At 38.0% G+C, this 222,437-nt stretch carries 173 protein-coding genes, 2 tRNA genes and 3 pseudogenes (1 of these 178 running past the window's edge); 86 read left to right on the plus strand and 92 right to left on the minus strand.

Going from position 1 to position 222,437, the window contains the following annotated elements; translation table 11 throughout:
- Positions 1–220: the start of an ABC transporter substrate-binding protein gene (locus L0668_RS02605; protein ID WP_235310497.1), read on the minus strand. 815 nt of this gene lie to the left of the window's left edge; only the first 220 of its 1,035 coding nucleotides appear in the window; its start codon is at positions 218–220; the stop codon falls past the left edge of the window.
- 502 nt (positions 221–722) lie between these two features.
- Here L0668_RS02605 and L0668_RS02610 point away from each other — a divergent pair.
- A complete protein-coding gene (locus L0668_RS02610) occupies positions 723–2,096 on the plus strand; it encodes an amidohydrolase family protein (RefSeq protein ID WP_235310498.1) in 1,374 nt (457 codons plus the stop codon).
- A gap of 79 nt (positions 2,097–2,175) precedes the next feature.
- On the opposite strand, the gene L0668_RS02615 is transcribed toward L0668_RS02610, so the two are convergent.
- Positions 2,176–3,309 (minus strand): aldose epimerase family protein, encoded by a 1,134-nt coding sequence (locus tag L0668_RS02615; RefSeq protein ID WP_235310499.1) that lies wholly within the window; start codon positions 3,307–3,309, stop codon positions 2,176–2,178.
- A 260-nt stretch (positions 3,310–3,569) separates the two neighbouring features.
- Here L0668_RS02615 and L0668_RS02620 point away from each other — a divergent pair, with 260 nt between their 5' ends.
- The 3 genes from L0668_RS02620 to L0668_RS02630 all read left to right on the plus strand — a co-directional run bounded on the left by L0668_RS02620 (position 3,570) and on the right by L0668_RS02630 (position 8,794).
- Entirely contained in the window at positions 3,570–6,323 is a 2,754-nt protein-coding gene (locus L0668_RS02620) for a TonB-dependent receptor (RefSeq protein ID WP_235310500.1), read from the plus strand.
- A gap of 182 nt (positions 6,324–6,505) precedes the next feature.
- Entirely contained in the window at positions 6,506–8,059 is a 1,554-nt protein-coding gene (locus L0668_RS02625) for a tryptophan halogenase family protein (protein ID WP_235310501.1), read from the plus strand.
- A gap of 15 nt (positions 8,060–8,074) precedes the next feature.
- Entirely contained in the window at positions 8,075–8,794 is a 720-nt protein-coding gene (locus L0668_RS02630; RefSeq protein ID WP_235310502.1) for a SapC family protein, read from the plus strand.
- Between the two features lie 68 nt (positions 8,795–8,862).
- Here L0668_RS02630 and L0668_RS02635 read toward each other — a convergent pair whose 3' ends face one another.
- The gene (locus L0668_RS02635) at positions 8,863–9,399 is read right to left on the minus strand and encodes a DUF2062 domain-containing protein (RefSeq protein WP_235310687.1); all 537 of its coding nucleotides are present in this window, start codon (positions 9,397–9,399) and stop codon (positions 8,863–8,865) included.
- 54 nt (positions 9,400–9,453) lie between these two features.
- Here L0668_RS02635 and L0668_RS02640 point away from each other — a divergent pair, with 54 nt between their 5' ends.
- The 7 genes from L0668_RS02640 to L0668_RS02670 all read left to right on the plus strand — a co-directional run bounded on the left by L0668_RS02640 (position 9,454) and on the right by L0668_RS02670 (position 17,274).
- Positions 9,454–11,739 carry a DNA internalization-related competence protein ComEC/Rec2 gene (locus L0668_RS02640; protein ID WP_268820146.1) on the plus strand — a complete coding sequence of 762 codons (2,286 nt, stop codon included), beginning with the start codon at positions 9,454–9,456 and terminating at the stop codon, positions 11,737–11,739.
- Positions 11,740–11,840: 101 nt separating this feature from the next.
- Positions 11,841–13,613 carry a lipid A export permease/ATP-binding protein MsbA gene (gene msbA / locus L0668_RS02645; RefSeq protein WP_235310504.1) on the plus strand — a complete coding sequence of 591 codons (1,773 nt, stop codon included), beginning with the start codon at positions 11,841–11,843 and terminating at the stop codon, positions 13,611–13,613.
- Entirely contained in the window at positions 13,610–14,635 is a 1,026-nt protein-coding gene (lpxK, locus tag L0668_RS02650) for a tetraacyldisaccharide 4'-kinase (RefSeq protein WP_235310505.1), read from the plus strand. Before msbA ends, lpxK begins: the two co-directional genes overlap by 4 nt.
- The gene (locus L0668_RS02655) at positions 14,622–14,825 is read left to right on the plus strand and encodes a Trm112 family protein (protein WP_235310506.1); all 204 of its coding nucleotides are present in this window, start codon (positions 14,622–14,624) and stop codon (positions 14,823–14,825) included. Before lpxK ends, L0668_RS02655 begins: the two co-directional genes overlap by 14 nt.
- A gap of 3 nt (positions 14,826–14,828) precedes the next feature.
- On the plus strand, positions 14,829–15,593 hold the full coding sequence (kdsB, locus tag L0668_RS02660; protein ID WP_235310507.1) for a 3-deoxy-manno-octulosonate cytidylyltransferase: 765 nt from the start codon (positions 14,829–14,831) through the stop codon (positions 15,591–15,593).
- Between the two features lie 12 nt (positions 15,594–15,605).
- On the plus strand, positions 15,606–16,268 hold the full coding sequence (locus tag L0668_RS02665) for an SDR family oxidoreductase (RefSeq protein WP_235310508.1): 663 nt from the start codon (positions 15,606–15,608) through the stop codon (positions 16,266–16,268).
- 25 nt (positions 16,269–16,293) lie between these two features.
- On the plus strand, positions 16,294–17,274 hold the full coding sequence (locus L0668_RS02670) for a Kelch repeat-containing protein (RefSeq protein ID WP_235310509.1): 981 nt from the start codon (positions 16,294–16,296) through the stop codon (positions 17,272–17,274).
- A gap of 87 nt (positions 17,275–17,361) precedes the next feature.
- Here L0668_RS02670 and L0668_RS02675 read toward each other — a convergent pair whose 3' ends face one another.
- The 4 genes from L0668_RS02675 to L0668_RS02690 form a co-directional block, all read right to left on the minus strand.
- Positions 17,362–17,733, minus strand: a complete 372-nt coding sequence (locus L0668_RS02675; RefSeq protein WP_235310510.1) for a glutathione S-transferase N-terminal domain-containing protein — start codon at positions 17,731–17,733, stop codon at positions 17,362–17,364.
- 123 nt (positions 17,734–17,856) lie between these two features.
- Positions 17,857–19,587 carry a CsiV family protein gene (locus L0668_RS02680; protein WP_235310511.1) on the minus strand — a complete coding sequence of 577 codons (1,731 nt, stop codon included), beginning with the start codon at positions 19,585–19,587 and terminating at the stop codon, positions 17,857–17,859.
- Between the two features lie 17 nt (positions 19,588–19,604).
- A complete protein-coding gene (mfd, locus tag L0668_RS02685) occupies positions 19,605–23,099 on the minus strand; it encodes a transcription-repair coupling factor (protein WP_235310512.1) in 3,495 nt (1,164 codons plus the stop codon).
- Positions 23,100–23,113: 14 nt separating this feature from the next.
- On the minus strand, positions 23,114–23,758 hold the full coding sequence (locus L0668_RS02690) for a PilZ domain-containing protein (RefSeq protein ID WP_235310513.1): 645 nt from the start codon (positions 23,756–23,758) through the stop codon (positions 23,114–23,116).
- A gap of 160 nt (positions 23,759–23,918) precedes the next feature.
- Here L0668_RS02690 and L0668_RS02695 point away from each other — a divergent pair, with 160 nt between their 5' ends.
- Together L0668_RS02695 and L0668_RS02700 are read left to right on the plus strand one after the other, a co-directional pair.
- Positions 23,919–25,130: a lipoprotein-releasing ABC transporter permease subunit gene (locus tag L0668_RS02695; protein WP_235310514.1), complete on the plus strand. Its 1,212-nt coding sequence runs from the start codon at positions 23,919–23,921 to the stop codon at positions 25,128–25,130.
- Between the two features lie 158 nt (positions 25,131–25,288).
- On the plus strand, positions 25,289–25,846 hold the full coding sequence (locus L0668_RS02700) for a phosphoribosyltransferase (protein ID WP_235310515.1): 558 nt from the start codon (positions 25,289–25,291) through the stop codon (positions 25,844–25,846).
- 181 nt (positions 25,847–26,027) lie between these two features.
- Here L0668_RS02700 and L0668_RS02705 read toward each other — a convergent pair whose 3' ends face one another.
- A complete protein-coding gene (locus tag L0668_RS02705; protein WP_235310516.1) occupies positions 26,028–26,471 on the minus strand; it encodes a hypothetical protein in 444 nt (147 codons plus the stop codon).
- A gap of 104 nt (positions 26,472–26,575) precedes the next feature.
- On the minus strand, positions 26,576–27,541 hold the full coding sequence (gene cysK / locus L0668_RS02710) for a cysteine synthase A (RefSeq protein WP_235310517.1): 966 nt from the start codon (positions 27,539–27,541) through the stop codon (positions 26,576–26,578).
- A gap of 341 nt (positions 27,542–27,882) precedes the next feature.
- On the opposite strand from cysK, the gene L0668_RS02715 reads away from it, so the two are divergent.
- From L0668_RS02715 to glnS, 7 genes are all read left to right on the plus strand, one after another.
- Positions 27,883–29,007 carry an RDD family protein gene (locus L0668_RS02715; protein WP_235310518.1) on the plus strand — a complete coding sequence of 375 codons (1,125 nt, stop codon included), beginning with the start codon at positions 27,883–27,885 and terminating at the stop codon, positions 29,005–29,007.
- Between the two features lie 25 nt (positions 29,008–29,032).
- The gene (locus L0668_RS02720; RefSeq protein WP_235310519.1) at positions 29,033–30,037 is read left to right on the plus strand and encodes an XdhC family protein; all 1,005 of its coding nucleotides are present in this window, start codon (positions 29,033–29,035) and stop codon (positions 30,035–30,037) included.
- Complete coding sequence (locus L0668_RS02725; RefSeq protein WP_235310520.1) at positions 30,028–30,630, plus strand: nucleotidyltransferase family protein; 603 nt, start codon at positions 30,028–30,030, stop codon at positions 30,628–30,630. Before L0668_RS02720 ends, L0668_RS02725 begins: the two co-directional genes overlap by 10 nt.
- 14 nt (positions 30,631–30,644) lie before the next feature.
- Complete coding sequence (locus L0668_RS02730) at positions 30,645–31,157, plus strand: (2Fe-2S)-binding protein (protein WP_235310521.1); 513 nt, start codon at positions 30,645–30,647, stop codon at positions 31,155–31,157.
- Positions 31,154–33,400: a molybdopterin cofactor-binding domain-containing protein gene (locus L0668_RS02735; RefSeq protein ID WP_235310522.1), complete on the plus strand. Its 2,247-nt coding sequence runs from the start codon at positions 31,154–31,156 to the stop codon at positions 33,398–33,400. The genes L0668_RS02730 and L0668_RS02735 overlap by 4 nt, the downstream gene beginning before the upstream one ends.
- Before the next feature lie 117 nt (positions 33,401–33,517).
- The gene (locus L0668_RS02740; protein WP_235310523.1) at positions 33,518–34,195 is read left to right on the plus strand and encodes a rhomboid family intramembrane serine protease; all 678 of its coding nucleotides are present in this window, start codon (positions 33,518–33,520) and stop codon (positions 34,193–34,195) included.
- A 101-nt stretch (positions 34,196–34,296) separates the two neighbouring features.
- Complete coding sequence (gene glnS, locus L0668_RS02745) at positions 34,297–35,958, plus strand: glutamine--tRNA ligase (protein ID WP_235310524.1); 1,662 nt, start codon at positions 34,297–34,299, stop codon at positions 35,956–35,958.
- Between the two features lie 100 nt (positions 35,959–36,058).
- Here glnS and L0668_RS02750 read toward each other — a convergent pair whose 3' ends face one another.
- Positions 36,059–36,802: a YciK family oxidoreductase gene (locus L0668_RS02750; RefSeq protein WP_235310688.1), complete on the minus strand. Its 744-nt coding sequence runs from the start codon at positions 36,800–36,802 to the stop codon at positions 36,059–36,061.
- Positions 36,803–37,007: 205 nt separating this feature from the next.
- On the opposite strand from L0668_RS02750, the gene L0668_RS02755 reads away from it, so the two are divergent.
- The gene (locus L0668_RS02755) at positions 37,008–39,629 is read left to right on the plus strand and encodes a VolA/Pla-1 family phospholipase (RefSeq protein ID WP_235310525.1); all 2,622 of its coding nucleotides are present in this window, start codon (positions 37,008–37,010) and stop codon (positions 39,627–39,629) included.
- A 101-nt stretch (positions 39,630–39,730) separates the two neighbouring features.
- Complete coding sequence (gene sohB / locus L0668_RS02760; RefSeq protein WP_235310526.1) at positions 39,731–40,774, plus strand: protease SohB; 1,044 nt, start codon at positions 39,731–39,733, stop codon at positions 40,772–40,774.
- Positions 40,775–40,910: 136 nt separating this feature from the next.
- On the opposite strand, the gene L0668_RS02765 is transcribed toward sohB, so the two are convergent.
- Complete coding sequence (locus tag L0668_RS02765; RefSeq protein WP_235310527.1) at positions 40,911–41,549, minus strand: RpiB/LacA/LacB family sugar-phosphate isomerase; 639 nt, start codon at positions 41,547–41,549, stop codon at positions 40,911–40,913.
- 268 nt (positions 41,550–41,817) lie between these two features.
- Between L0668_RS02765 and L0668_RS02770 the strand changes: the two genes are divergently transcribed.
- From L0668_RS02770 to L0668_RS02785, 4 genes are all read left to right on the plus strand, one after another.
- Positions 41,818–42,696 carry a 23S rRNA (adenine(2030)-N(6))-methyltransferase RlmJ gene (locus L0668_RS02770; protein ID WP_235310528.1) on the plus strand — a complete coding sequence of 293 codons (879 nt, stop codon included), beginning with the start codon at positions 41,818–41,820 and terminating at the stop codon, positions 42,694–42,696.
- Between the two features lie 56 nt (positions 42,697–42,752).
- Entirely contained in the window at positions 42,753–43,616 is an 864-nt protein-coding gene (locus L0668_RS02775; protein ID WP_235310529.1) for an acyl-CoA thioesterase domain-containing protein, read from the plus strand.
- 1 nt (position 43,617) lies between these two features.
- On the plus strand, positions 43,618–44,139 hold the full coding sequence (locus L0668_RS02780; RefSeq protein ID WP_235310530.1) for a gamma carbonic anhydrase family protein: 522 nt from the start codon (positions 43,618–43,620) through the stop codon (positions 44,137–44,139).
- A gap of 175 nt (positions 44,140–44,314) precedes the next feature.
- Positions 44,315–46,228: a winged helix-turn-helix domain-containing protein gene (locus tag L0668_RS02785; protein ID WP_235310531.1), complete on the plus strand. Its 1,914-nt coding sequence runs from the start codon at positions 44,315–44,317 to the stop codon at positions 46,226–46,228.
- A gap of 112 nt (positions 46,229–46,340) precedes the next feature.
- Here L0668_RS02785 and L0668_RS02790 read toward each other — a convergent pair whose 3' ends face one another.
- The 6 genes from L0668_RS02790 to ubiG form a co-directional block, all read right to left on the minus strand.
- On the minus strand, positions 46,341–47,693 hold the full coding sequence (locus L0668_RS02790) for a sugar MFS transporter (RefSeq protein ID WP_235310532.1): 1,353 nt from the start codon (positions 47,691–47,693) through the stop codon (positions 46,341–46,343).
- Positions 47,694–47,882: 189 nt separating this feature from the next.
- Positions 47,883–48,140, minus strand: a complete 258-nt coding sequence (gene yfaE / locus L0668_RS02795; protein ID WP_235310533.1) for a class I ribonucleotide reductase maintenance protein YfaE — start codon at positions 48,138–48,140, stop codon at positions 47,883–47,885.
- A 29-nt stretch (positions 48,141–48,169) separates the two neighbouring features.
- The gene (nrdB, locus tag L0668_RS02800) at positions 48,170–49,300 is read right to left on the minus strand and encodes a class Ia ribonucleoside-diphosphate reductase subunit beta (protein WP_235310534.1); all 1,131 of its coding nucleotides are present in this window, start codon (positions 49,298–49,300) and stop codon (positions 48,170–48,172) included.
- Between the two features lie 80 nt (positions 49,301–49,380).
- Entirely contained in the window at positions 49,381–51,702 is a 2,322-nt protein-coding gene (gene nrdA, locus L0668_RS02805) for a class 1a ribonucleoside-diphosphate reductase subunit alpha (protein ID WP_235310535.1), read from the minus strand.
- 444 nt (positions 51,703–52,146) lie between these two features.
- Positions 52,147–52,815, minus strand: coding sequence for an HAD-IA family hydrolase (locus tag L0668_RS02810; protein ID WP_235310536.1), 669 nt, complete (start codon positions 52,813–52,815; stop codon positions 52,147–52,149).
- Positions 52,815–53,531 (minus strand): bifunctional 2-polyprenyl-6-hydroxyphenol methylase/3-demethylubiquinol 3-O-methyltransferase UbiG, encoded by a 717-nt coding sequence (gene ubiG, locus L0668_RS02815; protein WP_235310537.1) that lies wholly within the window; start codon positions 53,529–53,531, stop codon positions 52,815–52,817. Before ubiG ends, L0668_RS02810 begins: the two co-directional genes overlap by 1 nt.
- Positions 53,532–53,849: 318 nt before the next feature.
- On the opposite strand from ubiG, the gene gyrA reads away from it, so the two are divergent.
- From gyrA to pyrF, 9 genes are all read left to right on the plus strand, one after another.
- Positions 53,850–56,540 (plus strand): DNA topoisomerase (ATP-hydrolyzing) subunit A, encoded by a 2,691-nt coding sequence (gene gyrA, locus L0668_RS02820; protein WP_235310538.1) that lies wholly within the window; start codon positions 53,850–53,852, stop codon positions 56,538–56,540.
- 127 nt (positions 56,541–56,667) lie between these two features.
- A complete protein-coding gene (gene serC / locus L0668_RS02825) occupies positions 56,668–57,765 on the plus strand; it encodes a 3-phosphoserine/phosphohydroxythreonine transaminase (protein WP_349815622.1) in 1,098 nt (365 codons plus the stop codon).
- Positions 57,765–59,045, plus strand: coding sequence for a 3-phosphoshikimate 1-carboxyvinyltransferase (gene aroA / locus L0668_RS02830; RefSeq protein ID WP_235310539.1), 1,281 nt, complete (start codon positions 57,765–57,767; stop codon positions 59,043–59,045). Before serC ends, aroA begins: the two co-directional genes overlap by 1 nt.
- 153 nt (positions 59,046–59,198) lie before the next feature.
- Positions 59,199–59,885 carry a (d)CMP kinase gene (cmk, locus tag L0668_RS02835; RefSeq protein WP_235310540.1) on the plus strand — a complete coding sequence of 229 codons (687 nt, stop codon included), beginning with the start codon at positions 59,199–59,201 and terminating at the stop codon, positions 59,883–59,885.
- Between the two features lie 114 nt (positions 59,886–59,999).
- A complete protein-coding gene (rpsA, locus tag L0668_RS02840; RefSeq protein ID WP_235310541.1) occupies positions 60,000–61,670 on the plus strand; it encodes a 30S ribosomal protein S1 in 1,671 nt (556 codons plus the stop codon).
- Between the two features lie 104 nt (positions 61,671–61,774).
- Entirely contained in the window at positions 61,775–62,065 is a 291-nt protein-coding gene (gene ihfB / locus L0668_RS02845; RefSeq protein WP_235310542.1) for an integration host factor subunit beta, read from the plus strand.
- Positions 62,066–62,205: 140 nt separating this feature from the next.
- The gene (locus L0668_RS02850) at positions 62,206–62,529 is read left to right on the plus strand and encodes a LapA family protein (RefSeq protein ID WP_235310543.1); all 324 of its coding nucleotides are present in this window, start codon (positions 62,206–62,208) and stop codon (positions 62,527–62,529) included.
- The gene (lapB, locus tag L0668_RS02855) at positions 62,529–63,713 is read left to right on the plus strand and encodes a lipopolysaccharide assembly protein LapB (RefSeq protein ID WP_235310544.1); all 1,185 of its coding nucleotides are present in this window, start codon (positions 62,529–62,531) and stop codon (positions 63,711–63,713) included. The genes L0668_RS02850 and lapB overlap by 1 nt, the downstream gene beginning before the upstream one ends.
- Before the next feature lie 49 nt (positions 63,714–63,762).
- The gene (pyrF, locus tag L0668_RS02860) at positions 63,763–64,455 is read left to right on the plus strand and encodes an orotidine-5'-phosphate decarboxylase (protein ID WP_235310545.1); all 693 of its coding nucleotides are present in this window, start codon (positions 63,763–63,765) and stop codon (positions 64,453–64,455) included.
- Between the two features lie 61 nt (positions 64,456–64,516).
- Here pyrF and ald read toward each other — a convergent pair whose 3' ends face one another.
- On the minus strand, positions 64,517–65,650 hold the full coding sequence (gene ald, locus L0668_RS02865; protein WP_235310546.1) for an alanine dehydrogenase: 1,134 nt from the start codon (positions 65,648–65,650) through the stop codon (positions 64,517–64,519).
- A 128-nt stretch (positions 65,651–65,778) separates the two neighbouring features.
- On the opposite strand from ald, the gene lrp reads away from it, so the two are divergent.
- From lrp to serS, 6 genes are all read left to right on the plus strand, one after another.
- Positions 65,779–66,264, plus strand: coding sequence for a leucine-responsive transcriptional regulator Lrp (gene lrp / locus L0668_RS02870; protein ID WP_268820147.1), 486 nt, complete (start codon positions 65,779–65,781; stop codon positions 66,262–66,264).
- 133 nt (positions 66,265–66,397) lie between these two features.
- A complete protein-coding gene (locus tag L0668_RS02875; protein WP_235310548.1) occupies positions 66,398–68,884 on the plus strand; it encodes a DNA translocase FtsK in 2,487 nt (828 codons plus the stop codon).
- Between the two features lie 29 nt (positions 68,885–68,913).
- A complete protein-coding gene (gene lolA / locus L0668_RS02880; protein WP_235310549.1) occupies positions 68,914–69,555 on the plus strand; it encodes an outer membrane lipoprotein periplasmic chaperone LolA in 642 nt (213 codons plus the stop codon).
- A gap of 98 nt (positions 69,556–69,653) precedes the next feature.
- Positions 69,654–70,937 carry a replication-associated recombination protein A gene (locus L0668_RS02885; protein WP_235310690.1) on the plus strand — a complete coding sequence of 428 codons (1,284 nt, stop codon included), beginning with the start codon at positions 69,654–69,656 and terminating at the stop codon, positions 70,935–70,937.
- A 1-nt stretch (position 70,938) separates the two neighbouring features.
- A complete protein-coding gene (crcB, locus tag L0668_RS02890; protein WP_235310550.1) occupies positions 70,939–71,319 on the plus strand; it encodes a fluoride efflux transporter CrcB in 381 nt (126 codons plus the stop codon).
- Between the two features lie 10 nt (positions 71,320–71,329).
- The gene (gene serS / locus L0668_RS02895; protein ID WP_235310551.1) at positions 71,330–72,619 is read left to right on the plus strand and encodes a serine--tRNA ligase; all 1,290 of its coding nucleotides are present in this window, start codon (positions 71,330–71,332) and stop codon (positions 72,617–72,619) included.
- A gap of 73 nt (positions 72,620–72,692) precedes the next feature.
- Here the strand turns inward: serS and L0668_RS02900 are convergent, their stop codons facing one another.
- The 9 genes and pseudogenes from L0668_RS02900 to L0668_RS02945 all read right to left on the minus strand — a co-directional run bounded on the left by L0668_RS02900 (position 72,693) and on the right by L0668_RS02945 (position 79,826).
- Positions 72,693–74,243 (minus strand): tetratricopeptide repeat protein, encoded by a 1,551-nt coding sequence (locus L0668_RS02900; RefSeq protein WP_235310552.1) that lies wholly within the window; start codon positions 74,241–74,243, stop codon positions 72,693–72,695.
- Between the two features lie 51 nt (positions 74,244–74,294).
- A complete protein-coding gene (locus L0668_RS02905) occupies positions 74,295–75,227 on the minus strand; it encodes a TIM barrel protein (RefSeq protein ID WP_235310553.1) in 933 nt (310 codons plus the stop codon).
- Positions 75,227–76,946, minus strand: a pseudogene (locus tag L0668_RS20995) (GMC oxidoreductase). Before L0668_RS20995 ends, L0668_RS02905 begins: the two are co-directional and overlap by 1 nt.
- Positions 76,943–77,512, minus strand: coding sequence for a gluconate 2-dehydrogenase subunit 3 family protein (locus L0668_RS02920; protein WP_235310556.1), 570 nt, complete (start codon positions 77,510–77,512; stop codon positions 76,943–76,945). Before L0668_RS02920 ends, L0668_RS20995 begins: the two are co-directional and overlap by 4 nt.
- 147 nt (positions 77,513–77,659) lie before the next feature.
- On the minus strand, positions 77,660–77,998 hold the full coding sequence (locus L0668_RS02925) for a TusE/DsrC/DsvC family sulfur relay protein (RefSeq protein ID WP_235310557.1): 339 nt from the start codon (positions 77,996–77,998) through the stop codon (positions 77,660–77,662).
- Positions 77,999–78,003: 5 nt separating this feature from the next.
- Positions 78,004–78,288 (minus strand): sulfurtransferase complex subunit TusB, encoded by a 285-nt coding sequence (gene tusB / locus L0668_RS02930; RefSeq protein ID WP_235310558.1) that lies wholly within the window; start codon positions 78,286–78,288, stop codon positions 78,004–78,006.
- Positions 78,288–78,659, minus strand: coding sequence for a sulfurtransferase complex subunit TusC (gene tusC, locus L0668_RS02935; protein ID WP_235310559.1), 372 nt, complete (start codon positions 78,657–78,659; stop codon positions 78,288–78,290). The genes tusB and tusC overlap by 1 nt, the downstream gene beginning before the upstream one ends.
- Positions 78,659–79,048, minus strand: coding sequence for a sulfurtransferase complex subunit TusD (tusD, locus tag L0668_RS02940; protein WP_235310560.1), 390 nt, complete (start codon positions 79,046–79,048; stop codon positions 78,659–78,661). The genes tusC and tusD overlap by 1 nt, the downstream gene beginning before the upstream one ends.
- Positions 79,049–79,157: 109 nt before the next feature.
- The gene (locus L0668_RS02945; protein ID WP_235310561.1) at positions 79,158–79,826 is read right to left on the minus strand and encodes a Bax inhibitor-1/YccA family protein; all 669 of its coding nucleotides are present in this window, start codon (positions 79,824–79,826) and stop codon (positions 79,158–79,160) included.
- A gap of 270 nt (positions 79,827–80,096) precedes the next feature.
- Between L0668_RS02945 and L0668_RS02950 the strand changes: the two genes are divergently transcribed.
- Positions 80,097–80,188 (plus strand) — tRNA-Ser (locus L0668_RS02950).
- A 430-nt stretch (positions 80,189–80,618) separates the two neighbouring features.
- Here L0668_RS02950 and L0668_RS02955 read toward each other — a convergent pair.
- Both L0668_RS02955 and nhaR read right to left on the minus strand, forming a co-directional pair.
- Entirely contained in the window at positions 80,619–81,326 is a 708-nt protein-coding gene (locus tag L0668_RS02955) for a tellurite resistance TerB family protein (RefSeq protein ID WP_235310562.1), read from the minus strand.
- Between the two features lie 132 nt (positions 81,327–81,458).
- Positions 81,459–82,361, minus strand: a complete 903-nt coding sequence (gene nhaR / locus L0668_RS02960) for a transcriptional activator NhaR (protein WP_235310563.1) — start codon at positions 82,359–82,361, stop codon at positions 81,459–81,461.
- Positions 82,362–82,502: 141 nt separating this feature from the next.
- Between nhaR and L0668_RS02965 the strand changes: the two genes are divergently transcribed.
- From L0668_RS02965 to L0668_RS02980, 4 genes are all read left to right on the plus strand, one after another.
- Complete coding sequence (locus tag L0668_RS02965) at positions 82,503–82,886, plus strand: HPF/RaiA family ribosome-associated protein (protein WP_235310564.1); 384 nt, start codon at positions 82,503–82,505, stop codon at positions 82,884–82,886.
- Positions 82,887–83,153: 267 nt separating this feature from the next.
- The gene (locus tag L0668_RS02970) at positions 83,154–84,335 is read left to right on the plus strand and encodes a DEAD/DEAH box helicase (RefSeq protein ID WP_235310565.1); all 1,182 of its coding nucleotides are present in this window, start codon (positions 83,154–83,156) and stop codon (positions 84,333–84,335) included.
- Between the two features lie 210 nt (positions 84,336–84,545).
- Positions 84,546–85,412, plus strand: coding sequence for an MYG1 family protein (locus L0668_RS02975; protein ID WP_235310566.1), 867 nt, complete (start codon positions 84,546–84,548; stop codon positions 85,410–85,412).
- A gap of 54 nt (positions 85,413–85,466) precedes the next feature.
- Positions 85,467–85,931 carry a DUF2147 domain-containing protein gene (locus tag L0668_RS02980; protein WP_235310567.1) on the plus strand — a complete coding sequence of 155 codons (465 nt, stop codon included), beginning with the start codon at positions 85,467–85,469 and terminating at the stop codon, positions 85,929–85,931.
- 99 nt (positions 85,932–86,030) lie between these two features.
- Here L0668_RS02980 and L0668_RS02985 read toward each other — a convergent pair whose 3' ends face one another.
- Together L0668_RS02985 and L0668_RS02990 are read right to left on the minus strand one after the other, a co-directional pair.
- Positions 86,031–86,345 carry a hypothetical protein gene (locus L0668_RS02985; RefSeq protein ID WP_235310568.1) on the minus strand — a complete coding sequence of 105 codons (315 nt, stop codon included), beginning with the start codon at positions 86,343–86,345 and terminating at the stop codon, positions 86,031–86,033.
- Positions 86,346–86,402: 57 nt separating this feature from the next.
- On the minus strand, positions 86,403–88,772 hold the full coding sequence (locus L0668_RS02990) for an alkaline phosphatase D family protein (RefSeq protein WP_235310569.1): 2,370 nt from the start codon (positions 88,770–88,772) through the stop codon (positions 86,403–86,405).
- A 286-nt stretch (positions 88,773–89,058) separates the two neighbouring features.
- On the opposite strand from L0668_RS02990, the gene L0668_RS02995 reads away from it, so the two are divergent.
- Positions 89,059–89,150: transfer RNA gene (locus tag L0668_RS02995), tRNA-Ser, on the plus strand.
- Between the two features lie 616 nt (positions 89,151–89,766).
- Here the strand turns inward: L0668_RS02995 and ttcA are convergent.
- The 10 genes from ttcA to ccoN form a co-directional block, all read right to left on the minus strand.
- A complete protein-coding gene (gene ttcA / locus L0668_RS03000) occupies positions 89,767–90,699 on the minus strand; it encodes a tRNA 2-thiocytidine(32) synthetase TtcA (RefSeq protein WP_235310570.1) in 933 nt (310 codons plus the stop codon).
- A gap of 461 nt (positions 90,700–91,160) precedes the next feature.
- Positions 91,161–92,090: a universal stress protein UspE gene (uspE, locus tag L0668_RS03005; RefSeq protein ID WP_235310571.1), complete on the minus strand. Its 930-nt coding sequence runs from the start codon at positions 92,088–92,090 to the stop codon at positions 91,161–91,163.
- A gap of 96 nt (positions 92,091–92,186) precedes the next feature.
- Positions 92,187–92,858, minus strand: a complete 672-nt coding sequence (locus tag L0668_RS03010; RefSeq protein ID WP_235310572.1) for a sulfite exporter TauE/SafE family protein — start codon at positions 92,856–92,858, stop codon at positions 92,187–92,189.
- The gene (ccoS, locus tag L0668_RS03015) at positions 92,851–93,039 is read right to left on the minus strand and encodes a cbb3-type cytochrome oxidase assembly protein CcoS (protein ID WP_235310573.1); all 189 of its coding nucleotides are present in this window, start codon (positions 93,037–93,039) and stop codon (positions 92,851–92,853) included. Before ccoS ends, L0668_RS03010 begins: the two co-directional genes overlap by 8 nt.
- A 13-nt stretch (positions 93,040–93,052) precedes the next feature.
- On the minus strand, positions 93,053–95,422 hold the full coding sequence (locus tag L0668_RS03020; RefSeq protein WP_235310574.1) for a heavy metal translocating P-type ATPase: 2,370 nt from the start codon (positions 95,420–95,422) through the stop codon (positions 93,053–93,055).
- A 23-nt stretch (positions 95,423–95,445) separates the two neighbouring features.
- Positions 95,446–95,937, minus strand: a complete 492-nt coding sequence (locus L0668_RS03025) for a FixH family protein (protein ID WP_235310575.1) — start codon at positions 95,935–95,937, stop codon at positions 95,446–95,448.
- Positions 95,938–96,039: 102 nt separating this feature from the next.
- Positions 96,040–96,993, minus strand: a complete 954-nt coding sequence (ccoP, locus tag L0668_RS03030) for a cytochrome-c oxidase, cbb3-type subunit III (RefSeq protein ID WP_235310576.1) — start codon at positions 96,991–96,993, stop codon at positions 96,040–96,042.
- Positions 96,986–97,159 carry a cbb3-type cytochrome oxidase subunit 3 gene (locus tag L0668_RS03035; protein ID WP_235310577.1) on the minus strand — a complete coding sequence of 58 codons (174 nt, stop codon included), beginning with the start codon at positions 97,157–97,159 and terminating at the stop codon, positions 96,986–96,988. The genes ccoP and L0668_RS03035 overlap by 8 nt, the downstream gene beginning before the upstream one ends.
- Before the next feature lies 1 nt (position 97,160).
- Entirely contained in the window at positions 97,161–97,766 is a 606-nt protein-coding gene (ccoO, locus tag L0668_RS03040; RefSeq protein WP_235310578.1) for a cytochrome-c oxidase, cbb3-type subunit II, read from the minus strand.
- Between the two features lie 12 nt (positions 97,767–97,778).
- Entirely contained in the window at positions 97,779–99,212 is a 1,434-nt protein-coding gene (gene ccoN, locus L0668_RS03045) for a cytochrome-c oxidase, cbb3-type subunit I (RefSeq protein WP_235310579.1), read from the minus strand.
- A 233-nt stretch (positions 99,213–99,445) separates the two neighbouring features.
- Between ccoN and L0668_RS03050 the strand changes: the two genes are divergently transcribed.
- Positions 99,446–99,913 carry a hypothetical protein gene (locus L0668_RS03050; RefSeq protein WP_235310580.1) on the plus strand — a complete coding sequence of 156 codons (468 nt, stop codon included), beginning with the start codon at positions 99,446–99,448 and terminating at the stop codon, positions 99,911–99,913.
- Between the two features lie 93 nt (positions 99,914–100,006).
- On the opposite strand, the gene bfr (L0668_RS03055) is transcribed toward L0668_RS03050, so the two are convergent.
- The 3 genes from bfr (L0668_RS03055) to L0668_RS03065 form a co-directional block, all read right to left on the minus strand.
- Positions 100,007–100,474 carry a bacterioferritin gene (gene bfr / locus L0668_RS03055; RefSeq protein ID WP_235310581.1) on the minus strand — a complete coding sequence of 156 codons (468 nt, stop codon included), beginning with the start codon at positions 100,472–100,474 and terminating at the stop codon, positions 100,007–100,009.
- 3 nt (positions 100,475–100,477) lie between these two features.
- Positions 100,478–100,951, minus strand: coding sequence for a bacterioferritin (gene bfr / locus L0668_RS03060; protein ID WP_235310582.1), 474 nt, complete (start codon positions 100,949–100,951; stop codon positions 100,478–100,480).
- 114 nt (positions 100,952–101,065) lie between these two features.
- Positions 101,066–102,664, minus strand: coding sequence for a cation:proton antiporter domain-containing protein (locus L0668_RS03065; RefSeq protein WP_235310583.1), 1,599 nt, complete (start codon positions 102,662–102,664; stop codon positions 101,066–101,068).
- A gap of 132 nt (positions 102,665–102,796) precedes the next feature.
- On the opposite strand from L0668_RS03065, the gene L0668_RS03070 reads away from it, so the two are divergent.
- Complete coding sequence (locus tag L0668_RS03070) at positions 102,797–103,714, plus strand: ThuA domain-containing protein (RefSeq protein WP_235310584.1); 918 nt, start codon at positions 102,797–102,799, stop codon at positions 103,712–103,714.
- Positions 103,715–104,106: 392 nt separating this feature from the next.
- Positions 104,107–104,883: an IclR family transcriptional regulator gene (locus L0668_RS03075; protein WP_235310585.1), complete on the plus strand. Its 777-nt coding sequence runs from the start codon at positions 104,107–104,109 to the stop codon at positions 104,881–104,883.
- A 46-nt stretch (positions 104,884–104,929) separates the two neighbouring features.
- Here L0668_RS03075 and L0668_RS03080 read toward each other — a convergent pair whose 3' ends face one another.
- Positions 104,930–105,610, minus strand: coding sequence for a putative glycoside hydrolase (locus L0668_RS03080; RefSeq protein WP_235310586.1), 681 nt, complete (start codon positions 105,608–105,610; stop codon positions 104,930–104,932).
- A gap of 318 nt (positions 105,611–105,928) precedes the next feature.
- Here L0668_RS03080 and L0668_RS03085 point away from each other — a divergent pair, with 318 nt between their 5' ends.
- The 3 genes from L0668_RS03085 to L0668_RS03095 are packed head-to-tail and all read left to right on the plus strand — an operon-like array spanning position 105,929 to position 108,719.
- Positions 105,929–106,948 carry a zinc-binding alcohol dehydrogenase family protein gene (locus L0668_RS03085; RefSeq protein ID WP_235310587.1) on the plus strand — a complete coding sequence of 340 codons (1,020 nt, stop codon included), beginning with the start codon at positions 105,929–105,931 and terminating at the stop codon, positions 106,946–106,948.
- On the plus strand, positions 106,938–107,774 hold the full coding sequence (locus tag L0668_RS03090) for an amidohydrolase family protein (RefSeq protein WP_235310588.1): 837 nt from the start codon (positions 106,938–106,940) through the stop codon (positions 107,772–107,774). Before L0668_RS03085 ends, L0668_RS03090 begins: the two co-directional genes overlap by 11 nt.
- Positions 107,775–107,783: 9 nt before the next feature.
- Positions 107,784–108,719, plus strand: a complete 936-nt coding sequence (locus L0668_RS03095; RefSeq protein WP_235310589.1) for an aldo/keto reductase — start codon at positions 107,784–107,786, stop codon at positions 108,717–108,719.
- A 116-nt stretch (positions 108,720–108,835) separates the two neighbouring features.
- Here L0668_RS03095 and L0668_RS03100 read toward each other — a convergent pair whose 3' ends face one another.
- Positions 108,836–110,362: a UxaA family hydrolase gene (locus tag L0668_RS03100; RefSeq protein ID WP_235310590.1), complete on the minus strand. Its 1,527-nt coding sequence runs from the start codon at positions 110,360–110,362 to the stop codon at positions 108,836–108,838.
- A gap of 148 nt (positions 110,363–110,510) precedes the next feature.
- Between L0668_RS03100 and fucP the strand changes: the two genes are divergently transcribed.
- Both fucP and L0668_RS03110 read left to right on the plus strand, forming a co-directional pair.
- Positions 110,511–111,926 (plus strand): L-fucose:H+ symporter permease, encoded by a 1,416-nt coding sequence (gene fucP, locus L0668_RS03105; RefSeq protein WP_235310591.1) that lies wholly within the window; start codon positions 110,511–110,513, stop codon positions 111,924–111,926.
- A gap of 95 nt (positions 111,927–112,021) precedes the next feature.
- Entirely contained in the window at positions 112,022–113,290 is a 1,269-nt protein-coding gene (locus L0668_RS03110; protein ID WP_235310592.1) for a glycoside hydrolase family 117 protein, read from the plus strand.
- 22 nt (positions 113,291–113,312) lie between these two features.
- On the opposite strand, the gene L0668_RS03115 is transcribed toward L0668_RS03110, so the two are convergent.
- From L0668_RS03115 to L0668_RS03135, 5 genes are all read right to left on the minus strand, one after another.
- Entirely contained in the window at positions 113,313–113,714 is a 402-nt protein-coding gene (locus L0668_RS03115; protein WP_268820149.1) for a tryptophan 7-halogenase, read from the minus strand.
- Between the two features lie 62 nt (positions 113,715–113,776).
- Complete coding sequence (locus L0668_RS03120) at positions 113,777–115,192, minus strand: DUF1501 domain-containing protein (protein ID WP_235310594.1); 1,416 nt, start codon at positions 115,190–115,192, stop codon at positions 113,777–113,779.
- Positions 115,193–115,243: 51 nt separating this feature from the next.
- A complete protein-coding gene (locus L0668_RS03125) occupies positions 115,244–118,462 on the minus strand; it encodes a DUF1553 domain-containing protein (RefSeq protein ID WP_235310595.1) in 3,219 nt (1,072 codons plus the stop codon).
- A complete protein-coding gene (locus L0668_RS03130) occupies positions 118,462–119,625 on the minus strand; it encodes an NHL repeat-containing protein (protein ID WP_235310596.1) in 1,164 nt (387 codons plus the stop codon). Before L0668_RS03130 ends, L0668_RS03125 begins: the two co-directional genes overlap by 1 nt.
- Before the next feature lie 2 nt (positions 119,626–119,627).
- Complete coding sequence (locus L0668_RS03135; protein ID WP_235310597.1) at positions 119,628–121,010, minus strand: c-type cytochrome domain-containing protein; 1,383 nt, start codon at positions 121,008–121,010, stop codon at positions 119,628–119,630.
- A gap of 125 nt (positions 121,011–121,135) precedes the next feature.
- Here L0668_RS03135 and L0668_RS03140 point away from each other — a divergent pair, with 125 nt between their 5' ends.
- Together L0668_RS03140 and L0668_RS03145 are read left to right on the plus strand one after the other, a co-directional pair.
- Positions 121,136–122,002, plus strand: a complete 867-nt coding sequence (locus tag L0668_RS03140; RefSeq protein WP_235310598.1) for a helix-turn-helix domain-containing protein — start codon at positions 121,136–121,138, stop codon at positions 122,000–122,002.
- 238 nt (positions 122,003–122,240) lie between these two features.
- Complete coding sequence (locus L0668_RS03145; RefSeq protein WP_235310599.1) at positions 122,241–124,154, plus strand: hypothetical protein; 1,914 nt, start codon at positions 122,241–122,243, stop codon at positions 124,152–124,154.
- Positions 124,155–124,213: 59 nt separating this feature from the next.
- Here the strand turns inward: L0668_RS03145 and L0668_RS03150 are convergent, their stop codons facing one another.
- Positions 124,214–125,767 (minus strand): sulfatase family protein, encoded by a 1,554-nt coding sequence (locus tag L0668_RS03150; protein ID WP_235310600.1) that lies wholly within the window; start codon positions 125,765–125,767, stop codon positions 124,214–124,216.
- Positions 125,768–125,841: 74 nt separating this feature from the next.
- The gene (locus L0668_RS03155) at positions 125,842–129,081 is read right to left on the minus strand and encodes a glycoside hydrolase family 2 TIM barrel-domain containing protein (protein ID WP_235310601.1); all 3,240 of its coding nucleotides are present in this window, start codon (positions 129,079–129,081) and stop codon (positions 125,842–125,844) included.
- 149 nt (positions 129,082–129,230) lie between these two features.
- Here L0668_RS03155 and L0668_RS03160 point away from each other — a divergent pair, with 149 nt between their 5' ends.
- The 5 genes from L0668_RS03160 (at position 129,231) to L0668_RS03180 (ending at position 132,705) form a co-directional block, all read left to right on the plus strand.
- Positions 129,231–129,590 carry an L-rhamnose mutarotase gene (locus tag L0668_RS03160; RefSeq protein WP_235310602.1) on the plus strand — a complete coding sequence of 120 codons (360 nt, stop codon included), beginning with the start codon at positions 129,231–129,233 and terminating at the stop codon, positions 129,588–129,590.
- Between the two features lie 127 nt (positions 129,591–129,717).
- Entirely contained in the window at positions 129,718–130,866 is a 1,149-nt protein-coding gene (locus tag L0668_RS03165) for an alpha-L-fucosidase (protein ID WP_235310603.1), read from the plus strand.
- Positions 130,854–131,210 carry an alpha-L-fucosidase C-terminal domain-containing protein gene (locus tag L0668_RS03170; RefSeq protein WP_235310604.1) on the plus strand — a complete coding sequence of 119 codons (357 nt, stop codon included), beginning with the start codon at positions 130,854–130,856 and terminating at the stop codon, positions 131,208–131,210. The genes L0668_RS03165 and L0668_RS03170 overlap by 13 nt, the downstream gene beginning before the upstream one ends.
- A gap of 58 nt (positions 131,211–131,268) precedes the next feature.
- Positions 131,269–131,700 carry a hypothetical protein gene (locus L0668_RS03175; RefSeq protein ID WP_235310605.1) on the plus strand — a complete coding sequence of 144 codons (432 nt, stop codon included), beginning with the start codon at positions 131,269–131,271 and terminating at the stop codon, positions 131,698–131,700.
- Between the two features lie 51 nt (positions 131,701–131,751).
- Positions 131,752–132,705 (plus strand): SGNH/GDSL hydrolase family protein, encoded by a 954-nt coding sequence (locus L0668_RS03180; protein WP_235310606.1) that lies wholly within the window; start codon positions 131,752–131,754, stop codon positions 132,703–132,705.
- 18 nt (positions 132,706–132,723) lie between these two features.
- On the opposite strand, the gene L0668_RS03185 is transcribed toward L0668_RS03180, so the two are convergent.
- On the minus strand, positions 132,724–134,763 hold the full coding sequence (locus tag L0668_RS03185) for a putative bifunctional diguanylate cyclase/phosphodiesterase (protein ID WP_235310607.1): 2,040 nt from the start codon (positions 134,761–134,763) through the stop codon (positions 132,724–132,726).
- 197 nt (positions 134,764–134,960) lie between these two features.
- On the opposite strand from L0668_RS03185, the gene L0668_RS03190 reads away from it, so the two are divergent.
- On the plus strand, positions 134,961–135,572 hold the full coding sequence (locus tag L0668_RS03190; RefSeq protein WP_235310608.1) for a flavin reductase family protein: 612 nt from the start codon (positions 134,961–134,963) through the stop codon (positions 135,570–135,572).
- 62 nt (positions 135,573–135,634) lie between these two features.
- Here L0668_RS03190 and L0668_RS03195 read toward each other — a convergent pair whose 3' ends face one another.
- A complete protein-coding gene (locus L0668_RS03195) occupies positions 135,635–137,482 on the minus strand; it encodes a sulfatase-like hydrolase/transferase (protein WP_235310609.1) in 1,848 nt (615 codons plus the stop codon).
- Positions 137,483–137,736: 254 nt separating this feature from the next.
- Between L0668_RS03195 and L0668_RS03200 the strand changes: the two genes are divergently transcribed.
- The 3 genes from L0668_RS03200 (at position 137,737) to L0668_RS03210 (ending at position 142,732) form a co-directional block, all read left to right on the plus strand.
- Positions 137,737–139,563: a sulfatase-like hydrolase/transferase gene (locus L0668_RS03200; RefSeq protein WP_235310610.1), complete on the plus strand. Its 1,827-nt coding sequence runs from the start codon at positions 137,737–137,739 to the stop codon at positions 139,561–139,563.
- A 65-nt stretch (positions 139,564–139,628) separates the two neighbouring features.
- Positions 139,629–141,029, plus strand: a complete 1,401-nt coding sequence (locus tag L0668_RS03205) for an SGNH/GDSL hydrolase family protein (protein WP_235310611.1) — start codon at positions 139,629–139,631, stop codon at positions 141,027–141,029.
- 23 nt (positions 141,030–141,052) lie between these two features.
- Entirely contained in the window at positions 141,053–142,732 is a 1,680-nt protein-coding gene (locus L0668_RS03210; RefSeq protein WP_235310612.1) for a sulfatase-like hydrolase/transferase, read from the plus strand.
- Between the two features lie 64 nt (positions 142,733–142,796).
- On the opposite strand, the gene L0668_RS03215 is transcribed toward L0668_RS03210, so the two are convergent.
- Positions 142,797–143,783, minus strand: coding sequence for a methylenetetrahydrofolate reductase (locus tag L0668_RS03215; protein WP_235310613.1), 987 nt, complete (start codon positions 143,781–143,783; stop codon positions 142,797–142,799).
- A gap of 193 nt (positions 143,784–143,976) precedes the next feature.
- On the opposite strand from L0668_RS03215, the gene L0668_RS03220 reads away from it, so the two are divergent.
- On the plus strand, positions 143,977–144,216 hold the full coding sequence (locus L0668_RS03220) for a DUF2798 domain-containing protein (RefSeq protein WP_502572562.1): 240 nt from the start codon (positions 143,977–143,979) through the stop codon (positions 144,214–144,216).
- 39 nt (positions 144,217–144,255) lie between these two features.
- On the opposite strand, the gene L0668_RS03225 is transcribed toward L0668_RS03220, so the two are convergent.
- Complete coding sequence (locus tag L0668_RS03225; protein WP_235310615.1) at positions 144,256–146,505, minus strand: endo-1,4-beta-xylanase; 2,250 nt, start codon at positions 146,503–146,505, stop codon at positions 144,256–144,258.
- A 127-nt stretch (positions 146,506–146,632) separates the two neighbouring features.
- Positions 146,633–147,730, minus strand: coding sequence for an SGNH/GDSL hydrolase family protein (locus L0668_RS03230; RefSeq protein ID WP_235310616.1), 1,098 nt, complete (start codon positions 147,728–147,730; stop codon positions 146,633–146,635).
- 209 nt (positions 147,731–147,939) lie between these two features.
- On the opposite strand from L0668_RS03230, the gene L0668_RS03235 reads away from it, so the two are divergent.
- From L0668_RS03235 to L0668_RS03245, 3 genes are all read left to right on the plus strand, one after another.
- Positions 147,940–148,569 (plus strand): hypothetical protein, encoded by a 630-nt coding sequence (locus tag L0668_RS03235; RefSeq protein ID WP_235310617.1) that lies wholly within the window; start codon positions 147,940–147,942, stop codon positions 148,567–148,569.
- A 74-nt stretch (positions 148,570–148,643) separates the two neighbouring features.
- The gene (locus tag L0668_RS03240; protein WP_235310618.1) at positions 148,644–150,671 is read left to right on the plus strand and encodes a flotillin family protein; all 2,028 of its coding nucleotides are present in this window, start codon (positions 148,644–148,646) and stop codon (positions 150,669–150,671) included.
- Between the two features lie 77 nt (positions 150,672–150,748).
- On the plus strand, positions 150,749–155,899 hold the full coding sequence (locus tag L0668_RS03245) for a DNA repair ATPase (protein WP_235310619.1): 5,151 nt from the start codon (positions 150,749–150,751) through the stop codon (positions 155,897–155,899).
- Between the two features lie 109 nt (positions 155,900–156,008).
- Here the strand turns inward: L0668_RS03245 and L0668_RS03250 are convergent, their stop codons facing one another.
- Entirely contained in the window at positions 156,009–156,548 is a 540-nt protein-coding gene (locus L0668_RS03250; protein WP_235310620.1) for a peroxiredoxin-like family protein, read from the minus strand.
- A gap of 414 nt (positions 156,549–156,962) precedes the next feature.
- Between L0668_RS03250 and L0668_RS03255 the strand changes: the two genes are divergently transcribed.
- Complete coding sequence (locus L0668_RS03255) at positions 156,963–157,880, plus strand: hypothetical protein (protein WP_235310621.1); 918 nt, start codon at positions 156,963–156,965, stop codon at positions 157,878–157,880.
- Between the two features lie 354 nt (positions 157,881–158,234).
- On the opposite strand, the gene cysZ is transcribed toward L0668_RS03255, so the two are convergent.
- Positions 158,235–158,957 carry a sulfate transporter CysZ gene (cysZ, locus tag L0668_RS03260; RefSeq protein ID WP_235310622.1) on the minus strand — a complete coding sequence of 241 codons (723 nt, stop codon included), beginning with the start codon at positions 158,955–158,957 and terminating at the stop codon, positions 158,235–158,237.
- A gap of 192 nt (positions 158,958–159,149) precedes the next feature.
- Here cysZ and smc point away from each other — a divergent pair, with 192 nt between their 5' ends.
- The 11 genes from smc to L0668_RS03315 all read left to right on the plus strand — a co-directional run bounded on the left by smc (position 159,150) and on the right by L0668_RS03315 (position 177,497).
- On the plus strand, positions 159,150–162,641 hold the full coding sequence (smc, locus tag L0668_RS03265; RefSeq protein ID WP_235310623.1) for a chromosome segregation protein SMC: 3,492 nt from the start codon (positions 159,150–159,152) through the stop codon (positions 162,639–162,641).
- A 133-nt stretch (positions 162,642–162,774) separates the two neighbouring features.
- On the plus strand, positions 162,775–164,298 hold the full coding sequence (gene zipA, locus L0668_RS03270; RefSeq protein ID WP_235310624.1) for a cell division protein ZipA: 1,524 nt from the start codon (positions 162,775–162,777) through the stop codon (positions 164,296–164,298).
- A gap of 107 nt (positions 164,299–164,405) precedes the next feature.
- Entirely contained in the window at positions 164,406–166,439 is a 2,034-nt protein-coding gene (gene ligA, locus L0668_RS03275; RefSeq protein ID WP_235310625.1) for an NAD-dependent DNA ligase LigA, read from the plus strand.
- A 2-nt stretch (positions 166,440–166,441) separates the two neighbouring features.
- Positions 166,442–166,774 (plus strand): DUF3392 domain-containing protein, encoded by a 333-nt coding sequence (locus L0668_RS03280; protein WP_235310626.1) that lies wholly within the window; start codon positions 166,442–166,444, stop codon positions 166,772–166,774.
- Between the two features lie 154 nt (positions 166,775–166,928).
- Positions 166,929–167,621, plus strand: a complete 693-nt coding sequence (locus L0668_RS03285; protein WP_235310627.1) for a helix-turn-helix domain-containing protein — start codon at positions 166,929–166,931, stop codon at positions 167,619–167,621.
- A gap of 176 nt (positions 167,622–167,797) precedes the next feature.
- The gene (locus L0668_RS03290) at positions 167,798–169,114 is read left to right on the plus strand and encodes a c-type cytochrome (RefSeq protein WP_235310628.1); all 1,317 of its coding nucleotides are present in this window, start codon (positions 167,798–167,800) and stop codon (positions 169,112–169,114) included.
- 14 nt (positions 169,115–169,128) lie between these two features.
- Entirely contained in the window at positions 169,129–170,580 is a 1,452-nt protein-coding gene (locus tag L0668_RS03295) for a DUF7133 domain-containing protein (protein ID WP_235310629.1), read from the plus strand.
- A 120-nt stretch (positions 170,581–170,700) separates the two neighbouring features.
- Entirely contained in the window at positions 170,701–172,191 is a 1,491-nt protein-coding gene (gene glpK / locus L0668_RS03300; RefSeq protein WP_235310630.1) for a glycerol kinase GlpK, read from the plus strand.
- Positions 172,192–172,194: 3 nt separating this feature from the next.
- On the plus strand, positions 172,195–173,799 hold the full coding sequence (locus L0668_RS03305; protein WP_235310631.1) for a glycerol-3-phosphate dehydrogenase/oxidase: 1,605 nt from the start codon (positions 172,195–172,197) through the stop codon (positions 173,797–173,799).
- Positions 173,800–174,055: 256 nt separating this feature from the next.
- Entirely contained in the window at positions 174,056–176,149 is a 2,094-nt protein-coding gene (locus L0668_RS03310; protein ID WP_235310632.1) for a di-heme-cytochrome C peroxidase, read from the plus strand.
- Positions 176,150–176,165: 16 nt separating this feature from the next.
- Positions 176,166–177,497 (plus strand): cytochrome P450, encoded by a 1,332-nt coding sequence (locus L0668_RS03315; RefSeq protein ID WP_235310633.1) that lies wholly within the window; start codon positions 176,166–176,168, stop codon positions 177,495–177,497.
- 315 nt (positions 177,498–177,812) lie between these two features.
- On the opposite strand, the gene L0668_RS03320 is transcribed toward L0668_RS03315, so the two are convergent.
- From L0668_RS03320 to L0668_RS03345, 6 genes are all read right to left on the minus strand, one after another.
- Entirely contained in the window at positions 177,813–179,072 is a 1,260-nt protein-coding gene (locus L0668_RS03320) for a putative bifunctional diguanylate cyclase/phosphodiesterase (protein ID WP_235310634.1), read from the minus strand.
- Positions 179,011–179,742 carry a hypothetical protein gene (locus L0668_RS03325; RefSeq protein WP_235310635.1) on the minus strand — a complete coding sequence of 244 codons (732 nt, stop codon included), beginning with the start codon at positions 179,740–179,742 and terminating at the stop codon, positions 179,011–179,013. Before L0668_RS03325 ends, L0668_RS03320 begins: the two co-directional genes overlap by 62 nt.
- Before the next feature lie 655 nt (positions 179,743–180,397).
- A complete protein-coding gene (locus tag L0668_RS03330) occupies positions 180,398–182,467 on the minus strand; it encodes a sensor domain-containing protein (RefSeq protein ID WP_235310636.1) in 2,070 nt (689 codons plus the stop codon).
- A gap of 244 nt (positions 182,468–182,711) precedes the next feature.
- On the minus strand, positions 182,712–184,010 hold the full coding sequence (locus L0668_RS03335) for a tyrosine-type recombinase/integrase (protein ID WP_235310637.1): 1,299 nt from the start codon (positions 184,008–184,010) through the stop codon (positions 182,712–182,714).
- A 299-nt stretch (positions 184,011–184,309) separates the two neighbouring features.
- Entirely contained in the window at positions 184,310–185,137 is an 828-nt protein-coding gene (locus L0668_RS03340; RefSeq protein WP_235310638.1) for a universal stress protein, read from the minus strand.
- 169 nt (positions 185,138–185,306) lie between these two features.
- On the minus strand, positions 185,307–185,519 hold the full coding sequence (locus L0668_RS03345) for a hypothetical protein (protein ID WP_235310639.1): 213 nt from the start codon (positions 185,517–185,519) through the stop codon (positions 185,307–185,309).
- A 665-nt stretch (positions 185,520–186,184) separates the two neighbouring features.
- On the opposite strand from L0668_RS03345, the gene L0668_RS03350 reads away from it, so the two are divergent.
- From L0668_RS03350 to L0668_RS03360, 3 genes are read left to right on the plus strand one after another with little or no spacing between them, the layout of a single operon-like run.
- The gene (locus tag L0668_RS03350) at positions 186,185–186,853 is read left to right on the plus strand and encodes a GntR family transcriptional regulator (protein WP_235310640.1); all 669 of its coding nucleotides are present in this window, start codon (positions 186,185–186,187) and stop codon (positions 186,851–186,853) included.
- A gap of 12 nt (positions 186,854–186,865) precedes the next feature.
- Complete coding sequence (locus L0668_RS03355; protein WP_235310641.1) at positions 186,866–188,020, plus strand: mandelate racemase/muconate lactonizing enzyme family protein; 1,155 nt, start codon at positions 186,866–186,868, stop codon at positions 188,018–188,020.
- A gap of 60 nt (positions 188,021–188,080) precedes the next feature.
- Positions 188,081–189,436 (plus strand): MFS transporter, encoded by a 1,356-nt coding sequence (locus L0668_RS03360; protein ID WP_235310642.1) that lies wholly within the window; start codon positions 188,081–188,083, stop codon positions 189,434–189,436.
- A gap of 141 nt (positions 189,437–189,577) precedes the next feature.
- On the opposite strand, the gene L0668_RS03365 is transcribed toward L0668_RS03360, so the two are convergent.
- Positions 189,578–190,297: a heparan-alpha-glucosaminide N-acetyltransferase gene (locus L0668_RS03365; protein ID WP_235310643.1), complete on the minus strand. Its 720-nt coding sequence runs from the start codon at positions 190,295–190,297 to the stop codon at positions 189,578–189,580.
- Positions 190,294–190,566 (minus strand): hypothetical protein, encoded by a 273-nt coding sequence (locus L0668_RS03370; protein ID WP_235310644.1) that lies wholly within the window; start codon positions 190,564–190,566, stop codon positions 190,294–190,296. The genes L0668_RS03365 and L0668_RS03370 overlap by 4 nt, the downstream gene beginning before the upstream one ends.
- Positions 190,567–190,682: 116 nt before the next feature.
- Here L0668_RS03370 and fabA point away from each other — a divergent pair, with 116 nt between their 5' ends.
- Positions 190,683–191,201, plus strand: coding sequence for a 3-hydroxyacyl-[acyl-carrier-protein] dehydratase FabA (gene fabA, locus L0668_RS03375; RefSeq protein ID WP_235310645.1), 519 nt, complete (start codon positions 190,683–190,685; stop codon positions 191,199–191,201).
- Positions 191,202–191,250: 49 nt separating this feature from the next.
- Here the strand turns inward: fabA and rmf are convergent, their stop codons facing one another.
- From rmf to L0668_RS20980, 24 genes and pseudogenes are all read right to left on the minus strand, one after another.
- The gene (gene rmf, locus L0668_RS03380) at positions 191,251–191,427 is read right to left on the minus strand and encodes a ribosome modulation factor (RefSeq protein WP_235310646.1); all 177 of its coding nucleotides are present in this window, start codon (positions 191,425–191,427) and stop codon (positions 191,251–191,253) included.
- A 277-nt stretch (positions 191,428–191,704) separates the two neighbouring features.
- Positions 191,705–193,438 carry a DUF3466 family protein gene (locus L0668_RS03385; RefSeq protein WP_235310647.1) on the minus strand — a complete coding sequence of 578 codons (1,734 nt, stop codon included), beginning with the start codon at positions 193,436–193,438 and terminating at the stop codon, positions 191,705–191,707.
- 24 nt (positions 193,439–193,462) lie between these two features.
- A complete protein-coding gene (gene uup, locus L0668_RS03390; protein WP_235310648.1) occupies positions 193,463–195,364 on the minus strand; it encodes an ATP-binding cassette ATPase Uup in 1,902 nt (633 codons plus the stop codon).
- On the minus strand, positions 195,361–195,594 hold the full coding sequence (locus L0668_RS03395) for a glutaredoxin family protein (protein WP_235310649.1): 234 nt from the start codon (positions 195,592–195,594) through the stop codon (positions 195,361–195,363). The genes uup and L0668_RS03395 overlap by 4 nt, the downstream gene beginning before the upstream one ends.
- A gap of 4 nt (positions 195,595–195,598) precedes the next feature.
- A complete protein-coding gene (gene rlmKL, locus L0668_RS03400; RefSeq protein WP_235310650.1) occupies positions 195,599–197,698 on the minus strand; it encodes a bifunctional 23S rRNA (guanine(2069)-N(7))-methyltransferase RlmK/23S rRNA (guanine(2445)-N(2))-methyltransferase RlmL in 2,100 nt (699 codons plus the stop codon).
- Positions 197,699–197,820: 122 nt separating this feature from the next.
- Positions 197,821–198,345 (minus strand): cell division protein ZapC domain-containing protein, encoded by a 525-nt coding sequence (locus L0668_RS03405; RefSeq protein ID WP_235310651.1) that lies wholly within the window; start codon positions 198,343–198,345, stop codon positions 197,821–197,823.
- A gap of 113 nt (positions 198,346–198,458) precedes the next feature.
- The gene (pyrD, locus tag L0668_RS03410) at positions 198,459–199,466 is read right to left on the minus strand and encodes a quinone-dependent dihydroorotate dehydrogenase (protein WP_235310652.1); all 1,008 of its coding nucleotides are present in this window, start codon (positions 199,464–199,466) and stop codon (positions 198,459–198,461) included.
- Between the two features lie 328 nt (positions 199,467–199,794).
- Positions 199,795–204,633, minus strand: coding sequence for an NAD-glutamate dehydrogenase (locus L0668_RS03415; RefSeq protein ID WP_235310653.1), 4,839 nt, complete (start codon positions 204,631–204,633; stop codon positions 199,795–199,797).
- A gap of 289 nt (positions 204,634–204,922) precedes the next feature.
- Positions 204,923–205,150 (minus strand): DUF2835 family protein, encoded by a 228-nt coding sequence (locus L0668_RS03420; protein ID WP_235310654.1) that lies wholly within the window; start codon positions 205,148–205,150, stop codon positions 204,923–204,925.
- A gap of 26 nt (positions 205,151–205,176) precedes the next feature.
- Entirely contained in the window at positions 205,177–207,795 is a 2,619-nt protein-coding gene (gene pepN, locus L0668_RS03425; protein ID WP_235310655.1) for an aminopeptidase N, read from the minus strand.
- A gap of 70 nt (positions 207,796–207,865) precedes the next feature.
- Positions 207,866–209,341: a Na+/H+ antiporter NhaC gene (gene nhaC, locus L0668_RS03430; protein WP_235310656.1), complete on the minus strand. Its 1,476-nt coding sequence runs from the start codon at positions 209,339–209,341 to the stop codon at positions 207,866–207,868.
- Positions 209,342–209,373: 32 nt separating this feature from the next.
- Positions 209,374–210,711 carry a sodium-dependent transporter gene (locus L0668_RS03435; RefSeq protein ID WP_235310657.1) on the minus strand — a complete coding sequence of 446 codons (1,338 nt, stop codon included), beginning with the start codon at positions 210,709–210,711 and terminating at the stop codon, positions 209,374–209,376.
- 79 nt (positions 210,712–210,790) lie between these two features.
- A complete protein-coding gene (gene prc, locus L0668_RS03440) occupies positions 210,791–212,839 on the minus strand; it encodes a carboxy terminal-processing peptidase (protein WP_235310658.1) in 2,049 nt (682 codons plus the stop codon).
- A 4-nt stretch (positions 212,840–212,843) separates the two neighbouring features.
- Complete coding sequence (proQ, locus tag L0668_RS03445) at positions 212,844–213,497, minus strand: RNA chaperone ProQ (protein ID WP_235310659.1); 654 nt, start codon at positions 213,495–213,497, stop codon at positions 212,844–212,846.
- A 21-nt stretch (positions 213,498–213,518) separates the two neighbouring features.
- Positions 213,519–213,806 carry a hypothetical protein gene (locus L0668_RS03450; protein WP_235310660.1) on the minus strand — a complete coding sequence of 96 codons (288 nt, stop codon included), beginning with the start codon at positions 213,804–213,806 and terminating at the stop codon, positions 213,519–213,521.
- A 14-nt stretch (positions 213,807–213,820) separates the two neighbouring features.
- On the minus strand, positions 213,821–214,288 hold the full coding sequence (gene msrC, locus L0668_RS03455; protein WP_235310661.1) for a free L-methionine (R)-S-oxide reductase MsrC: 468 nt from the start codon (positions 214,286–214,288) through the stop codon (positions 213,821–213,823).
- Positions 214,289–214,345: 57 nt separating this feature from the next.
- Complete coding sequence (locus tag L0668_RS03460; RefSeq protein WP_235310662.1) at positions 214,346–215,041, minus strand: SIMPL domain-containing protein; 696 nt, start codon at positions 215,039–215,041, stop codon at positions 214,346–214,348.
- Positions 215,042–215,114: 73 nt separating this feature from the next.
- Positions 215,115–215,348, minus strand: coding sequence for a cysteine-rich CWC family protein (locus tag L0668_RS20835; RefSeq protein WP_349815623.1), 234 nt, complete (start codon positions 215,346–215,348; stop codon positions 215,115–215,117).
- On the minus strand, positions 215,345–216,547 hold the full coding sequence (gene prpF / locus L0668_RS03465; RefSeq protein ID WP_235310663.1) for a 2-methylaconitate cis-trans isomerase PrpF: 1,203 nt from the start codon (positions 216,545–216,547) through the stop codon (positions 215,345–215,347). Before prpF ends, L0668_RS20835 begins: the two co-directional genes overlap by 4 nt.
- Positions 216,548–219,220, minus strand: a complete 2,673-nt coding sequence (acnD, locus tag L0668_RS03470) for a Fe/S-dependent 2-methylisocitrate dehydratase AcnD (protein ID WP_235310664.1) — start codon at positions 219,218–219,220, stop codon at positions 216,548–216,550.
- Between the two features lie 65 nt (positions 219,221–219,285).
- The gene (gene prpC / locus L0668_RS03475; RefSeq protein ID WP_235310665.1) at positions 219,286–220,410 is read right to left on the minus strand and encodes a bifunctional 2-methylcitrate synthase/citrate synthase; all 1,125 of its coding nucleotides are present in this window, start codon (positions 220,408–220,410) and stop codon (positions 219,286–219,288) included.
- Positions 220,411–220,427: 17 nt separating this feature from the next.
- Complete coding sequence (gene prpB, locus L0668_RS03480; RefSeq protein WP_235310666.1) at positions 220,428–221,309, minus strand: methylisocitrate lyase; 882 nt, start codon at positions 221,307–221,309, stop codon at positions 220,428–220,430.
- A gap of 40 nt (positions 221,310–221,349) precedes the next feature.
- A pseudogene (locus L0668_RS20975) lies at positions 221,350–221,769 on the minus strand (GntR family transcriptional regulator); the annotation flags it as partial.
- Positions 221,767–221,976, minus strand: a pseudogene (locus L0668_RS20980) (GntR family transcriptional regulator); the annotation flags it as partial. The pseudogenes L0668_RS20980 and L0668_RS20975, both read right to left, overlap by 3 nt.
- Positions 221,977–222,437: the final 461 nt, after the last annotated feature.

The following is a 222,437-nucleotide window of genomic DNA, read 5'->3' on the forward strand; positions in this document are numbered from 1 at the left end:
ATTTAGTTAAGGAGTCGGTTGATCCTCGACCGTGAGAAATCTTAACCTCTAAGTTTTGCTTGGCAAAAAAACCTTTATCTATGGCTACATAAACAGGGGCTTTATCTCCACCCGGTAGCCAATCTAATTGAAATGTGACCTTGTCTTGGGCTAATGCTGAGCTCGTCACTAGGCTAATAATTAAGTAGGTACCTAAACGTTTTAATACTGATGTATACATCGCTAACTCCAATGAAAATAAAATGGATTAAACGACTAAGTGGCTTTGAATTAATTGATTGCAAAGTAATGCGGTAAACGTGATGGCATGCATTATCCACGAACAATCTTATAGGCCAAATTCACCACTAGATCGTTGTGAGCAATGCCCGAGCTTTATAGTTAGTAAAACTTGACTGCTTCTACTCATTACAAAAATAAAATTTTATTTATGTGATTTAGTTGTAGCACCAAGTGTGCCATTTTATTTATTTGTATTAAATATCAATCGGTTATGATTTATCTGGGTAAATAACAAAATATAATTGTACTGAGTCAGTGCAGTGAGTATGTTGTTTTGCACCAATTTGGTTTGTAATGTTTTGTCGCGTAAGGAAGATTCCCAAATGGGGCTTTTTGTTGACTTAATATTTAGATATAGTTTTGCCTGAATTCATATTCAGAAGTAGAAGCGGTTAGGGATTATCCCGAGACATTGCTCTGAAGTTTAACGGAGCACTTGTATGTTTTATTTAATTCAAAATGCCCTTGGGGTGTTTTTACCATCTCATTTAACCAGTCAATTAGGCGAAACATGTGATATTCGCATTAGCAATGGTGTGATCACTGAAGTTGGTCATAATTTACTGGCTACTTCAAACGAGCAAGTAATAGATGCCAAAAACTGTGTGGTTTATCCAGGTTTAATCAACACACACCATCATATTGCCCAAACAGTATTAAAAGCGATACCGGAAGGCCTTGATGATAATTTAGGGGAATGGTTAGCAAACGTACCTTATCGATTTTGGCCGCATATAGAGCCTAAATTGATGTATTACGCTGCCGTATTGGGATTTTCTGAGTTATTACGCTCTGGCGCAACCACCTGTTGTGACCATCATTACCTTTACCATGAAAGTGTGACACAAGAATTAGAAGATGTAGTTTGGCAAGCGGCAGAAGATGTAGGGATCCGCTTGGTGCTGTGTAGAGGTGGCGCTACTCATGCAGGCAGCCATAGGGGGTTAAAAGGCTCGAACATAGTGCCCGAAAGTATAGAGCAAATGATTACTCGATTAGAGCATAGCTTTGATAGATACCATCAAGATCAAGTAAACCCTATGCGCAGGCTAGTGGTGGCACCAACTAGTTTAATTCATAGCAGTACGTCTGATGATTTAAAGTTATTGGCTGAATTTGCCAGAAGCCATAAATTAAAAATGCACTCTCATTTATTAGAGGTGGAATTTGATCAAATACAAGCCAAGGATAAATACGGCTTGTCTGCGGTGGAATATGCACAATCTTGCAATTGGTTAGGTGAGGACGTGTGGTTTGCACATTTAGTTAAAGCCAATCAACAAGATATCCAATTACTGGCGGATACTGGTACTTCAATTTCTCACTGTCCGACTTCAAATTGTCGTTTAGGTAGCGGAGTGGCACCAGTAATACCCATGTATTCAGCTGGCATGAATGTCACCTTAGGTGTTGATGGTTCAGCTTCTTCTGAATCTGGATCTATGATCCAAGAGTTGAATCTTACTTGGTTATTGCACAGAAGCTTACATGGCCCCAAAGCCACCCAAGTTGATCAAGTGATTAACTGGGCCAGTAAAAATGGCGCTAATTTATTAGGTTTAGACAATTTGGGAGTGATAGAGATAGGGAAGGCAGCAGACCTAGTTTTATATGATCTAAGTGATTACCGTTATTGGGGTAACCATAGCCCAATCTATGCTCCGGTTATGGCTGGTGAACCTGTTAAGATCAAAGCCTCAATTATTAATGGCAAACAAGTAGTAGATAATGGCCAAATAAACGGGCTCGACCTAGGTGAAATTCGACAAAACTTAAAAGTTGCTATGCAACAACTTTTGACCAAAGCGAGTTAGTTTTTCACTTATTCTATGTTTAGGTTTAAGTTAAGGCACTGTTTTTAAACAGCGCCTTGTGCTTTTACCAACTTAGTTTTTACCAGCTTAGTTTATAAACAGTAGTTTCATCGTAGCTTTGATTTGCTTTAAGTATTGAGCGAGGGGAGGTTGGAATATTCGGGCCATTTTGATATTTAGAGGTTTCTATACAAAAGCCTTTAAACTGTCCGTATTGAGTGCCATCTTCGCGAGCTAAGTTGTCAGATGTATATCGCCCTGTATACAGCAATGTACTGGGTTCAGTTGTGAAAACCTCAAGTGTGCGCCCGCTGGTTGCTTCAGACATAATGACTACTTTTTGCAATTGTTTGTTAGGGTTGTCAAATACATAGAAGTGTTCAAATCCCATAGGTAATTCGCTAAATGCATCGCCAATTCGTTTGTTTTGATTAAAATCATTGACTGTATTTTTTACTGCTACTAACTCGCCATTTGCAATGCCTGAGTCATCAGGTTTTAAAATATGCTCACTGAATAACTGTAATTTATGATCTAATATATCGCTGTTAAAACCATTTAGATTGAAGTAGGTATGATTTGTCAGGGATAATGGCGAGTCTTTATCACTGGTTGCTGTGTAGTGCATTGACAATTCATTTTTGTTATTGAGCTGATATTCAATACTTACTTTTAGATTACCTGGATAACCTTGGTCTCCATCAGGACTGGTTAAACTAAATTTCACTCCCACATATTCTTGATTTTGAATGGTATCAGATTGCCAAACTTGACGGTCAAAGCCTATTGATCCCCCGTGTAAATGGTTATCCCCCATATTTTTATCAAGCTGATAATTAGTGCCATTTAAAGCAAATTCAGCATTTTTAATGACGGAAGCGTAACGACCCACAGTGCCACCAAAGTATGGGGAGTTTTGAATATATTCGTCGCTGAAGTAACTCTCGAACTTATCAAAACCAGTGGTGATTGATCCAAGCTCGCCATTTTTATTAGGCACAATAATATTGGTCACAGTTGCACCGTAATTAGTGATTTTTACTGTCATGTTATTGCTGTTTTTTAGGGTGTATAGATCAACTTGAGCATTGTTATGCTCTCCGAATTGTGTTTTTTCTAAGGATAGTTTATTTGTGGTTTTAGTTGGGCTACAACTTGTAAATCCCCCTAGGCTTAATAGTGCAAATATGGATAGGTTGACAAGGTTTTTCATTATAAATTTCCCATAGGGTTAAGTTTTTATCTGATGTTTAAGTCTATGACTTTAATAAAATGTACAACCGAAGAATCCTTAAAGTTAAAGTGAAATATTTAATTACCTATGTGTAATTAAATTGATTTCATATATCTATATTCAGTATTATTCTATTTAATTGTTAACAATTAACGGTGTTTTGTATATCATCTGTGTAGTTTGTTGCATTAATAAAACAAATTCAATTAAAAAATCACAAACAAGCACTGAGGATATATATGAAAAGTCATAAGTTCACACTCAACTCAATAGCGATGTCAGTACTATTGGCAACTAGCCCTAATTTATTTGCGCAAGAAGCCGGTAGTGACGAAACAGAAATCATAAACGTCACGGGTATTCGCGGTTCACTTGCCAGTTCTGCAAATATTAAACGTTCATCATCTGGGGTGGTTGATGCCATCACGGCTGAAGATATAGGTAAATTCCCTGATACCAACTTGGCAGAATCTTTACAACGTATTACTGGTGTATCGATAGATCGAGCTAATAATGAGGGGAGTCAGGTGACTGTCCGTGGTTTTGGACCAAACTTTAATTTGGTGACTCTTAATGGCCGTCAAATGCCAACATCATCGGTTCAAAACGCAAATCGTAGCTTTAACTTTAGAGAAATTGCGGCTGAGTCGGTCAGAGGTGTTGAAGTTCACAAGACAGGTAAATCAAATATCTCTTCTGGTGGTATTGGTGCAAATATTAATGTGCAGACTGCTAAACCATTTGATTATGGTGAATTCAAAGCATTTGCTAGCGCACAGGGTGTGGTTGATACAAGCGTTGAAAAAGGTAGTAGTGTGACGCCAGAAATCTCTGGTATGGTGAGTAATGTCTTTATGGATGGAAAAGTTGGGGTGTTATTCTCTGCTTCTCATTCTGAACGAGATTCCCATCGCGATCGTATCGGAACAGACGGCTGGGTAAGGAATAGAGGAAACCGCAGTCAAATTGATACTAGTGCCATTGATACTTCTAAAAATCCTGAACAAGCGTTTTGGAACCCGTGGACCGCAGTTGTGGAACATTATGATACGGAACGCGAACGTCAAAATGCGCAGTTAGTATTACAACTAGCACCTACTGATAACATAGTAGCGTCTTTTGATTATACTATGTCCCGTTTTGAAGAAGCCAGTACCACGAATCGTTCTGCTTATTGGTTTGATGACCCGTTTGGTACTGCAGATGCCAACGGTACTGTAATCAACCCTTTTGACCCTGATGACGAATTAAACTTTTGGGCATGGGAATACTATGAAAAGAAAGAAAACGATTCTTTGGGGCTTAATATCGAATGGCAAGCCACTGAAAGTTTAAAGTTTTCTTTAGATGCTCATGATTCTAAATCTCATGCTAATCCAGATGGAATATATGAACGTATCGCGAACCTGAAAAATCCCAAGTTTGATGGCAATGGCGTTGATATAGGCGCTAATTTTAGTGGTGAAATTCCAGCGATTACAGTTGATGACAGTAAAATTCCAGGCTCAGCCTATGATAAAGCTAACTTAGTTTCAGATCTTTACCAAGAACGTGGTTTAGAGATGGAAAACCAAGTGAAACAAATTCATTTAGCGGGTATATGGGAAAACATGGAAGATGGTGCCCTTGCAAATATCCATTTTGGTTTCCAGCAAACAGATTATCAAGTAGATACTTATAGAAGTGGTTCATTTTTCTTCGTGAATGTACCCTTAACTAATCTTGATTTAACCTTCATTCCTTTGGGTGATACGGGGGATCAGTTCTCAGGTGCAGATCAATTGTTTCCGCTAGTTCCACAATATAGTGCCAATCAGTTTATTGATATTGTCAAAGCTGAAGGCCAATTTGGCGCACCAAATATCACTACAAATGGTATTACTGAAAAAACAGATGCTATTTATGTGAAGTTTGATTTCCAAACTGAATTTAATGAAATGCCAGTGGATATGAATGTAGGTGTTCGTTATGAAAAAACGGATGTATCAGCCTATTCAGTACAAGACGGAATCGTGGCGTTAAACTACCGTAATGTTGAAGAGTTGGAGGTGATTGATGACAATATTCAAGCCGCACAAAGCTTAGATGGCGGGTACTCAAGAATATTGCCTAACTTTGATTTATCATTAGAAGCTACAGACGATATTGTTACGCGTTTTTCTTATAGTCGCACTATTGGGCGTCCTGGCATTGGTTCTATGTTCCCTGGCACTAGCTTAAATGCTCCGCGTCCTGAAGGCCCATTTAGAGCCTCACAAGGTAACCCTAGTTTATTACCCCTTACCTCTGATAACTTTGACTTATCAGTTGAATGGTATGGAGAAGACGGCAGCACCGCGTCAATCACTTACTATAAAAAGTTTGTTGAAAACTTTATTGGTACAGGTACAGAAAACCGTGTAATCAATAATGTAAATGGTGAACCGTTAACTGATCCAAGTGTGACTCCGCGTCCAGGCTGCCCTGATTCTGGTCAGAACACAGCATGTTTCAGTCAGGCTAGTGATCCTGTTATTACGTGGGAAGTAACCACGCCACTTAATCTACAAGATCGTAAGATCGATGGTTGGGAATTAAACGCACAATACTTCTTTGGTGAGACTGGCTTTGGTGCAGTAGCAAACTATACCATAGTTAATAGTGACGAAACTTTTGATCTATTTAACTTTAGTCAAAGTGCTGCTCTAACTGGTTTGAGTGACTCTGGTAACTTAGTCGGTTTTTATGAAAATGAGGAGCTACAAGTTCGCCTGGCCTATAACTGGCGTGATGACTTCCTACAAGCCTTAGGTAATGAACCAACATTCGTTGAAGCATATGGTCAGTGGGATTTGAGTGTTAGTTATGACGTAAATGAGACTATGTCGGTATTTATTGATGGTATTAATTTAACCAATGAAACTGTTCGTCGTCATGGTCGTTTTGCTGAACAAGTATTAGATGCAGAACAATATGGCCCGCGCTTTAATATTGGTGTAAGAGCTAAGTTCTAATTGCTCTGAACGTAATATGTGTGTGAAAGTAAAGCCGCCACTTTCGTGGCGGCTTTTTTCATTTTATCGCGTATGACTATTTTCTATGTGTACAATCTGTTTATTGATGGAAATGAATGACCATTTTTATCTATAGAAAATATCCATATTAACCTTGTTAGTTTAGCTTGGAGTATAGAAGTATGACTAACCCCATTAAATCTGTGGTAATAGTTGGCGGTGGCACTGCCGGATGGCTAACTGCTGGTACGTTGGCAGCTAAATTAAAAAAAGAACATCAAGGTGGCTATAGTGTTACTTTGGTTGAATCTCCCGATGTGCCGATTATTGGGGTAGGTGAAGGCACTTGGCCCACAATGCGCAAAACATTAAGGATGATGGGTATTCGCGAAACGGATTTTATCAATCAATGTGATGTGTCATTTAAACAAGGTGCTAAATTTGCTAAGTGGGTAACAGGCAAAGAAGACGATTTTTATTATCATCCATTAGTGCTGCCACAAGACTTCGACAATACTAATTTGGCGCAACATTGGCTGCAATCAGGTGCAAAACGGTCCTTTTCAGATACTGTTTGTTACCAAGATGCTTTGTGTGAACGTGGGTTAGCTCCTAAAACTATTGCCACACCCGAATATGCAGCTGTGGCTAATTATGCTTATCACTTAGATGCTGGCGCGTTTTCCTCGTTTTTACAAAAACACTGTGTGGAAACTTTAGGGGTTAAGCATGTGCTTGATCATGTGACAAGTGTTAATAATTTAATCAATGGCGATATTAAATCACTTAATACAAAGGAAGCTGGTGAGTTGGCTGGCGACCTATTTATAGATTGTACTGGGTTTAAGTCATTGTTATTGGGAAAAAATCAGCAGGTACCTTTTAAACCCTGTGATGATATTTTGTTTGTTGATAAAGCCATTGCCTTGCATGTTCCTTATCAAGACGATGACAGTCCTATTGCCTCTCACACTATTTCAACTGGGCAATTAAATGGTTGGACTTGGGACATTGGGCTACCTACTCGTAAAGGTGTGGGGCATGTATATTCAAGTCACCACACGGATGATGATTCCGCTTATCAAGAATTAATGGAGTATGTGAAGCAAAGTTATAATGCCCCTGAACAACTTTCTGTGCGTGAAATTGATATTAAAGCCGGTCACAGAGAGGTATTTTGGAAGCGTAATTGTGTCGCTATTGGTTTGTCTGCTGGATTTTTAGAGCCCCTAGAAGCCTCGGCCTTATTGCTTGTAGAGATTTCTGCTGAAATGGTTGCAGAGCAATTTCCAGCGAATCGAAAAACAATGGATATTGTATCTAAACGATTTAACGAAACATTTTTATATCGTTGGCAACGTATTATCGATTTTTTAAAATTACACTATATGCTAAATAAGCGTAACGATAGTCAGTTTTGGATAGATCATAGAGATCCCGCTACTATTCCCGAAAGTTTAAAGGATATGTTGGCATTGTGGCAATTTCAAACTCCATGGCACGAAGATTTTACTTATGCCAAAGAGGTATTTCCTGCCGCCAGCTATCAATATGTATTGTATGGCATGGGTTTTGAAACTGCTACAAGCCCATTAGGTATGTCAGACAGTAGCAAACATAATGCAGATATCTTGTTTAATCGCAATATTGCTCAAGCTAACAAACTGGTGTCTAGCCTTCCTAGTAATAGGGAGTTACTTAAAAAAATTCGTCAATATGGCATGCAAACAATTTAATTCCAGGAGTATATCTTGTCTAAATTTACTATCTTAGATCCTAAACAACATAAAGACCTCCAGGTGATCACCGACCGCGATGTAACATATGGTGATAATCATCATTTTGTTCCAGTCTTAGCTGACGAACTAAGGGCTTTAGTGGCAGAGTATCCCGTTTGTTTTTTGAAGGACAACCAAACCGGAAAACTTGGTATAAGTGCTCTAACGGGGTTTGAGCAAGGTGAAAATTTGTATCTACAAGACAAAAACTGGCAGGCTAGGTATATTCCTTTACATGTATACAGACAACCTTTTATGGTTGGTATTCAAGGCAACGATGGAGAACAGGCTACCCAAGACAATACTGTAGTCACGATTGATTTAGCCAGTAGCCGAGTCAATAAGAAAGAAGGGCAGGCCTTATTTGATGATAATGGTAACGCTACTCCTTATTTAGAAAAGATCAGTCAAGCACTGGCTAAGTTGGTGCATGGGAGCCCGAGAACAGAACAGTTTATTCAAGCTTTATTGGATAACGATTTGATCATGCCGATACAACTTGCGTTTCCCTTGAGTAATGGTGAAAAGAAAAGTTTTAACGGCATATATAATATTGATGAAGAAAAACTTGCAAGTTTGTCTGGAGAAGCTTTGCAGAGTTTTCATAAAAAAGGATATTTACAAGCTTGTCATTTGATCCTTGCTTCATTTGGTCAAATTCAAAAACTGATTGATTGGAAAAATAATCAATAATTTAATTTGTAGATAGCTTGTCGACACAATCACAGTTCTAACTATTTATTAGCCGAAGATCGAATTAGTTATTTAACTAACTTATTTTTGGGACAACGTTTTTGTACGCGCTCTTTCCATGCCTTGCTCACCGATAAGCGCCATAGAAAGTTAAGACTAAAGTAACCAATCGCGCTAAATATAATTGAACATATCATACAGCCTAGTAAAAACGCTGGGCCTATGGTTTCCATGCTCTGTACTACCCAATCCCAGGTTAATTCAAACGTAAAGTCTTGAGGAGGTAAGCCCATTACCGAAGCTCCCACTAGATACGCTCCATAAAAAATAGGCGGCATAGTAAATGGGTTGGTTAACCAAACAGTGGCAATGGATAGAGGTAAGTTTACCCTCAATGGAATGGCAAGCGCGGCAGCCAACCACATTTGTAGAGGTATTGGCCAAAACGCAAAAAATAGTCCTAGAGAAAAAGCCCCTGCGGCTGAACGGCGATTTAAGTGCCATAAGTTTGGGTCGTGTAGCAAGGTGCCAAAAATAGAAAGAACTTTTTGTTCTTTTACTTTTTGGTGGCTTGGCAAAAATCGCTTAATGAACTTTTTCAGAATAATTCTCTATACTTAATTTCTGTCAAGAAATGGATTTCAATAAGTGTTACCACTATGACAAGTAAACTTTTCATTTTTATTGCAGGATCGATATCTAGTTTACTCTGGTCGAACTTGCCTTCCATCTATTTTACAGTTTGTATTCTTTTCGTCAGTATTATTTTCGCTAAAAAGTACCCAAGAGTGACTTGTTTTCTCATCGGCATCTGTTGGATGGCGAGTGTAGGGCATTGGCAATGCTCTTTGCAACTCCCTTCAGAGGTATTTTCAAAACCAATTTGGGTTAGCGGTAAAGTTACTAACCTAGTTCACAAGAAAAAAAATGTTAGATTTAATCTAAAGGTTTCGCATATTGGCGGTCATGAACAAGTATTCTCCAGAAAAATACGCTTGAGTTGGCAAGTCCCAGATTGGCAATTAGCCCAAGGGCAAGAAGTCCGTTTATTGGTAAAACTTAAGCCCCCTCACGGCCTAGCTAATGAAGCTGGGTTTAATTATCAGCAGTGGTTGTTTGGTGAAGGGATACAAGCAACTGGCTACGTAAAATCGTCAAACGATCATAGTTTAATCAACGCCAGCCAAAGCCTTAGGCAAAAAGTTTTACAAAGCTTACTAGGCTTGGAGCTAACGCAGCATAAGTGGATCCTAGCCTTAGCTATTGGTTATAGAGGATTGTTACAGCCTGAAGATTGGTTATTAGTGCAACGCACTGGCATTGCTCATTTAATTGCTATATCTGGGTTGCATTTAGCCTTGGTGGCCAGTCTAAGTTATTTGGTTTTTGGCTGGTTGACTAGTTTAATCGTCAGTCGTGTAGATAGATGGCATAAATTTAATGTGCACACACTGACAATAGTCATAACTGTATTTACAACTTGGTTATACTCGGGCTTGGCGGGATTTGGTTTACCCACAATAAGAGCTTGGTTAATGGTTTGTTTGTTAACGGGGCTATTTTTATTTAATAAAAAGTTAGCTCCAATAAAAGTCTTATTGTTGGCTATGAGTGGTTTTGTTGTGTTGTTTCCTCTGAGTATTTTTGGCGCTAGTTTCTGGCTAAGTTTTTCTGCGGTATTTGTTATTTGGTTTGTGTTTTGGCGCTGGCCAGTTAAGAAAGTTGGGTTTTCACTCTCTACTGTGACTTTAACAATGTTACGCATCCAAATGTCGTTAAGTGTGTTGATGCTACCTGTCGTGGCTTGGCAGTTTTCTTATGTATCAGTGATATCGCCATTGGTGAATCTAATCGCAGTGCCTTTGGTCACTTTTATTTTGGTACCTCTATGTTTACTTGGGATCATTTGTTTGCCTTTAAACATTAATTGGGCTGAATGGATATTTAAATTAGTTGAAAACTTGATAGAAGTTGGTTTGCAGTTGTTAACCCATATTAGTCAAAATGATAACAGTTCATTTTCCATAATGGCTTTACCTATTTTGATATGGGCCATTGCATTGATGGCCCTCGTTATTCTATTTTTACCTACTTTTATAATCCACAAAAAATGGTTAGTGATTTTAATGTTTCCCATAATTAGTTATGTCATGCCTGCAAAAAGTAAAACTTGGCAAGTCGATGTTTTGGATGTGGGTCATGGTTTATCTGTATTAATCACTAAAAATCAGCAAGCCATTATTTATGATGTTGGGGCAAGTTATGCGTCTGGCTTTAATATGGCGGATAGTGTGATCTTACCGGTTTTAACTGCTAGAAATATTAAGCAGATTGATACTGTTTTTATAAGCCATAGTGATAACGATCATCAAGGCAGCTTAGCAGTTTTGTCTTCTAAAATTAATATCAAAAATCTAGTAACAAATACGGACCTATGTACAGTAGGATACAAAAAATTATGGCAAGGTTTATCGATTCAAGTTTTATGGCCTGATCACGCCAGTTTGTATACTAGTAACAATAGTTCGTGTGTGCTCAAAATCAGCGATAACAAACATAGTGTATTGTTAACCGGTGATATTGATAAAAGTATCGAGCGGCAACTGGTTTTGAATTATGGCCCATTGCTCAAATCAGATATTTTAATAGCGCCTCACCATGGTAGTAATACCTCTTCTTCAAGCCAATTTATTCATACCGTGCAACCTAAATACGTGGTTTTTAGCCAAGGATTTATGAATCGATGGGGTTTTCCTAAACCAGAAGTGGTTACGCGGTACCTAGCAGGAGGAGAGCCAAAACCAATATTAATCAGTACTTCAGACGCAGGACAAATTTCATTTAAGCTACACCCAAATGACCCAACTTCTATTAGTGTTATTCGTAATCGTCAAAACACTCATCATTTTTGGTATGCAAATATGCCTAAATGTTGCGCAATTTAGGCTTTATTTTAGTAAATATCTTATTGATACGTTGGGGATTTTCTTCACACCAGTTACACTAGAGGCTGTTTATCTTTTGAAATTAAAATAATTAATATTACATGAGTCATTCGAACGATCTGAATAGTGCACAATCAGATAAAATATTTTCTCGGTTTAGTCTTTATCTTAAAGATTTTAAGTTAGCCTTTGTGATCGCCGTTCTTGGTATGATTGGTTATTCATTTATTGATGTTTACGTGATCACCCGACTCCAGCCTGTGATTGACGATAGTTTAGGCAATGGCGATTATTCTTATCTTAGAATGGCTGCTTATTTTATTGTTCCTATCTTTATTTTACGTGGCATTTTCAATTTTATGGGTACCTACACAGTTGCATGGATAGGTAATCATGTCGTAATGAAAATGCGCCAACAACTTTTCCAAAAATATATTCATTTACCAGTAGCATTTCATGATAGTAATGGTACTGGGCAACTCATCTCAAAGGTCACTTACGACACTGAACAAGTCTCTAATGCTGCAGGTAGGGCCTTGTTGATCTTGGTTAGAGATGGGGCTTTTGTTGTCTTTCTACTTGGATCTATGTTTGTTAATTCTTGGCAGTTGTCGTTGATCTTTTTATTAATTGGTCCCTTGGTAGCTGTGATTGTTTCATACGTGAGTAAACGATTTAGAATAGTTAGTAAAACTATCCAAGAAGCTATGGGCGGCTTAACTTCGTCGGTAGAACAAGTGTTAAAAGGCCATAAAGTGGTGTTGATGTTTGGTGGGCAATCTATAGAAGATAAAAGTTTTCAGGCGAAAAATAACCATAATCGTCAGCAAAATATGAAATTAATTGTGGCTAGAATATTAAGTGTTTCGTCAATTCAAGTTATCGCCTCGATTGCTTTAGCTTTTGTGTTACTAGTAGCGAGTTACCCAGGTTTAGTTGAAGGTTTAACGCCAGGTGTTTTGGTTGGTATCTTCGTATCTATGGTGGCTTTGTTAAAACCACTGAAACAGCTAACTACAGTCAATAGTGAGTTTCAAAAAGGCATGGCAGCTTGTGTGAGTATTTTTGAGGTGTTAGATCAACAAATAGAGCTTGATGAAGGTACACAAAGGCTTGAGCGAGCAAGAGGAAAAATTGAGTTTAAGCATGTTGAATTCAGTTATCCCAATACTCAAGAGCCAGCATTGCAGGATATCTCCTTTACGGTGCAACCAGGGCAAACCTTTGCTTTAGTGGGGCGTTCAGGTAGCGGTAAGTCAACTATCTCAAGTTTATTAACGCGCTTTTATAACAATCAAGTAGGTCAAATTTTATTAGATGATGTTTTATTAAAAGATTTGCCATTAAAAGATTTACGCAAACAGTTTGCTTTGGTGTCGCAACATGTGGTGTTGTTTAATGACACTATCGCTAACAATATTGCGTATGGTTCTGAAGGAAAAGTCAGTCGAGAACAAATTTTACAAGCTGCCAAAACAGCCCATGTAATAGAGTTTTTAGAACAATTACCCCAAGGCTTAGATACAATAGTGGGGGAAAATGGCTTTATGTTATCTGGTGGGCAAAGACAAAGATTAGCCATTGCTAGAGCTTTGTTGTTAGACGCGCCTATTTTGATATTAGATGAAGCTACTTCTGCTTTGGATACTGAATCTGAAAAATTGATCCAAGATGCTTTAGACAAATTACAACAAAACCGAACCAGTATTGTGGTGGCTCATAGGTTATCGACTATTGAAAATGCCGACCAAATTTTGGTAATTGATAACGGAAAAATTATTGAACAAGGGGATCACTCCAGTTTGTTAAATAACAAAGGTGCTTATTCGCAGTTATACAATTTGCAATTTGGTGAGGAGACACAAGGTAAGTGAGTTGGGTAGATAAAGTCTGGTATTCACCAGGTTGGTTGCATTGGCTAATCATAATTTTATTATTGCCGTTAACCTTAATATTTTGGGTTTTATCAAGTGTTAGGCGAGTAGCATTTTCGCTTAATCTTAAATCGGCTAGTAAAATACCTGTACCTGTCATAGTGGTGGGTAATATATCGGTTGGTGGTAATGGTAAAACGCCTTTGGTTGTATATTTAGCTAAACGTTTAAAACAAGAGGGGTATCGCCCTGGGGTGCTAAGTCGCGGCTATGGCGGTAAAGATGCGGTTTACCCTATGCAGGTTCACGGCAATAGTTTAGCTGAGGTCGTTGGTGATGAACCTGTATTAATGCGCCAAAATATAAATTGTCCATTAGTGGTTGACCCCAACCGCGTGCGTGGGGCCAAAGCATTGGTTGAATTACACAATTGTAATCTGATTATTTGTGACGATGGTTTACAGCATTATGCCCTACAAAGAGATATTGAAATTGTAGTTGTGGATGGAAAACGGCGTATCGGAACAGGGTTATTGTTACCCGCAGGTCCACTACGTGAAGGTGCTTGGCGTTTAAATACTGCGGACTTTGTGGTGTTAAATGGTGGTTCGGTAACTAACGGCGAACATTTAATGTCTCTGGAGTCGGGTCGTTTGGTAAATGTTAAAAATAGAAATAAAAGCATGTCTATTAGTGATATTAAACAACCTGTTATTGCTGCCGCTGGCATTGGTAATCCCCAACGTTTTTTTGACTTATTGCAAAGCAAACACATTAGACTTAAAAAGTGTTTAAGTTTTGTTGATCATCATCAGTTTAGTGAGAAAGACCTGCCTAAAGAAATGGTACTCATGACCGAAAAAGATGCCGTTAAGTGTGGTGAATTTGCCCATGATGACTGGTGGTACTTGCCCGTAAATGCAAAACTCACTCAACAATTTGATACCCAATTATTACAGCGCTTACAATCAGTAGTAACTAACCTTAAAACTAAAAATAGAGAACAAAATGGCTTTCGATAAAAAATTATTAGACATAGTGGCGTGTCCAGTTTGTAAGGGGAAATTGGTCTATAAAGCTAATCAGGCACAGTTAATTTGTAAATTTGATCGTTTAGTATACCCAATAAGAGGGCATATTCCTGTGCTATTAGAAACAGAAGCGCAACAGCTTGGTACTGAAGAACTTGAAAAATTATTAGACAGCGAATAAACCATGCAATTTAATGTAATCATCCCAGCTAGGTATGCTTCCACCCGATTCCCAGGTAAACCATTAGTGGACATTCAGGGTAAACCTATGGTGCAACACGTTTACGAAAGAGCGCTTGAGTCAGGGGCGAATAAAATTATTGTGGCCACAGACGATGCACGTATTGCCAAAGTTGTACGAGATTTTGGTGGCCAATATTGTATGACTGGGGCTCATCATGAATCAGGTACTGAAAGATTAGCTGAAGTGGTTGATATGGAAGACATGTTAGCCCATGAACTTGTGGTGAATGTGCAAGGGGACGAACCTTTTATTCCAGCCGAAAATATTCGCCAAGTAGCTGAAAATTTGCATACTCATCAAGAAGCTGAAATGTCTACTTTGGCGGTAAAAATCACTGATATTGAAGAAGCATTTAATCCTAATTCGGTTAAAGTGGTCGTAGATAAAATGGGTTATGCTTTGTATTTTTCACGTTCGACCATTCCTTATGATCGCTCTCGCTTTTTAGACGAAGATAGTATTGATGAAATTGGAGATTTTTATTTAAGACATATAGGTATCTACGCCTACCGAGCCGGTTTTATCAATCAATATGTCAATATGTCACCGTCAGGTTTAGAACAAATTGAATCATTAGAACAACTTAGGGTGTTGTGGCATGGTAAAAAGATCCATGTGGAAGTGGCAAAGACAGCGCCACCTCCAGGAATTGACACACCCCAAGACTTAGAACGTTTATTAAAACTAAAGTTTAACGATAAGTAGCAAGGAGTAATAATGGCAACTGTGGTAATTACCGGAGCAAATAGAGGTATAGGTCTAGAGTTTGTGAAACAATATTTAGCAAACGGTCACAAGGTTATTGCATTGTGCCGAAATAGCAGTGATGAGCTAAACCAAACAGGCGCTCAAGTGGTAGATAAAGTGGATGTGAGTAATCCAGAATGTTTAGAAAAATGTTTACCTGCTTTAAGTGATATCAAGATTGACTTATTGATAAATAATGCTGGTGTGTTGGCAGATGAGTCACTAGACGATTTTAATACTGCCACCATAGAATACCAATTTAGAGTCAATGCTTTAGGTCCTATTCATGTCACTCAACTGCTGCGTCATCAGTTAAATGATGGGGCTAAAGTGGCACTGATCACCAGCCGAATGGGTTCGGTTGAAGACAACACTTCTGGTGGGCGTTACGGGTATCGTATGTCAAAAGCTGCATTAAATATTGCAGGTGTGTCTTTGGCTCATGATTTAAAATCACAAGGTGTAGCAGTGGCTTTATTGCATCCTGGTTATGTGCAAACCGAAATGGTGAATTACGGTGGTGATATTTCTGCGACTGAATCAGTGACTAAGTTAATGCAACGTATTGAAGAATTAAATCTGACAAACTCTGGTAGTTTTTGGCATTCAAATGGTCAAATTTTGCCTTGGTAATAGTACAAAAAGGAGCAGTATGAAAATGGCAAAAATATCAAAAACCATTGCTTTATTCGCCCTATGTTGTGTGAGTTTGAATGTGGTAGCCAAATGGCAAACCCTTGATGCTCAAGGGCATTCAACAGCTCGACATGAAAGTGGTTTAGTGGCTCACAAGGATAAAGTGTTTGTTATAGGTGGCCGCGGCGTTAAATCAATAGATGTGTACGACCCAGCTTCTAATGCTTGGCAGAATAAGAGCAAAACACCTTTTGAAATGCATCATATCACGCCAGTTTCCATTGACGGGAAAATTCTAATTGTTACTGGGTTAACTGGACGGTATCCCAAAGAGCAGCCTATCACCCATGTGTGGGAATATGATCCTAAGCAAGATCAATGGCAACAAGGCTTTGAAATTCCTGAAACTCGCCGACGTGGTGGCGCAGGTGTGACAATATATCAAGGAAAAGTCTATATTGTTAATGGCATAAAGTTGGGTCATACCAGTGGTACCACCAATATGTTTGATGTCTACGATCCTAAACTAAAAACCTGGCAGGTGTTAACTGATGCTCCGCATATTAGAGATCACTCCAATGCAGTTGTATTAGACGGAAAGCTCATCGCATTTGGAGGGCGAAATAGCAGTTATCATGAACCCTCTAAGTTCGGTGCATTTTTTACTCAGGTAAATGATAAAGTTGATGTATATGATTTTGCAAAAGACACCTGGCACACACTCAAAGTACGTTTGCCAATAGCGACAGCGGGTGGTGGTGCAGTAGCCTATAACAACAGACTGTATTACACAGGTGGAGAACATGCACCTAAAGCAGCAAACAACCGCACAGTTTCTTTTGATTTTGCTTCCAATACTTGGATTGAAGAAGCCAAGTTAAACCGTGGCAGGCATGGTACCAACGCTGGCTTAATCGGTAATAAAATGTATATTGCTATGGGCAGTGGTAATAAAGGCGGTGGCCCAGAACTCAATTCAATTGAAGTGTTAGTTTTGAAATAATTCAGCCCAATTAATACAGCTTAATCAAGCCCATTTACAAATACGGATAAATATAATTTATCCGTATTTGGTTTGATTTTTTAAACTTTAAGCAAACCGCTGATTTAAATAACTAATTATTTCTGAAGACTCGTATAGCCATTCAACTTTGCCATCTTTTTCAATTCGCAAACAGGGTGTTTGAATTTTTCCCCCTTGCTCCAATAACTCGTTTCGATAAGGCGAACCGCTAGAGGCATTACGCTTAACAATAGGCAAGTTAAGTTTGTATATGGCGCGGCGGGTTTTAATACAAAACGGGCAGGCAAAGAATTGATACAAAGATAATTCTTTAGTTTGTTCTTCTATTTGTTTTTGTGCTTGAGGCGGCCTTTTTAACTTCGTACCACGAGTGACCCAATCTAAGATCACTATGACCCCGCCTAAAAGGTTTCGAATAAGTTTAATTAATAGTTTCATCTAACTGCTCAAATAGTGATATAAAAATATTATATGGTCATCTTCCAACTAACCAAAATTAGGCCGAGCATTGTATAGTTAAAATCAGTTTAATTTAAACTATTTTATCTTCGATATTGTTTGTTATTCCTCAGAAGATTGATCTGTTTCTTCAACAACTGGCCATTTATATCTATGGATCCTGACAATCATGCCAAATAATGGATGATCAAAATAGTGCACTTGTTTGCTGATCACTCGTCTCAACTGGTTAAAGTTAGCACTTTGTATAAAGTTTGTTTGTGGTGCTTCTATTGAACTTGCTGGATCTAGATTACTAGTAAGTTGGTTAGTTAGCTCGTCAGTTGCCAATAAGTTTGTCGAAGTTTGCTTTGTTGTTGATGATTCCGTAGTAATATTCGGATCAAAAACAGGTTTTCTGTAATCTAAATTACTATCGATATGCAGATAAGGCACTCGTCCAACATTTTTAAGATAAACCTTAATATTGCCATCAATTTGCCAAAGTTGGCCTAATGAGTCATTTGTTTCATCTGAAATTGGTTGTACTTGTTGCGACACATAAAATTCAGTTGATAAGTCTGAATTGTCGTTCAATGCCTGTTCTATTTTAGTAAACAGGTCAAATGAGCCTTCTGGAACTGTCACGTCTTCGTTCTGGTGAGATGCAATCCATGTTTGTTTTTGTTCAGTGCTCATGGTTCGCAGTTCTTCATCAGGTATATAAAATTTTTCTGATATAGGTTGCTGAGCGCTTAATTCTGCTTGCTCTTTGGCTTTTCTTAATCCGCTTGCTGCAAATTCACTAGCATAATTTTTTCCAGCAAATAAGCGGTATGATTGCGCATTTTCGGCTCCAAATGTGACTTTTTGTCGCCATGAGGTATGTAACAAGGGCTCGATATCTTTTTGTTTTTTTATGCTTTGATAAAGGTCTTGCATACGTAGTAAATCTTTAGGCAATAAAAAAGAACCTTGATTTTGTTGTTGTTTTTGTTGCCATTCTACGCCATTAATTTCTACCGGCATTTGGCTTAGCTGTTCTAATGGATCTTGATTGACAGTCTCAAGGTATAACTGATAAGAGAGCAGGGAAGGTTCCACTTGCTCAGCATACACACATGGGTAACGTTGTGGAGCTTGCCATTCAATCCAATCAACTGTTAAGTCGTGCATCGGCGCACGTTTTTGTTCGCTTAGAACTGAAACTTCAGCGTCTGAACCTTCGGCCTTTAGTATTTCTTGGTCAGTTTGATTTGATTCTTTATTTACTGCTTGATTTGTATCAATAACGGATTGGTTATCTGAAAAAATATCGCTGGAAACCACTTGATATTCAAAATTATCATCACTTGGCTGGTCAGTGTCTTGTTGTGGTAAATCTTGATTTTTTGTATCTAAAGCCGTGTCTGCCAGAGTAGAGCTTTCAGTTAATTCATTGTCATGAATGCTACTTGACCTTTGCTCTGCTGATTCGACTTTTTGTTCAGGATCTAGCTCTGTCTCTTGTTCTGGCTCTGGAAAGGCAAATTTTTCTTGGTGTTTTTGTTGCTCTAATTCGATACGTGATGCCCTGCAAAAAGGTAAACCAGCCCGCACAAAACTTAGATCAGGCGTTAAATAAGGGGTGAATAGATCTAATGCTTGGTTCTCATTGGCTAATAAACTTGATTGTCTAAATTTTTCTGACACTGAGTCAGTAGCCTGGTGGCGATCGAATAATATGACTTCTACATCGAACCACCATTCTTGCTCTGCAGCATTAGCCTGCTTGACTAATACACTGAAGGTCAAACTTGAAACTAAAGCCGTTTTTTTAAAGAAACCAATTTTATTATTAAATATCAATGACATGTTTAAATTTTTACCCATTAAGCTGCACGTAATTGCTGGCTAAATTGATCTAGAATATCTTTAAAAAGAGATAGTCTATCTGTGGCTGATTCACTAGGCACGTTAAATTTCAATTTTTGTGGTCCATCAAGTTTGTAAATTTTGGGCTGTGATTGAATTAATTTTATAATAAAACCAGGATCGATTTGGGTCTTTTCAGAAAATTCAATAAATCCTCCTTTAGCTGTGCCTTCCGCTTTATTAATGCCAATCACTTTGGCTTTTAGTTTTAACATGGCTATATCGAGAAGGTTTTTGGTATTTTGTGGTAACAATCCGAATCGGTCGATCATTTCGATCTGTAGTTCATTAATTTCTCGCTCGTCTTTGCAGCCCGCTAATTTTTTATATAAAGACAAGCGGGCATTTACATCATGAATGTAATCATCTGGGATAAGAGCAGGTATACGTAGATCTATCTCAGTTTGCTCCGATAATGCAGAGTCTAAACTCGGCTCTTTACCTTGTTTTAAGGCTTCAACCGCTTGCTCTAACATGTCCATATAAAGTGTAAAGCCAATACTGCTGATTTGGCCGGACTGGCCATCTCCTAGCAGTTCTCCCGCACCACGAATTTCTAAGTCATGGGTTGCAAGGGCAAAACCTGCGCCAAGTTCTTCTAAAGATGATATCGCTTCTAGGCGTTTTGCGGCGTCTTTGGTTAAACGTCTTGGATGAGGCGTTAATAAATAGGCATAAGCTTGATGATGAGAGCGTCCAACACGACCACGTAATTGGTGAAGTTGTGCCAGTCCTAGATGATCCGCTCTATCCATAACAATAGTATTCGCAGAGGGGACATCTATGCCGGTTTCGATAATAGTGGTACACAAGAGCACGTTAAATCGCTTATGATTAAAATCAGACATTACCTTTTCTAATTCTCGCTCTCGCATTTGGCCATGGCCGATCACAATACGCGCTTCAGGTACAATTTCTTTTATTTCTTCTGCGGTTTTTTCTATGGTATCGACTTCATTGTGTAAAAAGTATACTTGTCCACCGCGCAAAATCTCTCGCATGATGGCTTCTCGAATTAACTCTTTATTGCGCTGTTTAACAAAGGTTTTAATGGGTAAACGTTTTGCCGGTGGCGTAGCGATAATAGATAGATCGCGCATGCCACTGAGTGCCATATTCAAGGTTCTAGGAATAGGAGTGGCTGTTAGGGTTAATATATCTACGTCTGAGCGCAAGGCTTTAAATTTTTCTTTTTGACGTACACCAAACCTGTGTTCTTCGTCAATGATGACTAGACCTAAATCATTAAATTTCATTTTTTCTTGCAGCAAGGTATGGGTGCCAACCACAATATCGACCTTACCTTCATCAATGTTGTTGATAATTTGTTTAGTGTCTTTGGCACTGACAAAACGAGACAAAACCTCGATTCTAAAAGGACAATTTACAAAGCGCTCTTTAAAGTTTTCAAAATGTTGATGAGCAAGTAGGGTTGTAGGCACTAAAATAGCCACTTGTTTACCTTGATTGGCAGCGATAAAAGCAGCGCGCATTGCTACCTCGGTTTTACCAAAGCCCACATCACCACAGACTAAACGATCCATGGCATTGGCCGAGCCCATATCCTGAATAACTGCGTTAATGGCTTTTTGCTGATCTAAAGTTTCTTCAAAAGGAAAACTGTCACTAAAAGATTGATATTCGTCCCATGCAATTTTAAATGCATAACCTGGTTTAGCCGCGCGCCTTGCATATACATCTAATAATTGTGCGGCTACATCTCGTACTTTTTCAGCCGCCTTTTTCTTGGCTTTAGTCCAAGTATCGTTGCCTAAATGATGCAAGGGCGCATGGTCGACATCTCCGCCGCTATAACGACTAATCAAATGCAAGGCAGCAACAGGTACATAAAGCTTGGCTTCTTTGGCGTATTCAATGGTTAGATATTCAGTGGTCACGCCACCTGCATCTAAGGTTTGCAGTCCTAAGTAGCGACCTACACCATGATCAAAATGCACAACAGGTTGGCCAATTGCCAGCTCTGCTAAGTTACGAATGATGGCACTTTCGTCGGTACCTTTGCGGGTATCTCTTTTACGCCTATGACTTATCTTGTGACCAAGTAATTCAGTTTCAGTAATAAATGCAATTTGGGTTTTTGATTCGTTGATCAAGAAACTAAATTCAGCGGGCCCTACTGTGATACCAATTAAGTCTGCACTATTTCTAAAATCAGTAAAGTGTTCGAAGGTTTTAGGTTTGATATCTGCTTTGGCAAGGATTTCTAATAGACCTTCTCGTCTGCCCGCAGACTCTGCACTAAACAGTACTTTTACTTTTTGAGATTGCCAGTCGGATACTTGCTGTTTAAGAGACGTCCAGGGCACTTTATTTTGCGGTTTTAAAGCGATTTCGCCAACGTTTTCAGTGGCAAAATTATAGTGCCCAGCTTTAGATTCAGTTTTATCGGCTTGAATTTGTACTCTTGGCCAAACCTTAAGAGCAGAAAATAGTTCTTCTGCTCGGATGTAAATATCAGCAGGGTGCATAAGTGGTCGAGCTAAGTTGTATCTTAATTGCTCATACCTATGATTCACATCTTTCCAATGATGCTCATGAGCCTTGGCCAAGTCACCAAACATTAATAAAGTGGTTTCTGGGTTTAAGTAATCGAACAAAGTGGCTGTTTGATTAAAAAATAAAGGTAAATAATATTCGATACCGCCAGGCATTAATCCTTTACCTACTTGGTAAAACACAGACTCTTTTGAATTATTGGCGTCGAATTTAGATAAATACTGTTGTCTAAATAATGTGGTAGCGTCTTTATCTGTAGGGAATTCTCTGGCTGGTAACAGTTTGATTTCATCAATTTTGTCACCTGAGCGCTGTGATTCAGGATCAAAATGGCGAATGGAATCAATTTCATCATCAAATAAATCGATGCGATATGGATGCTGACTGCCCATAGGATATAAATCTATGATACTGCCACGAATTGAGAATTCACTGTGTCCCATGACTTGGTTAACATGTAGATAACCAGCCCGTTCTAATCCATTTCTAAAATCGTCAATGTCTAATTTTTGATTGACCTTAAGAATTAATAGGTATTTGCCAATATAATCAACCGGTGCCATGCGCATCATTAAGGTGTTGATGGGTACAATAAACACGCGCCTTTCATTTTGTGTAAGTTGATAAAGAGTTTCTAAACGCTGGGATACAATATCTTGATGGGGAGAAAAGTTATCGTAAGGTAGGGTCTCCCAATCCGGAAAAAGTTGTACATCTAGGTTTTTGTTAGCAAGAAAAAAATCTAATTCTTTTTCTAATTTAATTGCACTTGGGGTATCGGCAGTAATTAATAAAGTTGGGCCAGTAGCTGCTTGTGCTGCATTAGCAATCACTAAGGCTGTACTACTACCCTGAAGATTGCCCCAGTGACGTATATCATTTTTAGACTTGTTGGCGTTATTCGGTAAAGGTGGAGAAAAAATACTAAGAGTCATTAATTTTGTTCGTTTTATTTGTTTTGAGCTTGGTTGTTATTCTTACGTTTCCGTAAACTGGCCGCTTGTAAATGTAAACTGGCTTTTACCAATAAATCTTGGTCTTCTTCTCGTATACGGGTAAATATCAGTGAGGTATGGTACGTATCTTCACTTTCCTTACAAGTACTATTTTGGGCCTCGGGACTAATAACTTGGAGCTCACAACGAATAACTTCAGCATAACAAAAAATAGCTGAGGCTTCTTCACGTAAAAATATTTTTAGTTCGGTTAAGCTACCTACTGGGATGTTGGATTGAGTATTGACTGTAATGCCACCTCCACCGAATTGTATAGAGTGGAACATTTCTTCCGGCTCTGACTGTTGTTGTAGAATTAACGACATCATTAAATCAATTTTTCGAGACTGGTGATTTAAAAACTCGGCCAACTCAACGGCATGCTGACCTAAATTACGTAGAGGCCTTAGGGCTTTGGTTTCAATTTCAGATAATTCACTGGCCACTTGAAAAGTGTAGGGCATGTGATTGTGTAAGTCATCTAATTCAGGGAGTTCAAAATCACTAGAGAGCACACTCAAGTTGACTGGGATATCATGTTTTATCATGAAAAATTCGTTAAATTGTTCATGTTTTTGATTTAAGGTTAGATTATCCATTTATTCTCCAAGCATTAAACATCAGCATTCCTTGTGAGATTGTGAGCAAGCACGTATTATTCAACATCGTTAACCAGTATGCCAATAGTTAACACTTTATTTTTTAACTGTTTATTTAAAATTTTTTATTAACGTTTTTGCCTCGAGAATCATATTTTACATGTTTTATCCACTTTCTGCTTCTATCGGATTACGTTATGCAAGGGCGTCGAAAGGCAGCAGTTTTATCGCCTTCATTAATCTTTTCTCAGTTGCAGGTATTGCTCTTGGTTTAATGTCACTCATAACGGTTTTAGCTGTAATGAATGGTTTTGAGGGCGAGTTGAAATTACGTAACTTGGGTATTACTCCGCATCTTTTAGTTGAAACTACGCAAGGGCACTCACCTCAAAACAAAGAGTTTACAGATATACCAGGTGTTCTAGCTAGCGCTCCCCATCTAGAATCTGAAGGGCTAATTCAATCTGCTCAAGGATTAAAAGGAGTTATGTTTCAAGGTATTGAACCAAGCCAGATGCAAAGCTCGTCTGTGATCGGGCAGAATATGTTAGTGGGCCAATTAACGGATTTAGTAAAAGGTGAATATGGCATTGTTATTGGTCGCGCATTATCGATTAAGTTGCAGTTAAGAGTAGGGGATAAAGCTAGGTTAATCGCTTCGGAAAACAGTTATTTTGGGCCTTTTGGTAGGATCTATAGTCAGCGAATATTCACTGTAAAAGGTATTTTTGATATGGCTTCGGCTTTAGACGATAAAGTTATACTAATGAATATTTCAGATGCAACGCGTTTATTAAGAGATAAAAACCAAGCGTTAGTTAAAACCAGACTATTTTTATATGATGCATTTGACTATCAAAATGTTGAAAATAAAATTCAAGAATGGGGCTATTCCTCTATTAGTTGGCGTGTGCAGCAAGGGGCATTATTTGATGCGGTTAAGATGGAAAAAAATATGATGTCATTAATGTTATTGCTAATTATTGCGGTCGCCGCCTTTAATATAGTGTCTGCTTTGGTTATGGTGGTATCAGAGAAAAAGTCAGATATAGCGATTTTATTGACCCAAGGCATGACCCGTAAAAATGTGATGTCTATATTTTTGTTCAATGGGGCTTACAATGGCATTAAAGGCACTTTTATTGGACTAGTACTAGGGGTATTGCTGGTACATCAAATCAATAATTTATTAGTTTTGTTTAAAATCCCTGTGTTTTTAGGGCCAAATGGCCAAGGTTTACCAGTGGATTTACAATGGCCACAGGTTGCCGTTTTAGTCGCTGTTTCCTTGATATTATGTTTTGCTGCTAGCTTATATCCAGCTTATAAAGCTTTAAACGTTAGCCCTGCCAAAGCCTTAAAATATGAATAATTAAGATAACAAGCTGAAATATGACTAAATAAGGTTATAATGACCAATTGGTCATGTTTTATTGATGCTATCGTGATTTATTAATCTTTCAGGTTATATACTATTAGGTTATAAAATTACGCATTAGCAATTACAGTATTTTTTTAAGGTTTATTTCGATGGAAAAAACATTTATCACCGCGCAAAAGTTACTTGAAGATTCTTTTAAAGTGGCAGCTCAAGTATACGAAAGTGGTTTTCGACCGCAATTTATTATTGGTATCTGGCGTGGTGGTGCACCTATAGGTATTGCGGTACAGGAATATTTTGATTTCAAAAAGGTAGATACAGATCATATAGCGGTGCGTACTTCATCTTATTACGGGATAAATCAACAATCTAAAACCATTAAAGTACATGGTTTACACTATGTTATTGAAAACGCCAATGCTGAAGATAGTTTGTTGATTGTGGACGATGTGTTTGATTCAGGTCGAAGTGTAGAAGCATTGATCCAGCAATTAAATAAATTGTCTCGGGCCAATATGCCAAAAGATGTGCGAGTGGCTTGTCCATATTACAAACCAAAGAATAATAAGACGGATTTTGTTCCAGATTATTATGTACACGAAAGCGACGAGTGGCTGGTTTTCCCCCATGAAATTTCAGGGTTAACTCCAGATGAAATTATTAACGGAAAAACTGACTTGGCGAATGTATTGGATTTGTTGAAATAAGCTCGAAGATTTAAGTTCTATTTAATAAAACTGCTCGTATCCAAAGATACGAGCCGTTTTTGATCCTAAATAGAGGAGTAAATTATTACTAAATCTTATTCTTTAAACAACGATAAGTTACCAAGGCTAAATATCTAATTGGAATAACACAAAGACTCAAGCAATTGTTCAGTACTAGTTTTTAACCTGCACTAACTGAGTCTACTTTCCATTCTTTATCGATTCTAATTAAGCTTACGACACGTAAATCTTTAAATATATCTCCATCTAACGTGCCTTCGAAAAACAAGGATATTTGAGCTTCTTTGGCAAATTCATTGCGGCCTGCGCTTCGAGTACTTGGTTGCACTGTAACTTCGTCAAATCGCATATTCAACACGTGTTTTTGCACCGCTTTATTGGTGTGATAAGAGCGCAGCAAACGCTCCATTTTGGGAGTACTGTATTCAATCGCGCCAGACAAATCATTCGTCTTGTAGATTTTATTAAAAAATTCGATTGCGGCAAATTCAGGAACGTTAGAATCTAACATACCAAATTTACCCACACCTTTTTTAGGCTCCGCTTTTTCACAGGCAGTAAAAACAACGATGAGTAGCATTAGCCATGAAAACTTTCTAAGCATATTTTTTATCCGATAAAGTGGAGGTTTGACTATGTTATTCGTATGGCATAAAAAAGGGAAGCCTCAAGCTTCCCTAAATATTTTACTGCTAGTTTAATTACAGATTATTGCACATTTTCAGAATCTGAAAATTCACCGGCAAATAATGGGCTACTTAAATAACGCTCTGCAGCACTGGCTAACAATACAACGATTTTCTTATCCGCATTTTCAGGTCTCTCTGCTACGCGTTTGGCTGCAACTACCGCTGCACCGGAAGAGATACCTACTAAAATACCTTCTTCTTTCATTAAACGATGAGCCATTGCAATTGCGTCTTCATTGCTGACTTGCTCAACTTCGTCTACTAGATCTAAGTCCAGATTTCCAGGGATAAAACCTGCGCCAATACCTTGGATTTTATGAGGCCCAGGAGTCAGTTCTTCACCCGCTTTTGCTTGGGTAATCACTGGGGAGTCCGTAGGTTCAACCGCTACAGATGTGATGGCTTTACCTTGAGTATTTTTAATATAACGACTGACACCTGTAATGGTTCCACCAGTACCTACGCCGGCTACAAAAATATCTACTTCGCCGTCAGTATCGTTCCAAATTTCAGGACCAGTAGTTTGCTCATGTATTTCAGGGTTGGCTGGGTTTTCAAACTGATGAAGTGGTACATATTTTTCAGGATCTGATGCAACAATTTCTTCTGCTGCATTAATTGCACCTTTCATACCTTTTGGGGCTTCAGTTAATACTAAGTTTGCCCCCATTGCTTTTAGCAATTTACGACGTTCTAAACTCATTGAACTTGGCATTGTTAAGGTTAATTTGTAACCTCTTGAAGCAGCGACAAATGCTAAAGCAATACCCGTGTTGCCACTTGTTGCTTCTACTAATTCATTGCCAGGTTTTAAAATGCCTTTTTTCTCAGCATCCCAAATCATATTGGCGCCTATACGACATTTGACACTAAAACTTGGATTTCTGGCTTCAATTTTTGCGTAAACATTACCTGTGGTTACACGGTTAAGTTTTACTAGTGGGGTTTTACCAATTGATAGGGAGTTGTCGTCGTAAATTTGCATTTTATATCCTTTTGAATAAGTATTTTTTTTATATTAATTAACTAAGCCTACATCGTACTTAGTGTCGCTTTGGGTGATTAGCTAAAACTTGATATCTGATCTTTTATAACTGATATACGTGTATTTACCATGTTTTATTTTGAAATACATTAGCCAATGTATTTGAACTAGTAATCTATTTGTTTTAGTTGTCATTGCCAAAGAATAGACTGCTGTAATAGATTAGGCTGTAGTAAATTAAATCAAAGTGTTATTTAGCTATATCTTATGGTTAGGCGCTATGTAAAACCTTAGAGTTCGGGTTTAAAGTTGCTTAGTCATACCTAAAACAGGATGTAAAGTTGGAAAATACTCCCTTAAATACAGAACAAGATGCGTCAATCGAGGCGGCAAGTTCGGTAAATAAAATGTCTGCCGCTCGAAAGGAAACTAGACAAATTGTCACGCCTTATGCATTTCACGTTTCGTCAGATTTATTTGGTACACCTTTAGCCAGCCCCTTAAAAAGGGCTTTTGCATTATCTATTGATGTTTGTTTGTTATGGTTATTAACCCAAGCTAGCGGGTTCTTTTTAGCCGGTGTCGCTGCGGCTACATTTTTTCGAGCTGGTAACAGGTTGAAACAAAAAAAACGCTTTAACGGTGTGCGAATTTGTTTACGTTTTTTAACAGCTATTTTATTGTTTGTGTTTGTTATGGGGATATTGGATGCGGTTGATTTTGGACCACAACATAATGAACCCAGTAAAAAATCCTTTGGGGCAGCTGAGGGAATAGCTACCATTGGCTTGACAGGAAAATATATCTTTCAGTTGAATAATACTGAGCAACGAATAGCAGATGAACTTTGCTTAAATCAAGATGACTGTTGGCAACAGTTAAGTGAAGAGCTCACTAGTGAGTTAGTGGATTCTGAAATAGAAACTCAAAAAGCTTTAGAAATACTAGAAATAGTTGCTGACATGCAAAGCGAATTGGTGCCTACACTGAAACAAAATAATTTAAAAAAGCATTTGCTTGATTTATATGAATTTAAATCTTCCAAAGATGACAATACATTCATTGAGCCTGAGGTTAAGGTTTTTTCTCCGTTAGCAAGCGAGGATAACCAAAAATCTAATGTTGTCAGTCTGGTCGATTGGATTAAAGTAACCTTAGATGATCTTGGTTTAGGGTTCGGCTGGGCGGCATTCTACTTTAGTGTTTTTACTGCTTGGTGGCGCGGACAAACGCCAGGTAAAAAGGTAGTTGGCATTAAGGTATTAAAACTGGATAACAGTGAATTAACCCTATGGGAAAGTTTTGGTCGTTATGGGGGATATGGAGCTGGATTGGCGACAGGGTTAATGGGTTTTTTACAAATATTTTGGGATCCTAATAGACAAGCTATTCAAGACAAAATATCGGAGACTTTAGTAATAGATATACGTAAAGACAAACAAGAATTCTCATTAAATGAACAATAACAATCGTAAAAAAAGATAGCAATTAATGGCAAATAGAATTAACCAATTAATAGAATATTGGTACCAACATAAAGATAGCCAACAGTGGGTATTAGCCACGATTATTCAAACTGAAGGTTCCTCTTATCGTAAAGCTGGCGCCATGATGATGATAAATGATTTAGGTCAATATTATGGGATGTTAAGTGGTGGCTGTTTAGAATCTGACATTATGCGACAGGCTAGGCGTTGTTGGGATAATGGCAATAATAGGATAGTCGAATATGACATGCGTGAGGAAGAAGATCTAGCTTGGAAACTCGGTATTGGTTGTGGCGGTATGGTTAAAATTTTATTGCAACCTGTCAATCAAAGTAATCGATATTTAGAGTTAATTGAGCTTAATAACAAACTACTCAACAGAGAAACTGTTGTCTACCAACAAAAAGTTGATTTATTGTCTCCTGATAATCAATTATTGGAGCAGGTTAATCCCTCTTTATTAGGTTTACAAAATAAAGAACAGACAAGTTCATTTACTCACCACCTTAACCCAGCGCCATTAATAGCGGTTTTCGGCGGCGGATTAGATGCTAAACCTGTGGTTGCTATAGCCGCTGAATTAGGTTGGCAAGTTATTTTGTTAGATCCTCGAGTGGGGTATGCAAAAGAAGGGTATTTTGATGGTGCACAGCAAATCATACGCAACTCATTTGACGAACTAACCAAAGAAACTTGGTTAGGTAAAATTGACGCAGCATTTGTGTTAACCCATAACGTTAAACTTGACGCTAGCGCGATAAAGTTATTGCAATTAAGCCGTGTAAAATATTTAGGTTTGTTGGGGCCGACCCATAGAACAGAACGAGTTTTAGAAGAAGCAAATTTATCTTTAGAAAGTTTAATTAAGCCTCTAGCCAATCCTGTTGGACTTAGATTAGGCGGTGAATTACCAGAATCAATTGCGTTATCTATGTTATCTGAAGCGCATGCAGTTATAGAGCAGGGTGATGCCATGTCTATAAGCGGTTTTTTAACCAGATGCCGGTAACTGTAATTATGTTAGCTGCTGGTAACAGCCAACGATTCGGCGATATAAAACAATTAGCCGATATAAATGGTACTCCACTCGTGGTACATAGTTTAGGTTCCTTTCTAAGCAAAGGTGAGGTTTTACCCGAATTAGAAAATGTCTACTTAGTCTTAGGGGCTAATCATCGCCAAATTGAAAAAGTCATACCTACAAAAGTTCAAAAAATATATGTTAAAGAATGGCAAAAAGGTATGGGCCAAAGTTTAGCTGAAGCAATCCAACAGATTAAACCAAGTATAAATCATGTATTTGTTGCTCTGGCAGACCAAGCTGCTGTAAATATGGCTGTTGTTAACAAAATGTTGTTGACTTTGAGGCGTCATCCTTCGAAGATAATAGCTTCAAAATATAACGGACATTTAGGTGTTCCAGCTATTTTTCCTGCTAAATATTTACATCAATTAGGTACTTTAGAAGGCCACATAGGTGCACGTCGTATTATTCAAAAAAATTTAGAAGATGTAGTTTGTTTAGATTGTCCTGAGGCTGAACTAGACATAGATACGCCTGAAGATTTACAAAAATATTTAACCCAAAAAACTCATTCATAACAGGGGCTAGAATAATGATCCGTTTTACCTTAAACGACAAAGCAGCAGAAGTTGAAGCAGAATCTGACACACCATTATTGTGGGTGTTAAGAGACATTCTTCAATTAACTGGAACCAAATTTGGTTGTGGCATGGCCCAGTGTGGCGCATGTACTGTTCATCTAGACGGGCAAGCAATTCGCTCTTGTGTTATGCCGATTTCAGCCATCGAAGGTAAATCTGTGAAGACTATTGAAGGTTTAAAACCTGACTCAAATCATCCAGTACAACAAGCTTGGATTGAGCATAACGTGCCCCAATGTGGTTATTGTCAATCGGGTCAGATCATGAGTGCGGTTGCCTTATTAGAACAAAATCCAGACCCCGATGATGAAGCCATCGATAATTTTATGCAGGGCAATATCTGCCGATGCGGAACCTACCCAAGAATCAAAGCTGCGATAAAAACAGCAGCAAAGTCTCTTAATACGACATCAAATAACAAGTTTAATTATGAATTAGCAACCAATGTAGGAGAAAACGTATGAAAACTCCTACAGATCTAAAAAATGTTAGTCGCAGAGATTTTTTAAAGTATACAGGCGTGGCGAGTACGGGTTTAGTATTAGGTATGGCTGTGCCTACTCAAACAGTGTGGGCCGCTACTGAATCGAAATCAAATGAATTGAACTTGTTTGTCAGTATTGAACAAGACAGTACGGTTAATATTGTATGTCACAGAAGCGAAATGGGACAGGGGATCCGCACCGGTATACCACAAATTGTAGCTGAAGAATTATGTGCGGATTGGTCAAAAGTTAATGTGGTGCAAGGTCTGGCTAATGCTGCATATGGCAGTCAGAATACCGATGGTTCACGATCCATAAGAAACTTTTATACGGCAATGCGCCAAATGGGCGCTAGCGCAAGAACAATGCTAGAAAGTGCAGGGGCTAAATTTTGGAAGGTAAGTGTTGATAAAGTTTATGCTGAAAACGGTTTTGTGGTTAACAAAACAACTAATCAAAAACTGAGTTTTGGTTATTTAGCTGAATTAGCAAGTAAAATACCAGCACCTAATTTAGATAAATTGACGTTTAAAAAACCAGAAAACTTCAACATTATTGGAAAACCCGTGCCTATAGTGGATTTGCCAAAAATGGTAAATGGTACAACTGAGTTTGGACAAGATGTGTTGGTTGAAGGCATGGTTTACGCCAGTATCGAACGCAGTCCAGTAATAGGTGCAAAAGTTAAGTCTGTTTATAAAGATGACGCATTAAAAGTTAAAGGAGTGATTGATATTGTCGTGATGCCAGAACAATCGTTTCCCGTGGTTTTTAAACCGCTTAATGGTGTTGCCGTCATAGCAACCAATACTTGGGCTGCCTTAAAGGGGCGAAAGGCGCTAAAAGTAGAATGGGATTTAGGTGAAAATAAAAAACATGATTCAGAACAATATCTAGCTGAATTAAGTAATAGTATTGTCACCAAGGGAAAAGTAGTTAGAAAGGTAGGGGATGCATATCAAGCGCTTGAACAGGCAAAGCATAAAATAAGTGGCACATATACAGTGCCTTATTTAGTACATGCGCCTATGGAGCCCCCTGCAGCAACGGCAGTTGTTAATGATGATGGCTGTGAAATTTGGGCTTGTACTCAAGCACCACAAGGTGCACAGCAAACAGTGGCTGGAGTATTAGGACTTAAACCTGAACAAGTCAAAGTTAACATTACATTATTGGGTGGTGGGTTTGGACGAAAATCAAAACATGACTTTTCTGCCGAGGCCGCTATTTTAGCCAAACATACAGCTAAACCTGTTAAAGTGATCTGGAGTCGAGAAGACGATATTAAGTCTGGTTATTATCATTCCATCAGTGTTCAGCACTATGAAGCTGGCTTAACAGATTCTAAAAGTGTATCAGCTTGGATCCAACGTACTGCATTTCCAAGTATTATTTGGACGTTTAATGACCAAGTAAATGAACCTTCAGATATGGAATTAGGTTTAGGCTTTGGTGATATGCCCTTTACCATTGATAACTTGTTATGTGAAAAACATCAAGCTCCGGCGCATTTACGCATTGGCTGGTTGCGCTCTGTGTGTAATATTCAACACGGTTTTGCCTTAGGATCATTTGTTGATGAGGTAGCCATCAAAAGTGGTAAATCAACCCAACAAATGTGGTTAGAACTTTTAGGTGAAGATAAAAAGTTAGACGTAAAAACTCAAGGTTTTGACTATAAAAACTACGACATGCCGATTGAGGATTACCCGATTGATATCGCTAGGCTTAAGAATGTTCTTAACTTGGTTGTTGAAAAGGCAAACGTTAATCAAGCGACGCTGGAAAACGAAGCTTGGGGTATTAGTGTACATAGAAGCTTTTTAAGTTATGTAGCTGTTGCCACAAAAGTAAGTGTAATCGATGGTCAGGTTAAAGTATTAGAAATGGTTAATGTGATTGACGCTGGTCGCATAATTAACCCTGATAGAGTGAAATCACAAATGGAAGGAGCGATGATTTTTGGCTTATCTATTGCTCTAATGGGGCAAATAGATGTTAAAAATGGAACGGTTGTACAATCTAATTATCATGACTACCCTATATTAAGAATGCATCAAAGCCCTGAAATTCAATCTTTTATAGTGGAGTCAGATGAATTAGCCGCAGGGGTTGGAGAGCCTGGCGTGCCGCCCGTAGCAGCTAGTTTATGTAATGCTATATTTAAAGCTAGTGGCAAGCGAATTAGAGATCTTCCAATAAACAAACATTTTCGCGTTTAACTCAAATAGGTTTATCTAAACCAAACTAAGTAGTACACCTTTTTGGTGTACTACACTTTTATTACTTTCGATTCGATTTCCCCTTTAAATATTTGCAAAATACCCAATATCTTTTGTATGAAAGAAAACACACGTTTACGTAAAGGTATTTTAGGCTTACTCGCAATTGTCTGTGGCTTGTGGTGTATTAAATCTGCAGAAATACTATTCTACTTAGATTTATCTAGTTTGGGTTTAATTCCACAATCACTTGGCGGACTAATAGGCATATTTACCGCCCCCTTAGTACATGGTTCACTCGAGCATATTTTTAACAACACTTTAGCCATGTTAATACTTGGGGCCGTTTTGTATTACGGTTATCCTAAATCTTGGAAAAAGGTGTTAGTTTTTATTTGGTTAGTGTCAGGGTTAGGAGTATGGCTGTTTGCACGGAATGCTAATCATATTGGGGCAAGTGGGTTGACCCATGGCATGTTTTTCTATTTATTCGTAGTGAGCATATTTAGGCGAGATAAAAGCTCAGTGGGAATAATGATGATTGCCTTTTTATTATACGGTGGCATGACAATGAGTATTTTTCCTAGAGAAGAAACTATTTCTTTTGAATACCACTTTTTTGGGGCATTAGCTGGAACACTATCAGCATTTATATGGCGTGATCTTGATCCAAAACCTGTTGAGAAAAAATATGACTGGGAAAACGAACTTGCAGATGATGAATGGGAGTTTGATGATAATCTGTACAATGACAAAGAAGATCCAGAAAATACAGTAAACAAAACCCTGCACTAAGCGTTTAAATTAAAATATAGCTTATAAAAAGCATTAGGTTCGTTCTTGATGCTGATATAATATTTCGAGAATTAATTTATAGTCACTACGAGGGTTTTTGAATGGCCGAGACTGAAAGTCGTCCGACCAATTTTATTCGTCAAATTATTGATAAAGACATACAAGACGGTACACATACTAAAATTCAAACACGTTTTCCACCTGAGCCAAATGGTTATTTACATATTGGTCATGCTAAATCTATTTGTTTAAATTTTGGTATTGCCCAAGATTATCAAGGTAAATGTAATTTACGGTTTGATGATACTAACCCAGAAAAAGAAGATATTGACTACGTTAACGCTATCCAGCAAGACGTAACTTGGTTAGGTTTTGAGTGGGATGGTGAGGTATGTTATTCATCAAACTATTTTGACAAACTCTATGGTTTTGCGGTTGAGCTGATAAATAAAGGTCTAGCTTACGTCGATTTTTCTAGTCAAGACCAAATGCGTGAAATGCGTGGAACCTTAACTAAACCAGGTGTTAATAGCCCGTATCGCGACACTAGTGTCGAAGAAAACCTAGCTTTATTTGAAAAGATGCGAGCCGGTGAGTTCAAAGAAGGCGAATGTTTATTAAGAGCAAAAATAGATATGAGCTCGCCTTTTATGTGTATGCGAGATCCCGCTCTATATCGTGTGAGATTCGCTAAACACCATCAAACAGGTGACAAATGGCGCATTTATCCAATGTACGACTTTACTCATTGTATTTCAGATGCCATTGAAGGTGTCACTCATTCTTTATGTACTTTAGAGTTTCAAGATAACCGTAGATTGTATGATTGGGTTATTGAAAATATCACTATCGATGTACAACCTCATCAATATGAATTTTCACGACTGAACCTTGAATACACGGTATTAAGTAAACGTAAGCTCATTCAACTAGTTGAAGAAAAACATGTGTCTGGTTGGGATGATCCTAGAATGCCAACGGTTTCAGGTTTACGTAGAAGAGGTTATACGCCAGCGTCTATTCGAGAGTTTTGTAAAAGAATTGGTGTGACAAAAATGGATAACATGGTTGAAATGTCGATGTTAGAAGCCTGTTTACGAGAAGAGCTTAATGTTAATGCCAACCGCGCTATGGCAGTGCTAGAACCTTTAAAAGTCGTCATTGAAAACTTCCAAGGAGAGACTGAAAGTCTAACTGCAGCCAATCATCCTAATGATGAATCAAAAGGCACTAGAACCCTTCCATTTACTAAAGAGTTGTATATTGAAGCTGAAGATTTTAAAGAAGAAGCTAATAAGAAATTTAAACGTTTAGTATTAGGTAAAGAAGTCCGTTTACGTAATGCTTATGTGATAAAGGCTGAACGTGTTGAAAAAGATGAAAAGGGCAAGGTGACGACTGTTTATTGCAGTTATGATGCTGATACTTTAGGCAAAGATCCAGCTGATGGCCGTAAGGTTAAAGGCGTAATCCACTGGGTATCAGCAACAGAGGGTAAACCAGCAGAAGTTCGTTTATATGACAGATTGTTCAATGTACCTAATCCAGCTGCTGAGGAAGACTTTGTAACCTGTATTAACCCTGATTCATTTGTGCTCAAACATGCTGTAGTAGAGCCAAGTTTGGTTGATGCAGAGGTTAGTCACCCCATTCAATTTGAAAGAACGGGTTACTTTTGCAAGGATAAAGATAGTTCAAATACAGCTTTAGTATTTAATCGTACGGTAAGTCTTAGAGACACTTGGGCTAAAATTAACAACTAAGTAAAATACGCCAGTTAATTATCAGATGTTATATTAATAGTTGAAAAAAACGCCCTTACTTAAAGGGCGTTTTTGTATATTTACTTAACTAGAATTACAGTTATTTAACTTGGCAATCTATTGTTTTGCCTGTGTCGGTATTGTTATCACTATCCATTAAATATAAGTAGCAACTCATAATTTTTTCTGGGGTTTTTAATTTACTAGGATCCTCTCCTGGAAACGCTTTGGCCCGCAACGAAGTCCTTGTTGGCCCTGGATTAATACAATTGAATCGAATGTTTGTATTTTCGTATTCGTCAGCCAAAACTTGCATCATACCTTGAGTAGCAAATTTAGACACAGAGTAGGGGCCCCAATAAGCTTTACCTTTGATACCTAAATCTGAGCTGGTAAAAATAACTGAACTCTTGTCTGACTTCTTAAGCGCTGGCAACAAAGCTTGAGTCATTAAAAATTGACTATGAATATTGACTTGAAATACTGCGTTCCAATCTTCCTCAGTGATTTGTCCAAATGGACCAATATGTCCGACAAAACTGGCATTGTGTACTAAGCCATCTAAATGACCAAATTGATCAATGATAGTATTAGCCATATCTTGGTAATGTTTAGCTGTTGCACCTTTCAAATCCAAAGGGACTATCGCAGGTTCTGGACCATCAATTTTAATTATTTCATCATAAACATCTTCAAGCTTTTTGACGGTTTTTCCTAACAAGATCACAGTTGCGCCATATTGTGCATAGGTAATCGCTAGCCGTTTGCCAATGCCATCGCCTGCACCTGTTATTAGGATTGTTTTATTATTTAAGAAATGTTTTTTAGGTAAATATTTAAGCATAGTAACTAGTTGATATTCAGGATTTTTTAATTTTAACACAGGTTAAAAACTGAATAACTTTTAATAAGGTAAATTGTTTTATTTTTTATTTTTACAATGTTTATGAATATATGGTAAATTTTTTGCTTAGATTCCATTGAAAAAGCACGATTGAAAATATAAACGTCAAAAATTTGATACAACAGAATTATTAAGAGAGGGAAGAATGAATAAGGCTTTAGTCAGTATTTGGATATTATGTGGGCTAGGTTTGGTAGCGTGTGGAGGAAGTGATAGTAGTAGAGATGATCCGATTTATGTAGAACCAGAAACACCAGAGACTCCCGCCCCTTATGTTCGAGTCGTTTTTGACCCGGCAAATAGTGATATTAATGTTCCGAATGATCTACTTATGATACCTGATGGTGATTTCTTCGATTTTACTATCAATACTGAAGGAAGTGATGAATTTGATCCAGCTAATCCACAACATGCGCTGAGTGCGTTGGATGGTTGGTCTGTACATTACCCAATGTCTATTCGTTTTAATGTTCCAGATGGAATGGATATTGACCCTACATCCGTCAACGCCGACTCTATAAAATTATTTGAAGCGACCCAAGCGTTAGAAGGTGACAGTGCACAATGCCAAACATTAGCCAGCTTAATTGCAGCGCCTGGAGTACCATGCGAACTGGGTAAAGAGCTTGTATACGGAGAAGACTTCGTAGCCTCGTATACTCCCGGCAGTGGTTCAATTAGTGTTGTGCCACTAAAAGTATTAAATGCTTCTCAAGGGCATTTATTAGTTGTAACGAATTCATTATTAGATACTAGCGGTAGAATGGTTCGAGGTTCATTTATATGGGATATTGTACGTCAAAATATTGAAACTAACCTAGTAGGTATCGCAGATTTAGTGCCGCTTCAAACTATTGTTAATTTTATGGTTACTGTATTAGAGCCTGCTGGTATACCAAGAGAGGAGCTTTCTTACGCGGCATACTTTACAACGCAATCTGTTGGTGATTCACTTAGTACGGTTAAAAAATTAAATATAGCCCCTTATGCAACAGCGTTACAAACAGTATTAGCTAGTGGAGCAGATTTAGGTACCGCACATTCAGTTGCTTCACAGTATCTACCTAGCATCACGACTCATTTACCAAGTGATTCAATTAATGCTTTTGAAGCAATTGCGCCATTATTATTATCAGAAGCTGAAATCACTCAACTTGAACAGGTTGGGTTAAATACATGCCAAGGTTTGTTAGCTAATTTATCAGACCCAAGTTCTCCCTTGTTCGACATTGCGTCTTCTACATTTGCTGTAGCAGGCCCTTTTTGTGCAGCCACTATTGTTTCTGGTGATATAAGTTTACCTTATTATCTAGATCCTATTGCACCTAAATCCGGATGGTGGAAAGCTGCTTGTACCAGTGGTGCCACACTAAACGCTATAGGAGTCGAAGCAATAACAGGTTTACTACAGGCGGGACAAGTGGGGAATAACAATACCTTGTGCCAATTAGCTTCGGATAATCAATTGTTTGACTTAGATCTAACTAGTGCTGGTATGTCTGATCCAAGAAATATAACCAAATTTAACCCAATTCCTATGGCTAGAGGAAGCCAAATTGATAACCCGGACACTTTGTATAATGAACAAGGTACTGAAGCCATTAAGGTTCATTTTACGATCCCTAATGAGGCTGTGATAGGCGTTATTTCTGCTGCAACAAATGGTGCCGTTCCTATGGTCACAAAGCCAGGACCTGGTTGGCCGGTTATTCTATTTCAACATGGCATAACAGGCAGTAAAGAAAATGTACTTGCTTTATCCGCTGCATTTTCATTAGCAGGCTTTGCTACAGTAGCCATAGATCACCCTTTACATGGCGAACGAGGTTTAATGGCACTAGATGGTTCTATGGCTAACGCTACAAGTAACTCAATTGCAGATTATCTCAACTTTGCAAGCTTGTTAACTGGACGAGATAATGCTCGCCAAAGTGCCGCTGATATTATGGGCTTAAGACTAGGTCTAAACTCAATAATTGATAATACAAATTTAGTGTCTTTAGATTTATCTAAAGTTCATTTTATAGGTCATAGCTTGGGCTCTATTACCGGTACTGCTGCTTTAGCTACAGCCAATACTAGTTTAGGTGGTGAATTAGCCTCGTTTGACAGTATGTATAAGTTTAATACAGCGGTATTAAATGTACCTGGCGGAGGCGTTCCGTCTTTTGTCCTAGAATCTCCGGACTTCGGGCCATTAGTTAAAGGCGGTTTATTAGCCGCATCGTCACTGGAATTTGGGGCATTTTTAACCGAATATGCCACTTCAAATGAATTATCTCTTGAAGAGGCAATTCGCCCAGCATTTAATGCCTATCTAGAAGTGTTAACACCAGAACAACTCGCACCTCTAAATGATACGTTTGCTGCATTTGGTTTTGCCGCCCAGACGGTTTTAGATGCAGCTGATCCGATAGGTTATGCAGATACTATGGCAAATAATACCTCTGTCTTAGTTCAATTACTGGTGGGTGGTGGTACAAATGATGATGGTTCTACCGCTGTTTCTGATGAAGCAAATTTAGTTACGACATCGTTACCTTTAGTGGGTGGCCAACCTTTAGCTGATTTACTAAAACTTGAAAAAATTTCCAATACTACAAATAGTGGTGGTGTAGTCAGAATGTTGACAGGTAATCACTTTTCTTTATTTGTGCCAGATGCTAGTGCTTCAGCAACCATGGAATTGCATAGTCAAGCAACTTCATTTTTTGGCTCTAACGGCCAAAGTGTGATTATTGCGAACCCAGATGTGGTCGAGAACTAAACGTTATTTACGTAGGGAAATAAAGTCAGATAAGTATCTGGCTTTTTTTTTGTATTTTTGTCCCCATAAATAAGCAAAGCATTTTATTGGAGTAGTGTAAGTTGGAATTTTTATATGACTATGGATTGTTTATTGCAAAAGCAGTAACAATTGTAATTGCGATATTAGTGGTTGTAGGTGGCGTTATTGCTCTAGCCAGTAAACAAAAGCAAGGCAAGGGAAACCTAGAAATCAGTTCTATATCTGAGAAACTAGAAGATATAACAAACCATGCTCGTCATTTGTTGATGAGTAAAGAAGAATTGAAACAATTTAATAAAGACAAGAAGAAAAAAGAAAAACAAGATGCAAAGGACGCAAAGAGTGCAAAAAAAAATGACACAAAAGAACAAATAGGCAAAGTGTTTGTTGTTGATTTTATTGGTTCAATGGACGCCCATGAAGTTGATAACCTTAGAGAAGAAATCACTACCATTTTAAGCATTGCTAAACCAGAAGATGAAGTTTTGGTTAGATTGGAAAGTGGAGGAGGCGTGGTGCATGGATACGGATTAGCCGCCTCACAATTGCAAAGAATAAAAGACAAAAATATTAAATTGACAATAGCCGTAGACAAAGTGGCTGCCAGCGGCGGATATATGATGACATGTGTCGCTGACAAAGTATTAGCTGCAAATTTTGCAATAATTGGCTCTATCGGTGTTATCGCACAAATGCCTAATTTTAATAAACTGTTGAAAAAATCCAATATTGAATTTGAACAACATACTGCAGGGCAGTTTAAACGTACTTTAACCATGTTTGGTGAAAACAATGATCAAGGACGAGAAAAGTTTCGTGAGGAACTAGAAGAAGTGCATCAAATGTTTAAAGGTTTTGTATCTGAACATCGACCAGAGTTGGATATTGATCGCGTAGCAACTGGCGAATATTGGTACGGCAGTAAAGCTAAAGAGTTAGGATTGGTTGATGTCATACAAACTTCAGATGATTATTTATTAACCCTGAACGAAACTAAAAAGATATATTCAGTCAAATACAGCATCAAAAAGAACTTGGCAGAAAAATTTGGTATTGCTGCCTTCACCAGTTTGCAAACCGCTTTTGTTAAAACTTGGACTAAAAGCCAATCGCTGTTTAAGTAATGGCAATACCCTGTATGTTAAAAATACTTTGAAGGGGATTTTTGTAGTAGAAATGAATTAGAAACTGATAGAAATGTGGCATATAGCTGGTAACTAGCTTTATGCCACATGTAGGTTAATAATCGAATAGGTAAAGTTAGGCTATCAATGACTTTACGTAATCTGTAATCCCTTGGTCTTGGCTATTTTCAAATAAACATGCTTGGAAACGAGATCCTGTGACTGCGGTTTTTACGAGGTCTTGATCTATGCTTTTTAACGAGTCTAAATAGTTGTCTTTCCCTAAGCTGGCTTTTACCTGAGCTAATATACCGGCATTTTTTACCTGTGGCTCTTTCCGCTCAACTGGGTATCCTGCGCCTCGTTCTCCAGTCAGTGCTTTTTCAAACATATATTCTAAGTTTAATTCAGCGCCCCACCCAAAACCTTTAGCAAATGCTAAAGCTAAAGCGTTACCGTTGTTAATTTGGTTAAATAAGAATGCATCTGAAGGATCTAAGCAATATCCGCAATAAACACCCGGGTGTAAATTTAGCGACATCATAGCCCCTTGGCCCGTGCCACAACCGGCTATAACAAAATCTACGGCTTTAGAATTAATCAACAAGCTAGCCATAATGCCTAGATGAATATAAGTAAGGTGGTGATCATTTTCGTCACTCATGCCTACATTAAATACTTCATGATTAAGAGGACTAGCGACTTTCTCTAATTGGGCTAATACTGTGGGGTTTTTACCCGCTTGACTGTTTTCCATCATTAGTGCAATTTTCATTTATGGTAATTCCTATAATTTGATGTATGTAGTATGACAACAATATAACATCTGCCACTTGTGAACTAAATCAGGATTTAAGATTAAATTAGAAGCAATGGAGATAAGGTAAAACATTCACAATAGTAAGGTTAATCCATAGGGTTCTAAACAATTACATTTTTAATAGTTTTCGTTTTACAATATACTGGTTCTACCACTTGAACCTATTTAAAGGTAACGACCTTTTAAGTGATGTTAAGTTTCGGTTTATTATTAGGAGTATCAATTGTTTAGTTATCGTCATAGTTTTCACGCGGGTAATCACGGAGACGTACTTAAACATCTATGCCAAATGGCAATCATTGAAAAACTAAAAGAGAAAGATAAAGGGTTTAGTTATATTGATACCCATAGTGGAGCGGGAGTTTATCAACTAAACTCCAACGATTCCCTTAAAACCAAAGAGTTTCAATCGGGTATCGCTAGCCTAATGAAATACAGTGGCAGTGACCAAATTATTCGAAGGTATTTATCCTTGGTTACAAATTATTATGACTTTAAACAGTATCCAGGGTCGCCAGAAATCGCGCGTACTATGCTTCGTCCACAGGATCAAGGCATTGTTATGGAATGGAATAATGCTGAGATAGAAAACCTCAAAGCGAATATCAATAGTAAACAAATTGCTATTCATCATAGAGATGGATTTGAAGGCTTAATCGCTTTGACACCTCCAGATAAAAAGCGCGGATTAGTGTTAATTGACCCACCTTATGAATCTGCTGAAGAGTACCAACAAGTTATTGATACCGTTGTAGCCGCATATAAAAGATGGCCCACTGCGATTTACGCTATTTGGTATCCATTAATACAAACTCGAAAACAGACTTCAGACACTTTTAACAGCGCAGAGCCTAAGCAAGGAAAAAGTGAGAAAATGTTAGCTAAGCTTCAGCAACAGAAATTTAAAAATTTGCTAAGAGTCGAGTTAAAATTAGCTACAGCCGAGCAAGCTGAAGGTATGTATGGCTCCGGTTTGGCTATAATTAATGCTCCATGGCAACTAGATATCAATATAGCAAGTAGCTTACAGGAACTAATATCTGTGATGACTGAAAACGCGGGCGCTTCTAGTGAAGTTGAGTGGTTAATTAAACCAGACTAATTCACTTAATGCCTAAAAAAATTGGATAGAAATTAAGTACAAATTGAGATAGTTAGATGTCAAAAGAAATTAAGTTAATTGATTTACTTACTTTAGAAACCCTAGAAAAAGGTCTATTTCGAGGACAAAGTTGGGATTTAGGTTTCAGAGCCTTGTTTGGAGGGCAAGTGTTAGGTCAAGCCCTGCATGCAGCCAGGCAAACCTTACCTGAGAATAGGATTGCTCATTCTTTTCATAGTTATTTTTTATTACCAGGTGATGCAAATAAACCTGTGATTTTTGATGTGGAAAGCGTGCGTGATGGTAAAAGTTTTTCAATGCGTAGGGTTAAAGCAATACAAAACGGTAAAAGTATATTTTACATGACGGCTTCTTTTCAAGATCCTGAAGTGGGATTAGAACACCAATTTGCTCAAATGCCTGATGTTCCGCCGCCCGAATCCTTAGAATCTGATATTAAACATTACGAACGAATTATTGATCAAATGCCTATTCGTATGCGAGAAGCTATTGCATATCATAGGCCGGTTGATACGCGTACTGTGCAAGTCATCGATCCATCTAATCCACAAGTACAAGAGCCCAAACGTTATATTTGGATGAAAGCTCAAGAAGCGCTACATGGTGACATTAGCTTAAATCAAGAAATGTTAGCTTATGGTTCCGATTATCATTTTTTGGCTACTGCCCTACAACCTCACGGTATTTCTATCCGTGATCCGCAATTGCGCATTGCCACAATTGACCATTCTATGTGGTTTCATCGTCCATTTGATTTTGACGATTGGCTTTTGTATTGCACTGAGAGTCCATTTTCTGGAAACGGCAGGGGTATGGTAAGAGGCCAGTTTTTTAATCGCCAAGGTCAATTAGTCGCGTCCGCTACGCAGGAAGGTCTAATGCGAAAAGTAAGGGAATAAAATGATTTATTCATTAGGTACCAACAAAGTTGAAATAGCTGAAGATGTTTATTTGGCCCCTGGATCTCATGTGATGGGGAAAGTGAAGCTAGGTGCAAATGTAAGCGTTTGGTTTAATACCGTTATTCGAGGAGACTGTGATCTAATTAGCATAGGGGCAAATACCAATATCCAAGATGGGGCAGTATTACATACTGATTTGGGAGTGCCGTTAATTATTGGACAGGGTGTAACCGTTGGCCATAAAGTAATGCTACATGGATGTGAAATAGATGATTACAGCTTAATCGGAATTAACAGTGTGGTATTAAATGGGGCTAAAATTGGTAAATATTGCGTGATTGGGGCTAACAGTCTAGTGACAGAAAATATGCGTATCCCCGATGGCAGTTTAGTCATGGGATCGCCTGCAAAAATAGTCAAACTCTTAAGCGAAGAACAACAAAAACTTTTAGAAAAATCAGCTGAACATTATGTAAATAATGCTAAGTTTTTTAAAGATAATCTAAAAGTTCAAGCATAATTGATCTTATCTGGTGCATTCTAGCTTAATATTGTAACACCTAGGTTCACTAAATACCGAATTTGGCCGGTAACTATAACATCGGAATATATTTAAAATATTGATTACTTAACTATATGAAACTTGTATATTTAATGTTGTGAATCTTATTTTAACTAAATAATGGACCTTTCAAGTGATATACAGATTTAATAATACGGAAGTTAATTTAAGTCAATTTGAAATTCGTGTCTGCGATAATTTGGTTGCGGTTGAACCAAAAGTGTTCGATTTAATCATTTATTTAATTCAGCACAGAGACAGGGTTATTTCTCGAGATGAGTTATTTGAACAGGTATGGCAGGGAAGGGAGGTGTCAGATACTTCATTGAGTAACCATGTTAAATCTGCGCGCAAAGCCCTGGGAGACAACGGTGAGTTACAATGTGTTATTAAAACTATACGCTCTCGTGGTTATCAGTTTATTGCCGAATTAGTTGAAGACAATCAAAGCCAGCAGTTTTTACAATCCCAATCACTTTCTCAATCTCAACTTCAATCACAAACACACCTAAATCAAACAAGTAGTGACGAGGAAACTGCTTTCAATGAGGAATATAGCCAATCAAAATCAATGGCTCTGACACTTAAACTTGTTATTTTTATTGGTTTAGTATTGTGTTTACTGTCGGTTTGGTTGTTACAAAAAGAGCCTGCTCCTGTTGTTAAAAAAGCAGCGCCGACTGTATTAGTGGTTCCATTTTCTGTATCCAGCAATCAAAACTCGACTTGGGAGCCTTTTTCCGATCAGGTAACAAGAGAACTGATTCAAGCTTTACGCAAAGTTTCTGGGGTTAATGCTATCGCTCCTCCTTCTGCTTTTACCTTTAAAGATAATAAAATTCGTTCATATATTCAGCATCAATTACCAAATGTAGATTATGTGTTAGACGGTGTGGTTAGTGAGGGCGAAGAAGGTAAGCTTAGGATCACAGTGGAGTTAGAAGACTTATATTCTAATACTGTATTGTGGGATGGTGATTATGATGTACAAGTCAATCATGCTAATCGTTTTAATTTGCAAAGTCAGGTGGCTAAATCTGTAACTGACTCGCTACAAGTGATTATTTTAGAAGAAGAAAAGCAACAATTAACCCAAGTGCCGACTAAAAATTTAGCGGCTTATGATTCCTATGTATTAGGGCAACATCAACTTTCTTTGCTGAACCACCAATCGGTATTGAAGGCGATTGATTATTTTTCAAACGCCATAGATCTAGATCCTAAATTTGAAGCTGCATATATCGCTAAATCGAATGCTTACCGTATCCTTATGACATATTTTGATCAACCCAAAAAGATTTTACCTAAAGTTGTGGCATCTGCTACCGATCTACTCAGAATAAACCCGCAATCTGCACAAGTGATGTCGCTGTTAGGACTGGCTTATGTGCATGCACTTCAGTGGCAAGAAGCCTGGGATATGTTGTCTAAAGCTAAAAAACAAGATCCAAATTTAGTCCTAACTGAGCTTGGTTTTGCTTTGTATTATTCTGCAATGGGAGATGCTACTGGGGTTAAACATTCTTTAGCAAAAGCCAATGAATTGGATCCATTAAACGAGGAAATAGCTGATTGGGGCTTGTGGGCATTAATGATGATAAATGAACTTGATGCAGCAATAGCTTGGGGAAATGCCAAAGTTAAACTTCATCCTGCTAACCCATACCCAATAATGGGCCTATCTGTCGCCAATTATTTGCAAGGAAATCTTGCTGAAAGCAAACGTTTGGGGTTAAAAGGCGTAGAGTTAAGTGGCAGAGCACCACTGCCTTTAATTTTTCTTGCACAAAACTACGCGGCTGCAGGCAACCAAAGTAAGGCAATAGAGTTAATCCAAGAAGCTAAAGGTCAAAATGAGTACATGTGTCCGTATGAAACAGCGGCTGTTTACGCTATTTTAAAACAACCTGAAGCTATGTATCAGTTATTGGATACAGCAGTAGACTATCAATCTAACTGTTTAATTTTTGCTAAATATGATCCTAGATTTAATGATTTTAAAAAGGATGATAAATACCTTAATTTACTTTCATCATTAGGTTTGTAATGCAAATAACGAAAGCCTAAGAATAATGATCCAAAAGTCCCTAGTTTGCTATCTAAATCCAATTCGTGATGACTTATCACCACGAATTGGTATTGATATTGTTTTGTGGAGCTTATGAAGCTGATACCGCACTGTCTTTGGCTTTAGTTGAGCCAAAGTAGGCAATATAGCCATAACACAATATTAAACAAAGAAAGGCCAAACCAAGGCCGCTACTTGTTGATACCCCTGTTCCATCGGAGCTAAACGCATCTGCAATAGTCCCTACTATTTTCGGAATAAATGCGCCTCCCACTATGGCCATGACGAGTAATCCCGAAGCTTGGGCTTTTAAATTATCTAAGCCATCAATAGCCAAACTAAAGATGGTAGGGAACATTATTGAGTTAAACAAACCAACCGCCAGAATAGCAAACATAGCCGTTATGCCACTTGAAACCACTGAAATTACAATCATGCTGCTTGCTGACAAACCAAATATCATTAATAGTTTTCCACTGCTCATAAAGCGCATTAAGAATGCGCCTACAAATCGTCCTACCATAGCGCCTCCCCAATAAAGAACGACAAAAGAACCCAACACAGCATTGCCGTCTACATCTGTTATATCTTTACCTACCAGTAAAAAAGACGAGAGGTTGGTTAAAAAAGCGTTATTTTTAATAGTGTCGATAACCTGTAACTCTTGGAAATAGTTAACCAAGAAACTTCCAATGGATACCTCCGCACCTACATACATAAAAATACCCAACACGCCGAGTATAAATTTATTATGTTTAAGTAATTGAGAGTAACCATCTTTAGGAGCTTTTTTGATTAGTGATGGCAAAGATTTAAAACCAAATACAGCAGCCAGAGCAAACAGCACCAGAGCGATAATCAAAAACGGCTGCTGCACAGATAACGCCTCAGTAGCATAATAATCGACTCGAGCGGTCTCACTTAATTTTTCAATGCTTTTGGCATCTAAAACCGTATCACTAAGTAAAAATAATGCACCGGCAATAGGCGCAAGCAAGGTACCAAAACTGTTAAAGGCTTGAGATAGATTTAACCTACTCGATGCAGTCTCTTCATCTCCTAAAAGTGTTACATAGGGGTTTGCTGCTACCTGTAATAAGGTGATACCAGCGGCTAATGTAAAGAATGCTGTTATGAAAATCCAAAACTCTCTGATACTTGCGGCAGGGTAGAACAACAAGCAGGATAAGCCCATAATACATAAACCCACCACAATTCCCTTTTGATAACCAATTTTTTCTAATAAAAAACTAGAAGGAATAGCAAAACAAAAGAAGGCGCCGAAAAAGGCAAATTGCACCATGATTGACTGGCCATAAGTCAATTCAAATACATCTTTTAATCGAGGGACTAAGGCATCAACCAGAACGGTAATAAAGCCCCACATAAAAAACAGTATGGTTAAAAATGCAAAGGCAGATCTATAGTTATTTTTTGAGCCCATTTAATGGTTTCCTATTTTTATAATTATTCACAGTAAAGTGCGGATAGATGTTAGTTTTTATGGTGTTGTTAACGATAAGTTATCAGCATATAAAAAAACAACAACAGATGTTTTTATTAGAGCTATTGCGGTACATAAATGAGTTGAACGGTTAAGTTCGAGATAATAGGAAAATGGGGTGAATCGAACTCAATCGAACTCAATTTCAATATTAGTAATTGGAATAGTGCAACAGGTTAGTATTTCATCATCGTTGATAAAAGCCAAGGGATCTACCTTGTACTCCACTTGGCCTGACTTGAGTTTGCAACGACACGCTCCACAAAAACCGTCTCGGCAATGGGATTGTACTTCTACTTCTTTACGTTCAATGCTCTGTAAAATAGTATCGCCATCAAAAAATGGCACGTTGTATGTGCCATTTTTTGTGTGTGTTTTAATATTCATTGAATAATTGTGACAAGGTAGTCAAATATTTATAAATCAAAATCACCAAATTCATCTGCATTTACTTCAGAGTCGATTTGTCCTACTAAGTATGAGCTGATTTCTGATTCTTGTGGAGCAACTTGTACATTGTCTGAATTTAGATAATTGTTCATCCATGGCAATGGGTTACTCTTTACATCAAAAGGCTGACCTAAACCAATTGCCGACATTCTATGGTTGGCGATGAACTCAACATATTGGCATAAGATTTCTTTATTTAAGCCAATCATAGAGCCTTGCTGGAATAAAAATGCAGCCCATTCTTTTTCCTGCTCTACTGCATTTAAGAAGATATTGGTGGCTTCTTCTTTACATTCTTCAGCAATTTCGGCCATTTCTGGATCATCTTTGCCTTTAGCCCAAAGATTGAGAATATGCTGGGTAGAGGTCAAATGTAGGTTTTCGTCACGAGCAATTAAACGAATGATTTTAGAATTACCTTCCATTAACTCTCGTTCGGCAAAAGCAAAGGTACAAGCAAATGATACATAGAAACGAATCGCTTCTAAGGCATTAACCGAGTTCATACACAAATACAGTTTTTTCTTCAGTTCACGCATATTTATTAGGTGAGTTTCACCGTTTACCGTATGTGTACCTTCACCTAAGGTTTGCCATAATTGGGTGGCAAAAATTAAATCGTCATAATACTTAGATATATCAGCTGCACGCTTTTTGATTTCTTCATTTTCAACTATATCTTCAAAAATACTACTCGGATCCCCAAACAAATTACGTAAAATATGGGTGTACGAGCGAGAGTGAATGGTTTCATAGAATGACCATGTTTCGACCCATGTTTCTAGCTCTGGAATAGAAATAATGGGTAATAGCGCAATGTTTGGGCTTCTACCTTGGATTGAATCAAGTAAGGTTTGATACTTTAAGTTTGAAATAAAAATATGTTTTTCCGAGTCACTTAACTTTTGAAAGTCAACTCTGTCTTTGCTCACATCCACTTCTTCCGGGCGCCAAAAAAACGAAATTTGTTTTTCAATCAACTTTTCAAAAATTTGATGTTTTTGTTGATCGTAACGGGCAACGTTAACTGGGTTGCCAAAAAACATAGGTTCAGTTAACGGGTTATTACTTACTTGATTAAAGGTGGTGTATTTCATTCAGTCTATTTGCCATTTTATTTTTATTATTTATTAATAAAAGCCACTAACTATTTAGTGGCCAGATTGATTAGCTTTACTTAAATTTTACAAGCTCCGCCAGCGCAGTCATCGTCTTCTTCAACCACCACTTCTTTAGGTGTGAACTTTTGTTTGGTTTGGGTTAACTCTTGTTGTGAAGAATCTGCCGCCCCGTCACGAGTATTGTGATAGTACAAGGTTTTTACCCCAAGTTTATAACTCGTCAACAAATCTTTAAGCAGAAGTTTCATAGGCACTTTGCCACCTTCAAATTTGTTCGGATCGTAACTGGTATTAGCTGAAATGGTTTGGTCAACAAATTTTTGCATGATGCCAGCAAGCTGCAAATAACCGTCATTGGAAGGTAAATCCCATAATAACTCGTATTTGTCTTTCAGCCTTTCATATTCAGGAACCACTTGTTTAAGTACACCATCTTTACTGGATTTTATACTGATATGGCCTCGTGGCGGCTCAATTCCGTTTGTCGCATTAGATATTTGCGAAGAGGTTTCTGAAGGCATTAATGCAGACAAGGTGCTGTTACGCAAACCGTATTGTTTGATATCGGCTCGCAAACTATCCCAGTCGCAATGCAATGGCTCGTCACATACTTTATCTAGATCTTTCTTGTAAGTATCAATTGGCATTAAACCTTGGAAATAAGTCGTTTCGTCAAACTTAGGACATGCCCCTTTTTCTTTGGCTAGATTACAAGATGCTTTCATCAAATTGTATTGCATGGCTTCAAAGGTTTTATGGACTAATCCATTGGCACTACCGTCAGAATACTTCACACCATTCTTTGCTAAGTAATAAGCGAAATTGATCACACCTATACCTAAAGTACGACGTCCCATAGTGGCATTGTATGCAGCTGGAACAGGATAGTCTTGGTAATCCAATAAACTATCTAGTGCGCGCACAGTTAGGTCAGATAACTCAGCAAATTCATCAACACTCTCTATGGCGCCTAAGTTAAAGGCTGATAGCGTACAAAGGGCAATTTCGCCTTCTTCGTCATTTACATGGTTAAGTGGCTTAGTGGGTAAAGCAATCTCTAGGCACAAGTTACTTTGACGAACCGGAGCCAACTTAGGGTTAAACGGACTGTGGGTGTTGCAATGATCAACGTTTTGTAAATAGATACGACCAGTACTGGCACGCTCTTGCATAAACAAACTAAATAATTCGATTGCTTTTATTTGTTTTTTGCGAATGCTGGTATCTTTTTCGTACAATTCATATAGACGTTCAAACTCATCTTGATCGGCAAAAAATGCATCATATAAGCCAGGCGTGTCAGAAGGGCTGAACAAAGTGATATGTTGATCTTTGATTAAACGGGTATACATCAATTTATTAAATTGCACCCCATAATCTAAATGACGTACACGATTTTCTTCAACGCCTCGGTTATTTTTTAAGACTAAAAGTGATTCAACCTCTAAATGCCATAATGGATAGAACAAGGTGGCAGCACCGCCGCGTACACCACCTTGCGAGCAGCTTTTAACTGCTGTTTGAAAGTGTTTATAAAATGGAATACAACCAGTATGGAAGGCTTCGCCTCCACGAATAGGGCTGCCTTGCGCTCTTATTCGCCCTGCATTCACCCCAATTCCAGCCCGCTGACTAACATATTTAACTATGGCACTAGAGGTGGCGTTTATAGAATCTAAACTGTCGCCTGACTCGATTAATACACAAGAACTGAATTGACGAGTAGGGGTTCTTACGCCCGCCATAATCGGGGTGGGTAATGATATCTTGAATTTAGAGCTGGCATCATAAAAGCGCTTGATGTAATCCATACGTGTGTCTTTTTCGTAATTTGCGAATAAACACGCCGCCACTAAAATATATAAAAATTGGGCACTTTCATAAATTTCGCCAGTGACACGGTTTTGAACTAGGTATTTACCTTCTAGTTGTTTTACCGCTGCATAACTAAAGTTCATATCGCGCCAATGATCGATATAATCGTTCATTTCATTAAATTCAGCTTGAGTGTAATCGTCTAACAAATGCTGGTCGTATTTACCAGTCTCAACCAATTGTTTTACATGATCATATAATGCCGGCGGTTCAAAACGCCCGTAGGCTTTTTTGCGTAAATGGAAAATCGCCAAACGAGCAGCTAAATATTGATAATCTGGGCAGTCTGTTGAAATAAGTTCTGCAGCTGAACGAATTAAGGTTTCATGAATATCGGCTGTTTTTATACCGTCGTAAAATTGAATATGTGCTTTGATTTCAACCTGCGAGACTGAGACCTTGTCTAATCCTTTAGCTGCCCACTCAATCACTTTATGGATCTTGTCTAGATCAATGACTTCGCGTTCGCCAGTACGTTTGGTGACGTATAAATTGTTGTTCATTTTTTTATGCCGTTACTTTTATTATTTAGCTGTATAGATAGCTTTATTAAGCGAGAGATTTAAAGAAAGCTTAACTACTCTTCTTTTATCATTATTAGGTCTACTTTTAACAATATTTCCCCTAAAAGAAAGCATTCTGAAAAACAGATACTGTTTGAGTAAACTCAACACAAGATAGTGAGGTTTTAATCACATTGCAACCCAATATGTGGTGGTTATTTGTGCGATCAAATCTTCCTCTAAATTAGGTTAGTGGTGACTAACGTAAAAGCTCTCTTTTAAGGTCGTATTTGTGGAATGCAAGTGAAAATCTTGGTTAATTTTTTTATTAAATTATTTTGATTTAAATATGTGGGTATTCATTGTTTATGGATATATGGTGGGTTAATTGAAAATAACATACTAGATGTCGTGTTTTACTCTTAGTTCAAAAAACAAGCTAGATTACAAGTAAGCTAAAATATCCGTGGGATTTTCTATTTTGATATTAGCCTGCCAACTGTCTACATTTATACTCTTATCTATGTAGCCATATAAAGCAGCGACACTGGTCATATTAGCTGCATTCGCCGCTTGAATATCTCGCTCGGCGTCACCTAGATACCAAGTATTTGGATTAGCTAATTTGAGTCGTTTTTCAGCTTCTAATAAAGGCAAAGGATGAGGTTTACGTTCGGCTAAAGAATCGCCAGAAATCACTACTTGGCAATCTCTTAATTGTGGAAAGAAACTTACCAGTTCAAGGGTTAAAAATTCTGGTTTATTGGTCACGATTCCCCAAGGAATATTAAGTGTATCTAGTTCTTTTAGTAAGGTTTCAATACCCTCGAAATAACATGTATCGACACAAATGTTTTTTTGATAATAATCTAATAATTCTTGTCTAAGTATAGAAAAATTATAGTCTTTTAATTTTTCAGCGAATCCAAGTTCTAATAAGCCTTTAGCGCCATCAGATGCTATATTTCTGTATTGATCGTATTTAACCATTGCTAGATCACATTGGGTTAATACATGATTTAACGCATTGCCTAAGTCTCTTGCGGTATCAAGTAAAGTGCCATCCAAATCAAATAAAACTGCATTAGGCCCTTGGGTTAATGTTTTAAGCATTATTTATCCCCATTTGTACAATGGATAATGTAATTTACATCTACATTTTGTTGAGATAAGTAATATTCTTGAGTCATTGGATTTAGATGCAGGCCAATCATTCTTTTTATATGTAAAGGGGTATTATCTATCCAAGCCATTAACTCCGATGGTTTGATAAACTTGTCATGTTGATGAGTACCTTTAGGTACTAAGCCTAATATGTATTCAGCACCGACTATTGCCATTAAATAGGATTTTATGTTTCTGTTTAAGGTAGAAAAAAACACATGTCCACCGGGTTTGACTAATTTATGACATGCGGTAACTATTGAGCTTGGATCAGGTACATGTTCTAACATTTCCATACAGGTAACCACATCAAAGGAGGCTGAATGTTTATCAGCGAACTCTTCGGCTGTGGTTTGTTGGTACTCAACTTTTAAACCAGATTCTAGGCCATGTAACTTAGCTATTTCTAATGGCGCTACTCCCATGTCAATGCCCGTAACTGTGGCACCGTGTTTCGCCATACTTTCGGCCAATATGCCGCCACCACAACCTACGTCCAGCACTTTTTTCCCATCTAAACCTTGGCTATGTTGAACAATGTAATCGGTTCGTAGAGGATTAATTTGATGCAGTGGTTTAAATTCACCATTTAAATCCCACCACCTAGAAGCTAACTCAGAAAATTTTTGGATTTCAGCGTGATCAACATTTTGTGAATGGGTCATATGAATTGTCGGTCTTTATTATTTTTATAATGGCACAATTATAGCCAGCAACTTCTGTCACTATCCAGCCAAATTTTGATTTGTTTACTAAAACTTAATCCCTGGAAACAGCATATATGCTCAACTGCTGTTTTATTGACCACTATATGAGCGATATACGCTATTTATTTATTTTTGTAGGTGGTAGTATTGAGCGGTTGAAAACAACGGTTATATTGGTAAAGCTTAATATTTATTCTAAGTCCTAGCTTAAAATAAACCATGTGAGTTTTAACCAAAAACACACTCTAATAATAACGACTAGGGACAAGGCTGTATATGACTGATCACGCCCAAGAAATTCTTCCAATTAATATTGAAGAAGAACTTAAAAACTCTTATCTCGATTATGCGATGAGTGTTATTGTTGGCAGGGCGCTGCCTGATGTAAGAGATGGCTTAAAACCGGTTCATCGCCGTGTTTTATTCGCCATGAACGAATTAAAAAACGACTTTAATAAACCCTATAAAAAATCTGCTCGTGTAGTAGGTGATGTAATAGGTAAGTATCACCCTCATGGTGACTCTGCTGTCTACGACACTATAGTTCGTATGGCGCAGCCGTTTTCATTACGCTATATGTTAGTGGATGGCCAAGGTAATTTTGGTTCTGTAGATGGTGATTCAGCGGCAGCAATGCGTTATACCGAAATTCGTATGGCAAAAATTTCTCATGAATTGTTGGCTGACTTAGAAAAAGAAACCGTAAACTTTGTACCCAACTATGATGGTACGGAGCATATTCCAGAAGTATTGCCGACTCGTGTACCTAACCTACTGGTTAATGGCTCGTCTGGTATCGCTGTTGGTATGGCCACGAATATCCCGCCACATAATTTAACGGAAGTGGTAAACGGCTGTATCGCGTTAGTAGATAACCCACAATTAACCATTGAAGAGTTAATTGAATATATTCCTGGGCCAGATTTCCCAACTGCTGCATTTATAAGTGGTAGAAAAGGAATCGAAGACGCTTATCGCACTGGTCGTGGCAAAATTTACATGCGAGCTCGTGCTGAGATCGAGACTGAAGATAATGGTAAAGAAACCATTATTGTGCATGAGATACCGTATCAAGTTAACAAAGCTAGGTTAATTGAAAAAATTGCAGAGTTAGTTAAAGACAAAAAAATCGAAGGTATTTCAGCATTGCGTGATGAGTCTGATAAAGACGGTATGCGCATTGTGGTTGAAGTCCGTCGCAATGAGTCAGCGGAAGTAGTACTTAACCACCTATACTCTCAAACACAAATGCAAACTGTGTTTGGTATTAATATGGTGGCCTTGGACAAGACTCAGCCTAAAATATTTAACCTACTAGATATCCTTAAAGCGTTTGTATTACATAGACGTGAAGTCGTTACTAGACGTACGGTTTTCGAACTGAAAAAAGCCCGAGAACGTGCACATATTCTTGAAGGCTTAGCCATTGCTTTGGTTAATATCGATCCAATTATTGCCTTGATTAAAGCGTCTAAAAGCCCTGCAGATGCAAAAGTATCGTTAACTGCCCAAGGCTGGTCTTTAGGTGATGTGGCTGAAATGTTACAGCGTGCTGGTGATGATGCCGCTAGACCTGATTGGTTAGAGCCTCAATATGGCATTCGTGATGGCCTGTATCATTTAACTGAGCAACAAGCCCAAGCTATATTAGACCTACGTTTAAATAAGTTAACTGGCTTAGAGCATGATAAGATTTTATCAGAGTACAAAGAATTACTCGAAGTCATAGCTGAGTTGTTACATATTTTAGGTAGCCCTGAACGATTAATGGAAGTTATTCGTGAAGAATTAGAACAAGTACGTGACGAATATGGCGATGCTCGTCGTACAGAAATCACAGCGGCTTCTCACGATATTGATATTGAAGATCTGATTGAGCAAGAAGATGTTGTGGTAACACTTTCTCATGAAGGTTATGTTAAATATCAAAAACTAAATGATTATGAGTCTCAACGTCGTGGTGGTCGCGGTAAATCAGCCACTAAGATGAAAGATGAAGACTTTATTGAAAAATTATTAGTGGCTAATACCCATGACCATATCCTGTGTTTCTCAACCCGTGGCCGTTTATATTGGTTAAAAGTATATCAATTACCACTAGCTAGTCGAAACGCACGTGGTCGTCCAATTGTTAATATTCTTCCTCTTGAACAAGATGAACGTATCACTGCTATTTTACCGATTCAGGAATTTGAAGAAGGTAAATATGTATTGATGGCGACGGCTAACGGTACAGTTAAGAAAACTGCGTTAACCTCATACTCTCGCCCAAGAGCTAACGGCATCATAGCGGTTAACCTAAACGAAGGTGACGAGTTAATCGGGGTCGATATCACCCATGGCGAAGACGATATTATGTTGTTCTCTGATGCCGGTAAGGTGGTTCGTTTTAATGAAAAACAACGTGATTCAGAAACAGGTAATGTGAAACTTGACCCTGAAACGGGTGAAGAGTTATTAGCCTTGCGTCCTATGGGTAGAACCGCCACAGGTGTGCGTGGAATTCGTCTACAAGAGGGGCAGAAAGTGGTGTCACTTATTGTCCCTCAAGGTGATGGTGCTATCTTAACTGCTACTGAAAATGGTTTTGGTAAACGTACTCCGGTAGCTGACTACCCAGCTAAGAGTCGTGCCACACAGGGTGTTGTTTCTATTAAAGTATCTGAACGCAACGGTAAAGTAGTGGGTGCGGTACAGGTTAATGATAGCGACGAAATCATGTTGATCAGTGATCAAGGCACATTGGTTCGTACCAGAGTAGATGAAGTATCTACCGTAGGTCGTAATACACAAGGTGTTAGATTGATCCGTACGATTGAAGGTGAACATGTAGTTGGCCTGCAACGTATCGATGAAATTGAAGAGCTTGTAACGATTGAAAGTGACGTAGTCGACGCTGAAGAAGTAGAAGGTTCAGCAGCAGATGTTACTCAACCAGATGCACCTGAAGCTAACGAAGACGAATAAGAGAGTCATATTTTTTCTATTGAAAAGTGTGGTAACTAGGTAAATTCTAGTTCTTAATACTCTTATGTTTTATAAACGAGTGGCTTTGCCGCTCGTTTTTTTTGTAAAATTTTTGGGCGAGAAAAAAGTGAATAAAGAAAAGTCAGAGATATTTAATTTTTGTGCTGGTCCAGCCATGTTGCCAGTAGAAGTTATGCAACAAGCCCAAGCTGAATTTATCGATTGGCAAGGTACGGGACGCTCTGTTATGGAGTTGAGTCATCGTAGTGCTGAATATATCGCTTTGGCTAGCGAAGCCGAGCAGGATCTTAGAGACTTATTGTCTGTTCCCGATAACTATAAAGTTTTGTTTGTACAAGGTGGCGGAAGAGGCCAGTTTTCATCTGTTCCTATGAACTTAAAAGGTTTGAGTGATAAAGCTGCGTTTTTGCAAACGGGTTCTTGGTCAAAAGGGGCCCAACAAGAAGCCAGTAAGTTTTTAGATGTGAATGTTTTGGCTGAAACACAAAATATTGATGGGATACTGACAGTACCCAAAATCACACCTGATATGGTCGATCAAAAAAGCGCGTATTTTCATTATTGCAGTAATGAGACTGTTGATGGTATTGAAGTTAATGATATTCCAGATTGCGGTGACATTCCTTTAGTGGCTGATATGTCATCAAATATTTTATCAAAACCTATAGATGTAGCTAAGTTCGGTATAATTTATGCCGGGGCGCAAAAAAATATTGGGCCATCTGGGTTGGCTGTAGTAATAGTGCGAGATGACTTGTTAGAGTTTGCCATGCCAGAAACACCCACGTTTTTGCATTATAAAACCATTGATAAATTTGATTCTATGTATAACACCCCACCTACCTATTCTTGGTATTTGGCCGGTCTAGTATTTAAGTGGCTAAAGCAACAGGGCGGCTTAGAGGCTATAGCTGAAAAGAACGCTCAAAAAGCTGCCTTGTTATATAAGTGTATTGATGAATGTGACTTATATACCAATAATGTGCATGGGGACTTTCGTTCTAAAATGAATGTGACTTTTCATTTGAAATCCAAAGAGTTAGAACCGTTGTTTTTACAAGAAGCCGAACAAAACGGTTTGAAGGCCCTTAAAGGTCATAGAATAGTCGGTGGTATGCGAGCCAGTATTTATAATGCGATGCCAATAGAAGGGGTGATTGCGTTAACAGAGTTTATGCGAGATTTCGCTAGGAGAAATGGTTAATGAAACAATTATTACTTTCACCCATTAAGAAAGTGCAAGGTACTGTTAACGTGCCAGGATCAAAAAGTTTATCAAATAGGGCACTTTTGTTGGCAGCTTTAGCTTCAGGTGAAACCCATTTAACAAACTTACTAGACAGTGAAGATATCGAACACATGTTAAACGCATTAACCAAGTTAGGTGTGCAATACCGTTTATCTGAGTGTAAAACCCAGTGTTGGGTATCCGGTAATGCGGGGGCTTTCAAGGTTCCTGAACCTGTGAGTTTGTTCCTAGGTAACGCGGGAACTGCAATGCGACCTTTATGTGCGGCTTTAGCTGCAAGCCAAGGAACATTTGAGTTAACCGGCGAGCCTAGAATGGAAGAGCGTCCAATAGGTGCCTTAGTGGACTCATTACGCCAAGCTGGCGCACTGATTGAGTATTTAAAAAATGAAGATTACCCACCACTGTCGATCCAAGGTAATAGTCTTAAAGGTGGTGATGTTACCGTTGATGGTAGTGTATCTAGTCAGTTTTTAACGGCTTTATTAATGAGTGCTCCTTTATTTGAAAATGATACAAACATTACTATTAGTGGTGAACTAGTATCAAAACCCTACATAGACATCACTCTAGATACTATGGCGAAGTTTGGCATTGTCATTGAAAATCAAAATTACCAACAGTTTGTGGTTAAAGGTAATCAACAATATCAAAGTCCTGGTCACTTTATGGTTGAAGGTGATGCATCGTCAGCATCATATTTCTTAGCCGCAGGTGCTATTAAAGGTGGCACTGTGCGTGTTACCGGCATTGGAAAAAACAGCATTCAAGGTGATATTAAGTTTGCTGAAGTACTTGAAAAAATGGGGGCTAAAGTTGACTGGCAAGATGAATATATTGAGGTAACAGGCGCACCACTAAAAGCGGTTGATTTAGACATGAATCATATTCCAGACGCAGCTATGACAATTGCAACTACTGCTTTATTTGCACAGGGCACTACTACTATTCGCAACATCTATAACTGGCGTGTTAAAGAAACCGATCGACTAGCAGCTATGAGTGCCGAGCTTAGAAAGGTGGGGGCGACAGTTGAAGAAGGCGAAGACTTTATTAGTGTTACACCCACTTCTGAGCTTAAACATGCGGCAATTGATACTTATAATGATCACAGGGTTGCTATGTGTTTTTCTCTCGTTGCATTAAGTGATACCCCAGTGACTATTAACGATCCAGATTGTACAGCAAAAACCTTTCCAGACTACTTCGAAAGATTTTCGACAATTTGCCAATAAATACGCTGATACTAATTAAAGGGGCTTTGCCCCTTTCATAATCTAAGTACCCATAATTACCCGATTCGTTAACAAAATGTAATATAAGTGTCATTGCTTATCTGTTGTCAATGAGTATAATTGCGCGCGATTTTTACTTGCTCAGGAGAGCGCATGTACACAGAACCTGTCATAACCATAGACGGACCAAGCGGAGCGGGAAAGGGAACAGCTAGTACATTGTTAGCTAAGAAGCTTGGATGGCACTTTTTAGATAGTGGCAGTATTTACCGTGTTTTAGCCATTGCATCAACGCATCACCAAATTCCAGCAGAAGATGAAGCGGGATTATTACCTTTAGCCTCAGGTCTAGATGTGAGTTTCGAAACAACAGATAAAGGTGTACGGATCATGCTTGAAGGTGAAGATGTCAGTGACATCATTCGCACCGAAGAAGTGGGATCTGTGGCCTCGAAAATTGCTTCATTACCTAGAGTGCGAGAAGCTTTGTTACGACGACAAAGAGCTTTTAAACAAAGCCCAGGGTTAGTGGCTGATGGTAGAGATATGGGAACCGTCGTTTTCCCAGAGGCACAAGCTAAGATCTTTCTTACCGCCAGCGCTGAAGAAAGAGCGGATAGACGTTATAAGCAGTTGATAAACAAGGGCCATGATGTTAGTATGCCGCGCCTTTTGGCGGACATAAAGGCTCGTGATGAGCGAGATGCAAATCGTAAAGTTGCACCTTTAGTACCGGCAAAAGATGCTTTTGTATTAGATTCAACCTCGTTGAATGTAGAGCAAGTTGTTGAAAAGATTGAGTTATTTGTTAATGAGAAACTAACTCAAGTTTCGAACTAACAAAATATATATACATTTTAAATCCGCCAAGTTATGGATGATTTGGTTATGAATAACAACCCCGCGCAGACTGGAATGTAACGCGGATGTCAAAAAGAAACTTATTAAAACACTATGATTGAAAATTTTGCTGATCTATTTGAAGAAAGTTTAAAAGAACTTGAAACCCGTCCTGGCTCTATCGTTAAAGGTACTATCGTTTCTATCGATAAAGACATCGTACTTGTAGATGCTGGACTTAAATCTGAAAGTGCTATCCCAGTAGAACAATTTAGAGGTGCTGATGGTCAACTAGAAGTTGCTGTTGGTGATCAAATTGATGTTGCTTTGGATGCAGTTGAAGATGGCTTCGGTGAAACCATTTTATCTCGCGAAAAAGCGAAACGCCATGAAGCTTGGGTTGAATTAGAAAAAGCTTATACTGAAAAAGAAACCATCATTGGTGTAATTAACGGTAAAGTGAAAGGCGGATTTACAGTAGAAGTTAATACTGTACGTGCTTTCTTACCTGGTTCATTGGTTGATGTACGTCCAGTACGTGATACAGCTCACCTTGAAGGTAAAGAATTAGAATTTAAAGTTATCAAACTTGATGCTAAACGTAACAACGTTGTGGTTTCTCGTCGTGCGGTTATCGAAGCAGAAAGCAGTGCAGAACGTGATACATTACTTGCTAACCTTGAAGAAGGTCATGAAGTTAAAGGTATCGTTAAGAACCTTACTGATTACGGTGCGTTTGTTGACTTAGGTGGCGTAGATGGTCTTCTACACATCACAGATATGGCTTGGAAACGTGTTAAGCACCCAAGTGAAATCGTTAATGTTGGTGACGAAATCAACGTTAAAGTATTGAAATTTGATAAAGAGAAATCTCGAGTTTCTCTTGGTATGAAGCAAATGGGCAACGATCCATGGCAAGAAATTGCTAACCGTTACCCTGAAGGCGCTAAATTAAGTGGTGCTGTAACTAACCTAACTGACTACGGTTGTTTCGTAGAAATCGAAGACGGTGTTGAAGGTTTAGTTCACGTTTCAGAAATGGATTGGACTAATAAAAACATTCACCCATCTAAGGTTGTTAACCTAGGTGACGTTTGTGAAGTTATGGTTCTTGAAATTGACGAAGAACGTCGTCGTATTTCACTTGGTCTTAAGCAATGTATTCCTAATCCTTGGGAAGAGTTTGCTAAAGCACAAAGTAAAGGCGATAAAGTGTCTGGTAAGATCAAGTCAATCACTGACTTTGGTATCTTCATCGGTCTTGATGGCGGCATAGATGGTCTAGTTCACTTGTCTGATATTTCTTGGAACAAGACTGGCGAAGACGCTGTTCGTGACTACAAGAAAGGTGACGAAATCTCAGCTGTTGTTCTTCAAGTTGACCCTGAACGTGAGCGTATTTCACTAGGCGTTAAACAAATTGAAGAAGACCCTTTCAATCAGTACATCGCTGATACTAAGAAAGGTACAATTGTAGTAGGTACTATTACTGCAGTTGACGCTAAAGGTGTAACTGTTAAGTTAGCTGAAGAAGTTGAAGGTTATATCCGTGTTGGAGATTTAGCTCGCGAACGTATTGAAGACGCAACTGAAGTAGCAAGTGTTGATACTGAAATCGAAGCTAAGTTCATGGGCGTTGATCGTAAGAACCGCGTAGTGAACTTGTCTGTTAAGGCTAAAGATCAAGCAGACGAGAAAGAAGCGTTAGACAAAGTAAATCAACAAGAAGAAGTTGGTTTCAGTAACGCCTTTGCTGATGCATTCAATAAAGCGAAAAACGACTAATTAACTAGTCATATTGCGCTAATTATTTTGTAGATAACTTTGACAAAATTATTAGCGCGTTTATTATCGGTAGTATTAGCTTTTTATTAATGGAGAGTTTGTGAATGACAAAGTCAGAACTTATTGAAAGACTAGCCGATAAAGCACGTCAAGTTCCAGCTAAGGATGTGGAGTTAGCAATTAAGGAAATGTTAGAGCAAATGGCGCAAACCTTACAAAAGGGTGAGCGAATCGAAATCCGCGGATTTGGTAGTTTCTCTTTACATTATCGTGCACCACGAGTTGGACGTAACCCTAAAACAGGTGAAACAGTGAAATTGGAAGGTAAACATGTTCCTCACTTTAAACCTGGCAAAGAGTTACGGGAACGAGTAAACGAAAGTTTAGCTAGTTGATTTGTATATTTTTTTTGAAAACGGCACTCCAATTGGAGTGCCGTTTTTGTTAGAGTTAGATAAAGTTTTTGAATTGCTTGCTTGTTGGTTGAAATATACTCAAGTAATGCAAAATATCATCAGTGTTTAGGAAATCATAAATGAAACTAAAAGGCCTACTATTACTCATCTTTGTGTTAATGGTTTTAGTGATTGCCGGCTTTGTGGGATCGCAAAATAGTCACCTTGTTTCAGTTAACTATTTGATTAATGATTTTACTACTCAAATCAAGATGTCTTATATCCTAGCTGTGAGTTTTAGTTTAGGTTTTCTGGTTTGCTTTATTTTAATCTTAGCTTATCTACTTAAACTTAAATGGCGAATTAGTAGTTTAGAAAGAAAGAACAAGAAACTTTCTCAAGCTTCCCATTCTCAAAAAACGCTTTCTAGTGCTTCTAACCCTCAAAAAACTTTGACTAAATAATGTTAGAAACTCTTTTCTTATTATTACCGGTAGCAGCTTGGTACGGTTGGGTTATGGGCCGCAATAGTGTGCGTCAAGCTCAGCGAAAACAATCTAGTATTTTAGCTAAACATTATTATCGTGGTTTAAATTTTTTATTGTCTGACGAACCTGATAAGGCCGTAGATACCCTAATTAAGATGATTGACTTAGACAGCGATACTGTTGAAACCCATATCGCTATGGGAAAGTTTTTCCGTCACCGTGGTGAGTTAGACAGAGCGATTCGAGTACACCAAAACTTAGTCAGCAAAGATGAAATTTCTGCAAGTTTAAGAGAGACGGCATTATTTGAATTAGGTAGAGATTATATTTTGGCTGGTTTTTTAGAGCGTGCTGAAAATGCATTTCTGCAACTAATGAATAGTCAAAAGTATTTTTTAAAAGCGCAGATCCAACTGTTTAATATTTACCAATCTACCAAAGATTGGCTTAAAGCTATTGAGTTAGCTGAACAAATGATTGGCGCCGGAGGAGATAGTGACGAGTTATGTTCCAGAGTGGCTCATTTTTATTGTGAACAAGCCGATATAGAACAAAATCAGAGTAAACTTGTTTTGGCACAAAGTAACCTGCAAAAGGCTATAATAGCTGACGATAAAGCAGTTCGACCTTGGTTAATGTTAGGGCAAATGGCCATGGAACAAGGTAAATACAATGACGCTATCGATCACCTAGAGCAAGTGCCGGTTCGTGATGTAAATTGGCTGAGTGAGGCGATCCCCCTTATATCTGAATGTTCAGATAAACTTTCTGATGATTCTAAGTTAACGCATATATTAGATAAATATTGGCAACTCTGTGCCACTGCATATTTAGCTAAAGTAAAACAGTTAGCGAAAAGTGGAGAAAATGCTAAAGCCGCTGAAGTGTTATTAGAACAGTTAAAAAAACATCCCACCATGAAAGGTTTTAAAACCCTGATGGGGTTATATATTTCATTACAACAAAATGACTTACAAGATCAAAAACAATCGACTAATAGTTTAATCCTGCTTAAAGAATTAGTCGAAGAACAAATTAAACAAAGACCCAAATATAGGTGTCATAGTTGTGGATTTTCTGGCAGTAAGATCCACTGGTTATGTCCATCTTGTAAAAAGTGGGGCGTGGTTAAACCCATTAAAGGGTTAGATGGTGAGTAGCTTAAATATTCCGAGCAAACTAGATAAAAGTAAGGTTACTAATATAAATATGGATCCAAAAGTGCTAGTGGCATTAGATTTTGCACAGCAAGATAAAGCCAATCAATTCATCCAAAGGTTAGACCCTTCCTTGTGTAGATTAAAGGTGGGTAAGGAAATGTTTACCCACTTTGGCCCTAGTTTTGTTAAGGGACTCATTGATAAAAACTTTGATGTATTTTTAGACCTAAAATTTCACGATATCCCAAACACTGTGGCTAAAGCTTGCCTAGCGGCAGCAGACTTAGGAGTGTGGATGGTAAATGTGCATGCATCTGGTGGCCCTAAAATGATGGAGCAAGCTCAACTTGCTCTTCAAAGTAATGGCACGAATAAACCATTACTGATAGCGGTAACTGTATTAACTAGTATGGATCAACAACAACTTTCGGCCATAGGCATAAACTCGACCCCTGAAGAACATGTATTAAGATTAGCTAAACTTACTCATGCATCAGGATTAGATGGGGTAGTTTGTTCAGCGCAAGAAGCAAGTTTACTAAAATCTAAAGTAGCCGCAGATTTTACCTTAGTCACTCCTGGTATTCGACCAGAAGGTTCGGACAAAGGTGACCAAATGCGTATTATGACGCCCAAACAAGCTATCGATGCAGGTTCAGATTATTTGGTAATTGGCCGTCCCATTACCCAATCTAGTAACCCTATTCAAACGTTAATTGATATTAACCAGTCTATACTTTAGTGTAGAGTTAGCTTATAAAATTTGTAAATGGGCCTTAATGGCCCATTTGGTGTGGTATTTTTTAAAACTGTTCTAATGCTTGTTTCGCATCTAAATAGTCTAATGGTAATTTATCTCCTAGCGCATCAACTACCGCTTTATACGTGACTTTTCCTTGATGCACGTTTAAGCCATTTAAAAGGTGTTGATCTTCTAAAAGTGCAGCCTTTATTCCCTTGTTAGCTAAGGCCAAAGCATAAGGTAATGTGGCATTGGTTAGCGCTATAGTAGAGGTACGTGCTACACCTCCAGGCATGTTCGCTACACAATAATGCACAACGTCGTCGATAACATAAACTGGATCTTGATGAGTGGTGGCTCTTGATGTTTCAAAACATCCTCCTTGATCTATCGCTACGTCAACAACTACAGCACCTTGTTTCATGTTTTTAACGTGTGCACGGGTTAATAACTTAGGCGCTGCAGCCCCGGGAATAAGCACTGCACCAATCACTAAATCTGCAGTAGATGAGTATTTATCAATTGCGTCAGCTGTTGAATAAACTGTTTTTAAACGACCAAAAAATAGATCATCAAGCTCCCTAAGCCTTGGTAATGATCTATCTAAAATTGTTACCTCTGCACCCATACCTAAAGCCATTTTTGCAGCATTGGTTCCAACAAAACCGCCACCAATAATCAAAACTTTACCTGGCGCCACGCCCGGCACCCCAGATAATAAAGTACCGTTCCCACCTTGGGCTTTTTCTAGATAATGAGCACCAGCCTGAACAGCCATTCGTCCTGCCACTTCACTCATTGGTGCCAACAGGGGTAGGGTGTTTTGTTTATCTGTAACCGTTTCATAGGCAATACAGGTACTACCCGATTTGACCAGTAAATCAGTTTGGGTTAGATCGGGGGCTAGATGGAGGTAAGTAAACAGTGTTTGCCCTGCTCGTAACATTTTACATTCATTCACTTGAGGCTCTTTTACCTTGATGACCAAATCGGCCTTGGCAAAAATTGTTTGTGCATCATCAATTATTTCAGCACCTGCTAAAGTGTAATCTTTGTCACTGAAACCAACGCCATCCCCCGCACTTTTTTCTATCCACACTGCATGATTATGCGCTACAAATTCTTTGACAGCTGCAGGTGTTAAACCAACACGATATTCATGATTTTTAATTTCTTTAGGTACGCCTATTAACATTGAGTGTTCTCTTACAAATGAATAATCTATTTGCGGCATTATATATAAGGATTTCCGAAAATAACTTGGGAAAAATTAAATTGTACAATATATAATTCTGATAAATGGTCATTGCTTGGAATATAATATTGCTAATAAATACCCCCAAACACATTGATAGAATTGATAGAAATATATTAATTGAGCTTCAAAAAAATAGTAAGATCACCAACGCAGACTTAGCTGCTAGAGTAGGGCTAAGTGCAAGTCCATGTTTAGAAAGAGTAAAAAGGCTTGAGACACAAGGTTACATCACTGGATATCACGCTAAAGTTGATCCCGCTAAATTGGGTGCGGCCATGTTGGTGTTTGTTGAGATCACATTAAGTAAAACATCAGTCGATATCTTCGAAGAGTTTTCTGCCGCAGTAAAAAACCATGACGATATTCAAGAGTGCCATTTGATATCTGGAAATTTTGATTACTTATTAAAGGCTAGGGTGGCTGATATGTCGCGTTATCGTAAATTGTTAGGCGATACATTATTACGTTTACCCGGCGTGAGCGAATCTAGGACTTATGTAGTAATGGAAGAAGTCAAAGAGTCCACCCAAGTTAAAATAAGTTTAAAGTGATTTTTACAAAATTTGCTCAATATACGAGCGTTAGGCCTTTGATAACTAGGAATTTTTGGTCTTGGCTGGTATCTTAGGTAGGATATAAATTGATGGACTTTTTAAGTCTAAAATACAGAATGAAATTATTACTATGGCACGACTAACAGGCATTCAAAGAATAATGGAAGTAGGCATGATGCTAAGCAGTCTGTTTGCATTATTTTTATTACTTGCCTTAACTTCTTTCCATCAGGCTGATCCAGGTTGGAGTCAGGCTGGATTGCAAACTGACGTAAATAACTGGGTGGGTCCGATAGGGGCTTGGTTAGCAGATATTCTATTTTTTACCTTTGGCAGTTTTGCTTATGCTCTGCCGTTCGCTTGTGCTTTTGTAGGTTGGTTTTTATTCCAACAAACTAAGAATTTACTCGAGATCGATTATTTAAATATTGGTTTAAGAATAATTGGTGTAATTTTATTGGTACTTGGTACCACTGGATTATTGAGTATGAATGCCAATGACATATTTGATTATGGTTCGGGTGGCGTGATTGGCGACATATTGAGCTCGTCTTTAGTTCCATATTTTAGTTTAGTTGGCACCACTCTAGCGTTATTAAGTTTCTTTTGTGCTGGCGTGACCCTGTTAAGTGGCATCTCTTGGTTAACCATAATTGATAAATTAGGTGAATTGGTCATTTTCTTGGGCACCTTTGTTTATCACACACCGGCTAAGCTAAAGAGTGTCTCCATTCCGTTATTAGAGAAGAAAGAAAATGACTCATCACCTGTCCCAAACTCTGGGTCAGTAAAATTTTCATCAGAAGCTACTTCTTCAGATCTTGGCTCTTCACAAACAGCTTCTGCTGAACCTTACTGGAGCGCAACTCATGGAAATGACTCTCATCTAGTTGATGACGCCACCTTTAATATTGAACCGAGTATTCCACAGGAAATATTTGACGAGTCTGAACCGAAAACAACTAAGAAGAGTCCTATTTCTGTTAGTGAATTAAAGAAGAAAATTACCAAATCTCGCAGTAAAGAGAAAAGTGAAGCTAAGTTTGAACCTGCAGCTGGCTCTGGTGGTATTGTCACTGCGCGTCCTGTTGATGTGCCTAGTTCAGAAGAAGATGAGACTCAAGGACCAATGCCGTCTTTTGAGTTGTTAGAGCGCCCAGACAAAATTAAAAATCCGATTACGCCTGAAGAGCTAGAAATAGTGTCGCGATTACTCGAAGCTAAATTAGCTGATTTTAATATCGAAGCTCGAGTGGTTGGCGTATATCCAGGTCCGGTGATCACCCGCTTTGAAATGGATCTAGCCCCAGGCGTTAAAGTAAGCAAAATTACTACTTTATCTAAAGATTTAGCCCGTTCTATGTCAGCTATATCGGTTAGGGTAGTGGAGGTTATTCCAGGCAAATCTGTGATTGGTTTGGAATTACCGAATAAAAAACGCGACATGGTTAGGTTAAGTGAAGTGATAGTGGATGATGTGTTCCAATCATCAGAGTCACCGTTAACTATGGTGTTAGGGGCTGATATCTCGGGTAATCCTGTATTTGTAGACTTAGCTAAAATGCCACACTTGTTAGTTGCGGGTACCACGGGCTCGGGTAAATCTGTTGGGGTCAACGTGATGATCCTAAGTTTGTTATATAAATCTACGCCAGAAGATGTGCGTATGATCATGATCGACCCTAAAATGTTGGAGCTTTCTGTGTATGAAGGGATCCCCCATTTATTAGCTGAAGTGGTAACCGACATGAAAGAAGCGGCGAATGCACTTCGTTGGTGTGTTGGCGAAATGGAGCGTCGATACAAGTTAATGTCTGCTTTAGGCGTGCGTAACCTCAAAGGTTTTAATACAAAAGTATTGAAAGCAATTGAAGACGGTGAACCCATCCGAGATCCTTTGTGGAAATCTGAAGAAAGTATGGAAACTGAGGCACCATTTTTAGAGAAGTTACCCGCCATTGTTGTAGTTGTTGACGAATTTGCCGACATGATGATGATAGTGGGCAAAAAAGTAGAAGAGCTAATTGCCCGAATTGCACAAAAAGCCCGAGCGGCGGGTATTCATTTAGTGTTAGCTACGCAAAGACCATCTGTTGATGTTATTACTGGCTTAATTAAGGCCAATATTCCTACTCGAATTGCGTTCCAGGTATCTTCAAAAATTGATTCTAGAACCATACTCGACCAACAAGGTGCCGAAGCCTTGTTAGGGGCAGGGGACATGCTTTATTTACCACCTGGTACAGGAGTGCCAACTCGAGTGCATGGTGCCTTTGTTGATGATCATGAAGTACATGCTGTGGTTGCTGATTGGAAAAAACGTGGTGCGCCCCAATACATAGATGAAATTCTTAATGGTGATGCAAGTGCTGAGATTTTGCTGCCAGGTGAACAACCAGAAGGCGAAGATCAAGAGTTCGACGTATTTTATGACGAAGCTGTTGCCTTTGTGACCGAAACTCGACGTGCGTCTGTATCAAGTGTACAGCGAAAATTTAGAATTGGTTACAACCGAGCTGCTAGGTTAGTAGAACAAATGGAGCAAAGTGGTGTCGTAAGCTCACAAGGGCATAATGGTAATCGAGAAGTGTTAGCATCCCCAGCGCCCAGAGACTAGTTAAGCAAATAAATAGGTTTTAAATTTAGATGATAAAAATTGCAGCCATTAGGTTTAGTTTCATTTTATGTTTTAGCACTCTGCTAAATGGATTTTGTTATGCTCAAAATGCTGATGTTCAGCAGTTATTGCAAGAAAAGTTGGTTAACTTTAAAAGTTTCCAAGCTCAATTTACACAAATTGTGGTGGATATAGACAAGACTGTATTACAGCAAGCAAATGGAATGTTATATCTACAACAGCCAAATAAACTACGTTGGGAATTATTTCCGCCTAATGAGAACACCTTAATTGCTGATGGCGATACGTTATGGAATCTTGATCCATTTTTAGAGCAAGCAGTGGCATATAGCCAAAAGGCACAAATAGAAAATAACCCTTTGATATTGTTGACCGACCCCAAAAGTAGTGATTGGAAAAATTACCAAGTTACTGTTGAAAATAAAAAGTTTGTCATCACGCCTGTAGGCTCAGCGAACCTTGGAATTGTGCAGTTAGTGCTGATGTTTGATAATAATGAGCAGCTTGTTTCCCTTGAAACAAAAGACTCACAAGGGCAAGTAAGTAGTCTGGTATTCACAAAAATTAAGCAAAATGTTACTTTGGCTGGATCTCATTTTAGTTTTAGTTTACCCACAGGTTGGGAATTAGACGACCAACGAGCACCATGAGCCAAAAACAGACCGCGGAATTTGATTTTGCTAACGAACAACATAGTGGTGAACAACTAGATATAAGTTCCCATCAATTTGCTCCGCTAGCTTCACGTATGCGGCCTACTCACGTAGAGAACTACTGCGGACAGCAACACATAATCGGCGAAGGTAAACCTTTACGAGCAGCTTTACTGAAAGGCCAATGCCATTCAATGATCCTTTGGGGGCCGCCTGGTACAGGTAAAACTACACTTGCAGAGCTAGTGGCTAACCATTGTGATGCCCATATTGAACGTTTATCCGCGGTAAGTAGTGGCGTCAAAGACATTCGCCAAGCTATCGAGAATGCCAAGCTATACGCTCAACAAAATACTCGAACTATCTTATTTGTGGATGAAGTACATAGATTTAATAAAAGTCAACAAGATGCATTTTTACCATACATAGAAGATGGTACGGTTACTTTTATTGGCGCCACCACTGAAAATCCATCTTTTGAGTTGAACAATGCGTTATTGTCACGCGCTAGAGTGTATGTGTTGAAAGGGCTCAGCCATGAGGATCTTAATCAAGTATTATCCCAAGCCTTAGATGATAATATTCGCGGGTTAGGGGAGTTAAACCTAGTTCTAGAAGAGCAAGCAAGGTCAATTTTGATTGATTTAGCCAGTGGCGATGCGCGTAAACTATTAAATTACCTAGAGTTAAGTGCTGATTTTCTACCTACAGGTACGGATCACAAAGTACTCACCTTAGAAATGGTTAAACAGGCTGTTGGCGAAAAGGTTGCCCAGTATGATAAAAATGGTGATCAGTTTTATGACTTGATAAGTGCGTTTCATAAATCGGTACGCGGTTCAGCCCCCGATGCCGCTTTGTATTGGTATACCCGAATGTTAGTGGCCGGCTGTGATCCTTTATATGTTGCTAGGCGCTTGTTAGCTATAGCTACGGAAGATATTGGTAATGCCGATCCTAGGGCAATGCAAATATGTTTAAACGCCTGGGATATTTTCCATAGAGTAGGCACTTCCGAAGGCGAGCGCGCTATCGCTCAAGCGACTATTTATTGTGCCAGTGCAGCAAAAAGTAATTCGGTTTATGTGGCATTTAAAGCTGCTGTTCAACATGCAAAAGATACCTCAGATTTGTCTGTTCCTGAGCATTTAAGAAATGCGCCCACTAGTTTGATGAAAGATTTAGGTTACGGAGCTGAATATCGGTACGCTCATAATGAAGAATATGCATATGCAGCCGGCGAATGTTACTTTCCACAAGAGATAAGGGATACTGAATATTATCAGCCTAGTAATCGTGGGCTAGAAAAAAAGCTACAAGAAAAATTGTCGTTTCTAAAATCGTTAGATTTACAAAGTCAGGATAAAAGGTACAAATAGTATGCAAACAATGACAATTTATATTCTTATTGCATTTGGAGGGGCAACCGGTGCTTGCTTAAGATATTTTCTATCACAACTTATGCTTCAATGGTTTGGTAAAGGCTTTCCTTTTGGTACACTCTTTGTCAATTTTATAGGTTCATTTTTATTAGGCTTTTTATACTCTTTATTAGAGCATGGTCAACTAGAAGCGGCCTTGTGGCGAACAACTGTTGGCGTTGGTTTTTTAGGGGCGTTAACCACATTTTCCACATTTTCAGTCGATACAATAATGCTCTTTCAACAAGGTTTCTGGTTAAAAGCAGGATTAAATATAATATTAAATGTAACCTGCTGTTTATTCGCAGCATGGTTAGCCACACAAATAGTTAAAGGTTAAATAAAACAAGATGTTAGATCCAAAATTTTTGCGCAGCGATATCCAACAAACGGCAGAAAAACTTAAAAAGCGCGGTTTCGAATTAGACGTAAATTCCTTTGTTCAATTGGAGGAGAAACGTAAATCTTTACAGATGAAAACCCAAGAGTTACAAAATGAACGTAATGTTCGCTCTAAATCTATCGGTAAAGCCAAAGCATCTGGTGAAGACATTCAGCCATTACTCGCAGAGGTGGGCAAGTTAGGTGACGAACTAGACACAGCAAAAACTGAACTTGCTTCTTTATTAGATGAAATAGCTACTTTAGCAGCAGGTATTCCTAATTTACCTGACGATTCTGTGCCAACTGGTAAAGATGAAGAGGAGAACTTTGAAGTATCTAAGTGGGGCACGCCTCGCCAGTTCGACTTTGAAGTAAAAGATCATGTTGATTTAGGTTTTGCAGTGGGGAAAGGTTTAGACTTCGAAACTGCCACAAAATTAACAGGTTCTCGCTTTGTTGTGTTGCGTGGACAAATTGCTCGATTACACCGTGCTTTAGCTCAATTTATGCTTGATTTACATACCCAAGAGCATGGTTACAGTGAAATGTACGTGCCTTTATTAGTTAATCACGACAGCATGCGTGGTACTGGCCAATTCCCTAAATTTATGGGTGATGCGTTTCACACCAAACCAGCCACAGAAGAAGGACAGGCGTTGTCTTTAATCCCAACGTCAGAAGTGCCATTAACCAATATTGCTCGAGATGAAATTTTTGCAGCAAAAGAACTGCCTGTAAAAATGACCGCACACACTCCTTGTTTTAGAAGTGAAGCTGGGTCTTATGGTCGTGATACCCGTGGTTTAATTCGTCAACACCAGTTTGATAAAGTGGAGTTAGTTCAGCTTGTACATCCAGAAAAGTCATTTGAAGCATTAGAAGAGCTTACAGGACATGCTGAAAAGGTATTGCAGCTATTAGAATTGCCATATCGTAAAATGTTGTTATGTACCGGCGACATGGGCTTTGGTGCTTGTAAAACATATGACTTAGAAGTCTGGTTACCTGCTCAAGATACTTATCGTGAAATATCATCATGCTCGAATATGTTAGATTTCCAAGCCCGTAGAATGCAAGCACGATTCCGCAGCAGCGAAACTAACAAACCAGAATTATTACATACTCTAAATGGTTCAGGATTGGCTGTAGGCCGCACTTTGGTGGCTATTCTTGAAAACAACCAACAGCAAGATGGTTCTATCAGTATTCCTAAGGCTTTGCAGTCTTATATGAATGGTGTTGAATCCATAGGCTAGTTTTTGTTTGACCTGTTAAAACGCCAGTCTAGTGAAATAGACTGGCATTATATCCTAAAATAACAGGGGTGGATTATTCTACAATATACACTTTACCTGTAGTCCATTTTTGAACTAAACCACGCCAATAAGTGACGTCCCAATTTAATTTTTGTCCCAGCCTAATGGCCTTTTCAACGTAATCGATTACTTGACCAAAATCTCTATTAGCTTTATTTTTTTCTGCAATGGCTAATAAAAAATAATACTCAGGGTTGTTACTTTGGCTTTCAGTCATACTCGCTAAGTATTGATTAGCCGATTCAAAATTATGTAATGATTTATCCATAGCTAACATTCTTAACTCAGATGCTTTAAGTGTGGCGGCTAGGTGAACTTTTCTCATCGCCGATTCATACCAAAATAAGGCTTTTTTCTCGTCGTTAACCACCCAAGGGCTGTGTTTTAGGATATTAGCTAATAAATATTCCGCTTTAGCTAAACCATATTTACTAGATTCTGAAATCCAATAAATGCCTTGTTCAATATTGGTTTGTTCTCTGTAAAGTTTTGCGCCTAACTCATATTGTGCGCGGGGATCGCCAAGCTGGGCTAATTCCTTAAGTTTTGCTTCTGCTTCACCTTCTTGTTGTTTGAGCCATTTAAAGGTAAGTAACATCATGGCGTATTGGTATTTATCTTCTTTGGCTTCACTAACTTTTAGTTTTTTAGCTAATCGACGTACTTTGTCAAATAGCGCCTCATTTTTTTGATCCATTTTGTTTCTAGCATAAGCTGCTGAGCCGATATAACTTCTGTTCATAAAGTTAACTCTGCTATCTTGAAAATTCGGAGCAGGGAATTTATTTTTGACGAATTTTTCTTCCAAAGTGCGGGAGTAACCAATCTTTTGCACGGGAGTAGCATTTCGTACTGAGCCATCAGGTCCAATATCGTAGTCAACAATCAAAAATGGGGTTCTTCTGGTGAATTTAAATTCTGGGCGTAGTTGAATAGAGTAACGTAAATCATCTCCTGGGCGCATTTCTGAAAGCTGATTACCTGCACTAAACTCGTAAGCCCCAGTTTCATCACCGGAAAATGAGTCGTTGGTATCAAAGCCATCATCTTCAAAACTACCATGTATTTCCTCTAAAATAAGATCTTCATCTTGATAACTAACAGTTAATTCACCATCTCCGCCAAAGGTTATTTTTTCTGATAGTAGGTCTTGATTGAGAACAGGAAAATATTGGCTAGTAACCTGAGTTTTACCAAAGCTGGCAGCTACTGCTGGTAATAGTTCCTTCGTTCTGGATTTTTGACTATCCGTTAACAAGGCGTATATATTTTGGGCGGCTTCTGCAGAGTCATTAAAGTCGTATTGTGAGGCCATTGAAAACCATATATACGCACTGATATTATCTATCGGAACAGCTAATCCTTTGTGATAAATAGTGCCTAATTGGTAAAAAGCGTGAGGGCTGCCAATTTTCGCTGCTTGAGAATATTCTTGAATGGCTTGTTGGTATTTCTCTTCGGCAAAGAGTTTATCGGCTTTAAACACATCTACAGAAAAAGCTTGGGTACAGATAAAGCTTGTTAAAACTAACCAAGTGTATTTTCTACGAGCAAAAAATTTCATAACTGTCTTCCTTATAAACTGGTAATTTTCCGTAATTAACATGATTAGGGCCTATATAGTTGGTGGGCTAAGACTAATACTTTTAGCTAAATTGGCTAAATCTAAAGCTGCTTGTTGATCATCTTTGTCTTTTGGAAAACATTCTGCGCCTATATAGCCCTTATAGCCAAGTTCTCTTAGGCGAGACAATACCGCTCCATAGGCGACTTCTTCTGTACCTGGTTGATGTCTGTTTGGTGAATCAGCCAGTTGAATGTAGCCAATTTGATCAAAACCATTTTCCATATGGGTAATGAGGTTTCCATTTGTTCGCTGCATATGAAAAAAGTCCCAATTGAGTTTAATACTAGCAGAATTAACCTCTCTGCAAATTGATAAACCGGGCTCAACACCATTGATAAAATGGCCTGGATGGTTGAATGGATTGTAAGGTTCAATGGTTGCCATGACTTGCGCTTTTTCAAAAATCGGTGCAGCTAATTTTATGGCTTGGGTATAGATTTCAATGTTTTGTTGTTCTGTTTGTCCTTTAATGTTGTTATGGCCGGTTAAGTTAAAATTAGGCACACCAAACAACTCACACAATTCAATTGTGCCTTGAGTCCACTCAATAAATTTATTGTGATTACTGGCGTCAGCTAGGGAAGGGGCACCAGGTGAAAAACTAGTAATGGTAATACCTTGGTCTTTTGCTCTCTTTGCAATTTCAGTTGGATTTTTAGCTTTTTTCTTAGAGTTCGGATCCCAGAATTCTACCGCGTTAAACCCCATTTTTTTGGCCGCATTAATTCGGTCTAAAAATGGTAGATGTTTAAACCACATTTCGATATTGCACGAAAACGAGCCAAGCCATTTTTGTCTTTCGGCTAAAGGCATGATATTCGTGCTTAACTCTTTGTTAACTTTTGTGGATGCACAAGAGCTTAAAGCACTTCCGGCTACGCCAGCGGCGACTGATGAGACAATAAACTTACGTCTATTCATTATAGTTTTCCTTTTTGCAGAAGTTTTGCTGCGTAATCCGCCGAACGAGCGGTCATAGCCATATAAGTAAGAGATGGGTTTTGAGTTGAACATGACGACATACATGCCCCGTCAGTTACAAATAAGTTTGGGACATCATGTGATTGAGCCCATTTATTTAATACTGATACTTTGGGATCATCTCCCATACAAGCGCCGCCCATTTCATGGGTACGAGCGCCGACCATTATGTGTTTATCCGCTGGGGTTTCTGTGACTTTTACATTTGTACAACCGCCTGCTTCGAGTAACTCTTTGACATCTTTAGCCGCCTGAACAATCATTTTTCGTTCATTCTCACGAATAGTGGCATCAATATGGAGTAGAGGAATTCCCCATTTATCTTTTTTACTAGGGTGTAAACTAACGTAGTTGTCATAGTAGGGCAGCATTTCACCGAACATAGCGGTAAAAAATCGCCAAGGTGCATATTGTCTGGCATTTTCTTTTGCTTGTGCACCAATACCCACTTTTTTGGCTGTCGTACCAGTCAATGGCCTACTTGCTGCACCCCCTTGAAAACCGTAGCCACGAACAAAATCCACATCGTCAGATTTTTCATGCCTAAAGTTTGGAATATAGGTACCAATTGGTCTACGCCCATAAGAATATTTATCTTCAAATCCAGGCACTGTTCCACCAGCCATAGCGCCGGTAAAATGATCCATAATATAATGACCTAATGAACCGCTAGAGTTGCCTATGCCATTAGGAAAGGTTTTAGATTTTGAATTGAGCATCACTTGTACCGAACCTAAAGCGGAAGCGCACATAAACACCACTCTGGCTGTATAACTCCGTTTTTCATGTGTTTTAGCATCGACAATACTAACAACCTAATGCTTTGCCAGTTTTTTCATCATAATCAATATGAGAGGCAATGGCATCTGTAACTATGGTCAAATTTCCTGTATTTTTGGCTGCCGGAAGCGTGGCAGCTAAGGCACTAAAATAACCACCAAAAGTACAACCTCGTTCACAATACGAGCGAGCCTGACACTTGGTGCGACCTAAGTTGGTTTGTACTTCGGTTGGCTCTGTCATATTAGCCGTACGGCCAATGATCATGTGTCTATCTTTTAGGTTTTTAGCAATGTTTTGTGAAACAAACTCTTCAGCACAACTCATATCCCATGGCTTTTGATACACGCCGGCGGGTTGATCCGGTAAACCGTCATTATTTCCAGATATTCCCGCAAAGGTTTCAACATAGTCATACCAGGGGGCTAAATCGTCATAACCAATTGGCCAAGGGATCCCGTGGCCATCTTTGGCATTCGCTTCAAAATCTTTAGGCCCGAAACGCAAGGAGACACGTGCCCAAGTTAGCGAACGGCCACCCAAGTGATAACCTCTAGTCCACATAAAAGGCCGGTCTTCTGGGTATGAGTAGGGGTATTCTTTTTCATCAGCAAAAAATTGAATGGATTCCGTTTTTAATTTTTTCTTTTTGGTTTTTAACATACGATAACGGCCTTGTTCGTCGTATATCTCTGAAGCTAATCCTCGGTTTTCTAACTGCCAAGGTGCTTGCATGTCTTTGTACTCAGTACTTGGGTGATCTAAATGGCGACCTCTTTCAATTACTAAGGTTTTAAAACCTTTCTCACAGAATTCCTTAGCCGCCCAGCCACCAGTCATTCCCGAACCTACAACTATTACGTCATATCCTTGTTTCATATTAGGAACCCGCTATTTATTTTATTCAAATCTTGTTTGCTGAGGTTGCCGTGATAACTGCCAGGTATCAGTTTAAAATCTGGATTGGCTTGCTCTGAAGTGTAATAGATATGAAATATCATTTCTTTTAACCGCCTGTAATTGGCAGATAGAGTAGTCTGCTTGTTATTAAAGGCTGCCAGGTCTAATTCTTCTATTAGTTGTTGTCGTAAATTTAATGGTAAATCAGCATAACTAGTGCCGTGGGTATCATTTGCTAGTGTTTGTATTTGTTCAATGGTCGTTTTAAATTGGAGTTTAGTTTTAGCGCCAGCCCAAGTAAGCATTAATCCGTCAAGTATGTTAACTACATGGGCATCTGTGGCACCTGGAGTAGTGGTTTTGGGGATCATAATTTCAGCTACATCAGTTAATACCGTAAGCTCTAAAGCTGAGTAAAATTGACCGCTAGTTTCAATTTTTAATAGTTTGTTGGATTTAATCAAGGAGCTTGCAAATATAGGGGCAGACACTAGGTACATTGCTGCACCAATAAATACCCTTCTGCTGATTTTGAGGTCTTGCATCTGTTTACCACTTACCAATATACCGTAAATACAATGTTAACAGTCAGCAAAAGGATCAGTAAAGAGTTGATTTTATATATAAAGTAAATATTTTGTAAATAAATGCAAGGACGTATTTAAAAGAGTCTTCGTCTATTAGTTAAATGACTACAAACATTTCGCAGGCTTAGGTAATCCAGCAATTTTAGTCGCTTGTTTGGCTGGCCCTTTGGGGAAAAGTTTAAACAGGTAGCGGCTGTTACCTTTTTCCGGTCCAAATTCATTGGCCATGGCTTTAACTAAGGCACGCATTGCAGGGCTAGTGTTATATTCTAGGTAGAATGCCCTTACAAAATTCACTACTTCCCAATGATTATCACTTAGTTCTATATTTTCTTGTTGAGCAAGAGTAGGCGCCAGTTCAGGCTTCCAATCTTGGACGTTTAATAGATATCCTGCTTTGTCTACAGCAATATTTTCTCCAGCAAACTCTAAAACATAATCCACTTTATTTACCAACTTATCACTTGCTTGTAGGTTAAGGTTAATTCGACAAACTCTTTGTAACATATAACCTGAAAGCCTTGCTGGACATTGGTTAAACCTCTTGCTACCAAGTCATCTTGAATACAATAAACTGGTTTAAATTTTGCCAACTTCTTAGCTAAATCCCTATGGGTACAAGCATAAACGGCATCTTGCACTAAGATAACCTTATCTTGTGGGGCAATACGTTCGATAGTTTGTTCTATGAGAGTTGAAGTGTATGGGCTAGCAGTAAATTTATGTAAGATCATTAAAACACCATCGACTTAACATGTTTAGCTAAAAGCGCTGGCGTAGCAGTCTGTTCAATTATCGTAACCGGTATACATAAACTTTCGACTGAAATATTGCGCTTTACTAAGCTTTGTTTACACACAAAAATGTTTTCAATCTCGTAAAACTCAAGTGCAGCAAAGGTTTTATGATAAGCCTTACTATCAATTTTTTTAGGGTCTTGATTTTGAATTAATTGCCATACTCCATCTTCAACAAAAAATAGACTGACGGCTTGGCCAAAATTGCTCATGGCCAAGGCCAACTCTAAACTTTCTTGGCCTTTGGAGCTACCATAAGGGGCGGTTTGATTGATTATGGCTATAGAGCCTTTAGGTATATTGATCATTAAAACTGCACCAGTCTGTCGCTATCTTTTATTAATACCGCTAGGTCACCTAAACCCACTGATTCAAAATTATTAGATAAACTGAAATGAAGCTTATCTGATTCCTCTGCGTCTTGGGCATTGGTAACTCCACGTTTGGTGGCTGCGTTTACACATACTTTTAACGGTACTTTGTGCTGTGTAACCAAAGCTTGCCAAGCATTTAATAAATCAAATTCATCAGAGGCGGATATCTGTAAGCTATTGCCGTTTAAGGTGCCGTTTTCATAAAAGAAAACACCATTTATTGTATGTCCAGCTTCAAGGGCGGCTAGGGAAAACCTATAGGCAGAGTTGGAGCCTTGATCAGAAAATGGAGCACTGGTAACTAACAAAGTAAATGAGGCCATGAACGCAGAGAGGGAGTTCCTAAGTAAGTGTGTATAACAGGTTTAAATGTATCATAAAAAACGCCCCAGCAAGCTGAGGCGTTTTAAAAATCTAGTTAAATTTTACAAATTAGTCATCGTTTCCAAATGCGCCTAACAGGTGAAGAATAGATGTGAATAAATTATAGATATTCAAATACATAGATACAGTTGCTCGTATGTAGTTAGTTTCACCACCGTTAATGATACGGCTTGTATCATATAAGATGAAACCAGACATAATGAATACGATAGCTGCACTAACTGCTAAGCTTAACGCTGGGATACCCAGAAAAATGTTAGCAATTGAAGCTACAACTGCTACGATCAAACCAACAAGTAAAAAGCCGCCCATAAAAGAGAAATCTTTTTTAGTGGTTAATACATATCCCGATAAACCAAAAAACACTAAAGCTGTTGTCCCTAAAGCCTGGACAATAGTCTCTGTACCACCTGGAAAGCCTGCGTAGTAATTAAGCATTGGCCCCAATGAACCACCTAGTAAACCTGTGAAAGCAAATACAAACCAAATACCCATTGAGCTTTCAGCTGCTTTGTTTAAAAAGAAGATCATCACAAGCGCACCAAGACTCATCATCATGGCAGCACCTTGTCCAAGTCCTACAGACATTGCCACACCAGCACAAACGGCACTGAATGTTAAAGTCATAGCTAACAACATGTAAGTGTTACGTAGTACCTTATTGGTTTGTAAAGCAGAAGCTTCACCAACTGTACTAAATGACGTTCTTTGTTCCATTTTATTCTCCAATATTGAAAGTGAAAATAGTTTCATATGTATATAGTGTATTTGTATGGGGTTTGGTTCAATAATTCAAGTAATACCGTATTAAATCTTTAATACAAAAGGTAACTTGATGTAAATTCACACAAAGCGAACAAACTATAAACAAACAAAAAATATTTTAAATTTAGTACTTTACTTCAAATTAAAAGGTCTCTATTATTCGCGTCCTTGATTCGTACCGACTTAATAATTAGTAGTTGAGCACGTATTGAGACAAAATTTGGATAGCTGGCAGAGCTCGGTTTAATGCACCTGACTTGAAATCAGACGTACGGTCAAACGTACCGGGGGTTCGAATCCCTCGCTATCCGCCATATTTAAGAAACCCGCACATGTAGCGGGTTTTTTATTGCCTTAAATTTGTCACCAATGTCAACGCGAGGGGTGAGAACCCCCGTGGTTCGACAAAAACTTCAGGAAAGTTTTTGAACGGACGTAATGCGGCCTCGAAGAGGCGAGGGCAAGGATAGCCCGAGTACAAAATGTCTGGTACATCTTATTCACTACATCCATGTAGTTCACTCACTTCGTGAGCTAGCTAAAGCTATTCTAGTTTGTTCCAACAAACTTTGGTGCACCGCCTTTGGGCGCCGGAAGGGGCTGGTCATGGATGTACCTGAGAGAATCCCGTCCAGTACCTACCCCTGTTTCTAACACTGTCGCCCCTTACATTAAGCAGCTTTTCTTGTCCTATGCAGTTTTTCATATATAGCGGATAGAGATGTCTTTGTTCGAACACCTATTTCAACTAACACTGACTTGTTGGTTGTTTAGCGCATACCCAGCTTGTATTTTTATTTGGTGTTCAAGATCTGCTGGTAATTTAAGCGCTTTTGCCAACTCTTCTAAGTGCAAGTTTTCAGCATCTGTATCTGCATCAATTGCTAAACATGAAGCCAAATAAACTTCCGTTTTTTGTTCTAGATTATGTGTACTCATTGCAAGTTCTTGAATGTAAATAGGCTGTCTAAGCAGATCGAACACTAATCCTTTTACTTGTTGGTTGAGGTTCATATTTTCGACAGCAGAAAATATTCTTTGTTGCTCGTTTGCATCGATGTGCCCGTCTGACTTTGCTGCTGCAATCATTGCTTTGATTAAGGTCAACTGAAATTCGTCAGACATTAGTTGTTGGTTAATGGTTGACTCTTCAAAACTTTTATCGTTTTGGCTATTCGAACTAGCAGAAACTTGTAAATTATTATTACGTTGCCAGTTACGATAAGCTTTGAAAGCAATTCCTCCTATTAATGCCGTTCCTCCTACCATAGCCGCTTTACCTGCAAATTTTCTGGCGGATTTGTTTCCTGCTAATAAGCCCATTATTCCACCCGCAGCAGCGCCTCCTAAAAGCCCAGAGCTCAAAGCATTATGTTTATTGCCTGAATGTTGGGTTTTATTTATTTGAGTATCTGAACCAGTAAATTGATTTAATAAGTTTTGAAAGTTCATAAAATATCCTCTTTTAGACTGAATTTAGTCTAAGAAAAATATTTGACGAGAAAAAGTCGAATTAAATTAACTTAAAGTTCGAAAAAATCGATGTTTATTAAGTAGTAAGGAAAAATAGAAGGTACTGAGGGATTAAACGAATAGTGATGTTCTAGCATTATTACATATAGCGGATACCGCAGGATGCTTAATTTTTCTTTCTGCGGAAATAGCGTAAAACTCTTGTTTTACTTCGTTTACATGGCCAATAACTTCAACAGCAAAATTTTTGCATACTTCTTCCACTATAATACTGGGCATAAAAAATGCGCCTAATCCAGCTTGACCAAAAGATTTCATTAATGCGCTATCGTCAAATTGGCCTTTAATCATGGGATAAAGTTGCTGTTCATTTAGCCAAAAATCTATTTGTTTTCTAATAGAATATTGACTTGTCGGCATTAGTGTTGGTGCGCCATTCAAAGATTGAGGAAAATTGTGTTTAAGCTGTTTGGCTAACTTAGGACTAGCGAAAAATGTCAAACCTGTTTCACCTAATTTGTGATTATATGCTTTTATATTTAAAGTGCCTGTTAATGGAGTATCACTCAATACCATATCTACCTTATGGATAGCTAAGTCTGCTAATAACATGTCCACGGGGCCTTCAAGACTTGTTAACGTTATATCTTGCTCAACTAACAAGCCAGGCTCTATTATTTTTTGAACTATTGTTTTTGGCAAAGAGCTCGCTGCTCCAACAATAAATTCAGAAGGCCCAATATTTGGCATTCCCCTTAACACATCACTGAGTTCTCTGCCTAAGGAGAATATTTCATCGGCATAACCTAATACCAGTCGCCCTGTGTCTGTTAATTTGAGCCCTCTTCCTTCTCTTTCAAATAAGGTGCTTGCTAAATTATCTTCTAACAAAGAGAGTTGACCGCTAATGGTTTGTGGGGTGATGTGTAATTTGGCACTGGCCTTGGCAATACTGCCTTCATTGGCCACGACCCAAAAATATTTAAGGTGTTTGTAGTTAATTGATGAGTGCATATTTACTCTTTATTTCAGGTTTAAACATCGGATAAATCGAAGTTTACTACAATAATTAAACGAATTTTCCTTTGTTTTCTAACTTGATAATTTAATTGTGAGTTTCCCCACATAACTAATAATATTTAGAGGACTTTTATTATGATAATCGATATTCAAGCTAGACAGTTTGCTTTATCCAAGGCACTTAAACATTATGTTGAATCAAAGCTAAGTCTCAATCTTGGCCGATATAAAGCTAATATCAACCGAATTAATGTTAGTTTATTCGATGTGAATGGGCCCAAAGGGGGAGAAGATAAATGCTGTAAAACAATTATTAAAGTCAAAGGTATGTCAACCATTGTAATTGAAGAAACTACTCTTGATATGTACGACGCCATTAATAAATGTTTGAATCGAGCCAAGCGCACGGTAAGTAGGAGTGTTAGTTTTAGTTCATGGAAAAGGCAAAAACCAGTTCCAATTGCGGATAACGCAATAGCTGCACAGTTAACCGATCGTGAATTACTCATAAATAGGTAACATTTAGATACTGCAAGATACTTAATTATTTATAATAAATGATGGCCGCTATTAAGGCGGCCTAAATATCATTCCTGGCTATTTGAGCAACTTCTTATTTTTTAAAAAAATGTATTTTCAGTAATCTAAACAATCTTATCTATGTTTTTGTAATACCATTAAGCTTGTTTAGAATCCATCTAGCCTGTTCTACACAGGTTATTCAAAATCGTATTCAGATACTAAGCACTTAACTGTCTTTCATTTCGTGTTCTTATAAGGTTAAACATGTCATTTTCGTCATTGAATTTATGTGATCCAATTCTTGCCGCGTTATCCGCATTAGGTTATACCCAGCCTACGCCTATTCAACGTGAGGCTATCCCTAGCATATTGTCTGGTAAGGATTTAATAGCTGCAGCGCAAACCGGAACAGGCAAAACAGCTAGCTTTGTGTTGCCAATATTGGAGCGACTTAATACTCAAAGGAAATTGAGAGGCAAACGTATCCGCGCTCTCGTATTAGTCCCAACACGAGAATTGGCTATTCAAGTCGAAAAAAGTGTTGAGAGTTATGGTCAAAATTTAAAAATTAGCTCAATGGCCATGTATGGCGCGGTTGATGCTTTTGAACAAAAACAAGGCTTAATATTGGGCGTGGATATACTCATCGCTACACCAGGGCGTTTGTTAGATATGGCACATCAGCGAGCTTTACACTTTGATGAGCTAGGATTCTTAGTGTTAGATGAAGCTGACAGAATGTTAGATATGGGTTTTATAGAAGACATCAATAAAATAATTGAACGATTACCCGAACAAAGACAAAACCTATTATTTTCTGCGACTATTTCTAAGGAAGTTCGAGCTCTGGCTAAACGTTCCATTTATAACCCTGTGGAAATATCGATTAAGCCAGACAAAACTTCTGCGGCAAAAATAGATCAATGGCTTGTGACGGTAGACAAGGGCAATAAGTCCTCGTTATTAAGTTATTTGATTAAAGAGCAAAAATGGGATCAAGCACTCATCTTCATTGAAACTAAGCAGGGAGCAGCTAAGTTGGTGAGTCAGTTAGAAAAACGAGGTATACAAGCAGATAGTATTCACGGAGACAGAACACAAGGCAATCGAGAGAAAATACTAGCTAGTTTTAAAACGGGTAAAATAAAGTTCTTGGTAGCAACAGGAGTCGCTGCGCGGGGCTTAGATATACAGAATTTGTCTAGAGTCGTAAATTACGATGTGCCTGATCAAGTAGAAGATTATATCCACCGTATAGGTAGAACAGGTAGAGCTGGTGCTAACGGAGAGGCAATTTCCTTTGTGGCTAAAGATAATTTTAGAAACCTGTGTGCAATTGAAAGTCACCTTGGACATATTATTACTAGAAAAGAGTTTGAGGGATTCCCAGTTAAAAAGACGGTACCTATTTCTATTTTAAATTATGTGCCTAAAAACAGACGCTGATTGCAGAATCTATTTGAAACAAAACTCAAACAACCGTAAAAAGTTGTGTTGATCATTAGATAAAGACATCTAATGTCTATTTTGTGCTTTTTGGGTTGGTTTTGGTTTACAATTAGCGCCGCATTAAATTGATGACTTGTATCGTTAGATTTCGAAAAGGCCATCATTCAATTTATTTTTCATTTCCTATTTTAAGACGACACCAATTAAATGACTAACCTAACAATCGTAACTCATAACGGCAGTTTTCACGCAGATGATGTTTTTAGTATCGCTGCGCTTAAGTGCATTTTTCCTTCATTTAAACTTGTTCGTACTCGAAGTACAGAGCTGATTGCCAAAGCTGACATTGTGATTGATGTTGGAGGCATATACGAGTCAGATTTGGGCCGTTTTGATCATCATCAACGTGGCGGAGCAGGGGCTCGAGAAAATGGCGTCCCATATTCTTCATTTGGTTTAATTTGGAAAAAATATGGCGTAGAAATATGTCAGGGTAACCAAGAGGTAGCCGATGCTGTTGATGCTGGACTGGTTTCGGTAATAGATGCTATTGATTGTGGTCATGTGGATGGTATTTACGAGGGTATTAGTTTAAGTCAAACTATTTCAATGTTTAATCCTTCTTGGCAAGAAGAAGGAGATTACGATGCTTGCTTTGACCAAGCCGTAGATTTTGCAGGGCGTATTTTAGCCCGATTTATTGCATCGTGTAGCGGAGGCATAAGTGCCAAAGAAATTGTAGCTAAAGCAATTAAAAGTGCGCAAGATCCAAGAGTCATAGTATTAGACAAATATGTACCTTGGAAAAGAACCGTACATACCTTAACAACCAAGGCCTTATACATTGTTTATCCTTCGCAGACCGGCCAATGGAGAATTCAAGCTGTACCTGTTGAACCTGGTTCCTTTGAAGACAAAAAGCCGTTACCTAAAGAGTGGGCAGGTTTGTCAGACCAAGCCTTACAAGAGGTAACTGGAATTAATGACGCTATGTTTTGTCATAATGGGCGGTTTATTGCTGGATCAGAGTCGTTTGAAAGTACCATGAAAATGGCTACACTAGCCCTAAAGTAAGGTATGTGGAATTAGCGTAAACATTCAGTGCGCAAAGTAACAAAAGGAAAAATTATGAGTAAGTTTTTATGTAGCTGTTTATTATCAGTTTTAGTCACTACAAGCTGTTTTGCAGGCGACATACAGGGTGTTTGGTTTACCGAAAACAAGGATGCTAAAGTTAAAGTGTATGCCTGCGGTACTGAGGTGTGTGGCGACATCATTTGGTTAAAAGATCCAATCTGGACAGAGAAAGATGTTAAAAATCAAAAAGACGCAGTATTAGGCCATGCCAAAACTGATGTGAAAAATGATGACAAAGCCTTAAAAGTACGTCCGATATTAGGTATGACCTTACTAACAGGTTTAAAACTAACGGATGAAAACGAATGGGATGGCGGCAAAATATACGATGCTGAATCGGGTAAAACCTATAGCTGTCAGGCAAAACTTAAAGAAGATGGTGATACCTTAAAAATGAAAGGTTACATAGGGTTTAGTTGGATAGGCCGCAGTACTACTTGGACTAGAGTTGAATAGGCCTAAGCAAAAAGTGGCAAATCGTATTTCTAAAAGTATAAACAAACCAGCCCAATTACTATATTGGCTGGTCGCTTGATCTTAAATTACAGGTAGGTTTTATGAGTATTTTTGTTTTGCCTTGAAAAAACAAGGTAGAGGCAATAGTGAAATTATCATTATTGCCACTCCAAAGCCAAGATAGCCAAATACTTGAGCATACAATAAGCTAGAAACTAATAGGATCAAAAGACCAGTAACTAAGATACTGTAACCCACATATTTGCCGAAACCTTCAGGATTTGACATTACTGACTGATCTGCTCCATTTATCCAATGTCGCTTATTGTTTATCGCAATTTGATAACCCACAAAAATTAACGGTAATCCACCAAGTATTGCAGTGAGTAAAGCTATAAAAAATAGGTCGTTCATAAACCATTCCTTTGCTAGAAAATGCCTGTTAACAAATGACAGGCATTTTAAGAGTATTTATCCGATAAGGTTTTCACCTTTGTTTTCTTTTTGATGAATGGTGACCGGCCAACCAGGGTATTGGTTGCTAGCTTTACCATCAGTGACATCTACTAAAAATTTATAGGCATGCATAGTGTAAGTAAGCTTTTCGGTATCAAAAGTAATAAAGCCGAAACCACTGCCTTTTTCATGGGCTTTAACGTACCTGTTACCAGACTTACCAACAACTGGGTTACCCACCGCATAGATATACATTTTATTGCCAAAGGTATCGTGGAATTCTCCAGTATCCGCCAAATTATGAGTAGGGCGATTTTCGTATGGCATATTGATAGAGTCTGGTTTCCACCATCTTGGCCAACCTGCTGAAATAGCTGGGGTACAAAAAGCCCAGTTACTATCTCTTTGTTTATTTACGCCATATTGTGATAATGAGCCTAGGTGAGTGTCACCGCAGATATGTAAGGCCATTGAGTCACGCATTACACCTACAGCGCGATTACGGGCAGACGCAGGCCAACCACTAGAGTCAAAGTCATACTTCATGAATCTATTAGGTGTGGGTTGATGGGTGCAGATCCCAGCAAATACTGTTTGGCTAAGTACTGCTTTTAAATTATGGCCTTGCCAATCTTTGCCCCATTGCACTAAAAACTCTTCTTGGCGTTTACCTAACAAATCTAAACCAGGAGGGTTAAATTTAGGGTTGTAGCTAAACTTATCTTCATCTTGGCCTGTCACACCCACTTCGATGTTTATGCGTTCAGGACCACTTTTCCACTGTCTATCGGCGATTATGGCAAAACTCACACCGCCATAAATCATTTCGCCATAGTACGAACCAATACCATTCGTTGGCGTTGGATCATGCGGGGCAGGGTGATGATTTAAGGTCGTTCTATGCACCATATTCACAACTTTAGGTGATTGAATATAACCACCTAAAATAGCAGCTGTGGGATCTTTTTGAATGTTTTGCATAGTGGCGCCGCCTTCACCCCACAAATTACCCTGCAACACATCATGGTCATCTGGTAAACACACAGTAGGCTGGTTACGCATAACGTCTTTGAAAGCCCAGCCAAATTGATAAAACTTTCGCAAGTAATTCAGCATGGCAAGGTTGTCAGGTGTACGTACTATTCCAAAGCCACCGTGACTTTCGTATATCTGGTCACCAGAGAAAAAGACTAAATCTGGACCCAGTTTTTCAACATTTTTAGCCACTGGTTCATATGGGAAACCATAGTCATTTTGACAGGTTAGGGCTGCCATGCGTAACTTTTTGTTAGATGGATTGGCTTTTATGTTTCCTGTGTAAATATCTGGTGTTTCTGTGCCATCAGAGTGTTTCTCACGGTATACCACTCTAAAAGGGGTATCGTGTTTTTCATTCCAATTATTTAAACGGAATGTGGCTAACCAACCTTCTGGATGTATTTTTTCTGTTCCTAAAGATACCCATTTATTGTTTTTAAATGCTTGTAGTTCAATTGTCTGATTATCTTGTTCACCTAGTGCCCCTGTATAAGCGCTTAGGTTCATTACAAAGCCCTTGTCACTGCGAGAGTCACTTAATGTGTACATAGTCCACAAAATGGGGCCGAACTTGTTGTCTTCACTAACCGAAAAAGCTTCGCCCTGCATAGTCCAATCACTAAACCGATAACGAGCACCTGGTTTACCTTTGGTCTCAAGCTCATCTCTCGTTGTGGCAGAGTTGGAAAAGTTACTGACTAAGGCAACATTACCTAATAATTCATTTGCTGGAACAAGGTGCTCTAAAGTGGCAATAACTGTTCCTGATGTAACGAGTGTTGCGGTTAGTGTTAAAGCCATGGCCCCTGATTGTGCCGTGCCAATTAGATCTAATCTAACGTCTTGGTTATCAACATTCTGTGTTAAAGATGTTTTGGTAGAGCCTAAGACTAACTGCTCGTTTTTAATCCCTAAGTCATAACCTTTTAAGGCAAAACAGTTACTGCGGTATTCGTTTAGTTCACTTTTTGCTCCAAGTCGAATGCCAGCGCCTCCGTCATTTTTAGCAGATTGCAAACGGTTTAAAGTGACCGACATCACAAAATTTTGATCTAAGTGCGTGAGTTGGTGGGTGAGGGAATGAATACTTCTATTGCCACCTTGGCTCAAACATTCAGCCCCGCCAGATTTGACTGTCCAATCTTCCATAGGATTGGCCCAATATTCACCACCTAACCAAACTCGATCATGGGTGTTTGCCCAGTTATCTTTGTGGGTTTGTGTACCACGTTTAGCAGACTCAACTGATGATTCGTTAGCTGTTGTTTTACAACCAGTGACACTAGAAGCGACCACACCAGCAGCAAACATCTTTAAAGCGGAACGACGAGTAATATTATTTTTCATACTTAATTCACTATTTGTTTATTGTTAACAATAAATGCATGGTGACACTATAACGACTTTTAACAGTAACGTCATATATTTGTTGAAAAATAGTTAAAATTTGTCCACTTCACGATCAACACATTTTGTATGTTTAAATCTAGATTTAAGCTATTTGCTCAATAAATCAGCGGTTAGTCGGTAAGGTAAAGGATCCCGCTTTACATCCTTAACAAAGGTCTCTAAAATGCGCCCTCAATTCGAAGTGAGGAAATATGAATTACCTGTTACTTTGAATTAAAAATTTGGATAGCTGGCAGAGCTCGGTTTAATGCACCTGACTTGAAATCAGACGTACGGTCAAACGTACCGGGGGTTCGAATCCCTCGCTATCCGCCATATACGAAATAAGAACCCGCTTTTTAGCGGGTTTTTTCGTATATGGCGGATAGCGATGTCTTGGTTCGAACTCCTAGTTCGACTATTTGTATGGCAAAAATAGTACAGCCGTAGGCTGCCCGAAGGGTGAGTATCAGGGAAGATACGAGTGAATCCCGTTCAGTAATCTACTTTCTGTTAAAACACCTCCAAACTGAACATTGAGTAATTTATCTTTTCAACGTTGTTCGTTGGGCCTTTTTCATTTACGCGGAATAGCGTCGGGATGAGAAACCCTGGGGTTCGACAAAAGTTTCTGGAAAACTTTTGAACGCACACAGTGCGGCCTCGAAGAGGCGAGGGCAAGGATAGCCCGAGTACAAAAGTTTCTGGAAAACTTTTGGACAGCCGAAGGCTGGTCGCGTAGCGACGAAATACTTCGCTATCCCGGGTAGTCGACTGCCTAGCGATCAAACACCTACAAACCAAACATTGAGTAAAAAATCTTTTTCATCTTTTATTTTTATGAAAGATAGTTTCGTTTTCTTATTTCCACACCTTGAAATATGTAATACAAATATTCTTGAAAAATGTATACGTAATTTATTGGTATTTTAATAACCTGTTTTTAGCCTTACTAAAGGTTAGTCACATCAATTGCCTGAATCTGACTAATATTAGTCGTTTTAGTTACATGCTTTTCTGATGAAAGGGGATTAAACTCAGGTTGATCAAAACCAATATCACCATCTTTAAAAGGGCCGTCTTGAGTCTTTAGACTTTCAAAGTCGTAGAGTTGTTTATCTGCTAAATGTGATGGAGCTACATTTTGAATCGCTTTAAACATAGATTCAATTCGGCTAGGATATTTTTGATCCCATTCTTGTAACATGCCTTTGATCATTTTTCTTTGTAGGTTTTCTTGAGAGCCACACAAGTTGCAAGGAATGATTGGAAATTCTAAAGCATTGGAATACTGCAAAATGTCTTTTTCAGCACAATAGGCCAGAGGGCGGATCACCATTTGTTTACCGTCATCACTCACCAATTTTGGTGGCATTGATTTTAACTTACCGCCATGGAACATGTTTAGAAATAGGGTTTCTAACATGTCGTCTCTATGGTGTCCTAGCGCTATTTTTGTGGCGCCTAGACGAGTAGCAGTTGAATACAAAATGCCTCGTCTAAGTCTAGAGCACAAAGAACAAGTGGTTTTGCCTGCTTCAATTTTGTCTACCACTATTGAATAAGTGTCTTCTTCAACAATCTCATAGTCGATACCTAATGATTGTAAATACGTCGGCAAAACATGTTCTGGGAAGCCGGGTTGTTTTTGGTCTAAATTCACCGCAACTATTTCAAATGAAATAGGCGCGACTTTTTGCATATGCAATAACACGTCTAACATAGTGTAACTGTCTTTACCGCCAGACAAACACACCATAACTTTGTCGCCTTCTTCAATCATTTTAAAGTCAGCTATAGCTTTGCCTGTGTTATGGCGAATACGTTTTTGCAGTTTGTGAAAGTTTTGTTTTTGGCTTTTGTTAGGTGTTGTTACTTGACTCATTACCGGGACTTTTATTAATTGATAAATACGCTTGTGACAAGCTTAGTGTGGCGCGATTATACCTTAATACCAATCTAGGTAAATAAGTAGTCACTCAGAATGCGTCCAGCGGGTTTTGATTAAGGAGTCACTAAGTCGTAATGGTTGTTCCCTTTCAATTAGTGAGCCCCCGATCTTTTTACAAAGATAGGCGCAAAACCCGCAGGGGTATTCCTTTCAGACGATTTTTAAAAGGGCTTACTCTGTGTTGCATGACTTCGAAAGAGAACAAGGTGATTTTTAATAAAGAGCTATTAGTCATGCGCCTTGATTAAGCCCTTTTAAACTCTCGCTGAGTGGTCAATTATTTACCTAGATTTGTATAACTAAGCTGTAAATGGCGATATTCGCCCCAATTAAAATGGGGCTTATTTTTCATGGCGAGAGCTTAATGCTGCTTACTTGATGTAACAAAGAAGTAGTCAAAGTTTAATCGGGCATTCAAAGCCTTCGGGTTTAATGGCTAACACATCACAATTAAGTTTATCGATAACATGCTCCGCTGTGTTACCTATTAGAGCGGCTGATATACCACTTCTGCCGATAGTGCCTAACACTACAAGTTCGGCATCAAGTTGCTCGGCATATTTAGGGATCACATCTTCAGGTAAACCAATATCCACATGACAATTTTCTGTGTTTATTTTGTGTAGTTTAGCATGCTCCATCATAGTGTTTTGATGATGTAATTTAGATGCCTGGTCATAGGCTGCTGGATTAAATTCTGGAATTTCTATGACTATATTTGCTGGTGTTCCGGGATATGAATTCACTAAATGTACGTTTGACGTTAATAAATGGGCAAAATGTAAAGCTTGTTTGGTAATTAAATGATTTAGCGACAAGTGCTCTTCTATGTCTACCCCTACATTTATTGCGGCAATAATTTCACCATTTCTTGGCCATGCATGTTCTTTTACTAATAACACAGGAACCGGCGCTTTGCGCATTAAATGCCAATCTGTGGGGGTAAATATGATGGATTTTAAATTGTCGTGTTGTTTGGTGCCTTTAACGATTAAATCAAAGCCTTGATCCAACACTTCGTAAATAATGCTTTCGTAAGGCCTATTATGCCAGACGATTTTTACATCTATAGTGATACTGATATTGCTGAATTCTTTTTCAATTAAATTAACCAGCCAATCTGTTTTATCCTCAATCACAGCGTTTCGCATGTTTTCTCTTTCATCAGTCGTTAACATACTAGTCATCTCGTATGAAAAATCATAAATAGTTAACATGGCCGTGACGTTTGCACGATTAATGTGAGCAATCTCTACGGCTCTAGAAAGAGACTTTTGTTGGTCTGTTTCTGGATCGATTACTGCAAGGATTTTTTGGTAATTCATAATAGCTACTCTGTATTGAATTAATGCACTAATTTATACTTTAAGCTTATGAAACTATTTGCAAATCTGCCAGTTTATGCATAGTAATTTTGTAGATTAGTTAAGGGATAAATTAATAGTATTAAACAGTTGAAAACTGGCAAAGATTAATAACAAAATGCTAATGATATTTTTGCTAGTTGGATGTTGAATAGTCGATTTTATTTTTTCAAAACCCATGGCCGTTAACAACATGACGGGCAGGGTACCTAAACCAAAGCCAAACATGATTAATCCACCTGTGATTGTTGAACCACTGGCTAACGACCAAGTTAAAATAGAATATACTAAACCACAAGGTAACCAGCCCCAAAGTATTCCATATGGTAGGGCATATAATGGGCTTTTAAAGGGGATAAAACGTTTTGACCTGGGCTGAATGTGTTTCCAAAGGCCATTGCCAAACTTTTCTATTTTAGTTAAACCATGCCACCAACCGCTGATGTATAGAGCGAGCATCAGCAAAAAAACAGCACTGAAAAATTGTAAGATTATCAGGCCTTGGTAAACTTGATTCGAAAATATATGTCCTAACCATCCGGTTATACATCCAGCTAGGGTATAACTTAAAATTCGACCCATATTGTAGGCTAGGGCATAAGGAAATAAATTATCTGATTTAGGAATACCGAAACTAAATGCTCCAACAATTCCTCCACACATACCAACACAATGTACCCCGCCAGCCAAACCTACTAGAAAAGCGGAGATAAAACTGAGTTCAGGCATTATTGTCTTTGTTTAGTTGATCTTTAGGTGATTTATTCGGTAGGTCATCATCAAACAAAATGCTACTACCTTGACGTTCTAGATCTTCAAATTGGTCGGACTTGACCGCCCAGAAAAACACCACAACAGCTATACCTACCAATAAAATTGCTAGAGGGATTAAAACATAAATAATATTCAAACTTGTAACCTAATTATTTTAATAAACGGACGGAATTAACCACCACTATGAGTGAGCTCAGTGACATACCTATAACTGCCATCCAAGGTGTTAAATATCCCGTAAAAGCTAACGGTAGCACTATCAGGTTATATCCGATAGCCCAACTAATATTTTGCATTATCTTTGTTTTACACCGTTTAGCTAAGCTAAAAACGGTCCGGATCTTATCTAGATTGTTATCTAATAAAATTATGTCTGATGAAGACTTGGCTAAATCAGAACCTGCGCCAAGGGTAATAGATACATCGGCTTTTGCTAAAACAGGGCCATCATTAATGCCATCGCCTATCATTAGCACGATATTGTTTTCCAACTGAGCTTGGTGTATTAAGCTTAATTTTTGTTGAGGTGTTTGATAGGCATAAAAATTTTTAATGTTAAGTTGATTGGCTACCTCAGTTACCATATTGAGGCTGTCTCCACTAATAAGTGATACAGTTTTATGTTTGAGTCCTTTTATAAAATTCATACTGGTTTTTCTAATCGTATCTTGTAATAAAAAGCCAGCCAGCAAAGCATCTTCTGATTGCAAAAATACATTACAGTGTTTTAGTGGTGAAGGTATCTCAAAATCCATAAAAGAACCAGATCCTATCTTATATGATACGTTATTTACTATACCTGTAAGCCCTTGTCCTACCTCGGAATTAAACTTAGTGACCTGTTGTAAACCAGTATCTTCACTAAAGGCCTTGGCGATTGGATGGGAGGAATACTGTTCTAAACTTGCTGCTATACTTAATAACTCGTTTTGGCTTATTTTTGATAGATTAAAACATTGAGTTACCGAGAATTGTCCGTTTGTTAAGGTGCCGGTTTTATCCAACCCTACCCAGTTAACTTTAGTTATTTGCTCCAGTGCATCGGCCCTTTTTAGTAATATTCCTTTGCTATTTAAATGAGCGACTGCACAAGATAAAGCGGATGGTGTTGCCAAACCTAATGCACAAGGGCAGGTGGCAATCAATACAGAAACGGTAACCCATAATGCTTGCGAGCTATCAATAGTTAGCCAAGTGAAATAGGTCACCATTGAAATTACCAATACAGCTGCGACGAAATACTGAGAAAACTTATCGGCTAGTCCGGCAATTTTAGGCTTACTGGCTAAAGCTTGGGTTTGTAATCGAGATATTTGGTTGACTAAAGAGTGTTTTAACTCTTTTGATACTTGAATAGTCAGAGTGCCCAATTGATTTAATGTACCTGCAAATGTTTGATCTCCAACTCTTTTGTGAACTAAGTTGAATTCCCCGGTTAACATCGCTTCGTCTATTTGGCCGCTACCCTCAATAATAATGCCATCTATGGGGATCAACTCACCACTTTTAACTAAGACTAATTGACCTTCTTTTACTGATTTAGCTAATACTGATTTCGCTTTTCCATTTTCTAGCAAACTCGCAGTTGTTGGGATAAATTCGAGCATATTGGCTGACAACTGTGAGGCTTTATATCTCGCCCCATGTTCTAAATAACGGCTAATAAGTAACAAAAATACAAACATACATAGAGACTCAAAGTAGGTTTGCCCAGTATTTTGTATTGTTGCGAATAAACTAGTTAAGTAAATTACGGTTAGTGCCACACAAATTGGCACATCCATATTCACGGTTTTAGCACTTATGGCTCTGGTGGCACTGGTATAAAATTGAGCAGCAGAGTAAAAAATAACAGGGGAGGTCAAGAGTAAACTTACCCAATTAAAATATTGCTTAGTTTGTGTGTCTAAGTGGCCAAATAAATCAAAAAACACCCCTAGGTTTAACATCATGACTTGCATTGTCATTAGGCCAGCTAAGCCTAAACGTTTGAGAAAGTTTTTATTTTCTTGGCGGTAACTTTGTTCGTGCTGTTCTGGTTGGAAAGGTTTAGCATGATAGCCAATTTGTTCTATCTGACTTAATATCTCACTTAATTTAATTTGCTCGTTTAACCAAGTGATAGTGGCTCTTCTGGCAGCTACATTAACACCTACGCGTCCCACACCTTGTAGTTTGGCTAGCTGCTTTTCGATTAACCAACCACAAGCTGCGCAATTTATTCCAGAAACCGTTAGTTGAATTTCGCTAAATTCGTGATCTGTTTGGACAAATTCTTGTAAAAAAGATTCGTCATCAAACACTGCCAACTTATCTAAAATAGAGTTGTTTTTGTCATCCGCTTTTTCAGCAAACTCATTTCTATAATTGTAATAATCTTCAAGACCATTATTAATTATAGCTTTTGCTACAGCTAAGCAGCCGGGGCAACAAAACGATTGTGTTTTACCCAATACCTGAGTTTGATAGTGATGTGCAGGGCTATTCTTTAAGCCACAATGAAAACAGTTTTCTGGCATATATTTTAAGGCTTTATTTTAGATTAGGGCTTTATTTCAAATGCTGATTCTTGTGGTAGGGAAATCGTTTTTTGTATTTTCCAACTATTAGTGAAAGGATGAATACTTAGTCGCCATTTACCGTCAATTACTTTATCGATTGGCGCTCGGTATATGCCGTTTGCATCTCTAAATACCTTAGTCGAAAAATCTTTGTGTTCTTGAGTTGAATGATAAAAGTCTAGAGTTAATGCCTCACCATTTTCTGGCTCACCCGATATAAATGTAAGCTCTATATTTTGATTCGTTATTTTTGCTTGAATAACTATATTTAAGGCTTTTGCATTCTCGATGGCCTGTAACTTCACGTTGATGCCTTTACCTTCCTTATAATAATCATCGATTACCATACTGTCTTCATTCGTGAAAGCTAAATGCATCATGGTAAAACTAAGCACCATAGAAGTAGCTGGTACTATGATTAAAAACCACGGCCAAAATTGTTTATACCAGGGGAGGGACTCTGTGTTTTGCATGAAATTATTATACTCTATAATGTCAAAGTATTTTAGAACGAGCTGGGTGGAATAAAAAAGCCCCGGGTTAGCGGGGCTATTTATTAATTTAACTTAACCCGACTATTTTTGTGACAGGCTGTAAACATAAGAAGCCACTAAGTGGATTTTCTTTTCACCTAATGTGTCTTTGAACGCTGGCATTACACCATTACGACCATAGGTTAAAGTTTCTGTCACAGACTTTTCAGTTGCACCGTAAAGCCAAATTTGGTCTGTCAAGTTGGGCGCACCAAAGGCTTGGTTACCCTTACCGTCCGGGCCATGACAAGCAACACAATTAGTAAACTTGTCTTTACCCGCTGTAACAAGACTTTGATCTAAGTCAGGGCGATTACTCAAACTTAACGTATAGGCTACGACCTCATCCACGCCCTTAGCACCCAATACATCAATCCAAGCTGGCATCATGGCTTTTCTGCCATTTAATAGTGTTTCTTTAATCTTATCTGGTGAGCCACCGTATAACCAATCATCATCAATTAAACTCGGGAAGCCTCGTTGTCCGCCGGCATCTGAACCGTGGCACTGAGAGCAGTTTTGAGCAAATAATCGTTGGCCGACCTTAAGTGCCTCTGGATCTTTAGCTAACTCTTCAACAGATTTTTGATAGTAAGCTTCAAAAATAGGCGCAAATGCTTTATCTGCTGCTGCCACCTCCCTGTCATATTGGCTAACTATGCCATTGGTTTTAAGAGCTTCAACTGCTGCCTTAGACTCTGCTAAAGAACGAATGTTTTGATTAGAACTCTGCCAATTCAGAACTCCCTTAAAACTACCTAATCCAGGATACAAAACTAAATAAACGACTCCCCAGACTATGCAGATGTAAAATAACATAGTCCACCATTTAGGAAGTTGATTATTAATTTCAACAATACCATCAAATTCATGATGCATATCGTCGCCTTCTTCAACACCGGTTTTGTTTGCTAAGCACCAGCGAAGTAATAAATAACAACCTAAAATTGACCCCAGTGTAATAACTGAAATCCAAATGCTCCAAAAACTACTCATCTACCTTAGACTCCCGCTTGTTGTGCTCAGGTTCATCGTCAAAAATAAGCTTTTCTGCCTCATCAAAATTTGCTTTTGATTTATTACTAAAAGCCCACCAAACAATTCCAATAAAACTTACGAATACAACTACTGTATAAATGCTACCGCTCGTTGCGTAATCCATATTATTTCAATGCCGTACCTAATGATTGTAAATAAGCAATTAAGGCCACCATTTCGGTTTTACCTTTCACTGCGTCTTTTGCACCTGCAATATCTTCGTCAGTATATGGAACCCCAAAGTCTCTAAATACTGAAAGCTTTTTAGCTGTTAACTCCCCATCTAAGGTGTTTTCCATTAGCCATGGAAAACCTGGCATATTAGAAGCGGGAACAACGTCTCTTGGATTAATAAGGTGTACCCTATGCCAGTCGTCACTGTAACGACCGCCTACACGGGCAAGATCTGGTCCAGTGCGCTTAGAACCCCATAGAAATGGATGTTCCCAAACTGATTCGCCTGCTACTGAATAATGACCATATCTTTCTGTTTCAGCTCTAAAAGGGCGGATCATTTGGCTGTGGCAACCAACACATCCTTCACGAATGAATATGTCACGACCTTCCATTTGCAGTGCGGTATAAGGTTTTAAACCGTCAACGGGAGCCATAGTTTGTTGTTGAAACATAAGCGGGGTAATTTGTGCCATACCACCTAGACTTATTGCAATAATTATCAGTACAGTCAAAAGACCCACATTTTTTTCGATTAATTCATGTGCATTTTTCATAATTTGGCCTCCTTATGCTGTTTTAGCTTCTTCAAAAGCGGGTTCTTGCAAACTATCGCCTTTGATTGTTCGATAACAGTTATAGGCCATGATCAACATTCCTAAAACTACGAATACTCCACCAATAAACCTAACCAGGTAGAATGGCATTGACGCCTCTAAAGATTCAACAAAGCTGTATGTTAATGTGCCATCTGCGTTAATTGCACTCCACATTAGACCTTGTAAAACACCAGATATCCACATGGCAACGATATATAACACTACGCCAATTGTGGCTAACCAGAAATGGACATTTACTAATTTTAGGCTGTACATTTTTTGTCTTTCAAATAAAACTGGAATTAAATGGTAAATTGCTCCAATAGATACCATAGCGACCCAACCTAACGCGCCTGAGTGAACGTGTCCAACTGTCCAATCTGTATAGTGAGATAAGGCATTAACTGTTTTAATCGCCATCATTGGACCTTCAAAGGTCGACATACCATAAAATGATAATGAAACCACTAAGAACCTTAAAATCGGATCGGTACGTAATTTATGCCAAGCACCAGACAAGGTCATTATGCCGTTGATCATCCCCCCCCAAGAAGGAACAAATAGAATAATAGACATAGCCATACCTAAAGACTGAGTCCAATCAGGTAGAGCTGTGTAATGTAAATGGTGAGGGCCAGCCCAAATATATAATGAGATTAGTGCCCAAAAGTGAACGACTGATAATCTGTATGAGAATACAGGACGTCCAGCTTGTTTAGGCACAAAGTAATACATCATGCCCAAGAAACCAGCTGTTAAGAAGAATCCAACTGCGTTATGGCCGTACCACCATTGGATCATTGCATCAACAGCGCCAGAATAAAGCGAGTAGGATTTAGTTAAAGAAACAGGGATAACCATACTGTTTGCAATATGTAACACAGCTACGGTAAGCATAAATGCGCCGAAGAACCAGTTAGCTACATATATATGCGAGACCTTTCTGATTATCATAGTACCAAAAAAGTTAATAATGTAAGACAACCAAACGATAGTTAATAGTATATCAATTGGCCATTCTAACTCAGCATACTCTTTAGAGCTGGTAATGCCCATGGGTAAAGTAATTGCAGCTAAAACAATAACTAACTGCCATCCCCAGAAAGTGAAGCTCGCCAATTTGTCACTAAATAACCTAACGTGGCAGGTTCGTTGAACGACATAAAGAGATGTAGCAAATAATGCACATCCACCAAATGCAAAAATAACTGCATTGGTATGAAGCGGCCGTAACCTAGAGAAGGTTAACCAAGGTGTATCAAAGTTCAAAGCTGGCCAATATAATTGAGCTGCAATAAACACCCCAACTAACATACCAACAATGCCCCAAACTACGGTCATGACCGCAAACTGCCGAATTACTTTATAGTTGTATTCGGGATGTACTTGAATAGCTTCACTCATTTAATGAATCTTCCACTGTATTAACAATAAATTTACTGCTTCATAACAGGTTATAAACATATCAATGTTTTTACCTGCTTTTTAGGCTAAGGGTTTGAAATATCTTCTGTTATATTCTAAATCCCTACATAGGATAAGGTTATTCCTTTTAAAAAGAAAGCGAATACAACACTTGTTAGATAACTTTATTTAAATCACACTTAACATTAGTGCATTTTAACCTTAGTACAATTTTGAATCCTTCTTTTTTTAATAGAATATTAGTTAGTTTGTTGATTTTTTCAGCGTTGGTTGGTGTTTTTTTATTTTTAAATCAAAGCCCGCTGAATAATTCACCAAATCAATGTGTTGTAGATGAGAATAGTTATTGTTCGATAACATTGGGGCAGGAACTGGTTTATGTTAGGTTTTTGCAAGAAATTGAGTTAGAAGAAGAGTTACAAGTACAAATTAGTTTACCTAAGTCACATTTTCTTAGATCTGCTTGGGTTCAAGGTGTAAATATGTATATGGGTAAAACACCTGTCATTATTAACCAAAAATTAACAATTGAAGGAGGCGAAGGGGAAAATAGCTATCAAGGTGTTTTATTTTTAGGGGCATGCAGTGAACCCAATATGCGATGGCAACTAATAGTGCAAACCAAAGATTTAAATCAAACAACACAGGTATTTTTGGTTAATTTTAAAACGTATTATTAATTCTGTAGGTTTAAAAATTACCAATAAAAAAGGCCAATAACTAGTTATTGGCCTTGCGATAATAGTTAAACCGATTTCGGCTTAAATAATTTGTTAAAGTTGCGATTGTAAATAATTAGCTAGCCCTAAACGTTTTATAAGGCCTAACTGCTGCTCTAACCAATAAGCGTGATCCATTTCAGTGTCATCTAAGAGTACCAATAACATATCTCTGGTCACATAATCTTGCTCTTGTTCACACAAACTAATTGTGTCTTTTAAGGCTTGCGTCACTGCGTATTCCACGCGCAAATCACTTGCCAACATAGCAGGGACATCATCGCCAATAATGAGTCCATCACGATTAACCATGTTTGGACGACCTTCCAAAAACAAAATTCGTTCGATTAGTTTTGTTGCATGGCCTTTTTCATCTTCAAATTCATGGGCTATACGTTCATACAATTTATTTAACCCCCAATCCTGATACATTTGAGAATGAATAAAGTACTGGTCCATTGCCGCTAACTCGTAGGCTAACAAAGCATTAAGTTGTTCAATAATTACTGCTTGACCTTTCATGATTTAGTCCTCTTCAACTTGGGCTTGAAGATAATTTTCAATACCCATATTAGTGATTTGATACTCTTGAGTTTCAATCCAATCTATGTGGTCTTCTTCATAAGACAAAATAGACTCTAAAATATCTCGAGATACAAAATCTTGTTTCTGCTCACATAAGCTAATTGCATTCTTTAATAAAGGAATTTGGCCATTTTGAAATGTCATATCACACTTCAACATTTCAATGGTTTCTTCACCGATCATTAACTTACCTAACATTTGTAAATTAGGCAGGCCTTCAAGAAACAATACCCTTTCAATTAATTGGTCAGCTTGTTTCATATCTTTGATGGATTTTTTATATGACTTATTATTTAACTTTTCCAGCCCCCAGTTTTTAAACATACGAGCGTGTAAAAAATACTGATTTATTGAGGTTAACTCATAAGTCAAAATTTCATTCAATGCGGCTACAACTTGTTTATCACCCTTCATCGGTTAATTTTCCTATTAATCAAAGCTTAAGAGCATAGTATAGAGGTTGTTTAAGATGAAAACCAATCTAATATCTAAAAAAACCATTAAAAACAACATGATAAGTAATGATAATTATTCTTGTTTTAATGTCTTTTTAGTTTGCTGTTTATTTAAAATCAGCTGTAAACTTTCTTCAGCAAAACCAGTACCTGCTTCCGTGAAGAAGTTAAATACTTTGTCAGAGCCTGCTTTTAAAAGAGGTTCAACTTGGTCTTGGTATCGGGCAATTGAGGCTATTTTGCCTTGGTAGTTTGCGTGCTGTAATTGTTCTGTGATATTACAAATATCATCAATTGAGGGAAGGGCTAATAAAACCAAATTCACCTTAGTTAAATCCATGTTTTCCCATAAATCCACATCTTCACCATCACCTACTAATACTTGATACCCTAACTTTTTTAACTTATTTATTCGTACTGGGTCTGCATCCATTCCCCATACTTTTCTCCCAACCATTTGATGTAATGAAGCGTAGGCCCCTTTGCCCACTCGACCTAAACCAATAACGATAATTTCGGCATCCTTAGGCTGCACAAATGTATCTTCAGGTAAACGAACGTTTTGTTCAAAAAACTTCAATTTTAATTTTAATCGGTTGTACTGATTATGAGAGTTTTTATAGGCAAAGCTGGTAAGTACAAAAGAGAAAGAAACGGCAATGGCCAATACCACTAACCATTCTTGAGGAAGCCATTTAAGATTGACTAATAGTGCGACCACAATTAAACCAAATTCACTGTAATTTGATAACACTAAACTCGCCAGGTAGCTGGTTCTGGCTCTTAATTTGAGTAGACTAAATAGTTTGAAAAATAGAACAAATTTAATAGGAATAAATAAACAAAGGACTAAGGCAGTCAGTGTTAATTCTAAAGTGGGTAATTCGCTTAATCCTATGGTTAAAAAGAAGCCAATTAAAAATAAGTCTTTAAAGCTCATTAAGGATTTAGATAACTCTGCTGATTTTTGATGGGTTGCCACAAACATGCCAATAATTAACGCGCCTAAATCACCTTTAACTCCAACCAGTTCAAACAGTTCATAGCCACCAAATGCTAACATGAAACCGGACAAAACAAGTAACTCACCGTGTCCAACTGATTCCAATATTTTTGACCAAAGAGGTTTGACAAAAAACAACAATAATAAACCTAAGGCCCAAACAGAGGGGACTTTTCCAGTTGCAATAACTAAAAATAAAACGGCAATGATATCCTGCATAACCAAAATGCCGATGGCTAACGTGCCATGGCGAGTTTTTATTTCGCCATTATCTTCTAATATTTTGACTATACAGACGGTACTACTAAAACTTAATGAAAATGCCAGCAAAGCTTGAGTGGTCCAGTCTAACTCTGCGAATGCACTGAGCCCAATCCAAGATAGGGAAATTAATAGTACATTAATTAATGTAATCCAAATAAATGTATGAGAAATACTCCCAAGCCATACTTCTTTTTTATATAGATCTTTAATATTTAACTTTAAGCCAATGGTAAATAACATTAATGTAATACCAAAATTAGCAATATTCTGCAGAGCTTGTGTTGCTGTAAAGTCAAAATAATTTAATGTAAAACCTGCCAATAAATAGCCAATTAAGGTTGGTAATCTGAGAAGCTTTAAAACCAACCCAAATACAAATGCAAGCAGAATAAAAGCAAATTCCATAGGATGTACTTTTTAGTTAAGAATACTTATATGTTAATGCTTTTTATTTGGAAAGCTAGGGCATAAAAGTATATGTAATTGTTTTAATTAAATTAAAGTAAAAAAGCTAAATAATTATAATAAGGAATGTATATGAAAATAATAAAAACAGCTGTGACTATCTTAACTGCTACATTGTTTGTAGCTTGTATCTCTAACGAATCATCTAATATACCTATTAAGGTATTAATAGTAGATGGTCAGAATAATCACACGGTTTGGCCCAAGTCTACATTCATGATGAAACAAACCTTGGAGCAAACTAACCGTTTTGAAGTGGATATATATCGTACTTTGGTTACTTGGAAAGGTGGCAACTTACTCAATGAATATGCTTTGAACGATGGCAAAGAATATAAAGATTTAGCGTCCCCTGAGACAGATCCAATGTTTAATCCCGATTTCTCTAAGTATGATGTGGTTATCTCAAACTTTGGTTGGAAAGCCGCTCCTTGGCCTGAACAAACTAAATTAAACTTTGAAAAATTTGTAGCTAGTGGTGGTGGTTTTGTAACCATACATGCAGCAAATAATTCTTTTCCTAAGTGGAAAGCTTATAACGAAATGATTGGCTTAGGTGGCTGGGGTGGCCGCAATGAAAAAGATGGGCCATACGTATATTTTAATGATGCGGGTGAAAAAATAGTGGACCACAAAAAAGGTGGGGCAGGTGGGCATGGTAAACATCATGAATTTCAAATTGATATCCGAACCAAACAACATCCAATCACCAAAGGTATGCCAGATTCTTGGCAGCAAACCAAAGATGAATTGTACAATAGGTTACGTGGGCCAGCTAAAAATATGACAGTTTTGGCCACAGCATTTGACGACAAAAAGTATAATGGCTTTGGGCGACACGAACCTATCATGATGGCGCTAACCTACAAGAAAGGAAGGGTGTTTCATAGTACCTTAGGTCATGGCGAACCCGCCTATCAAAGCGAAGTGTTCCAAACTAGTTTAGTAAAGGGCACTGAATGGGCGGCTACAGGTAAAGTCTCTCAATAAACACTTATATTTCATATAATCTCTTTGTAATTATTCTTGATTACAAAGAGATTTTTTTTGCAACTATAAATATCATTCCTAGTTTATGCATATTTGCGAGCAATTGGTTAATAAACGACTCTGTGCTATTTTTATATACGAGCTGTCCAAGGTAAGTATAAATTTATGGGTTTTAGTTCGAAAAACGAATATTATTAATTCCCGCAAATTCTAGCAAATCTTACGCTATTTCAGCTTATTAGCGACAATAAATGCTATAAAAATTGTGTTTTTACTGATATAAAGTCGACATAGTTTGCATTATGTCTACAATGGTTCCAAGTTAAATTATTTGTATATAAATTTCATAAATTTATTTTCGAATCTACAAACCTTATAAGAAGAGAATGTTCATGGAAACAAAACCTCAAAAGAAATACTCAGCCCCAGCTCTTGAAAAGGGTCTTGATATATTAGAGTTACTTTCTAAAGATTCTACACCTATCGGTACTACGACTATTGCTGAACGTTTAGGTCGTTCAAATGCTGAGATATATCGTATGATTTTGGTGTTGGAACAAAGAGGTTACATCGAAAAAGAAGACGATAGTGATGGCTACTTAGTGACCAGGAAATTGTTACAATTAGGTACCGAGCATGAACCAGTAAAAGATATTTTGGAATATGCCTACCCGATAATGCGCAAATTGGCTGATGACACATCTATGTCTTGCCACATTGCGGTTGAATCACAAGATCAAATTGTGGTTATAGCTCGAGCTGAATCACCCAACTTAATGTCATACTCAGTTAGAGTGGGTTATAGACGTCCAATTTTGTATTCAGCGTCTGGGCAAATATTGTTTGTACATCAAGAAGCTGAAAAGAAAGAATCTATGCTTAAAATGTTAAGTAATTATCATTCTGAAAGTGAAATAAATGAATTTATGGCTAAATGTAAGAAAGTAGCCAAGCAAGGAATTTTAAAAGCCCCTAGCCTCTATGTAACAGGTGTTGTTGATTTAGCTTATCCTATAATGGACGGCAATATGGCTGTTGCTTCGCTCACTGTTCCTTATATTGAAAGGATCCCAGAGGAAAAATCAATTGAGGAAGTTATTGAAAAACTTAAAGCCGCTGCGGATGAGCTATCTAAAGCGTTGACATACGGTATAGTGCGTAAATCATAAAATATCTAAACTGCCGCTTTAACACATATCAAAGCGGCTCCGTTTTTTAAACCTTACAGCCTTTGTCGCCTGCATCCATTGCAACTAATTGAATACTTTTAATTTCAAGCTCTAACTTTCCTTGCGTTGCAATACTCAATACATTAGTTACCTTAGTAAAATCAAAGTCACCATTTCTATTAAAGCAATTTAATGGAATTGGAAGCTGAATCCATTCATCCTTTTTAGTACTTTTAAGAATATTTTTTATCGGGAATTCTCCCGTACATTTATTTGAATTGTTACATTGCATACTTAAGTTTACGTTTTCATTTGGCCTACGAAGGACTTTTATTTCAAGCGCTAAGGCAGCTGAGTCTTCTACGGATGATAAATCTATATTGTGTCTACCAATGGAAAAAAATGTATTACCAAGTTGATTACCTCCCCATTCATTTTTTACTTTTTTGCCACTCCATTTTAAATAAAGACCAGATAAAGCTTTGTTCTCAATAATTGGCTCTATTACTAAGCTTTTTCTTTTAGTAGCTAAATCCCCGTTTTCTAGTGGAATAAAATAGTTCATCGAATTCCCCGCGTAAGCGACCCAATTAGGGACAGCTTTTCCATTCATCAAATATTGACTTATTGGATTAAACTTTTCAGCATTAGCCTCTAGTGTTGTAAAACAAAGTAATACAAATATTGCTTTGAATCTTGTGTTTATCTTCCAATTATTTATTTTCATCACCAAACCCCTTTACGATTATTGGTATTTATATATAAAAAACATTATGCACAAATAGCTCACAAATGTATTTTAATTTTTTTCATTTATTTAACATTCTCATTGATTAATTTTACATTACACATAATAATACGCCTTATTGTGTGGGTGTGTATATTATCGAGCGATGTTTAGCGGTTTTAGTAAAGCAGCTTATTATCGTAAATATAAAACGATATATTCATATTCAAATATTGCTGGTAAAAAGTATGGTGTGCGTTTAGAATTAATCACATTAAATATAAATTAGATTATTTACTATAGGGAGAGGAAACACATATGAGAGCAGTAGTGTGTGTGGAGCCAGGCGTTCTTGAATATAAAGAATTTGAGAAACCTGAACCTAAAGCCGGTGAAGTACTGGTAAAAATTAAATCCATTGGTGTATGTGGAACAGACATCCATGCTTTTGGGGGTAACCAACCATTTTTTGAATATCCTAGAGTGTTAGGACATGAATTAGCTGGTGTTGTTGAAAAAGTTGGTGAGGGAGTTGATTTAGCTTCTGGTAAATCCGTATACATTATTCCTTATATTAGTTGTGGAACATGTATCGCGTGTCGAAATGATAAAGGTAATTGCTGTACAAATATAGAAGTAATAGGCGTTCATAGAGATGGTGGTATGTGCGAATATATCTGTGTGCCGGTTAAATATGTTGTGCATACTGAAGGGCTTAGTTTTAACGATTTGGCTGTAGTAGAGTGCTTTTCTATTGGGGCTCATGCGGTACGTCGAGCAGAAATAAAGGAAACAGATACAGTATTGGTTATGGGATCTGGCCCTATTGGTATCGGCGCTATACAATTTTCTCAAATGTCTGGAGCTAAGGTATTGGTTTCAGACATAGATCAAGCCAAAACTAAGTTTTGCCTCGAGAATTATGGTGTTGACGGCACAGTCAATGCGTTAGGCGACGTTACTCAACAATTAAGTGAGTTAACTAACGGAGAATTCCCTACTGTCATTATTGATTGCACGGGAAATGTAAAAGCAATGGAATCAGCGATTACTAATCTAGCTCATGGCGGTAAAATTGTTTATGTAAGCGTGGTAAAAGCAAATATCTGTTTTAATGACCCTGAATTTCATAAACGTGAAACGACTCTTTTAGGCAGTAGAAATGCTACTAAAGAGGATTTTGAAAACGTGGTTAATGGTCTAAAAGATGGCACTTTAAAAAGCAATGGTTTTATTACCCACACAGCTCAATTTAGTAAAATGGTAGAGAGCTTTGAAACATGGACTAAGCCTGGATCAGGAGTAATTAAAGCGGTAATAGAGATGGATGATGCTTAAGGTTGATGCACACCAACATTTTTGGCGCTTTACTGAAGAAGACTATGGATGGATAGGGGAAGAAGATAAAGTACTAAAGAAAGACTTTTTACCAGAACAACTATCTATCTTACTGAAAGAAAATGATATGGATGCTTGTGTTGCGGTACAAGCTCGCCAATCTATTGAGGAAACTAATTGGTTAATTGAGTTGGCTGATCAATATAACTTTATAAAAGGGGTTGTTGGTTGGCTTGATTTAAAAGCGGATGATCTAGAGCAACAATTATTAGGTTATAAAGACAAACCATGTCTAAAAGGGTTTCGTCATGTGTTGCAAGCAGAGCCTGATCCAAACTTTATGCTAGATCCTAAATTTATTCGTGGTTTACATATCTTAGAAAAACATGGTTATTGTTACGACTTACTTATTTTTGCCCACCAGCTTCCACATGCCCTTAAATTAGTTAAACAAGTACCTAATTTAAAAATTGTCATTGATCATATTGCAAAACCTCAGATTGCAAGCGGTACTGGTTTTAAAGAATGGCAAGTGATCATGAACGAACTTGCTGAGTTTCCAAATGTGTACTGTAAGGTGTCTGGTATGGTGACTGAAGCCGATTTGAAAAATTGGCAGCCAAGTGACTTCACGCCATATTTAAACGCAGTGTTTAACGCATTTGGCACCAGCAAAGTAATGTTTGGTTCTGATTGGCCAGTGTGTTTATTAGGTGGTAGTTACTCAGACATCAAGAATATAGTAGTAGATTATCTGCAGCCTAATTGTTCAGACAACTTTGATGATGTGTTTGGTACTAATGCTGTAAAGTTTTATCAATTGTAAGAGGTTTGTGTGGAATACAATGCTTTAGGTAAGACAGGCCTTAAACTGTCAAAACTGAGTTACGGAGCCTCACCTTTAGGCGGTGTATTTAGAAACATTAGTGAACAAGACGGCATCAAAACCGTGCATACAGCACTTGACCTTGGTATTAACCATATTGACGTATCGCCTTACTATGGTCTGACTGTGGCCGAAACTGTTTTAGGTAAAGCCTTAAAAACGGTACCCAGAGACAAATACATTTTGTCTACCAAAGCAGGTCGCTACGGCTCTGACTTTGCTGATTTTGATTTTTCAGCTAAACGTATTCGCAAAAGTTTGGATGAAAGCTTGTCTCGCTTGCAAGTAGATGGTGTGGATATTTTGTATCTACATGACATTGAATTTGGTAATTTACAACAAGTGTTCGATGAATCTATCCCTTGTTTAATGGATTTAAAGAAAGAAGGGAAAGTACGTTACATAGGTGTAACAGGTTATCCAATTAAAATATTTGCTGAGACAATCAAGCAGTTCGATATTGATTGCATTTTAACCTATTGCCGTTACGCGTTACACGACACAGCGTTAGAAACCTTGATCCCAGAGCTTGATATTAAAGGTGTGGGCATAATCAATGCCTCACCTACAGCAATGGGCGTGTTAACCAGCCGTGGTGCACCAGAGTGGCATCCTGCGCACAAAGATATGTTAGCTGCAGGTGCTAAAGCAGTGGAATATTGTAAGCAAAAAGGCATTGATATTACCCAAGTCGCTTTACAATTTGCGATTGACCATCCATCTATCACCTCTACTTTAGTTGGCACCGCTAATCCCGCTAATATTGAAAAGAATGTGAAGTGGGCACAAAGTAAAGCAGACCCAGAACTGATTGCCACCTTACGTGGTTTCTTTGATGGTATACCGAATACATGGCCTTCAGGTCATGCCAAGTATCAAGACTAATCCCTTATGTGGTCTTAATCGGGTTTTGTGTTTATTTTGATAAATGTGTAGTAATTAAAAAAAGCGATCTTCGGATCGCTTTTTTGTTGGGGACTCATGAGGTGATTACCTTAGACTTAAAGTGTCACTCCATTTTTCCAAATAGCGACTTCACGATTATCGTTAATTTCATTGTTCGTTAATTTACCAGAGGCCACTTCTAAAATATAATCAAATAGTTTGTCTGCACACTCATCTACATCTAAACCAGCATCTAAAATTTGTCCTGCATTAAAATCAATCCAATGGGGTTTGCGCATAGCTAAATCTGAATTAGATGATATTTTCACTGTTGGCACAGGGAAACCTAAAGGCGTTCCTCTACCTGTGGTAAATAACACTATATTTGCTCCTGCGGCTGCCAATGCGGTTGAGGATACTGCATCATTACCTGGTGCTTGTAATAAGGTTAAACCTGGCTTTACTGAGGCTTTCATACCGTAATCCAACACTTCGTTTATAATAGCCTTACCGCCTTTTTGGATGGCCCCAAGAGATTTTTCTTCAAGAGTAGTTAGTCCGCCAGCTTTGTTACCTGGTGATGGGTTTTCGTAAATTGGTTGATTGTTATCGATGAAATATTGTTTAAATTCATCTACTAAACTGACTATCTGTGAAAAAATTTGTTTAGATTGAGCGCGATCCATTAATACCTGTTCTGCGCCAAACATCTCAGGGGTTTCGGTTAGGATCACGCGCCCTCCAAAATGTGTCAGTTTATCGGTGACTCTACCTACGATAGAGTTGGCTGTTAGACCGCTAAACCCATCAGAGCCACCACATTTCATGCCTAAGGTTAATTTAGAAACCGGTTGAGAGGTACGTTTGTCTTTTGCCATTTCAACAAGTAGTTCTTCAATACAAGCCATACCTTGGTCGATTTCATTAGACACTTCTTGGGAGTTAAAATAACGGATTCGGTTCATATCTAAACCCGTTGTGGAGGCTATGAGCTGTGAAAGTTGGTTATTTTCACAACCTAATCCAATAACCACAACACCGCCTGCGTTAGCATGCTGAATCAAACTCGCTAATATGTTTTTAGTATTAGATAAATCATCGCCTAATTGAGAGCAGCCATAGGGGTGGGTAATTGCAATAAAGTCATCTGCTTGCCCAGCAAATTTTACGCGGCTTAAATCTGTAATACGCTTTGCAGCTTGGTTCACACAACCTACCGTGTTAATGACCCAAATTTCGTTTCGAATACCTACCTGACCATTATTTCTTAGATAGCCTTCAAACTGAGGGCAATTAGGATCTACAGGTGGCACTTTAGGTTCACATGGGTATTGGAAAGATTCACTACCATCAAGATTAGTGGCTAAATTATGGCTATGTACATGTTCACCGGCTGAAATATCTTGGGTTGCTTGGCCTATGCTGTAGCCATATTTGACTATATGTTCGCCTTTTTCAATATCTGTCATCGCTATTTTATGACCTGCCGTGATGTCATTTTTTAAAGCTAATTCTAAATCATTGACCAACACAGAGATGCCTTGGGCTAGAGGCTTGATCGCAACTAATACGTTGTCTTGTGGATGCACTTGTATAATGAGGCGTTCATTTTCATTAGTAATAGATGAGGTTAAGTCTTGCACAGTTATTCCAAAATTAAGCAAATCATGGAGTGAATATATCATTTATATTTGAATGTGTTAATTTATAAATGATTAATTAATTCTTAACATTTGTTAACAATTGGTGCATAGTACTTTAATAACAATAAAAGATAACTTGGAGTTAACAATGAGTGAAAATTCGACCGAATTTAAGTTGGGTGCGGATGCAGGATCCACTAAGCCTAAAATATTAGAAGCAAAATATATAATACCCTTTATTTTAGTAGCCAGTTTATTTCCATTATGGGGATTTGCTAATGATGTAACAAACCCGTTAGTGAAAGCATTTAAAGATATATTCTTAATTTCAAATGCACAAAGTAGCTTAGTGCAATTTGCATTTTATTTAGGTTATGGGGTGATGGCTATTCCAGCCGCAATATTTATACGTAAATATTCTTATAAGGCTGGTATTTTATTAGGTTTAGCTTTGTACGCTGCTGGCGCTGCTTTGTTTATTCCTGCAGCAAGTTACGCTGAGTTTAATTATTTCCTAGCGGCACTTTGGATAATAACCTGTGGATTAGCTTTGTTAGAAACCACAGCTAATCCTTATGTGTTGTCTATGGGACATCCTGATACTTCCACACAAAGACTAAACTTAGCTCAAGCCTTTAATCCTATTGGTTCTTTAACCGGTATGTTTATCGCTTCAACTTACATACTAAATGAATTAAAAGTAGCTGAATTTAGGGCAAATGAGCAGGCTGCCCATCCAGAATATGCAGATATGCTACCTTCAGTGGTGGATGGAAAACTAACTACAGCATTAGAAACTTTTTCAAAAACTAATCCGGTTGAACATCAAGCTATGCAAGCAGCTGATTTAGCCACGGTACAAGGCCCATATGTGGCTATTGCGTGTGTCGTAGCCGTGCTATTTTTTGTATTTTTATTTAATAAATTGCCTAAGACCATGTCTCATGATCACCCTCTAACGGGTAAGGAATTAAAAGAAACATTTGGTCGTTTGTTTAAAAATGGCTGTTACTTAGAAGGCGTAGTGGCACAAGCATTTTATGTAGGTGCACAAATTATGTGCTGGACATTTGTTATCCACTACGGCATGACATCAGTGGGCTTAACTGCTTCTGAAGCCCAAGGATATAATATGTGGGCCATGGGGATATTCTTAGCTAGCCGTTTTATTTGTACTTTCTTGTTAGGCTTTATACGTCCAGGTCAATTATTAATGGTCTTGGCGGTAGGTGGTTTCTTATTGACTATCCCGGTAATTTTTGTCGGTGGTTACCTAGGGCTTTACAGCCTAATCGGTATCTCAGCTTGTATGTCTTTAATGTTCCCAACCATTTACGGTATTGCACTTAAAGGTATGGGGGATGATGCTAGCTTGGCCTCTGCTGGTTTGGTTATGGCAATTGTAGGTGGTGCGTTAATGCCGCCAATGCAGGGAGCTCTAATTGACGGTGGTGAGCTTATCTCTGGAATTCCATCAGTACAAACCTCATTCACCCTGCCAGCGATATGTTTTGTAATGATATGCCTGTTTGGATATAGAGCACATACTAAATATAAAGTGTAATTATTAGGATTAATCTTAATAAAATATAGTTAATTGTATACAATAACTCCTCGTATTGTTTAAATATGCGGAGTTTTTTATGGAGAATAAATTTTATGAATATGTCTAAGCTAGCCTTAGCAAGTTTGATCTCAGGCTTGTTTCTGCAAGGCTGTGTAGTGCATGTCTCTACTGATAAAGCCAAACAGAATAACCAGCAAGATAAACAGATTAAACAGCCAAGTTATACTCAAGCAGATTACGACTTTTTAGCCATAAGTGATCCTAATAAACTCAGTGCTGCTTCTAAGCGCGCCTTAGAACGTAACTATCATAAAAACTCGGATTGGTTTGGTCGTTTTAGCAAACAAACTTTAAAAGGGGACTTTGCATACGAAGCCGGTGTAGTAAGGCGAGATCCTAGTAAAGTTCTACTAATTGATGATCTTTATTATACCTGGTATTCAAAATCTGTAGGAGATAGCTACGGCTTTGGAACGGGTGATCCGGATGCAAAAGTATTCCCTTGGGACAAAACAGAAATCTGGTATGCAAGCTCTAAAGACGGCATAACATGGAAAGAGCAGGGTAAAGCCGTGGGGGCTGGAGAAAAGGGCAGTTATGATGATCGCTCAGTTTTCACGCCCGAAATCTTATCCCATCAAGGCAAATATTATTTGGTATATCAAACGATCAAAGCGCCTTATGTGAATCGTGTAAAAAATCAAGTGGGTATGGCTATTGCCGATAGTCCCCACGGGCCTTGGAAAAAGTTGGACAAGCCGATCTTATCAGCGGCTAACAATGGAATTTGGGAAGGTGATGAAGACAATCGTTTCTTAGTTAAAAAGCAAGGGGACTTTGATAGTCATAAAGTTCACGATCCCACCTTGATGTTTTATCGAAATAAATTCTATTTGTACTACAAAGGCGAACGTATGGGAGAACGTTTAACCGCTGGCGGTAGAGAAATCCGCTGGGGTGTTGCCATTTCAGATAAACCAGAAGGGCCTTATATTAAATCAGAATTTAACCCCATTACCCAAAGTGGTCATGAGTTAGCTATTTGGCAATACCAAGATGGCATTGCCATGATCTCATGTAAAGATGGTCCTGAGCAAGGCACCATGCAGTATGCTAGTGACGGCATTAACTTTGAAATTATGTCTTATATCCAAGATATACCCAATGCTATTGGCACTGTACCTTCGTTAGATGGTGAGCAATACCCAGGTGCTGCTTTAGCTTGGGGCTTGTCTCACGAATATCATATTCCTAAAGGCAAACAATGGTTTGAGGGCTTTAACTATATCACTAGGTTCACTTTTTCACCGAATAAACAAGCTCAACGAAGTGAGTCTGTGATGGGTAAAAAGAAGAGTTAGGTTAGTTATTGTAAATTCCGGTCTAAATCGATAGACCATTATAATCAGGTAAAGACGCCACATCATGCTGTATGATGTGGCTTATCATTTTAAAATAGTCTCTAGCTGTATCAAGATCGACTGGTGGATTGTTGAACTTTTTATAGTTAGGTAAATAGTTTTGTCCCACTAAAACTTGAAACCAGCTTGGGTAAGAGAATAGGCTTTGTTTAGGTAATGTGATAAAGCCGGTTTGTTTAAATTCCGCTAAATGTTTTTCGAGTGATGTAGGAATTTTCATACTAGTACAAGCCTTCCAGAAATCTGAATGCTTATTTTGTGCGGTGTAATAATGCATAAACAGTAAATTTCCAATCAAAATTAAAATCAATGACCTGTCGTTGAACAGGGTTTGTTTTAACTTCTTGTTTGTTTGAACAAGCAAATATAAATAAACAAAAAAGACTAACGATTAGCTTAGTAAAAATACCCATAAACTTGTTATCCCTAGGACAAAATGTCTTTCATTACATGGCCGTGTACGTCAGTTAATCTAAAACGTCTGCCCTGGTATTTGTAGGTTAGCTGCTCATGGTCAATGCCCATTAGGTGCAACAAAGTCGCTTGAAAATCGTGAACATGCACTGGATCTTTAATGATGTTATAGCCAAATTCATCAGTTTCTCCATATACCCCTGGTTTTACACCAGCACCTGCCATCCACATAGTAAAACAACCGGGGTGGTGGTCTCGGCCATAACCCGTTTCGGTTAATTTTCCTTGTGAATAGTTGGTTCGACCAAATTCGCCGCCCCAAATAACTAAAGTATCTTCTAACAAACCTCTTTGTTTAAGATCTTGAATTAATGCCGCTGAGGCTTGATCGGTTTTTTTACACTGAGCTTTGATCCCACCCGGTAAATTATCATGTTGATCCCAGCCTTGATGATATAGCTGAATAAATTTTACGTTTCGCTCAGCTAAACGCCTAGCTAGTAGGCAATTAGCGGCATAGGTACCAGGCTTTTTAGCATCGGGACCATACATGTCAAACACCCAATCCGGCTCGTCGGAAAGGTCTGTGGCATCTGGGATAGAGGCTTGCATTCGTTCAGCCATGTCGTATTGAGCTACACGGGATTGGATCTCTTGATCTTGCCAAGATTGATATTGCAGATCTTGTAACTTTTTAAAATGTTGAAATAAATCCCGTCTAGAGCTGGTTGAAATACCTTGCGGGTTATTTAGATAAAGCACTGGTTCTGCGCCACCACGAAATTGTACACCTTGGTGGATAGAAGGTAAAAATCCATTACCCCATAAACGAGAATACAAAGGTTGGCCGCCACTGTTGCTCGATACCATCACAATAAAAGGGGGCAGGTTGGGATTGTCTGAGCCTAATCCGTAATTTACCCATGCTCCAATGCTAGGTCGACCGGCAATAGGAAACCCTGTTTGTAAAAATGTTATGGCAGGATCGTGGTTAATCGCGTCTGTATGCATAGAGCGAACGATACATAAATCATCTACGATTTTAGCTGTGTGTGGCAATAACTCGCTGACCCATGCACCTGACTCACCATATTGTTTAAAGTCATAGACACTTCGTGCCAGTGGAAATGAGCTTTGTTGAGCACTCATTCCAGTTAATACTTGTTCCCCCCTGACTTCAGCAGGTAGCTCTTGCCCATGACGTTTGTCTAGTGTGGGTTTGTAGTCGAAGGTTTCTAATTGCGACGGGCCACCACTTTGGAATAAATAAATTACCCGTTTGGCTTTGGCTGGAATATGTGTACTGCCTAATACTCCACTTAAATCTTTTGCTTGTTGTGCCATGGCAAGATTAGGCATACCAGCAAGGGCACTTGCACCCACACCCGCTCCTAATAAACTACGACGTATAAAGTCTCTGCGATCCATAATTCTTTCCTCTACTTTTTGCGCTAGCTCTTTGCTATTACTGAATAGCTGCTATCTTTTGATCACGGCTGCGTCGTGGTTCATTAAAATGTTGGTGACTGATGTTAATGCTGCAAGTTCTGGCGTGGTATTTTCATCGCTTATTTTTGCCTCTCCAATAGCCAACAACTCGTTTGTTTGAGCAGGATTATTAGTGAAATCCGTTAAGCTTTGTTGATACATAGTTTCAATGATATTCAGTTCATCATCTTTGGGTATACGACTTGTGATCAAGCGATAACTCTTTTGCAGCTTATCTTTGACTGAGGTTGGCTCCGTCATCAATTGATTTGCCAGTACCTTAGACGCTTCAATAATTTGCGGATCATTCAGCAAAGCTAAAGCTTGAAGTGGGGTACTGGTTCTTTGACGAGTACCCACACTATAACTACGTGATGGCGCATCAAATGCCATTAAATTAGGCGGAGGCGCACTACGTTTATAGATGGTGTACATACTACGGCGGTATAAGTCTTCACCTGTGCCACGTTCGTAGGTCATGTTATTCATCTTCCAAATGCCTGCTGGCTGATAAGGTTTGACGCTCTCACCACCAATTTTCCTAACTAATAGCTGACTGGCCGCTAAGGCATTGTCACGGATCATTTCGGCACTTAATCGCGCACTTGGGCCTTTGGCTAACCAAATGTTTTCTGGATCCGCTTCATTTAGCTCAGGTGTGCTTCTTGATGATTGTTGATAGGTTTGAGACGACACCATTAATTTAATCATGTGTTTTACATCCCAACCTGACTCAATAAACTCAACTGCTAAGCAATCCAATAATTCAGGGTGGGAGGGGAGCTGACCTTGGTTACCAAAATCTTCAGGTGTGCGCACTAAGCCATTGCCAAATATCATTTGCCAATAACGGTTTACCACCACACGTGCAACTAAAGGATTGTCTTGTGAGGTTAACCATTTCGCCAAACCTAAACGGTTTTTAGGCCATTTGGGATCGAAGGGTAAAATACGTTCTGGTACTCCCGGTTCTACAGGTTGACCATGATTAGCATACCCCCCTCGCTCTAAAATATAAGCTTGTCTTCTCTCTGGTAACTCTTGCATCACCATGATTTCTTTGATGTTTTCAACTAACTGATTATGTTTAAAACGTGTTTCTTCAAGTGTCTTTACATTAGCGTTATAGTCTTGATTAACGGTTTTATTAAACAAAGCCAAAAGTTGCTCTTTGCTTGGCTGTATATCCTTATCACTTACATTATTAGCAAATTCAATTGAGGTTAGTTCTCTAGAATACACTTTGAAATTGTCTACTAAGGCATTGGGTAAACCTTTGCTTCGCCAACGTGCGCCAATTTTTAAGCCAATTTCTTTTTTCACGCCTTCTCGAGTATGTTCAATTTCTTTATATAAGTTGTCACGTTCAATCACTGTGTTAACTAACTTGCCATCTATATAAAGTTTAAGGCCGTTAGCTTTAGACGAGCCGTCGTAACTCATGGCCACATTTAACCAAGAGTCACGTGTAACTGGTGCAGTGGTTTTTATTTTTAGTGCGTTGTAAGGGTAAGAATGAGCAAATCGTACAATCCAGTGGTTGTCTTCTATGCCTAAATCAAAACCTTTAAAATTATATAAAATCCCAGCTTTGTTATAGTGAACCAGAACACCTTCTTCTATTTCTTGGGGGACCTTTACATCTATACTCAAGCTAAATGGTTTAGCTCTGTGGAAACCTTTTAACTCTGGAAAATACAAGGCATCGTCACCATTTAATTTAATCGCGCTGCGCCCTGCATTATTCACATGATGAATTTCAGGGCCATGTTTCTTTTTAGGTTTAGCGCCAAACATTACCCGACCAGGGCTTTTTATATCCACTGAGTTAACAATCTGCTCAGTGTTGTCAGTGTTGCTAAACTTGTAGTGGGCGATTAGGGCGTCTTCACCTGTGGCTTGGCTTGATATATTGGTATTTGCGGCTGTTTGTGTTTTTAACCAGGCTTCAAATTCTGCATTAGTTTGTTGCATGGATTGCAGCACATTTTCTAACTTAGATATTTTGGTGGCTAGTGTTTGTGTTTGCTGCTTTTCATGGTCATTCGGCAGCAAAATAGTGGGCACGGGCATGTCATTTGGATCATAAGAAATTTGCCCAGACTCGTCTAGATTGTTGAAAAAAGCGTAAGTCGCATAATAGTCTTTGGCACTAATTGGGTCATACTTGTGATCGTGACATTGTGCACAGTGCATGGTTAAGCCTAATAAGCCTGTACCAATTGTTTGCACGCGATCTTTCACATATTCAACCCTGAACTCTTCATTTACTATGCCGCCTTCACCATTTTGTGCGTGAATTCGGTTAAATGCCGTGGCCAGCACTTGTTCTTGGCTAGGGTTGTCTAATAAGTCACCTGCAACTTGCCAAGTAATAAACTCGTCAAAAGGACGGTTTTGATTAAATGATTCGATTACCCAATCTCGATAGGGTGACATGTCTCGGTAAAAGTCAGTACTGTAACCATGGGTGTCGGCATATCTGGCTACATCTAACCACTCAGTGGCTAGTCGTTCACCAAATGCTGGAGACTGGATTAACTTATCAATAAGTTGATCTGTGGCATTCTTATCAGGTTTTGCTAAGTATTGATCTATGGTTTCAATACTGGGTGGTAAGCCCGTTAAATCAAAGCTTAAACGTCTGACTAAACTTTCCGCATCTGCTTTTTGACTTGGTGTTAAGCCTTTGTTTTCCAGCTGTTTGGCAATGAAACTATCGATTGGATTACTACTCCAAGATGGATTTTCTATTTCTGGAACACTTGGCTTAACCGGCTTTATCAAAGCCCAATGTTTTTTGTATTCAGCGCCTTGTTCAATCCATTTTTTAATAATCGCTTTTTGACGAGGCGTTAAGGTTAGATGTGAATTCGGTGGCGGCATAATAGTGTTTTCATCATCCGACATTATTCTTTGAAAGGCTTCACTTTTTTCGGGTTTGCCAGCCACTAAGGCATATAGGCCACTGTCTGTTTGATGTTTGGTAGCATCTGCAAAGTTTGATAGGGTAAGGCCTGCTTTAGCATTACTTTTATCTGGCCCATGGCATAGATAACAGGTATCAGAAAGAATAGGTTTTACATGGTAATTAAAATCTACGTCTTCAGGAATTGGTTCGCCAAAGGTTAGTTCAGGCTCTTGACCACAGCCTAGTAAAATTACACTTAACCCAAGTGCTAAATATGGAGTTATAGCCTTGGCAATCATTACACTCGCTCCAGTTTAATTGGATAACATTGATTGGCATTCCATTGACCCACATACAGGTTTTCATCATCATCTACACACACAGCATGGCAATGATTAAACACGTCATAACTTGACTGCATGGGTTGTAGTTTTCCATTTTTGTACACAGGCTCCATTCCGCCGGGATTCGATACAACCTTGTTATCTTTATCTAAAATCGTAATAAAACCAGAGTTGGGAGCCATTTTATTGTCTATATGGGACCAACAAACCGGCGCATAAAAGTGCTCTCCTTTAAATATAGGACCACCCACATAAGCGCCAGGAAGTTCTATCGATCCAAGTAACTTCCCGTCAAGGCTATATTTCTTTATTTCCCGTTCTGCTCTAGAGCTAACTAATAAGTGGTGATTGTTTGGATCTCGTGTGTCTACCCCTATACCATGAGTATTCTTAAGGTTTAAGGCTTTATTGGTATTGTTATGGCCGCCCCAGTGACGAATATATTTGCCGTTATTGTCGTAATGAAAAACAAAGTCAGAGCCGTAACCATCAGTCACGTAAAGATCACCGTTAGGAGCAATGCATATATCAGTAGGCTGATAACGCATTTCAGGGGTATAGATACCTAAAGTGACAGGGTGGCCTATGGTATAAACAAGTTTGCCATCTAAAGTTAATTTAGAGATAAATCCAGTTTGCCTATACCATTTATTTTTCCATTGGTTGTCTGGGCGGTTTCTGTCTAACACCCAGCCGCAGTCCACTATGTAAATAAAGTCTTCACCATTTTCGTTGGAGATTTTTACGGAATGCGCGCCAGGATATTGGGTTCCCCAAGCATCTAATAATTTTCCATCTTTGTTATAAATCACAAAATTATTCACGTCGCTATCAGTCACCATAACTATGCGACCTTTAGAATCAATATCTAAACCATGACAATTTTCAACTGGAACTTTACTGGGATCTAAGTTGCCCCAAAGTGCATTTACCTTATATTTAAAGTCACCGTGGCCTACGATTTTGCCATGACCTTGTTCACGGCCAGCCTTGGGTAAAGGTCTCTTTTCTGGCTCATGGGCTTTGCTCGAACTAGCCATACCTGCCATCAATAAAGTGGCGCCTAGGCTAGTAGACTTTTGCATAAATTTACGTTTATTGTGATCAATTGAGTCCATGATTATTTTCCTGCTTTCGCTACAAAGGAAGATACAGGCATAATGCCTTGGATCTTAATGTCTGATTGATTATTAAAGATTTCTAGTTGTTCTGATGTAACTAAGGTCTCACCTAAAAACACACTTTTAAGTACTGGAAACTCACTTAAAAGAGGCAATACTGAGTTGTCTACTTGGGTTTTGTATAGGTTTAAACTCTTGAGGTTGGCAAGTGTGACTAGGCTTTGCATGCCTTGAGTGGTAATTGGATTATGTTCTAACCTTAGTTTTTGTAAATTGGTGAGCTTCGCAATCTGCACTAGTTGCCCATCTGAGGTATGGGTATTGCGTAAATTAAGTGAAACGACATGTTGACTAATATTCAATAAAGCATTCAATGCGTTTTCAGTTAGATCCTGACTTTTAACCGATAAATCAACCATTAAGTAGTTGGAATTTTGAGAAAGGGTTTTAAACACAAAACCTGCATCAACCAGTGCGATTTCTTGTTGTAAACTAATTGGCTCAATAGGTGCTAAAACAAACTCATCAGAAATACCTAATAAATTATTCAGTAACACTTTGTCTTGTTTAGTTTTAATAAATTGTGTGACTTCGCCAGTGGCCGGCGCTCCTGCTTCGATCCACCATTTAAAAGTATTAGTTTGCTCCTGAGTAAAAGGCGTTTTACCTTCGGCAGGCATAAAACCTTTTTCGCCGTGAGCCAGTGTTATACGATGATACAATTCACTGCCATGTAAATCTTGGGCGACGATAGCAGGCCCAGATTTACCGCCTTGCATGATATTCTCTAGAGTGGTTAGGTTAAGTTTGCCTTTCTGTTTACTGTCGTTATGACAACTGATACAGCGTTTTTCTAACATGGGCTGGATCACATCTAGATATACATCGGCTTGTGACAAGTCAGTAACTTTAGACCGAGGAATTTTATGAGGTGGGAAACCTAGCCCAGCTCTCACTATATTTGGCGCATGATCAACCAAATAGGTTTCACCATGGGTCATGTTGGCACCATAGTGTCCAGTACTAAATAGCAAGAATAACTGACCTACGGCTAAACCACTCACAATGAATTTATGCTGGCTTTTAAAGTAAGTTAAATAAACAAAGGCAATTATGGCAGCTAGAGCAGTAAGTATGCCAAAGGTTCTATGTATAAATACAGCATCTGGTGAGTATCCACCTGCTTGGGTTAATAACCAACCTAATATACAAGCAGCAATTGCTGACACAGCACCCCAAAACCAAATTATATTTAATAGGATGGGGCGATTGGCTCGCTTAAACTGAATAGCTAGCTCCCACAGAGCTGCCAACATCAATATACCAATAGGTAAATGCAGCACTAAAACATGAAATCTACCGAAGAATTGTGTGATATCCATTTATACATAACTTAAAATAAATTGTGATGTATATATTAATGAGCTGTTAACAAGTAAAGAAGGGTTAAACTTGACCGTGTTTTGTGTAAAATTGATTTAACTAATGAAAATTATGGAAAGCATGAATGATACCAGATAAGTATGAGACAGGATCAGGTGGTTTTGTTTGGGAAAACTTAATGCCAGATGAGGTATTTAGTCGTACCCAATTCCACGTATATGCTGCATTTGATATGAAAATTGGAGAGGAATGGACAGGTACTGAATTTATCAATCACTATAATAGATTATATTACATCAAGTCAGGGCAGGGAGTGCTGCAGTTTAAAGACAAACAAATTAGGCTTGAGGCGGGACATGTATATCTTATTCCAGCTTATCAATTAGAATCCCATTATTGTGTTGGTGAGTTAGATTTTATATGGGTGCACTTTGAGGCTAGGGTAGATTCAGGTCTAGACTTATTTATGTTGTATGGTGAAGCCATGGGTATTAAATGTAGTGATAGTTCGAAAACCGTAGAAAATTACTTAAAACTAGCTGATTTAACCCAAAATCACCACACCCAAAAGTCCTTTACTCGGACTAAAATTTTGTTGTCTCTATTGGAACCTTTTATGCTGGCCTTTGAAGAGAATGATAATGGGTTACACTCGTTTCGACATCAAACCTTGTTACCTGCTTTAACTATGATTAATGAAAATGTAGTAAATACGCCAGACGTGAAAGATATGGCAGAAGCTGCGAATATTTCACCCGAGCATTTTTCCCGTAAGTTTAAAGCCGCATTTAATATTTCTCCTAAGCGCTATATTTTGCATAAACGTATTGCACTAGCCAAACAAAAGTTACTTCTCGCTAACGCTAATATTGATCAAGTTGCAGAGCAATGTGGATTTTGTGATATATATTATTTTTCGAGAGTGTTTAAACAAGAAGTGGGAAAAACCCCAAGTGCTTTTAGAAAAGAGTATGAGTTAAAAAACTCGTAATTTCATACAGGTAGAGCGTTTAGTGACAATAATAGAATAATATTTCATTATCTATTAAGGTGATTATAATACCCAATACTGTAAACTCGGTTAAAGTTTGTAATCAATTTAAGTAATTGATTAATTAAGGGAAGGTTAGGTTATTTTACATTCTTATCGCAACAGAACACGGACAATTTATTTTTTAGCTGCAATTTTGTTACTGTTTACAAATAAGTGTCTGGCCCAACAGTATAGATTGAATTTAATTTATGATGTGAGTCAATACGAAGGGGTAAACCAGGTTGATGGTTGGCTTGACCCCCAAATAAACCTAAATAACGAAAACAGCTTTTTTTTCGCTCACCAAAGCGGTCGGATTTACTATAGCGGAAAAAGTGAGGGCTATCATAATTCAGAAATCTTGAATTTGCCTCAGGCTTTAAAAGATGACGGTTTTATGTCACTTACTAGCTTTGTGTTACATCCAAGCTTTACTAGACCAGAAGACCCTGATTATGCAACTCTATTTACCACACATACCAGTAAATACTTTCAAGCTAATATCCAAAATAGACTGACGATTGATGGAACTAATATCCCGTTTACTTATGAAACCATCATTACTGCTTGGCGTTATAACTTTCAATATCAGACAATAGATCCTGAGTCAGCTAGGGAAGTATTGCGTATTCCTATTGTGTCAAAGGAACAAGCAATACAAACAATGAAATTTAAGTCAGATAATAAGCCTTGGAGTAGAGATTTTGGCCTTTTGTATTTCTCGCTAAACTCATTGAATGATTATGCTCATATTCCAATTTATTCGGGTGCTATTCTGCGCATAAACCCCAAAAAATTTGGCGCTCGAAATTATCTGATACCTCCAAATAATCCTTTTATCAAAGACCCTAGTGTTGACGATGAAATCGTGTTTATGGGAGCAAAACATATTGAAAATTTCTATTGGGCCAAAAGCGATAACGCATCAATTTTTATCAATCACAAAAATGCTAAAAATTATTCAGTAAGTGAGGTTATGTATGGTGATGACTGGCGCAGTAAGCCTCAAATTAATCCTCAGTGGGATCTAGACGAGCTTATGCCAGCTACTTTGTATTATACAGGTAGAAAGTTTTTAGAATTAAAAGACAAATTGTTGTTTGTCACTTTAGTTGACAATAGTTGGCATGTAAACGCTCGTTCAGTACTTGATATCAACCAAGACTTCTCTGTATTTGAAGTAGTCAATATCGAACAGGAGCCTTTAAAAACAGCTAACTTGAGCCTCATTCAGGGGAAATTAGATGACATATTTATCTTTGACCGTTCCAAAAGCACGTTACACAGATTAACGTCATATAGCCAAGTTATTGATATAAATGAGACTAAAGATGAAAAAGCGGACCATGGTAATGTGATTAAATATTTTGTTATTGTTTTTGTATTTTTACCTCTGGTCTTTTTTACTTATATATACTTTGGCAAAACGGCCAAAGAACGAGCTTTTCGTCAGTATGTTAAACGTGTTATCCGTTTTAAATACAATAGCAATACCCAAATAGTCTTATTATTTAAAGGCAATAAAAAGGAGTGTTATAAACAAATCCCCATTAGCGACATCAACCGATGTGAGGTGCTATTAAATGGAACGATTATAGGTTTGGTAGACAATCAGTTAAAGAAACTATTTAGCAACCAAAAGGAAGATGAGATCCGCGAAATATTCTCAACCGAACATTTTAGTAATATGGTTGATGATAAAATGCGCAAAATTGAACTTGTGGTCCACTTAAACGCTCAGACCCATACCTTATGTGTATATCTAAGAAAAGGTAAAAATAGAGTAACAAGTACAAAGTATTTTGAATCAGTTGAAATTGTACTTGACCTGTTTTGGGACTTGTCAAAACATTTTAATCCCAAAGAGACAGAGGCTAGAGATTTTCAAGCTCCCATAGAAGTGGCTCAAGGTTATAGGCATGTGCCGATAAAGTCTGAACCATCAGAAAGTAAAAATGGGGAATATGTAGATAGTACATTGAGTGAAACTAATGATTTAACAGAACAGCCAGATCTAGTTCAAGCCATTGATAAGCTAGTTAATTTGCATAAACAAGGATATTTAAGTGATAAAGAATTTAGTCAAGCTAAAGCTAAGTTATTTAAATAGAGTAAATGCAAAAAGCCAAAGATAAATAGGCCCTAGCTTTTTGCACTAAGGGTAGACTTTTATCGTTTGGTTTTATTAACAATCGAATCAATAATTTTTTGATGTTTTTCCACCATACTAGGCTCCTGCGAAGCTAAGTTATTTTGTTCAGCTAAATCATTTGGCAAATAAAACAACTGTGGTGTGGCTTGAAATCCACCCTCTATGTTTTTATTGTCTCTGATCCAATCATTTGTGCCTTTAGATGGCGCTATGTATTTCCAGTCTCCAAGACGTAGAGAGAGGGTGTAGGATTCCTCAATAAGTTGTGTTCGGCCTTGCTCACTTTCGCCTAACCAAGTTGAGGTCAACACCTCGCTGTCAATGGCTTCATCTTCATCCATTGGAATGTTTAACATATTGGCAATCGACGCATAAACATCAATTTGGCTCATCAAGCTATTGTTTACTCCTGGCTTAACTCTATTTGGGTAATGCACTATGGTAGGCACACGTGTACCAGCTTCATAGGCACTGTATTTTCCGCCTCTAAACGGACCTGCTGGTTTGTGATCACCTAGCTTTTGTATGGCTTCGTCATCATAACCGTCTGTTAGCACTGGGCCATTGTCACTGGTAAAAATGATAAGGGTATTATCCAAAACACCTTGTTTTTTAAGCTGGTCTACCACTTGGCCAGTAATGTAATCCATTTGAACAATGGCATCTCCTCGAAGGCCCATTTCACTTTTACCCTGAAACTTTTTATGAGGTAGTCTAGGCACGTGAATATCGTGGAAAGAAAAGAATAAGAAAAATGGATTGTTTTTGTTTTCCGCAATAAAGTGATTGGCTTTGTCAGTAAAGACAGTATAAAAATCTTCGTCTTTCCACTCTGCTGATTTACCACCTTGCATATAACCTATACGGCTAATGCCATTTACTATTGTGTCTGCATGTTGATTATCCGCTTGTTGGCGCAATAACTCTGGGTGTTCACGACCCACAGGTCTGTCACCAATTTTAGTGGTATAACTAACTTTTAAAGGATCATTCGCGGAAAGTCCTTCAACCGTGTAATTTTCCAAATAAACGGTAGGTACTCTGTCTCCGGTTGCGGGTAGCAAATAACTATAATCAAAGCCTATTTCTAAAGGCCCTGGTTTAACATCTTGATTCCAATCAATGGTACTTTTACCATCGCCTAGCCCTAAGTGCCATTTACCAACTACCGCACTTTTATAGCCTGCTTTTTTAACTAAAGATGCTATGGTAGGTTGACCGGGATCGATCAACATTTTTGCATCACCTTGTAATACTTTGGCTTTTTTACGAAAGGCATGTTCGCCGGTTAACAATGAATATCTTGATGGGGTACAAGTGGCTGCTGAACTGTGTGCATCTGTAAAACGTAATCCGTTATTAGCCAAAGCATCAATGTTTGGTGTTTCAACACCTTTGGCACCATAAACGCCCACATCGCCATAACCTAAATCATCTACATAAAAGATAACAATGTTGGGCTTGTCAGGGTTTAAGTTGCTAGTCGTTGACTCGGTATTAGTGCTATTGCAAGCACTTAAAAGTGTGGCAGCTAATAACAGACTTATGCTGGTTTTAATTTTAAAATTCATATTTTTCCTATTGTTCTTTTTCTACAAAACACCTGCGGTGATCCAGCAGGTGTTTATTAACATTAAGTTTATAACTAGTTAACTGAGATAATAAAGCTATATTGGTATTTGCCAGCAGGCACTTGATACTTTTTGATCGGTGCCGCTTTAGGGCTCCAAGTATCGTTGCCGCCAACTCCTGCTTGGATTAAATCAATATTAACTGTGTTGTAGTTATTTTTGATTAAATCATAAGTATGAGCACTGGTATCTAGATTTTCAGCAGTCCATGGCCATACCGACATACTTAATGCTTGTTCACCATCTATCTTAATGCTGCTCGCACTTTCAGAGCTTAGGGTCAACCAATCGACATCAGTACGGTTTCCACTTTCTTGTGGACGTACATATTGATAAGCAAAATCATTAACTGTACCTGTATACAAACCTAAGTCTGCCCCTTGGTTTCTGTCAATATAGTTTTCAAATGGGCCTCTGCCATAAAATGCCATATTGTCAAAAGTAGCATCAACACCCGTAGTCATGCCAACTCTTAACAAGGATGGTAATGATTCATCAGCATCTAGTTGCACAGAAACCTTAACTTTACCATTTGCCAATATTCTATATTGGGTATGAACACTGATTTTATCGGTATGTGTGTGCGTGGTTCGCACGCTAACATGCTTGCCTGTAGTGTCTATATCAAAAGTATTCAGTTGCATAGACTCTGAAGCAGCTTTCCAAATAGCCATATTTGTATCTGTCTTCCAACCTAATCTGTCATTATCAGTTTGAGGACGATAAAAGTTAGCCTTAAGGGGCTGGGTGATAACTGACTGCCCATTTAAGGCATATTGATTTAAATAGCCAGTTTGTTTATCAAAGTTAATAGCGAAGCGTTTACCAGTAATTTTGTAGCTATCAGCTAATTCTTCAATTGATACTTTACCTGTTATTTTAGCTTCAGCTGCAGATTCGGTTTTACTGTATGGCAATTTAAACTGTTGTTTAGCTACTTCATGGCCAACTTTGGCCCACAATTCGTCTTTAACTGTATGTAAACTAACTTTCAGTGTGTAATTTGCCCCAGCCTTAAGTTTAGGCTTTTTGTAGGGAATACTTACTGCTTTAGTTTGATCTGGTGCTATATCTAGCTCTGTTATTTCCCCATGAGAAATTACGTGTCCATCTTCAGACACTGACCATTTAAGTACATACTCACCTAAGTTTAAAAAATCATGTCTATTTTGAATTGTGATATTGCCACTTGCTAAATCAGTTGCCACAAATTTAGCCGGTTGAAATACATATTTAGCTTCCCACAGTTGTGGTTTAGGTTGACGGTATGAATCCACAATGCCATTTAGGCAAAAGTTGGAATCATTGGGGGTATCTCCAAAATCTCCACCATAAGCCAGGTAAGTTTCACCCTTATCATTTTTAGTTTCGATACCTTGGTCAATCCAATCCCAAATGTAGCCACCGATTATATCTTTACGATCTCTAACTATGTCCCAATATTCAGCTAAGTTACCTAAAGAGTTACCCATGGCATGGGCATATTCACACATTAAAATAGGACGGTTAACATGTGGACTGTCACTCAAGCCTAATAAATCTTCTAAATTTGGATACATACGGCTGATGACGTCGACAAACTTAGGGTCGGTTGGGTTGGCCATAGGCGTAAACAATTGACTTTTAATTTCAGGAGAGTAGTGGCGACCGGTTAATCCAACATAATCTGGGTGGGTAGGATCGCCTTGGGCACCTTCATAATGAATAAATCTGTTAGGATCGTAATCTTTCATCCAACCTGCAGCCGCCGCAAAGTTAGGGCCTGTCCCTGACTCATTACCCATAGACCAAGATATAATCGACGGATAGTTCTTATCTCGTTCAACCATACGCACAATTCTGTTGGTCATGGCGTGATTCCATTCTGGTAAATTAGCCAAAAGGCCACCTACACCATGTGACTCAATATTCGCTTCATCCATTACATACAAGCCATATTCATCAGCTAGCTCATAAAAATAAGCATCATTTGGATAATGAGAGGTACGTACAGAATTAAAGTTAAATTGTTTTAATAACAACACATCATCAAGAATATCTTGTCTGGTAAGTGCTTTTCCCTTTAAGGCATCATGATCATGACGATTTACCCCAATGATTTCGACACTTTGGCCGTTTATGAGTAATTCATTATCTGAGCTAAATTTAACCTCGCGGAAGCCTACTCTAGTGCTACGGGTTTCCACTAACTTGCCTGTTTGGTCTTTTAGGCTCAGCACCAAATTATATAGATAAGGCGTTTCAGAGCTCCAAAGTTTTGGCTTGTCTACTGTGGTAGACAATAAGCCAAATTTAAAGTTATCACGTTGTGGAAATTTGATGCGAGCTGGAATACTAGCATCAACAGACATACTCGAATTGTTAACAACTTGGTTGTTGGCATCGAATAATTGAGCTTCAACTTTCCAGCCTTTTAATTTAACTCGGTCGATGTTAGATAACTTAGGATTGATATCTAGTACAGCAGTTGTGTAATCATGGTTTAGTTTAGTTTTCACAAAAAAATCATTAATGGCGACTTTAGGTTGTGCCATCAACAATACTTCTCGGTGAATACCACTTATGCGCCAGTGATCTTGATCTTCTAGGTAACTACCATCACTCCATCTGAATACTTGTAAAGCAATTTTGTTTTTACCTTTTTTTACGTAAGACGTGATATCAAACTCAGAAGGCAAACGGCTGCCTTGAGCATACCCCACCTTTTCGCCGTTAACCCACAAATAATAAGCCGAAGTCACACCTGCAAAATGCAAAATAATTTGTTGATTGTCCCAACCTTTAGGTAAGGTAAATTCTTTAAGATAAGAGCCAACTGGGTTATCTCGGGTGATCAAAGGCGGCACTATGTCATTTACATTTTCGAACATAGGATAAGTGGAGTTGGTATAAATTGGCATGCCATATCCTTCTAACTCCCAGTTAGAAGGGACCGATATGGTTTTCCAATTTTTACTATTAAAGTTGTTTTTATAAAAATCTAGGGGACGATCTTCGCTTTTATCAACAAAATGAAATTTCCACTGGCCATTTAAAGATACAATGCTCGATTGGCTTCTATCCCGTTTTAAGGCTTGCTCTACGGTATCGAATGAATAAGACGTACTACGTGCGGGCATTCGGTTAATCTGAATCACTTCTGGGTTTTCCCAGTCATTAGCTGAAATAGCAGAGGTACTGGTGATCCCAGTGAGTAATGAGGTTAAAGTTAGCAATAATATATTTTTGCCAGAGGTCAGTCTTGTTAAGCGCATTTTGATTGTCTCTAATACATAATGATTAGCATATAATTAAAAATTAGTAGCTAATTTATAGTTAAACTATGGATTTTATATGTGATTAAGATTATAACAGTTAGATAAAAACAACAATGCCTCAAGACACAAATGTTAAGGAATTTAGTATGAGTAACCCAAGAAGATATTGTTTAGCGCTTGACTTAAATGATGATCCACAATTAATTGCCGAATATATTGAGTATCACAAACCGGAACATGCATGGCCGCAAATTACAACTAATATGCGTGAGTTAGGTATTTTAGATATGGAGATATATCACCTTGGAGATCGTTTAGTCATGATAATGGAAACAACACAAGATTTTGATCCTAACCAGCCGCCTAAAACTGAGCAGGGGCGGAAGGAAAGCGACGAGTGGGAAAAGTTGATGTGGACGTATCAAAAGCCTTTAAAATGGGCAAAAGAAGGTGAAAAGTGGCTACCAATGAATAAAATTTATGATTTGAAAGAAGCGCTAAACTAGATCTGGGTATATTACGTGTGGTCTTGATTTTATCAAATTTACACAAATATTGGTCAGATTAAACTATGTAGAATACGGCCAATTTAGTGTCTTATATTAAACAGAAAGAATGTTAAAGGTATGTAATGTGAAAAATGTAATCTTGTTTAGTATTTATGTGACACTATTTGTGAGTTGTACTGCTTATGATGATATTAAGTCAACCAAAATAGACCCCAGCCAGCCATATCAAGCCGATTGGATTTCAGTTAAGAAACACCAAACCCCAGATTGGTTTTTAAATGCTAAATTTGGCATCTATTTCCACTGGGGACCATATACAGTTCCTGCTCATAAGACTGAATGGTACTCAATGTGGATGTATAAAGAAGGCCACCCAATTCGAAAGTATCATGAAGAAACGTATGGCTCATTAGATAAATTCGGTTATAAAGACTTTATTCCTATGTTTACGGCTGAAAAGTTTGACCCTGATGAATGGGCATCACTATTTAAACAAGCTGGTGCACAATTTGCGGGTCCAGTTACTGAACATGCAGATGGTTTCGCCATGTGGGATAGCGAACTCACAAAGTGGAATGCCGCTGATATGGGGCCAAAGCTCGACATAGTAGGTGAAATGGCTAAGGCGATCCGTAGTCAAGATATGAAGTTTATCGCAACTTTTCATCATCAATGGAAATACGCTTGGTATCCAACCTGGGACAAAACCACTGACGCCGCAAACCCAGAATATGCCGACTTATATGGACCCAAAGTACCGCCGGGAACATTTAACCTAAAAAATATGACTGAAGCTGATCCAGCGCCGGATCAGAAGTTTAATCAAGAATGGTTAGCGAAAATCGTTGAAGTAGTAGATAAATATGATCCTGATTTAGTTTATTTTGATAACAAAATGGACATCATTAAAGAGCAAACTCGCTTAGATTTTTTAAGTTATTACTACAATCATGCAGCCAAAAATAACCAAGACGTAGTGGTTACCTATAAGTTTGAAGACTTACAGCAAGGTAGTGCGGTACTTGATTTAGAACGTTCTCGTATGAGTGAGAAAAAGCCTTTTCCTTGGTTAACGGATGATTCAATTGACTGGAATTCTTGGACCCATGTGGCTGATCCTAAGTATAAATCGGCTAACCGTTTAATTGATTTTTTAGTTGATGTAGTCAGTAAAAATGGGGGCGTGTTGTTAAATATTACGCCAACTGCTCAAGGAGAGATCCCTCAACCGGTACGGGCCAGGTTGTTAGCCATGGGTGAATGGTTAAAGTAAATGGCGAAGCTATTTATGATACTCGTCCTTGGGAAATTTTTGGTGAAGGTCCAGCAGAAGTGATTGAAGGGCACCTTAGTGAACATAAGAATAAAGACAACACTGAAAAGGATATTCGATTTACAACCAATGGCGATACCTTGTATGCCACTGTATTAGATTGGCCAACGGAAGAAATTCAAATCCGTACCTTGGACCAAGACAAATTAAATATAAAGGATATTTCCTTATTAGGCAGCAGTGAAGCAATTACTTGGGCGCAATCTGAACAGGGCGTTTCTATTCAGGCACCTAAAGTCAAAGTAGGTAAGTATGCCTTTGTATTTAAAATCACTACGAATTGAGTTAGATACTGAATTACTTCCAGTAAAAGGAACTGTTTATGCGTAAAGGAAACTGTTTATGAATAGGTGGCAAACGATTCTTTCGTGCAGGAAAGCATTGTTTGCTACTTGTTTATATTTTATTTTCCTTATAGATGTTTTAGCGCAAAGTCATGAGATTTCCATTGAGCTATTACCATCTCATAAAAATAGTTCGATGGTAACATTTGGGCTGGATAAGCTAAGAAGTCATTCAAGCATTCAGGCTTCACAATCTCCGGTAACATCTATTTTATTAGTTTACGACGAAAGTGAAACTGAACAAGGATTTTTAATAGCTAATGATAGAGAGTCATTAACTATTAAAGCTTCAGATAATCATGGATTTATGTATGGACTATTAGAGGTGCACGAAGAAAATGGCGTGCTTATCAATTCTTATCATAATCAATATAATGGGCCCGCCAGATGGGAATGGTTTCAAGATCAACAAAAAGTGTGTATCAGTTAAATCTAAAATGGAAAAAACTAAACAAAGTAATACGTGTTGATTGGAATAATCATGAATAAAATTAATAGGTTTAGCGCTTATATAATTTTGATGTTAGCGTTGAGTGCTAGTGCTAGTGCTAGTGCTCGTTCGAATCAGTTTGTTGCTATTCCTGAGCAAGCCAAACGCTTAGTATTTATTGGTGATAGCATTACCTATTCTGGCGAATATGTAGCCTATTTTGAATCTTACTTAAGTGTTGCTTCACCCAATAGACAGCTAGAGATTATTAATATAGGGCTACCCAGTGAAACCGTTTCAGGCCTGTCAGAAGTTGGCCATGCAAAAGGTGATTTTCCTAGGCCTGATGCTAAAGAAAGATTACAACCTAGCTTAAATAAACTTAAACCAGATATAGTGTTTTCTTGTTATGGTATGAATGACGGGATCTATTTACCCTTCAATCAAGCTAGGTTCACAGCTTTTAAAAATGGTATTAACAACTTGCACAAAACAGTGTTAGCCTCTGGCGCTGAAGTCGTTCATATAACACCACCTGACTACGACGCTATAATAGATAGTGCATATTCAGTAGTTTTAGATCACTATTCGAATTGGTTGATATCAAAACAGCATGATGAACACTGGCAGGTGATAGATGTTCATTTTCCTATGCAGCTTTCACTTCAAACCCAACGCAAGCAAAATAAGCATTTTTACTATTCCAAAGATGGGATCCATCCTAATCCCGATGGACATTGGCAAATTGCCAAAGCACTGCTAAACAGCATGGGTTACCCAGTTGAGGATACGTTTGAAGACAGTATAAAAAAGCTAAACCCTTCTATTCAGGTTAATGAGTTATTCGAGTTAGTAAAAAAACGTCAAACAATTATCAAAGACGCGTATCTAGCCGAAATAGGCCACAAACGTCCAAGAATGAAGCAAGGCATGCCATTGTCTGAAGCGTTAATAAAAGGGCAGCGTTTAAATAATAAGATAAATAAATTAGTCACCCTATATTAGTTGCCTGGGTATTATTTTTTAAGTGCTAACAAGATCCAAAAACTTATCGAGCTTGAGGGGCTTTGAAAGAAAGTACCCTTGTACCATATTGCAATGCGTACCTTGTAGAAAGCTAAGTTGCTCTTGTGTTTCAATGCCCTCAGCTACTGTTTTAAGGTCAAATGACTGAGCAATCGATAACATAGTATTAACCATAGTGACCTTGGCTATATTTGTGGCATGGAGGTCGTCAATAAATGATTTGTCAATCTTGAGGCTATTTACGGGGTAATGCATTAATTGGTTGAATGCAGTGTAACCTGTACCGAAGTCATCAAGACTTAGCTTGACACCTAGTGCTTTAATTTCTTGTAGTCTAGTTATCGCAGTCTTATTTATATCGACAAGACTTGTTTCGGTTATCTCCAATTCAATTTGAGTAGGCTTGACTTTATATTTATTTAATAATGATTGGAGTTTTGAAACAAATTCTGAATGATTTAGTTCAACAGCTGAAATATTTATACAATAAACTAATCCGGCAAAGGGGAGTGTGTCTTTATTTTGCTGCAATATTTTTAGTGTGGTCTCAATAACCCACATGTCTATGTCATGTATAATGTTAAACTCTTCCGCAATTGGAATAAAAACGTCTGGCCCAACACCTTCAAGGTTTGTGGCGTCACAGCGTAACAATACTTCAACCTGAGTTATGCTTAGAGTTTTGCAGTCATATATTGGCATAAAGTTTAAGTGAAAGGATTGGAGGCTAATTGCGTTTCTTAATTTTTCTGCAGTATTCTTCCTAAAGTATTTATTTTTCTCAATTTCTTCATCAAATACTTTAAACTGATTTTTCCCTTGTTTTTTGGCAACATACATAGCCATGTCAGCTTTATCTATCAAAGCTTCAATATCATCAGTTAGCTTAATTGCATGCACTATGCCCATACTCAGGCTTACTTTTAATGTGCATGTTTTTAAGTTCATGGGTAAATTTACATTAGTAATTAATGCTTTCGCGAAAATCTCAATTTGGCTAGATTTTAAATTAAACACCACAATTGCAAATTCATCTCCGGCTAATCTGAACACCCTGTTTTGTGTGTTATGTGCAAAATATTGTTTAGATGTCTTTTGTATTCTCCGTGTAAACTCTTGTAACAGAGAATCACCTGCATTGTGGCCATATTTATCATTAATTTTTTTAAAATCATCTAAATCCAAATAAAATACGGTTATAGACTCTTGTTTGTAATACCTATTTAAGTTCTTGTCGACCCATTTCATCAAGCCTCGTCTATTGGAGCAACCAGTTAATCCATCTGTGGTGGCCATTAATTTTAAGTGCTGAGCATTATTTTGCATTAAAACCATTATTAAAATAAGCCAGAAGCCTAATATAAAGCTTAATAGTGTTGGTTCTGTAATTATTTCCCCTCTTAAAATGAATCTATTTACACTTATTTCATAGTCACTAATTTTGCTTATTTCATTGGGTAATATTTCAATAAAAGGAACGTTCGTATATTCTGTGTGGGATTGTTCTGAAGGTATATTGTACCTTTCAATCCACCAATCTTCGACGCTGAAAGAGGATAACGGCATTGCAGAGGTTGTTTTATCAAACTGGGGCTCAAAAGCTATTGAGTTATATTTTAATGACCCATAGTCTCCTTTTTTAGTGTACGAACTTTTATAGTTTCTTATTGATACCCTTAAGTTCGGGTTTCCTAATGGTGCGGTATAGTCTAAGTCCATATCTAAAAATTGATACTTAGATAAGTCTCTACCATGCATGAGGTCAAGGAAATCACCTGTGTTGCTAAGCAATATTGTAAAAGCGCAGTAATTATCTAACTCGTTATATAAAACTTTACATTTTAGTACATGCGTATTGTTATTCGTTGTTAGGGTTTGATTTATATTTGCAGAAGCATTTCCGTAAACACTAGTGTGGTTTTTAGGGGAGAGTAGGTCTAATTGAATATTAAATAAGCCAATTTTATATGCTGCAACTAAAAATATAGATACAAATAGCGATATGAATATTATTGTGTTTCGCAGCTTGGGGGTCATACATCAACCTTAAAATTAAGCGTTAAATCCTACGTACTCTTCATTTATCCGCTTATTTTAAATTGAAGTCAAGTATGGGTTAAAGTCGGTGGTACTCGCTGTTTCATTAACCAAATGGCTAATAAAGTTTTAGCTTTAATTAGTGGCGTATTAATTTACACTTAGTTATATCTACTATTTTTAACTACACAAATCCTATGATTATAGACCTAATAAATGAAAGTCCTAGTCGTGTTTATCACACCATGATCCAAACTTTGATCCCAAGACCAGTGGCTTGGGTGTTATCAGAAAATGAAAATATGTCGTTAAATTTGGCTCCATTTTCGTATTTTAGCGCTGTGTCGAGCGATCCACCTCTTATAATGTTGTCTATTGGCAAAAAGCCTAATGGTGATCTAAAAGATACCCGTTTAAATATTATTGAACGTGAAAAATTTGTGGTGCATATTGCCCACAGGGAATTAGCCCAAAGTGTCACCAATAGTGCAGCTGGTTTTGACAAAGGGCAATCTGAGGTCGAAGAATTGGGTTTAGCAACCACAAGGTTTGGTGATTTTTTGTTGCCTAGGTTGCAAGATTGCAGAGTGGCTTATGCCTGTGAAAAGTATCGAGTAGAAGATATTACAAGTAACCAAGCTATGATCTTAGGTTTGGTAAAGGCTATCTATGTTAATGATGAAATAATATTGCCTAGTGAGAATGATAAGCTGAAATTGGATCCTAAAAAACTGGATGCCATTGGTCGGTTAGGGGGGGATGATTACGGTTATTTGGGTCAAGTAGAAGAAATTACTCGACCAAAATAACGACTGATTACAAACCAAAACAACCCCATAGAGGCAGTTCTATGGGGTTATCGTATATCTAACTAAACAGAACATTTAGTTATATTTGGCAAACCTTTGAGCTGTTTGTTATCAGCACCTTTAGCAAAGCTAGTTAGTTTGTAGCTGTTAGGTTTCTTCCAGTCGACCTCGACGCGTTCATCTCCTAATACAATGTCAGCTAATTTCTTTCGAAAAAATGCAGCAAGGTCTTGGTATGCGGGATCATAGGCTATGTTATTTTGTTCGTTAGGGTCGCAATTTAAATCGTACAATGCCATTTCTACATTTTTAGCACTTGTGGTATAGGCCCACTTAATGTCCTCACCTGGCTCAAAACCTTGGCCTGGTTTACTATTTTTAGGCCGAGTACGCATTGAAAATGCAAAGCTTTTAGAACGAATAAAGGCTCTAGGTCCCACTACATGGTTAATTTCACCTAAAACGTAATCACGTTTCTTGTCACTATCTATTAATACGTCAGCTAGGTTATAACCATCTAAAGGCGTATCAATATTTTCTGGTTTGATTTGCGCGGCTCCGTAAAGAGTAGGGGCTATATCCACATATTCTACAAAGTTCGAATAGACAGTGTTTGGTGGAAAGGCTTTAGGTGAAGACTCTGCGACAATCAATATACCTTGGTTAGAGGTATTCCAAGGACTAAACTTTGCTTCAATACCTTGCTCACCGAGTTGCCAACCATGATCACCTACCGTTAAGACAATGACATACTCTTGGTTATTTTTATTACTGTATTGCTTAAAGGAATCGATTGCTTCTCCAATTAAAGCATCGCCATAAGCGCAAAAAGCATAATAATCGGCGATAGCTTGTTGTTTGTCTTTTTCACTAAGTCCACTCATGTCCATTACTTCAGACAGTTTTCTTAGCTGTGGTGGTAATTTTTCTCGCTCTTTAGGTGAATAGTTAGGGATTTTGTATTCTATATCTTTGAATTTATCCCTGAATGATTTGGGTGGCAATACTGGTGTATGTGGCAAATGAAACCCCAAATTTACCATCAATGGTTGACTATTATTTGGACCATTTAAGGTGCGTTTAAAATTAGTTTGATAACTAACATTTGGGTTGGCTAAATATTGCTGGAAGGTTTTAACTATATGACCATCAAGTGTTTCACCGGCTGGTTTAGGTGATACTCCACCTAGTATCATATCGCTATTTTTACGACTGTACGCCCGTAATATATCTAATTTTTGATCGATTGATTGACTTGGCTTTGTTGGCACATTTTGCTTAACTAGCCAGCTTTGCTCTATTTTATTATCGGAAAAATAATAGAGTTCTCGGATATTAGTTTTGCCTTTTGTTTTAACTGTTTCTTTGTAAAAATCAGTCAAGCCATTTTTATTGAGGTCATTCTTGTAACTGACTTCCAAGTCGTAATAATTCATTGAAGACCAAGACGGTTTATTTTGCCACTCGTAGACTCGGTAGCCTGACTTGCCAATATTTACGGTTTGGTACCCATTCTCTCTTAATATCTGGGGGATCGGTTTAGTCGCCAAATCATGCTCATTATGTGTTTGTTCAAAACCGTAACGACCACTGTGGTGAGGGTACAAGCCCATTAACATTGAATCTCTAGATGGAGCGCATGCAGGAGAATTATTGTAAGCATGAGTAAACATCACCCCACTTTTTGCTAATGCATCAATATTTGGTGAGGCTACAAAACCTAAAGCACTTTCTGAATTACCTGTGGTTGCATGATTAAATACGGCAATACTGTCAGCTCTTTGGTCATCAGTGACTATCCATAATATGTTTGGTTGTTGTTCAGTACTTTTCGCAAATAGGCTATTAGTAAAGGAGTAAGTAAGCAGGATACTTAATATCGTTAGTTTAAGTTTAATTTTAATTTTCATTTTTATAGCTCTTTAAAGTTTAATTTCACTATGCTTATTGCATCGTATATAAACATGTATTTTTATTTGTAGTTTGTATGTTAGTATCAAATAATTTAAAATTTTGTATTCATTTATGTAAGTATTGTGTAAATTTAAGTTATTAAGCTTAAGTGTTCTCCAGGGTTTAATATGTTGGTAGTGAGAATGTTATTGATATTGTGTTTATATATAATTTAAGTAAAATTACATATAAATGTTGCTTGAGGTTTTTTATGAAAAGAAGTTTAGTGGTGATCACAGCGATTACTTTGATAATGAGTAGCTGTAATCGTATTAATCATGAATTGGCGACACAAGTTAGTCAAACATCAATTACTCAAGCAACAAGTGAACTTAATTCCGCTCACGACAAAACCAATGTAGTCCTTATCTTGATTGACGATCTAAGTCATTACGGTGTGACGGCTTATGGTGCAAATCGCCTGCATAGCTACGATAACGAGTTTACTAATAAGGTATTTTCAACACCGAATATCGATGAATTGGCCAAAGGCGGCTTAAGAGTCGATAGAGCCTTTGCCTATCCCATTTGCGAAAATACTCGTATTGCTTTAATGAGTGGCAAAAATAACGATAGGAATTATTTAAAACCAAAATCTCAGCACGCGTCAGACATTACCTTTGGTGATGCGTTTAAACGAGCGGGTTATGCCACTGGTCTGTTTGGTAAGTGGAAACAAACCCGAGGCACAAAGGAGATCCACGGCAAAGATTATATCAGCGAGTTTGGCTGGGACGACTACGCAGCTTTTGATGTGGTGGATCAAGGGCAGAGGTTTATCAACCCTAATTTAGTGATCAATGGTGAAGTGTTAAATTACAATGGGCGCACCGATCTTGATCCTGAAACTGGGCGTAGATGGTATGGTCCAGACATAGTGAATCGCCAAGCATTACGTTTTATAGAAAACAACCAAGACAAACCTTTCTTTTTGTATTACCCCATGATCTTGGTACATGATGATCACAAGCCCACACCCGATACAAAGCCAAATAGTATTTTTGATCAGTTTCCAGAAGTGGCGCAATACAACAACAAGGGTGGAGATGATCGTCAATACTTTCCAGACATGATTGAATACATGGATAAACTTATTGGCAAGGTGGTAAATAAACTTGAGCAACAAGGATTACGTGAGAACACCCTAATTGTTGTTATGGGTGATAATGGCACAAAAGAGACTTTTGGCCACGTACTGGCCGATGGTTCAATTTATCCTGGACGTAAAGGGGGCAATGCCGATAATGGTTTACATGTACCACTTGTTTTAAATTACCCTAAACAGATTCCTGCTAATAGTGATGGTAGTTATCGAACTTACGATGGTTTGGTTAATCTAACTGATGTATATCCTACTATTGCGCAAGCCGCTGGTGTGCCAATGCCTAACGCAGAACAAGTTGATGGCATTAGCTTCTGGCCACAAGCTCAGGGCGAAGAAGGAGAACCAAGAAAACACATCTATACCTGGTTTATTGGTAACAATACTTATAAAGATGTTGATGACTTAGGCATAATTTACGCTTTCAACAAAGACTTTAAACGATACGCTCCAAGTAAGGAGTTCCCTTCAGGACGATTCTTCGATCTAAGAACTGACCGTTTAGAACGTGTGGGTGACAAAGTGGTTGAAGCAAAATGGGGAATTAAAAGATTCAGTGGTTTACCCTTAGAGTCTTTAACGGCTGAACAAAAACAAGGTTATGAATATTTAGGTAAAGTATTAAAACAAAATGAACTCGTGCCTGTCACAAACCTTCGGATTAGCGCACCTCATAAGTCACTGACCGAAGGTGGCAGTATGCAGTTATCCAGTCATGTATTACCTATTAATGCAAAAAGGCAAGGCGTGGTTTGGAGCTCAAGTGATCCATCAATTGTATCAGTAGATAAGTTTGGAGAGGTTACAGGTCATAAAAAAGGTCAAGCAAAAATTAGCATACACTCTTGGCATGATGCCTATCCACTATCGGCCAATAGAGCGCCTACTTATTTTAAAGATGGTTTAAGCGCGAGTATTAAACTAGAAGTTAAATAGGGTATTACAAGAGCAACTTAGGTTGCTCTTTTTTGTTTTGGTCAAAGTATAGGAATAGAAAAAATATGAAGTTGTTTATGAGCGCATCTTTAAGTGCTTGCATAGTGATATTTTCAGCTTTTGGAAATGTCCAAGCTGTTCCCGATTTTGAAAAAGATGATGTGATGGTTTTTGTTGGGGATTCAATAACTCATGGTGGTAGTTACCATAAAGACATCTTTTTGTTTCATGCCACTCGATTTCCAAACAAGCCATTCAAATACTACAACGCAGGAATTTCGGGAGATACTGCACAAGGTACCATTAAACGTTTTTCACAAGATGTAGCGCTGCATAAACCCACTAAAGCCAGTATTATGTTGGGGATGAATGATGTAGGAGGGTGGTTGTATCAAACGACTCCTACTAACAAACTACAAAAGGATAAACTTTTACAAGAACAAAAATTAGTACGAGAAAAATACTTAACGAATATGCAAGCGTTAATAGATTCCTTTAAGACAATTAACAGTAAAGTTACCCTAATTACACCATCTATCTACGACCAAACAGCAAAAGTTACGACCCCTAATAATCCCGGTAGAAATGATGAGTTAGCCAATTACGGGACGCACCTTAGTTATTTAGCTGCGATTAATAATACGGCATTGGTAGATTTTCAAGGGCCAATGTTACACGTTAATCGAAAGTGGCAACAACAAAACCCTTCTTCAAGTATCGTAAGTAACGATCGTGTTCACCCAGGAGAACAAGGGCATTTTCTAATGGCTTATAGTTTTCTGAAAGCTCAAGGTATGCAAGATAGTCATGTGGCTAAATTTCAGTTTAATGCCGAAGATAATAAAGACTTCACAGCGTACAACTGTGCACTAGACGCAGAACCAGTAGTAAATACGACTAGTGTGGTTTTTAGCTGCAAAACTTTAGCACTGCCGTTTCCGCTAAATAGTGAACAGGAGTTTTTGTTGTTAGATATTTCATTTCAACAAGAAATGAATCAAATGCCTTTCCAAGTGACGGGGCTAAAAGCTGGTGATTATAGTTTGAGTATAGGCGGCGTTTTAGTGGGGAAATATACCCACAAACAACTATTAAAGGGAATAGATCTTGGAGCAAACAAGTTAACGCCTATGTATAAACGGGCGTTAAAGGTGAAAGAGCTAAATGATTTACGAGCTCAAACATCAGGTAAAGTTAGAAATATACAGCATGTAAAGTTCACCATGTTAAGTAAGTATCCTGAAACAGATTTATCAAACGAGACAATAGTTAAGCAGGTGTTAGTAAAACATTTAGACAAATCTATTGGTAAGCCTTGGCATAGCTATCTACAAGGTGTGGTATCTAGCTATTTAGAGTTTGCTAAAGACGAAACACAATTAAGAAAGAATATTGATGCATTATTTAATGAGATTTATCAAATAAATCAAAGTAAAACATTGCAGTGGAAATTAGAGAAAATCTAAGTTATTTAGGACCTATATACTTTATGAGAACATCCCATTTATTTAAGTTTACTTTTGCTTTATTACTCGGTTTATTTTTTGTTACAACAGCAAGTGCCGTCAATAAAAGACCCAATATCATTTTAATTTTAACTGACGATCAGCCTTATGGTTATTTGGGTGTAACAGGCAACAAAGTGGTGGAAACTCCAAATATCGATAACTTGGCTAATCAAGGTGTGTTGTTTACTAATGCCCATGTGTCTAGTGCCATCTGTACCCCAAGTCGCGTCTCACTCTTGTTAGGTCAATATGAGAGAAAACATGCAGTAAATTTTAATTCAGGCACGGCTGTATCACCTGAAGCTTGGAAGAATTCATATCCGGTAAAATTAAGAGAGTCTGGCTATTACACCGGATGGGTTGGTAAAAACCACGTACCTGTAGGTGAACAAGGTTACGCAACGGGCTTAATGGAAAAGAGTTTTGACTATTGGTATGCAGGAAATGGCCATATTTTCTTTTATCCAAAAGAGAAACACCCAATTTTTTCAGAAGCCCAGTCCAACACTCAAGTTGAAATTGTAGAAGAGGGCACTTTAGATTTTTTAAATTCTAATGAACATAAGTTTGATAAAGCCCTTAAATTTATGGATAGACGCCCGACAAATAAACCTTTCATGTTGTCTATAAATTTTAATTTACCCCATGGTGCTGGCACCAGTAATATGAAAATGCGCGATACAGACGATACCTTATATCGCACTAAATACCGCGATATCGACATGCCTCTTCCAGAACATTACGTCGCAAAATCTGATATCAAAACACCTAAGTTACCGGCTGATTTATTGCGTGTTGAAGACAGACAAGTGGGCTACAACTACTCTGACACGCCCGAAGAGAATAAAGAGCGGTTAACCCGTCAAATGCAGGCTATGACTGGAATAGATAGATTAGTCGGCAATTTAGTCAGAGAACTAAAACGGCAAGAAATTGCAGACAATACAGTTATTATTTTCACCTCAGATCACGGATTGTTTATGGGCGAGCAGGGGTTGGGTGGTAAAGCGTTATGTTATGAAAAAACCACACATGTGCCTCTAATTGTTTATGATCCAAGGAAAGGCAAGCAAGAGAGCAAGAGTAGCGCCTTAGTACAAACTATCGATATTGCACCCACTATGTTGAAATTAGCGGGAGTAGAAGTACCTAGTACCATGCAAGGTGAAGATATTCGTAATGTCATTTATAAAGGTAAAGACGCCGAGCGCGAATATGTGTTTACCGAAAACCTATGGTCAACCCATTTCGGTAATCCAAGGTGTGAAGCCATTCAAGATCAAAAATGGAAATACATTCGATATTATAAAAACAACAATATGTCGGCCACCCAAAAAATAGCCATAGCCAAAGAAATGGGCATTCCTGTGAACAAGATTTTATATGGTATGCATGACAACGACATAGTCGTATATCGAGACTATTTAGATTCAAGTCTAAAAGGTGAACCGGCTGTTTACGAAGAATTATATGATCTAAAAGCTGATCCATCAGAACTGGTTAACCTCGCAGGCAATCAATCCTACCAACAAAAACTCGGGGAGTTACGACAGGCTTGGCATCCCATTATTAAACAGGCAAGGGGAGAAGGAATCCCAAAAGTAGTGCGTTACACAGTTGATTCTCAAGTTGAAGAAGGTATTAAAGCCACTACCTATTAATTGGTAATTATTGAGGGGGGTCTATCGTCAATCTTAATTAACGATAGACATATTGCCTAAAGTGTTATTTCTGTAAATTGTTCAATTTTTTTAATTCTTGTTTAGCTAGATAAAAATCCATCTTAGAACGTAGTAATTTGTATAGCAAAATTGAGCCGTCTATTTCTTCTTTACGATTAGTTAAACTTTCAATGTTTAAACCCAATGGCAAATCGTAGGGTATGACTGCATCAAGAATTTGTTGTAATCCATTGCTACAAATTCGAATCGATTCGTACAGAGGTTTGTCAGCATTTAATATTCTAAGGCTTGTAGCCTCCGGGACACTCACGCCTAACCAATCAATAAACTCTAATGTTTTTTCGCTACCACAAGGTGAAAAAGTAAGAATGATCCTTTGCGGCTTTAAATTTTGTTTTTGGCATTCAATAGCATAACGGGTTAATAAATCGATAGTGGCTTGAGGATCATAAATAGCTTGAGATATAAAGAAATTACAACCTTGTTTATGTTTTTCAATTAAGCGTTCATGCTCGTTACCCTTACTGGCATGGCGCTCAGCAATGGTTACACCACCAATAAAAAAATGATGCTGACTTTCTACTAAGGTTTCATAGGCCTTATTTAAGGGTAAAGAGGCTTTTACATCTTTAGATGGGCTGCCCACCAATACCACATCTTTAACCCCATATTTTTGCCACGCTTCTTCTGCCCAGTCATTAAATGCGGCTTTATTAGATTGAATAACACTTTTGTAAGTGATCACAGGCCGCTTAGACTTTTCATTTAATAATGAAGAATACCATCTTGGATCATGAGTTGATTTAAAGGGGAATGGGCGAGGTTTACTAATTCGAGAGCCTTCATCTTGAATGTCATACACGATTAATCCATCAAAATCGATATCACTGACTCGTTCAAGTAGTTTGTTCGCTATGGTTTCAACTTGTTCATTTGGGGTATCACTTTTGGGTGGTGTGGTACCAATAAAATACACGCCACGGGAACTGTCGTTATAACGGGTGCGTAATTCAGATTCTTGAGATTGCATGGATTTCTACCTTGAACTAAGTGAATTGCCTTTGTCTGTTTAGACGTTTAGCCGTCCAAACAGTTTCTACTAACTGAGCTTTTAAGTCAAACATTGTGTTGTTTTTAGTTATAAAAATTATCAAAAACAGCTAGCATGGATATATTAAATATCTCAAAATAAGCTAATTAAAGTAAAAAGGTCGGCACTAACCGTGATTTCTCGTAAATATCATAAGCTTGTATTTTCTTTTTTTATGTCATTATTAATGTCGTGCATCATGTCATTTGTGATTAGTGTTTTTAATGTGGGTTTTGTAAATAATATCTTAGAAATTTGGGTGAAAGCTTGGTGTTTCGCATTTATTGTTGCTTTCCCAACGATATTTACTATCTCTCCAATTGTGCACAAATTGGTTAATGTGGTGTTGGATGAAGAAAGCCATGGTAATTAAATCTATGTAATTAAACCATGGCCAAAATGAGTTCTACGGTTATTCAGCTAATTTCAACGTAATGTTGTTTTGCTCCCCCTTAAGGATAGAAAAATGTAAACTTTTTTCAACGCCATCGTGGGTGAACTTAGCTTCATACTCGCCATAAAAAGCACGTTCACTAAATTGCCCCAAGTCATTTGTTTGTCCAGTAAATTGGCTATTCCATTGGTTAAATATAAGGTCTTTCCAAACCACAGCATTAGGTTTTTCGCTCCAATCTGAACGGTACATGGCTGCATCAGGGAACCAGTGTCTATTTTCCCAAAATCCCCATAACTGAACACCTACAGTGGCTGGGTGACTAAAAAATAATGTTATAAAGTCGCGAGTATAATCAGCCTGAAGTTGTTCATCTTTTGTGGTTACATCAAACTCAGTTGAACGTATCACTAATTCTGGGGCGATTTGATGAATAGAGTCTAGTATTTCCCATACTTTAGAGATAGGGGTTAACACTTCACTAAAATGACTTTGCAAACCAATACCATTAATTTCTGCAGATTCATCGATTAAATATTGAATAGTTTTTTTATAGTGTTCTTGATGTTCAATGTTTAATCCTCCTCCAGATAATATACCGTAATCGTTAATATACAGTTTATGGGTGGGTAAATTAGTTCGAGCTTGCTCAAACCAGTCAAGCATCACTTGATCACCAAATGCATCCATTAAATAATGATTATCAAATGGCTCATTAAGTACGTCCCACTCCTGTAATAAGTGAGCTGTTTTTGATGCCACATCATCAATATGGTTTTTCACCTCTGTTAATATTTGAGGATCGGCATTGGCTGCATCATCAGGTAAATATCCTTGCATTGCATTTGGCATATTTCGTTTTGAAGGCCAAATTAAAACATGACCTCGCGTATAAAACTCATGCTCATTTAACCATTCTAAAGCTTGTTGAGTATTGCTCTGAGAAAAGCTACCGCCATATTCGCCAAGCCAGGCAGGCCATTTTAATGCATTTTCTGGCCCCGCTTGATTAAACAGTTCCAATACTTTTTCTCGATAGATATCGCCATTGTTACTTTCTTCAACTAACTGAGGAACGGATATAGCACTACCAAAATGGTATGCATGTTTTGTCATGGTTAGATTAACATCTGTATTGGGGATGATTTCACCATCAGCGTTTTGTAAAGTCACTGTGAAATCGCCTTTACGGTGTTGCTCAATTCGAGCTTGTGCTTCAGCACGCCAAGGTGCATCTGCTGCACGTCCGTCATAGCTAAGCTTGGTATTAGGTAAATCGTCTAAGGTTAATGTTTGTTGGTAGTTTAACAATTCAATACCAGCTAACTGAAACTTTTGGGGTTTATCACCGGCGCCTAGTTCAAACAATATGTTTAGGTCATTGGCAGGAAAACCTCGCCCTACCTTGGCTGCAATAAAATACTCTACCCAATCACTTGAACTGCTTATGTTACGGCTTATTATCTTGTAATAATCAGATTCAGCAGGCCCCTGCAGTAAGACAGTAGTGAAACCAGTACCAGTTTCATACTGGCTTTCTATGGTGCGGAAGTACAAGTGTAATAATATATTGTCATCAAGTTTTAATTCTTGGGTGACGGGAATACTCACTTGTCCTCTCCAACTCACCCCACTCGGATTAGTTATATCTACCTCTAAAGCCTGAGAAAAATCTTCATGCTCTACGTCCACCACATTTGTTGTGCCAACTGGTGCATTTTCACTATCACTGCCATTCCAAAATCCAGCATTTGAAACTGGGTTATTTGTAATAACGAGCGTACCGCCTTCAGGAATGTCAGTCACCGGCTCAGTTGGAGTAACAGGCGGTTCGGGATCAACTGGAGGTTCAGGCTCAATATGGGTAATGGTAATATCAACAGTGTCTTTATGGGTGGCGTTGTCATTATCAGTCACAGTTAACTCAAAAGTAATGGTTTCATCAGCGGCGATATCGGGAGCTGTAAATGTTGCGTTGGCTAATGTCGAATCCGTTAATGTAATACTGGTACCTGTTGAAGTTTGTACCCAACTATAGATGGCAATAGTGCCATCTGAGTCGGTGCCGCTTCCAACTAAGGTAACAACAGTTAGTTCGTTAGCGGTTTGGTCAGCACCCGCATTGGCGGTTGGGGCTTTGTTTGCCGCTGGTGTGGGAATAGTGGTTGTAGGCGGGGTAGAACCCCCTCCGCCACAGGCTAGCAATATCATGGATGTAACACATGACGTTAAAATTAGCGGGATACGCCTTAAACGAACTACTGACATTAAGTACTACCTTTTGTTATATATTTGTAAACGTTTTCAGGTTCACATGTTAACAAAGGTGGATCAATAATAATTTTTGGTAATTCCCGTTATGATATTTACTGATTAATTTTTACTAACCGACTGATTACCAGTTCATTTTAGAACGTATAAATGCAGTTAGTTTTTTGGCATTCGCTTTATGTTGAGCCACTCTTGGGTGGGCGCCATATCCTGTAAACTCAAAGAAAATGGTATCAATTTTGTTGTCACCTTTTTCTTTTAAGTTAGCCACGGCTTTACGCACATAGTTAGGCCATTTCTCTATTTTAGTGGCATCCATGCTGCCCATTGCGCAAATTAATTGTGCACTAGGATATTTACTGCGAATTGAACTGACGAAATCTTGGTAATGAGCAATTCGCTGTTCATCACTTGGAATAGGTTGTAAACGTTTTTCGTTATCTATCAACCAACTATCATTTTGCATTAAATTAATCACCACCACATCGGGTGTCCACTGACTAAAGTTCCACTGACTGTTATTATTTCCGTCAGCATTAATTTGGTCATAAAATTGCGGCATAATAAAATCGAACCAACTTATCATCACGCCGATGCCACTTTGAGAAATGGTATGAAGTTCTGCCTCTAAAGCACGAGCAGTGATGGCGCCATAGGCCCAATAGTTATTTTTTTCAGATGCTAGATGATCAGGACCATTATGGGCGGCTTCGTTGCCCATGCCACTGGTAATTGAGTCACCGTAAATTTCAATTTTACGAGTAGGGCGTTTAGGTGGCGCTAATAACTGCCCTTGGTCAGCAATTTCAATACCTTTAAATAAAGTACTACCTTCTTCACCTTCGGTACGTTTATATATCTCTACACTATGTGTTCCAAGCCCTAAACTTTGGCTAATAACATAGCTATGTTTGCCTTGATTGGCTTTAATCACATACGGCGAATGATCATCGCCATCAACAATAACACTGAAAAAGTTTAGCCCTTTCTGATCATCTAAAATGATGGATAATTCCTCGCCGGTAAAATTTGCCTTAATACTGGTTCCAGGCCAAGAAATAAGCGGTGCTTTAGTATCACTAAAGTCAACTCGTCCGGTGTAAACAAAGTTTTTATTGTCTGGATAAATTATTTGTTTCGCTAATGAAACATTAGCAAAAGCAATTGAAAATAAGCTGATGACGAGCAAGGCTATTTGTTGCCTGATGATAGGTCTATGCATTAAAAACTCCGTTATTATTGTTAATAGGTTTCTAACACCTATTAAAAGCAGCTATTAAGATAAAAAAAATTTTACAGAGTCTAAATGAGCAAACAATAAATGTCATTTAATCAGTTAACTAGTTTGACAAGTAAACTTACAACAAGTAATTTATTGCCCGCATTTATAGGTAAATATTAATTTTTAACCTTGTATTGGAGCAGTAAGAAATGGATCTTTTTCTTAGTCAAATTTTTAGTTTTCCTACTATTATCTTCACCATACCTCTTATTGTATTGATGTTGTTTTGGCTGTTGGCATTTGCTGGTTTAGTTGATATTGAATTATTTGATTTCGATTCAGACGCTGAAACTGTCGGTGCAACAGGCTCTTGGTTAGAAACCTTAGGCCTAAATGGTGTGCCATTAACTGTTGCCCTCACACTATTAGATATTTATGCATTTGCCTTTACTTACCTAGCCAAAAAATACCTAATGCCCCTGTTAGATGGGATATTAACTTCAACTGCCATCGGACTCATTATTGCGGTGTTTGCCGTAATGATTGCTATCCCCATTTCTGCGCTGTGCATTAAACCTTTGCGTAAAGTGTTCCATACCCATGAAGGGGTCGCTAAGCGGGATCTAGACGGCACAATTTGTACCGTCACCACCCAATCAGTGACTGAAACCTTCGGCCAAGCCACCACAGATGACGGCATGGTATTTAGTGTCCGAGCGCAAACGCCGAACGATATTGTTAAAGGTAGTCGCATAGTTTTATTAGAATTTTCAACTGAAGACGATAGTTATTTGGTTGCTACTCAATCAGAAGTCATGGCTATGTCTTCAGTGACTTAATCAATCAAGTCAACCAATACATAACCAAAACCAATATTTACAATAATTATATTACCGTTTAAAGGAACAAACACATGAATGCTGAAAGTGACCTAGTTTTTTGGATCTCGCTTGCCGTAGGAATTTTTGTACTCATTATGGGTACAATTTTGATGTTGGCTCGTTTATATAAAAAGGTCGAACAAGGCCGAGCCATGATCATCAACAAAATGGGTAACGAACCCACAGTGACCTTTACTGGTGGTGTAGTGCTACCAGTTTTTCATAAAATGGAAATTATGGATATCTCTCTAAAAACCATTGAAGTAGATAGAAGTGGATCAGACGGCCTGATATGTAATGACAATATTCGGGCAGATATAAAGGTCGGTTTTTTTGTTAAGGTGAATAAAAATCGCGATGACGTAATGAAAGTCGCGCAAGCCATTGGTTGTGAGCGGGCATCAAATATTGCGACACTTGAAGACCTATTCAGCGCAAAATTCTCTGAAGCGTTAAAAACAGTAGGGAAGTCTTTAGAGTTTGAAGAGTTATATGCCAAGCGTGATAAGTTTCGTGACATGATAATCGACAATATTGGCACTGACCTAAACGGCTATGTTTTAGAAGATGTGGCCATTGATTATCTCGAACAAACGCCGCTTGAAAAACTTGATCCGAATAATATTTTAGACTCTCAAGGTATTCGTAAGATCACCCAATTGACAGCTGAGCAACATATTCAAACCAATGTGTTTGAACGTGATGAAGAGATGAAAATAAAACGTAAAGACGTTGAAACACGGGAAGCTATTTTAGAACTAGAACGTCAACAAGCTGACGCAGAAGCCAAGCAAAAACGTGAAGTAGAAACTGTCATTGCTCGAGAAACTGCCGAAACAGAACGGGTGCAACACGAAGAAAAACTAAAATCAGAACAAGCCCGAGTACAAAGTGAACAAGAAATTGAAGTACAAGAGCAAAATAAACAACGTGAAGTTGAAGTCGCTGAAAACAATCGCTTAAGAGCCGTGGCCATTGAAGAAGAGCGTGTGGTTAGAGCGAGAGAATTAGAACAAATCGATCGTGAAAAAGAAGCGTCTTTGCAACGCATCGCCAATGAAAAATTATTGGAACACGAAAAACGTGAAATCGCCGATGTGATCCGTAGCCGAGTAGAAGTAGATATAACCGTTGCACAAAAAGAAGAAGAAATTAACGATGTACGGGTGGTATCAGAAGCTGAACGTCTTAAAAAGTCTCGAGTAATTGCTGCAGAAGCTGAAGCCGAAGAAGCTCTCGTTAAGGATATTAAATCCGCCGAAGCTGCAGAAAAATCATCAGAATATCTTGCCAAAGAAAAAGCCACTATCGCGGCGGCTGATTTAGATGTAGCTGAAAAGTTAGCCTTATCTCAACGTAAAGAAGCCGAAGGTAAAGAGGCACTAGAAGCAGCAAGTGGTTTAGCTCAAGCAAAAGTTATGGAAGCGCAAGCCATCGCCAAGGAACAAGAAGGTATGGTTGAAGTGCGTGTACAAGAAGCTATGGCTGATGCGTTAGAGAAAACAGGTACAGCTGAAGCTGAAGTATTAGCTAAAAAAGCCGGTGCTGAGGCTGAAGGCATGACCAAAAAATTCGCTGCTATGAGTACTATGTCTGAAGAGCAACGTTCTCATGAAGAGTTCAGAATGCGCTTAGAAAAACATCATGAACAAAATATGGAATCTATTACTACCAATGTCGAGATTTCGAAGCAACAAGCATTGGTATTATCTGAAGCACTAAAAGAAGCCAATATCGATATTGTAGGTGGCGATACCAGTTACCTTGATAGTTTTGTAAAGTCATTATCTGTTGGTAAATCAATTGATGGCACTATTGGAAAGAGTCATACCTTACAAACGGCCTTTAAAGATCATTTTAATGGTGATGCTAGTTTTGTAGAAGATGCAAAAGAATTGGTTGCCGGATTTGGCGCTGCCAGTGGTAACGCTAAAGACACAGCGATGACAGCCCTGATTGCTAAGTTTCTAAAAGAAGGGGGAGATAACCCGCAAATTATGGAAATGGTTGCCAACGCGCTCACTAATAAAAATATCAATAAAAATAAAACTTCAAGCTAATTGATTGAAGAGTAGGGCGGTTTATAAGCGTTGTAAGCAAATTAGCCGCCTATTTTTAATTAGCCGGGAGTATTTTTATGACAGAACAAAACAGTTCTGAGCAAGCTAAAAACCAAGACAATCAACTTGATCAAGCCGTAGCCGAAGGCGGTGCGTATGAAGTCATTCGTGCCCGTTTAGTTGAACAAGCAGCACAACTTAAACAAAAAGTCGATCACCTAAATCAAGCGCGTGTAGCTGAGTTTGGTCAGGCAAAACTTGATGTATTGAGTCGTGTGCGGGTACGTACCGAAAATAACTGTGTTTCTCGGGATATTGTGCCTGTTGGCGACAGTATTTTATTTGGCTATAACGTGTTTATTGGTTTAAAAAAAGAAACCAAAGTACAAGACGTTTTTGGCTTATATCAATTAAAACAAGAGGGCGATAGTTTTGAATTAGTGGCGCAAGATATAGCCGGCACCTTTTTGGCTGACGCTACTTTTACCAAAGAATTTAATGAGCTGTATGTTTATTATAAAGAAGCTCGTTTAATTCAATTAAAAGTTCAAAATCAAATCTTGTTTGCTGTATTTCAGATTGGTCGCAAGATCGATGATACCCGAGTTTTTCAGTGGCGCTTAAACACTAAAGAACATAAAGATGGCGCAGCCAGTTACATAGATAATCGGGGAGAGCGCGCTCTAAAAACACCTCAATCTCATGATTTTGAATGGCAAAAGATAGGTCGTGAACAACACGAGTCTGGCGCTCATCCTCACGCCAATATTTTAGATAAAGTGTTTGTAGAAACTATAGGTGGCCAATTAACCATTAAGGTTGAAAATAATACTGAAGATGGCTTAGGTATTTATAATGAGCCAGTAGAAGATCAAAACCAAAGCCTAGCCGACGCCGATATTCAATATGCCCAAATTGGCAGTTTAATTTTGCTAAAAATTCAACCTTACCGGGAAAAAGAATATCGATTTTTAGTGTTTAATACTCGTACCAATCAGGTTGACCGCATCGATGCCATTGGCTTGGCTTGTATTTCTCTGCCTGAAGATCATGGGATTATTTTCCCAGGTGGTTATTACCTACAAAATGGTGAAACCAAATCATTTCCTGATGAAATCGAAGGTTTACGTTTTAAACGCTCTATCCGTTCGCCAAATGGCGAAGACGTTTTGTATGTATTTTATGAGCCTGAATCTGGCTTAGTAGGATTATATTCTTACAATCTAATTCGCAAGGAATTACAAAACCCAATTTATGCTCATGGTTATAGTGTGTTTGAAGACGGTACTATGGTGGTGTTTGTCGCTGAAGATGAAGCCACTAGAGTGCATCCCATGCAAATTTGGGAAACACCATATTTCAGTAACGAACACGCGGCCAAACAACCCACAAGTGACAGCTTTTATAGTCGAATTGGCAACAAAGAATTAGTGCGTGGTATCTCTGATTTAATCGCCATAAATAAAACGGTTGTTAACCCTAATCCTAGCCGTAATTTATATGAAGATCTGATTAAAACTTGCCGCTCTATGTTTGACTCTTACTACTGGTTAGCGGAACCAGAAGTTGATGGCTTAGGCGACATAGTTAAACAAATTACCAGCACGTCAGAACTGGTAATAGATGAATTTGTTAAAGTAGAACAGATCCGTTTACAGGCCGATACTGCCTTGCAAAAAGCTGTAGAGAAACAAAAGCGGGTAATCGATTCAATTAAAATTACTGACTGGCAATCACCAGAACAGTTTGTTGAATGTTTAAATGATTTACGTAAACAACGTGGTCACTTAATCACCTTAAAAAATCAACGATATATTAACTTAGAACGAATAAGCCAGTTAGACGCTCAAGTAACTGAGCAATATGATCTAGTCAGCAGCGCCACAGTAGAATTTTTAGCTAAGGACCAAGCCTTACAAGCCTACCACCATAAAATCACCACGCTAGAAAACGCCCTAGACGCAGTCACTTTGGTGGTAGACATCAAGCCCTTAATTGAAGAGTTGAATAACTTATCTTTGGGTTTAGATCTATTAACCGAGATATTAAATGGCTTAAAAGTAGAAGATGCCACGATTAGAACCAAGATCTTAGAAGACATTTCGCAAATTTATTCCAAGTTAAATCAAGTTAAAGCTCAAGGCAGAAAACGTTCAAAAGAGTTAGGTTCAGGAGAAGCCACTGCAGAATTTGCAGCTCAATTTCGTTTATTTTCTCAAAGTATTAATAGTGCTTTAGTCATGGCGGACACACCAGACAAAGCAGATGAACAACTTTCTAGGTTAATGATCCAACTAGAAGAGTTAGAGTCTAAATTTAGCGAACACGATCAGTTTTTAGCAGATATTTTAGAAAAACGTGAAGAGTTGCATTCTGTATTTGAAAACAGAAAACAAGGATTACTCGAAGATCAACAAAGACGTTCACAAAATATTTTCAGTGCCGCCGAACGCATCCTAAAAGGCATAAGCAGACGAGCCAATTCCTTTACCGAACCTGATGAACTAAACACCTATTTTGCCTCAGATCCTATGGTGTTAAAAATAGCTGACTTGGTCGTGCAACTAAGAGGTTTAAACGATCCCATCAAGGCTGATGATTTGGAGGCGCAATTAAAAGCGGCTAAGGAACAAGGAATACGCAGTTTACGAGACAAACAGGATATTTTTGAAGACGGCGGCTCAGTGATTAAATTGGGCAAACACAAGTTTAGTGTTAATTCACAAAATTTAGATCTCACTTTATTGCCTAGAGACGAAGGTTTATATCGACATTTAATTGGAACTGACTATTTTGAACTTATACAAAATCAAGAGTTAACTGAGCTTAAACCATACTGGCAACAAGCCTTAGTGTCTGAAAGTGATGAAGTAAGTCGAGTGGAATATCTTTCATCACTTATTGTTCGTGATGCAGAACAACAAAATGGCTTGTCTACCGATAAACTATATTCGCTAAAAGACAACCCTGTGGAGCTAAGCAATATCGTTCGTAAGTATATGGCACAGCGATACCAAGAAGGTTATGAAAAAGGCGTTCACGATAGTGATGTGGTTAATATCCTGCAAGGAATTTTACCTGTCCATCAAAAAGCTGATTTACTACGCTTTTCGCCAAATATAAGGGCCATAGCTAAGTTATATTGGGCATTTGGTCACAGAGCCAAAAATCAAGAAAAGATCTGGAAAAGCCATGCGTTTAGTGCTCATTTGTTGGCAAATTCCTTCAATAGCCCGAATGGCTTTGTACAATTACGTGAAACATTAAGTAAAGAAATTAGTGCTTTTACTAGATTATTTGCCTTGCCTTTTGAGTCAAGAGATATTACTCAAGCGAGCGAATATCTGAGTTTAGAATTAGCCCAACCCAAGTTAGCCTTTATCAGTAGTAAACCAGCAAAACAATTAGCTGATAGTTTTGTCAGCAAGTTAGATAATCTCGGTCACGGTCATGAGTTCCAAGCCGCAATGGCCCAATTTAATCAATTATTGGAGTTAGCTAAAACATCACAAGACAAAAATTCACTTCCAACAAAAGAACCAGACAAAATAATACAAGGCCTAGAAGAACAATGGACTTTAGCTAATGCTTGGCTTGAAGCTATGTTAATAGATCTAGCCAATGACAAGAGTGAAAGCACTCAACTCAGTCACTATGTAACTGAAGCGGCGGCGTTAATAATTGTTCAAGACAGAATAGATTTAAGACCCAGTAAAGTTGATTTAAATATCACCATTGATGGTTTACTGAGTGATCATAAAAACATTGTTGATAGTCAGTTGAGTATTGCCTTAGATGAATTCTCAAAACGCTTAAATGAATATCATGAATTACACGTGCCCAATTTTGTGCGTTATCACAAATTGCGTCAACAACATATGCAAATCAGCAAACAAGAGTTACAACTTGATTCTTACAAGGCCAAGCCATTAAGCTCATTTGTCAGAAACCGTTTAATCAATGAAGTATATCTACCTATTATTGGCGACAACTTAGCAAAACAAATGGGTACGGTTGGTGAAAACAAACGTACGGATTTAATGGGGCTGCTGTTACTCATATCCCCTCCAGGGTATGGTAAAACCACCCTAATGGAATATGTTGCCGATCGCTTAGGACTGGTGTTTATGAAAATAAACTGTCCGTCATTAGGTCATGATGTCACCTCAATCGATCCTGAAAATGCCCCCAATGCCACAGCGAAACAAGAGTTAGAGAAGCTGAATCTTGGTTTAGAAATGGGTAGTAATGTCATGTTGTATTTAGATGATATACAACACACTCATCCAGAATTCTTACAAAAATTTATATCACTGTGTGATGGCACCAGAAGAATTGAAGGTGTATGGAAAGGTCAAAGCAAAACTTATGACATGCGTGGTAAAAAGTTTTGTGTGGTGATGGCCGGTAACCCTTATACAGAATCGGGCGACGTGTTCAAAGTACCAGATATGTTAGCTAACCGTGCCGATATATATAACTTAGGTGATGTGTTAGGTGGTAAAGAACAACAATTTGCCTTGAGCTACATAGAAAATGCATTGACCTCTAATCCAGTGCTTGCACCGTTAGCTTTAAGAGATATGCAAGATGTATACAAACTTGTGACTATGGCTCAAGAAGGCACAACGAGCAGTTCCAATCTGAGTCATCAATATAGTGGCGCTGAAGTTAACGAAATCACCAGCGTGCTTAGACATTTATTAGTTATTCAAGATGTGATCCTAAAGGTTAACTTAGAATATATAAAATCAGCAGCCACGGCTGAAGACTACCGAGAAGAGCCGCCGTTTAAATTGCAGGGTAGTTACCGCAACATGAATAAAATGGCTGAAAAAGTATCGGCCGTAATGAACCATGATGAGTTAATACAATTAATTGGTGATCATTATACCGGTGAAGCCCAAACGCTCACCTCTGGTGCAGAGGAGAATTTACTCAAATTAGCTATGTTACGTGGTGCTATGGACGAGCAGAAAACAGCTCGTTGGCAACATATTTGTAGTGCTTTTGGTAGTAAACAATCTCTTAATCTAGAAGGTGATCCCACCACTCAAGCTGTGCAACAGCTCGGGCAAATGGCGAATTCGTTAGAGGCAATTAAGCTGGATATGCAACAATCAGATACCTCAGATCTAATTCGCCCAATAAACCGTGTGGCCACCGCTATGCATTTGTTAAGTAAGGTATGGTCTGGGGCTGAAGAGGTCAAGTTGAAGAAACCTTAATTACTTATTATTAAACGCTTATAAATAGCTTAACTTTACGAATATCACTCAGTATAAAAAGCCAACTAGATAGTTGGCTTTTTCATAAGACGGGCAGTGTGATTAATACTTAGGCATATTGATAAGTGCCACGTATGGGGTAATCATTCCCTTGAATAAATTTAATGCCATTAAGCAATTTTTCAAGATCTGGTCTAGAAAATGGCGCGTTACTCTTATCTATTATGTGTAACTTGTTTTCTGGATTTATCACTAAAACACACGGCTCAGGAAAAAGATGGTTTGTTTCTTCTGGGTTTCTTGGGCTTGAAATATATAAACCTAGTTCGCTCATTTGGTCTTCAGATAACCCTGCTAATACTTCAAACTTAAGGTCGTCGACTTTTTCTTTTAAAAAACGGTTCAATTGACCGACAGAATCCCCAGACACAGCCACAATGTCAATATTGGCATTGTTATATTTTTCTTGTAGGGCGTTGAGTTCGTTAAGATATTCGGCGCATTTAGGGCAATGCACTCCTCGGTAAACTACCACCATTTGCCAATCACCAGCCGCTGGCGATGTTCTTGTTAGAGGTGTATCTAGATTATCTTTAGATTTTACAAAAAACTCAGGGAAATTGTCTCCAGGTTTAATAGCAGTTTGCATAATATTTCCATTTTTAGTTAAAAGTACGTACTGTAAAGCACATTGCATTCCAACTAAAAAGTATATAAAAAACAATACTCTACTGTCCATCCGAATTAATAACCTGTAATAACTACAAGATGTTTGCAAATTTTTCTCAGCTTAAAACCAAATACCTTTAATTTAATCAAATTCAAACCTGCTGTTTTAATTCGTCTAGCCACAAGGCTGTACTGTTTATTGTAGATCCTTCCTCAGTGTTACCAATATGAATGAGGTTATATTCAAAATTAGGGACATTTAGCACCAACCTTTATACATATCAGGAAAGTAAGCTATATATTTGTTAAGGAAAAATGTTAACCTTATTTTATTAACTTATCGAGTCCTGACTCCTTTTGTTTATCTGAGGTTTTGTAAGGCTCTATTGTTTGAATGATTAATTTTTTGCGTACAAATTTACTTCACATATCCTATCTGGCATTAGCATGGATCTTTTGTCTAGTGCTGTACCCAAAAGTTGTGTTTGCGGAGGAAGTCACCCAATCAAAAGTCAGAAAAATTACTTATCCGATTCCAGAAACCCCTACTCATTATCATGTTCAAACTAATTATTATTTAGATGTACTAAAGCTAGCATTGGCCAGATCTGATGTCAGCTATAAGTTGGAAATTATCTCCATTCCCGCTATGTCTCAAAGCCGTAGCTCAATATATATCCAGCGAGGGCTATACGATATTCATTGGTTAGCAACCTCCGAACAAAGAGAAAATACTCTCAACCCAATTCGCATTCCCCTATTAAAGGGGCTGTTGGGATTGCGTATCGCATTAATCAACTCCAAAAATCCAAATTTACTCTTAGAGGCTTCAAATATTGATGGGTTGAAAAAACTTTATGCAGCTCAAGGCCATGATTGGATAGATACTAAGGTGTTGCTCCACCATGGCTTCAGAGTGCAAACATCCTCTAATACTCAGTCGTTGTATGAACTCATAATAAAAGGAAGATTGGATTATTTTCCCCGTTCAATGCTTGAAGTTTGGTATGAACATGAATTTTTCAATCATAAAACACTAATAGTTGATGAAAATATCGCCATTTATTACCCCTTAGTGAATTATTTCTTTGTCAGAAAAGAAGATGTTGAAATGCATGAGCAAATTCAGCTCGGCTTGTTAAGAGCAATTGAAGATGGCTCTTTTCAAAATAATTTTGATGCTTATTTTAAACAATACATAGAAAAAGCAAATTTGAAAAACCGCAAAATTTATAGGCTGCAAAATCCATTCATTTCACCCAAAACTCCTATGAATGATCCAAAGTTTTGGTTTAAGTTACCCGTCGAATAGTTAGCGTGACTTAGCCAAACACCCAAGGTAAGGTTTTAAAATGAGCTTTTTTAATTATTCAACTAAGAATTATTCAACTAAGAATTATTCAACTAAGCTTTGATGACATAAATTGAAGAGAGTCAATCATGCTTAGTTCGCGCGCATCTTAAGTTTAATTAATTGATACGTCTTATTACCATTGTATATTACGCTATGTAAGTAGTTCATTTTTGTGCGGTATTGATAGTTATTCAGGTAAAGTTATGAACACCGCAATTATTACTACTTTACGTGCCTATTTTGTTATCTTTTTATCCAACCTACTCTGCGTGCTCTGAGACTCAAATTTTTTTTGTTTATTAGGTTGCCAAATTAAACCTGCTCTTTTAATTCGTCTACCCACAAGGCTGTGGCACCACATACAGCTACTGGCATTACAAGAAAGTTAACAATAGGAATTAACGAACAAATACTGACGGTTATACCAAAACTAAAAGTCTGAGACTTGTTGGCTCTTAATACTTGTTTCATCCGTCCAAAAGCAACTTTGTGGTTATCAAATGGGTAGTCGCAATATTGTATGGCCATCATCCAAGCGCTGAACAAAAACCACAATACTTGACCAATCAGCGGTAGGATAAAAAATAAGATTAAAAACCCTAAGGCTCTGGGTAAATAATAAACTAACTTGGCAAGTTCTCTACCTATGGTGCGCGGAATATCTTTGACTATATCCATTAATCCTGAATCACCTAAACTCTGACCAGATAGATGTAGCTCTACCTTTTCAGATAACAAACCGTTAAAGGGGGCGGCTATCCAATTGGCTAAGGTGCCAAAAATCAAACCAAATACCAAGAGGATGGTAATAAGCGCTATTGGCCAAATGATGTAACTTAAGCCTTGTTTTAACCAAGCTAACCATTGCCAGTCTGGTATTAAATCGACAATCCATACAATACTTGATTCAATCTCACCAAATAGAAAATAAAAGGCCACTGAAAATAAAATTAAATTTATCGCCAATGGAATAAAAACAAAACGTTTTAAGCCTTTGGTACGAATTAGGCTGAATCCCTGAAAAAAATAGTCCACTGCACACCTTATGTGTTGAAAGAATTAGTATTAACTGTTTGAAAATACGTCATTTTAGGAAGATTAATAGAAATATTATACGTATCAAGGCGTATAGATCAAAACGCCAATTGTTACACTTGATGACTTTTGGTACATTCGTTATTCAGAATAACAAAAATATAATAATTACAGGTTGTCGTTCGCCACTTTATGCGCTTAAAGAAAATTAAGTTGGCTGGGTTTAAATCATTCGTAGACCCAACCACTATTCCTTTCCCATCAGAAATGACCGCAGTTGTCGGGCCTAACGGCTGCGGCAAATCTAACGTTATTGATGCGGTGCGCTGGGTATTAGGTGAAAGTTCTGCTAAAAATTTACGTGGCGATGCCATGACAGACGTCATATTTAATGGCTCTACGGCCCGTAAAGCGGTATCACAATGTAGCGTCGAATTAGTATTTGATAACTCATCAGGCCGAATTCAAGGTGAATTTGCTGGGTACAACGAGTTATCAGTTAAACGCATAGTCACCAAAGACGCCCAATCTAGTTACCTGTTAAACAACACTAAATGTCGTAAAAGAGATATCACTGACCTATTTTTAGGAACTGGGTTGGGGCCTCGTAGTTATGCCATTATTGAACAAGGCATGATCTCTCGCTTGATTGAATCTAAACCTCAAGAGCTTAGAGTATTTATCGAAGAAGCAGCTGGGGTATCCAAATATAAAGAGCGTAGACGAGAAACTGAAACTCGTATTCGCCATACCAAAGAAAATCTAGAGCGCCTTGAAGATGTAAGAGGGGAATTAGGTCAACAACTTGAAAAACTACAAAGACAAGCTGCCGCTGCAAAACGTTTTAAAGAGTTGAAACAAAACGAACGTAAATATAAAGCAGAACTGGCGGCCATAAGATGGTTGAAACACAGTAATAAAATTGAGTTGTTGGAAAAAGACATAGAACAAAAGAATTCCGAAATAGAGGAATATGTCGCACAACAAAGAGGTGAAGAAAAAGACATCACCTTGTTTAAAGAACAACAACAAGACTTTAAACAAAACATTGCAAATTATCAGCAGCAAGCCTTTAAAGTGGGCACAGATATTACTCGCATTGAGCAAAATCAAATTCATACTAAACAAAGGCGGCAACAAGTTGAACAAGAGTTGCAGACCTTGCGCAGCTCAATTCATGAGCATGAGCTGCATCAGCAGCAATCCAATGAAAAAATAGCAGAGTTGTTCAACCAACTTGAAGTCGCGCAGCCAGAAAAAGAAATGTTAGATGAGCAAGTTGAACAATTACAATTCGCTTTAATTGAAGCCGAAGATCAGTTTATGCACTTGCAAAACCAATGGCGTACTCAAGAACAAGAATTTAATCAACGTAAAGCCCAAGTGCAATCCTGCCATAGTAAAATTCAATCGTTAATGACCATGCAATTACGCACGCAAGACCGTATTGGCGAATTAAAAGATGAACTGAATGAAATACTTGATCAAGACTTAGAGCTAGAAATCACCTCTCACCAAGAGCATATTTTAGAATTAGAGCAACAAACGGAAGAATTAACCAGTCAAGAGCATGAGCTAGAAGAGCAATATCAACAGGCGTTGACTGCGGTCAAAAAACTTGAGCAAGAGTCTTTTGAACATCAAGGTAAACTGCAAACTAATAATGCTCAATTAGATGCATTACAAGCTTTGCAAGAATCTGAATTAAACTCAATTGAAACTAAAGAGCTAAGCCAGAAACTTGGTGTTGATGTTCAATCTTGGTGGCAAAGCCTAGACATTCAAGCTGGTTGGGAAGATGCGTTTGAAACTGTTTGTCAGCAATGGCAACAAGCTTTACTTGTGAAAAATTTAGATAACTCCTTAAACCTTGATTTCCCCACTTTAAGCAAAGAAGTTGGTGTATCTTGGATATTTGAAAGTGCTTATACTTCAAACATTCCCCAGCACAGTCTAGCCAGTAAAGTTAATGCGACATCAGTGCCTGTTTGGTTAACCCATATTTTGCTTGCGGATGATTTGCCTCAGGCACAAGCCTTGCTGTCCAATTTATCTGAGCTTCAAAGTGTGGTGACTTTGGATGGACATTGGTTAACTAGCCAATGGTTAGTTAATCCACAAAGTGATAATCAAGCCAGTGTGTTAAAACGTGCTAACCAAATTAAAACTCTTGAACAAGAAAAGCTCAATTTAGTTAAAGCCCTGCAAGACAAACAAGTTGACCTAGAGCCAGCCAGTAATGCCTTAAATAAAGCAGATAAATTAAGGAATAACCACAAAGAAAGCCAACAAAGCGTAACGCGTAACCAAGAGTTAACTAAAGGTAAGTTACAGTTACTTGAACAACAAAAGCAACAAAACCTAAGCAGAAACAACCGATTAAGTTTAGAGTTGAACCGACATCAAGAAACCTTACAAGACGAGCAGCAAGAATTAGAAGAGTTATCCATGCAAGCCGAAGAACTTGAGGTGGGGCTCGAAGATTTACAAGAAAACCAACTTGGTTTTGAACAAAATAAACAAGTAGAACAACAAAAAGTAAATCAATGCCGTATTAATTTAGATGCCAGTAAAAACAAATTACATCAGCTCGCTTTAAACGTTCAGACTATTCAAAGTCAATACGATGGATTAAAAAATAATCTTTCCAGAGAAAACCAGTTATTAACTAACTTACAAGAAAAGTTAGCTTTATTAGAAGCTGAGTCAGTGGAGTTAGCTCTTCCTTTAGAAGATCAAGAAGAGGCATTACAAGAATTACTCGAACAAAAAGCAGAAATCGAATTATCACAAAGTTTATTAAATCAGCAATTACTTGAGGTTGAAGAAAAACTAAGCGTGGCTGAAAAAGGTCAACAAGGTGTAACTAATAAAATTCAAGCCATGTTGACTGATTTACAAAGTATAAAGCTTGAATGTGAAGGATATCGAGTTAGAGCCAATGGTTTTGTAGAGCAGTTGCAAGAAATGCAACAAAACCTAAAACTAGTGCTCGAGTCTTTACCCACTGATGCAGACGAAAATACTTGGCAAGGTTTATTAGAAAAAACTACCGCTTCTGTAGGACGTTTAGGTGCTGTTAACCTTGCAGCCGTTGAAGAATATGAAATACAAGCACAGCGGAAACATCATTTAGATACGCAAAATGACGACCTAGTATCAGCTTTGGATATTTTAGAGCAAGCTATCAGAAAAATTGATAAAGAAACCCGTTCTAGGTTTAAAGAAACTTTTGAACAGGTAAACGATGATTTAAAAATGTTATTTCCTAAGGTATTTGGTGGGGGCTCGGCCTATTTAGAGCTGACAGATGATGATTTACTTGAAACTGGTGTCACTATTATGGCTAGGCCACCTGGTAAGAAAAATAGTACAATTCATCTGCTTTCGGGTGGAGAAAAAGCGCTGACCGCTTTATCATTGGTGTTTGCGATATTTAGGTTAAATCCAGCGCCATTTTGCTTGTTAGATGAAGTCGATGCCCCACTAGATGATGCAAACGTAGGTCGTTTCTGTAAATTGGTGTCGGAAATGTCTAAAAGTGTGCAGTTTATTTACATTACCCATAACAAAATTGCGATGGAAATGGCCACGCATTTAACTGGGGTGACAATGGCTGAGCCTGGGGTTTCTCGAATGGTAGCAGTGGATGTTGATGAAGCGGTTGCCATTGCGCAGGCTTAAATTTGAATATATATCCAAAACCATTGGAATTGCACGGTGGCGGCAAATAATTGAGACCCATGAGTTCAGCCAACAGACGAGCAGTTTCAAAGGTAAGGATTTAGAAATTAACAATAATAAGAGTAAGTGCTAGATGGAAGATGTATTACGGTGGTCTTTGTTAGTTATCGGTGGATGTATCATAATCGGGGTAGCTGTGCATGGTATTTGGGTATCTAGAAAAAATACTGAAAGCAAAACAAAAGATTACCCACCAGAACAAAGTTTAGAGTCAAATCTACAGGGTGATTTAGATCAAGACTCAGAGCAAAACTTTGACCAAGAGCACGATATTCAAGAATGGTCTATTGGTGATGAAGGTCAAGACCTAGATCGCTTCCAAGAGTTTAACTTTTCTAGTATTAACATTGGCGAACAAGAACTGACTCATGAGCCAGAACAGTCTGATGACCAACAAATAGCGGCTCAAGACGATAGTCCAATTACATCTGCAGAACAATTTGATGATCTGGGAATTGGTGCAGTAAGAGTTGTGTCTAGTTCGAAAGAACAAGCTACCAAAAGCAAATTGGAAAACGAAGGGAGCTCAGGACAAAGTGCTTCTCAAGAATCTAAAACATTGGAAGTGCCAGCCGAAAAGGAAGATAAAAGCGCTGGATCAGCTGGAAAAATTTACGCCTCTGTAGTCACGCAACCTAAACCTGAATATGCTCAAAAGTATCAATCTTTAGCTTCGGAAACCGTTGCTATTGCCAAAGAAGAAAAAATCACTGCTAATGCTTCACATCAGGGCAATGTACAAGCTACGAATCGATCTCAGCAAGAATCATCATTTAACATTAGTAAAGTGTCTAACTCTGACCTCAATCCAGCACGTATTTCAATATCCAACCAAGACAACTACCAGGCACCAGAGCCTCCGCCGTTTTTGTTAAAGAAAGACCAAGCTTCTCAGGAGAGTATTCCTGATAATAAAAACGTGCAAACAGATAAACCTAAGGCTCAAGCAGGCTTAAAAGAAAGTCTTTCAGAACAAGCCCGCAATTTAGTCAAACGCAAAAAGGCGGATTCAGGTCGTAAAAAGAGAGAGCCTAAAATTGCCGATGATCAAATGCGTATTGATTTTGATGAAGAGCCTATTGTTAACCCCTCAAACGAAACAAAAGTAGAACCTGAGCTGGCTAAGCAAAAACAGGGTAATCAGGAAGGAAATAAACCAAACGAATCACAGCAAGAAGTGTTAGTACTAAATGTAAAAGTTGCAGACGATTCAAGTATTCCAGGTTCGGCTTTGTTACCTATGTTGCTTACTCTAGGGTTTAAGTTTGGCGATCAAGATATATTCCATCGCCATGTCAACTCAAATGGCAAAGGGCCAGTGTTATTTAGTTTGGCCAATATGTTTAAACCCGGAAACTTTGATATTGATAATCTCGAAAATTTCACCACTCAAGGTGTATCATTATTTATGATTTTACCAATCGAAGGTGAACCACATCAAGTGTTTAACATGATGCACAACGCAGCTCGCAAAATTGCGGATGAGTTTTCAGCACAAATTTATGATAGTAGGCGCAGCTTATTAACTAAACAAAGTTTGCAACAGTATGTAGAGAAAATTCGAGAATTTGAACGCCAACGCATATTGAACCGCTAATCAGACATTATTTTTCAACGCTCTGTCTGTTATTTAACGATCTAGTTAAAGTTCTAGTTAAATAAGGTCGGCAGGGCACTTATTATCATTTTCTATGGAATGCTTTTATGGCAGCCTCGCAACAAACAATTAATACCCTGCAACAAATCAAACAAACTATCACTGAATATAATCATCAATATTATGTGTTAGATGAGCCTACTGTACCTGATGCCGAATACGATAGGCAGATGCAAACTTTACTTAAAATAGAAGCAGAGTATCCAGAACTCGTTACTTCTGACTCACCCAGCCAGAAGGTTGGTGATGTACCTTTGGCTGCATTTGCTCAAGTAGAACATGAAGTACCTATGTTGTCTTTAGATAACGTATTTGATCATGATTCATTTTATGCCTTTGAAAAACGTATGCAAGACAGGTTAAAAGATACGTCAAAAATTTCTTACAGCTGCGAGCCTAAACTCGATGGCTTAGCTGTTAGTTTGTTGTACGAAAACGGTAAATTAGTTAGAGGGGCGACCCGAGGTGATGGACGAGTAGGGGAAAACATCACAGCCAATGTGCGCACCATTGACAATATTCCTTTGGCTTTACGTGGTACTGACTTCCCACAGCGCTTAGAAGTAAGAGGCGAAGTGGTGATGAGTAGAGACGGTTTTCTTGCTCTGAATGAAAGCCAATTAGAAAAAGGCAAAAAGGTATTTGCCAACCCAAGAAATGCCGCTGCCGGTAGTTTACGCCAACTAGATTCTCGAATAACGGCTACCCGTCCTCTTTTATTTTTTACTTATTCACTAGGCTTAGTAGAAAATGAGCAACAAGCTTTAGCTGGATTACATTCCGAGCGCCTAAAACAGCTTGCTGAATGGGGATTACCTTTAAGTAAGGAGTTACGAGTAGCGCAGGGAGCTAAAGCTTGTTTAGAGTATTATGCCTATTTAGGCGATATTCGAGACAAGCTAAATTACGACATCGATGGCGTGGTATTTAAAGCTGATCAAATCGAATTGCAACAAACATTAGGTTTTGTAGCCAGAGCACCTCGTTGGGCAATCGCTCATAAATTTCCAGCACAAGAAGAAATGACTCAAGTAATAGATGTTGAATTTCAGGTGGGGCGCACTGGGGCAATTACTCCAGTAGCTCGGCTTGAACCTGTTTTTGTTGGTGGTGTAACTGTTTCAAATGCTACTTTGCATAACCAGGATGAGATTCAACGTTTAGGCTTAAAGATTGGCGATATAGTGATTATTCGCAGAGCTGGTGACGTGATCCCTCAGGTAGGCTCTGTTATTTTAGATAAACGACCGGATAACGTACGAGATATTGTTTTTCCAGACACTTGCCCTGTATGTAATTCTGCAGTAGAAAAACTTGAAGATGAAGCTGTGGCACGCTGTACTGGTGGTTTGTACTGTGCTGCACAACGTAAAGAAGCAATGAAACACTTCGCATCACGTAAAGCCTTTGATATTGATGGTTTAGGCGTCAAAATCATTGATCAACTAGTGGAACAAGGTTTGGTTAAAACCCCAGCGGATTTTTTTAAATTAGAGTTAATTCAGATTTCTAATCTAGAACGCATGGGTGAGAAATCAGCGGTAAATTTATTAAAATCTTTAGAAAATAGTAAACAAACCACCCTAGCTAAATTTTTATACGCTTTAGGTATTCGTGAGGTAGGCGAGGCCACAGCCGCCAATCTAGCTAATCACTTCTGTGAGTTAGACAAGATTAAGCGAGCTGATTTAGAAGCCCTGCAAGAAGTGGATGACGTAGGCGTGATTGTAGCCCAACACCTAGTTAACTTTTTTGCCGAAGAGCATAACTTGAGTGTGATAGAACAGCTATTAGCAGTAGGGATCACTTGGCCGAAAATTGATAAAGTTGAAGCAGGCTCATTACCGCTAGATGGCCAAACTTTTGTTTTGACTGGCACCTTGCAACAAATGGATAGAAATACAGCCAAAGCTAAACTTCAAAGTTTAGGGGCTAAGGTGGCGGGTAGTGTTTCAGCTAAAACCAGTTGTTTAGTGGCAGGTGAGAAAGCAGGATCTAAATTAGCTAAAGCAGAGTCACTAGGCATCAAAGTATTAAATGAAGCAGAAATGTTACAGTTATTTGCAGAGTTAGAGTCCTAACAGTGGCGTTTCTTAATCAAATATTAGGCCAATTAACTGGCCTGATTCAGCCTTATTTAAGTGAAATATCCTTAACCATATTAGCCACTGTTTTAGTGGTTTATGGTGATGTAATCAACAAACACATCAAACGTATGATAAGCCCTTATCACTTTATTATTCGCACCATAGTTTTTGTGTTGGTTTGTGCCTTTGGGTATGGGGTGCTGTTGGTGTTTGCCAGCCCTTATGTGAAACAACTTATTCAATTTATACCTTATGTTTACCGAGGTATAGTTGTGATCAGTATCTTTTTATTATTGGGTTATTTAGCCGAGCATAGACGTTATATTTAGGTTTAATTAGAACCTGTTTATTGAATGAGTTCATCGATATATAAAATATTCATTGATATTAACCAATATTCATCTTTTTAGTCCATTAGGAATAACCAAGACTGTAGCTAACTTAGCAAATTATTGTTAAGCCAATCTAATTAAAGGAATCATTATGAGCTTGGGTAAAAAGCTAAAAACACTACGTGCTGAACATAATTTAAGTCAACCAGAATTGGCCGAAAAAATAGGTATTGAGCAATCTTATTTGTCAAAATTGGAAAACGATAAATCTATACCATCAAATGATATTTTTAATAATATTCTGGCTACCTTTGGATTGACTATAGAAACATTCATGGCAGATATCACAGATCTAACTGTCCTTCTTACTCTTCAACAAATACCTGACATAAGACATTACCTAGCTAGTAGAAAAGAGCATAGCGAAAAGCTAAGGCGTCGATTTTTATATTTTTCAAGCTTATTAATAGTTGTAGCAACTTCACTATTTTATGCGGGATTTAGTAAATTAGTTTTCCCTGTGTTGCAATACCAATATGAGTCAAAATGGGTGGTGTTAGAGGGTGAGCCAGATAATATTTTCAGTAATCGATTAAATAATAGAGTGAGTGGAATTTCAGAAGAGCTTAAAGCAGAAATTCACAGCCGTACTGATGAAAAAGTGTTAATTAGCCCTGTCAACAAAGGGAGATATTTTGTCATGGAAGTAGATGGCGGTAAGAGGAAATACCACCAGATTAATACAATAATAGTTCAGCAGCCTGTCAATGCTTGGTTACAAATATTAGGTGTCTTTTTATTTAGCGCAGGAATAATGGGGTTCATATTAGAGCGCAAGTTATAAGCCTCCGATTTTTAACAAATTTATAATTGTTATTATCTATCTTCACTTTTGCCTTTATGAAATTATATATGCACGTAGAAATTTAAGTGTAAATATTGTAGCTTTAGTGTAAAAAGTAAATTCTTATCTAGTTAATAAAGTTAAAACTCCTATTGGCGTTTTATAAAGGCAATTAAATGAAAAAAATTGGTTTAATCCCCTTAGTGATTACTTTGGGTATCTCAAATGTTCATGCAGATCCTCTCGATGAAACCTTACTTAAATTATCTGCTGACTCACAAGCAGTTAATGCTGGACAAGCCTTGTATGAACAAGTGTGTGCAGCTTGCCATAACAAAGACTTATCAGGTGCCACAGGTTTTAATCTAAAAGATGGCGAATGGATCCACGGTGAAGCTCCATCTCAAATATTAGCCAATATTAAACAAGGCTTTAATAGTAAAGGTATGCCAGCTTTTGGCGCCATGTTTTCAGACAAACAGCTTCAAGAAGTAGTGGCTTATATTATGTCTAAACGTGAGGGCATGGCAGACTTAAGTTATAAAATTTATCAGATGCAGGATGAGAAAGACTTCTTGGTAACTGAAGATAAATTGGTTAAATCAGGCATGTTACCTAAGAATTTAATGGATTTTGAATTGCCTGAAGTTAAGCATTATGCCATTGAGTTTGAAGGTACCTTATATGCGCCAAAGCATGCTAGTAAATTACATATCGAGGCATGGAAATTAAATCCAACCACATTATATATAGATGGTAAAAAAGTCGAAAAACAAAATCCAAATGGTGCAACTTGGCCTCTTAAACCAGGCAAACAACAGATTAAGTTTCAATATATAGTTGGCACAGATTTAAATAAAAGCTGGAAAAGTAATATCGCCTTATTTGTAACCACTGAAGACTTAGGTATAAAGTTATTTGGCCTTTCTACCCGCAGTCATAAAATCATGTTAGATAAGAAAATTCATGTAACCGCTGATGATAAAGTTGTAGTGCAACGCAAGAAAATCCATAACTTACCTACCTATTCAATCTCGGTAGGTTTCCCAGAAAAAATAAACTATGCCTTTAACACTCGTAGCTGCGATTTGGTAGGACTATGGACGGGAGATTTGCTAAACGTAGGACCAAATGTAGAAAGTAGAGGAAAGGATGGCAGTATAGTGTTGGGAGATTGGTTGATAAACCAGCAGGATTCCTTTGCACTGCAATCTAAAGGTAAATGTACATATAAGAAAATGACTAATACAGGTGTACCGGCATTCTTCTTTAACCAAGACGGAGTTGATTATAAACTAACGACATCCAATATTTCGTCAAATGGGCTGAACTTAGATTACCAAGTGTTATCTACCCTAAAGTCACCTTTAGTATTTAACTTACCTAATAATGACAAGGTAAATATTAGCAGCATCGACGGTAAGGTTAATGGAAATAGCCTAACTATTAGTCCAAATAAAACGTCTTTTTCTATTAACGTTTCAACGAAATAACTAAGGGTAACCCTATGAATAAAATTACCAAAGCATTAGGTTTATCCTTATTGTTAACAAGTGCCGTTTCTTCACATGCGCAACAACCGCCTAGTCACACTTACAAACCAGATGGATATTCAATTGTAACGATTGAGACTCCTGTAGATGTAAGATTTCATGCCACGGGTTTAGACTCCACCTCAACAGGAGAAGTGTACGTTGCCACCCGTTTTGGTGATGTATGGAAGCTAAATGGGGAAACTTGGACTAAATTTGCTGAAGGTTTACACGAGCCAACAGGTTTATTAGTAGATGATGATGGCAGTATTGTGGTAGCGCAAAAGCCTGAATTTACCCGGTTAATAGATACCGATAAAGACGGTCAAGCCGATGAATACATTATGTTGGCTGGCGATTGGGATTTTCACGACAATTATCATGAATTCACGTTTGGACCCGTTAAGGACAAGCAAGGTAACTATTATGGGACCTTGAATTTAAGTCATGGTGATCCTAAGGCATTTTCATTAGGTGCTATGGGCAGCTCTGGCGGTTACCGAGGGTTTGCATTTAAAGTCACGCCTAACGGTGAGTTTTCTCCTTTTGCTTGGGGCTTACGTTCTCCAGCTGGTTTAGGTACCAGCCCAGATGGTGAATTATTCTATACAGATAATCAAGGTGACTGGGTACCGACTTCAACTTTCCATCTGTTACAAGAGGGGAAGTTTTACGGTCATCCAGTTTCCTTAGCTCAGCGCCCTGGGTATACCAAACAAGCGATTACCGATACGCCAGTTGAAGTGTTCGATAAAATGCGTGAGAAACCAGTCGCTTTGATCCCACATTTAGAAGTGGCCAATTCACCGGGTAACCCAGCATGGGACACCAGTAAAGGACAATTTGGACCTTTTGCCGGACAAATATTTGTTGGCGATCAAACCCAGTCCAATATTTTTAGAGTACTGTTAGATAAAGTAAATGGTGTGTACCAAGGCGCGGTGATCAACTTTATGAATGGCTTCCAAAGTGGCAATATTCGAAATGAGTTTGATCTCAAAGGGCAGCTCTGGGTTGGTCAAACAGCCAGAGGCTGGGGCGCTAAAGGTGGCAAACCTTTTGGCTTACAAAAAGTGGTGTGGGATGGTACCAATCCTTTTGAATTACATGGTATTAAACTAACCAAAACAGGCTTTGAACTAAGTTTTACTGATAAAATAGACATCAAGTCAGTGGCTCTTGATAGCTTCTCTGTTCAGCAATGGAACTATAAATACAGTGGTAATTATGGCTCACCAAAGATGAACTTAACACCAGTGAAAGCGACTAAGGTAAGTTTATCTTCAGATAAACGCACAGTGACAATAAATATGCCATTGATTGCTGATAAAGTGGTTCAAATTGATTTTCCAGGATTACGAGACCAATCAGGTCGCAGCGTTGGCGTTGAGAAGGTTTATTACACCCTTAATCAGTTGATTAAATAGTAAATCTTTAAAACTGCTTCTAGAATATAGACATAAAGCGTTAATGGCCAAGGTTTCTAGCCATTAGCGCTTTTTTTATGCTACAAATAAAAGACATAAGTAGGGTTAAGGAAGTTTTGTATGTCTGGATATTTTCTATCGATAGATCAAGGCACTACCAGCTCTAGGGCAATTTTGTTTGATCAAGCTGGCAAGCTGGTTGCTTGTGAGCAACAAGAGTTTAGCCAATATTTCCCACAAGAAGCTTGGGTTGAACATAAACCTGAAGATATTTGGTGCTCTGTTTATCACACTTGCCAAGCAGTACTTAACATTCAAAATTTAGCGCCAGACAATATATTGGGTATTGGCATAACCAATCAAAGAGAAACCACAGTAATTTGGAATAAGTTCACCGGAAAGACTATTTATAACGCCATAGTCTGGCAAGACCGCCGAACCTCTGAGTATTGCGATTCAATTTCTACTTCTGAAAACCAAGAATTAATTAGTCAAAAAACCGGACTATTGATTGACCCTTATTTTTCTGCAAGCAAAATTCGTTGGATCTTAGAAAACGTTGCTGGAGCGAAGAAACAAGCGCAAAACGGCGAGCTAGCTTTTGGTACCATAGACACGTATTTGTTATGGAAACTCACAGGGGGCAAGCAACACGCAACTGATGCCACAAATGCCTCACGCACTATGTTATTTAATATTCATACTCAAACATGGGATCACGTATTATTAAATTTATTTAATATTCCACTGAGTATGTTGCCAGAAGTTAAAAATAGTGCAGATGATTTTGGCACCACTGAAATGTCGATATTTGGTAAATCCATACCCATTTGCGCTGTGGCTGGCGACCAACACGCGGCCTTGATTGGGCAAGCATGTTTTAAACCCGGCATGACAAAAAGTACTTATGGAACAGGTTGTTTTGTGATGCAAAATACTGGAAATAAACCGTTAAAGTCAAAAAATAAGCTATTGACAACAGTTGCTTATCGCTTAGAAGGGGAGGTGACGTATGCCATTGAAGGTAGCATTTTTATGGCCGGAGCAACGGTTCAATGGCTGCGTGATAAGTTAAAAATAATCTCTGATGCCAGTGAATGTGATGAAATTGCGGGTGACATTCGATTAAATCATGGCGTGTTTTTAGTCCCAGCCTTTACGGGGTTAGGTGCGCCTTATTGGGATCCAAAAGCCAGAGCTGCAATATTGGGGTTGAACCGCGATTCGGGTATTCAACATATAGTTGCTGCAGCTTTGCAAGCGGTGGCTTATCAGACCAAAGATCTACAACTAGCTATGGCTAAAGATGGATTAAAACCGCATACGTTGAGAGTGGATGGAGGCATGGCGAATAGCGATTGGACTATGGCATTTCTAGCAAACATTTTAAATGTCATGGTAGAGCGCCCGCAAGTAGTTGAAACGACGGCTTTGGGAGTAGCTTACTTAACCGGCTTACAACTTGGGATTTACAAGTCCACGCAAGACATTGCTAATTTATGGCAAAACAATAAAACGTTTACACCTTCTATATCCCACCAGTTACAAGAAGACTTGTACCAAGCTTGGCTTAATGCCGTGGCAAAAGTAAGACATTCACCCAATCATTAACCTATGAATAATCTACGAAGCGCAAATTTACAAAAGTTAAGCCAAGAAACCTTCGATGTATTAATTGTAGGAGGAGGCATTAATGGAGCAGTGAGTGCTGCATCATTAGCAGCTAAAGGTGTATCAGTGGCCTTAATTGATAAAGGGGATTTTGCGGGGTTAACCAGTTCTAACTCGTCTAATCTAGCTTGGGGCGGCATCAAGTACCTTGAATCGTTCGAATTTTCTTTAGTGCATAAACTATGTAATAGCCGTAATCATTTAATGCAGAGTTACCCGTCAACTGTCAAAGAAATACGATTTTTAACTAGTATTCAAAAAGGATTTCGATTTCCACCGTTTTTCATATATTTGGGCACATTGGTTTATTGGGCTATGGGTCGGTTTATCACTAAGTTTCCTAGTTATCTGCCAGCAAAAGAAATAAAAAAATTAGAATCAGCTATTAACATTAGTAATGTAATTGGTGGTTTCGAATATTCAGATTGTTATCTTTATGATAACGATGCAAGATTTGTTTTCAATTTTATTCGTTCAAGTATGAGTTATGGGTGTATTGCTGCTAACTATGCAGAATGTTTGGGTGCTGAGAGGGACGGGGATATTCATGTAACTAAAGCCAAAGACTCCATTAGTGGCGAAGTAATGCATATACGCTCTAAGTGTATTATTAACGCTTGTGGCCCTTTTGTTGATCCGCTTAATAAGTTAATTGGTGAAACAACCACGCATCACCATGTTTTTTCGAAAGGCATTCATTTAATTGTTGATAAAATCACTAATAGCCAAAAAGTATTGACATTTTTTGCCGATGACGGCCGCTTGTTTTTTGTGATCCCTATGGGTACTAAAACCTGTATTGGCACTACCGATACCCAAGTAGAAAACCCTCACGCTATAGTTACAGAACAAGATCGCCAGTTTGTACTTGATAATGTCAATAAACTATTAGATTTAAACAAACCATTGACTAAGCAAGATGTGATTGCTGAAAGATGCGGGGTACGACCTCTCGCAATTAAGGGCAAAGATGGTAAAGCCGATTGGGTGCAACTGTCCCGCAAACACGCCATAGATGTCAACGCAGATAAGAGTTACATGTCTATATTTGGTGGAAAACTTACTGATTGTATTAATGTAGGTAATGAAGTCGCTGATATTGTAAAAGATTTTGGTATTAACTTACCTTACGCTAGTAAAAAATGGTATGGCGAGCCTGACGATAGTATCAAAGAAGAGTTTATGCACCGTGCTGAATTAATGGATTTTGATTCACTTACACCAAAATCATCTTCTGAACCATTAACTCAAAGGTTTTGGCGACGTTACGGTAGAAATGCTATTAATATGTTAGAGAGTGTTCGTGAAAATCCCAGAAAAGGTGAGTTACTGATAAAAAACTCTGAGTACTTAAGAGTTGAAATTGAACATGCGGCACAAAGAGAAATGGTCACCAAGTTAGAAGACTTTTTACGCCGACGTTCAAAAATGGCATTGGTGTTAAGCAAAGAAGAAATATTGAGTGATCCAGGTTTATTAGAAGCTTGTGAAATATTGTTTGGCGAACAAGCTCAAGTAAAACTAGCTGAGTACAAGTTAGCTAAATAGTGAATTAAATCACTTTAAGCAAACAGGCTGTATGAGTTTTATTCACAAGTGAATAAAAAATTATTTAAAAAACAAATGACTTTCGTCTAAAGTAAAACACAAGAGGTAAAAATTAAATTTTCAGGTGTATTGTTTTCAAAGGATCTTGAAAGCAGTCATTGCACTTATTCAAACCTTAACGGGTAAAATTCAAACATAAGTGTTTAAAAGCAGTAGCACTAAATTATATAAAAATTATGTCAGAGGGATTTTTGTCATGGCTACTTTATTTCAGAATATATTCGCGTCTATTTTCTTTCTATTAAAAAATATCAAATTACTAATAGTTGTGATTGTATTATTGGCAGTCATAGCCTTAATACTTGGCAAAGTGTATCAAGGTTGGGACGATGATCCGGATCGTGGTGCGATAGCCATTGCGAATGGTACTTTTGGTGAAAACTATTCAACTCCTATCTATCTAGATCAAGGTTGGTCTGCTAACGATAGTTTATGGTTTTACAACACCACCCAAGGCTCAGCTCTACTGCCTTATGATTTCTTTTTAGCGTTAGAACAAGAAAACTCAACAGATTTATTTCGAGATAATCAAAATATTGATAGATATCGTTATTTACCACAGAAACCTACTTTTTTTAATCCGGAAGGGTTTCCAGTTGGTTTTGTGCAAGAAACCTACAAAGGTAAAGATTATATAGGTTATACCTGCGCAGCTTGTCACACCGGACAAGTTAATTATCAAGGCACAGCTATTCGAATTGATGGTGGCCCAGCAATGGCAGATATGGTGGGGTTTTTAACGGGGCTTGAAAAATCAATGTTGGCCACTCAGCAGCAACCTCAGAAAAAACAAAGGTTTGTACAAAATGTACTTGAGTTAAGTAATGATTATTCAACTGCACAGGAAATTTTGCAAAGTCTAGACCAGTGGACAAGAACCATTCGTTTATACAATACGGTAAACCACAGTCATATTGATTATGGTTATGCCCGTCTAGATGCCTTTGGGCGAATCTATAATCGTGTATTGCAACATATGATAAACAAGCCGCAACTTGCTACAGCTATGAAACTAGCAGTATCGCCGATAGGCAATAGAATTTTAACTAATCAACAAATTGATAAAGTTCTAGATGGTATTGGTGAGAATATAATTGTCGATAAACAATTTGGTTTAGTGTTTGAAAGACTTGCTTCTAAAGAAAACGGTTACCCAGGGTTAAATCAAAGGGATCTATTAAGAGTACGAAATCAAGTATTTAACGAAGCTGATGCCCCAACTAGTTATCCCTTCTTATGGGATATTGCCCAGTCAGACTATGTGCAGTGGAATGGTGTGGCAAATAATTCAGGTGTAGGGCCTTTAGGCCGCAATACAGGCGAAGTCATAGGGGTTTTTGGTATTTTAGATTGGACCTCCCACGAAAAAAACGGCTTTAGTTTATCGGCTATATTAACTGGCCAAGAAAAGTTAAAACAACAAGTAGATTTTACATCATCGATCGATTTAACTAATTTGCGCCGTCTTGAATCTCATCTTAAAAGTTTACAATCTCCGGTTTGGCCGCGAGAGATATTAGGCGAAATTGATTTGGCTAAAGCTCAGCGGGGCCAGGTGATTTATGCCAAGTATTGCCTATCTTGCCATGAAGTAATAGAGCGCAATAATTGGGATCGTTTAGTCGTTGCTAAGATGTCTGATATTGGTTTTATCGGCACTGATAAAGCAGCGGCTGTCAATGGTGTTGCTTATTCGGGGAAATCGGGAAATTTAAAGCACACAGTACAGTCCACTGATGTGGGAGATTTGGTAATTGAAGAAAATGCCCCAGTTATTCAAATACTTACCTCTGCCACCAAAGGCGTAATAGGTACCCCAGATGCTGACAAATACATAGTGCGTCGTTGGTTAGATAGGTTATACGATATTGGTTCATCATTTTTTGATAATACTATTCGCAACACCATAAAAAATGGCAACTATAAATCAGACACCACTTCCTCACCTTATAATTCTTTATTAGCTTATAAAGCTCGCTCTTTAAACGGTATCTGGGCGACCGCTCCTTATTTGCATAATGGCTCCGTTCCGAGCTTGTATGACTTGTTATTGCCACAAGAAGAACGCCCTAGTGAGTTTATGGTAGGCAGTCGCGAATTTGATCCTGTCAAAGTTGGGTTTAGAGCACAGGGGTATGATGGCTTTAGATATACCACTATGCGAATAGGTGATAAAAACACTGGTCATGAATATGGGGCAGGACGAACGCCGCAGTTAAATGGAGAAGTATTACCTGCATTGGATGAAGCCCAACGTTGGGACTTAATCGAATACATCAAAACATTATAGGGCTGAGGATAAAGTCATGACTAAAGATTATTTAAAAGAATACGATGCCAGTGCAGAAGCAGACAAATACCCACTAGTACAAAAGTGGATGAAAACCGAACCATTACCTTTTTTTAAACAACTTAGGGCTGAACGTCCAATATTAGTGACCCCAGAATGTACTTTATTGGCATTATTTACTGACGTACGTGATTGTTTGCAAATGCCTAAAATTTTTACTGTAGATCTTTATAAACCCAAAATGGGCGTAACAGATACTGAAGAAGGTTATTTGATGGCACATGACGATGATGCTTTGCACTATCGTGAAAAATCCATTATGCAAGGTATGCTAAACCGTGACGACATCCCAAAAGTTAGAGAGGGCATAAGAGAATCAGCGCAAAAAATATTAAAAGACGCAAATGGCCAATTAGAAATAGTAAATCACTATTGCCGTATGGTGCCCGCTATCATGGTTCAAGAGTATTTTGGTTTAGACGGGATCAATCGACAAAAGTTACTAAAGTGGTCATTTTGGAATCAATACAACACATTTCACAATCAACCATTCGATTTAAATTCAAAGCAAAAATATGATCATATAGTAAGCGAACATAATAAATGCTCGGTTGAATTAGTAGACTATATGAAGGTATTAATTGTTAGAAAGTGGATTACTGTGCAAATCAAGGATCGTATTTTGGGTATGGGCTTACAGTTAGTCAACTTAGTACGTTTAATTTTAAAAAAGCAGCCAATTGTCCTTCAAGATGACATAGTTAAGCGTATGTTACGCTCAAGCTTTGCTCAGCAAGTGAATTTTCCTTTAACTCGCATAGGCACTAACGCGGGAGGGTTATTAATCGGGGCGGTTGAAACGACTTCACAAGCAGTAGCTCAAGTTATTCATATGTTTATTAATGATCCCGCTTTATATAAGCAGGCTAAGGCAGCTTCTATTCAAGAAGACAATACCGCTATAGATGCATTGGTTTGGGAGGCCCTACGTTTTGTACCCATTAGCCCCTATATGTTTAGGCAGGCAAGTCAGGATTACACTATTGCAAAGGGGACTGAACGCGAAACGACTATAACTAAAGGTACTAATGTATTAACCCTTACTCAATCCGCTATGTTTGATAATTACGTTAATGATAACCCAGACGAATTTAACCCAAATCGCAATTGGTATCATAACTTTAATTATGGTTTTGCCTCCCATGATTGTTTAGGAAAGTATGTGGGCATGGCTATGATCCCTGAAATGGTCAAACAAATAATGAGGCAAGATAACTTAACACAGCAATCTGAAATGGATTATGAAGATGGACCATTTCCAGAAAAGTATATTCTCAGCTGGGGATAAGAAATTGAGCTTAACAAGCATTTGCTGATTAGAGTATGCTGAACTTTGGTGTATAAATTTTGTTCAAGTAAACATTTTAATTTGAGGCGCTGACCTGAAGATACTATTGGCTTAAAACAGCGTATAAAGTCAAAAGATATCAACAAGAATTAAAATGGTTTAGGTAGTATAGAAAGCGTCAGAAATGTATTCCATGTTTAAGTGCGAAGGTGGAGCAACACATTTCAGCGGATATTCGTTTTAACCACCAGTCGTAACTTTTTACTCACGCCTTGACTTCTCTTCATAAGTGAAAAGACACCTGTTAATACAAAATCAGATTGAATGCTTTAGCAAATAATCCTTAATTTCCACCAACTCAAGAGGTTTGCCGAAATAGTAACCTTGTAGCATCTCCACGTCTAGCTCAGTTAACACTTTGACTTGTTCGATGGTTTCGACCCCCTCTGCTACAACAGTATAATTTAGCTTCGTCGCCATCTGTTTGATTGCCTCAATAATAGGCAGACCATTGCTATTGAGTTTTCCTACAAATGATCTGTCTATTTTAATGATATCAGCGGCTAAATCCTGAATAACTGAAAGAGAAGAATATTCCGTACCAAAATCATCAATTGATACTTTAATCCCCAGACTTTGAAGTTTTTTAATTCGCTCAAATAGTATCGCTTTGTCACTTGCAAAAATAGACTCGGTGATTTCGATGGTGAGTTTATTAGCACTTAGATTTGCGATATTTAGTGAAGATGTGACCGTGTCAATAAAATTCGGGCTGTTTAATTGTAGCAATGATACGTTTACACTTACCGATGGTTTAACGTTTTTTAGATATTCTGCCCATTGAGCTGCAGCTAGGCAGGACTGTTGCAATACCCAAGTGCCTATTGGGACAATCAAACCATATTGCTCAGCGATCGTAATAAATTCGTCTGGAGAGACATTCTCACCATGAAAATTCCATCTAAGCAAAGCCTCAAATGAGACTATGTTTTGGTCTTTTGCTTGTACTATAGGTTGAAACACTACACGGAGTTGTTGTTTATCGATTGCTAAGGGTAAACCATTTTTCAAAATATTTTCGCGTAGTATCCGTTGTCTCATCGACACATTAAAAACACCAACAGAGCAGGGGTGATTTTTCTTTTGGTAATACATTGCCGTATCAGCTAGTTGAATTAATTCATCCGCTTTTCGGGTATGCATGGGGTAATGAGCAATACCAATTGTCGCGCCGAGTGATAATCTATTGTTATTTACGTCATAAAATTCAGAGATTTTTTCTATGACTTTATTTGCATAGCTTAAGGCGTCGGCTTCATTAGCCCCCATAAAAGCAATTAAAAATTCATCGCCCCCCCAACGACATAAAATGTGTTGTTTATCTCTGAGTAGATTCAATCGTTTCGCTGTTTGCTTAAGGACTTTATCGCCAGTTTCATGGCCAAAAGTATCGTTAATTTTCTTGAACCCATCAAGGTCCACAAACAATAATGCAATGGGAATATCATCTTGTTTATAACACTCTAACTGTTCTTGTAAACGATGAACGGTTAAACAGACGAGTGAGTGAATCAAGATTAGATAATTGATATATTTTGGCCGTCCTTCGAGCTACTTTTTGCTCCATCTCATTAACTAAGAGTGCATTTTCGTTTTTCAAACGAATAGCGTTTGAAGTAAAATCTGACGATTTATTTGCAGTGATAATTATCACTAAACAATAAGCAGAACCTAATATGCCAAAAATGTTTTTAAAATCATCATTAGCTAGGAGAAGCGTGAATGACGCAGGACCAAGTAAAAGCGCAGAATAGCATATGGCGGTAAATTTATGGGCCGATAAAACGCTTGCTGCACCACCAGCGAGCGCTGACATCGTTAAAATAATGACGGACAGCTCAGTATTGTCTACATGTTGAAACAAATATACACAGTAGATTGCTAAAAGCATTCCGGTACAAAGTGTTCCTGAGACAAAACGATAAACCGCGATTTTACCCTCGTAATTCTTTTTTTTGCTATTTTTTTTCCAAAAAAAAGCATCAAGACCACGTGCTAATGCCAAACCATATAGAGCAACAAGCCAAAAATATTTAAACGTTACTGTTTCACTTGAGTAAAAACTGTACACTAAAAAAGTAGCTGCAAATAATGTAACTGCAATTCCTGACGTAGTATTGTTATACAATAATTCAGCAGCATCTCTAAACTCGGAATGAGTTGGCTTACCATCTGAAACTTTCAATCAATACTTCCCATTAAATAACCATTTGTTTAAAGTTTTCACCCAGCCAAAACTATAATAAAACTTTCACGCTTTTTTGTGACAATACAGTAACGCTTTATCTTAGATATGTCGGGATTATATTGAACAAAGCAGTTAACTCTTGGTCAAGACGGTGAGCGGGCATGGATGTTCCTCATCTACTTTTTACGGTATTGTTACTGGCGCCGGCAAAAAGATGGCATTAATTTTTACCACTATAGATAGAACTTTATACACACAAAGCCATATTATCAATTGCGGGGTTCGGAATGGGTTCCTAATTAGACTAAAGTATAAGGTTAGATTTTTGTCACAACAGGCCTACCGACCAGATGTTTTTGGACATTGCAATGCAGGGAACGTTAGGCTAGGAAACTTGGCGCCAGTTACAACATCATCAGCTCAGATACTATACCTGTGAATTAATTACAGCCCACTAATAAAAGGAAGAGTAAGATGCAGCTATAAAGTTGGGTGTATCGATTCCATTACCAAGTCCTTTACACCAGCGGCACTGCTACATAATGGACACTCTCTGCAAACAAATATATTAAAATTCAACATGCTCTGTTCATCATATTCTTGTAATCGATATTTTGAATATGGCCAGAGCAGCAGGTTAAATATTTACTAGTTATTTTGGTAATTTGAGTAGTTGTTGTATCGTCAAAGGTCTATTTAATAGATATCCTTGGCAAACATTACAGCCCATATCTTGCAATAAGGTAAGTTGTTCATTTGTTTCTACACCTTCAGCCACTACAGTTAAGCCCAAACTATGAGACATAGCGATGGTAGCCTTAACTAAATCACAATCCGGCTTATTTTCGCTTATGCCTTGTATAAAACTACGGTCAATTTTTAATTCATCGAATGGATATTGACGCAAATAATTAAGTGATGAATAACCCGTACCAAAATCGTCCATGGCTAATTTAACGCCTAATTTTTTTAGTTTTGAAATCGCTTGATATATATAAGACTGGCCGCTCATTAAGACGCCTTCCGTTATTTCAAGATTTAAACAACTTGCCGCAATATGGGTTTCTTTTAAAGTGCTTTTGATAAAGTTGACTAATCCAGGATCTCTAAACTGACGAGGTGATAAATTAACCGAAATGCTGTAATTCAAAGCATTTTGTTTTTGCCATTGATTTAAAAAAGTCAATGCCTGTTTAATCACATACCTGCCAATTGGCACAATAAGTCCCGTATGTTCAGCAATTGGAATAAATTCATCAGGTGTAATATTACCTAAGCTATTGTTGTTCCACCTAAGTAATGCTTCAGCTCCAATAATTTCTTGGTTTAATACTGTATATTGAGGTTGATAATATACTTCAAACTCATTGCGCTCTAACGCGCCGTGCATTTGTTCCTCAAGTTGAAAGCGACGTTGCATAATGGTGTTCATTTCATCGGTAAAAAATGAATATGTATTACGTCCAGAGGCCTTGGCTTGATACATAGCTGTATCAGCATTACGGATTAAATCGGAGGAAGATGTACCATTTTCAGGGAAAATAGCAATACCAATACTGATGGTGAGCATCAGTTCTCGCCCGTCTAAGGTAAATGGGCTTCTAAAGGCTTTGAGCAGGCTTTCTACACTTTCCATCGCAGCTTCTTGGCTGGAGAGATCTTTCAATAAAACAATAAATTCATCCCCACCTAAACGACCAACAGTATCATCACTTCGTAACACTCGACTTAATCTTTTAGCGGACTGAACTAGTAATTTATCACCAATTTCATGACCCAAGGTGTCATTAATTTTCTTAAAATCATCTATATCTAAAAATAATATAGCGGTTTTTCGTTGGTTTCTTTTGGCCTCGCTTAACATTTGGTTTAAGCGATCAAGTGACAAGAATCGATTGGGTAGGTTAGTTAAACTATCAAAATAAGCTTGATGGCGGATTAGATCGGCCGCCTTTTGTTGTTCTGTTATATCTCTAATGATAGCTATCACTTGATCATATTTGGCCAAATGACTAAGCCTTGCTTCATAAAATATTTGACCATGTGGCATAGTTAACTCGTAGTTGAAACTAACAATACTTTTCTGTTGTTTAACTTCTTCTATATGGCTAATAAATAGTTCACCAACATTCTTAGGAAGGGAAATAGCAATATTCTTGCCAATAAAATGTTCAGGTAATACATAAAGATTTTGTTCATTGTTGACGTGGTAATCAATGATGGTTCCATCATCTGCCATTAAGAAGAATAGATCAGGTATCGCTGTGAATATAGTTTCAAGCATTTGCTGCTTGAATGTTGCTTGCTCTTGAGCTTGCCTAACTTCAGCTAAATCAATATCAATGCAATACATTTGTTTTACATTATATTGATTAGTAAACAATACATGACTAGAAAACACGCACACATCATTACCATTTTTATGGCGTAAGGTTAATTCAGCTGCCGGTATTTCTATATCATTTTTAATCCATTCCCTATGAGCTTTAATCACTAACTCTTGCATGGGCTTTGGGATAATTAAATTTTCGAGTTTTTTCCCAGTTGCCTCTTCTTGAGTATATCCATAAATTAATTCACTGCCTTTATTCCAATATATTACTCGTCGTTCTTCATCATAGCCCTGAACAGAAATAACATTAACGGCATCAAATAATTGGTGAAGTGGATCATTAGTAACGTACTGATGAGCAACTATGTTGCCAACATGACTTGGTTTCATAATACAGAAGATCCCCAAACATTATTTACACGAACATTTACACAAATTTGAATTCACTAAAGTAAGTTTAAACCCCTTATACATAGCAACAAAAAATTCTTAAATAATGTTGAAGTAGTCATTTATTTTTCTTCAAGCTATTAAATAATAAACAATTTTTTAAGTTGGCTGAAGGTGTATTTATTTTACCTAGTACATTAACTATATATAGATATGTAGATAATCACCAATGATTTAGCTAATTTTACAGCTTTCTGCTAGTCCCGGCTTTTATTCTGTCGCGATGAGCCGGTGCTACATATATTTCTACTGTGGTTTTTACACTGGCATGGCCTAGCTCTTCAGCTAGCATAGTCTCGGTAATTTCACCTAATGCTTGGGTCGCTCCTGTATGGCGCAACCAATGTGAAGAGGCCCCAGCAATAGATTGAGCTTGTTGATGTTTACCATCTTTGACAAGCTTTTTAATGACCAGGTCAAACGCTTCTTCTACCATGTTGTTTAAACTGTCTTGGTGTAATGCCTGACCGGTTTTTTGTGATGGCATGATTGGATAACTTTCGTCAATCTGGGGCAGGGGGGGTAAACCTAAATATTCTCTATAGCGGGTCAATACATTGTCAATAAAGCCATCTGGAACTGTCACTAAGCGTTCTTTTTTACCTTTGCCAATAACGTTTAATACCCAGCCCTCACCGGAAAGATCCAGACAAAAATCTCCAAAAACCGGAGTTCTAAAGTTTCTATCTGATAGTTCTGAGATCCTTAAAAATAGCACCTTTAGTGATAGCACTAAGAACCTATGTCTTTCGTAGATAGGGTTTTCATCAGCGGCTTGGGTCAAAGTATCAATAAATAATTGCCAAATGTCGTCATCTAAGGTGTGAGGCGGCTTATAAATTGTACCTTTTACTAGATATTTACAGCTTTTTTTAACCAATAATACTGGATTACGAGTTAAGTGTTCAGATTCAGTTAATTCTTTTAAAAAGACATTTAACGATGCATAAGAGTTTTGTAAAGATGTTTGATTGAGTTTGTATCTAGCCCTAGGTTTGTTTGTTTGGGGACTTTGTGCGATTAGTGCTTCAGTTTTTCTATCCGCCTTAGATTGGCGCAATACAAATGGTCGCCAGTTATTGTTAACTAAACGAATGTCTGTTTTGGTTTTAGATTTAAAACGACTGGCTATAGTGGTATTAGCAATTAAGTTATTAGGAGGCGACCAAATCCAATCTATATATTCGCGTATATCATCAACACCAATATCTAAAATAGATTTTTGTTTTTCATTCCAGCAAAACAATACAAAACGTTCAGCTTCATTTCTAAAACGGTTTTGAGTACCAATAGAGCTACTGACGACGTTATTTAAAAAGCGTAACAAAAGTTGTAGATCTCGTTTTGCTTGTATTCCTTTCGATCCCATATCATCTAGATATTCACTAAGTGAAGGGTAAACCTGATTGAATTCATCAGTATGTAAAATGTTAAGCTGTTGGGGAATAAGCTTAATAGAATCTGTAATTGGATGATATTTCATAGGGTATTAATAAAGTACGTTATATAAGGAGATACTACACTAGATGTAGACCTAGTCAATTCGTAATAATGTCAATTATTACGAATTGGGTATATACCCTTATATAAGAGCTTTTAGTGGAATTTAGTTTTGATACCCTCAATCTAATATGTCTAAAATTAACCTTCTATTTGGCATAAAATAGACAAGCACAAGCGACAGCTACGTGAATTAGAATAGTTTTTGGGTACTAACCTTCGTTTCATTTACGTAGCGTATGCCGAGCATATCTAAAACCTAGCTTTTAACTTAATTTATGATTAACTAACAATAAGCGTATCGACGGTTAGTCGTTTTAGAATTTTCTCTGCGGTATTGCCTATGACTAAGCCTGTAAGGCCTGTTCGACCAACACTGCCCATAATCACAACATTGGCTTTTATCTTACTAGCCACTGAAGTGATCTCAGAGGCTGGAGTGCCCGCCGCTACATGACATATATAGTCAGTAAGTTTGTTAGATGTTTTCACATAGGTTTCTAAGGCGTTTTTAGTGGCTTCACCTTCACGGGCTAAAACGGTATGTTCGTCAGTAATATCTAACTCTTTCTTGAAGCTAGAAATTGGAATAACACTCAACACATCAACCGCAATATGAGATTGCTCGGATAAACCAGCGGCAGTTTCTAATACATTTTCGTTAAGAATTTGTTGATCATTACTATCATCAAGAATATCTATGGTGGCTAATAACTTCATTTCTTTACGCCATTTATTATCCCCACATAAGAATATTGGTGTTTTTAAAGTTGATTTAAGTGTGGCTTTAATAAATGAGAAATCTAGCTCTTGATCTTTAAAATGTGGTCTAAATAAAAATACAGTATCGATTTGTTGTTTAACTAATACTGCATTCAATTCTTTGCTTTTATCGTCAACTGTCAATGCATACGCATTAATTACTTCGGTTTCACAAGACTTATGACCTACATTTTGAATACTTTCTAAAAGCTGATTGGCATCGAAATTATTATCTTTATCAGCTAAAAACAACAATATTGTTATTTTTTCTGGATTAAACTTCAAAGCCTTTTGTAGCATACCTTTGATATTACTTACTTGTTCGATGGCCACCAAGATATGCTTCATATACTTTCCTTTTTACATTTTCAGGTTTTAATTTAACGAGTTAAGTAAATTTTACCTTACGAAACTTATAGTTATTAGTTTGAAAAGATAATTGATATATATTTAATTTGCTATAAATAAATTGATTTTCAGTTGGGGGTTGATTAGCTATGCTGGATTTTCTAGTGGGTTAGTTGAACATATCCAATTGTTCATCCTTTCTAGATCGAACCAACTTTTCGATTACCTGTGCCCTATTTTCTGGTTGACTGTCAATCCAAGCAATCACTTCGGGATGTAAACGTAAACTAATACTTTGTTTAGGTTGAGCGATTTTAGGTCTCCCTGCCCCTTGCCTATTACCACCATGTTTACTTCTGCTATTTTGTTTAGATTTTTCCACGATCATTTCTCTATTTTTAATCACTTGAAAACAGAATACGATATTCAAAAATATTTGCAATACATTATTCAAGAATTATCGTATACGTTAATCAAGGTATCATTTTTGTCTTGTTTTAATTGACTCTTATCTTTAAATAATAGAGGGCCGATGTATCAATGTTAGTAATAATTTTTTATTCATCCAGTGGAAGCCTTCAGGCAAACAAAGATACATAATGTAAATAGCTTATCTAGCTTGTTGAATATATTGGTAAACAGTATGCACTATATTTCATCATGTGGAGCATTTTACAAACCCGCTAGGGCACTATTCTTTATGAGCCTTAGGCTAAACTTACACTAACCCTAATGGTTCAAGATAATGTAGTATTCCAATTGTGAAATTGTAGATGACTAATGATTTGATATTTAGTCTCACCGTACGATTTTATTGTGTACGGTAGTTGAAGATCGAGGCTATAAATAACCAAGGATAAGTAGATAACTTTTTGGTTATTACCAACCATCCAATAAAAATCAAAGGTCAGATTAGTCACTCTGCAGCGTCTAAGTATTAATCACTTAAATTAAAAAGGTTTCTTTATTTACAAATAAAATACATTTTTTAATTGTGATTATTTTTAATATAACGTAAATTATGTGTAATAAAGCAAGGGTAATGTAATGGCAATTGGAGAATATACCGAATCAACTGACAGTAAGTTGATTTCTGAAGAAGACTCTATCTATACAAAAATATTAAACGACATTGCCAGAGGTAAATTGGTAAGTGGAGACAGGTTAGTTACGACTCAACTAGCTAAACAGTACAACACCAGTATTAATCCAGTGCGTGAAGCCTTAAAACAATTGCAAGGTGAGGGGTTTGTTACAGTTTTGGCTAACAGTGGTTCTAGAGTGACTAAATTTGAATTTCATACTATGCGTGATGTGTTCGAAATATTAGCACTACTTGAACCTTACTTAATGGAATGGTTTATCAATGAACATACCGATGAACAATTGGATACGTTGAAAATCATTTTAAAACAAATGACAGACTTATCACCGTCTGACTTTGTTCGATATAGAGAATTAGACGCAGAGTTTCATGCCTCTATGTATAGCCATCATTACAATAAACGTGCTTATGGTATGTGGTGTAAAAACAGGTTGATGTTACAAGCGTTTCACGCAAATTTAGGGTTTTCAGTTAGACGTTTTGAGCAAAGTTTAGTTGAACATCAAGATCTCTTAACGGGTATAGAGAACCGTAATGTAGATGCTGTAATGACAACCCTAAATAAACATATAGATAACAGTGGCCAGTATTGGTCCAAACATTTTCAATAATTAGGGTGTTAAATGAGAATTACCGATGTTAAAGCCTATGGCTTTTGGGCTGGCATGCGCAATGTCTGTTTAGTTAAAGTTGAAACAGATCAAGGCGTATATGGTTGGGGAGAATCAGGACTTTCTGGTCGAGAAAAAGCCGTAATTGGCGCAGTCGAACATTTTAGGGAATTTTTATTAGGCAGAGATCCAAAACAAATTGGTGCGCTTTGGCAAGAAATGTACAGAGGGCAATACTTTGAAGGAGGACGAGTTCTCGCCGCTGCAATTGCAGCTATAGATATAGCACTACATGATCTGGTGGCAAAAAGTTTAAATGTACCTGTCTATCAGTTATTGGGTGGCAAACAACGTAATCATATTCCACTATTTGCCACCAGTGCAAAACCTATGGGACCTGAGTTAATTGAAGATGTATTGCGCCTCAAAGATGAAGGTTGGAATGTCATTCGGACTACACATGGCTTAAATGGTGTGACAGATAAGCCAACGATCTTAGAGCCATGTGAAAACTTAGTGTTAATTGCTAAATGGTTAACAAAAGCTAAAGAAGCCTTAGGTGATGAAGTTATATTGGGTATGGATTATCACCATAGATTGTCTGTCCCAGAAACGGTTTCTTTTATTAACCGTATGCCAAGAGGCACGTTAGATTTTATTGAAGAACCAATTCGAGACGAGTCTCCTGCTGCTTATCAAGCACTTCGTCAAATGTGTGACGTACCTTTTGCGATTGGTGAAGAATTTACTAGTAAGTGGGACTTTGCGCCTTATATTGAGAAAAACATTACCAATTTTGGTCGCATAGATATCTGTAATGCAGGTGGGTTTACAGAGTCAATGAAAATAGCCGCTATGTGTGAATCTCATTATATAGATATGATGCCTCACAACCCCCTTAGCCCTATATGCACAGCCGCGTCCATTCACTACTGTGCGGCAATTGGTAATATGGCATGGCTTGAGCTTAATCCATATGACGGCGATATGACTGATTTTGATAGATATTTTGTCGATCGCCCATTAGTTAACAATAATGCCTTTGATGTTATCGAAAAACCTGGTTTAGGTGTCGATGTTAACGAAGAATTAATTAAAGATTTAGATTTTAAGTTTTGGGAAGCCCCTCGGTTAATCAAAAAAGATGGCTCGTATACCAATTGGTAAAACGAGCTGTGTAATACTCCAATCAAAATTCAATAAAATTCAATAAAAAGAGTTAACATTATGCAAACAGCGGCCTTAAATATTAACAAGCCTACCCGTACGCGCTTTCAAATATTGGGATTAATATTTTTAAGCGTAGTAATAAACTATATGGATCGCACCAACATTTCTGTTGCAGCGGCAGCATTAACTGACGATTTACAGTTAACCTCTATTCAAATGGGCTTAATATTTTCAGCCTTTGGTTGGACCTACTCGGTTTGCCAAATACCAGGTGGTATCGTAGTTGATTTTGTAAAAGCCCGAATTTTATACCCTGTTATTTTAGTCTTGTGGTCAGCAGCAACTTTGATCCAAGGTTTAGTTAGTTCATTCGGTGCCTTAGTTGGCTTAAGGATGGCTATCGGTGTATTTGAAGCTCCATCCTACCCTTGTAACAATAAAATAGTGACTAATTGGTTCCCTGAAAACGAAAGAGCATCAGCTATTGCTATTTATACTTCTGGCCAATTTATTGGTTTGGCATTTTTAATGCCTGTGTTAGTTGTTATTCAAGATGCTTTCGGCTGGCGTGGTTTGTTTATAGTGTCAGGATTAGTTGGATTTGTTTGGGCCGCCATATGGTATGTGTTTTATCGCGACCCTGAAGATCACAAAGGTGCTAACCAAGCCGAATTAGATCATATTGCTCAAGATGAAGTGAAAATAGTAGAACAAGTAAAAGAACAAAAAACCGAACAAAAAGAAGTTTCGGAGAAAAACGAATCTAAGTTGACCAAAGAAAACTTAAAAATTGTTTTTTCTAATCAAAAGTTGTGGGGCATTTATATTGGGCAGTTTTGTTTAGGTGGCACCTTAATCTTCTTCTTAACTTGGTTCCCCACTTATTTGGTTGAATACAGAGGTTTGGACTTTATTAAGTCTGGATTTTTGGCTTCTATCCCATTTATTGCTGCATTTTGTGGTGTATTGATATCCGGTTTTTTCTCAGATTTCTTAGTTAGAAAAGGTGTATCAAAAGAAGTCTCACGTAAAGCCCCAATGATCATTGGTATGATGTTATCCATGTTTATCATAGGTGCCAACTACACTGATGACACTACTTTGATTATTACATTTCTATCCATAGCGTTTTTTGGCAATGGTTTATCTTCTATTGCTTGGATATTTGTATCATTGTTGGCTCCTAAACAGTTAATTGGACTGGTAGGCGGTTGTATGAATGCTATTGGAAGTTTAGCAGGCGTCATAGTGCCAGTGGTGATTGGCTTTTTAGTGACAGACGGGGACTTCCGCCCTGCTCTATTTTTTATTGCATCACTAGCTGGTATTGGGTTTTGCTCTTACTTGTTTTTAGTCGGTAAAATTGAAAGAGTAACCTTGCCGAGCGATAAGGCTGCGGTTCAAGGCGGGTAGAATAAAAGTAGTTGTTCATTAAAATTCAACTATTAAGTAAATAGTTAATAGCTAATAAGTTGAGAGTTGTGTTTACTGATATTATTTTTAGCACACAACCTCTCTCATTTAGTATTAGTGACTGATTTACACTAACCGAGTTCAAGCAAGGGCTAATTCAACTAGAGTAAATAATGCGTATAAAATAGGCTGGTGAATTAGGTAAATCGAAAGAGAGTGTTTACCTAACCAAGCCACTTTATTTGTACCAGCATTTTTACTCACAGAAAAACCAAATAACTTGTGATGCATCAAAAATATGCCAATTAATACCACAGAAAACCAAGGGTAAAATCTAACTAAGTCTACAGTTCGTTGTGGGATCCCAATATTCTCTATACTCCATAACCACAATGGAGTGAAAGTTATCCATTCAAAATACCAAGTGATCAATATAACCAAAGCAATCAGCAGGCTTAAGTTTGGCTTTTTGACAAAACACACGGATAACAGCAGCGCGATAGCAATAAAGTGAATAATGCCAAAATACACCCAAGTTGTGGGATACATGAAATAACTAGACACACTAATAAATAGTGCGACCAAGACTAGTTTAGAAACCCCCTTAGCTAATTTTTTAGTATTAATAGATTGGTAATATCCAAGATAACTACTCATACCTACAGCAAGTAGGAAACCCGATACTATCACTACTCTAAACACTCTCCACTCTATGTCTATACCCGTGTTATAGCTAGCCCAGCCAAATGCTGATAGATCATATCCGAAATGAAATATAATCATTAAAACAATTGAGCAACCTCTCAACACGTCTACTTCGAAGTTGCGATTGAATTGCTGAGTATTACTCGGGTTATTCATTTAGATGATTTGTTTTCGTTATCTTTAAGCCATTCATTTAAAAGCTTTATTTGGCCACACTTGTATGCTGCGTAGGTTATGCGTAACGAATTGGTCAGTATTTCGCTATCTGTCCAATTGGTTTTTTCAGAAATAGCGTTGTAACATCGCATCGCTTCAGGTGTGACGTATCCCCTCACCTGTTTATTACCTTTTTCTTTTTGTTTGTCGCGAAAACGTTTTTGTTTTTCAGCATTTGCACTGCGTTTTGCTTTGAGATTATTGCTCAAGAAGAGTCCTTTTAAAATAAATACCAAAATAGTTTAAAAAAATAACTGTTCAGAGTTGTTTAGCGTACAAGTGTTCGCTAAATTACGCACCAAGATTATCAACCTAAGTATATAGAATGACAATACAACAAAATAGCTTTACCAAAGAAGAACTTTTATCTTGCAGCCAAGGTGAATTGTTTGGCCCAGGAAATAGCCAATTACCCGCTCCAAATATGTTAATGATGGACAGGATTGCTGAAATATTTGAAGAAGGTGGTGAATACGGTAAGGGGTACATAGTAGCAGAATTAGATATTAATAAAGATCTTTGGTTTTTTGATTGCCATTTCCCTGGTGACCCAGTTATGCCAGGTTGTTTAGGGCTAGACGCCATGTGGCAATTAGTGGGATTCTTTTTAGGTTGGTGCGGAGGTCCAGGTAAAGGACGAGCTCTTGGCGTAGGCGAAGTTAAGTTTACAGGGCAAGTGTTACCTACAGCTAAAAAAGTCACTTACAGAATAGATATGAAACGTGTGATTAAACGTAAATTATATATGGGACTGGGCGACGGAACGGTTGCTGTTGATGGACGAGTCATCTACCAAGCTAAAGATCTAAAAGTAGGCCTGTTCCAAGATACCAGTAGTTTCTAGGCTATTTATTAGGTATGAAAAAAAAAAGCCCCAATTTGGGGCTTATTTTTTACCTACTGATTAATCCGATACTTCGGTCACCTATGGCTTCTCTCCAACCACCTAACCATTCAGACCTTGCATTTGCTGTCTGAAATGGGCAATTATCTTTTGATCTTCCTGTTATACCAGCTTGATAGCCTTTTGAATGCGCTCTTGAAAGTTTGTCTCTCTTCTGTCTTTTCATTGAGTTTCCTCTTTTAAAAAAATAAATGACTTATGGTTCAAGTGACCACGTAATAGAAATAGAGGATCGAAAGCTGTGATTCAATAGCAATTAGTAATTTTTTTGATTGACATTATTTAACTCTTTGAATCATTGTTTTTTTTTACTATAAACTAATTTTTTATAAAAAATTGGATTTGTCACAAAAATGAAATATAGATATTTGGTTATCATTTATACAATATTCGCTACAAAAAAAACCTGCATTAAGCAGGTTTTTTAAAGAATACTAAATTTTTTATAAGGACTTTACCTTACGACGCCTAACTAACAATAAACCTAACGACAAAGGCAATAACCAAATTAAGCTTGCTCCTTGTCTTTCCCTATTTTCTCCGGTTTCCGGCCCTTCGCAATCGTCTATTGTCCCACCTACAATCGGTTCTAATTTAACCGCCACTACTTGATCTCTTAATATTTCAGTCCCATCATCATTTAATAACAGATCGCCTCTTACATTACGTAATGGTGCTTGAATTAGCGCTGTAGCCGCTATTTCACCACTATCGTTTATGGCATTTGCTTGCACGATAGAATAAGGTGAATCACACCCAATCATGTCATTTAAACCAGAGAATTCTTGGGTTTGATGATCGTAAATGAATCCACCTGTTCGACGAGCTGTTTGTGTGGCTTCAATCTCACCGTAGCCAACCACTTGACCGTGGTTGTTAATGTCGAAGGCTACACTAGATGAACCAAGGAAAAAGTCTTCAGGGAAGGTTAACTCGCTAGTATTAACGTCATACACAAAAAACTTCGTTCTAAAGGAGCCATTAATCGACTTAGGTTGGTAACCAACTACCAAATCATTGTTGTTAATATCAGAAGCGGTACTCAAAGTTGTGGTTGACCGTGCAATATTAATATCAACGTCGGGAGTTATATTGATAACTTCATCACCATTGTACACTACAGCATAATTTCTGATGACTGTTGTATCACCAGACACATATTCTCCTGGCGCTTGACCCACGGCAATACCATTGTCATTAATAGCCACAGCTGAACTATTATATTTTGATTCATCTTCAGCGTCCGGTGTTAGTAGTAATCCTAATTCTTTAGTTTCAATAATGTTACCAGAGTCATCTAATTGCCAAATTAACCCCCTAATTTGTGAATGACTCGATACCTCTGATGCGTATGCAGTAAATAGAGAGGATATACATGACTCTACAGGCAAATCTCCGCGAGGAAGCACACCTTGGTCATTTAGCTCTTCATCCACACAGGTATCAATTGAGGTTTGTACCGCTTCAGAATCAAAAAAAGTCGTGCCAAAACCGACAACTTGGTTATTGTTATTTATGCCTGTCGCATCACTAATACCACCTAATGTAACGTCAATAGGCAATAGATCTATTATTTGTCCATTGATTGAAACAAAACCGTGGGTAGAAAAATCACTTAAAACAAATGTTGTATTTGTTTCTTCTTCAGTCCCCTCGGCGAATACATAAGGTAATTTGTAAAACCCACCTTGACTGCGTCCAACAGTATAACCCGCTTCATTTATATCAGTTATTAAGGTGCCAGTGTCCATCATAGGTTGGCCATCAGCATTCATACTACCAAAACCTGGGATAAAGCTACTTTCGACTTCTGTAGCAGAATAACTCGTGATATTAGCAATCTTTTGGATGAACTGAGACCCCTGATTACTCGTTAAACCAGACAACACATAGGAGTAGTCTGCCAAATTAAAATTGCCTGATTTTGCGGCATCTATATCCGTTAAATTATCAGTAAAAGATTCTTGCTCAAAATCAAGGAGCTCGATATCTATTGGAGTATTGTATGGCTCCTTTACATTGACTGTAATATTGCCACTTTCATTGATTGCTGTAGGAAAACTATTGTAGCCCTTGTCGGCAACAGGTAATTCAACTACTTTATATTTTGCACCGTGTACATTCGATACGGTTAAAAGGGCCAAAGATAATGCAACGGCCAACCTTGTTTTAATCATTTATAATCCTGCTTACAACTTATATTATTCGAGCATACTTTCTATTTCGTCCCATCTTTCATATGACTGACTTAACAACAACTCTGTGTCAGCCAACTTAGAAATAATCGGAGCGGTTTTTGATTCTTCTTGCTTAAAAAAGTCTGGTTCGTTCATTTGATTTTGCAAATGAGATACCTGCTGTTCAAGCTCTTCAATTTTTAATGGTAATGATTCTAATTCATGTTGTTGCTTATATGAAAGCTTTTTACCTTTAGCTTCTGAAGGTTTGGGTTTAGGACTCTTAGGATTGGATTTAGTTTCAGTTTTTGTTTTATTTTCTGCCGCTTGTTGTTTATACCAAGTATAAATATCAGTACAGCCACCAACAAACTCCCTAATCTCACCTTTTCCTTCAAAATACAAACTACTGGTCACTACATTATCCACAAATTCTCGATCATGGCTGACCAAAATTACCGTCCCCGGATAATTAGATATAGTATCTTCTAATAACTCCAAGGTTTCTACATCTAAGTCATTGGTGGGTTCATCTAGGATCAGTAAGTTACTAGGCTTGAGCATTAACTTAGCTAACAACAGCCGATTCTTTTCGCCACCTGATAAAGACTTAACTGGAGAGTTGACTCGCTCTGGGGTAAACAAATAATCCTGTAAATAACTCATTACATGACGAGTTCTATCATTAACTGTCACTTCACGCTTACCGTCAGCTATGGTGTCGATTACGCGTAACTCACCATCTAGTTGATCGCGATGTTGGTCAAAGTAGGCTACTTCTATGTTTGCGCCACATTTCACAGAACCAGATGTGGGTTGTAGCTTATTTAAAAATAATTTAATTAAAGTACTTTTTCCGCAACCATTTGGTCCCACTAAACCAAGTTTTTCACCGCGCATTATGGTGGTAGTTAACGATTTCACAATTAACTTGTCTTCAATCACATAGTGTAGTTCGTCAGTATCAAAAATAATTTTGCCTGAACTTTTTGCTTCACTGACTGTAACTTTGGCGCGACCTAATTTGTTTGCGCGTTGAGAGCGTTCGACCCGTAACGCTTTTAGGGCACGTACTCTGCCTTCATTTCTGGTTCGTCTAGCTTTGATACCTTGCCTGATCCAGGTTTCTTCTTGACTTAATTTCTTATCAAAAAGTGCATTTTGGCTTTCTTCAACTTCTAGGTCGTGAGCTTTTTGATCTAAATAAGCTTGGTAATTACCAGGATAACTGACTAAGTTGCCTCTATCTAAATCTACTATACGACTGGCCACGTTACGAATAAAGGCCCTGTCATGGCTAACAAAGACAACCGCACCTTCGTAGCCATTAACTGCTTCTTCTAACCATTTAATCATGTCGATATCTAAGTGGTTAGTCGGTTCATCCAACAATAATATATCAGGGTCACTTGCCATAGCGCGCGCCAATGCCGCTTTTCTACGCCAACCACCGGATAAATTACTTAACTGTTGATGGGGATCTAATTGCAGTTTAGTTAATACTTGTTGAATTCGTTGTTCAAACTGCCAACCATTATGATGGTCAATCTTATGTTGTAACTGCTCTAACTTGTTCAGGTTTGCATCAGAGGGATCTTCTGCCACTAAATCAGCTGTATGAAAGTAATCTCTTAAATATTGACCCACTTCGGCCAAACCTTCTGCTACGTAATCAAATAAGCTACTTTCTACGCTTGATGGAGGATCTTGCGGTAAGCGGGAAATTTTAACGTCATTGTTTACAATACGTTGACCATCATCGAGCTTGATTTCTCCTTCAATGACTTTTAGTAAAGTCGATTTACCAGAGCCATTTCTACCCACTAAACACAAACGTTCACCAGGGTGAATGACTAATTCGATACCGTTTAATAATGGCGGGTGGCCCAATATAATACTGGCGTTTTTTAACTGCATTAAACTCAAAACATAAACTCTTTTAATTGTTGCATATCAAATGGCCACGGTAATTCTTGTTGGGTATCTTGGCGATACAAAACCGGTATACGTGCGCCATAGCGATGAAATAAATCTGTAGATGAACGAACGTCAACTTTTGTTGTGTGTAAGCTAGCTTCGACAGTCAAGTTTTCTAACATATCAAAGGCTTGCTCGCATAAACAACAGTCTTTGCCTGAATACAAAATAATTTCCATTTGGTTACCTTTTTATCAAAGACCAACAGTTATGTATTTTCGGGTTTCGTTTAAAATCTTCTGGCAAGGTTTGGTTCGAAATATCTTTTATACTCAATCCCAAAGCTTCTAATTCAGTGGAATTAATTTTAAATTGGCGCAAATTATTTGAGAACACTATTTCGCCTTGCGGGTTAAGACATTCTAGAGCGTCTGTAATCAAGGCTACATGATCCCTTTGTACGTCCCAAGTTGCCTCCATTCGTTTAGAGTTCGAAAAAGACGGCGGATCGATAAAGATTAAATCGTATTTACCTCTATGTCGTTTTAACCAAGTTAAACAATCTGCTTGAATAAATTCGTAAGCACCTCGTAAATTGTTAGTAGTAAAATTGTCTTTTGCCCAATCTATGTAGGTATTTGACATATCAACAGTGGTCACCGATTTTGCCCCACCTAAAGCCGCATGAACCGACACAGTGCCTGTATAAGCAAACAAATTCAGTACGTCTTTGTTTTTAGCTTTTTGCTGAATCAATTGACGAGTAATGCGGTGATCCAGAAATAACCCAGTGTCTAGGTAATCAAATAAGTTAACCTGAAACTTAGCGCCATTCTCAAATACTTCAATGCGCTCTTTACGCTGAGCGACTTTTTGATATTGATTTTTTCCTTTTTGCTGTTCACGCACTTTAAGCACAATTTTATCAGATTCAATGCCTGATACTTGTACTAGAGATTGCATAATTTCGTTAATGCGCTTCTTCGCTTTGTGCTCTGGCACGTCTTTTGGTGCAGAGTATTCTTGCACAACTAGATGGTCAGCATACTGATCGATAGCTACATTATATTCAGGTAAATCAGCATCATAAATACGATAACAATTGGTATTTTGCTTTTTTAACCATTTATTGGTTTTTTGCACATTCTTTAAGAAACGATTAATAAAGTCATTTTCCAATGGTTTTATTTCGCGTATTAGGCAGTTTTTTTCATCTAACTCAAAGTTGACTAATAAACATTCAAGTTTACCGTTCATCAATTTGTATTCTTTTTTAGAGGTTAACTTCATTTCTCGCAATAAATTGCGATCGGAAGTTAATAAAGAGACATGCCAGTCTTGAAAGTGTTGTTTTAGCTGTACACCCCACTTTTGAAAAAGTGGAACCAATTGTTTAGTGTCACTTAATCGTTCACCGTATGGCGGGTTGCTGACTAGGTAACCTTTTACTAAATTTTCTAAGCTCAATTCACAGGCATTTTGCTGAGTAAACTCAATTAAATCTGCCACACCTGCTACTTGTGCATTTTCTTTGGCAACTTTCAATACCGCTCCATCAATGTCATTAGCTTTAATAAAACATTGAGGCGTAACTTTTTGCGATTCGGCATGTGCAGATAATTGTTGCCATAATTCACTATCATGCTGCTTCCAACTGTCGAAGCCCCATTTGTCTCGTTTTAGTCCTGGCGCTATTTTTGATGCCATCATAGCAGCTTCAATGGCAATCGTACCGGCTCCACACATAGGGTCGATTAGTGGGGCTTGTTGATTTTTACTCCATCCACTACGAATTAACATTGCACTGGCAAGGTGTTCTTTTACCGGTGCTAAACCTGTTTTTAAACGATAATGTCTCTGGTGTAAACTTTGTCCACTTAAGTCAATATATATCCCTAATATGCTACGCCACATTCGGGCTTGGACTCTAATATCAGGTGACAACTTATTGACCGAAGGTCTTTGGTCAAAGAAAGTAGTGAATTGGTCAACAATGGCATCTTTAACTTTCAAACCACCAAATTGGGTATTATTGATGCTTTGGTTAGTGCCGGTAAAATCAACCATAAAAGTATTGTGCATGGCAAACTGGGTTGGCCAATTAACTTGATCTGTTATGTGATAAACATCATCGGCGCAATTTACTTCACCTTCAGCTAGTTTAACTAACACACGGTTTGCTAAGCGAGACCATAAGCATACGTTATATGCATCCGTTAAAGAGCCGCTAAATAATACCTGACCAGGTTTGTTCTTTAGTGCCACATCTGGACAGATTTGAGCTACCTCTTCTAATAACAGTGCATCCATTCCTTTTGAAGTGGTAATTAAAAATTCAAACATAGTATTACTCGTAGTTAAAAACGGGCGGGATTATACGGTAAATTAGGCTTTAGTGCTTGTATATTCGAACTAGCTTTGCACAAAATGTCGTAAACGATGGTCGTATTTAAACTAATTGAAAATTAAGCGCTTAACTGACAACACTGACCCGCTAGGTAAGGTTCGAGTCTATTCTTTGCTACTTTAACTAAATCAAACTTTTGTAGTTGTTTGTTTTCGTTTAATTGAATTTGATTGGATATCAACATACAGGTAGCAAGAACTCCCTCATCTAACAAAACTAAAACCACTCCGCTACCGAATATATTGTTAATACGGGCTAATTTATGATGACTACCAGGATTGTCTATTTCATCAAAAAACCAACTCTTAGGTGAGATCGGTTTATGAAATTGCAATGCGGCAGTTGCGTTGATTAAGGTATGGGTCAATTGAGCATCGGTTAAGTTTGCGCCACTGGACTGAAGGTAATTAGCCATGGAAAGATAAGACTCTGTATCTCTTAGGCTAAATAATTTTTTAACGCTAGGTAAATCTACTATGTGTTTTTGTCCATAAGCAGTCGTGCACTGCCATTCACTTCCCATAGACAACATTAGCTGACTATTTTCAGTAAACCAAAACCAATTGGACATAGGTTGCAACATAACACTCATAAAATAAAAAAGAACTTAAATAAAAGCTAACACATGTTTTTATTAAATGAGTGTTTAATTCCCATACTTATTTAGCATAAAATCAACAGATCAATGCAGGATCATTATATAGATTCCACGATCTCTTTGATCAATTTTGGCCCCTGGTAGATCAAAGAGGAATAGATTTGGATCAAGCTGGATCCAGCATCGATCCGTTCTTTGGCTGATGATCCGGAGTGAATACCCCCTACCCCTACAACTGGCATTCTACCTGCGATGTGATCGCTTAACTTACTAACAACCGCCTGGCTTTTAGCGCATAATACCGCTCCACTCAAACCGCCAGATTGCTCTGCATATTTTTGTCCTTTAACCAGATCTCTGTCTAAAGTTGTGTTGGTTGCAATGACCCCGTCGATCCCTGCATTGATCAAAGAATTTGACATGTCGACAATCTCTTCGTCTGTAAGATCTGGAGCGATCTTAACTAGAATCGGAACATACTTTTTGTATTCGTTTTCTAATTCTTTTTGGCGACTTTTTAAACCCGTTAACAACGTATCTAAGGCTTTACCGTGTTGTAAATTTCGTAACCCTGGCGTATTCGGTGATGATATATTTACCGTAATATAACTGGCATAGTTATAGACTTTGTTTAAACAAATTAGATAGTCAGATAAAGCTTCTTCTTCTGGAGTGTCTTTATTTTTGCCAATGTTTATACCCAACACCCCTGTGTATTTAGATTTTTTAACATTTTCAATTAGGTTATCTACACCTTTATTGTTAAATCCCATACGATTAATGATTGCCTGCCCTGCTGGTAGTCGAAACATTCTAGGTTTTTCATTACCTGGTTGTGGTTTGGGAGTAACTGTACCAATTTCGATAAAACCAAAACCCATTGCAGCAAATGCATCAATACATTCGCCATTTTTATCTAGCCCAGCGGCTAGGCCAACGGGGTTTTTAAAGGTGATACCAAACACTTCTACAGGTTTATCTTCAATCTTTTGTTTATAGATATTATTCAAAACATTGTTTTGGCTACGTCTTAACCAATTGATACTGAAGTCGTGGCTCCATTCAGCGTCTTGGGTAAATAATAATTTTTGGATCACGGAATACATATATTTCTCTCAAACAAAAAAAAGCCCCGGAATACCCAGGGCTAATAGATTAAAGGCAAGGGGCTGTTGATCTTTGGTGTATAAATTTTGTTCAAACTAAACTCTTTTTAATTGAGGCGCTGACTTAAAGGCCTAATGGATTAAGTCAAAAGTCAGCAACAAAGAGTAAAAAGAGTTTAGGAAGAACCCTTCGGGCAGCGTTTGTGCAATATTTATACTGCTTCAGCACTCACTCATGTAGAACAACTACACCACACTCGCGCTTCATTGTATAAATACCGCACAATTCGCTGCAAAAACATATACCAAAGTTCAACAGCCCCTAGTTTCAGTTACTGGCATTGATGCTTAATAACATCAGTTCGCGCAAGGCCACCGAAAACTTAGCAAACTCATGGGTGCTACTGGTTTTAAACTCAGACATCATATGATACCAGCGATCGAGTAAAATTTTATTATTGTCCATCCAATTTTTAATAATAATAGCTGGATCTTGATTGTTACCTGCTGAGGCCAATAAGACTGTAGTGATGGCACGCTGCTGCCAATCCAACTCTTCTCGATAGGACGCGCGTGCTAAAGCTTGCCAGTGGTTAGTCACGGCTTGTTTGTCGATTTGTTCTAAGAACCAATGTAGCTCGAGCTTAGAGCCTAACTTAAAGTAAAGACTAGAAACTAATGAAATGTCTTTACCTTCTGATTCGGCAATTTGCGCTAAGTCCATACATGGGAACATATTACTTAACGAAGCGACCTTAAATGCAATCGTTTTAGGCACTCCTTGTTTAATTAAATTATCACAAGCCGATTCCAATTGTTTATATTCATTTTCAACTAAGTAATCTTTAATATTAGTACACAAGTCTTTGAAGGTTTTATGATAGCTATCAATTGATTTTTGTAGATCGGCTGACTTATTACCGTGTCTTAAATACCAACGAGATGCCCTACGTAGGGTTCGACGCATACTATCTAACATGTGTAATTGTACAGATGACGAAACTTTATTATCTAAGGCCTCGACCTCCTGCCACAAAGTATTCATGTCAAATACACCTTTTACCACAGAATAACTTGCTGCTATCTCAGCAACACTTGCACCTGTTTCTTCCTTGATCCGAAAAACATAATTCATGCCCATATCATTAATGATATTATTGGTTAACTTAGTGGCGATAATTTCACTTCTAAGCGGATGGTGTTGCATTTGTTTAGCAAACTTAGTTTGCAACCTATCCGGGAAGGCTTCGATTAATAATTTTCCGTGATATTTGTTATTTGTAATTTCAGGAACATTAAGCTTTTCCTTCATGACCATTTTACCATATGCAATTAACACAGATAGTTCTGGTCTGGTTAAACCTTTAGATTTTGACAATCTTTCTGAAATTTCGTCATCAGTAGGAATAAACTCTAACTCTCTATTTAGGTAACCCTCGCGTTCTAAACCATGAATAAACCTTAATTGTTCTTTTAGTTGACTGACGCCACCTAACTCTGAGATAGAAATCGAACCTGTTTGACGATAACAATCTTGGATCACTAACTCCCCTACTTCATCTGTCATATCATAAAGTAGTTTGTTTCTTTGCTTAACCGTAAGGTCTCCTGCGTTAACTAAGGAGTTGAGTAATATTTTAATATTGACCTCGTTATCCGAGCAATCAACTCCACCGACATTATCAATAAAATCTGTATTAATTCGGCCACCATTGGCTGCAAACTCTATTCTGCCTAGCTGAGTCGTGCCTAGATTTCCACCTTCACCGATGATTTTAGCTGTTAATTCATTGCCATTTACACGCACATCATCATTCGCTCTATCGCCCACTTCAGCGTGGGTTTCTTTGGTACTTTTAACATAGGTACCAATGCCGCCATTCCAAATTAAATCAACGGGCATTTTGAGCACGTTATGAATTAACTCATTTGGGGTCATGCTAGTTTGTTTAGTACCCAAGCATTTTTTCATTTCAGGGGTTAAGGTGATTGATTTAGCTGCGCGACTAAATATATCGCCGCCCTTTGAAATAATCGAGCGGTCGTAGTCATCCCAACTTAAAGAAGGGTTTTCAAACAGGCGACTACGCTCTTTATAACTGGTCTCACTATTTGGATTTGGATCAAAAAAGATGTGCAAGTGATTAAAGGCACACACTAATTGCGTATGTTTAGACAACAACATGCCATTACCAAATACATCTCCCGCCATATCGCCTACCGCAACGCAGGTGAAATCAGTGGTTTGACAGTCTTTACCCATTTCTCGGAAATGACGTTTAACCGATTCCCAAGCCCCTCGGGCAGTAATACCCATCTTTTTGTGGTCGTAACCAATACTGCCACCTGATGCAAATGCATCTCCTAACCAAAAGTTATACTCATCAGAAATTCCATTGGCAATATCAGAGAAGGTGGCGGTGCCTTTGTCTGCCGCTACCACTAAATAGGCATCATCTTCATCTAAACGTACTACATCTTTTGGATGCACCACTTTTCCGTCTACGATATTGTCAGTGATATCCAGTAAACTACGAATAAAAATTTTGTAACACTCTTGGCCTTCAGTTTGAAACTCTTCACGATTAGTAGCTAAATGTAGGTTCTTACAGACAAAACCACCTTTTGCACCTACTGGTACTATCACTGTATTTTTAACTTGTTGGGCTTTGACTAAACCTAATACTTCAGTTCTAAAATCTTCCTGTCTATCAGACCAACGCAATCCTCCTCTAGCTACTTTTCCACCGCGTAAATGGACACCTTCAATTCGAGGTGAATAGACGAAGATCTCAAATTTTGGACGAGGTAGTGGCATTTCTGAAATAAGTTCAGGTAACAACTTAAAAGAAACGTAAGGCTTTTCATTACCTTGTCCATCGTTTTGATAAAAGTTGGTTCTGAGGGTGGCTAGAATTAAATCTAAATAGCGGCGAATAATTCTGTCATCATCTAAATTTGAAACATTATCTAGTTGGAGCTTAATGTTATCTAAAATAGATTGCTCAGCTTTACTACTACGTTTTACTTTAGGGTCAAACTTTTGGTTAAACAAAGCGACTAAATCTGTGCCAATTTTAGGATAATTTGCCAAAGTATTTGCGATGTAATCTCGACTAAAAGAGCTACCTATTTGGCGCATATATTTGGCATATGCGCGTAATACAGTCACACTTCGTCCCGTTAGACCGGCACCCAATACTAAGCGATTAAAGGGATCGTCTTCTAAGGAGCCATACCAAACCTGTGAAAATGCAGTTTGAAACAGTGACTGAGCTCGTTCCATTTCCATATCGTTACTGGTGTTGTGTAACATGGAAAAATCCATGATCCAATTCACTTCACCATCTGCTGAAGATACTTTGTAGGGACTCTCATCAATTACACGTAAACCAAAGTTTTCAAGCATGGGCAATACGGCAGATAAATGGATAGGCTCGTTTTTATGAAATAATTTTAATTTAACTCGCTTACTTTCCGGTCCTTCTTCTTGAGGGCGGTAAAATAACATGTCTAAGGAGCGTTCATTGGTTAAAACTTCTAATTTGTCGATATCGACTAAAGCTGCACTAGGTAAGTTACATTCTTTATAACTACTTGAAAAAGCATTAACATATTTATGCTCTAGCCGTTTACCTTTTGCTTCACCATGATTTGCACCTATAGTGGCTTGAAGTTGATCGTCCCAACTCTTGCTTAACTCAATGATATTCTTCTCAATTTCCTTCACATTATAATCCGCGTTATTGTTATTGACTCTGGCAATGTAATGCGTTCTGGCATACACAGACTCTGAAAAATATGTGGTAAATTCAACTGTTTGTTCACTAGCAAAAGACTTTTGTAATAATGCTTGTGTATCTTTGCGCAACTGAGTGTTATACCTTTCTCTGGGTACAAAAACCATACAAGAAATAAACCGGCCAAACACGTCTTTACGCACAAATAATTTAGATATACCCCTTTCTTGCATTTGAAAGATACCTAGTACAATTTGGGCTAACTCTTTAACACTACCTTGTAACAATTCATCCCGTGGATAAGTCTCAATAATGTTTAAAAAGGCCTTGTGACCGTGGGTGCCAGGTTCAAACCCAGACAGTTTAGAAATCGCACTGATCTTTTCTTCAAGCACAGGTAACTGTGTCGCGCTACTGTTGTAAAACGAAGCGGAATAAAGGCCTATAAACCTGTCTTCACCAATAACATTTCCCTGTTTATCAAAGCGTTTTATCCCTACGTAATCCAAATAAGCAGGTCTATGCACTCTAGAAGGGCGACTGGTTTTGGTTAACATCAAGGGATTGGAACTTAATGCTTCTGTTCTTGCCGAGGTTGGGATATTTGATAACACTCTTTGTCTATCTGTTTGTGAGTTTTTCATTAACCCTAAACTAGATTTATTATCTGCTACCCATCTATAGTCCCCTTCGATACCTTTAGCCTGATAACTTCGGTACCCCATAAGGGTAAAATTGTGATTATTTAACCAGTTTAAAAATTTATCAGTTTGTTGTATTTCTTGCTTAGAAGCCGGACAAGGACTGCTATTAAAATGAGCAATACTTTGTGTTAGTTTTTCACTCATTAACTTCCAGTCATCAACTACCAAAGACACATCTTTTACTACCGTAATTAGTTCAGAACTAATTACATCTAATTGTTTTCTAGAAGTCTGACGGTCAACCTCAATCATAAATACGGTTTGACGTTCAGTTCCCTTTTTCTTGGTCGAAGCGGGTTCAAAATCTTTAAACTTATGGTTAACATCGCGACTTAAACTGATTGGGCTATGTAGCAATAAATGAGCAGTAATGCCAAGACGATTAAGTGCCATGCGCACCGAATCAACTAAAAACGGCATATCTACTACGATTATTTCGACAATTGTGTGAGTTGACTGCCAACCATGCTTACTAATCTCAGGGTTAAATGCTCGAATAAATGGTTCTTCACCAGTGTAATCTACAAATTCATTCCAAAGACTTAACGTTGCACCGTATAAATTGCTGGCGTTACGATTCTCGAGGTCGTCATTAGAAATATTTTTAAATAAAATTTTTGAAAAATTAGTTACTCGTTCAATCTGGGACGATTCAACTTTTTTACTAATCAATTTATAGACATTTTCAAGTAAAACTGAATGTTGGTTATCTGCAACCGTCATGTGTCACCATTCTTGATTAAGGCAATTAATAGTAGTTTATAAATGCAATTATGCACCGAAGTGTTTTTAGAACATTCAAACTTAGGTTAGTCAATAGACTGAGATATATACAGTTTTTTGACTTATTGAAGTTATTTTCGCTAAAAAATAAGGAATTTGATATAGCTAATTTACATATTTTTAACAGAATACATAGTTATGCAATTAGGTAAGGTTAGCACCCAGAAAAAGGTAGTGAAAACTAGTATTCTTAAATAAATATGCAAAAACTTTTTTGCAGTGAGCCGAATTAGTCTTGGGTTACTTTTTCAAAGCTTTTAATTTTGTAGTTATCATCAAAAATTAAGCGAAACCTGCCTTGAATACCTTTTCGGGTAACATGGGGGCGAAGGTTTCGTACAGGAAGTTGGATCCGCTTTCCATCGTCAGATGTCATAACCACAGAATTTACTCCAGGTTGGTAAAACTGCTCACAAAAATCATATTCAACAGAAAGCGTAAAATAGTAGGACTGCATGATAAATTTATATATACCGAACTAACTTAAGGTAAACTCTTTGTAATTTTTTCGTATAAATCTTTACTCAGTCCCGGGGTATCACCAATTCGCATAAGTTGATGCTGCATTAGAGCTTGTCTTTTAACATCAACCTTTTGCCATTGGATCAGTGGAGTGATCATCCTAGATGCCACCTGAGGATTGATATCGTTGAGTTTGATTAAATAATCTGCGACAAATTTATAACCACTACCATCAATATTGTGAAAACCAGAGACATTATAAAATGCAAAGCTGCCGATTAACGCTCTCACCCTATTTGGATTGTTAATGGTATATTGAGCGTGTCCCATTAACAGTTCTAGCCTAGCTAGAATATCGGCCCTATCGGTATTGGCTTGCAGTGCAAACCACTTGTCTAATACTAATGGATCGGCTTGCCATTTTTGCTCAAACTGTTGCATTAATGAATCAAATTCAGCTAAATCACCAAGTTGAGCGGCCGCAAGCGCGCCTATTGAATCCGTCATGTTGTCTGCGGTTAAAAACTGCTGTTCTATTATTGACTGCGCATGCTGGTGTTGGCTGGCAGCCAAATATTTTAAAACAAGGTTACGTATCTTTCTTTGTTTAACTTGCTCCACTGTATATTCGTATTTTGGTATTTGAATACTTTTATATAAATCAAACCATTGGGTTTGATAAGTATCTGCAAAGGCTTCTAAGAGTTGTAAACGACTCTTACGCAGCTGTTCAACATCAACAGATTCAACTTGTTGGAACAAGCTTTCAAAACTAGGAATGGTTAACATCTCTGTTTTTAATGCTAGGTCTAAGTTTGCATCATTAATAACTTGGTCAAAAACCGCAACCGTATCTTTTATAGACTGTGTTTTTGTTATCTCACCTTGATCAGCCAATTGTAAAATACACTGACTAAACACCCTTTGACTGGCATCCCAGCGAGTAAAATCATCGGGCGACTTTAACATTAGTGCTACCAAATCACTTCTTGAATAAGCGTAATTTAGTTTTACCGGAGCACAAAAGTCGTGTAACAAAGAAAGTACAGGCTTTGAGCTCTGGTTACTAAATTCAATGACCTGTGTTTGCTCTGTTAATTCTACTATCTGTTCTTCAATTACCGAGTTTAGTTGTTGATTGTGATTTTGATCAATTAAGCTAAATCTCATAGGAATAACCAGGTTTAACTTTTCAGCTTGATCAAATGTTGGCTTAGTTTGTTGACTAAACTCAATTTTATAAAGCCCAGTTTCTTGCTCATAAGTATCAGAAACTGTGACTTGCGGCGTACCTGATTGACTATACCAACGTCTAAATTGAGTTAGATCTTTATTATTTGCATCTTGCATGGCTTGTACAAAATCATCACAGGTGACAGCTTGCCCGTCAAAACGCTGAAAATAAAGGTCCATGCCTGCCCGAAACCCCTGTTTTCCTAATAAGGTATGTAACATGCGTATAACTTCAGCGCCTTTATCGTAAACCGTTACTGTGTAGAAGTTATTCATCTCTATGACTTCATCAGGCCTGATAGGATGGGACATAGCACTAGCATCTTCAGCAAATTGATGTTCGCGCATGATCCGCACATTCTTAATTCGGTTAACTATGGGCGACGACATGTCATTACTAAACTGCTGATCTCGAAAGACGGTTAAGCCTTCTTTTAAACTAAGTTGAAACCAATCACGACAAGTGATCCTGTTACCCGTCCAATTATGAAAATATTCATGGCCTATTACAGCCTCGATATTAAAGAAATCTTCATCTGTAGCTGTTTGCTCATTAGCCAATACAAATTTGCTATTAAAAACATTGAGACCTTTGTTTTCCATAGCTCCCATGTTGAAAAAGTCGACGGCGACTATCATGTAAATATCTAGGTCATATTCTAGGCCAAACTCAGTTTCGTCCCATGCCATAGATTTTTTTAGAGATTCGAGAGCATGATAACCGCGTTCGGCTTTACCTTTGTCGACAAATAATTCTAATTTTACAGACCTATTAGACGCAGTAACAAAGGTGTCTTCTAATAAATCAAAATCACCTGCCACTAAGGCAAATAGATAGCAGGGTTTGTTAAAGGGATCTGACCATTTTACCCAATGTTTGTTATCCGCCAATTCGCCACTGTCTACTTTGTTTCCGTTAGATAATAAATATGGATATAAAGTTTTGTCACCTACTATTGTGACTTGGTATTTAGCTAGTACATCTGGTCTATCTAAAAAGTAGGTTATTTTTCTAAACCCCTCTGCCTCACATTGAGTACAAAAAGCTCCACTAGATTGATATAAACCTTCTAAACTGGAGTTTCCCTTAGGGTCAATTTGATTTTGGATAGTGAGTTCAAATTCGTTTTTTAATGTATGGATAGTTAACGATGTTTCATCTTGTAGATAATCACTTTGTTCTTTTCCATCTAATTTAACTGAAAGTAGTTTAAGTTGTTCACCGTCTAAAACTAATGGTTTATCATGTTTTCCATTACGCGTAACCGTAGTGCTACAGGTTACTATGGTTTCATGGCTTTCAAGTTCAAAATGTATGTCCACGGTTTGAATTAAAAAGTCTGGTTGTTGGTAATCTGCTCTACGTTTGACGATAGGGGCAGGTGAACTTGTGGTATTAGTAGACATGAAAAATCTCTGACAATTAAAGTTAAGTATTATTGAATCTAAATAATTGAATCTAAATATTAAAGCTAATCTAACTTTTAGCTAAATGTTCAGGAACGGGAATACGTAAAATCTTAATGCCTAAGTAAGCATATATAACGGCTAAAACAGGGTTAATTAAATTAAAAAATGTATAAAAAATATAGTCTAGCGGATTAACAGCTAATACGCCGTGCATATATACACCACAGGTATTCCAAGGTATTAATGGTGACGTTAAGGTTCCACCATCTTCTAAACTGCGGGATAAATTTAACTGATGTAAACCACGTTTTTCAAATTCATTTTTATACATACGACCAGGCATAACGATAGAAATATACTGATCGGCGGTAATAATATTGGTACCAATACAGGTTAGTATTGTGCGAGTAATCATATCACCTGCTGAATTCGCGCCCTTCAAAAACGCTTTAACGGCTCGTTTTAATAAACCTACTTTTTCTAATACCGCTCCAAAAGTCATGGCGCACATAATTAGCCAAATGGTATTGAGCATACTTGACATTCCGCCACGACTTAACAAATCATTCAAAGTATCACTAGGTGTTGAAAAAGACACACCATCAAACAAGGCAGACCAAATGACAATAATAGCCCCTTGAATAGCGCCTGCGCCTTCAGCATTATCACTGACAAAATTGGCGATTAGTTCTGGCTGGAACAATGCAGCCCAGACTCCACCCAATAAAGCCCCGATAGAGACGGATGGAAAAGCAGGGACCTTTTTGATAGCCAAGGTCAACAATACAAATAACGGGATCAACATATGTAATCCAAGGTTAAATTCCTGCTCAAGCAACTCTTGCATCTCTGCAATTTTTGAAGCGGAATCAGTAGGCTCAGCTCCCATTCCGATAAATACAAATAGAATAAGTGTGATGATAATACTGGGCACTGTAGTCCATAACATGTACTGTATATGTTCAAACAAATTTGTACCAGCAATAGCTGGAGCCAAGTTTGTGGTTTCAGACAGTGGCGAAACTTTATCTCCGAAGTAGGCACCTGATACGACAGCCCCGGCTGTAACGGCTTCAGACATACCCATACCAATCGACACCCCCATCAATGCTACACCAACAGTGGCCGCTGTAGTCCAAGAACTACCAATACTCATAGCAACTACTGCGCATATTAGACACGTTGCCGCATAAAACATAGAAGGGTTTAATAAGTCTAAGCCGTAATAAATTAAGGTGGGAACGGTACCCGCTAACATCCAGGTTCCAATTAACGAACCTACTGCTAATAATATTAAAATGGCACCTAAAGAGCGGGATATGCCTTTAATAATCCCCTCTTCTATCACCTCCCAACTATATCCATTCTTCATGCCGATAATGGCTGCAATGCCCATCGAAATTAGTAATGCAATCTGATTAGGTCCAAATGAAGAGTTGTCTCCAAATAAATAAACTGAAGAACCTAACAATGTGATTAAAATGATGATCGGTACTAATGCATCTAATAACGAAGCTTCTTTATATTGATTTTCTATCGACATATTTTTGATATCCGCTTTATTAGATTAACGAGTTAATTAACTATTTTTAAATAAAACATAATGGCTATTACCACAGGGCATACAAACTTCACATACCAAGGCCAAATTTTCCAAAATAGACCTTGCTCTGCTTGTTCATTACCTTGCAATAGTTCTTTTAACACTTCATTTCGTTTCCACACCCACCCAGCGTAAATACATAGAACTAAGCCCAATAATGGTTGGCTATATTTTGTGGTTAAATCTATGGTTAACACAAATAATTGATTAAAATTTAATGCAATAGTAGTACTTGCTGCAAAAACACAAAAAGTTAATAACCATACGGCTGGCCTGCGCTCAATTTCATGACTTTCTACTACGTAAGCTACTGGCACTTCTAGCATTGAAATAGAAGATGTTAATGCAGCAATTAACATTAAAGCGAAGAATACAAAGGCCACATAGACACCTACACTGCCCATTGAATCAAATAACGAGGGCAACACGGCAAAGATCAAATTAGGACCTTCTATTAACTCACCAGTTCCGGTGAATATTTCAATACCATTGTGCAAGGCCACGTACATGGCAGGAATAATTAACATACCAGCTAACACTGCTACCCCAATATCCACTAGGGCAACTGAGGCACCTAGAGTTGGCAAGCTTTCTTTTTTACTAATATAAGAGCCATAAACCAGCATAGTACCCACACCTAAAGACATAGAAAAGAATGCTTGCCCCATCGCATTAACCAAGAGTTCAGGATCCATGACTAAACTAAAATCAGGTAATAAATAGGCACTCCAACCTTCAGATGCACCATCCAGTGTCGATACATAAAGGATCAATAAGGCTATGATAATAAACAAAGCGGGCATTAACCTGACAGACCATTTTTCAATTCCTTTGCTCACACCACCAGTCACAATTAGCGCAGTCAAACATAAAAACAGTGCTGAAAATACAATGTCTCGGGTAACAGAGGATGTCACTAACCAGGTAGACCAGCCCTGTTGACCTAACATATCTGTGATAGTTTGCACTAGATGTGACAACATCCATCCCGCAACTAAGGCATAAAAGGATAAAATAAGTGATACTGTAATAAAGCCCCAAATACCTGCTGCTTTACCTATATTATTGCCAGATATCTTTCCTAATGCTGCAACCATATTGGAGCGAGTTGCACGGCCAATAATTAACTCTGCCATTAACACTGGATAGGCTAATAAAAACGCTAATATGACATAAACAAGTACAAAAGCTGCACCTCCATTACTGGCAACTTGGGTAGGGAATCCCCAGATGTTACCCAATCCAACAGCTGACCCAGCAGCAGCTAAGATAAAACCTAAGCGAGACGAAAATTCACCACGAGCACTCATATACGGCCCTTTTATTATTTTTATATAGTTATAGGAGCGGCAGTACTGTTATCTATAGCACTGCCTGTAAGTATTGAACTTAATGCTTTTCTTGTTTGTTATTTATTGCGTATTTACCCGCTGATAAAACGTCATAGGTAATATTTGCCGCTTCGTCTAGAAATGGATCTAATTCTTCTAATTCTTCTGGCAGATCACCTTCCAAATTTTCTACCTTGGGTAGACCTAATCGTGCTAAACGTTCGTTAACGCGAGTAAGAGCTCTTAATTCATTTTCGGACTTTTCTTTCAAACGTTCAGACTCCACCAAAGAAATTGTTTTATTTTCTTTTTTGATATTAAAACGCACAATATCTTCATATATATAGTTAAATTCATCTTTTATTCTGTTTTTGTGGCGCTCTTCTAAGGCTTTAATGACTTCATGGTTCTCACCAAAGGTTGTATAGTTTGCGCGCACAATACTGTCCCAAGGCAGCGCATTTTCTTCTTGGCTTTCCCCCCAATCTTTAGGGTCTATGACTGATGGAAACAAAATGTCTGGGATGACTCCTTTATGTTGAGTACTGCCACCATTAATTCGATAAAACTTAGCGATAGTAAATTGAACGCTGCCTAGCGGGTTTTCATACAGATCGTAGATCCGCCCTAAAGGTCTGTGTTGTTGCACTGTACCTTTGCCAAAGGTTTGCTCACCTAAAATAACGCCACGACTATAGTCTTGCATGGCTGCGGCAAAAATTTCTGAAGCAGAAGCGCTATAACGATCTACTAATACTGTTAGTGGGCCATCGTAATATACTTTTCCGTCTACATCTTTCTCTAATCGAATTCGACCTGCCCCGTCACGGATCTGTACTACAGGCCCTTTATCAATAAATAATCCAGACAAGAGTGTCGCTTCAGTCAGCGATCCACCGCCGTTGCCACGTAAATCAACAATTAAACCTTGGATATCTTGTTCTTTTAAGCTTTCGATTTCTTTTTGAACGTCTTGATGCAGATTATTGTAAAAAGAAGGGATGGAAATTACACCCAATTTACGGTCTTTATTTGGGCCTTCCTTAGGTACATAAACCTCCGATTTAGCCGCCCTATCTTCAAGTTTAATTTTATCTCGAGTTAAAGTGACTACTTCAGGCACTGTGGATTCAGAAGAACCTTTGACCATTTGAAGCTTAACAATACTACCTTTAGGGCCTTTAATTAATTCAACGACCTCATCTAAGCGCCAGCCAATAACGTCTACAAATTCGTCATCATCTTGAGCTACACCAACAATCTTATCTTCTGGCTTAATTTTGCCAGACAATTCAGCTGGGCCTCCGGGCACAACACTGCGGATCACTGTATAGTCATCTTCACTCAATAACACAGCCCCAATACCTTCAAATGAAAGATTCATTTCCATCTTAAAACGTTCAGCATTACGTGGAGACAAATAACTAGTATGTGCTTCAATACTGCGTGCAAATGAATGCATCACTGTTTGAAATACATCTTCACTGGTGGTTTGGGTGAGGCGTTTTATGGCTCTTTTGTATCTTTTGGTTAGTAACTCTTGGGTTTTCGCCCAATCTTTACCGGCTAACTTTAAATTTAGCGCGTCATACTTAACCCTTTGTCGCCAAAGTTCATCTAACTCTGCAGTATTTTTAGCCCAATCGGCATCTTCTCTATCGTAAACAAACTTGTCATTTGCTTGTTCAAAGTTAAATTCTTTTTCTAACAGTGATAAAGCATATTCATACCTTTGGGCGCGCTTATGCATATTAGACTGATAAATCTCATAGGCAATGGCTAGGTTACCGCGCTCGATGGCATCATCAAACTTGGTTTTATATTGAGAGAACTCTGCGATATCTTTGGCTGTAAATACATTTCGATTAAAGTCTAAAGAACGAATGAAACGATCAAATATTTTTTCAGACAATTCATCATTAAGATCAATTTGTTTATAGTGAGAGCGTAAAAACTGTGATGAAATCCTTTTCGCAGAGGCAATATGCTGAGACTCTTGTTTGAGCTCAGGTAAATCTTCGCTGCTAGTACTATTTTCAATTGCTACTGCAGAGGAACTAGCAGCGAGTAACGCCGAAACCACTGATACACGAATTGATCTAATCATATGTTTACCTTTTAGAACGAGCTAACCTTAAATTATCTAATTGCACTTTGACTACCATACCGCTGTCAAGTTGCACTTGAATACCATCTTTTGCAACATCAGTGATAGTTGCTGGCATTGGACTCTTCCCAACCTTTACGGTAACTAATGTACCAACTTTAACTTGGTCGTCTGTTAACTTTTCAGCAGGTGGGAGTTTAACTTTAGGTTGTTCTTTTTTTTCTAGATTTTTGTCTATTCTTTTAGACGATTTAAATTTGGGAATATCTTTCTTGAGTTTTTTCTTAGCTTCATCTTGTTGAAGCTTTTGCTCTTTGCGCTTTTCAGCCACTTTGGCTTTACTTTCTTCAAGCTGTTTTTTAGCATGTTCAACATGTTCATCTTCAATTACAGCTACACCTTTACCATCCAGGTCAATACGCTGCGCATCCTTTTTAATACTGTGCAGATATCGCCAACTATTAGTGTAATGACGTAAAGAAGAACGCAACAAGGTTTTACTTACCCGCTCTTCGTTTTCTAAACGTTCTGCCAGATCTTGAAAAATACCAATTTTAAGTGGTTTTGCATCCCCCTTAGCACTGAAACAGGCTGGAAAGGTTTCTACTAAAAAATTGATTACTTCTTTACTATTTGAAAATTTTTGTGGATTGTCCATTAAGTCTTCTAGTTTTGTTTGTTAACGAGGTTCTTGGTGCTCATCATCCCAAGTTGCTAGAAGTTGGTCAACCCAGTCATACAAATCATCTTCATCTATATCGAGTAAATGGCTATCTTCTCGCCAATTTTCCCAAATATATTGGATCATATTTTCTAAATTTGTGGAATTGATGTCTTCATCAGCTTGATCATAAAGCATGTGTAACAAAGTATTGAGACGATCAGCCGCTTCTTCAGCCCGATCCTCCCAAAACTCCATATCTTCTATTGTGGCCAAAGCGACATGAATATCGACCATATTTTTCATTTTACGCTTTTCCTTTATTTTTCCATAGCGACTTGTAGAATTTCTACTATCTTAGTCAGGCCTAGCAGATCTTCTGAGTCAAAACGAGCAATTAATGGGCTATCTAAATCTAACACACCAAATAAATTGCCTGATAGGTTTATAGGGATCACTATTTCTGAGTTGGAAGCTGCATCACAAGCAATATGCCCACTAAATTGGTGCACGTCTTGGATTAATTGCACTTTATTTTCTGCTGCGGCAGTCCCACATACACCAGTACCAATTGGAATACGTATACAAGCAGGTTTGCCATGAAATGGCCCTAATACTAGTTGCTCGTCTTTTATTAAATAAAAACCTGCCCAATTAACATCTTTTAGTGCCCAATAAATTAATGCGCTTATATTCGCCATATTAGCGACTTTGTCTGTTTCACCTGCCACTATAGCTTGTGCTTGTTGAGCCAATTCAACGTAGAGTGTTTTTTTATCTTGTGACATTAATTGTTAATCCAGTTGTTATTCCAATCACTATTATTTGAAACTTTATATTAAAAATTAGTCTACGAGACTAAATACCACCTCAACTCTGGCTTGCATAGCCACTTCACCGGGTTGGTAACTAGAGGTTTTTGCTGCGCTCATTCTCAAGACATCCATTTCTACTGGCGCAACATTACCAGAGGATTGCTCTGATATGGTTATGACTTTACCTAACTTCAAGTCCAAAGTTTGCACCATTTGGCTGGCGCGTTTTTGTGCATTTAATAATGCGCTTTGCAATGCTGATTGATAATTTTCTGCACTTTTACTTGAAGTCGCACTAAATCCATCAATACGAGTAATACCTATATTAAGTAAAGCATCTATAGATTGTCCATATTGTTCTAATTTATCTAAAGTCACCTTGATCTTTCTGGTTAAAACAAAACCTTTTTGTTCGTTACCTTCCCTTTTGTATTCGATCCAAGGGTTAAACCTAACTTGCAACGTTTGAATAGACTTCTTTTCCACACCAATACTCGTCAGTGCGTTAACTACATCTAAAGTTTTTGTCTTTATGATTTTATTCAGCTCACCAGCAAACTTACCCTTTTCCTCAATATGCACCACGAAACTAAAAATATCCGGGGTACTATTCACAACGCCCATACCTGTGACTTTTATGTGTCTGGTTTGGTTATCCTGTGTTGCAGCAACACTATAATTAACTATAAAAGTGCTAAACAAGGTTATACATATTATTTTAAACATATTTGTTATTCCTAGAGTTAAATTGTTTTCAATCTTAACCGAGCCTGCTGAATGTCCCCTTAACAAAATGTAACTAGGGTTTTAATTGGATACTTTTTTTAAAATGGGCTGGATGGGTATTGAAACTGTTAATACAGTTTTTACATATGCATGATTTATGTTGTAACTTATTAGGTAATAACTCAACCAAAGCATTTGGAATTTTAGACTCAAAACACCAACAAGGTGATGAACTATTCACCCCACAATAATTATTATTCCCACAAAAAGGGCATGATAATTCATTAACCCTAACTTCAGTTTTCATGCTTTTTGTTCCCAAGTGTGCGGAATTAATACCTTACCCTCCATGAGTACTCGGGCACTACGACTCATAGTCACTTTTTCTATTGTCCATTTTCCGAGATTTTTAGCCGCTTGTGCACCCACTTTTAACGTACCTGATGGGTGTCCAAATACCACATAACTATGCCGTGCTTTTTCGGCTAAATTTCCAGTTATTAGTTGATTAACAATCGTACCTTGAATAACTGATGCCGAAGCTATCGACACTGCGGCTGTGCCCATCATAGCGTGGTGTAACTTGCCCATCGACAAAGCCCTTACACATAGATCTATCTGATTTTTGGAGACCTGTTTACCACTAGTACATTGGTAATCAGTTGAAGGCCCAATATAAACAATTTTAGGCGTGTGCAATCTGTTATTTGCTTCATCCAAATTTTCAATAAGTCCCATTTTTAACGCACCATATGCCCGAATTTTTTCAAACTTTTGCAATGCAGCTGGATCGTTATTGATATTCTCTTGTGATTCTGTCCCTAAATACCCGATATCAACAGCGTTGACAAAAATTGTAGGAATGCCTGCGTTTATCATAGTGGCCGATATACTCCCAACATCAGGAATATCTAATTGATCAACTAAATTGCCGGTTGGAAACAAAATATCGCTAGCATCCACTGGTTGAATAAATTCTATTTTTATCTCTGCAGAGGGAAAAGTTACCCCATCTAGCTCAAAGTGGCCGCATTCAACAACTTGACCGTTTTGAATAGGCACATGAGCAACTATACTTTTTTGAATATTTTCTTGCCAGATACGTATTATGGCAATGCCATTTTGCGGAATACGACTATTATCTACAAGCTGATTGGTAACGGCAAAAGAGCCTACAGCCGCAGTTAAATTGCCACAATTTCCACTCCAATCTACTTTAGGTTTATCAATAGATATTTGCCCAAATAGATAATTTACATCATGTTCCGCTTTATCACTTTTTGAAAGTATGACTGCTTTACTGGTGCTAGAGCTTGCGCCTCCCATGCCATCTATTTGTTTTTCATAGGGATCTGGGCTGCCAATGACCCTCAATAGCAAGTCGTCTCTGGCTTTCCCCGGGGCTTGCGCTTGTTTAGGTAAGTCTTGTAGATTAAAAAAGACCCCTTTACTGGTTCCACCACGCATATAAGTTGCAGGTATTTTAAGCTGAGTTATATAATCCATCTAAAGGTTAGCCTTTTTCGCGTTATCCTTCATTACGTTATTCTTTTTCGGAGCTATAGTACTCAAAAAATCTAAGGCAAAGCGCTGTAACACTCCTCCGGCTTCATATACCTTTACCTCTTCCGCTGTATCTAAACGGCAAATAACAGGCACTTGAATTGATTCTCCGTTTTGCCTTTGTACGACCAAATCCAAACTTGCCCCAGCTAAATTTGCTCCACTCAAAGCTTCACCGGACACATGGTAAATTTCAGAGCCATCTAAATGTAAGGTGTTACGATTGGTTCCTTGATTAAACTCTAATGGCAAAACACCCATTCCGACTAAGTTTGTTCTATGTATTCGCTCAAAACCTTCGGCCACAATCACTTCAACGCCTGCTAAACGAACTCCTTTCGCCGCCCAATCTCGAGAAGAGCCCTGCCCGTAATCAGCACCAGCAATAATGATTAATGGTTGATTGCGTTGCATGTAATTTTCAATGGCTTCCCACATGCGCATTACTTTTCCCTCGGGCTCTAGTCGAGCATATGACCCTCGTTTAATTTTACCATTTTCAACAATCATTTCATTTATCAGTTTAGGATTAGCAAAGGTGGCACGTTGAGCCGTTAAATGATCACCTCTGTGTGTGGCGTAGGAATTAAAATCTTCCTCTGGCACGCCCATTTGGGCAAGATACTCACCAGCAGCACTATCTAACATTATCGCATTTGAAGGTGACAGATGATCAGTCGTTATATTATCCCCTAAAATGGCTAATGGCCGCATATTCTTCAAACCTGCTTTATTAGCAAATGATGACTGCCAATACGGTGGCCTTCTAATATAAGTACTTTCTGGGCGCCAGTCATAAAGTGGACTTTTAGCTGGAGTAAATGAGCCTAAATCAAACATTGGTGTATAAACCTTGGTAAATTGTTCAGGCTTAACGTAGGTGGCAACGAGTTGATCTATTTCTTCATCGGTGGGCCAAATGTCTTTAAGTTTTATATCAGTGCCTTTTTGATCTTGGCCTAGTACTGAATTTTCGATATCAAACCGAATACTACCAGCAATGGCGTAGGCTATCACTAAGGGCGGAGAAGCTAAAAATGCTTGTTTTGCATATGGATGTATACGCCCATCAAAATTTCGGTTACCGGATAAAACCGCCGTTGAATACAGATCTCGGTCAATTATTTCTTGTTGTATTAATGGATCTAAAGCTCCGCTCATGCCGTTGCAAGTAGTGCAGGCATAACCCACTATACCAAAGCCTAATTGCTCCATTTCAGATAATAGGTCCGCTTCTTGTAAGTACAATTTGGCGACTTTAGACCCCGGAGCGAATGAAGATTTAACCCAAGGTTTGCGGACTAAGCCTAATTTATTGGCGTTACGGGCTAATAACCCCGCGGCTATCACATTTCGTGGATTACTGGTGTTTGTACAACTTGTAATTGCGGCAATAATGACTGCGCCGTCTGGCATTTGATTTTCTTTTTGGGAAGTATCAGTTGATGCATGGGCAATATCACGCTTAACTAAATCGGCAGTCGCTACGCGTTTATGAGGATTTGATGGACCCGCTAAGTTCCGGCCTACACTGGATAAGTCAAACTCTAACACCCTTTGATATTCCACTTGAGTTAAGTCATCAGCCCATAACCCAGTATGTTTAGCGTAATTCTCTACCAAGGCTACTTGTTCTGGCTCTCTACCGGTTACTTTTAAATAGTCTATGGTTTGCTCGTCAATATAAAACATACTTGCCGTCGCGCCATATTCAGGTGTCATATTAGAAATAGTCGCTCTATCTCCAATACTTAAACTCTCGACCCCTTCACCAAAGAACTCTAGATATGCTGATACCACTTTTGATTGGCGAAGAAACTCAGTTAGGGCTAATACAATATCAGTGGCCGTTATACCTGATTGCCTACGTCCACTCAATTTCACGCCAATGATATTTGGCATTCTCATAATAGATGGCCGCCCTAACATCACTGTTTCAGCTTCTAACCCACCTACCCCAATCGCGATAACACCCAGTGAATTTATATGGGGCGTATGACTGTCAGTGCCAACACAGGTATCAGGAAATGCAACGCCGTCCTTAGATTGAATGACAGGAGACATTCTCTCTAGATTAATTTGGTGCATAATGCCATTACCTGCTGGTATCACATCTACATTTTTGAACGCCGTTTTTGCCCATTCAATAAAATGGAACCTATCTTGGTTACGCCTTTCTTCAATCACCCTATTCTTTTTAAATGCTTCTTTATCATAGCCGGCATGTTCTACTGCTAAAGAATGATCGACGATTAATTGTGTGGGTACTACTGGATTCACCTTAGTTGGATCGCCACCTTGTTCAGCAATAGCATCTCTCAGACCTGCTAAATCGACTAATGCGGTTTGGCCCAAAATATCATGGCACACCACTCTAGCGGGGTACCAAGGAAAATCTATTTCACTTTTTGCGAACACAATTTGTTCTAGACTGGACTGTATTTGTGTAGGGTCACATTTACGTAATATTTGCTCTGCTAAAACCCTGGATGTATAGGGTAATTTGGCATAACGACCGACCGCTATTTCTTCGATAGCCGCTCGTGTATCGTAATAATCAAGTTTTACCCCATTGAATAGATAATCAGGTAAAGGTTTACGATATTGATAATTCATGGAAATCCAAAATAAAAGTAAAATTAAGGGATTAAGTCTAGCGTTAATAACGAGTTAATAGGTATTTATCGCTCAGATATTGGCGTGACTACTCTAGGCTCTGAGCCAATATAATCGGCACTAGGTCGAATAATACGGTTATTTTGTCTTTGCTCCATCACATGTGCCGCCCAACCAGTTACCCTTGAGCATACAAAGATTGGGGTAAATAATTTAGTAGGGATACCCATAAAGTGATACGCCGATGCATGGAAAAAATCCGCATTACAAAATAGTTTTTTGCTGTCCCACATATACTCTTCACACGCTACTGAAATATCGTACAAACTGGTGTCACCATATTCTTTTGATAGTTGTTCAGACCATTTTTTGATGATCACATTTCGTGGGTCAGACGCACGATAAATAGCATGGCCAAATCCCATGATCTTTTCTTTACGGGCTAACATCTCGGCCATTTGTTTTTTAGCATCTTCGGGAGAGCTAAATTTTTGGATCATATCCATAGCCGCTTCATTTGCACCGCCATGCAACGGGCCTCTAAGAGAACCTATGGCACCAGCAACACATGAATACATGTCAGACAAGGTTGATGCACACACTCGAGCAGTAAAGGTAGAAGCATTAAATTCGTGCTCTGCATATAAAATTAGGGATACATCCATGACTTTTTTATGTAGTGCAGAAGGTGACTTACTGGTTAATAATTTTAAAAAGTGGCCCGCAGTAGAGTTTTGGTCGGTTTGACAGTCAATTTCCACACCCTCATGACTATAGCGATACCAAAAACACATGATGGCAGGAAACGCCGCTAATAAACGATTAGACGCTTGAATTTGTTGAGTAAACTCTACTTCTGGCTCTAAATTTCCTAAAAAGGAACATGCTGTTCGCATGACATCCATGGGATGAGTGTCAGCTGGTATTAATTTAAGTACCTCTTTTAAAGCTTGTGGTAAATCACGTAAGCCTTTTAAGGAACTTAAGTAATCTGCTAACTGAGATTCATTTGGCAGTTCTGAGTTAAATAACAAATAAGCGACTTCTTCGAAGGTCGCATTATCGGCTAGATCTGACACATCATAACCACAGTAGGTTAAACCTGAGCCTGATTTACCTACAGTACATAATTTGGTTTGACCGGCACTTTGGCCTCTTAGTCCCGCTCCAGTTAATTTTTTATCAACCATTTTCAATCACCTAGTTATTATTTGTTTTTGCCTTCAGAAAAAAGCCTATCCAATTTTTGCTCGTATTGGTGATAGCCTAAATAGTCGTATAATTCCATACGAGTCTGCATTGAATCGACAACGGCTTTTTGATCGCCGTCTTTTAAAATGGCTTGATACACATTTTCAGCCGCTTTATTCATGGCTCTAAAAGCACTTAAGGGGTACAACACCATTTCAACGCCCCAAGATGCTAATTCTTGTTTATTCCATAATTCTGTTTGACCAAACTCAGTAATATTGGCCAAAATCGGCACATTTAAGGCTTGTGAAAAAGCTCGATAATCATCTTCCGTTTTAATGGCTTCAGCAAAAATCCCATCAGCCCCTGCTTCGACGTATGCTTGTGCCCTTTCAATTGCTGCATCTAATCCTTGTTGAGAAAAGGAATCAGTGCGAGCCATAATAAAAAAATCTGGGTTGGTTCTAGCGTCAACTGCTGCTCTTATTCTATCTACCATTTCTTGGGTTGTGACTATTTCTTTATTTGGCCTGTGCCCACAACGTTTTTGCGCCACTTGATCTTCAATATGAACAGCAGCGGCACCTGCTTTTTCCATGTCTCTAATGGTTTTAGTAATATTAAACGCCCCTCCCCAGCCAGTATCTATATCAACTAGAAGTGGCAAATCACAAGCTGCAGTTATTCTTTGTACATCAACTAATACATCATTAAGAGAGGTCATACCTAAATCAGGTAAGCCATATGACGCATTTGCCACACCACCACCAGAGAGATAGATAGCTTTATGTCCAATAGTTTTAGCCATTATGGCGGTATAGGCGTTAATTGTTCCAACTAACAGCAAAGGTTGATTGTCGTTTAAAGCCAATCGAAACTTGGCACCTGGGTTACTCATTTACATTCATCCTTTTTTCTACATTTAGTCGGGAAGCTGCTATATGCCTACGCATTAATATCTCTGCCAATTCACCATCTTTGTCAGTAATGGCTTGAATTATGTTTTGATGTTCGTTGAACGCCCTTTTTGCTCTTGGACTTGGCATGCCAAATTGATAACGATACATACGCACTAAGTAATATAGTTCTTCACATAACAAACGTATCAACTGTTTGTTTCCGCTACCCATTACTATTTGGTAATGAAAGTCCAAGTCCCCTTCTTGTTGGATATAACCTTGGCCTCTTTGTAAAGGTTCATCTTGCTGATGTATATTTAACAACTCATTGAGTTGTACAATTTGATTCTCGCTCATGTTTTGGGCCGCAAGACGACATGCCATACCTTCTAGAGACTCTCTTACTTGGAATAACTCAAGTAACCCTTCTGTCGACAGTGCAACAACGCGATAGCCGATATTTGCTTTACGTTCAACTAACCCACAAGCTTCGATCCGTGACAAAGCATCTCGTAATGTTGAGCGACTAATTTGATAATATTTAGCCAGTTCTGGCTCACTAAGTTTTGAGCTTGGGGTGATTTCACCTTCTACGATCCTTGTTCGTAAATCGGTAAATACAGAATCAGCACGGGTCGTATTAGAATTAAATAATTGGTTCGGCATTGATAAAAGTGTCGACAATAATATTTGTATTATCAAATAGTAACTAATTATCAATTTAATACAACCAGAAATGTCGACAATAACTCATATTATGTAAATTTAAGTACATATCTAAACAACTAAACGTAAATCCCAAGTACTTTTAGAGATGCAAATTATTTACTATTTGTGTTTAAATAATTGTTTATTTTTTATGCTGAGTCATCGTATACTTACCTTTCCAGTTTCATGAGCTTTTATACTTCATTTAATTGAAGTTTTAGTTAGCGCACGGCTCTAACAGAGAGCCATTCCCCTAAGCCCGAACTAGTAATAGTTTCGGGCATTTTTTTATTTTTGTTATGCTGTATTTCGATTGTCACTATGAATGTGTACATATATAACTAATCTGCTTTAATTAAACAGGACACTTTAATAATGGAATATAATGCAATTATTGAGGTGTTAAATGATAAAACGAA

The organism is Paraglaciecola algarum, from assembly GCF_021532655.1.
In the GTDB taxonomy this organism is placed as follows: Bacteria; Pseudomonadota; Gammaproteobacteria; order Enterobacterales; family Alteromonadaceae; genus Paraglaciecola; species Paraglaciecola algarum.

Bases quoted from the DNA above. Each gene is read 5' to 3' on its own strand.
- L0668_RS02610 (WP_235310498.1), top strand. From the start codon at position 723: ATGTTTTATTTAATTCAAAATGCCCTTGGGGTGTTTTTACCATCTCAT.
- L0668_RS02615 (WP_235310499.1), bottom strand. From the start codon at position 3,309: ATGAAAAACCTTGTCAACCTATCCATATTTGCACTATTAAGCCTAGGG.
- L0668_RS02620 (WP_235310500.1), top strand. From the start codon at position 3,570: ATGAAAAGTCATAAGTTCACACTCAACTCAATAGCGATGTCAGTACTA.
- L0668_RS02625 (WP_235310501.1), top strand. From the start codon at position 6,506: ATGACTAACCCCATTAAATCTGTGGTAATAGTTGGCGGTGGCACTGCC.
- L0668_RS02640 (WP_268820146.1), top strand. From the start codon at position 9,454: ATGACAAGTAAACTTTTCATTTTTATTGCAGGATCGATATCTAGTTTA.
- msbA (WP_235310504.1), top strand. From the start codon at position 11,841: ATGAGTCATTCGAACGATCTGAATAGTGCACAATCAGATAAAATATTT.
- L0668_RS02655 (WP_235310506.1), top strand. From the start codon at position 14,622: ATGGCTTTCGATAAAAAATTATTAGACATAGTGGCGTGTCCAGTTTGT.
- kdsB (WP_235310507.1), top strand. From the start codon at position 14,829: ATGCAATTTAATGTAATCATCCCAGCTAGGTATGCTTCCACCCGATTC.
- L0668_RS02665 (WP_235310508.1), top strand. From the start codon at position 15,606: ATGGCAACTGTGGTAATTACCGGAGCAAATAGAGGTATAGGTCTAGAG.
- L0668_RS02670 (WP_235310509.1), top strand. From the start codon at position 16,294: ATGGCAAAAATATCAAAAACCATTGCTTTATTCGCCCTATGTTGTGTG.
- L0668_RS02675 (WP_235310510.1), bottom strand. From the start codon at position 17,733: ATGAAACTATTAATTAAACTTATTCGAAACCTTTTAGGCGGGGTCATA.
- L0668_RS02680 (WP_235310511.1), bottom strand. From the start codon at position 19,587: ATGTCATTGATATTTAATAATAAAATTGGTTTCTTTAAAAAAACGGCT.
- mfd (WP_235310512.1), bottom strand. From the start codon at position 23,099: ATGACTCTTAGTATTTTTTCTCCACCTTTACCGAATAACGCCAACAAG.
- L0668_RS02690 (WP_235310513.1), bottom strand. From the start codon at position 23,758: ATGGATAATCTAACCTTAAATCAAAAACATGAACAATTTAACGAATTT.
- L0668_RS02695 (WP_235310514.1), top strand. From the start codon at position 23,919: ATGTTTTATCCACTTTCTGCTTCTATCGGATTACGTTATGCAAGGGCG.
- L0668_RS02700 (WP_235310515.1), top strand. From the start codon at position 25,289: ATGGAAAAAACATTTATCACCGCGCAAAAGTTACTTGAAGATTCTTTT.
- L0668_RS02705 (WP_235310516.1), bottom strand. From the start codon at position 26,471: ATGCTTAGAAAGTTTTCATGGCTAATGCTACTCATCGTTGTTTTTACT.
- cysK (WP_235310517.1), bottom strand. From the start codon at position 27,541: ATGCAAATTTACGACGACAACTCCCTATCAATTGGTAAAACCCCACTA.
- L0668_RS02720 (WP_235310519.1), top strand. From the start codon at position 29,033: ATGGCAAATAGAATTAACCAATTAATAGAATATTGGTACCAACATAAA.
- L0668_RS02725 (WP_235310520.1), top strand. From the start codon at position 30,028: ATGCCGGTAACTGTAATTATGTTAGCTGCTGGTAACAGCCAACGATTC.
- L0668_RS02730 (WP_235310521.1), top strand. From the start codon at position 30,645: ATGATCCGTTTTACCTTAAACGACAAAGCAGCAGAAGTTGAAGCAGAA.
- L0668_RS02735 (WP_235310522.1), top strand. From the start codon at position 31,154: ATGAAAACTCCTACAGATCTAAAAAATGTTAGTCGCAGAGATTTTTTA.
- L0668_RS02740 (WP_235310523.1), top strand. From the start codon at position 33,518: ATGAAAGAAAACACACGTTTACGTAAAGGTATTTTAGGCTTACTCGCA.
- glnS (WP_235310524.1), top strand. From the start codon at position 34,297: ATGGCCGAGACTGAAAGTCGTCCGACCAATTTTATTCGTCAAATTATT.
- L0668_RS02750 (WP_235310688.1), bottom strand. From the start codon at position 36,802: ATGCTTAAATATTTACCTAAAAAACATTTCTTAAATAATAAAACAATC.
- L0668_RS02755 (WP_235310525.1), top strand. From the start codon at position 37,008: ATGAATAAGGCTTTAGTCAGTATTTGGATATTATGTGGGCTAGGTTTG.
- L0668_RS02765 (WP_235310527.1), bottom strand. From the start codon at position 41,549: ATGAAAATTGCACTAATGATGGAAAACAGTCAAGCGGGTAAAAACCCC.
- L0668_RS02775 (WP_235310529.1), top strand. From the start codon at position 42,753: ATGTCAAAAGAAATTAAGTTAATTGATTTACTTACTTTAGAAACCCTA.
- L0668_RS02780 (WP_235310530.1), top strand. From the start codon at position 43,618: ATGATTTATTCATTAGGTACCAACAAAGTTGAAATAGCTGAAGATGTT.
- L0668_RS02790 (WP_235310532.1), bottom strand. From the start codon at position 47,693: ATGGGCTCAAAAAATAACTATAGATCTGCCTTTGCATTTTTAACCATA.
- yfaE (WP_235310533.1), bottom strand. From the start codon at position 48,140: ATGAATATTAAAACACACACAAAAAATGGCACATACAACGTGCCATTT.
- nrdB (WP_235310534.1), bottom strand. From the start codon at position 49,300: ATGAAATACACCACCTTTAATCAAGTAAGTAATAACCCGTTAACTGAA.
- nrdA (WP_235310535.1), bottom strand. From the start codon at position 51,702: ATGAACAACAATTTATACGTCACCAAACGTACTGGCGAACGCGAAGTC.
- L0668_RS02810 (WP_235310536.1), bottom strand. From the start codon at position 52,815: ATGCTTAAAACATTAACCCAAGGGCCTAATGCAGTTTTATTTGATTTG.
- ubiG (WP_235310537.1), bottom strand. From the start codon at position 53,531: ATGACCCATTCACAAAATGTTGATCACGCTGAAATCCAAAAATTTTCT.
- gyrA (WP_235310538.1), top strand. From the start codon at position 53,850: ATGACTGATCACGCCCAAGAAATTCTTCCAATTAATATTGAAGAAGAA.
- aroA (WP_235310539.1), top strand. From the start codon at position 57,765: ATGAAACAATTATTACTTTCACCCATTAAGAAAGTGCAAGGTACTGTT.
- cmk (WP_235310540.1), top strand. From the start codon at position 59,199: ATGTACACAGAACCTGTCATAACCATAGACGGACCAAGCGGAGCGGGA.
- rpsA (WP_235310541.1), top strand. From the start codon at position 60,000: ATGATTGAAAATTTTGCTGATCTATTTGAAGAAAGTTTAAAAGAACTT.
- ihfB (WP_235310542.1), top strand. From the start codon at position 61,775: ATGACAAAGTCAGAACTTATTGAAAGACTAGCCGATAAAGCACGTCAA.
- L0668_RS02850 (WP_235310543.1), top strand. From the start codon at position 62,206: ATGAAACTAAAAGGCCTACTATTACTCATCTTTGTGTTAATGGTTTTA.
- lapB (WP_235310544.1), top strand. From the start codon at position 62,529: ATGTTAGAAACTCTTTTCTTATTATTACCGGTAGCAGCTTGGTACGGT.
- pyrF (WP_235310545.1), top strand. From the start codon at position 63,763: ATGGATCCAAAAGTGCTAGTGGCATTAGATTTTGCACAGCAAGATAAA.
- ald (WP_235310546.1), bottom strand. From the start codon at position 65,650: ATGTTAATAGGCGTACCTAAAGAAATTAAAAATCATGAATATCGTGTT.
- L0668_RS02875 (WP_235310548.1), top strand. From the start codon at position 66,398: ATGGCACGACTAACAGGCATTCAAAGAATAATGGAAGTAGGCATGATG.
- lolA (WP_235310549.1), top strand. From the start codon at position 68,914: ATGATAAAAATTGCAGCCATTAGGTTTAGTTTCATTTTATGTTTTAGC.
- L0668_RS02885 (WP_235310690.1), top strand. From the start codon at position 69,654: ATGCGGCCTACTCACGTAGAGAACTACTGCGGACAGCAACACATAATC.
- crcB (WP_235310550.1), top strand. From the start codon at position 70,939: ATGCAAACAATGACAATTTATATTCTTATTGCATTTGGAGGGGCAACC.
- serS (WP_235310551.1), top strand. From the start codon at position 71,330: ATGTTAGATCCAAAATTTTTGCGCAGCGATATCCAACAAACGGCAGAA.
- L0668_RS02900 (WP_235310552.1), bottom strand. From the start codon at position 74,243: ATGAAATTTTTTGCTCGTAGAAAATACACTTGGTTAGTTTTAACAAGC.
- L0668_RS02905 (WP_235310553.1), bottom strand. From the start codon at position 75,227: ATGAATAGACGTAAGTTTATTGTCTCATCAGTCGCCGCTGGCGTAGCC.
- L0668_RS02920 (WP_235310556.1), bottom strand. From the start codon at position 77,512: ATGCAAGACCTCAAAATCAGCAGAAGGGTATTTATTGGTGCAGCAATG.
- tusB (WP_235310558.1), bottom strand. From the start codon at position 78,288: ATGATCTTACATAAATTTACTGCTAGCCCATACACTTCAACTCTCATA.
- tusC (WP_235310559.1), bottom strand. From the start codon at position 78,659: ATGATCAATATACCTAAAGGCTCTATAGCCATAATCAATCAAACCGCC.
- tusD (WP_235310560.1), bottom strand. From the start codon at position 79,048: ATGGCCTCATTTACTTTGTTAGTTACCAGTGCTCCATTTTCTGATCAA.
- L0668_RS02945 (WP_235310561.1), bottom strand. From the start codon at position 79,826: ATGGAACAAAGAACGTCATTTAGTACAGTTGGTGAAGCTTCTGCTTTA.
- L0668_RS02955 (WP_235310562.1), bottom strand. From the start codon at position 81,326: ATGAACTTTCAAAACTTATTAAATCAATTTACTGGTTCAGATACTCAA.
- nhaR (WP_235310563.1), bottom strand. From the start codon at position 82,361: ATGCACTCATCAATTAACTACAAACACCTTAAATATTTTTGGGTCGTG.
- L0668_RS02965 (WP_235310564.1), top strand. From the start codon at position 82,503: ATGATAATCGATATTCAAGCTAGACAGTTTGCTTTATCCAAGGCACTT.
- L0668_RS02970 (WP_235310565.1), top strand. From the start codon at position 83,154: ATGTCATTTTCGTCATTGAATTTATGTGATCCAATTCTTGCCGCGTTA.
- L0668_RS02975 (WP_235310566.1), top strand. From the start codon at position 84,546: ATGACTAACCTAACAATCGTAACTCATAACGGCAGTTTTCACGCAGAT.
- L0668_RS02980 (WP_235310567.1), top strand. From the start codon at position 85,467: ATGAGTAAGTTTTTATGTAGCTGTTTATTATCAGTTTTAGTCACTACA.
- L0668_RS02985 (WP_235310568.1), bottom strand. From the start codon at position 86,345: ATGAACGACCTATTTTTTATAGCTTTACTCACTGCAATACTTGGTGGA.
- L0668_RS02990 (WP_235310569.1), bottom strand. From the start codon at position 88,772: ATGAAAAATAATATTACTCGTCGTTCCGCTTTAAAGATGTTTGCTGCT.
- ttcA (WP_235310570.1), bottom strand. From the start codon at position 90,699: ATGAGTCAAGTAACAACACCTAACAAAAGCCAAAAACAAAACTTTCAC.
- uspE (WP_235310571.1), bottom strand. From the start codon at position 92,090: ATGAATTACCAAAAAATCCTTGCAGTAATCGATCCAGAAACAGACCAA.
- L0668_RS03010 (WP_235310572.1), bottom strand. From the start codon at position 92,858: ATGCCTGAACTCAGTTTTATCTCCGCTTTTCTAGTAGGTTTGGCTGGC.
- L0668_RS03020 (WP_235310574.1), bottom strand. From the start codon at position 95,422: ATGCCAGAAAACTGTTTTCATTGTGGCTTAAAGAATAGCCCTGCACAT.
- L0668_RS03025 (WP_235310575.1), bottom strand. From the start codon at position 95,937: ATGCAAAACACAGAGTCCCTCCCCTGGTATAAACAATTTTGGCCGTGG.
- ccoP (WP_235310576.1), bottom strand. From the start codon at position 96,993: ATGAGTAGTTTTTGGAGCATTTGGATTTCAGTTATTACACTGGGGTCA.
- L0668_RS03035 (WP_235310577.1), bottom strand. From the start codon at position 97,159: ATGGATTACGCAACGAGCGGTAGCATTTATACAGTAGTTGTATTCGTA.
- ccoO (WP_235310578.1), bottom strand. From the start codon at position 97,766: ATGAAAAATGCACATGAATTAATCGAAAAAAATGTGGGTCTTTTGACT.
- ccoN (WP_235310579.1), bottom strand. From the start codon at position 99,212: ATGAGTGAAGCTATTCAAGTACATCCCGAATACAACTATAAAGTAATT.
- bfr (WP_235310581.1), bottom strand. From the start codon at position 100,474: ATGAAAGGTCAAGCAGTAATTATTGAACAACTTAATGCTTTGTTAGCC.
- bfr (WP_235310582.1), bottom strand. From the start codon at position 100,951: ATGAAGGGTGATAAACAAGTTGTAGCCGCATTGAATGAAATTTTGACT.
- L0668_RS03065 (WP_235310583.1), bottom strand. From the start codon at position 102,664: ATGGAATTTGCTTTTATTCTGCTTGCATTTGTATTTGGGTTGGTTTTA.
- L0668_RS03070 (WP_235310584.1), top strand. From the start codon at position 102,797: ATGAAAATAATAAAAACAGCTGTGACTATCTTAACTGCTACATTGTTT.
- L0668_RS03075 (WP_235310585.1), top strand. From the start codon at position 104,107: ATGGAAACAAAACCTCAAAAGAAATACTCAGCCCCAGCTCTTGAAAAG.
- L0668_RS03080 (WP_235310586.1), bottom strand. From the start codon at position 105,610: ATGAAAATAAATAATTGGAAGATAAACACAAGATTCAAAGCAATATTT.
- L0668_RS03085 (WP_235310587.1), top strand. From the start codon at position 105,929: ATGAGAGCAGTAGTGTGTGTGGAGCCAGGCGTTCTTGAATATAAAGAA.
- L0668_RS03090 (WP_235310588.1), top strand. From the start codon at position 106,938: ATGATGCTTAAGGTTGATGCACACCAACATTTTTGGCGCTTTACTGAA.
- fucP (WP_235310591.1), top strand. From the start codon at position 110,511: ATGAGTGAAAATTCGACCGAATTTAAGTTGGGTGCGGATGCAGGATCC.
- L0668_RS03110 (WP_235310592.1), top strand. From the start codon at position 112,022: ATGAATATGTCTAAGCTAGCCTTAGCAAGTTTGATCTCAGGCTTGTTT.
- L0668_RS03120 (WP_235310594.1), bottom strand. From the start codon at position 115,192: ATGGATCGCAGAGACTTTATACGTCGTAGTTTATTAGGAGCGGGTGTG.
- L0668_RS03125 (WP_235310595.1), bottom strand. From the start codon at position 118,462: ATGATTGCCAAGGCTATAACTCCATATTTAGCACTTGGGTTAAGTGTA.
- L0668_RS03130 (WP_235310596.1), bottom strand. From the start codon at position 119,625: ATGGACTCAATTGATCACAATAAACGTAAATTTATGCAAAAGTCTACT.
- L0668_RS03135 (WP_235310597.1), bottom strand. From the start codon at position 121,010: ATGGATATCACACAATTCTTCGGTAGATTTCATGTTTTAGTGCTGCAT.
- L0668_RS03140 (WP_235310598.1), top strand. From the start codon at position 121,136: ATGATACCAGATAAGTATGAGACAGGATCAGGTGGTTTTGTTTGGGAA.
- L0668_RS03150 (WP_235310600.1), bottom strand. From the start codon at position 125,767: ATGAATTTTAAAATTAAAACCAGCATAAGTCTGTTATTAGCTGCCACA.
- L0668_RS03155 (WP_235310601.1), bottom strand. From the start codon at position 129,081: ATGCGCTTAACAAGACTGACCTCTGGCAAAAATATATTATTGCTAACT.
- L0668_RS03160 (WP_235310602.1), top strand. From the start codon at position 129,231: ATGAGTAACCCAAGAAGATATTGTTTAGCGCTTGACTTAAATGATGAT.
- L0668_RS03170 (WP_235310604.1), top strand. From the start codon at position 130,854: ATGGTTAAAGTAAATGGCGAAGCTATTTATGATACTCGTCCTTGGGAA.
- L0668_RS03175 (WP_235310605.1), top strand. From the start codon at position 131,269: ATGAATAGGTGGCAAACGATTCTTTCGTGCAGGAAAGCATTGTTTGCT.
- L0668_RS03180 (WP_235310606.1), top strand. From the start codon at position 131,752: ATGAATAAAATTAATAGGTTTAGCGCTTATATAATTTTGATGTTAGCG.
- L0668_RS03185 (WP_235310607.1), bottom strand. From the start codon at position 134,763: ATGACCCCCAAGCTGCGAAACACAATAATATTCATATCGCTATTTGTA.
- L0668_RS03190 (WP_235310608.1), top strand. From the start codon at position 134,961: ATGATTATAGACCTAATAAATGAAAGTCCTAGTCGTGTTTATCACACC.
- L0668_RS03195 (WP_235310609.1), bottom strand. From the start codon at position 137,482: ATGAAAATTAAAATTAAACTTAAACTAACGATATTAAGTATCCTGCTT.
- L0668_RS03200 (WP_235310610.1), top strand. From the start codon at position 137,737: ATGAAAAGAAGTTTAGTGGTGATCACAGCGATTACTTTGATAATGAGT.
- L0668_RS03205 (WP_235310611.1), top strand. From the start codon at position 139,629: ATGAAGTTGTTTATGAGCGCATCTTTAAGTGCTTGCATAGTGATATTT.
- L0668_RS03210 (WP_235310612.1), top strand. From the start codon at position 141,053: ATGAGAACATCCCATTTATTTAAGTTTACTTTTGCTTTATTACTCGGT.
- L0668_RS03215 (WP_235310613.1), bottom strand. From the start codon at position 143,783: ATGCAATCTCAAGAATCTGAATTACGCACCCGTTATAACGACAGTTCC.
- L0668_RS03225 (WP_235310615.1), bottom strand. From the start codon at position 146,505: ATGTCAGTAGTTCGTTTAAGGCGTATCCCGCTAATTTTAACGTCATGT.
- L0668_RS03230 (WP_235310616.1), bottom strand. From the start codon at position 147,730: ATGCATAGACCTATCATCAGGCAACAAATAGCCTTGCTCGTCATCAGC.
- L0668_RS03235 (WP_235310617.1), top strand. From the start codon at position 147,940: ATGGATCTTTTTCTTAGTCAAATTTTTAGTTTTCCTACTATTATCTTC.
- L0668_RS03240 (WP_235310618.1), top strand. From the start codon at position 148,644: ATGAATGCTGAAAGTGACCTAGTTTTTTGGATCTCGCTTGCCGTAGGA.
- L0668_RS03245 (WP_235310619.1), top strand. From the start codon at position 150,749: ATGACAGAACAAAACAGTTCTGAGCAAGCTAAAAACCAAGACAATCAA.
- L0668_RS03250 (WP_235310620.1), bottom strand. From the start codon at position 156,548: ATGCAAACTGCTATTAAACCTGGAGACAATTTCCCTGAGTTTTTTGTA.
- L0668_RS03255 (WP_235310621.1), top strand. From the start codon at position 156,963: ATGATTAATTTTTTGCGTACAAATTTACTTCACATATCCTATCTGGCA.
- smc (WP_235310623.1), top strand. From the start codon at position 159,150: ATGCGCTTAAAGAAAATTAAGTTGGCTGGGTTTAAATCATTCGTAGAC.
- zipA (WP_235310624.1), top strand. From the start codon at position 162,775: ATGGAAGATGTATTACGGTGGTCTTTGTTAGTTATCGGTGGATGTATC.
- ligA (WP_235310625.1), top strand. From the start codon at position 164,406: ATGGCAGCCTCGCAACAAACAATTAATACCCTGCAACAAATCAAACAA.
- L0668_RS03285 (WP_235310627.1), top strand. From the start codon at position 166,929: ATGAGCTTGGGTAAAAAGCTAAAAACACTACGTGCTGAACATAATTTA.
- L0668_RS03290 (WP_235310628.1), top strand. From the start codon at position 167,798: ATGAAAAAAATTGGTTTAATCCCCTTAGTGATTACTTTGGGTATCTCA.
- L0668_RS03295 (WP_235310629.1), top strand. From the start codon at position 169,129: ATGAATAAAATTACCAAAGCATTAGGTTTATCCTTATTGTTAACAAGT.
- glpK (WP_235310630.1), top strand. From the start codon at position 170,701: ATGTCTGGATATTTTCTATCGATAGATCAAGGCACTACCAGCTCTAGG.
- L0668_RS03305 (WP_235310631.1), top strand. From the start codon at position 172,195: ATGAATAATCTACGAAGCGCAAATTTACAAAAGTTAAGCCAAGAAACC.
- L0668_RS03310 (WP_235310632.1), top strand. From the start codon at position 174,056: ATGGCTACTTTATTTCAGAATATATTCGCGTCTATTTTCTTTCTATTA.
- L0668_RS03315 (WP_235310633.1), top strand. From the start codon at position 176,166: ATGACTAAAGATTATTTAAAAGAATACGATGCCAGTGCAGAAGCAGAC.
- L0668_RS03330 (WP_235310636.1), bottom strand. From the start codon at position 182,467: ATGAAACCAAGTCATGTTGGCAACATAGTTGCTCATCAGTACGTTACT.
- L0668_RS03335 (WP_235310637.1), bottom strand. From the start codon at position 184,010: ATGAAATATCATCCAATTACAGATTCTATTAAGCTTATTCCCCAACAG.
- L0668_RS03340 (WP_235310638.1), bottom strand. From the start codon at position 185,137: ATGAAGCATATCTTGGTGGCCATCGAACAAGTAAGTAATATCAAAGGT.
- L0668_RS03350 (WP_235310640.1), top strand. From the start codon at position 186,185: ATGGCAATTGGAGAATATACCGAATCAACTGACAGTAAGTTGATTTCT.
- L0668_RS03355 (WP_235310641.1), top strand. From the start codon at position 186,866: ATGAGAATTACCGATGTTAAAGCCTATGGCTTTTGGGCTGGCATGCGC.
- L0668_RS03360 (WP_235310642.1), top strand. From the start codon at position 188,081: ATGCAAACAGCGGCCTTAAATATTAACAAGCCTACCCGTACGCGCTTT.
- L0668_RS03365 (WP_235310643.1), bottom strand. From the start codon at position 190,297: ATGAATAACCCGAGTAATACTCAGCAATTCAATCGCAACTTCGAAGTA.
- fabA (WP_235310645.1), top strand. From the start codon at position 190,683: ATGACAATACAACAAAATAGCTTTACCAAAGAAGAACTTTTATCTTGC.
- rmf (WP_235310646.1), bottom strand. From the start codon at position 191,427: ATGAAAAGACAGAAGAGAGACAAACTTTCAAGAGCGCATTCAAAAGGC.
- L0668_RS03385 (WP_235310647.1), bottom strand. From the start codon at position 193,438: ATGATTAAAACAAGGTTGGCCGTTGCATTATCTTTGGCCCTTTTAACC.
- L0668_RS03395 (WP_235310649.1), bottom strand. From the start codon at position 195,594: ATGGAAATTATTTTGTATTCAGGCAAAGACTGTTGTTTATGCGAGCAA.
- rlmKL (WP_235310650.1), bottom strand. From the start codon at position 197,698: ATGTTTGAATTTTTAATTACCACTTCAAAAGGAATGGATGCACTGTTA.
- L0668_RS03405 (WP_235310651.1), bottom strand. From the start codon at position 198,345: ATGTTGCAACCTATGTCCAATTGGTTTTGGTTTACTGAAAATAGTCAG.
- pyrD (WP_235310652.1), bottom strand. From the start codon at position 199,466: ATGTATTCCGTGATCCAAAAATTATTATTTACCCAAGACGCTGAATGG.
- L0668_RS03415 (WP_235310653.1), bottom strand. From the start codon at position 204,633: ATGACGGTTGCAGATAACCAACATTCAGTTTTACTTGAAAATGTCTAT.
- L0668_RS03420 (WP_235310654.1), bottom strand. From the start codon at position 205,150: ATGCAGTCCTACTATTTTACGCTTTCTGTTGAATATGATTTTTGTGAG.
- pepN (WP_235310655.1), bottom strand. From the start codon at position 207,795: ATGTCTACTAATACCACAAGTTCACCTGCCCCTATCGTCAAACGTAGA.
- nhaC (WP_235310656.1), bottom strand. From the start codon at position 209,341: ATGTCGATAGAAAATCAATATAAAGAAGCTTCGTTATTAGATGCATTA.
- L0668_RS03435 (WP_235310657.1), bottom strand. From the start codon at position 210,711: ATGAGTGCTCGTGGTGAATTTTCGTCTCGCTTAGGTTTTATCTTAGCT.
- prc (WP_235310658.1), bottom strand. From the start codon at position 212,839: ATGATTAGATCAATTCGTGTATCAGTGGTTTCGGCGTTACTCGCTGCT.
- proQ (WP_235310659.1), bottom strand. From the start codon at position 213,497: ATGGACAATCCACAAAAATTTTCAAATAGTAAAGAAGTAATCAATTTT.
- L0668_RS03450 (WP_235310660.1), bottom strand. From the start codon at position 213,806: ATGAAAAATATGGTCGATATTCATGTCGCTTTGGCCACAATAGAAGAT.
- msrC (WP_235310661.1), bottom strand. From the start codon at position 214,288: ATGTCACAAGATAAAAAAACACTCTACGTTGAATTGGCTCAACAAGCA.
- L0668_RS03460 (WP_235310662.1), bottom strand. From the start codon at position 215,041: ATGTTTAAAATAATATGTATAACCTTGTTTAGCACTTTTATAGTTAAT.
- L0668_RS20835 (WP_349815623.1), bottom strand. From the start codon at position 215,348: ATGAAAACTGAAGTTAGGGTTAATGAATTATCATGCCCTTTTTGTGGG.
- prpF (WP_235310663.1), bottom strand. From the start codon at position 216,547: ATGGATTATATAACTCAGCTTAAAATACCTGCAACTTATATGCGTGGT.
- acnD (WP_235310664.1), bottom strand. From the start codon at position 219,220: ATGAATTATCAATATCGTAAACCTTTACCTGATTATCTATTCAATGGG.
- prpC (WP_235310665.1), bottom strand. From the start codon at position 220,410: ATGGTTGATAAAAAATTAACTGGAGCGGGACTAAGAGGCCAAAGTGCC.
- prpB (WP_235310666.1), bottom strand. From the start codon at position 221,309: ATGAGTAACCCAGGTGCCAAGTTTCGATTGGCTTTAAACGACAATCAA.